This window comes from Pseudomonas bharatica CSV86, from assembly GCF_000319305.2.
In the GTDB taxonomy this organism is placed as follows: Bacteria; Pseudomonadota; Gammaproteobacteria; order Pseudomonadales; family Pseudomonadaceae; genus Aquipseudomonas; species Aquipseudomonas bharatica.
Window position 1 is genome coordinate 1,427,549 of the sequence record NZ_AMWJ02000002.1, and the last position, 227,636, is coordinate 1,655,184.

Here is a 227,636-nt window from a genome sequence, read left to right on the forward strand (position 1 = left end):
TACATCGATGGCGTGCGCGATACCGGCGCGCAAACCCGCGAAATCTTCGCCGTGGAATCCATCGAAGTCAGCAAGGGCCCGAATTCGGCGGTCGGCGGCCGTGGCGCGGCCGGCGGCAGCATCAACCTGGTGAGCAAGAAAGCCCACCTGGGCAACTCGTTCGACGGCGGCTTCACCTGGGGCTCCGACCAGACCCAGCGCTACACCCTCGACGGCAACTATCAATTCAGCGACACCGTTGCCGGCCGCCTGAACCTGATGAGCCACGAAAGCAACGTCGCCGGCCGCGACAAAGTCAACTACGACCGCTGGGGCATCGCCCCGTCCCTGGCCTTCGGCCTGGGCACCGATACCCGGCTCAACCTCGACTGGTACCACGTCGAGAGCGACGACCTGCCGGACTCCGGCGTGCCCTACACCTACTCCGGCAGCAATCGCACCTCGGCCAACCCGGACAAGCCTTATTCCGGTGGCGACCACAGCAACTTCTACGGCCTGACCGACCGCGACTTCCGCAAGGCGCGCACCGATATCGCCACCATCGCCATCGAGCACGACCTGACCGACGCACTGACCATCAAGAACACCCTGCGCCACGGCAATTCGATGCAGGACTACATCCTGACCCAGCCCGACGACTCCAAGGGTAACGTCAACAACGGCAGCGTCTGGCGCCGGGCCAACACCCGGGTGGGCAACACCTCCACCACCACCAACCAGACCGACCTGTTTGGCGACATCTATATCGCCGGCTTCAAGAACAGCTTCTCCACCGGTATCGAGCTGAGCCGTGAAGAAAGCGAGCGTTCGACCTATGACGTCAATACCGACACCACGCCAGCGACCCCGATCACACCGACCGTGCCATCCAGCACCAATTGCACCCCGGCGATGATCGTATCCAGCGGCTACAACTGCACCTCGCTGAGCAACCCGAACCCGGACGATCCGTGGAACGGTTCGATCGCGCGCAACTACGGCGGCACCACCACCAAGGGCAAGACCCGCGCCCTCTATGTGTTCGACACCCTTGAGCTGACCCCCCAGTGGCTGGTCAACATGGGCCTGCGCTACGACCACTTCGACACCGAGTACCGCACCTACGGCGCCAACGGTGCCACCACCGTTAGCAAGACCGGCGTGCGCGCCGAGGGCAAGGACACCAGCGAATTCGTTACCGGCCAGTTGGGCCTGGTCTGGAAACCGGCCGACAACGGCAGCGTTTATGTCTCCTACGCCACCGCTGCTACCCCGCCAGGTGCAATGCTGGGTGAAGGCACGGAAGGCAACCTCCTGCCTAACAGCACCGATCGCAACGGCGTCCTGCTGGGCAGCGACATGGAGCCGGAAGAAACCACCAACTACGAAATCGGTACCAAGTGGGAGCTGCTGGACAACCGCCTGTCCTTGACCGGTGCGATCTTCCGCACCGAGAAGGACAACGCCCGCGTCCAGGTCAACACCAACACCTATGAAAACGTCGGCACCACCCGCGTAGACGGTATCGAGCTGTCGGCCAGCGGCAAGCTCACCGAGAAATGGCAGGTCTTCGCCGGCTACGCCTACATGGAAGGCCGGCAGATCGACGGCGGCCCGCTGGGTAAGGCCAACGACGGCAATCAACTGCCTAACCTGCCGAACAACTCCGCGAGCCTGTGGACCACCTACCAGATCACGCCGAAGTTCACCGTCGGTGGCGGCGCCTTCTACACCGATGAGGTGTTCGGCAACGTGGCCAACACCACCAAGGTCGACAGCTACGTGCGCTACGACGCCATGGCCGCCTACAAGCTGACCAAGAACGTCGACCTGCAACTGAACGTGCAGAACCTGACCAACGAGGTCTACTACGACAAGGCGTTCTCCACCCACTTCGCCAACCAGGCGGCGGGGCGTACCGCGCTGCTGACCACCAGCGTTCACTTCTAAGGTTTTCGCAGGTTTGGCCCTTGCCCCGTTCATTTCGATGAGCGGGGCTTTTGTGTATCAAGGCATGTGTATCAAGGCATAATGCGCGACTAATTCGCATTCCCAGAAAGATTTCCAGGTGGTCGATGTGCTGAAAAAGACGCTGTTCCAACTGCACTGGTTCTTCGGCATCACCGCCGGGCTGGTGCTCGCGCTGATGGGCATCACCGGGGCTGCGTACTCGTTCCAGGATGAAATCCTCCGGGCCATCAACCCGCAGGTGCTCAAGGTCCAGGTCCGCGAAGGCGGCGTGCTGGCCCCGGCGGAGCTGGTACGGCGGGTCGAGGAAAGCGAAGGCAAGAAGGTTTCGATGATCTGGGTCGAGACCAAGAGTGATGCCGCCGCGCGGATCTTCTTTACTCCGCCGCCGGGCGAGCGGCGTGGCCAGCTGCGCTATGTCGATCCTTATACCGGCGCCTTCCAGGGCGACGTGGTGGGCCAGGACTTTTTCAACCTGATGCTCAACCTGCACCGCTTCCTGACCCTCGGCGACACCGGCCGGCAGATCACCGGCGCCTGCACCCTGGTCCTGGTGTTCTTCTGCCTGTCCGGCCTGTATCTGCGCTGGCCGCGCCAGGCGCTGAACTGGCGTACTTGGCTGACCCTCGACTGGGCGAAGAAGGGCCGCGCCTTCAATTGGGACCTGCACGCAGTGTTCGGCACCTGGTGCCTACTGTTCTACCTGCTGTTCGCCCTGACCGGATTGTTCTGGTCCTACGAGTGGTACCGCGAGGGCTGAGCCGGTTGCTGGCGGACAAACCGCCGGCTGGCCAGCAGCAACAGAAACGCGAAGGCCGTGGCGGCCACGGCGGCCCGCCCAAGGCCGACCCGAACGCCCCGGCGCTGGTGGTGGACTACGACGCCATCTGGGCCGGCCTGCAAAAAGCCGCCGGCCCCGGCTTGACCGCTTATAACCTACGCCTGCCAGCGGCAGGCGGACAGCCGGCGATGCTCTTCTACCTGCTGGACGACGCAGCTCACGAACGCGCCCTCAACACCCTGACCATCGACCCGGCCAACGGCCAGGTGAAACGCCAGGAGGTGTACAACGACAAGTCGTTCAAGGCGCAATTGCTGACCAGCATCTATGCCCTGCACGTAGGCAGCTATTGGGGCCTGCCGGGTCGCATCATCCTGACCATCGCCAGCCTGGGCATGCCGCTGTTCTTCGTCACCGGCTGGCTGCTGTACCTCGACCGTCGCCGCAAGAAGCGCCAGATCCGTGCCGCGCGCAGTGGCCTGGCCCAGGGTAGCGACGAGGCCGGCGGCTGGCTGGTGGGCTTCGCCAGCCAGAGCGGTTTCGCCGAGCAACTGGCCTGGCAAAGCGCCGGGCAATTGCAGGCGGCCGGCCTGCCCGTGCGTGTGCAAGCGCTGGCGTCGCTGAGCGAGGACGACCTGCGCCAGGCCGGGCGGGCGCTGTTCGTGGTCAGCACCTTCGGCGACGGCGAGGCCCCGGACAGTGCCCGAGGATTCGAACGCAAGGTGCTGGGCCAGGCATTGTCGCTGCAAGGGCTGAACTACTCGTTGCTGGCCCTGGGCGATCGCCAGTACCCGCATTTCTGCGGCTTCGGTCGGCGCCTGCATGCCTGGCTCGGCGAGCGCGGCGCCCATGCCCGCTTCGCCCCGGTGGAAGTGGACAGCGCCGATCCGCTGGCGCTGCAACGCTGGCAGCAGCAGTTGGCAGAACTGAGCGGTAGCGTTGTGGTGCCGGTGTGGCAGGCGCCCGAATTTGCGCCATGGACATTGAAACATCGCGAACTGCTGAACCCGGGCAGCCAGGGCTCGCCGGTATTCCTTCTGGGCCTGACTGCGCCGACGCCGTCGCAATGGGAAGCGGGCGATCTGGTGGAAATCATGCCGCGTCAGGCACCGGCTACCGTCGAGCGCTTCCTCGAGGGTCTGGGGCTGGACGGTAACACTCAAGTGCAGCTGGCTGGCCTGGATGAATCACTGTCTGCCGCCCTCGCCGGCCGGCAACTGCCGGTCAGCCGCGAGCATCTGGTTGGCCTGCATGCCCAGGCGCTGGTGGATGCGCTGATTCCGATCGATGCGCGTGAGTATTCCATCGCTTCGATTGCGGCTGACGGCGTACTGGAACTGATCGTGCGTCAGGAACGGCACCCGGACGGCAGCCTGGGGCTGGGGTCTGGCTGGCTGACCGAGCATATGGCGCTGGGCAGCACCGTCAGCCTGCGTCTGCGTCGCAACAGCGGTTTCCATCTGCCGACGGATGCGGTGCCGATGATCCTGATCGGCAACGGCACCGGACTGGCGGGGTTGCGCAGCTTGCTCAAGGCGCGGATCGCGGCGGGCGAGCAGCGTAACTGGCTGTTGTTCGGAGAACGCAATGAAGCCCATGACTTCCACTGCCGGGACGAACTGCAAGGCTGGCTGGCCACTGGCGACTTGGCACGCCTGGACCTGGCGTTCTCGCGGGACCAGGCGGAAAAGGTGTATGTGCAGGACCTGTTGCTGCAGCGGGGCGAGGAACTGAAGCGCTGGCTGGCCGACGGTGCGGCGATCTATATCTGCGGCAGTTTGCAGGGGATGGCGGGTGGCGTGGATGCGGCGCTCAACGGGTTGCTCGGTGAGGCGGCTGTGGAAGAGTTGATCGAGCTGGGGCGCTATCGCCGGGACGTCTACTGAGCATTTGAGGGCCTCATCGCTGGCAAGCCAGCTCCCACAGGGATTTGTGGGAGCTGGCTTGCCAGCGATAGCGCCCTCAGGAACTCAGTGAAGCTCGAAGGTATCGGCATCCAGGTTCGCCGGAAAACGCGTCCGGTAGGCCGCCAGGTCCGCCGAACTCAGCACCACGGTAAACACCCCGTCCGCTTCCCCCGCACTCAGCAGGCTTTCACCCTGGAAATCCAGCACCTGGCTGTCGCCGCTATAGGCGAAGCCCTTGCCGTCCGTGCCGACCCGGTTCACCGCCGCCACGTAGCACAGGTTCTCGATGCCCCGCGCCGGCAGCAATCGGTTCCAGTGCTGGCGGCGCGCCGCCGGCCAGTTGGCGGTGTACAGCAGCAGGTCGGTGTCCTGGGCGTCGCGGCTCCACACCGGGAAACGCAGGTCGTAGCAGATCAGCGGACGGATCCGCCAGCCCTTGAGTTCGAACTGCACCTGGCGCTCGCCCGGGGTGTAGTGCTTGTGCTCGCCGGCCATGCGGAACAGGTGGCGCTTGTCGTAGTGCAGGATCTCGCCGTCCGGACGCGCCCAGAGCAGGCGATTGCGGTGGCTGCCATCGGCGGCCTGGATGATCACGCTGCCGGTGATCACCGCATCGAGGCGCCTGGCCTGGGCTTTGAGCCAGGCGTAGGTGGGGCCGTTTTCCGGCTCGGCGAGGCGTTCGGACTCCATGGAGAAACCGGTGGTGAACATCTCCGGCAGGATCACCAGGTCAGCGCCTTTGGCCTGGTCCAGCAAGGCTTCGAAGTGCTCGTAATTGCCCTGGCGGTCCTGCCAGACCAGGCTGGTCTGGACCAGGGCAACGCTCAGGTTGGGCAGATTGCTCAGATCGCGCATAGTTTTTCCGCTGCCTCGCGCAGCGTCTCCTCGCGTTTGGCGAAACACAGGCGCACCAGGCGCTGCTCGGGAATGGGTTGCTGGTAGAACACCGACACAGGGATCGTCGCCACGCCATGCTCGCGGGTCAGCCACAGGGCCATGTCGACATCATTGAGGTCAGGGCGGATGGCCGAATAGTCCACCAACTGGAAATAGGTGCCCGCCGAACGCTTGAAGCTGAAACGGGACGGGCCAAGCAGATCGCAGAACAGATCGCGCTTGGCCTGGTAGAAGGCAGGCAATTGCTCGATATGCTCGGGATGTTCGGCCATGAAGTCGGCCAGCGCCCACTGCAGCGGGGTCACGCCGCAGAAATTGACGTACTGGTGGACCTTGCGCAGTTCGCCGCTCAGTGCCGGCGGCGCAACGACGTAACCGGTTTTCCAGCCGGTGACGTGGTAGGTCTTGCCGAACGAGCTGACCACGAATGCCCGCGGGTACAGGGCTTCATGGCTCAGCACACTGGCATGGGCGACGCCGTCGAACACCAGGTGTTCGTAGACTTCGTCGCTGATCAGGTAGATATCCCGGTCGGCGATCAGGGCCGCCAGTTGATCGAGATCGGCACGGGTGATCAGGGCGCCGCTGGGGTTGTGCGGCGAGTTGATGATGATCATGCGCGTACGCGGGCCCAGAGCATCGCTGAACTTCTGCCAGTCGATGCTGAAATCCACCGGGTCCAGTTGCACATGCACGCAACGGCCACCGGCCAGTTCCACCGAAGGTTCGTAGCTGTCGTAGCTGGGGTCGAAGACGATGACTTCATCACCGCTGCGGATCACCGCCTGGATGGCGCAGAAGATGCCTTCGGTAGCCCCGGGAACGATGGTCACTTCATGGTCGGCATCGACACCGACGCCGTAATGCCGGGCGATCTTGGCCGCGACCTGCTGGCGCAACGCGGGCAGGCCGGTCATCGGCGAATACTGGTTATGCCCGGCGCTGACATGCCGCCCCACCGCATCGAGCAGGGCCTGCGGGCCATTGAAATCCGGGAAACCCTGGGACAGGTTCAACGCTCCGGTCTGCACCGCGAGCTGAGACATGGTAGTGAAGATGGTCGTGCCGACATTCGGCAGCTTGCTGCTGATCATGAAGCCCTCTTTCCTGCGGACCCGGCCCAGGCACGGTAAGCCATCGAGCATAGCGGATCGGACAGTCAGGAAAAAGGTTGAAACACAAGGCCGGCGGCGCGGGTGCACGCCCGCGCCGCCGCGAGATTACTTGCGCTTGTCCTTGCGCTTCTTCTCGGCCTTCTTGTGGTGCGACATCAACCGGCGCTTCTTGTTGACCTGGCGGTCGGTGAGGGTGTTCTTGTTACCCTCGAACGGGTTGTCGCTGCCCTTGTACTCGATGCGGATCGGCGTACCGACCAGCTTGAGCACGCGGCGGTAGGTATTTTCCAGGTAACGCGAGTACGAGCGCGGTACCTTCTCCACCTGGTTGCCGTGGATCACGATGATTGGCGGGTTGGCGCCACCAAGGTGGGCGTAGCGCAGCTTGATGCGACGGCCGTTGACCATCGGCGGCTGGTGCTCGCTGACCGCGTCTTCGAGGATCTGGGTCAGGCGGCTGGTGGGCCAGCGGGTGACCGCCGACTTGAAGGAGTTCTGCACCGACTGGTACAGGTTGCCCACGCCGGTGCCGTGCAGCGCCGAAATGAAGTGGATGTCGGCGAAGTCGACGAAGAACAGCCGGCGTTCCAGTTCGGTCTTCACGTAGTCGCGCTCGCTCGGCTGCATGCCGTCCCACTTGTTCAGGGCGATGACGATGGCGCGACCGGCTTCCAGTGCGAAGCCCAGCAGGTTGAGGTCATGATCGACCACGCCTTCCCGGGCATCCATGACGAAGATCACCACGTTGGCGTCCTTGATCGCCTGGAGCGTCTTCACCACCGAGAACTTCTCGACTTCCTCATGGATCTTGCCGCGCTTGCGCACGCCGGCGGTGTCGATCAGGGTGTACTTCTCTTCGTTGCGCTCGAAGGGAATGTAGATGCTGTCGCGGGTGGTGCCGGGCTGGTCGTAGACCACCACGCGCTCTTCGCCGAGCATGCGGTTGACCAGGGTCGACTTGCCGACGTTGGGCCGACCGATGATGGCGATCTTGATGCCGTCCTTCTCGCTCGGGCCGGGAATGCGCGTGGCTTCCTCGCCTTCGGCGACGTTCTCGTCGAGGGACTCTTCTTCCTGGTCGCGCGGCACGTCACCGAGCACCGTCTCCATCAGGGCATTGATGCCGCGGCCTTGCGAACCGGCAACCGGAATGGCGTTGCCCATGCCCATGGGGGCGAATTCGGCGCGGGCGGTGTCCGGATCGATGTTGTCGATCTTGTTCGCCACCAGGAACGACTGCTTGTTCCGCTTGCGCAGGTGCTCGGCAATCATCTGGTCGGCGGCGGTCAGGCCGGCACGGGCATCAACCAGGAACAGCACATAGTCGGCTTCTTCGATGGCCATGAGCGACTGCTCGGCCATTTTCTCGTCCATGCCCGCCTCGTCACCGGTGATACCGCCGGTGTCGATCAGGATGTAGGAACGGCCCTGCCAGCGCGCTTCGCCGTACTGGCGGTCGCGGGTCAGGCCCGAGAGATCGCCGACGATGGCGTCGCGAGTCTTGGTCAGGCGGTTGAACATGGTGGACTTGCCGACGTTCGGGCGACCCACCAGGGCGATTACGGGAACCATGCGGCTCTCCATTGGGTAAATTCAAGAAATACAAAGGCCGCTGCGAGGCAGCGGCCGAAGTTGCGGGCAACGTCTCTCGACGTCGCGGCCCGGGGCCCGAAAGCCCCAAGCATAGACTTACTTGATGGTCAGCGCCTCGAGCGTACCGCTGTTGCCAAACACGTAGATCATGTTGCCTTCGACCAGCGGACGGGCACGCAGGCCATCGCTGTCGATGCGCTCGCGACCGACGAAACGACCGTCCACCTGGCTGAGCAGGTGCAGGTAGCCTTCGAAGTCACCGACCGCCACGTAGCTGGAGAAGACTTCCGGCGCCGACAACTGACGGCGGGCCATCTGGTCATTGCTCCACAGTGCCGAGGACGAACGCTCGTCGATGCCTTCGACGGTGCCCGAGGCCTCGCTCACGTAGACGTTGCCGAAGCCCTGGGCCACACCGGTGTAGCTGGAGGCATCACGCTGCCACAGCACTCGGCCGGACTCCAGGTCCAGGCCGGCGACGCGGCCCTGGTAGGTGGCGACGTACAGGGTGCCGCCGGACAGCAGCAGGCCGCCGTCGATGTCGACCACGCGGTCCAGCTCCGAACGACCCTGCGGGATGGCAACGCGTTGCTCCCACACAGGTACGCCGTTGCTGGTGTCCAGGGCGATTACCTTGCCGCTGGACAGGCCGGCCACCGCCAGGCGGTTGGTCACGATCGGCGCACCGGTACCGCGCAGGGTCAGGACCGCAGGCGTGCTGTCGTAGATCCAGCGACGGTCGCCAGTGGCGGCGTCGAGGCCGATCAGGCGGTCGTCCTGGGTCTGCACGACCACCACGTCACCGTTGGTGGCCGGCGGGGCCAGCACTTCGCTGGTCACCCGGGCAGTCCATTTCTGCTCGCCGGTGCTGGAGTCGAGGGCGATCACCTCGCCCTTGAGGGTGCCCAGCAGGACCATGCCGTAGCCCACGCCGACGGCGCCGGAGACCGGTTTTTCCAGGTCCTTCTTCCAGATCACGTCGCCGTTCATGCGATTGAGCGACATGACCACGCCGGTCACGTCGGACGCGTAGATGCGGTCGTTCTCGATGGCCGGAACCAGCATGTTGTAAGTTTCGCCCTGACCGTCACCGATCGAGCGGCTCCACTGCTTCTGCAAGACCACCTCTTCGGTGAACTTGGTCAGCTCGGCCGGAGGCAGTTCCTTCTTGCTGTTGCTGCTGCAACCCGCGGCCAGGATGGCCAGGGTCAGCACTGCTGCATGTTTCCAACCGATCACGTCACGCATCCCCTTTGGCCAGGTCGTCGAGCTTGAGTTGCAGGCCACCTACCGCGTCGTCATCCGACAGCGCGGCCTTGGCCTTTTCGTATGCAGCATGCGCCTCGTCGGCACGGCCCAGTTGCACCAGCAGGTCGCCCTTGAGCTCCTCGCGGGTGGCAACGAACGCCTTGTCGGCGTCGCCGTCGAGCAGTTTCAGGGCCTCCTCGGCCTTGTTCTGCGCACCCAGCACGCGCGCCAGGCGCTGGCGGGAAATCTCGCCAAGAGTCGCGTCGGCCGGCTTGTCGTAGATGCTCTTCAGCTCGGCGGCAGCGTCGTCCAGCTTGCCGCTGTCCACCGCCACCTTGGCGACGAACAGGCTGCCGTACTGGGCGTAGGCGGTTCCACCGAACTCGCTTTTCAGCTTGCCCGACAGCTCGGCGACCTTGGCCGTGTCCGGCGTGCCGGTCGGCGTCAGGGTGGTTTCCAGCAGAGCCTGGTAAAGGTTCGAGGCGCCTTGCGACTGGTTGTTCTGGTACTTGTGCCAGGCCTGCCAGCCAAACACCGCCACCAAGGCCAGCAGACCGCCAGTTACCAGTGGCTTGCCGTTACGCTCCCACCAGTCCTTGAACGCGGCCAGTTGTTCATCATCGGTACTCGACACCCCAATACTCCTTTCGACAATTCGGTCAGTGGGCGCTTACGCCTGCGCGAGGGAAGCTTCCAGGTGCTCGGCCAGAGCATCCCAGGCAATGTTTTGTTGTTCACCCTGACCACGCAGGGGTTTGAAACCTACCACTTGTTGCGCCAGTTCGTCCTCTCCGAGGATCAGGGCGTACAGGGCATTGCTCTTGTCGGCCTTCTTGAACTGGCTCTTGAAACTGCCGCCACCGGCATTGACCTGCAGGCGCAGCCCCGGCAGGCGGTCGCGCAGGCGCTCGCTCAGTTGCAGGCCGGCCAGCTCGGCGGCGTCACCGAAGGCGCAGAGATAGACGTCGATCTGGCGGGAAATCGATTCCGGCACCAGTTCGAGGGTTTCCAGCAGCAGGATCAGGCGCTCGATACCCATGGCAAAACCGACGCCCGGGGTCGGCTTGCCGCCCATCTGCTCGACCAGGCCGTCGTAGCGGCCACCGGCGCAGACGGTGCCCTGGGCGCCGAGCTTGTCGGTGACCCACTCGAACACGGTCTTGCTGTAGTAGTCGAGGCCGCGCACCAGCTTGGTGTTGATCACGTACGGAATGCCGGCGACATCGAGGCGGGCCTTGAGGCCTTCGAAGTGCACGCGGGACGCTTCGTCCAGGTAGTCTTCCAGCTTCGGCGCGCCGACCAGGGCGGCCTGGGTGCCGGCGTCCTTGCTGTCGAGGATGCGCAGCGGGTTGCTCTTCAGGCGGCGCTGGCTGTCTTCGTCCAGTTGGTCAAGGCGGGCGGACAGGAACTCCACCAGGGCGTCGCGGTAGCGGGCCCGGGCCTCGCTGGTACCCAGGCTGTTCAGCTCCAGGGTGACGGCGTCGCGCAGGCCCAGCAGGCCCCACAGGCGCCAGGTCAGGGCGATCAGCTCGGCATCGATGTCCGGCCCTTCGAGGTTGAACACCTCGATGCCGATCTGGTTGAACTGGCGATAACGGCCTTTCTGCGGGCGCTCGTGGCGGAACATCTGGCCGATGTACCAGAGTTTCTGCACTTCGCCGTTGCCGCTGATGCCGTGCTCCAGCACCGCACGCACGCAGGACGCGGTGCCTTCCGGGCGCAGGGTCAGGGAGTCGCCGTTGCGGTCGGTGAAGGTGTACATCTCTTTTTCGACGATGTCGGTCACTTCACCGATGGAGCGCTTGAACAGCTCGGTGAATTCGACGATCGGCATGCGGATCTGGCGGTAGCCATAGGTGTCCAGCAGGCCCGCCACGGTGCTTTCGAAGTAGCGCCACAGGGGCGTCTGCTCGGGCAGGATGTCGTTCATGCCACGGATGGCTTGCAGCGATTTGCTCACGAAAGGTCCTTAACGAAATCTGTAGCGGTCAACCGCGGGCAATCAGTGCCGCGTCGGCCTCGGCCTTCTCGGCCGCTTTCTGGCGGATGAGCCTCTCGAGGTCGTCCACCAGGTTGTCATTGGTCAGCTTCTGTGCCGGCTTGCCGTCGATGTAGACCAGGTTCGGCGTGCCGCCGGTCAGGCCGACATGGGCTTCCTTGGCTTCGCCAGGGCCGTTGACCACGCAGCCGATCACCGCGACATCCATGGGCACCAGCAGGTCTTCCAGACGGCCTTCCAGCTCGTTCATGGTCTTGACCACATCGAAGTTCTGCCGCGAGCAGCTCGGGCAAGCGATGAAGTTGATGCCGCGGGAACGCAGGTGCAGCGACTTGAGGATGTCGTAGCCGACCTTCACTTCCTCGACCGGGTCGGCCGCCAGCGAGATGCGGATAGTATCGCCAATCCCGTCGGCGAGCAGCATACCGAGGCCGACCGCCGATTTCACCGTGCCCGAACGCAGGCCACCGGCTTCGGTGATACCCAGGTGCAAGGGCTGGACAATCTGCTTGGCCAGCAGCCGGTAGGCTTCGACGGCCATGAACACGTCGGAGGCCTTCACGCTGACCTTGAAGTCCTGGAAATCAAGACGATCGAGGTGCTCCACGTGACGCAGCGCCGACTCCACCAGCGCGGCCGGGGTCGGTTCGCCGTACTTCTTCTGCAGGTCCTTTTCCAGCGAGCCTGCGTTGACGCCGATGCGGATCGGGATGCCACGGTCGCGGGCGGCATCGACCACCGCGCGCACACGGTCTTCGCGGCCGATGTTGCCCGGATTGATGCGCAGGCAATCGACGCCCAGTTCGGCGACACGCAGGGCGATGCGGTAGTCGAAGTGGATGTCGGCGACCAGCGGCACGCTGACCTGCTGCTTGATGCGACCGAAGGCCTCGGCGGCGTCCATGTCCGGGACCGAGACGCGGACGATGTCCACGCCGGCATCGATCAACCGGTTGATCTGCGCCACGGTGGCAGCGACATCGTTGGTGTCGGTGTTGGTCATGCTCTGGACGGCGATGGGAGCATCGCCGCCGACAGGTACGTTACCCACCCAGATTTTCCGGGATTCGCGACGCTTGATCGGAGATTCGCCGTGCATGAGTTACTGCCCCAACTTCAGGCGAGCGGTCTCGCCACTGGTGAACGGTGCGATATCGACGGCCTGGCCGTTGTAGCTGACCTGCGCACCACGGGCCACGCCCAGGCGCACGGCGAAAGGCGGCTTGCCAGCGAGCTCGAGGTTTTCGCCCTTGCGCTTGATACCGCTGTAGAGGAGCTTGCCGTTGCCGTCGGTAACCGAGGTCCAGCAATCGGCGGTGAACTGGATGCTGACCTGGCCGTTGCCTGCAACAGGGGCTGCCGATACGGAAGGTGCGGGAATGGCAGGTGCTGGAGTGGCCGGCACGGCTGGCGCGGGTGCGGTGGCCGCCGGAGCGACCGGCGTGACCGGTGCCGGCGTGGCCGCAGCATGGGCGGCCGGCGCAGTGGCGGCTGCCGGAGCGGCCGGCGCGGCGGTTGCGGCTGGCGTGCTGGTCACCGGCGCCGCCGGGGCTTGCGATGCAGTTTCGCCTGCCGGCGCTGGCTCGGTGACCGGAGCAACGGTTTCAGGCTGCTGCGCCTCGGTCACGGCCTGGTCTTCAGGCTCGTCCAGCGGGTGAATCTGGGTAGTGCCGTCGGCGCTTTCCACTTCGATGTGTTCCGGCGCGGCGCTGAACAGGTCCCTGGTGGCGTTCGCGCTCTGGTCTTTCCACCAGACGAAACCACCGCCAATGACCACCACCAGCAACAGCAGGCTGACGATGCGCAGGATGTTGTGGGACAGGCGCACCGGCTCCTCGATGCGCCCAAGGGCGTGCACGTCGCTGCCCTGGGCATGGGTGCCGGTGCACAGGTCGAAGGCCTGGACCAGGGCGGCCTGGTCCATGTCGAGCAGTTTGGCGTAGGCGCGGATATAGCCGCGGGCGAAGGTATGCCCCGGCAGCTTGTCGAAGGCGCCGGCCTCGAGGTTGTTCAGGGAACTCACGGTCAGGTTGAGCTTGCGGGCCACTTCGGCCTGCGACCAGCCCCGGCTTTCACGGGCCTGGCGCAGGGTCTCACCGGGATTTTCGCGAGTCGCTGCTGCTGCTTCGGGATGCGCCGCTTTCATCATTGCTCCGACAGGTATTGCTGATATTCCGGCGTACCGGGATAAAGTCGTTGTAATTGCAGGCCCAGTTCGGCGGCCTTGTTTCGTTCATCGAAGACGGTCGCCAGGCGATTGCCGAGCAACAGGCTGCGGGCGCTCGGTTCACTCAGCCGGCTGTGCCGGTCGTAGAACTCGCGAGCTGGCACATAATGCCTGTCTTCGTAAGACATCTCAGCCATTTCCAGCAATGCACGCGGCTGCTGGCGGTTGAGACGCAAAGCCTTTTCCAGGTATTCCCGCGCCTGGTCGCGCTGGCCCATGCGCAGGGCCGTCAGCCCGAGGTTCTCGAACACCCGGGACCGCTCAGGATACAGGGTATCGGCCGAAGCCTGGCGAAACATCTGCTGCGCCTTGGCATATTGCCCCTGGGCGTAGAGAAAACTGCCGTAGTTGTTACGGATTCGCGCATCGTGGGGGCTGGCCGACAGGGCCTGGCGGAAGTGCCGGTCGGCCAGCCCGGTTTCGCCTTCACGCTGGAACACCAGGGCCAGGGCCGCATTGACCTCGGCGTCGTTGCCGCCCAGGTCGAGGGCCTGTTTCAAGGGAACCTTGGCGCGCTCGGTATAGCCTTGCTGCAGATAACCCAACCCCAACTGCACGTAGGCCTGGCGGGCCTCGTCGCGCCTTGCCTGCGGGCCGGGACCGCCGTAGCTGACGCAGCCGCTCAGCAGCGTCGTCAGCAGAACAAGCGGCAGCGCGGCGCGCAGGGTCATGGCCGCCCTCGTCTCAGTTGCCCGCCACGCCGCTGGAATCGGCGTCGGCGTTCAGTTGCCGCACGGCGATGTAGCGCTCACTGCGACGGGTACGGTCCATTACCTGGCCGACCAGCTGACCGCACGCGGCGTCGATGTCCTCGCCGCGGGTGGTGCGCACGGTCACGTTGTAGCCGGCGTTGTGCATGTAGTCCTGGAAACGGCGGATCGCATTGTTGCTCGGCCGCTCGTAACCGGAATGCGGGAACGGGTTGAACGGGATCAGGTTGATCTTGCACGGAACGTCCTTCAACAGTTCGGCCATTTCCTTCGCATGTTCGAGCTGGTCGTTGACGTCCTTGAGCAGGGTGTACTCGATGGTCAGCACGCGCTTCTCGCCGAGTTCCGACATGTAGCGCATGCAGGAGTCGAGGACGACCTTGAGCGGGTACTTCTTGTTGATCGGCACCAGTTCGTTGCGCAGCGCGTCGTTCGGCGCGTGCAGCGAGAGGGCCAGGGAGACGTCGATGTGCTTGGCCAGCTCATCGATCATCGGCACCACGCCGGAGGTGGACAGGGTCACCCGGCGCTTGGAGATGCCATAGCCGAGGTCGTCCATCATCAGGTGCATGGCGGCGACCACGTTGTCGAAGTTCAGCAGCGGCTCGCCCATGCCCATCATCACCACGTTGGTGATGGCGCGGTCGATGGTGGCCGGTACGGAGCCGAACGACTTGTTGGCAATCCACACCTGGCCGATGACTTCGGCGGCGGTGAGGTTGCTGTTGAATCCTTGCTTGCCGGTGGAGCAGAAACTGCAGTCCAGGGCGCAACCGGCCTGGGACGATACGCACAACGTACCGCGCTTGCCCTGGGGGATGTAGACGGTTTCGACGCAACTGCCGGAGGCCACGCGCACGACCCATTTGCGGGTACCGTCCGCGGAGATGTCCTCGCTGACCACTTCGGGCCCGCGGATCTCGGCGCAGTTCTTGAGCTTTTCGCGCAACGCCTTGCCGACGTTGGTCATGGCGTCGAAATCATCGACGCCAAAGTGGTGAATCCACTTCATTACCTGACCGGCACGGAAGCGCTTCTCCCCTATCGAGTCGAAGAACTTTTCCATTTCCGGCTGGGTCAGCCCCAACAGGTTAGTCTTGCCAGTAGATGTCGTCATGGATTCACCCTCACCCGAAAGCCTTGGCTTAGCGAGTGGTTACCTCGGTAGCTGCGAAGAAGTAGGCGATTTCGCGAGCGGCAGCGGCTTCGGAGTCCGAACCGTGGACGGCGTTGGCGTCGATGGACTCGGCGAAGTCGGCGCGGATGGTGCCTGGAGCAGCTTCTTTAGGGTTGGTAGCGCCCATCAGCTCACGGTTGCGAGCGATGGCGTTCTCGCCTTCCAGAACCTGGACAACGACCGGACCGGAAGTCATGAAGGCAACCAGGTCACCGAAGAAACCGCGCTCTTTGTGCTCGGCGTAGAAGCCTTCGGCCTCGGCCTTGGACAGTTGCTTGATTTTCGAGGCGACGATTTTCAGGCCGGCGTCTTCGAAGCGGGTGGTGATCTTGCCGATCACGTTCTTGGCAACGGCGTCAGGCTTGATGATCGAGAAAGTACGTTGAACAGCCATGGTGTAACTCCAGAAACAGTAAGTGATGCGAAAAATTAAACCCGCGAATTATACGCGGGTTCAGGGGATTGCCTAACCTGCCGAGTGCGCTCAGTCGGCTTCTTCGATCCAGGCGGCCTGGATGGCTTCCAGGACCTTCTCGCCACCGCGTGCCGGATCGTCGTTGAAGTCTGGCAATGCCAGCACCCAGCGGTGCAGATCGACGAAATTCACGTAACGAGGATCGACTTCCGGCTTGCTTTCGGCAAGCTGGATGGCGATTTCAAGTACATCAATCCATTTCAGGCTCATGTCGGGCTCCAGGATCAATGCGGCGCTTCGGCGGCGTGGTTGAGCGAATACTTGGGAATCTCGATGGTCAGGTCCTGGTCACCGACCTTGACCTGGCAGGCCAGGCGCGACTGCGCTTCCAGGCCCCAGGCCTTGTCCAGCATGTCTTCTTCCAGCTCGTCGGCTTCCTCGACCGAGTCGAAGCCCTTGCGCACGATGCAGTGGCAGGTGGTGCAGGCGCACACGCCGCCGCAGGCGCTTTCGATCTCGATGTGATGGTCATGGGCCAGTTCGAGAATGGACGTCCCCGGCGCCGCCTCGACGGTCAGGCCATCCGGGCAGAACTTCTCGTGGGGCAGAAATGTAACCTGCGGCATCAGTTATCCTCGATCTCATTCAGGTTGCGCCCGGCCAGTGCGGCTTTGACCGTCGAATCAAGACGCCGGGCGGCAAAGGCATCGGTCACCTGCGACAGACGCTTGGTCTGCTGCTCGATGGCCGCGCCATCGGTGCCGGTCATCAAATCACGCAAGTCTTGCATCTGTTGTTCGATCGCAGCGCGCTCTTCGGCGTCCAGCAGGCGCTCGCCGTCGGCGTCGAGGGCGCCCTGCACCGCTTCGAGCAGGCGCTCGGCATCCACCTGGTGCTCGCGCAACTGCCGTGCGGCCTTGTCGTTGCCGGCGTGCTCGAAAGAGTCCTTGAGCATGCGGGCGATCTCGCCATCGGTCAGGCCATACGACGGCTTGACCTGGATGCTCGATTCCACGCCCGAACCCAGCTCCCGCGCCGAAACACTGAGCAGGCCGTCGGCATCGACCTGGAAGGTCACGCGGATCTTCGCCGCACCGGCGACCATGGCCGGGATGCCGCGCAATTCGAAGCGCGCCAGGGAACGGCAGTCGCTGATCAGCTCGCGCTCCCCCTGCAGCACGTGGATCATCATTGCCGACTGGCCGTCCTTGTAGGTGGTGAACTCCTGGGCACGGGCAACCGGGATGGTGGTGTTGCGCGGAATCACCTTCTCCATCAGCCCGCCCATGGTCTCCAGCCCCAGGGACAGCGGAATCACGTCCAGCAACAGCAGTTCGCCGCCATCACGCTGATTGCCGGCCAGGGTATCGGCTTGGATCGCGGCGCCTATGGCAACCACCTGGTCCGGGTCGATATCGGTCAGCGGCTGGCGGCCGAACAGCTCGCCAACGGCGCTGCGCACGCGCGGGACACGGGTCGAGCCACCGACCATGACCACGGCACTGACTTCTTCCAGCTCGACACCGCTGTCGCGCACGGCACGGCGGCAGGCCTTGAGGCTGCGGGCGATCATCGGCTCGATCAGCGCATCGAAGGCGGCGCGGGTGAGCTCGGCCTGCCAGTCGCCGTAGCTGACGGTGACGGCTTCGGCGTCGGTCAGCGCTTCCTTGGCTGCGCAAGCGGTCTCCAGGAGGCGGCGCTGGGCGCTAGGGTCGAGATCGGAGGACAGGCCAGCGGATTCCATGATCCAGGTGGCGATGGCGTAGTCGAAGTCATCGCCGCCCAGGGCAGTATCACCACCGGTGGCCAGCACTTCGAAGACCCCGCCAGTCAGGCGCAGGATGGAAATATCGAAGGTGCCGCCGCCCAGGTCGTAGATGGCCACCACGCCTTCGGCCTTCTGGTCCAGGCCATAGGCCACGGCCGCAGCGGTGGGCTCGTTGAGCAGGCGCAGCACGTTCAGCCCGGCCAGGCGCGCGGCGTCCTTGGTGGCCTGGCGCTGGGCGTCGTCGAAATAGGCCGGAACGGTGATCACCGCACCGACCAGCTCGCCGCCGAGGGTCGCTTCGGCACGCTGGCGCAGCACCTTGAGGATATCGGCCGAGACTTCCACCGGGCTCTTCGGCCCCTGGACAGTTTCGATGAACGGCATGTGCGACTCGCCGCCAACGAAGCGGTACGGCAGTTGCTCGCCCAGTTGCTTGACGTCCGCCAGGCCGCGCCCCATCAGGCGCTTGACCGAAAGGATGGTGTTCAGCGGATCGGCCGACGCCGCGTCGCGGGCGCTGTGGCCGACATCGATGCGATCGGCGTGGTAGCGCACCGCGGACGGCAGGATCACCCGGCCTTCGGCATCGGGCAACGGAGCGGAAAGACCACTGCGCAGGGCAGCGACCAGCGAATTGGTGGTGCCAAGGTCGATACCCACGGCCAGGCGACGCTGGTGGGGTTGAGGGCTCTGACCGGGTTCGGCGATCTGCAGTAGGGCCATGCTTATCTGAATACCAAAGGTGCCGCCAGCGGCGACACCGGGTTAATCGTCGAGGCGCTCTTCCAGCTGGCGCACTTCATAGGCGAGCTTGTCGAGGAACTGCATGCGGCGCATCAGGCGCTCGGCCTGGTCACGCTGCGCGGCGTCGTTCCAGCACGCGGCGAACTCCTCGTTGAGGGCTTCCTGGGCGACCTTCAGGCGACGCTTGAAGGCGGCGACACCGTCGAGGTCGGCACTGTCCTGGAGATCCTCGAGCTCTTCGCGCCATTGCATCTGCTGGAAGAGAAACTCGGGGTCGTGGACCGTGACTTCCTGCGGCACTTCGTGACCGCTGATCGCCAACAGGTAACGCGCCCGACGGGGCGCGCTCTTGAGGGTCTGGTAGGCCTCGTTGAGGCCGGCGGAACGCTCCAGCGCCAAGCGCTGTTCGCGCTCGCTGGCGTCGGCGAAGCGGTCCGGATGCACCGCGCGGGCCAGCTCGCGGTAGCGAGTGGCCAGCTGGTCCAGGTCCAGACGGAAGTCCGGTTGCAGGTCAAACAGGGCGAAATGACAAGGAGTACCCACGCGCAGCCTCAAACGTTGAAGCTTTCGCCGCAGCCACACTCACCGCGCACGTTGGGGTTGTTGAACTTGAAGCCTTCGTTCAACCCTTCCTTGACGAAGTCCAGCTCGGTGCCGTCGAGGTAGACCAGGCTTTTCGGGTCGATGATGACCTTCATGCCGTGGCTTTCGAAGACCTGGTCTTCGGCATTCGGCTCGTCGACGAATTCCAGCACGTAGGCCAGACCGGAGCAGCCGGTAGTACGGACGCCCAGGCGAATGCCGTCACCTTTGCCGCGTCCTTCGAGGGAGCGCCGCACATGGTTGGCGGCGGCTTCTGTCATGCTGATAGCCATCGGGACTCCTTGACCTGCAACAGGCGGGTTAGATCAAACCTTTCTTCTGCTTGTAATCGCGAACGGCCGCCTTGATGGCGTCCTCGGCGAGCACCGAGCAGTGGATCTTCACCGGCGGCAGGGCCAGTTCTTCGGCCAGCTGGGTGTTCTTGATGGTTTCGGCTTCGTCCAGGGTCTTGCCCTTCATCCACTCGGTGGCGAGGGAGCTGGAAGCGATGGCCGAACCGCAGCCGTAGGTCTTGAACTTGGCGTCTTCGATGACGCCCTGCTCGTTGACCTTGATCTGCAGGCGCATCACGTCGCCGCACGCCGGAGCGCCGACCATGCCGGTGCCGACATCCGGATCCTCGGCGTTCATCTTGCCGACGTTACGCGGGTTTTCGTAGTGGTCGATGACCTTTTCACTGTATGCCATGGTGCAATTCCTTCCTCATCAGGGAGCCGCTCTTGCTGGCGACTACTTAGTGCGCAGCCCACTCGATCTTGGAGATGTCGACGCCGTCTTTGTACATGTCCCACAGCGGCGACAATTCGCGCAGCTTGGTAACGGCCTCGCAGACTTTCTGCGCGGCGTAGTCGATTTCTTCTTCGGTGGTGAAGCGGCCGAAGGTGAAACGGATCGAGCTGTGCGCCAGCTCGTCGTTGCGGCCCAGGGCGCGCAGGACGTAGGACGGCTCGAGGGATGCCGAAGTACAGGCGGAACCGGACGACACGGCCAGGTCCTTGAGCGCCATGATCAGCGACTCGCCTTCGACATAGTTGAAGCTCAGGTTCAGGTTGTGCGGGATACGCGAAGTCAGGCTGCCGTTGACGTACAGCTCTTCCAGGCCTTGTACCTGCTTGAAGAAGCGATCGCTCAGGGCCTTGATGCGCACGTTCTCGCTGGCCATCAGCTCCTTCGCCACGGCGAAGGCCTCGCCCATGCCGACGATCTGGTGGGTAGCCAGGGTGCCGGAGCGCATGCCGCGCTCGTGACCGCCACCGTGCATCGCCGCTTCCAGGCGTACGCGAGGCTTGCGGCTGACGTACAGCGCGCCGATGCCTTTGGGGCCGTAGGTCTTGTGGGCGGAGAACGACATCAGGTCGACTTTCAGCTTCTGCAGGTCGATCTCGACCTTGCCGGTGGACTGGGCCGCATCGACATGGAACAGCACGCCGCGGGAGCGGGTCAGCTCGCCGATGGCCGCGATGTCGTTGATGGTGCCGATCTCGTTGTTCACGTGCATGACCGAAACCAGGATGGTGTCTTCACGCAGCGCGGCTTCGACCAGCGCCGGAGTGATCAGGCCGTCTTCGCCCGGTTCCAGGTAGGTGACTTCGAAGCCTTCGCGCTCGAGCTGGCGAGTGCTGTCCAGGACCGCCTTGTGCTCGATCTTGGAGGTGATGATGTGCTTGCCCTTGGAGCCGTAGAAGTGCGCAACGCCCTTCAGCGCCAGGTTGTCGGATTCGGTGGCACCGCTGGTCCAGACGATTTCGCGTGGATCGGCGTTGACCAGGTCGGCCACCTGGCGGCGCGCGTTCTCGACCGCTTCTTCAGCCTTCCAGCCGAAGACGTGGGAGCGCGAGGCCGGGTTACCGAAGTTCCCGTCGACCAGCAGGCATTCGCTCATCTTCTGGGCGACGCGTGGGTCGACCGGAGTGGTCGCGGAATAATCGAGGTAGATCGGCAACTTCATTGAATATCTCCTATCAGGCAGGCACGTCGCTCGTTCGACACGGTCAATCGACGGCGGACGTTTCAATCTTGTCCAGTGGGGCACGGCCCGCTACGCGGCGCTGGTCCTGGCGCAGGGCGACTTCCTGGACTTCACGGCGGGTCACGAGGTCGGCCAGGCTGATTCCGCTGAGGAATTCATGGATCCGGGCACTGAGATCACACCACAGATGGTGGGTCAGGCAGGTGTCACCGGCATGGCAATCGCCGAGCCCCTGGCAACGGGTGGCATCGACCGATTCGTTGACCGCATCGATCACCTGGGCCACCTGGATGCTTTCCATCACCCGCGAGAGCTGGTAGCCGCCACCCGGGCCGCGCACGCTGGAAACCAGGTTGCTGCGGCGCAGCTTGGCGAACAGCTGCTCCAGATAGGAAAGGGAAATGCCTTGGCGCTCGGAGATGTCGGCCAGGGAGACCGGCCCATTTTGCGCGTGCAGTGCCAGGTCGAGCATGGCAGTCACGGCGTATCGGCCTTTAGTAGTCAGTCGCATGGCTATTTGATACCACGGGGGTTACGGGATGTGTGCGAGTATGCGATTCCCGAGCATTTAAGTCAACTATAAGACCTAGTGCTTTAGTCGGGATTGCGCCTGAACGGCGGCGCAGATCATAGCAAAGTCGGGGCGCGATCACACGCCCCGATTTGCCCGGCGGGCCGTCAATGCGCGGGCGCGTCGCTGCGCAGCTCGCCCTTGACGCAAGCGAAGTCTTCTTCGTGCAGGGCCGGCAGCTCCGTGGCGCGATAGTCGCTACCGAGCCTGGTCAGGGCGCCGCACATGTCCTCCAGGCGTCCATCCACCGCCTGCAGATGATCGAGCAACTGACCGATGGCGCGGGCCACCGGGTCGGGCATGTCCTCGCTGACGCCGTAGGCATCGAAACCGATCTTCTCGGCGATGGCCTTGCGCCGGGCCTCCTGCTCGCCATCGGTCTTGACGATGATCCGCCCGGGGATACCCACCGCCGTGGCGCCAGCCGGCACCGCCTTGGTCACCACCGCGTTGGAGCCGATCTTGGCCCCGGCCCCGACGGTAAACGGCCCGAGCACCTTGGCCCCGGCGCCGACCACCACGCCATCTTCCAGGGTCGGGTGGCGCTTGCCCTTGTTCCAGCTGGTGCCACCCAGGGTCACGCCCTGGTAGAGGGTGACGTCGTCGCCGATCTCGGCGGTTTCGCCGATGACGATGCCCATGCCGTGGTCGATGAAGAACCGCCGGCCGACCTTGGCCCCCGGGTGAATCTCGATGCCGGTCAGCCAGCGCCCGAAGTTGGACACCAGGCGGGCCAGCCATTTCCAGTCCTTTTTCCACAGGCAATGCGCCGCGCGGTGCAGCCAGATCGCGTGCATGCCCGGATAGCAGGTCAGCACCTCAAAGGCATTGCGTGCCGCCGGGTCACGGTGGAAAACGCTTTGGATATCTTCACGCAGACGCTCGAACATTTACTGATCCTTCCGCTTATGCGCATCGCCCCGGGCCGCTTTCTGGGTTTCGGTGAGGATGCCGCGCAAAATACTCATTTCCGAACGATTCACCGCACTGCGCCCGAACAGGCGACGCAGACGCGGCATCAGGTGCTTGGGCTTGGCCGGATCGAGGAACCCGATCTGCACCAGGGTGCTTTCCAGGTGTCCGTAGAACCGCTCCATCTCGTCCATGGTGGCCAGTTCCTCGACCACTTCGTCCTTGTCCGTTTTCACCGCCTGCGGCTCGCGGGCCAGCCAGGCAGTACGAACCTCGTAGCTCAGCACCTGCACCGCCGCCGCCAGGTTCAGCGAGCTGAAGTCCGGGTTGGAGGGGATATGCACGTGGTAGTGACATCGCTGCAGCTCTTCGTTGGTCAGGCCGGCGTGTTCACGACCGAAGACCAGCGCCACCTCCTCGCCCTGCGCGGCGCGGGCGACGGACTCGCTGCCGCACTCGCGGGGATCGAGCATCGGCCAGGGCAGGCTGCGACTGCGGGCGCTGGTGCCGACCACCAGGGTGCAGCCGACCAGGGCCTCTTCCAGGGACGCGACGACCTGCGCGGACGCCAGCACATCATCGGCGCCGGAGGCCCGGGCGCTGGCCTCGGGAGAAGGGAAATCCGCCGGATTCACCAGCACGAGGCGCGACAGTCCCATGTTCTTCATGGCACGCGCAGCCCCGCCGATATTCCCGGGATGACTGGTACAGACCAGAACGACACGAATATTTTGCAGCACGTCAGGCGCTCACAGACATGAAATCAGGGGGGAGCAAATCTTACAGAAGCGACCGGCGTAACGCTACGTAAGCAAATGTTGCCCCACAGTGCCGTAAGTTTTCTGATAGACTGTGCGGCTTTCATTTCTTTAAAACTCAGGTGAAACGTCCATGCAGCCCATGCTGAATATCGCGCTGCGCGCCGCCCGCAGCGCCAGCGAACTGATTTTCCGCTCAATCGAACGCCTGGATACCATCAAGGTTGATGAAAAGGACGCCAAGGACTACGTGTCCGAAGTCGACCGCGCCGCCGAGAAGGTCATCATCGATGCGCTGCGCAAGGCGTATCCGAACCACGCCATCCAGGGCGAAGAGACCGGTCTGCATGCCGGCAGCGGCGAAGGCGAAGACTACCTGTGGATCATCGATCCGCTGGACGGCACCACCAACTTCCTGCGTGGCGTTCCGCACTTCGCGGTGAGCATCGCCTGCAAATACCGCGGCCGCCTGGAGCACGCCGTGGTTCTCGACCCGGTGCGCCAGGAAGAATTCACCGCCAGCCGTGGCCGTGGCGCCCAGCTCAATGGTCGTCGCCTGCGCGTCAGCTCGCGCACCAGCCTCGAAGGCGCCCTGCTGGGCACCGGCTTCCCGTTCCGCGACAACCAGATGGAATACCTGGACAACTACCTGGGCATGTTCCGCGCCCTGGTCGGCCAGACCGCCGGCATCCGCCGCGCCGGCGCCGCCAGCCTGGACCTGGCCTACGTGGCTGCCGGTCGTTTCGATGCCTTCTGGGAATCGGGCCTGTCCGAGTGGGACATGGCTGCCGGCGCCCTGTTGATCCAGGAAGCGGGCGGCCTGGTCAGCGACTTCACCGGTGGTCATGACTTCCTCGAGAAAGGCCATGTGGTTGCCGGCAACATCAAGTGCTTCAAGGCTGTGCTGACGGCGATCCAGCCGCACCTGCCGCCTTCGGTCAAGCGCTGAGTCTCGCCCGGAAATGAAAAAAGCACCTTCCGAGGTGCTTTTTTTATGCCCGGACTTCGGGACCGCCGCGATCCCTGTGGGAGCTGGCTTGCCAGCGATAGCTGTAGTGAATTCACTATAGCTATCGCTGGCAAGCCAGCTCCCACAGGTTAGATGTAGACCCTTGGATCAGGTTACCCTGCTTGTCCAGCGGGAACGCTGAGTCGCACCCGAAAATGAAAAAGCACCTTTCGAGGTGCTTTTTTGTGCCCGGACTTCGGACCGCCGCGATCCCTGTGGGAGCTGGCTTGCCAGCGATTGCAGTGGTGAATTCACTACAGCTATCGCTGGCAAGCCAGCTCCCACAGGTTAGATGTAGACCCTTGGATCAGGTTACCCAGCTTGTCCAGCGGGAGCGCTGAGTCTCGCCTGAAAATGAAAAAAGCACCTTTCGAGATGCTTTTTTGTGCCCGGACTTCGGACCGCCGCGATCCCTGTGGGAGCTGGCTTGCCAGCGATTGCAGCGGTGAATTCACTACAGCTATCGCTGGCAAGCCAGCTCCCACAGGTTAGATGTCGGCTCTTGGATCAGATTACCCTGCTTGTCCAGCGGAAGCGCTGAGTCGCACCTGAAAATGAAAAAAGCACCTTCCAAGGTGCTTTTTTGTGCTCGGACTTCGGACCGCCACGATCCCTGTGGGAGCTGGCTTGCCAGCGATTGCAGCAGTGAATTCACTATAGCTATCGCTGGCAAGCCAGCTCCCACAGGTTAGATGTAGGCCCTTGGATCAAGTTACTGAGCAGGCTGGGCCTGACCCAGCACCAGGTTACCCTGCTTGTCCAGCGGGATCTGCGAGCCTGGATCGCGGTCCATCCGCACCTGGCCGACCTTGTCGCCGATGGTGTACTTCACGTCATACCCGACCACCTTCTCGCTCACGTCATTGACGGTATTGCAGCGGGTCTGGGTGGTGGTGTAGGTGTCGCTGTTCTGCATGTGCTCCTGCACCTTGTTACCGGCATAGCCGCCGCCGACCGCACCGGCCACGGTGGCGATCTTCTTGCCGGTGCCGCCGCCGATCTGGTTGCCGAGCAGGCCACCGGCAAGCGCACCGACCACGGTACCGGCGATCTGGTGCTGATCCTGCACCGGCCGCTGCCGGGTGACCGTGACGTCCTTGCAGACTTCCCGTGGCGTCTTGACGGTCGTCTTGACCGGTTGCACGCCCGTTACCTGGGCGTATTCCGGTCCGTTATTGACCAGGCTGTAGGTCGCGACAGCACCTCCGGCAGTCACACCGACAGCACCCAGTACCGCACCCACCAGCATCGACTTGTTCACGTGAACCTCCTGATTTACCCGCGGGTATCAATCCGCGCTTCTCCCAGCCTTGGAGCAAAAAAAAAGGCGCGAGTTCAACACTCGCGCCCTTCTGTTGCGCCAACGGCGCCGGAAGCTGCCTTATGGACGGTCGTCCACACCCTCGGTCTTGGCCGGAGGAATCAGGTCTTCAGTGGTCAGGTTCAGCCAGATCAGCACCACGTTGGCGATGTAGATCGACGAGTAGGTACCCGCCAGGACACCCACCAGCAGCGCCACCGAGAAGCCCCACAGGTTGTCGCCGCCGAAGATCAGCAGGGCGGCGATGGCCAGCAGGGTGGAGACCGAAGTCGCCACGGTACGCAGCAGGGTCTGGGTGGTCGAGATGTTGATGTTCTCGATCAGCGTCGCCTTGCGCAGCACGCGGAAGTTCTCGCGGACCCGGTCGAATACGACGATGGTGTCGTTGAGCGAGTAACCGATGATCGCCAGCACCGCCGCCAGTACCGTCAGGTCGAAGGTGATCTGGAAGAACGACAGGATACCCATGGTTACCACGACGTCGTGGACCAGCGAGAGGATGGCGCCCACGGCGAACTTCCACTGGAAGCGGAAGGCCAGGTAGATCAGGATGCCGCCCAGCGCCATGAGCATGCCCAGGCCGCCCTGGTCGCGCAGCTCCTCACCCACCTGCGGGCCGACGAACTCGACGCGCTTGACCGTTGCCGGGTTGTCGCCGCCGATTTTCTTCAGCGCGTCGGCAACCTTGTTGCCCAACTGAGGATCATCGCCAGGCATGCGCACCAGCAGGTCGGTGGTTGCACCGAAGCTCTGCACCACGGCCTCGTGGAAACCGGAGTTGACCAGTTCCTCGCGGACCTTGCCCAGGTCGGCCGGACGCTCGTAGGTCAGCTCGATGAGCGTACCCCCGGTGAAGTCCAGGCCGAAGTTCAGGCCCTTGTGGAACCAGCTGAACAGTGCCACCACCGTGAGGAGCATGGTGACGGCGAACGCAATATTGCGCACGCCCATGAAGTTGATCGTACGTAGCATGGCAGCCCCTTAAACCCACAGCTTCTTGATGTCGCGGCCGCCATAGATCCCGTTGACGATCGCACGGGTAACCAGAATGGCAGTGAACATGGAGGTGAAGATACCCAGCGACATGGTGACCGCGAAGCCCTTGACCGGGCCGGTGCCCATGGCGAAGAGGATGCCGCCGACCAGCAGGGTGGTCAGGTTGGCGTCGAGAATCGCCGTGTAGGCACGGTCGAAACCTTCGTGGATGGCGCGCTGCGCCGACATGCCATTGGCCAGCTCCTCGCGGATACGCGAGAAGATCAGCACGTTGGCGTCGACCGCCATACCCATGGTCAGCACGATACCGGCGATACCAGGCAGGGTCAGGGTCGCGCCGAGCAGCGACATCAGCGCCAGCAGCAGGACCATGTTGCCCGCCAGGGCGACGGTGGCGATCAGGCCGAAGAAGCGGTAGATGGCCATGATGAACAGCGAGACGAACAGCATGCCCCACAGCGACGCATCGATACCCTTGGTGATGTTGTCGGCACCCAGGCTCGGGCCGATGGTGCGCTCTTCAGCGAAGTACATCGGCGCGGCCAGGCCACCGGCACGCAGCAGCAGGGCCAGCTCGGACGATTCGCCCTGGCCGTTCAGGCCGGTGATGCGGAACTGGCTGCCCAGCGGCGACTGGATGGTCGCCAGGCTGATGATCTTCTTGTCTTCCTGGAAGGTCTGCACCGCCACGTCCTTCTCGACGCCGTCGACCACCTGCTTCTCGTAGCGGGTGACCGGACGCTGCTCGATGAAGATCACCGCCATGCTGCGCCCGACGTTGCTGCGGGTCGCGCGGCTCATCAGTTCGCCACCATGGCCGTCGAGACGGATATTCACCTGCGGACGGCCGTGCTCGTCGTAGCTGGCCTGGGCATCGGTAACCTGGTCACCGGTGATGATCAAGCCACGCTCGACCGGCGCGGAACGCCCGCCTTCACGGAACTCGAAGACCTCGGTAGTCGCCTTGGTCGCATCAGGGCCTGCGCCCAGGCGGAACTCAAGGTTGGCGGTCTTGCCGAGGATACGCTTGGCTTCGGCGGTGTCCTGAACGCCCGGCAGCTCGACCACGATGCGGTTGGCACCCTGGCGCTGAACCAGCGGCTCGGCGACGCCCAGCTCGTTGACGCGGTTACGTACCGTGGTCAGGTTCTGCTTGATCGCGTATTCACGGATTTCCGTGATCTTCGCCGGCGAGATCGCCAGACGCAGTACCGAGAGGTCGTTACGCTCGGTGGTGGTCAGGTCGAAATCGTTGAAATTCTTGCGGATCAGGCTGCGGGCCTGTTCGCGGGTCGCATCGTCGGAGAAGCCCAGCTGGATGCCACCATCCTGCTGCGGCAGGCTGCGGTAGCGGACCTTCTCTTTGCGCAGGAGGCTCTTGACCTCGCCTTCGTAGACTTTCAGGCGCGCGGCCATGGCCTTGTCCATGTCCACTTCGAGCAGGAAGTGCACACCACCGGACAGGTCGAGACCGAGTTTCATCGGGTGAGCGCCGATGCTGCGCAGCCATTGTGGCGTGGTCGGGGCCAGGTTCAGCGCCACCACGTAATCATCGCCCAGTGCCTTGCGCACCACGTCCTTGGCCGGAAGCTGGTCTTCCTGCTTGACCAGGCGCAGCAACGCACCCTTGCCGTTCTCGCCCAGAGTAGCGGCCTTCACCGCGATACCGGCATCGCCCAGCGCCTTGCTGGCACGGTCCAGGTCGGCCTGGCTGACCTGCAGCGCAGTGCTGGCGCCGCTGACCTGCACAGCCGGATCGTCAGGGTAAAGGTTGGGAGCGGAATAAATAAAACCGATCGCCAGTACCGCCAGGATCAGTGCGTATTTCCATAGAGGAGTTTTGTTCAGCATCACGCCGCCCGTTCAAGACGCGGGGCGCCTTGCGCGCCCCGTCGATTGGATAAAAACTAATCAGATCGCTTTCAGCGTACCTTTCGGCAGGGTGGCCGCGATGGCGCCCTTCTGGAACTTCAGTTCGACCGAGTCGGACACTTCGAGTACCACGAAGTCATCGCTGACCTTAACGATCTTGCCGGCGATGCCGCCGTTGGTGACGACTTCGTCGCCCTTTTGCAGGTTGCTCAGCAGGTTCTTCTGCTCTTTGGCACGTTTGGCCTGTGGGCGCCAGATCATCAGGTAGAAGATGACCAGGAAACCGACCAGGAAGATCCACTCGAAGCCGGTACCGGCCGGGCCGGCAGCAGCGGCTGGGGCAGCGGCGTCCGCATAAGCGGCAGGAATCAGAAAGCTCATTTGGCACTCCAGTTGCAAAAGTTATGTTTGTCAGGATGGCAAAACATCAATCCAAAGGCGGCACGGGGAGTCCGCGTTTGGCATAAAAGGCGTCGACAAAGGCGGCCAATGTACCTTGTTGAATTGCCTCGCGCAAACCAGCCATCAGGCGCTGGTAATGACGCAAGTTGTGGATTGTATTCAACATGGCGCCGAGCATTTCGCCGCATTTATCCAGGTGATGCAGATAGGCGCGGGAGAAGTTCTGGCAGGTGTAGCAGTCACAGGTCGGATCCAGTGGCGAATCATCATGACGATGGAACGCGTTGCGGATTTTCAGCACGCCGGTATCGATGAACAGATGGCCGTTCCGCGCATTGCGGGTGGGCATCACGCAGTCGAACATGTCAACGCCGCGGCGCACACCCTCAACAAGATCCTCCGGCTTGCCAACCCCCATAAGGTAACGAGGTTTGTCAGCGGGCATCTGCCCCGGCAGGTAGTCGAGCACCTTGATCATCTCGTGCTTCGGCTCGCCCACCGACAGGCCGCCGATGGCCAGGCCATCGAAGCCGATCTTGTCCAGGCCTTCCAGGGAGCGCATGCGCAGGTCCTGGTGCATGCCGCCCTGGACGATGCCGAACAGCGCCGCCGTGCTGTCGCCGTGGGCGTTCTTCGAGCGCTGGGCCCAGCGCAGCGACAGCTCCATGGAGATGCGCGCCACGTCTTCGTCGGCCGGGTACGGCGTGCACTCGTCGAAGATCATCACGATGTCCGAGCCCAGGTCGCGCTGGACCTGCATCGATTCTTCAGGGCCCATGAACACTTTCGAGCCGTCCACCGGGGAGGCGAAGGTCACGCCCTCTTCCTTGATCTTGCGCATCGCCCCCAGGCTGAACACCTGGAAACCGCCGGAGTCGGTAAGGATCGGGCCTTTCCACTGCATGAAATCGTGCAGGTCGCCGTGGGCCTTGATCACCTCGGTGCCCGGGCGCAGCCACAGGTGGAAGGTGTTGCCGAGGATGATCTCGGCGCCGATGGCCTCGATGTCCCGAGGCAGCATGCCCTTGACCGTGCCATAGGTGCCCACCGGCATGAACGCCGGGGTTTCCACGGTACCACGGGGGAAGGTCAGGCGGCCGCGACGGGCCTTGCCGTCGGTGGCCAGCAACTCGAAGGACATACGACAGGTGCGACTCATGCTTGATCCTCGGGGCCGCGCGGCGCCGGATTGCGGGTGATGAACATGGCATCACCGTAACTGAAGAAGCGGTACTCGTTGCTCACCGCCGCGGCGTAGGCGGCCATGGTTTCCGGGTAACCGGCGAAGGCCGAAACCAGCATCAGCAGCGTGGACTCGGGCAAATGGAAGTTGGTGACCAGGGCATCGACCACATGGAACGGACGGCCCGGGAAAATGAAGATATCGGTATCGCCGCTGAACGGCTTGAGCACGCCATCGCGCGCCGCGCTCTCCAGCGAGCGCACGCTGGTGGTACCCACCGCCACCACCCGGCCACCGCGCGCACGGCAGGCGGCCACGGCATCCACCACATCCTGGCTTACTTCGAGCCACTCTTTATGCATGTGGTGGTCTTCGATGCGTTCCACCCGCACCGGCTGGAAGGTGCCGGCGCCGACATGCAGGGTCACGAAGGCGGTCTCGACGCCCTTCTCGGCGATCTTCGCCAGCAGTTCCTCGTCGAAATGCAGCCCGGCGGTAGGCGCGGCCACCGCACCGGCGCGCTCGGCGTACACGGTCTGGTAGCGCTCGCGGTCGGCGCCCTCGTCGGGGCGGTCTATATAAGGAGGCAGCGGCATATGGCCGACGCGGTCCAGCAGCGGCAACACCTCTTCGGTAAAGCGCAGCTCGAACAACGTATCATGGCGCGCCACCATCTCGGCCTCGCCACCGCCCTCCACGAGGATCTGCGAACCCGGCTTCGGCGCCTTGCTCGAGCGCACATGGGCCAGCACGCGATGGCTGTCCAGCACCCGCTCCACCAGGATCTCCAGCTTGCCGCCGGACGCCTTCTGGCCGAACAGACGGGCCGGAATCACCCGGGTGTTGTTGAACACCATCAGGTCGCCCGGGCGCAGGTATTCCAGCAGATCGGCGAACTGCCGATGCGCCAGCGCCCCGCTCGGCCCATCGAGCACCAGCAGGCGACTGGCGCGCCGCTCGGCGAGTGGATGGCGGGCGATCAGGGAATCGGGCAGTTCGAAAGAAAAATCGGCGACGCGCATGGGCAATGGGGGTACGGGTTCGACAGGGCCGGGAAGTTTAGCCGAAAGCGGAAAAATTGACCATGAAAGCTGATTGACCAACGGTAGGTGGCTCTTTATACTCCGCCGCCACATGCCCTGATGGCGGAATTGGTAGACGCGGCGGATTCAAAATCCGTTTTCGAAAGGAGTGGGAGTTCGAGTCTCCCTCGGGGCACCAAGATCGATGAGAAAGCCGACTTTTTAGTCGGCTTTTTTGTGCCTTAGATTTAGAGGTGCGGCGCTGCATTTTCTCTGTGGGGAATCCGCCCAGCCTTTCAGGCTGCGCTGTCGCGCAGAGAACAGTTCCAAAGCACGACGCGTACCCTGTGGGAGCGGGTTCATCGGAACGCCGAACCGCCGCGATTGCGGTAGTGAATTCACAATAGCAATCGCGGGTGACCCCGCTCCCACAAGGCCCTGCAAATCAAAGAGTTATGTTTTGTTCTATGAGAGCAAGCTTGCTCGCGAAGGGTCGCAAAGCGGCCCCAAATCCTGCCATCCTGCCCTACCCGCAATGCGCGCCCCCAAAACTCCTCGACCGTGATTGACACTCCTACGGACTTATCTATCCTTGCGCACGAGGACTGCAACTGCGCATATGTCGGGCCTGGGTACCAGCAAACGCCTCCCCGCGAGTCGGCAGCAGAGAAAGCTGGTTTCTCTGAAGTAGTGACGACGGCATTGTTCGTCGGATCCTGAACCCAAGGTCGTGAGACCGGAGCTAAAGGATCGCTGCGGCTACTCCTCGAAAACCTCAAATCGCCCCTCCGGCTCGCTCCATGGATCACAATCCCCTCCAGTGTGCGGCCTTGAATTGCGGCATTACAGCGTTAAGTGTCCCCCCGCACCCTTCACACCTCGTCACCTCCCCTTTCCCGAGCGGAGGACGCTTTTCTCCGTCTGTTATCGCCGAAACCCCAAACCTCTCCCCGCATGCAATTGGCAACTCACCTGTGTAATGACGCCGGTAGAGGGTCATCAGGCCCGAGGGCCACCCCGCAATTACCTGACCCTTCGACATCCATGAGCGATAGGCTTTCATATACGAAAATGAAATGCAGTAGCGCTCTATGAGCCGGCCCCCGGCGCCACATCATCACTCGACTGCTGACCGGCTCCTGCAGACATCCTTCTAGGCTCAACACGATCAAGAGCGGCACGAGTCTCTTGTCGCTCCTGCCTGCGATCACCAGACGTGTACACATCGATTTTCAGGCGTCTGGAGCGCACCATTGAGCCTAGGCTTTTCTCCACCTTTTCAAGGCTCCGTGCCAAGTCGATCATGGGATCTCGCCCTAGTTCACTCGCCCCTATGTAATCCGCCATACTCAAGGTGTATACATTGGTCTCTCTGGGTTTATCTTTGCTGCCGTGGCGCCATGACACAGTGACTTCGAACGACTTACCTTCAAGGACGTTTATGTCGGCCAGATAGCTGCGCAGCTCTTGTCGTGGCTTTAAAACGCTCACCTGCTCAAATGGAATTTTCGCGTCCTCTCTTCGCGCCTCACCATTCTCGAGCGGAGGGTTGAAAGCAATTTTGATATCGTAGGCTGTGGCGTTACCCGTGTTTTCGACTACAAGATCGAAATGCCGCAGAGACCAGCGGTTGGGGGCCAAGGTCGCGACCACGTGCGGCTGGTCTGACGCCTCGACCATCCTGGTGGTCTCCTTGGCGAGCAGTTTTGTGACGCGCCACAAGAATATCGTGGCAACGGCTGTCACAAAGGTGGCAAGTACTCCACCAAAGTCCAATAGCGCGCTTATCCAGCTTTCCTGCTCAGCCATGATTCCGTCCGTGGTGGTTTCCGTGAGTGCTCCGCAGAACTATAGAACCTCCTCCGATCTGAGGAGGCCGACTGCAGAGCTAAAATGTGAGCAAGAAAACCCTAAGCACCTATTAACAACCAGCAGAATCAGGGAAATAAGGAAATCTCTGAGACTCCCGGTGCCGATCTGCATCGGCAAGCGCCGCTGGGGCGGGGCGATCATTTCCGCATCGATCTATGCTAAGGACAGAGCTTAAAATCTCAGAGTCATGTTCAGGAGAACAGCCCGAAAAGTATCCAGCTCATAGCCAGCACGAAAACTGCCATCGCAGCCGCTGACAGCAGCATGTCGCGGGTCTCATGCTGGGAGCCCACGCGAACCTCGATGCTGAGCTGAGCCAACGTTTCCCGCATCAGCTTGATCACTTGTTCGTGGCTCATGGCCGTCCTCACTTGCCAGGAGCGGGATTTAAACGGTGTTGCATACAGCAACGAAAACGCCCCGATTTCCGACTTTCTTGTAGGCAATTTCCCAAGCATACTCCCCCACCCCGCCAGGCGGTTGCGTCCTCTGGAAACGGTGCCTACGCTTCGCCGGTCGTTGCCAAATCAACGACCGGATTAGCAGTCCGGCCATGAGAGAAACCACCAGCGTGCTTTGCGGCGGCTGTATGTGTGGGCACCTTCGGGTGCGCCGGGTTTTTCTCTCATGTTCCGGTCTGCTAACCCGCATACAGTCGCCACCATACGTTTAGCAGCGATACGGAGCGCCCCATCGATACATGAGAGAGATCCGTAATGAAAAAACTCGTACCCGATCCACCACCCGTTCTCTGCATCCGCGCCGGCATGTCGCCCGACGAAGCCATCTACACGGCTGACAAGCATCTCAAGAGCGCATTGTCCTCACTTAACGAACTGCCTGAACAGGCATTGCCGATGAATCAGACAAGGCTCACAGGTGCGATCCTTAATCTGAAAATCGGCAGAACGTTGCTGACTATCGCGAGAACAAAGTCAACGGCCTGCCTGCCGATTGAGTAACCCTCACGCCGCGGTTCAACGCCGCGGCATCGCTCTTCCCTAGAAGTCCTCCCGCGCCGCCCGCCTGTACCGCACCCGCCTTCCCTTGTTCGTTTCCTCCATAGCCAAGTATGAAATCGACGGGTCTTCGAGCGAACGGAAGATCTGCTCCATCAGCCCCAACTGCCACAAAACAAGCATCAGATTCCTGGTGCTCACAGATGGATCGCCGCTCTCGATGCGACGGAGCATCCTTTCAGGTACGCCAAGCCGGTGAACAACATCTTTCTGCCTGATCTGCTGAGCAAGGCGTGAGGCCTTTACCATCAGGCCTATCCGGCGAAGGGTCATGGTGCAGTCGATAGGAAAGTAATCTTTCATAAGCAGTCTGAATCCGGCTGGTTATTCGCACATCAGGTTGCGGTTAAGCATGCAGAAAGAAGCCGTTTAATCGATATAAACAGATTGAAACAGCCGGTTTATCCGGCATCAGTGTCGAACCTCGATGAAACCCACCCCACCCACCACCACTCCATAAACCAAGCCCCCAAAAACGAGCCCCACCCCATGATCCACCTTGGCTGCGCCGGCTGGAGCCTGTCCCGCGATTACGCCGAGGCCTTTCCCGGGCCCGGAAGCCATTTGCAGCGTTATGCCAATGTGCTGAATGCAGTGGAGATCAACAGTTCGTTCTACCGTCCGCACCGGCCAGCGACCTATGCGCGCTGGGCCGAGTCGGTGCCGGCTGGCTTTCGCTTTGCGGTGAAGGTGCCGCGGACGATTACCCATGAGCGCCGCCTGGTGGATTGCGCCGGGGAACTGGACGGCTTTCTGGCGCAGTGCAAGGAACTGGGCGAGCGCCTGGGTGTGTTGCTGGTGCAACTGCCGCCGTCGCTGGTGTTCGAGGCACAGGTGGTCGAGCGGTTTTTCTTGGCGCTGCGCAGTCAGTACGACGGTGCCCTGGCGGTGGAGCCGCGGCATGCAAGCTGGCTGGCAGCAGATGGGCTGTTGAAGGACATGCGCGTGGCGCAGGTCGCGGCGGATCCGCCACGGTTCGGCGTCGATGAGGCGCCCAAGGGATGGCCAGGGCTGGCCTATTGGCGGTTGCATGGCTCACCCCGGATCTACTTCAGCGAGTATCCGCAGGAGTGGTTGCGGGATTTGGCTGGGCGTTTGAAGGAATGCGAGAGAAACGGGTGCGAGACCTGGTGCATCTTCGACAATACGGCGGCAGGTGCAGCGTTAGGGAATGCATTGAGCGTGAGGCAATTGATCGGGTCGGGTGCCGACAGTGCTGCATGGCCGTGAGTCGGTTATTGCTTATAAAACCGTAGTTTGACTTTCACGCGGGCAGCTACATCTTTGGGGTAAGCGGATTAAATGGTTGATCTTACCTTTGCATGAGAGTGAGACAGACCGGCATCTCATCGGATTATCTGGTTGATGCTTCACCTACTGCTGGTGCATGTTTCCTTCGCTAATTCCAGCAAGAACCCCACACGCCTCAACTTCCCGGTCATCGTTGCAACTCGCTCTCAGTGAAACGAGTTGTTTCTCAAGCGCTTGCAGAGCGGTTATCTGCGACCGCACATGAGAGATGTGATCATCGAGCAAGGCGTTGACGGCGGTACAAGGCTGATGAGGGTCGTCCTCATAGCTCTGTAGTTCGTGAATCTCAGCCAGTGACAGGCCCAGGATTCTGCAGCGACGGATGAAGGCCAGCCCCTCACCATGCTTCTCGGTATAGACACGGTAACCGTTGTCCTGCCGATCAGGCGGCGGCAACAAGCCCTGCTGTTCATAGAAGCGGATCGTCTGTGTTTCGACCCCTACCAACTGCGCCAACTGACCAATGCGCATCAGCCTCCTCCCCAACGGATTCTTTACTCTATTGACCTTATAGTAGCTTTATAGTTTTAAATGGTACCACAACATTGTTCAAGTGGAGTCGTATCATGAGCAAATCCTGTGGTGGCGCCTGTGGCGGTGATGCAACGTCCGCAGCGGATACCGATATACAGGCCTCCTCCGAGGCGCCAGGGAGATGGGTCAGTGTTTATGCCGTGCCGAAGATGGACTGTCCATCAGAAGAACGAATGATTCGCCTAGCCCTGAACGGCTTTGAGGAGATTCGGGCGCTGTCCTTCGACTTGTCGAACCGCCGGCTGAAGGTCGTGCATGACGGCGAGGTCGAGCCCGTCACCTCGAAACTGAAGACCTTGGGGCTAGGCGCCTCGCTTCAGGAAACCGTCGCTGCAAATCCGGAGACCATCAAGGCCGCCGAGTTTTCGGCAGCTTCTGCTAAGCAAGAATCCGGGACCCTGCGCTGGTTGCTCGGCATCAATGCACTTCTGTTCGTGGTGGAAATGACTGCCGGTCTGATCGCCCGGTCCACCGGCCTGATTGGAGAATCCCTGGACAATTTTGCCGATGCGGCGGTGTACGGGCTTGCCCTTTATGCGGTTGGACATAGCGTGAAAATGCAGGTACGTGCCGCGCATCTTGCTGGTGTACTGCAACTGATCTTGGCTGTGGGCGTGCTCGTAGAGGTGGTGAGACGCTTTGTATTCGGTAGTGAGCCTGAATCGCTGGTGATGATGGCTATCGCATTCGTCGCATTGATTGCCAATACCAGTTGTCTGCTGCTCATATCCAAACATCGGGAAGGCGGGGCGCACATGAAGGCAAGCTGGATATTCTCGGCCAACGACGTGGTGATCAACCTGGGGGTCATCACCGCCGGCGCCCTGGTCGCGTGGACCGGTTCCAATTATCCGGATCTGATTATCGGCACCATCGCGGGGGGCATTGTACTTAACGGTGCCAGACGCATTTTGGCGTTGAAGGGTTAAATAATGCTCATTATTGGCAAAAAGCTCTCGCCGTATGCCCTATTGTCCATATCGGGCCTGCTGGCAGCGTCTGATCAGGCTGTAAAGTGGCTGGTGCAGCAATCAATGGCCTATGGCGAGTATGTTTCGGTGACCCCGTTCTTTAACTGGGTGCACCTATGGAACACCGGTGCCGCATTCAGTCTTTTTGCGAATGGTGGAGGCTGGCAGCGCTACTTTTTTATCGGAATCGCGGTAGTGGTCTCGATTTTTCTGATCAAGCTGATCCTTGAAAATCGTCATAAAGGAGAAGCCATCGCTTACAGTCTTATCCTCGGTGGCGCCATGGGCAACCTGATTGACCGGGTCTTTCGCGGCTATGTTGTGGATTCCTTTGATTTCTATTGGCGAGACTGGCATTGGCCGGCCTTCAACCTGGCTGATATTGCAATTGTCCTCGGTGCCTTACTTTTCGTTTCCAGCAGCTTGTTGGGTAAAAAAGCAAACACCAATGCCGAGTCGGATGGATCTGACTGACACCTACGCCTATACAACACCATGACCGAACTTCCCGACAACATCCTTCACCTGCCGCAATACCAAGTACTGGGCTGCAAATCAACCGACGACGAAATGCACTTCCAGGTGGACGTGCCCGATCCCATCGCCTGCGAGGAATGCGGCGTGCAGGGTGAGTTCGTACGGTTCGGCAAGCGTGACGTTCCCTATCGTGATCTGCCCATCCACGGCAAGCGGGTCACTCTCTGGGTGGTCCGCCGCCGATACACCTGCCGGGCCTGCAAGACAACATTCAGGCCCCAGCTACCGGAGATGGTGGACGGATTCCGTATGACACTGCGGCTGCATGAGTACGTGGAGAAGGAATCCTTCAACCACCCCTACACCTTTGTGGCGGCACAGACCGGCCTGGACGAGAAGACGGTGCGCGACATCTTCAACGCCCGCGCCGAGTTCCTGGGGCGCTGGCACCGCTTCGAGACGCCCCGCATCCTGGGCATTGACGAGCTATACCTGAACAAGCGCTACCGCTGCATTCTGACCAACATTGAGGAGCGAACCCTGCTCGACCTGCTGGCCACCCGCCGCCAGGACGTGGTGACCAACTACCTGATGAAGCTGAAAGACCGGCAGAAGGTCGAGATCGTCAGCATGGACATGTGGAACCCCTACCGGGCAGCGGTCAAGGCTGTGCTGCCCCAGGCCCGTATCGTGGTCGATAAGTTCCATGTGGTGCGCATGGCCAACGATGCCCTAGAGAGAGTGCGCAAGGGCCTCAGAAAGGAGCTGAAACCGTCCCAGAGCCGGACTCTCAAGGGAGACCGGAAAATCCTGCTGAAACGCGCTCACGAAGTCTCAGACCGGGAGCGCCTCATCATGGAGACCTGGACAGGCGCGTTCCCGCAACTGCTGGCCGCCTACGAGCACAAGGAGCGCTTCTACGGCATCTGGGACGCCACCACACGGCTCCAGGCAGAAGCCGCCCTGGACGAGTGGATAGCCACCATCCCGAAGGGCCAAAAGGAAGTCTGGAGCGATCTGGTCAGGGCAGTGGGAAACTGGCGCGAAGAGACCATGACCTACTTCGAGACGGACATGCCCGTCACCAACGCTTACACGGAGTCCATCAACCGACTGGCCAAGGACAAGAACCGTGAAGGGCGCGGTTACTCCTTCGAGGTGATGCGGGCACGAATGCTCTACACCACGAAGCACAAGAAGAAGGCACCGACTGCGAAGGTCTCTCCTTTCTACAAGAAAACCATCGGTTACGGACTGCCGGACTTCGCAGAGGAACTCAACTACGGAGTCGATCTATCAACCATCTGAGGGTGGTATCAGATTGATGGGGTGAAGGTGCCCCATCAACCATTAAATCCGTATACCCCATCTTTGCCGGAACGGACTTATTTGCTTTGCACGCGCACTTGTATCAGTTGACAGTACATTGCCAAAGTCCACAAATTGACAACGCCAACCGGCGTTTCTCAGCATCGATAAAAGGACTTATACCCATGGCCGCACGAAGCGTTGATGTTTATTTTGAAAACTACCTCAACTACAGCCTGAGCCTGAAACAGGACTCCTTGAAACTCGATCACGGAATCTGGGACATATATCCGCCGCAGAAGATCGTCCAGGCAGACTCGGGCACTCCCGGCAAGGGCCACTGGAAAACCGAGTCCGAGGGCTTTGCCACCGGCACCGAAGGCTCCTGTACCTATGCCTTCTACGACGCTGCCGCCGACCAGATCTGCTACGTCAACGTTCATTGGGACGACCCCTACGCCGGCTCCAATGAATATGACATCACGACCGACAGTGTGAATGCCAAGGTTTCCTACAGCGGCGGTGACGGGGACAATGCTTCGGTGACGTTCAAGATCGAGCCGCGCTAATAGCTTCCGCGCATCCTGATACTTAGCCGATAACTTACAAGCAAACTTCCCCACCTGAAAAGAGAGCAATAAACTTGCTCTCTTTTTCTTTATGGCCGCCAGCATTCACATCCTGAAACATCAAGCTCTTTGCTATCACCCTTCCCGTCTGCTTGCATGCCTGGCGCCAAACACAAGGAGTGATAGCAATGAAAACCATGGTTATCGGGGCCAGCAAAGGCCTTGGCAGAGCCCTGATGGAAGGACTGGGCAACAACGGCGACACGCTGGTCGGCGTTTCCCGCACCTGCCCCCGCGATGTGAAACCGTTGCCTGGTGTGAGTCTGCAATGGCTCCAGGCCGATCTCGGTCATCCCCTCAAGGCTGCCGATCTGCTGGCCGGGTACAGTGCGGAAACCGGTCTCGACACCCTGGTCTACAACCTCGGCATCTGGGAAGACGCCGCCTTCGATGATCATTACAGCTTCCTGAGCGACCGCGACGATCAGTTGCAGGCTATCGTCGATTGCAACATCACCGCGCCGATCCTGCTGATCAAGCGCTTGTTGCCGATCCTGCTGCGCAGCGAGCGCCCGCGCATCATCCTCACCGGCTCCACCTCGGGCCTGCCACGGAGCGGGCGACCGGAAGTGACCTTCGGCGCCAGCAAGTTCGCCCTGCGCGGCATGGCCGAGGCCCTTCGCGAGGGCTGCCGCGAGCAGCGCCTGGGCGTGACCTGCCTGAGCCTGGGCTACCTGAATACCGAGGACCCATTGGCCACGCCCCGCGAGCAGGCCGAGCGGCGCGGCGAAGGCGAGTTGATCCCGCTGCATGACGTGGTGCAGGTGGTACGGATGGCCCTGAGCCTGTCAGCCGCGAGCTTCGTCAAGGAAATCACCCTGCCGGCGATCCTCGACCCGCGCTTCTGACTCACGCATCTCCCGCAACTGCCGCTTGATCACCCGCACCGGCGGCGCATACAGGAAGCCGAACGACACGCTATTGCGCCGCCCCTTCACCGCATGGTGCATCAGGTGTGCCTGGTACAGGCGGCGCAGATAGGGATGGCGCGGCTTCGGGCGCACAGGCCAGTGGCGGTGGACTATGCCGTCGTGGACCAGCACATAGATGATCCCGAACGCCGCCACGCCCGCACCGATCCATTGCAACGGGTCATGCCCGGCGTTGCCCAGCACGATCAGGGTAATCGCTACCAGGGCGAGGACCAGCAGGTAGACGTCGTTGGTCTCGACCACACCCAGGTGCGGCTCATGGTGCGAGCGATGCAGGAACCAGCCGGGCCCGTGCATCACGTACTTGTGCGCAAGAAAACCGACACCCTCCATGGCGACCAGGGTGCAGAGGAAGATGGCGAGGTGGAGGATCATGTGCAGCCGGTGCCGGGTATGAGGGGTGGGCGTCAGATTAGGGGAAGTGGCAGGGAGAATCCATGACGGGATTGTCATGTGGCGATGGGCTGGCAACATCGATCGGAAGAACGACGCGGATATTGTGGGAGCGGGTTTACCCGCGATTGCGGTAGTGACTTCACTACCGCAATCGCGGGTAAACCCGCTCCCACAGGGGCCGCGGCGTTCTCTGGATTTTCCTGCTTGACCTCAACCTAACTAGAGGTCTGAAACTCCTCCGCTCTTTCCTCCTGTGGAGTTTCGCCATGACCGCCCCTTTCCAGCTGTTCAATCCCGAAGGCCTCTACGACCCCAGCGCCAACGCCTATTCCCATATCGCCGAGGTCAAGGCCGGGACGCGCTTGCTGTTTCTCGCCGGGCAAGGTGGCGAGGACCTGAGCGGCGCCCTGTCGCCGGTGTTCGCCGAACAGGCGCGGCAGGCCCTGGCGAACGTGCGCACGGCCCTGGCGGCGCGGGGTGCCGGGATTGGGGATGTGTTCAAGTTGACGTTGTTGATCGTCGATCATTCGGCAGAGCGGCTGCGGGATTGGGTGCAGGTGACGGATGAGGTGTGGGAGGAGAGGATGAAACCGGCCTGTACCTTGATTCCGGTGCCGAGGTTGGCGCTGGAGGGAATGCTGGTCGAGGTGGAGGCTGTGGCGGTCGGGCAGTAACACCAGCTCCAAAAACACCGCTGAACCTGTGGGAGCTGGCTTGCCAGCGATGAGGCCTGGCTGGACAACATCAGTGCTGCTGATGGCCAAATCGCTGGCAAGCCAGCTCCCACAGGGTTTTGTAGCGTCTGTCAGATCACTTCTCAGGCCGCACGATCACCGTGCAGGTCGTCCCCGCCGCCAGCAGGAAGCCTTCCGGCACTTCATCGATATGAATCCGCACCGGCACGCGCTGCGCCAGCCGGACCCAGTTGAAGGTCGGGTTCACGTCGGCGATCAGCTCGCGACTTTCGGGGTTGTCGCGGTCGTAGATGCCGCGTGAAATGCTCTCCACATGGCCCTGCAGCACTTCGCCGCTCATCATTTGCAATTCGGCGTTATCACCCACCCGCACATGAGGCAGCTTGGTTTCTTCGAAGAAGCCGTAGACCCAGAACGAGTCCTTGTCCACGACGGCCATCTTCGCCTCGCCGGTACGCGCGTAGTCGCCACGGTGGACGTTGAGGTTGGTCACGTAACCATCCACCGTGGCGAGAATGGTGGTGCGCTTCAGGTCCAGTTGCGCGGCGGCCAGCTGTGCTTGCGCCTGCTGGTAATCGGCCAGCGCCGAGTTGGCGATATTGCTGGCGTCGTCGCGGTTCTCTTTCGAGATCACCAGGTTGTCCATGTCCGCCCGGCGGCTGGCGTTGACCTTGCGCATTTCCCAGGTGGCCTTGCGCGAGGCCACCAGCGCTTCGGCCTGGCGCACCGCCACCTCGTAGTGCTCGGGGTCGATGCGCATCAGCACGTCGCCCTTCTTCACCAACTGGTTGTCCTTGACCGGCACGTCCACCACATACCCCGGCACGTCGGCGGCAACGTTGATGATGTCGGCGCGTACCCGGCCGTCGCGGGTCCAGGGCGTGGTCATGTAGTTGATCCACAGCTGCCGGCCGATCGCCACGGCGGCGGCCAGCACGAGCAAGGTGGCGATCAGGCTGAAAAACTTCTTCATCGACGGGCTCTCAACGGTAGACGGTCAGCGTCATTGCGCCGAACAGGCAAAGAAACAGGCACAGGCGCAGCAAGGCCGGGTGCCAGAAGAAACGGTAGCCATCGACGCTGGCGATAAAGCGGTCCAGCCCCCAGGCCAGGCCCGCAGCGAACAGGAACATCAGGGTCACGGTGGGCATGTACAGGCCATGGAAGGCGATTTCACGAAGCATGCGGCGGTCCTTGCAGCGGGCCGAGTTCGGCCAGCGGCGATCGAGGGTCGAGCAGGGAAGTACGGATGAAGTGCAGGTAGCTTTGCACCCGGCGCAGCGCCGAGGTGTCGAAGTGGCGGGCGAAGGGCTCGTCGGTGGCCTGTACGCGGCTGATCGCATGCTCCACCGCCACCAGGGCGCGCTCGTGGTTGCTCGCCGACGGCTGCAGGAACAGCCGCGCCAGGGCCCGGCCCATGACCCGGATGGCCTGGCGCCACGGCTGGGATTCGGCATAGGACGGATGCACCGGGAGAATCGCCTGTTCCTTGCGCAACTCGATGATCGCGTGGCCGACTTCCAGCACCACGAACATCCAGCGCAGCAGGCGGCTTTGCACCAGCGGCTGGCCGACCGCCAGGCCGTAGGCCTGGTGCAGCAGGTCGCGGGTGCGGCTTTCGAAGCCCGAGCCCAGCCCGCGCAGGCGCCCGCTGATGGCGAACAGCACCTGCTCGCGCAGATCCTGCTCCAGCCGGCTCCACAGCCAGCGGCTGTTCGGCGGCAGGATGATCGCACCGGCGGCAGCACACACCAGCATGCCGATGACCATGCCGATGTAGTCGTTGATGTAGGTGTAGGGGTTGTAGACGGTCAGGTTGTTCGGCACCGAACCGATGGCGAAGAACACCAGCAGGCCCAGGCCATAGCCAGCATACGTCGGGCGCGAGGCGAGGAAGGCGCCGAGCACGAGTACCGGCGCCAGCACCAGGCACAGCAGGGGGAAACCGTCGATCCAGGGGAACACGAAGAAGGTCTCGAAAAAACCGACGAAGGCGCCGAACAACGTGCCGCAGGCCATCTGGAACGACATGCGCTTGGGGTTGGGCGAGGCCGCCGAAAGGCCCACGGTGACCGTGGCGATCAAGGTCATCATGCCGCCGCTGGGCCAGTCGCTGAGCAGCCAGTAGCTGCCGAGCAACAGCAGCACCGCCGCCGCCCGCACGCCGGCTGCGGCCGACACCACCCAACTGGTCTGCGCCACATAGGGTTCGTCCCACTGCTCGCGCTCGTGGTTGTGCGCGGCGAGGGAGGCGTGGGTCTCGGCGTAGTTGTGCATGTCGTCGACGAAGCGGTAGAGCAGTTCGTAGGCGGTGTGGAAATCCAGCAGGTCGGATTCGCTCGGCGCGGTGTCCTCGTAGGCCGAACGCAGGGCACGGACCTGTGCCGGCAAGCCTTCCTTGTAGGCGGCCAGTTCCAGGGTCAGGCGCAGGGCGTCGGCATCGACCAGGGCCCGTCCGACATAAGGGTCGAGCAGTTCGGCCAGGGTCCGGAGGCCCGGCTCGATGGCGCTGACGATCTGCAACGGCCCGCGCGAACGCAGGCGCTCGAGCAACTGATGCAGGGCGTTGTAGCGCGTGGTGATGGCCATGAACTCGCTGTTCATGCGCATCAGCCGGCCGCTGCGCCGACGCATGTGCGGGTCTTCGAAGGTGGTGACGCTGCGCAGGCTCTCCAGCCCCACGGCCTCGGCGATAAAGCGTACGTTGCTGCTTTCCAGGCGGTCGCGCTGGCTGTCGCCACGCAGCCCTTCCACCACTACCCCGGCGAACACGCCAAAGCGCTGGTACAGGGCGTTGCGCATCGCCGCACTGGCCGACTGCGGAAGGATCGCGGCGCTGACCAGGGTCGAGACGAAGATCCCCAGGCCGATCTCCAGCACCCGCCATACCGCGGCCATGAAGGCCTCCTGCGGCTGATCGAGCACCGGCAGGCCGATCATCGCCGCCGTATAGCCGGCCAGCACGAAACCATAGGCGCGGAAGGTGCGATAGCGCATCGCACCGGCTGAACACAGGCCGACCCACAGCGCCAGGCTGGGCAGGAACAGCTCGGTGTTCTGCGGAAAAATGGCGATCAGCGCCACCATCATCGCCGAGCCCGCCAGGGTGCCGAGCACCCGGTAGAAGCTTTTGGCGAACACATGTCCGCTTTGCGGCTGCATGACGATGAACACCGTGATCATCGCCGTGCGCGGTTGCGGCAGTTCCAGGCGCATGGCCAGCCACAGGGTGACGAAGGCGGCGGTGAGGACCTTGAAGATATAGACCCAGGTCACCCCGTCGGTGCGCGCCCACTCAAGGAAGCCGCGGCGCCACTCCAGGGAAGCGAGCCAGCGCAGCGGCAAGGCCAGTGCGTTCATTGGTGGTGGCCGGGTTGGTCGAGGATCGCCAGGGTTTTCGGGGTGGGCGGTGCGGCCTCGCGCCCGGCGTCGGGCACATCGGCACCGGCGCCCAGGCCACCACCCAGCGCCGTGACCAGCCCGGCATGGGCGCTCAGGCGCGCGGCCTGGACCTGCTGCTCGATCATCTGCTGCTTGAACAACAGGGTCTGGGCGTTGAGCACGTTGAGGTAATCGGTAAGGCCGCGCTGGAAGGCGATCATGGCGATGTCATAGGTCTTGCGTGCCGAAGCGACGGACTCGGCGGCGAAGTGCGCCTGCTCGTTCATCGACTCCCGGCGGATCAACTGGTCGGAGATGCCCTTGAGCGCCTCGACCACGGTCTGGTTGTAGCGCGCCACGGCGATGTCGTAGCCGGCCGCAGCAACGCCCAGCTGCGAACGCAGGCGACCGCCATCGAAGATCGGCAGGCTGATGGCCGGGCCAACGTTGTAGTTGAATTTGCGCCCGGTAAGGAATTCCAGCGGGCCACCGCCGGTGGCTATGAAACCGAGGCCACCGACCAGGTCGACGTTGGGGAAGAAACCGGCGTGGGCGACATCGATGCCCCGCGCCTGCGCCGCGACCTGCCAGCGACTGGCGACCACGTCCGGACGCTGGCCGACCAGATCCGCCGGGAGTGCCGACGGCAGCTTCAAGGGCGCCCCAGGGCCAGCCGCGGACGCTGGATCTGCGCGCCCTCTCCCGGCCCCTTGCCGGCGAGCGCCGCCAACTGGTTGCGGGCCAGGGCGATTTCTTCGTTGAGGGCGTCGAGCTGGCGATGGGTCTCCGGCAGCGGGGTCTGCGCCTGGCTGACTTCGAAATGGGTGCCGATGCCGCCGGCCAGGCGCCGTTCGGCCAGGGCGAGGATCTGCTCCTGCTGGGCCAGCTCGGCCTTGACCACATCACGCTGGGCGAAGTGCAGCGACAACTGGATATACACGCGCACCAGGTTGTTCTGCAGTTCGAGCTGGGCCTGGCGGGCCTGGGCTGCGCTCATATGGGCCAGGTCCACGGCCTGTTCGCTGGCGTTTTCTTCGCGTCCCCAGAGGTCGAGGGCGTAACGAAAGCCCAGGGCGGCGTTGTTGTCCCAGGTGTTGGCGCCAGACAGCGCACCCGGGCCATAGAACTGGTCTTCCGGCCAGTTGTGGCGTTTGAGGGTGGCGTCACCATTGACCTGGAGCTTCTCCGCCGATTCGACCACCCCGGCCATCGCCCGGGCCTCGCGCACCCGCGCCGCCGCCATGGCCAGGGTCGGGCTGCCGGCCAGGGCCAGCGCCATCCAGTGGTCCAGCTGCGGATCGCCATAGGCCCGCCACCACTGCTGCTCGGGCCAGTGCGCATCACGGGCGGCTTCGGCGATCGCCGCGTCGGTCGTCAGGGTATTGGCTTGCAGCGTCTTGCTTTGCGGGGCAATGCCCCAGGTTCCGATACAGCCGCTCAAGGTGAAGCAAAAGGCACAGACACTGAGCGCATTCAGCGCTCTGATGATGCGACGCGGCACTGCTGCAAATTCCCGACGTAGGTGGATGAAGCCAAGAGCGGGCAATTCTATGAGGCGGCCGTGGCGGCGATAAGCGCGCATTCCTGTGAATCTTTATTACCGATTCGGCGATAATCCGGCTTTAGTCTGAAGACCAGCCAAGTTACTTCATGTCACAATTCTGTCGTCTTCCTTGAGAGCGCCCCATGGACACCCTGCAAAACATGCGTGCTTTCAGCTGCGTCGCCCAGGTTGGCAGCTTCACCGCCGCCGCCGTGCAGCTGGATACGACCACCGCGAACGTCTCGCGGGCGGTTTCCAATCTTGAAGCACACCTGCAAACCCGCCTGCTCAACCGCACCACCCGGCGCATCGCGCTGACCGAAGCCGGCAAGCGCTACCTGATGCGCTGCGAGCAGATCCTCACCTACGTCGAGGAAGCCGAGGCCGAGGCCAGCGACGCCCACGCCCGCCCCGCCGGGCAACTGAAGGTGCACTCGATGACCGGCGTCGGCCAGCACTTCGTCATCGACGCCATCGCCCGTTATCGCCAGACCCACCCGGACGTGACCTTCGACCTGACCATGGCCAACCGCGTGCCGGACCTGCTGGACGAGGGCTACGACGTGTCCATCGTCCTCGCCAGCGAACTGCCGGACTCGGGTTTCGTCTCGCAGCGCCTGGGCATCACCTACAGCATCGTCTGCGCCTCGCCGGAATACGTGGCCGAGCATGGCGTGGCGCAGAAACCGTCGGACCTGCTCAAGCATTCCTGCCTGCGCATGGTCAGCCCGGTGATCCCGCTGGAGAAATGGCTGTTCGACGGCCCGGAAGGCCAGGAGGTGGTCAACATCACCCAGGCGCCGTTCCAGGTGAACTCCGCCGACGCGATGAAGGCGGCGATCCGCAGCGGCATGGGGGTCGGCGTGCTGCCGATCTACTCGGCCATCGAGGGCCTGCGCGACGGCACCCTGGTACGCGTGATGCCCGAGTATCGCCTGCAGGAGCTGAATCTCTACGCGATCTACCCGTCGCGGCAGTACCTCGACGCCAAGATCAAGACCTGGGTCGAATACCTGCGCAACTCGCTGCCGGAGATCCTTGCGGCCCACGAAGCCGACCTGAAGACCCACGAGCTGCGCGTGGCCAACTGAAATCTTGCTGCACAGCGGCGGCGGGGAATGATAGGTTGCTACCCATTCCTCCCCGCCAGCAGAGATTTCCCCGATGAAAAAGACGGTACTGGCCTTCAGCCGCATCACCCCGCCCATGGCCGAACGCCTGGCGCAAGACTTCAATGTCATCGTGCCCAACCCGAAGAACGGCGATATCGCCGCCCAGTTCGACGAAGCCCTGCCCGAGGCCCACGGCCTGATCGGTGCCGGTCGCAAGCTGGGCGCGGCGCAGCTCGATGGCGCGTTGAAGCTGGAAGTGGTGTCCAGCGTCTCGGTGGGCTACGACAACTATGACGTGGCCTACCTGACCGAACGCGGCATCGCCCTCACCAACACCCCGGACGTCCTCACCGAAAGCACCGCGGACCTGGGTTTCAGCCTGATCATGAGCAGCGCCCGGCGCGTCGCCGAGCTGGATGCCTGGACCAAGGCCGGCAACTGGAAGGCCACGGTGGCGCCGTCGCATTTCGGTGCCGATGTACATGGCAAGACCCTGGGTATCGTCGGCCTCGGCAATATCGGAGCGGCGGTGGCGCGGCGCGGGCGCTTCGGTTTCAACATGCCGATCCTGTACAGCGGCAACAGCCGCAAGCCGGAGCTGGAGCAGGAACTGGGGGCGCGCTTCGTCAGCCTTGAGCAGTTGCTGGCCGAAGCGGACTTCGTTTGCCTGGTGGTGCCGCTCAGCGCCAGTACCAAGCACCTGATCGGCGCCGAGCAACTGCAGCGGATGAAGCGCAGTGCCTTCCTGATCAATATTTCCCGCGGGCCGGTGGTGGACGAAGCGGCGCTGGTGGAAGCGCTGCAAAACGGCACCATTCGCGGTGCGGGGCTGGATGTGTACGAGAAGGAGCCGCTGAGCGAATCGCCGTTGTTCTCGCTGAGCAATGCGGTGACCTTGCCCCATGTGGGCTCCGCTACGGCCGAAACCCGCGAGGCCATGGCCAACCGGGCCATCGATAACCTGCGGGCCGCCCTGCTGGGCGAGCGGCCGCGGGACCTGGTGAATCCGCAGGTCTGGAAGTAATCCTTCAGGGCCTCATCGCTGGCAAGTCGGAGCGCCGAACCGCAGCTCCCACAGGTACTGTGTTCGCCGGACCTGTGGGAGCTGGCTTGCCAGCGATGAGGCCAGACCTGCCTACCTCAAGACCGCCCCGCCCACCGCAGCCTTCGGCCTCGGCTTCCTGAACACCAGCACATTGCCCACCATCACCAGCACCAACCCGACCAGGGCCGGCGCCGTCCACTGGTACCCTTCCATCACCGCCGACACGTTCAGCGCCACCAACGGAAACAGCACGGTGCAATAGGCGGCTCTCTCCGGCCCCATCCGGCCCACCAGCGTCAGGTAGGCGGTAAAGGCGATCACCGACCCCGGCACTGCCAGGTACAGCAGCGACCCCACGTACTGCCCGCTCCAGTCCATGCCGAACGGCACGCCGCTGACCAGGCAATACAACCCGAGCATGCTGGCGCCATACAGCATGCCCCAGGCATTGGTGGTCATCGGCCGCAGGCCGGCCTTCTGCTGCACGCTGGACAACATGTTCCCGGCCGAGAAGCACAAGGTCCCAAGCAGCCCCAGGCCCAGCCCCATCACGGTTTCATGGCTGGCGCCCTGCCCGGCCAGTTCCGGCCAGAACAGCAAGCCCAACCCGGCCAGCCCCAGCGCGCCGCCAATCAACACATTGGGCGCGATCTTCTGCCCGAAGAACACCCGGGCATTCAGCGCGTTCCACAGGGTCGCGGTGGAAAACACCACGGCGATCAACCCGGTGGTCACCCACTGGCTGGCGGTGAGGAAACACATGAAGTTCAGGCAGAACAGGCACAGGCCCTGGGCGACGCAGACCAGGTGCCCACGCCGGTTCATCGGTTGCAGCTTGCGGCTCAGCAGCAGGAACGCGAACAGCACCAGCGCCGCCAGGGCGAAGCGATAGACGATGGACACCGGGATGGCGACCACCCCGAGTTGCAGTTTCAAGGCGATCCAGGTGGTACCCCAGATCAGGACGGTGAGCAGATACAGCGACAGGTTCATGGCGAAGGCTCCTACGATGGCCTTCAGTCTCTGGCCTGCCCGGCCTGCTGCGCTTGCATAAACTTGCGCTTTTATCGGCTACACGGCTGTCAGACCAATGCCTACGGCGTAGGATGACTGCGGAGGTAGCCACCATGACCGCGCTCGACCAATTGCAGGTATTCAAGTCGATGAATGCTTCGCCCCATGCCCGCCTGGAAACCAGCGCGCTGCTGGGCGAGGGCATGGCCGCGGCGTTGTGGAGCAACCGGCATGATGCGCGGGACTACGAGGCGCCCAGCCATCACACCCTGTCGTGCTACATCGCCGACGGCACCGGCACCTTCCGCCGTGGCCAGCCGGACCGCAAGGGCGCGCCCGACAAGTTGTGCGTGATGCCGGCAGGCTGCGTGTCGAACTGGATCGTCAACGGCAGCATTCGCCTCGCCCACCTGTATATCAGCGAGGAGCAGTTCGCCCTGGGTTGCGTCACCCTGCTCGACCGTGAGCCGCGGGAACTGCAATTGCGCGAGGCGGATTTCGTCGAGGATGCGCAGCAGGCCCGGCGCTTTCGCCAGTTGATCGCGATGAACTGGGAAGAGCCGGGGGAGCGTTTGCTGACCAGCAGCCTGGCACACGAGATCCTCAGCCATGCGCTGCTCAGCCAGGTCGGGTTGCGTGAAGGCTTGCGCTTGAAGGGCGGCCTGGCAGCGCATCAGCGCCGGCATCTGGCGGACTACATCGAGGGGCACCTGGACGAGTCGATCGGGCTCGGCGAACTGGCAGCGCTGTGCAGCCTGTCGGAGTACCACTTTGCGCGCATGTTCCGGGAGAGCTTCGGGCTGCCGCCGCACCAGTATCTGCTGGCGCGAAGGCTGGCCAAGGCCCGGGAGCTGCTGGCCGCAGGGGACCTGCCGCTGGGCGAGGTGGCATTGCGCTGCGGGTTTGCCAGTGCCAGTCATTTCAGCAACCGGTTCCGCCAGGCGGTGGGGGCGACGCCGGGGGCTTATCGGATGGCGCTCGGCCGATGACTTTTCTTTGGTTTTGAGGGCCTCATCGCTGGCAAGCCAGCTCCCACAGGGTCACTGCATATCTTGAGTCATGTGCAGTACCTGTGGGAGCTGGCTTGCCAGCGATGAGGCCCTGAAGGTCACTGCAAGAATCAGAACTCCAGCGTGCTCGAAAGGCTGACCTGCCGCGAATCCCCGATCGCCACGAAGTAGCGGTTCACCGCCGAGGTGTAGTAGGTCTTGTCGAACAGGTTCTTCACGTTCAACTGGAAACGCACCTTGTGCTCGTCGAGCTTCGTTTCGTAGCTGGCAAAGGCATCCGCCACGGTGTACGACGGCAGATCGAAGTCATTCACCGGGTTGCCCGCCCGCTCGCCTACATAACGCGCCCCGGCGCCCATGCGCAGGCGATCGCCACCAAGGACGCTGCCGAAGTCATACACCGCCGACAACGAACCACTGTGCCTGGCCACGTTCTGCAGGCGATTGCCCTTGTAGTCCGGGTCCTTGGTCACTTCCGCGTCGGTGAAGGCGTAGCTGCCGATCAGGCTCCAGCGTTCGCTCAACTGGCCGCTGACGTCCACTTCCAGACCGCGGGATCGCACCTCGCCCGCCGCGCTGTAGACCGTATCGCCAGTGCTGGTATCGAAGTTGGACACCAGCACGTTACGCTTGGTGATGTCGAACAGCGCGACCGTGGCACTAAGCGAGTCCGGCAGATCCAGCTTGGCGCCGATCTCCCAGGCCTTGCCCTCTTCCGGCGCGATCGCCGAGTCCAGCACCAGGCCGCCGGTCAGCGGAGCGATGCTGGAGTTGGGCTTGAACGACTCGCTGTAGCTGCCGTACAGCGACAGCGTGTCGTCGACCTTGTAGACCACCCCGGCATGCGGCACCCAGGCCTGGTCCTTGTTATCGGTATTGGCCTTGAACGGCCGCCCGCGCCCGGCGTACTGGTCGTAGGTCTGCCAGCGTGCGCCGGCCACCAGGATCCAGTGCTCGTCGAGGTGCAGCGAGTCCTGGAAGAACAGTGCGTCGTTGCGCAGCTTGTCGGTCTGCGCGCTGTCGCTGGCGCGTACCGTGGTGCCCTCGACTTCACGGCCATACACCGGGTTGATGTAGCTGAAGGTACTGCGGCTGGCCTGGCGGATCAGGTCGGCGCGATAGATCTTGCGGTACTCGCTGTCGATGCCGAACAGCAGGTCGTTCTGCAATCCGGCGACCTGCACCTTGCCGTCGAAGCTCAGGGTGGCGAAACGGTCGCTGCTCAACGCACCACGGGTACCGTCGATGCTGCGGGTCAGGGTGCCGCGGGCGGCATTCACGCCGGTCACCCGCACCTGGCTAGCGTCATAGGTCTCGCGGTTGAAGCTGTAGCCGAAGTGAGCCTTCCAGTCATCGGAAAACTGGTGATCGACTTCCAGGCGATACAGGTCCGAGCGCCCCTCCATGTCGTTGAACGGTTCGTCGAGGCGGCGCTCGGCAGGAATGTTCAACGGACGATTGGTGTTCGGGTCGATGGCGGTGCCGCGGTCGAACGGGTAGAGGAACTCACGGTGCTCATAGGCCAACTGCACCTGGGTGTTTTCGCCGTACCAGGCCAGCGACGGGGCCACCAGCGATTCGCGGTGCACGCCGTAGTTGCGCCAGTAGTCCTCGTCCTCATGGTCCAGCACCAGGCGATAGGCCAGGCCACTGTCGCCCAGGGCGCCAGTGCTATCGAGGCCGCCGCCGCTGCCGTTCTTGCCTTCGCCGTAGGTCGAGCCGCGCAGATTGAGGGCGTTGTAGCTCTGCAATTGCGGGCGCTTGCTGACCACGTTGATCACCCCGCCCGGGTCCTGGATGCCGTACAGCAGCGAGGCCGGGCCCTTGAGCACTTCGACGCGCTCGGTGGTGGCGTTGAGGCTGCGGCCCTGCACGATGGGCATGCCGTCGCGCATGATCGAGCCGTCGCGGTTGTCGCCGAAGCCACGCTTCATCACGGTATCGGAGGTGCCGCCGAAGTTGTTGCCTTGGGTGATGCCGCTGACGTTGTACAGGGCATCGTCGAGGTTGCGCGGGGTCTGGTCCTTGAGCACCTGTTCCGGCACCACGTTGATGGCCTGCGGAATCTCCATGCTCGACGCCGAACCACGCATGATCGAGGTGGTTTCCGGCTGGGCATAGCTGCCGATGCCATCAGCCTGGGACACGATGCTGGTGGCCTGCAGGTTGAGGGTGCCGTCCTGCGGCAAGGGTTCCAGGGTCAGAGTGCGGGCATTGACCCGGCGGTAGCCGAAGCCGGAACCCTGCAACAGCCGCAGCAACGCCGCTTCAGCACCCAGCCGGCCGTTCAGCGCCGGCGCCTGCAGGCTGGAGAGATCGACGGTGTAGACCACGCTGAGCCCGGTGATACGACTGAAATCGGCCAGGGCCTGGGGCAGTGGCTTGCCCGGCACATCGAACTGATACACCTGCTCGACCTGCTCCGCCGCATATGCCGGCAGCACCATCAGCCCCGCCAAACCCAATGAAACGCTGTAAACCGCCGACCTTGCCTGCATGCCGATGAACCTGTGAGAGAACAGTCTTGTATGCGAATAAATCGCACTTCCATTCACTACACGGATGTCGTCGCGAAGTACCTCACATGTTTTTCAAAATAATTTTCAACGCAGCAAGGTGACCCGGCCGAACAGCGTGTGGCGCTGGAACCCGGTCACCGCGCCGAGGGCATCGAGGGCTGCCAGCGGGTCGTTGCCGGGGAAGCTGCCGCTGACCTTGCGTGCGCCGAGCTGGCGGTCGAGCAGGATGATGCGGCCGGGATAATAGCGAGCCAGATCATCCACCACCTGGCTCAGCGGAACCTCGTAGTAGTTCAGCCAGCCCTGGCGCCAGGCCAGGCTGTTCTGGCTATCGACGCCGTGCACCCGGCCGGCCTGACCATCGTGGTATTCGACCTGCTGGTTGGCCGTGAGCACTTGCTGCGCCTGCCCTGCGCCGGCAGTGACCCCGACCCGCCCGGACAGCACCGTGACCTGCGCTCCGCCCGCCTGCTGGCGGACCTCGAACTGCGTACCCAGCACCTCGGTGCGGCCGCCTTCGGTTTCGACGACAAAGGGTTGGCCCGTATGGCTGACATGGAAGAACACAGCGCCACGCTGCACCTCGATACGACGCTGGCCGTGGCTGAAATCGACGCGGATGGCGGTATCGGCGTCCAGCACTAGTTGCGAGTTGTCGGCCAGGGTCACTTCGCGTATCTGCCCGACCGGCGCCACATAGTCCGCGCCGAGGTCGCGCAGCCAGTTCGCCGGATGCCAGCCGGCACCGGTGCCGAGCATCAGCAGCAGGAAAGCCGCAGCAGAAAGACCGCCGAGCTTGCGCGCCCTGCGTACCGGCACGGGCTCGTTGGCGATGCTCGCCTTGCAGGCTTCGAGGGCGCGCATCATGTGTTTTTCCACCGCGCTTTGGGAAAGCGCCATGACCTTGGCGATCTCGCCATAGGTGCGCCCGTGAATGCGATTGAGCAGAAAGATCTGCCGGGTGCGCTCGGGCAGCTCGCGCAGGGCCGCCTCGATCCGGCGCAGATCGCTGCTGGCCTCGAACGCCGCCTCGGGCTGGCTATCCTGCGGCAGTTCAAGGGGCTCGGGGAGGCTTTCGTTGACTCGCTCGCGGGCGCCCTCGCTGCGCAGATGGTCGATGGCGATATTGCCGGCACAACGCATCAGGTAGCTTTCCAGGGCGTCGATCCCGACCTGCGGGCGCCGCCAGAAGCGCAGGAACAGCTCCTGCACCAGGTCTGCCGCAGTCGCACGGCAACCGACACGCCGCCTTACCAGGTTTTCCATGCGCCCGCGCTGGGCCAGGAATACCTGGAGGAAACGGGCCCGGGCCAGGGCGTCATCGAGAGGTTCGGCCATCGCGTCAGATCAATCCGAGCGCAGAAAACGGCGCCAGCACCAGGCTCAGCGCTGCCAACCCGAGCAGCCAGCGTGGCCGGTAGGGCAAGGCGAAAACCCACAGGCACAGGCTGGCCATCAGCAGGCCGAACAGTTCGGCCAGGCCGATCGCCCAGCCGGCGTGTCTTACTGCTGCGGCGAGGGCCAGGGCCAGAAGCAGCCAGCCGGCCAGGCGCAAGACGAGGGTTTGCCCGGGGCGGGGTTTGCGCCCGAGCAGTTCGCTGAAGTGCTTGTCCATGGCCAGACACAACGCCGCGCAGCCGGCGAAGGCAAACAACGCAATCGCCAGCATCAGTTCGTCTCCGCTTCGAGGTGCGGCGTCCGGGCCGCTTTCGGCGTGCGCCGGGCCGTCGGTAGCGGTTCGCGCAGCATTTTCGCGGCGGTCCAGGCGAACAGCAGGCCACAGCCGAACACAGTGAGGTCGAAACCGGCCATCGCCCAGTCACCACCCGGAATCGAGTGGTTCAGGCCCTGGCCGGTGGTCAGGCCGTTGAGCAGCGGCAAGGCTGTCCAGGCCAGCGCCGCCAGCGCCAGTTGCTCGCCCCAGGCGCGGCGCCCCGGACGCAGCAGCGCATGCAGCAGGCTTGCGAGCCAGACGCCGAAGAACAGGTTCACTTCCCACTGAGCCCGCCCTTCCAGGCCGACCGGCAACAGGCGGTTGGCCCAGAAGAATCCGGCCACGGCAAGGATGAGCCCGCTCATGCTGGCAATGTTCAGCACTTCCACCAGGCGCAGTTCGAACGGCTGGGTGCCGCTCCTGGCGTGCTTGACCTGGCGCTTGCCAAGCCACATCACCAGCCCGGTGCCGATCACCGCCGTGCCGGCCAGGCCGAAGAAGAAATACAGCCAGCGCAGCAGCGGGCCGGCGAACGATGCCATGTGCAGGCCATAGAAGCCGCCGCTGACGATCCCGGCGACGCTCTCGGGACGGGCACTCCAGGCCAGGCTGCCGTCGGCGCCGTTGAAACGCCAGCCGGCACCGCGCTGCACCGATACCCGCTCGCGGCCATCGGGTACAAACAGCACCTGGGCATTGCGGTCGCCCGGGCGCTGGATTTCGAGCCAGCTGATCTTCGCTTCCGGAGCCTGCGCCAGCAGCCGCGCGTAAAGCTGCGGCAGTGCCTGCATGGGCGCCTTCTCGCCGGAGGCGGCAACCAGGTCGCGGCCGCCGAAGACCTCGTTGAAATAGCTGTCCTGGTTGTCATAACCGGCAAGGATCGGCGCCGGCATGACCATGTACATGAAGATCACCAGGCTGCTGTAGCTGATCATCAGGTGGAACGGCAACACCAGCACGCCGATCGCGTTATGCCCGTCGAGCCACAAGCGCTGGCCCTTGCCGGGACGGAAGGTGAAGAACTCCTTGAAGATCTTCTTGTGGGTGATGATCCCGGTGACCAGCCCGACCAACATCATCAGCGCAGCGAAGGTCGCCAGCCAGCGGCCCCACGGATAAGGCATTTCCAGCTGGAAGTGGAAGCGGTAGAAGAAATCGCCGCCGCGGGTTTCGCGGGTCGGCACTTCCGCGCCAGTGGCGGCATCCAGGGTTTTGCGGATGAAGCCGCGCTGGCCATCGCCGCCGCGCCAGCCGACGGTGATGCCCGGGGTGCGCTCGTCCGGTAGCTGGATGAACCAGTTCGGCGCGTCGCCGGCGTTGCGTTGCAGGTAATCCTGGGCCTTGCCCAGCGCCAGCGGGATATCCAGGGCCCGCACCGGCACCTCCGGCTGGCTCCAGCGGGTAATCTCGGGCTTGAAGTACGACATGGTCCCGGTGAGGAAGATGGCGAACAGCAGCCAGCCGAAAATAAGCCCGGCCCAGGTGTGCAGCCAGGCCATCGCCTGGCGGAAGCCCTCTTTCATGGCCGGGCCACCCAATACGTCAAGCCATTGATCGTGCCCAGCACCAGGCTCGGCAACAGGATGCCCAGCCAGGCCCGCCAGGCGCTGTGGCTGGCGAACGCCCAGATGAACGCACCGAGGTAGAACAGGAACGAGCTCATCATGCCCACCTGCACGGCATCGGCCCTGGGCAGAGGCAGCCATTGGCTGAGCAGCACACCGGCCATTGCCGCCAGCGCATAGCCGCCGAACAGCGCGGCGAGGCAACGCGAGGCCACGGCGAGGCGATAACTCAGGGGCAGGCCGGCGGCTGTGCTCTTCATGACGGGGCGTCCGGGACGGAAAGACGCCTAATATAAATGATAAGGATTCTCAGAATCAAAGCTATCTGACAGGTCGCCACTCACCGTCCGACTGCCGGAGCACAGGTTTCCTTTTCAACGAGAGAAACGCGCTACGCACTTATCTCCTTGATCCTACCCCTGTTTTCCAATGCGATTGAAACAAAATATTTTTATTTTTTAGGGGGTTGAAATCCGCTTCGATCTGCCCGAAGTTGTAAGCAAGAGGCAACGAATTCCAAGGCAACCCAGCCTCCGGTGTCTCTTGCGAGCTAGCTGAATAAGGATTGGAATCATGCAAATCCAGGTCAACAGCGACAACCATATTCAAGGCAACATCCGGCTGGAACAGTGGGTACGCAGCACGGTTGAAAGTACGCTCGAACGCTTTGACGACGGGGTCACCCGGGTTGAGGTCCACCTGAGGGACGAGAACGGCGACAAGCCCGGTCCCCACGACAAACGTTGCCAGATGGAGGCACGCCCAAAAGGCCATCACCCGATTTCCGTAACCCACAAGGCCGCCACACTGGAGCAGGCCATCGAGGGTGCAGCGTCGAAATTGAACAACGCCCTGGAGCATTTCTACGGCAAGCTGCGCAGCAAACGCGCCGTCACCCAGCAAGAGATCAGCGCCAATGACGCGCTGCTGCAAGAGGAATTCCTCGAACGGCTGGGCTGAACGTAAGAACAGCAACGCGAGACGGTGAATGAAGAAGCCCCTGGCCTCGTGGTCAGGGGCTTTTTCTTTGTTCTTCCGGGCCCTATCGCTGGCAAGCCAGCTCCCACAGTGTCCCCGGCGCCGCTAAACCTGTGGGAGCTGGCTTGCCAGCGATAGGGCCCGAAAAACACCCTCAATACTTCGGTAGATTCTCCAGCTCCCCGGCCCGCTGTTTGGTCATGTCCACCTCGCAGCCAATCCCGTTGAGCCGATCGATGGTGCCACCGGTCATGCTGTAGTACATCCCGCAATTGGCATCCCGGTACGCCACCCATTTGCGCTGGGCATCCCTGAGCTTGCCCTTCTGTTCTTCCCCGAGGCTGCCCATGGCTGCCTTGTAGTTCTGGTTCAGACGATCATCCTGGCGCTTCAGCTCGGCGCCGGAGCATTCGCTCATGACCGCCGTGGTGCTGGCGCCCTTCATGCACTGGCTGTAACTGTCGGCCTGGGCCAGCGGGCTGGCCGCGAGCAGGGCCAGGGCGAGGATTCCAAGGTTCATCGGCACACTCCGTGTCAGGTCATTGAGGATTCAACAGGTTCCAGCAGGCAGGCGCGGGTCACTTGACCCCGCAGCCAGCGATGGGCCGCATCACCCTCACGGCGCTCGTGCCAGGCCTGCTGGAAGCCAAAGGCCCGGATCGGCAGGGGTGGTGCGAAACAGCGTAGCCCACGGGGTGGGCGCAACAGGTTGCGGCGGGCGACGGTGAGAATCAGATCGGTCCCGGCCAGCACTTCAGTGGCAGCGATCCAGTGCGGCATCGCCAGCGCGACGCGCCGTTGCTCCCCCAAGGCAGCCAGGGCAAGGTCGATTTCGTTGTCGGTACCGGGTCGCATCGCTACCAGCACATGGGGACGGGCCAGCCACTGCGTCAAACTCAGCCCGCCACGGGCCGGCAGGGTGTCGCGGTCGGCCAGGCAGGCGAAGCTTTCCTCGAACAGGGTCTGCGCACGCAACGGCGCGGCCAGGGTCGGAAAGACCCCAAGCGCCAGATCGATTTCGCCATCGAACAACTGGCTGAGCATCGCTTCGCGACTGCCCTGGGTCACCACCAGATCCACATCCGGTGCCTCGACGCGCAACGCACGAACCAGGCGGGGCAGGACAACCCTCGCGCCATAGTCCGACATCGCCAGGCGAAAACTGCGCCGCGCCCGCAGCGGATCGAAGCCGGGGCTGCTAAGCAAGGCATCGAGTTGCTGCAATGCTTCCCTGAGCGGCTGGGCCAACTCCAGCGCACGGGCCGTGGGCTGCAAGCGCCCTCCCCGGCGTACAAGCAACGGATCGGCAAAGATATCGCGCAACTGCGCAAGCGCATGGCTCACCGCCGGCTGGCTGCGATGCAGGCGCAAGGCGGCTCGGGAAACATGCTGCTCGGCCAGAAGGGCATGCAGGGTCAGCAGCAGATTAAGGTCGATACGGCGCAGATCATCCATATGACGAATAGTCCTCGTGCGAAATTAGAATTTCCATCCGGCCTGTGGATAACCAAGACTGCCTTATGCCCATCGTGCGTATCAAGGAGTCCGCCATGAATCTCAACATCGCTCCCGCTGTCGTAGCGCTACCGCTGATCGCCCTGCTCGCCGGAGCTGCCGTGCCGTTCCAGGCCGGGAGCAACGCTGCGCTAGGTCGCCTGCTCGGTCATCCGCTATGGGCCACGCTGGTGTCGCTCGCAATCAGTGTGCTGATGGTATTGCCCGCGCTCTGGCTGATGCGCGCACCGATGCCGCAAGTGGCAGCACTGGGCCAGGCCCCTTGGTGGGCATGGTTCGGTGGGGTGGCGGGCGTGGTCTATATCACTGCCGCGCTGATTCTGACGCCCAAGCTCGGCGCAGCGGGTTTCATCGTTTGCGTGATTGCCGGCCAGGTGCTGTCATCGCTGGCCATCGACCAGTGGGGCCTGATGGGCCTGCCCGAGCGCCCGGTCAACTTGGCTCGGCTGCTGGGGGTCGGGCTGATCGTGGTGGGCATGCTGGTGGTGCAATGGGGCACCCGCTCCAGCCAATAGCGGTCAGGCCGCGGTCGAGCCCATATCGAAATCGAATGGCTGCAACGGCGGCAGGCCATGGGCGGCACGGGCATCGTCACAACGCGGATTGTGTTCGCCGTTTTCCCAGGACGCCTCGAATTCCCGGCATGGGCTGGAACGCTGTTCGTACATGGTGCAGGCGACCGCCTTGCCCACCTCGCCCGACAGGGAAATGCAACGCGTCGGCTTGGCATCGGTGCCGATCATCGCGACCCGGCTCGGGGTGATCTGCACCACCAGCTCATCCGGCACGCAACCGCCGGCCGAGGTGCATTCGCCCCAGAAAAAGGACACACGGAAATGCGCGCAGCAGGCGCCACAGCTCAAGCAAGGATGGGTATCGGACATGATGTCGGGAGGGGGGAGCAAGAATTGTTATGGGGAGAATCCCGTCGCCAATTCTATGCGATGCCACGCCGTTGAGAAGGGGGTGACGAAAAGAAATCCGGGCGCCCGACCGGCGGAACGAAAAAGGCCCGAAGCGCCCGTATCACGGGGGCTTCGGGCCTTTCAGGCGTGCCTCAGACCTTGGCCGGTTTGGCGGCTTTCGGCGCCTCGATGCCGTCGGCCCGGAACATCTGGCGGATGCCGCGCACAGCCTGGCGGATCCGGTCCTGGTTCTCGATCAGGGCGAAGCGCACATGATCGTCGCCGTAGTCACCGAAGCCGATGCCCGGCGACACGCAGACCTTAGCTTCGGCCAGCAGCTTCTTGGAAAACTCCAGGGAACCGAGATGCTTGTATTGCTCGGGAATCTTGGCCCAGACGTACATCGACGCCTTGGGGTTCTCGACCATCCAGCCGATCTCGTGCAGGCCCTTGACCAGCACGTTGCGGCGCTGGCGGTACTGCTCGGCGATGTCGCGCACGCACTGCTGGTCGCCTTCGAGGGCTGCGATGGCCGCGACCTGCAGCGGGGTGAAGGTGCCGTAGTCGTGGTAGCTCTTGATCCGCGCCAGGGCGCTGACCAGCTCCGGATTGCCGACCATGAAGCCAATCCGCCAGCCAGCCATGTTGTAGCTCTTGGACAGGGTGAAGAATTCCACCGCGATATCCTTGGCTCCCGGCACCTGCATGATCGACGGGGCTTTCCAGCCGTCGTAGACGATGTCGGCATAGGCCAGGTCGTGGATCACCAGTACGCCATACTGCTTGGCCAGTTCAACCACCCGCTCGAAGAAGTCCAGCTCCACGCACTGCGACGTAGGGTTCGAGGGGAAGCCGAGGATCATCATCTTCGGTTTCGGAATGGACTCGCGGATGGCCCGCTCCAGCTCGGCGAAGAAGTCCACGCCCGGGACCAGCGGCACCGAACGCACCTGGGCGCCGGCGATTACCGCACCGTAGATGTGGATCGGGTAGCTGGGGTTGGGCACCAGCACCGTGTCGCCGTGGTCCAGGGTAGCCAGCATCAGGTGTGCCAGGCCTTCCTTGGAGCCGATGGTAACGATGGCTTCGCTCTCGGGGTCGATCTCGACCTTGTAGCGGTCCTCGTACCAGCGCGAAATCGCGCGGCGCAGACGGGGGATGCCTCGGGAAGTGGAATAGCCGTGGGTGTCTTCACGCTGGGCGACCTGCACCAGCTTCTCGACGATGTGCGGCGGCGTGGCCCCGTCGGGGTTGCCCATGCTCAGGTCGATGATGTCCTCGCCACGACGGCGCGCGGCCATCTTGAGTTCAGCGGTGATGTTGAAGACGTAGGGGGGGAGACGATCGATGCGCGCAAAACGGCGCGGCGAACCTTGTTCGGCCATGATTTCCTCGAAGACGTAAGCGCCCGGAACCGTCCGAGCGACGTTGGCCACTCCTGTGGCCGAGGCTGAAAGATAGGGCCGGGGTGGATGCTTGTAAAGCGTTATTTCATGAGCCTTGTGCCGCTCTCACGGGCCCTATCGCTGGCAAGCCAGCTCCCACAGTATCAGCGGCGCATGCGATCCCTGTGGGAGCTGGCTTGCCAGCGATGAGGCCCTCAAGACAAACAAAAACGCCCCGGAACCTCTCGGCGCCGGGGCGTTTTCGTCAACCGTCGGTGCTTACTGCACGTAGGTCATCAGCACTTCCGCCGGGGTGCGGGTATCCACCGACATCATCACGCTCAGGGCAGTGATGGTGAAGATGGAGAAGGCGAATACCTTGCGCGCCCACAGGCGGTCATCGGCCACCTTGTTGCCGCCCCAGGCCATGTACAACCAGTACAGGCCCATGGCCGCCGCGACGGCCAGGTAGCTCAGGCCGGCGTAGCCGCCAATGGTGAGCATCAGGGTGGCGACCAGGAAGGCCACGATGTACCAGATGATCTGCTTCTTCGCCGCAGCCACGCCACGGGCGACCGGCAGGACCGGAATCGACGCGGCGCGGTAGTCGTTGAAGCGGAAGATCGCGATCGCGTACGAGTGCGGCATCTGCCACAGGCTGAACATCACCAGCAGGGTCAGCGCAGCCAGGTCGAAGGTGCCGCTCACGGCGCAGTAGCCGATCACCGGAGGCATGGCACCGGACAGGCTGCCAACCAGGGTGCCGTGCACCGACTTGCGCTTGAGGTACAGGCTGTAGAAACCGACGTAGATGATGAAGCCGATCAGGCCGAACAAGGCCGCCAGGGCGTTGGCCTTGAACAACAGCAGGCCCAGGCCGGCAACCCCGAGCAGGGTGCCGTAGGCCAGGGCTACCGGCGACGAGATTGCACCTTGCACCATTGCGCGGTTCTTGGTGCGCTCCATCTTGATGTCGATGTCGCGGTCGATCCAGTTGTTGAAGACGCAACCGGACGCTACGACCAGCGAGGTACCAATCACCGTGGCGAGGAACAGCATGAAATCGACATGCCCTGCCGCAGCGAGGAAGAAACCGCCCGCCACGGACAACACGTTACCGAAGATGATTCCCGGTTTGGTGATCTGGATAAAGTGTTTCAGGGACATGCCGGATTACCTCACTTCGCCATCATGCTGGTGTGGATGCTGAACATGATCCACAGCGACAGGCCGACCAGCAGGGCGATGACCAGGCCGGTGAACAGGAACGACGTCACGTTGGAACGTGCAGCCTTCGAGCTGTCCAGGTGCAGGAAGTAGTACAGGTGCACCACGATCTGGATCACTGCGAAGGCAACGATGATCAGCAGGGTCATGTCCTTCGGCAGGGTCGGGTACATCACCAGGCCGAACGGAATGACGGTGAGGATCACCGACAGGATGAAGCCGATGGCGTACGACTTGACGCTGCCGTGGTTGGCTTCGTCGTGGCCGTGGCTGTTGTGTGCGTTAGCCATTTACAGAACCCCCATCAGGTACACGACGGTGAACACGCAGATCCAGACCACGTCCAGGAAGTGCCAGAACAGGCTCAGGCAGCTCATGCGGGTCTTGTGGGTGTTGGTGATACCGTCCTTGTTGATCTGGTACATCATGATCGCCATCCAGATCAGGCCTGCGGTCACGTGCAGACCGTGGGTGCCGACCAGGGCGAAGAAGCCAGACAGGAAGCCGCTGCGGCTAGGGCCGAAGCCTTCGCTGATCAGCAGGTGGAACTCGTTGACTTCCATGCCGATGAAGCCTGCACCCAGCAGCCAGGTGATTGCCAGCCAGGCCAGCACGCCACCCTTGTTGCCTTTGTACATCTGCAGCATGGCGAAACCGAAGGTGATACTGGAGAACAGCAGCAGCGCGGTTTCGACCAGTACGTAGTTCAGTTCGAAAATGTCATGACCCGACGGGCCGCCGGCGAAGTTGCCGGACAGCACCGCGTAGGTGGCGAAGATCGACGCAAACAGGATGCAGTCGGTCATCAGGTACAGCCAGAAACCGAATACGGTCATCTGGCTCGAGTCGTGGTGGTGATCGTCATGCCCATGGTCGTGACCATGAGCATCTGCGTTGATTACATGACTGGACATTGATTAAACCCGCTCAAACGATTCGACACGTGCACCGGCAGGCGCACCAGTGGCCAGACCCAGGGCTTTCATGCGCTCACCTTCGATGCGCGCCACTTCCTCGGCCGGAACCATGTAGCCCTGGTCGTCACGCGCAGCGTGGCGAACGAAGACTGCGACGGTGGCGAACAGGCTGACGCCGACCAGCCACCAGATGTGCCAGATGAAGGCAAAGCCGAAGATGGTCAGGAACAGGCCCATGAACACACCGGTGGAGGTGTTGTTCGGCATGTGGATCGCTTCGTACTTGGCCGGAACCTTGTACGCAACGCCGGCTTCCTTGGCTTCGTGCCAGGCATCCAGGCCAACTTTCTCAGGCATGGTGGCGAAGTTGTAGAACGCAGGTGGCGACGAAGTCGACCATTCCAGGGTACGGCCGCCCCATGGGTCGCCGGTGACGTCCAGGTTGTCCTTGCGATCGCGGATCGACACGTACAGCTGGATCAGCTGGCAAGCGATACCGAACAGGATCAGCACGGCGCCGACCACGGCAACGTACAGGTACGGTTCCCAGGCAGGGTTGTCCGAGTGGTTCAGACGACGGGTCATACCCATGAAGCCCAGGGCGTACAGCGGCATGAAGGCCACGTAGAAGCCGGAGATCCAGAACCAGAAGGCAGCCTTGCCCCACTTCTCGTTCAGGGTGAAACCGAAGGCTTTCGGGAACCAGAAGGCGAAGCCCGCCACGTAGCCGAAGACCGCACCGCCGATGATCACGTTGTGGAAGTGGGCGATCACGAACAGGCTGTTGTGCAGCACGAAGTCAGCACCTGGAACGGCCAGCAGAACGCCGGTCATGCCACCGATGGAGAAGGTGACCATGAAGCCCAGGGTCCAGAGTACTGGCGCGGTGAAGCGCAGGCGGCCCTGGTAGATGGTGAACAGCCAGTTGAACAGTTTCACGCCGGTCGGGATCGAGATCAGCATCGTCGCCAGACCGAAGAAGGTGTTGACGCTGGCGCCCGAACCCATGGTGAAGAAGTGGTGCAGCCAGACCGCAAAGCCCAGTACCGCGATCGCGCCCGATGCGTAGATCATCGAGTGGTGACCGAACAGGCGCTTGCCGGTGAAGGTCGAGGTCACTTCCGAGAACACGCCGAAGGCCGGCAGGATCAGGATGTACACCTCAGGGTGACCCCACGCCCAGAACAGGTTGACGTACATCATCGGGTTCCCACCAAGCTCGTTGGTGAAGATGTGGAAGTCCAGATAACGGTCAACGGTCAGCAGGGCCAGGGCAGCGGTCAGGATCGGGAACGAAGCCACGATCAGGACGTTGGCCCAGGTGCAGGTCCAGGTGAAGATCGGCATGTCCATCAGTTTCATGCCTGGGGCGCGCATTTTCAGCACGGTCACCAGGAAGTTCACACCGGTCAGCGTCGTACCCAGACCCGACAACTGGAGTGCCCAGATGTAGTAGTCAACCCCGACACCCGGGCTGTACTGGATACCCGACAGCGGCGGATAGGCCACCCAGCCGGTCTTGGCGAACTCGCCCACGCCCAGGGAGATGTTGACCAGCGCAACGCCGGACACCAGCAGCCAGAAGCTCAGGGAGTTGAGGAACGGGAAGGCCACGTCGCGGGCGCCGATCTGCAGCGGCAGCGCCAGGTTCATCAGGCCGGTGAAGAATGGCATCGCCATGAAGATGATCATGATCACACCGTGGGCGGTGAAGATCTGGTCATAGTGTTCAGGCGGCAGGTAGCCCTCGGCGCCACCGGTGGCAGCCGCGAGCTGGGTACGCATCATGATCGCGTCGGCGAAGCCGCGGATCAGCATCAGCATGGCGACGATGATGTACATCACGCCGATCTTCTTGTGGTCGACCGAGGTCAGCCACTCGGACCAGAGGTAGGTCCACTTCTTGAAATAGGTGATTGCCGCGAACAACGCGATACCGCCGAGCGCGATCATGGCGAGGGTCACCATGACGATCGGCTCGTGATACGGGATCGCGTCCAGACTTAATTTACCGAACATCTCTTACTCCTCTGCCCCGGCAGCTGAATGCATACTCACGTCCATCCCTTCGGTACCGGTAGTGGCCGCTGCTTCTTTGTGCTCGGCCTTCTCGTGTACCACCGGCTTGCCGCGGTTCATGCCTTCGTACTTGTCGACGATGGTCTGGAACTGGTCGGCCGGCGCCACGCTGTACAGCGCGACTGGATTGTTTTCGCTCGGTTTGGCCAAGGCCTCGTATTCAGCTTTGTCCAGCTGCTTAGGCGACTGCTTGACTTCGTTCACCCACGCCTCGAAATCGGCCTGGGAGGTGGCGACTGCCTTGAATTTCATGCCGGTGAAGCCTGCACCGCTGTAGTTCGCCGAGATACCGTCGAACTCGCCGTTCTCGTTGGCGATCAGGTGCAGCTTGGTGGTCATGCCGGCCATCGCGTAGATCTGGCCGCCCAGCGCAGGGATGAAGAACGAGTTCATCACGGCGTCGGAGGTCACGCGGAAGTTGACCGGGGTATTGGCCGGGAAGACGATCTTGTTGACGGTGGCGATGCCTTGTTCCGGGTAGATGAACAGCCACTTCCAGTCCAGGGCGACCACGTCGATCTGCACCGGCTTCACGTCGGAAACCAGCGGACGATACGGGTCCAGCTCATGGGTGGTTTTGTAGGTGACGATACCCAGGGCGATGATGATCAGGACCGGGATGGTCCAGACCGCCACTTCGATCTTGGTCGAGTGCGACCAGTCCGGGGTGTACTTGGCAGCCTTGTTGGAAGCGCGGTACTTCCAGGCGAACGCCAGGGTCATGCAGATGACCGGGACGACCACCAGCAGCATCAGGCCGAAGGCGATCAGGATCAGGTTCTTTTGCTCAATGCCGACCTGACCTTTCGGGTCGAGCAGGGTCCAGTTGCACCCACTGAGTAAAAGCATGCCTAAAAAGGGCAGAATGCCAAACAGTCTGGGGTAACGCTTTTTACTCATCTCACGACCTCTAGATCAGCTTGCTTCAATGCAATTTGTGTTTTGGTCGCCAACACTTCTTCCTGCCTGGTGTCAGCATTTACGGGCGAATAAGGTCATACCTTGAGGAGCGTCGCTGCTCGGCATAAACCTTGGGTGGTGCGTGGTTATTGTTCTGACTTCGTAGGCAACAGGCCTGTATTTCAGACCAAGTCCATTTGGTGCGGAAAATCACGGAGGGGAGTCAGCCCGGCATCGCCGCAGGCGATGCTCGTCGAAGTCAGCAAGAAAGGCTGCGGAGCCTTTGAAACTGCGACTTGCAAGCAGTGCCGAACGGAAATTGGGGGCGATTGTAGATAGGTCGCCCCCCCTTGACTATGACTTATTGAGCAACAGTCTTTTACAGGAAGTGTAATAATCCAGCCCGAAAAATCAGTTTCGCGACAGTTTGTCGCACCCGTTCCATTAGCGCTGGAACGCCCGTCCTACAAGGGTTTCGGGTTGACGCAAGTCAATCGCCCTGTGCGCACTGTGGGAAATTTCATGGCACAAGGGACTTGCGTCAAAACATGACTTTTGTCTAACCCTGGCGCCGGTTGCGCCAGATGCCCAGCGGCACCAGGACCGCGGTCAGGACGAATGCTACAAGTGCCCATTGTGCAAGGGAAAGTCCCAATACAGGCGGGTATGGTGTAGTGCAGAAACCGTCGACCTGGAACACCAGCGGCAGCACCGAGGCCAGGGGCAGGCCGTCGACGATCGGTTGCAGGGTATCGATGCCGCAGCTGACGGACGGATTGGCGAGGATATAGACATGGTTGCCGGCAGCGGCGACTCCACCCAGGGCGCTGAGCACCACCAGGCCCTCGAAGATCGTCAGGCTGCGCCGGCCGGGCATGGCGGCGCCGATGAAGGCGAACAGGGCGATCAGCAGCAGTGCATAGCGCTGCAGGATGCACAACGGGCACGGCGCCTCGCCCAGGACGATCTGCATATAGAGTGCGCCGCCGATCAATGCCAGACAGATCACGCCCAGCAGGACCAGGAAGCGCCGTTCCCGATTCAGGCGCTGCGTTTGCTCGTTCATTGCCATTCCCTTCACGTTTAAATGGATCGACTCGCGGCCACGCGAAAGCCGCGGGGCGCACAAGATGACGGTGCGCCGGCGGAAAGTCTACAGGCAGACGGCAGATCGAAGGTGAAGTCGGCGTGAAAAACGCAGGCGCAGGGTGGCAGTGAAGAGGAAGGGAATTAACAGGGAATTAATGTGTTGAAGCTGAGGGCCTTATCGCTGGCAAGCCAGCTCCCACAGGGACTGCACCTGTGGAAGCTGGCTTGCCGGCGATGAGGCCCTTGAGATCACTCCAGAGCAGCAGCCGGCCCGAAGAACTCATGGCGGCTCTGCCCTTCCGGCACCCGCAGCGCTTTCAGGTGGCGCTTGACCGCGGCCATGAAGCCCTTGGGCCCGAGGAAGTAGGCATCCAGGTCACGCTCGGCCGGCAGCCACCGATCCAGTTGGTCCTGGCTCAACGGCCCCAGCGCATCCCCCGGCAAACTCACGCCATCATCCACGTCATAGCAATAGAAGCGCTTGAGCTGCGGATGACGTGCCGCCAGGGCATCGACATGCTCACGGAACGCATGCACCCCGCCGTTGCGCGCGCAATGGATGAAATGGATCTGCCGTCCGCTTTCCAGCGCCTTGTCGAGCATGGCCAGGGTCGGGGTTATTCCAACGCCGCCGCTGATCAGCACCAGCGGCTTGTCGCTGGCGGCCAGGGTGAAGTCCCCCGCCGGCGGGAACAGGTTGATCCGGTCGCCGACCTTGAATTGGTCATGTAGGTAATTGGACACCTTGCCGTCCGCCTCGCGCTTGACGCTGATGCGGTACAGGCGACCGTCGCCCAGGCTCGACAGCGAATAGTTGCGGCGCTGCTCGACGCCATCGATCAGCAGTTGCAGGCCGATGTACTGGCCCGGCTCGGCCACCAGCACCGGCTGGCCATCGACCGGAGCGAAGTAGAAGGAAACGATTTCAGCGCTCTCTTCGACGCGCTCGACCAGGGTGAAGGCCCGCGCCCCGCGCCAGCCGCCCTTGGCCTGCTCCTTCTGTTGGTACAGGCCTTCTTCGGCACCGATCAGGATATCCGCCAGTTGCTGATAAGCCGCGCCCCAGGCCTTCAGCACCTGCGGCGTGGCAATCTCGCGGCCGAGCACTTCCTCGATGGCGCGCAGCAGGCAGGCCCCGACGATCGGGTAATGCTCCGGAAGGATCTGCAAGGCCACATGCTTGTTGACGATCTGCCCGACCAGCCCGCCCAGTTGCTCCAGCCGGTCGATGTGCCGGGCGTACATCAGCACGCCGTTGGCCAGCGCCCGGGGCTGGTCGCCGCTGGCCTGGTGGGCCTGGTTGAACAGCGGGCGTACCTCGGGGTACTCGCTGAGCATCATATTGTAGAAATGGGTGGTCAGGGCTTCCCCACCGCTTTCCAGCAGCGGAACGGTGGCCTTGATGATTGCACGGTCTTCGGCGGTCAGCATGAAACGACTCCTGAGCCTGATGGGCTTCTGTGTAGATACTGGTAAGTGCGTTTCAGAATCCATGCCAACGACAAAGCCCAATGAAATCGGGCATCTGCGCCCCAATAAGGTCAAAATGACCCAAGTTTGCTAGAGTCATTACGACTACATGGAGTCATTATGACCTCAACCCCTCTGCTTACCGCCCTCCTCCCCCTGGTCAGCGATCTGTCCCGCGACCTGCCCGAACGCGAGCGCTACCGCCGCCTGCTGGAGGCCATGCGCGCCTTGCTGCCCTGCGATGCCGCCGCGCTGCTGCGCCTGGACGGCGAGTGGCTGGTGCCCCTGGCCGTGGACGGTCTCAGCGCCGACACCCTGGGTCGGCGCTTCCGGGTCAGCGAGCATCCGCGCTTCGCCGCCTTGCTCAGCCGCAACGGGCCGACCCGCTTTGCCAGCGACAGCGAACTGCCCGATCCCTACGACGGCCTGGTCGAGGGCCTGCACCAGCAACTGGAGGTCCACGATTGCATGGGTTGCCCGTTGTTCGTCGACGAACGGCCCTGGGGCTTGCTGACCCTCGATGCGCTACAGCCGGACAGCTTTCGGCAAGCCGAGCTGGACTCCCTGCAAGCCTTCGCCAGCCTGGCGGCGGCCACGGTCAACGTGGCCCAGCGTATCGAAGGTCTGGCCCTGCGCGCCGAGGTCTATCGCCAGGCCAGCGACCAGCAGGCCAAGGAACTGATCGGCCAGAGCAAGGCGCATAAGCGCCTGCTGGAAGAGATCCGCCTGGTCGGCGGCAGCGACCTGACCGTGCTGGTCACCGGCGAGACCGGGGTCGGCAAGGAACTGGTGGCCCAGGCCATCCACCAGGCCTCGTCGCGCGCCGACAAGCCGCTGATCAGCCTCAACTGCGCGGCATTGCCCGACACCCTGGTGGAAAGCGAATTGTTCGGTCATGTGCGCGGCGCCTTTACCGGCGCCGTGGGCGAGCGGCGCGGCAAGTTCGAGCTGGCCAATGGCGGCACGCTGTTCCTCGATGAAGTGGGCGAACTGTCCTTGATGGTCCAGGCGAAACTGTTGCGCGTCCTGCAGAGCGGCCAGTTGCAGCGCCTCGGCTCGGACCAGGAGCACCGCGTCGATGTGCGCCTGATCGCTGCCACCAACCGCGACCTGGCCGAGGAAGTCCGTGCCGGTCGTTATCGCGCCGATTTCTACCACCGCCTGAGCGTCTATCCGCTGCCGGTACCGGCCCTGCGCGAACGCGGTCGCGATGTGTTGCTGCTGGCCGGCTACTTCCTCGAGCAGAACCGTTCGCGTATGGGCCTCAACAGCTTGCGCCTGAGCGCGGAGGCCCAGGCCGCCTTGCTGGCCTACGACTGGCCGGGCAATGTGCGCGAACTGGAACACCTGATCGGGCGCTCGGCGCTCAAGGCGCTGGGGCAGCATCGGGACCGGCCACGCATCCTGACCCTCGACGCCGCCGACCTCGACCTGCCAGGCGTCACCACGCCATCCGCGACACCGCCGCCGGTCAGCCGCGACGGGGAACGCGGCGGCGACCTGCGCCAGGCCCTGGACAACTACCAGCGCCAGTTGATCGGCCAATGCCTGGAGCGCCACCAGCACAACTGGGCCAGCGCCGCGCGCGAACTGGGCCTGGACCGTGCCAACCTCGCGCGCCTGGCCCGCCGGCTTGGCCTGCGCTGATTTACGAATATGCTAAAGGGCTGCGCGCTCGGGTCGATAACCCGGCACAAGCCCCGAATCCATCCTCTACGCACGAAGGTTTCTATGTTCTCGCAAAAAACCCGCGCGGACTCGCTGTCGCTGCTGCTCTTCACCTTGCGCAGCGGCAAGCTGATGGCGATCAACCTGCTCAAGGTCAGCGAGATCATTCCCTGCCCGCCCTTGACCCGCCTGCCCGAGGCCCATCCCCACGTCAAGGGCGTGGCGACCCTGCGCGGCAACTCGCTGCCGGTGATCGACCTGTCCCGCGCCATCGGTGAACGGCCACTGGCCGATCCCGACGGTGGCTGCCTGATCGTCACCGATATCAGCCGTTCCAAGCAGGGCCTGCATGTACAGGCGGTGGCGCGCATCGTCCACTGCAAGAGCACCGACATCCGCCCGCCGCCCTATGGCTCGGGGGAGAAGTCGTTCATTACCGGCGTGACCCGGATCGACGACACCCTGGTGCAGGTGCTGGACATCGAGAAAGTCATCCACACCATCACCCCGGCCCATCACCAGGAAGCGCCTTCGCAGATCAGCGAAGAGGACGCCGCCATCCTCAAGGCCACCAACATCCTGGTGGTGGATGACAGCCAGGTGGCGCTGCAGCAGTCGGTCTACACCCTTCGCGGGCTCGGGCTGGAGTGCCACACGGCACGCAGTGCCAAGGACGCCATTGCGGTGTTGCTGGACCTGCAGGGCACCGAGCAGGAAATCGACGTGGTGGTCTCGGATATCGAGATGTCGGAAATGGATGGCTACTCGTTCACCCGCACCTTGCGTGAAACGCCGGATTTCCAGCATCTCTATGTGCTGCTGCACACCTCGCTGGACAGTGCGATGAACAGTGAAAAAGCCAAGGCAGCAGGGGCTAATGCGGTGTTGACCAAATTCTCCTCGCCGGAGCTGACCGACTGCCTGATCGTTGCGGCGCGGACCGTGGCCTTTACCGAACGATAGTGGTTGCTGCCGCGGGCCTCATCGCTGGCAAGCCAGCTCCCACAGGGTCCGTGTGCACCGCAACCTGTGGGAGCTGACCGACTGCCTGATCGTCGCGGCGCGTACGGTGGCCTTTACCGAAAGATATTGGTTGCTGCCGAGGGCCTCATCGCTGGCAAGCCAGCTCCCACAGGGGCCGTGTGCACCGCCGAACCTGTGGGAGCTGGCTTGCCAGCGATGAGGCCCGCAAGAACACCATAAAGATCAGGCATACTCCGGCACTTAGCCCCCAGAGGAGCCACTTCCCTCATGAAAGCCGCCATCCTCAGCCTGCTTCTGCTTGCCCCTCTCGCCCACGCTTCCAGCGACCAGGCCTGGGCCGAGCACGACAAGCAACTGCTGCGCGCCTGCACCGCGGCCAGCCAGCTCAAGGACGTCCGCGCCCTGGGCAAGAGCGCCGAATTCGATGACCGCAGCGGCTATTCTGCGCTGCTTCTGCAGGGGCGCTACCCGCAAAAGCACATGAACAACCGCAAGGGCACCGAACTGTGCCTCTACGACCGGCGCCAGAAGAGCGCCTACGTCACTGAATGGACCCCAGGGAAACCGTGAACAGCGCCTCCGATACCACCCGCTTCCACTGCACCGGCTGCGGCCGTTGCTGCACAGGCCACCATGTCCCCCTGACCTTGGGCGAAGCGCAACAGTGGGTCGATGACGGCGGCCAGGTCATCGTGCTGGTCGAGGCCTTCCTCGCCAACGGCATCGGGCTGCCCGCCGAACAACAGGACCACGCCCGCCGTCGCTCCTGCGCCGTGCCCTGCGGCGACACCGAGGCGTATGTCGCCATCACCTTCGCTGCCTTCAATCCGGGCCCGTGCCGCAACCTCGACGCCGAGCTGCGCTGCATGATCTACGAGCGGCGCCCGCTGGTCTGCCGCATCTACCCGATGGAAATCAATCCGCATATTCCGCTGCGCCCGCAGGCCAAGGACTGCCCGCCGGAAGCCTGGGAAGACGGCGAGGTGCTGATTCACCGCGAGCGCGTGCTGGATCCGACGCTGATGGAACTGATCGAACGCTCGCGCCAGGCCGACCGCGACGATATTCGCAACAAGACCTTGATCTGCCAGCGCCTGGGCATCGACACCAGCGCGCTGAAAGGCAACGGTTTTACCGCCTACCTGCCGGACACCAGCGCACTGCACCAGGCCATGGGCGATACCGCCGCCGACACCCAGGCGGCTCTCGCCGAGTGGATCCTGCACGTGGAAGATGGCGAGCTTGCCGGAAAACTCGGCTCGGCAGGGGCCAGGGTCACCGGCACCAGCGCCGGGCACTACAGCTTCATCGGGTTCTGATCCGGCATTACTGGCGCCGGCACCAGAACTCTTCGGCCAGGCGCCGCAGGTCTTCGGCGAGCCCGGCCACGTCGCTGGCCGTGGAATGACCGCGCTGGCCCGCCGTGACGCTTTGCTCGCTGGCCTGGCGGATGCTGATGATGTTGCGGTTGATGTCTTCACTGACCAGGCTCTGCTGCTCCACCGCCGAGGCGATCTGCAGGCTCATCTCGCTGATCTGGTTGACCCGCTGGCTGATGCCGTGCAGCGCCTGGGTGGCGTGCTGGGCCTGCTCGACGCTCTGGCCGGCATGGTCGCTGCTCTGCTGCATCGCCTGCACTGCATCCCGGGCGCCGTTCTGCAGCATGGTGATCATGCGCTGGATCTCACCGGTCGATTGCGCGGTGCGCTGGGCCAGGCCGCGGACTTCATCGGCCACCACTGCAAAGCCACGCCCGTGATCCCGGCCCGCGCCGCCTCTATCGCTGCGTTCAGGGCCAGCAGGTTGGTTTGCTCGGCAATGCTGTGGATAACCTCCAGCACGCCGGAAATCTCTTCGCTGTGGTTTTCCAGGGTGTGGACAACGTCGGTCGCCTCGGCCAGGACACCCGCCAGTTGCAGGATGGTGCTTCGGCTCTGGTCTACCAGTTGATGCCCGACCTGGGTCTCGCCTTCGGCCTGGTCCGCCGCCTTCGAGGCCTGCTGGGCACTGTTGGCGACCTCGGCGACCCGCGCGGCCATGCGGTTGATCGCTTCGGCGACCTGGTCGGCATCGCCCTGCTGGCCGAGGGTGGTGGTATGGCTGTGTTGCAGATGGCTGGCCAGCTCGGCGGTATGCCCGGCCAGGCGCCTGGAGGTGTCGCCGATGCGCCCGACCACTGCGCCGATCTGCGCTTCGAGCATCTGCAGGGCGAACTCGACCTGCCCCACGGTATCGCGACGCCCGGTGTACAGGCGCTGGCTCAGCGGGTTGTCGGCGATGTCACGGGCGCGTTCGCCGAGGCGCTCCAGCGGGCTCAGGGCCCGTTTGATCATCAGCGCGGCAAGTCCGGCGAATACCCCCCACTGCGCCACGGCCCGCCCGGGAAACTCCGGCAGCAGGAGCTCGCTGCCACCCATCACCAGGGCCAGCAATGCGCCCAGACCCAGGGTCAGACGGGTGCCCATGCCCAATGCCGGCAGGCGCTCCGCCAGGCTGCGCTGGCCACGGCGCAAGCGCGCGTAATACCGCTCGGCCGCGTCGATCTGCGCCGCGCTCGGCTTGGTCCGCACCGACTGGTACTCGACAGTCTGGCCATGGCTGGTGATCGGCGAAACGAAGGCGCTGACCCAATAGTGATCGCCATTCTTGCAGCGGTTCTTGACCAACCCCATCCACGAGCGTCCCTTCTTCAGGGTCTGCCACATATGTTCGAAGGCCGCCGGTGGCATGTCCGGATGGCGCACGATATGGTGCGCGCTGCCGATCAGCTCCTCGCGGGAAAACCCGCTGATGCGGATGAACTCGTCATTGGCGTAGGTGATAGCACTCGTCAGATCCGTGGTGGACAGGATGTTCGCATCCACGGGGTAATCCACATTTCGACCGGTCACAGGCAGATTGCTCTTCATCGAGAGGCGCTCGTCGTTCGGATGGGGGTATGAAAGCAGGGCGCAGATACTACGTTTGGCCCCTTGACGGAAACTTGACCCAGAGCAGCATTAAGGCCTATCGCCATCACCGTCCATCCGTAACGATCCGTAGCTGACATTCGTGACAGCCAGCCGTCACGGTGGCGACCCGTTCTGTCCTATATAAGGGTATGCAGCCCTTACTCTTCACTCCTGTCGGCGCCTTTGACGCATGCGAATCTCCAGCCCTCGAACGCTGCTTGTCCTCCTGGCCATCGTCCTTCTGGCCGGCGCCGCATGGTTCGTCAACAAGCGCCCGCAGGCCGCACGCCCCACGGCCTCCAGCGCCATCCCGGTCAGCGTGATCGCCGTGCAGCGCGAGGATGTCCCGCGTTTGCTCAGCGCCATCGGCACCGTGCAATCGCTGCACAGCGTGGTGATCCGCCCCCAGGTGGAGGGCGTGCTGACGCGGATCGCAGTGCAGGAAGGCCAGGAAGTGCACAAGGGCGACCTGCTGGCGACCCTCGATGACCGCGCCATCCGCGCCAGCCTAGACCAAGCCCGCGCCCAGCTTGGCCAGAGCCAGGCGCAGCTGCAGGTGGCGCAGACCGACCTGAAGCGTTATCGCCTGCTCAGCGAAGACAACGGCATCTCGCGCCAGACCCTCGACCAGCAGCAAGCGCTGGTCAACCAGCTCCAGGCCACGCTGCTCGGCAACCAGGCGAATATCGCCGCGGCCGAGGTGCAACTGTCCTATACCCGGATCCTGTCGCCGGTCAGCGGACGGGTCGGCATCCGCAACGTCGATGAAGGCAACCTGGTGCGCAGCACCGACACCCAGGGCCTGTTCAGCGTGACCCGCCTCGACCCGATCAACGTGGAGTTCTCCGTCCCGCAGAGCTGGCTGCCGACCCTGCAACAGCTCACCGCCAGCCGCGAGGCCGCACCGATCAAGGCCTATCTGGAAGGCGACGGCGACACCGGCGGGCAACTGCTCGGCGAAGGCCGCCTGAGCCTGATCGACAACCAGATCGCCGCCGGCACCGGCACCTTGCGCGCCAAGGCCACCTTCGCTAACCCCGATGCACGCCTGTGGCCCGGCCAACTGGTGACCCTGCGGGTGCAGACCGGCATCGAGCGCGATGCCCTGGTGGTCCCGCCGGGTGTGGTGCGCCAGGGCGTGGACAAGCATTTCGTCTACCGCATCGCCGGGGACAAGGCCGAGGCGGTACCGGTCAAGGTGACCTACCAGGACAGCAAGCTCAGCGTCATCACCGGCGTCGAGGCCAATGACCGCCTGGTCGCCGACGGCCAGTCGCGGCTCAAGCCCGGCGCCACCGTGGAAATCCTCGAGGCCAGGCCGGCCAGCGAGGATGTCGCCCGTAGCGAAGCGAGCGTACAACCATGAACGCGGCCCTGCCCGGCGGTCGCGGCGGTATCTTCGCCTGGTGCATCGAGCGTCCGGTCGCCACCCTGCTGCTGACCTTCGCCCTGGTCCTGCTCGGGGCCATCGCCTTTCCGCGCCTGCCGGTGGCGCCACTGCCGGAGGCCGACTTTCCGACCATCCAGGTCACCGCCAACCTGCCCGGGGCCAGCCCGGAAACCATGGCCTCGTCGGTCGCCACGCCGCTGGAGGTGCAGTTCAGCGCCATCCCCGGCATGACCCAGATGACCTCCAGCAGCGCCCTGGGCTCCACCAGCCTGATCCTGCAATTCACCCTCGACAAGAACATCGACACCGCCGCCCAGGAAGTCCAGGCGGCGATCAACACCGCCACCGCGCGCCTGCCCCAGGACATGCCGAGCCCGCCGACGTGGCGCAAGGTCAACCCGGCCGACAGCCCGGTGCTGATCCTCACGGTCAGTTCCGAGCACATGCCGGCCAACGAACTCAGCGATTACGCCGAAACCCTCCTGGCCCGGCAATTGAGCCAGATCGACGGGGTCGGCCTGGTCAACATCACCGGCCAGCAACGCCCGGCGATCCGCGTCCAGGCCCAGCCGGACAGGCTCGCCGCCCTCGGCCTGACCCTGGCCGACCTGCGCCTGGCCATCCAGCAGACCAGCCTCAACCTGGCCAAGGGCGCACTCTATGGCGAAAGCAGCGTGTCCACCCTGGCGACCAACGACCAGCTGTTCCACCCCGAGCAATACGCGCAACTGATCGTCTCCTACCGCAACGGCGCGCCGGTCCAGCTCAAGGATGTGGCCAAGGTCATCAGCGGTGCGGAGAACGCCTACGTCAAGGCCTGGTCCGGCGCTCAGCAGGGCCTGAACCTGGTGATCTTCCGCCAGCCCGGGGCGAACATTGTCGATACCGTGGACCGGGTCAACGACGCGCTGCCGCGCCTGGAAGAGATGCTCCCGGCCACGGTCAACGTCTCGGTGCTGCAGGACCGCACCCAGACCATCCGCGCCTCGCTGCACGAGGTGGAACTGACCCTGGCCATCGCCGTGCTGCTGGTGATCGCGGTGATGGCGCTGTTCCTGCGGCAGTGGTCGGCGACCCTGATCGTCTCGGCGGTGCTCGGGGTCTCGCTGGTCGCCAGCTTTGCCTTCATGTACGTGATGGGCTTCAGCCTGAACAACCTGACCCTGGTGGCGATCGTCATCGCCGTGGGCTTCGTGGTGGACGACGCGATCGTCGTGGTGGAGAACATCCACCGCCATCTGGAAGCGGGTGACAGCCGTCGCGAGGCGGCGATGAAGGGCGCGCGGGAGATCGGTTTCACCGTGGTGTCGATCAGTTTTTCCCTGGTGGCGGCCTTCATTCCCCTGCTGTTCATGGGCGGGGTGGTCGGCCGGCTGTTCAAGGAATTCGCCCTGACCGCCACCTCGACCATCCTGATCTCGGTGCTGGTGTCCCTGACCCTGGCGCCGACCCTGTGTGCCCTGTTCATGAATGCCCCGGGCCACGACAAGGAGAAGAAGCCAGGCTTCGGCGAGCGTCTGGTCGCCGCCTATGAACGCCTGCTGGACAAGGCCCTGGCCCATCAACGCCTGATGCTCGGCGTGTTCTTCCTCAGCACCGCGCTGGCGGTGGTGGGCTATGTGCTGATTCCCAAGGGTTTCTTCCCGGTGCAGGACACCGGTTTCGTGCTCGGCACCAGCGAGGCGGCAGCGGACGTTTCCTACCCGGACATGATCGCCAAGCACCAGGCCCTGGCCGAGATCATTGGCGCCGACCCGGCGGTACGCGCCTTCTCCCACTCGGTGGGCGTCACCGGCAGCAACCAGACCATCGCCAACGGACGTTTCTGGATTTCCCTCAAGGACCGCGGCGAGCGCGACGTGTCCGCCAGCGAGTTCATCGACCGCCTGCGGCCGAAGCTGGCGAAGGTCCCCGGCGTGGTCCTCTACCTGCGCGCCGGCCAGGACATCAACCTGAGTTCCGGCCCCAGCCGCAGCCAGTACCAGTACGTGCTCAAGAGCAACGACGGCCCGGCCCTTAACCTGTGGACCGAACGCCTGACCGAACGGCTGAAGGCCAACCCGGCGTTCCGCGACCTGTCCAACGACCTGCAACTGGGCGCCAGCGTCACCCGCATCGAGATCGACCGCAAGGCCGCCGCGCGCTTCGGCCTGACCACCGCGGATGTCGACCAGGCCCTCTACGACGCCTTCGGCCAGCGGCAGATCAGCGAATTCCAGACCGAGACCAACCAGTACAAGGTCATCCTCGAACTGGATGCCCGCCAGCGCGGCCGCGCGGAAAGCCTGAATTACTTCTACCTGCGATCGCCGCTGAGCGGTGAAATGGTCCCGCTGGCGGCGCTGGCGAACGTCCAGGCGCCGAGCACCGGCCCGCTATCGATCGCCCACGACGGCCTGTTCCCGGCGGCCAACCTGTCGTTTAACCTGGCGCCCGGCGTCGCGCTTGGCGATGCCGTGAGCATCCTCGAACGGACCCAGCGCGAACTGGGCATGCCGGCCTCGATCAGCGGCACCTTCCAGGGCGCGGCCCAGGCCTTCCAGAGTTCGCTGTCGAGCCAGCCATGGCTGATCCTCGCCGCGCTGGTGGCGGTGTACATCATCCTTGGGGTGCTCTACGAGAGCTTCGTCCACCCGCTGACCATCATCTCCACCCTGCCGCCGGCCGGCCTCGGCGCCCTGGCGCTGCTCTGGCTGTGGGGGCAAGACTTCACCATCATGGGCCTGATCGGCGTGGTGCTGTTGATCGGCATCGTCAAGAAGAACGGCATCCTGCTGATCGACTTCGCCCTGGACGCCCAGCGCAACCAAGGCATGAGCGCCGAGGAAGCCATCCACAAGGCCTGCCTGACGCGCTTCCGGCCGATCATCATGACCACCCTCGCCGCCCTGCTCGGCGCCGTGCCGCTGATGCTCGGTGCCGGGGCCGGCGCCGAACTGCGCCAGCCGCTGGGGATTGCCGTGGTCGGCGGGCTGCTGGTCAGCCAGGCCCTGACGCTGTTCACCACGCCGGTCATATACTTGGCCCTCGAGCGCCTGTTCCACCGCCGCCCTGTTGAAGACCTCGCAAGCGCAACACAATCAGGGTAGGAGCTGGCTTGCCTGCGAAGGACCGCGCAGCGGTCCCCAAACTCGAGCTGGATGGTCTGGGAGCGCTATGCGCTCCTTCGCAGGCAAGCCAGCTCCTACACAAGCAGTGCCGATCCACCCCGTTCTACAGGACCCACCATGCGCGTGCTGATTATCGAAGACGAAGAAAAAACCGCCGACTACCTGCACCGCGGACTCACCGAGCAGGGCTTCACCGTGGACCTGGCGCGGGACGGTATCGAGGGCCTGCACCTTGCGCTGGAAGGCGATTACTCGGTGATCGTCCTCGACGTGATGCTCCCGGGCCTGGACGGTTACGGCGTGCTCCGTGCACTGCGCGCGCGCAAGCAGACCCCGGTGATCATGCTCACCGCCCGCGAGCGGGTCGAAGACCGTATCCATGGTCTGCGCGAAGGCGCCGATGATTATCTGGGCAAGCCGTTTTCGTTCCTCGAGCTGGTCGCCCGCCTGCAAGCCCTGACCCGACGCAGTGGCGGCCATGAACCGGTGCAGATCCAGGTCGCCGACCTCTGGGTCGACCTGATCAGCCGCAAGGCCAGCCGCGCCGGGCAACGCCTGGACCTGACCGCCAAGGAATTCTCCCTGCTCAGTGTCCTGGCCCGGCGCCAAGGCGAGATCCTGTCGAAAACGGCGATCGCCGAGCTGGTCTGGGACATCAATTTCGACAGCGACGCCAATGTCGTCGAAGTGGCGATCAAGCGCCTGCGGGCCAAGCTCGACGGGCCCTTCGAAAGCAAATTGCTGCACACCATCCGGGGAATGGGCTATGTCCTGGAAAACCGTGCGGGCTAACTCCCTGGCGCTGCGCCTCAGCGCCCTGTTCACCGGGGTTGCGGCGCTGGTGTTCGTGCTGATCGGCTGGGCGTTGTACAAGCAGGTGGACCGCAGCCTCGACCTGCTGCCCTCGGCCGAGCTGGAGGCGCGCTACAGCGTGCTGGAATCCTCGCTGATGCGCTTCGGCAACCAGGAACACTGGGGCAAGGTCACCCGCAAGCTCGACCTGCTAAGCGAGGAAGACCGGCGCATCCGCTTCTGGGTGGTGAGCAGCGACAGCCGCTACGAATATGGCCAGCCGGACGCGGTGATCCGGCATATCGCCGAGGGCCGACCGGGGATGCGCGACGTCTACCTGGCCGACAGTCCGTACCCGTTCAAGATCATGCTCAGCGAACTGCCGGCACTGGAGCAGCGCCCGCCGCTGCGCTTCCTCATCGGTATCGACACCGACACCTTCTGGAATACCCAGCGCACCCTGCTGATCGCCCTGGTCAGCCTGGCCGTGGTCGGTGTGCTGCTGGCCTCGGCGCTGGGCTACTGGGTAGCGCGAATAGGCTTGCGGCCACTGCGCCAGCTTTCCGACGAAGCCCAGCAACTGGCACCGCCGCGGCTTAGCGGGAGGTTGCGGGTCTCGGCGCTGCCGCCTGAGCTGGAGCAATTCGCCCAGGCCTTCAACGCCGCGCTGGAGCGGGTCGACCAGGCCTACTCGCGGCTGGAGGCCTTCAACGCCGATGTCGCCCATGAACTGCGTTCACCGCTGACCAACCTGATCGGCCAGACCCAGGTCGCCCTCACCCGCGGGCGCAGCGCCGAACATTACTTCGAAGTGCTGCAATCGAACCTCGAGGAGCTGGAGCGGCTACGCAGCATCATCAACGACATGCTCTTCCTCGCCAGCGCCGACCAGGGCAGCAAGGCCACGGCGCTGATCAGCACCTCGCTGGCCGAGGAAGTGGCGACCACCCTCGACTACCTGGACTTCATCCTCGAAGACGCCCAGGTGCGCGTCGAAGTGACCGGGGACGCCCAGGTGCGGATCGAAAAGGCCCATCTGCGCCGGGCGCTGATCAACCTGATCAACAACGCGGTGCAGCACACCGGGGCGCAGCAGGTGATCCACGTGAGCATCGACAGCAGCGAGGGGCAGGTGTGCATTGCCGTGAGCAATCCGGGGCCGGCGATCGGCGACGAGCACCTGGCGCGCCTGTTCGAGCGCTTCTACCGGGTGGATGCGGCGCGCAGCAACATCGGCGGCGGCAACCACGGGCTGGGGCTGGCGATCGTCAAGGCGATCGCGGTGATGCATGGCGGCAGCGTGTTCGTGCGCAGCCAGGATGGCGCCAACACCTTCGGCATTCTCCTGCCCGCTTGAGGGCCCTATCGCTGGCAAGCCAGCTCCCACAGGTATCGTGTGCACCGCTGGACCTGTGGGAGCTGGCTTGCCAGCGATGAGGCCCTCACTGACACCAAAGCCCTCTAATCCGCCCCTCTCGACTGACTATTACTTAAACAGCAACAGTCCATCTCCAAAACCCGTCTTTTTCGTTCGTTTGCTAACGATTATTTTGAGCACACCAAACAGATACTTGCTCTGCAAGAAGGTTGTTCAAATGTCCAACAGCATGGGTATTGCCAGCGTTTTTGTCCTGTCCTCGGTCCTGCTTTCGCCGCTGGCGATGGCTGAAGAATCCCAGGCCTTCGTGGCCCAGACTGCGCGCCATCAAGCGGCCATGGAGCAGTCTCGCGAGGCCTTCGCCAAGCAACGCCAGGACGCTCCGAAAGATTCGGAACAGACCGTTTCCAAGGCCAGCCTGAATGACGCCAGCGACAGCTGATCGCCAGCAACGCCCTCTCGTTTTTCCCTCGACGTTCGCGCGGGTGACTTTTGTCCTGCTGCGTCTGTCTTTGAAAGCCGCTGCCCGTCAGCGGCTTTTTTTTGCCTGGTGAAAAGTACCGGAACACAGCACGCCCCCGCACAAGAACAACACCCTCTCCAGAATAAAAACTGCCGCAAAACCACCTCAAGGAGTTCATCAAGGTGATCAAGACCCCAGGTTTGACCCCATTTTTTCTTGCACTGGCTGCAACTATGCCGCTGCAGGCCCAGGCCGAGGAAGAAAAGCCCGAAGGCTTCGTCGAAGGCGCCAGCCTCGATGTGCTGGCACGCAACTTCTATGTAAACCGCAACCAGTTGCTGCCCGGCGTGCGCGATAACCGTGAATGGGGCCAGGGCTTCATCGGCAGGTTCGAATCCGGCTTCACCCAGGGCAGTGTCGGCTTCGGCCTCGACGCCTATGCCATGCTCGGCCTGAAACTGGATGGCGGTGGCGGCACCGCCGGCTCCAGCATCCTGCCGATCAACAGCCCGGGCAAGGAAGGGTATGACTACGGCAAGGCCCCGGACGACTTCTCCAGCGCCGGCGCCTCGATCAAGGTGCGCGCCTTCGACACCGTGCTGCGCGCCGGTGACCTGTTCCTGAGCAACCCGGTGATCGCCGGCGGCGAAAGCCGCATGCTGCCGCAGACTTTCCGCGGATTCAGCCTGACCAACAACAGCATCGATAACCTGATGCTCGAAGCCGGCCAGGCCAGCTTCACCAAGCCGTACAACCAGAGTGGCCACCGCCGCATCGATACCTTCTACGGCAGCCTCGCCGACGACCGCGACAGCCGTCACCTGAACTGGGCCGGCGCCGCCTGGACGCCGCTCGAAGGCTTGAGCAGCAACCTGTACGCCTCCGAGCTGAAGGACATCTGGAACCAGTACTACTTCGACCTCGACTACACCTGGCAGCTCGACGACCTGGTCAGCCTCAACCCGGGCCTGCACTACTACCACACCCAGGACACCGGCGACGCCCTGCTCGGCCATATCGACAACAACACCTACAGCCTGCACTTCACGGTGACTGTCGGCTACCACGCGATCACTGCGGTGTACCAGCGGGTCAATGGCAACACGCCGTTCGACTACATCAACCAGGGCGACAGCGTGTTCCTCGACAACTCGCAGATCTACTCGGACTTCAACGGGCCCAACGAGCGCTCCTGGAAATTGAAGTACGACTACGACTTCGCCGGGGTGGGCGTGCCGGGGCTGACCACATCGGTCTCGTATTCGAAGGGTGAGCTGGACCTGACCAAGGTCGACCCGGCGGGTACCGGGTATGGCCATTGGTACAGTGAAGACGGCAAGAATGCCCGGCATTGGGAACGCGACCTGGACCTGGCCTACACCGTCCAGGAAAGCACGCTCAAGGACCTGACCCTGCGCCTGCGCTGGGCCGCGCACCGGGGCAGCCAGGGGTATTCGGCAGTGGATAACGATGTCGATGAATACCGGGTGATCGTCGAGTATCCGGTGAACATCTTCTGATTCATGGCCTCATCGCTGGCAAGCCAGCTTGTGTCTTCAAGGGCTCTTAAACTGAGAAGGGTGAGAGCAGTGGATGGCAGACTGAAAGCCAGCGGTGCTTTAAGCACGAGTGGGAGCCTAGTCGCCATCCACCTCTCACTCTGACCCGAAGCCCGAACAGTTGGATGAGCCGCAAAACTCGAAATCACAAGCTAGGGATAGGTCAGAGTGCTCTCACTCCTTGAGTGTAAGAGGGCTTGGCGATGATTTCCTACTACGTTGGTCTTGATGTTTCGAAAGCGACTGTGGATGTGGGGTTTCTTCCTGCGACTTTCCCGCAGTTTAAGATCAGTAACGACCCTGATGGCTTCGCCCAGTTGATCGCATGCCTGGACGAACTTGAGGTCGAGCGGGTCCTGCTTGAGGCCACCGGCGGTTATGAAAGGGCCTTGTTCAAAACCTTGCAATTAAGGGGATTGAACGTAATTCGCGTTAATCCCAAGCGTGCTCGCGATTACATGAGATCCATGGGCACGTATGCCAAGACCGACAGGATCGACGCTCAGAAGCTGGCGAAGTTTGCTCGAGATATCGAGGACTTGCCGCCGGTTGAACCTAATCAGGCTCGGGATGAGCTGGGGGAGTTGATCAAGCTGCGAGGCAACCTGGTCAAGGATCGAGACAGCAACAAGCGCAGGATGCAGCAGACGACTTACCGCAAAGCCATATCCGACTACGCCAATCACATCACTTACCTGAACAAGAAGATCAAGGCCTTGGAAGCGTCGATTGAGAAGGCCTCGAACGCGCTGGATCAGGAGAAGGCCAGTCGGCTGAGATCGGTGAAAGGGATTGGAGCCATTACGTGCGGCACGCTCATGGCATCGCTACCTGAGCTTGGGCGCGTGACAGGGCGCAAGATCGCGGCTCTGGCAGGATTGGCACCGTACAACAATGACAGCGGCAAGAAGAGCGGCCCCAGGTCGATTGAGGGCGGGCGCCATGCAGTGCGCTGCGCGCTCTACATGTCGACCTGGTCGGTGGTTCGACACGACCCGGAAGTCAAAGCCGAATATGAGGCTCTGCGAGCACGAGGCAAGCTTGCCAAAGTCGCTGTGGTGGCATGTATGCGCAAGCTCTTGGTACGTCTTAACGCAATGCTGCGAGATGGCTCGAAGTGGAAAGAACCGAGGTCTCAGGTACCCGCAACCTGATAGCGCACGAGGGCTGATTTACTGAAAAGCGGGCTTCGCCAGCGACACCGCTACGCGGTATCGCTGGCGAAGCCATGCCTGACGGGATCGTTTTAAAAAAAATCCTCACAGACAGTTGCTCCCACAGGGTCCGTGTGGGAGCTGGCTTGTCGGACCGCCGAACCGCAGCGATGAGGCCATCAGCCCCGACACATGACCAACAGCCATACATCAGCCCCCACCACTAAATTCTTGTCCTACAATCCCCGCCCCACCTAGAATACCCGCCGCCGCACAGGCCCTTCGTGCGGTAAACCATGGAATTCCTTTACCCGAACCGTCCCCCGGAACAGTCCAGCCTGTCGCCGGCGCACGGCGTTATCCGTTTCCGGCGCCATCGACGCCCAGGCAACCTCGCGACCATGAACGCGCACATCCCGCCCCGCGCTCCGGCCTGTACCGGAAGCACCCGGAGCTGCTCCTGAACCTGGGCAGTTGCCTTGCCGTGGGAGCGATCATTGCCATCGTCACCTTCCTGTTGATGCGCGAGCGGGCCAGCGTGGAACAGGGCGCCATCCGCTCGGCCGGCAATATCGTCAAGCTGATCGAGACCGACATCGTCCGCAATGTCGAGCTGTACGACCTGTCGCTGCAAAGCCTGATCTGGGCAGTGCAGCATCCAGAGCTGCTGGGCATCCCGGCGCCCATGCGCCAGCAGGTGCTGTTCAACCAGGCCTTCGGCAGCACGGTACGCGGCGATATCCTCTGGCTGGACCAGGACGGCAAGGTGGTCGCCGATTCGGCCAGCACCACCCCGCGCACCGCCAGCTTCGCCGAAAACCCGATCTTCCAGGAACACCGGCGCAATCCCGATACTGGCCTGGTCATCAGCCCGCCCTTCAAGGCGCGATACGGCGATCCGCACTGGCTCGTCAGCTTCAGCCGGCGCATCGACGGCGCCGATGGCAAATTTGCCGGCGTGGCCATCGGTGCGATGCGGCTCTCGCACTTCAATGACATGTTCAAGCGGCTCGATGTCGGTCACGACAGCTCCATCAACCTGATGAACGTCGAGGGCCGGTTGCTGGCTCGTAACGCCACGGAGCCAAGCGTGCAGCGCAACGAGCAGATCGGTGACAGCTTCGCCAGCCGGCCCAATTTCCGCCGCCTGCTGGCCGAGGGCAACGGCAGTTTCACCGCGTCCTCGGCAGATGACGGCCAGTTGCGCCTGTATACCTTCGCCCGCGTCCAGGGGCTGCCGCTGGTGCTGGTGGTGACCCAGTCGGTAAGCGAGGTCTATGGCGCGTGGAAACGCACCGCGATCCTGGTCAGTACAGCGACGGCGGTGTTGTGCATCGGCATCCTGTGGCTGAGCCAGATGCTCGGTCGCGAGCTGAAACGCCGCCGCAGCGCCGAGCGCAGCCTGGAGGAACTGGCGGCCACCGACAGCCTCACCGGCCTGGCCAACCGCCGCCAGCTGGACCAGACACTGCGCCGGGAATGGGCCAGGGCACAGCGGACCCAGCGCCCTGTCGCGGTGCTGATGATTGATGTGGATCACTTCCGCGGCTTCAACCAACGGCATGGACATCACGGGGGCGACGAGGCGTTGCGGCGGGTAGCCGGGGCCATCGCTGCCAGCCTGCTGCGCCCGACCGATCTGGCGGCGCGCTATGGCGGCGAGGAATTCGTGGCCGTGCTGCCGGACACCGTTCTGGTAGGCGCACTGATCCTGGCCGAACGGATCCGCCTGAACGTGCGGGCACTGCCGCCCTACGGCGCGGATGAACGTTCGGTAACCGTGAGTATCGGAATCGGGGTATACGAGCCGGGATGTGCGATGGGCCTGGCGGAACTGATGGCCAAGGCGGACGAGGCGCTGTACCGGGCCAAGAGCAATGGCCGCGACCGTGTGGAAGCCCCCGCATGAAGGTGGCCTGCGCATAGGCCAGCTTCATGCAGAAAAAAGCCCCGCCGAAGCGGGGCTTTTTTAACGACCAGGATCAGGACTGGGCGCGAGCGCTGTTGCGCAGCACCTTGACCTGGTCGTGGTTGCGCTGCACACCGTGGTACTGACGCTCTACAAGACTGTAGGCGTTCGATTGCGGGGCGATCCTGCTCAACTTTTCCAACGCTTCCTTGTAAGCCTTCAGCGCGTGGTCTTCACCGCGCTCGGCCTCGTTCAGTACCGCTTCGTCGTCCTTGCCAGTCACCATGGCCTTCAGGTCGACCCAGCGACGGTGCAGGTCACCGGTCAGGCTGGTGGAAGTTTCCGGGTCACCCCCCAGGCTACGCACCTCTTGCTGCAGCTCGCTGGCCGCAGTTGCGCAGTCGCGTGAACGCTGCTGGAAGTAACCTTTCAGGTCAGCGCGCTTGATGTCCTCGGCGCAGGTGGCGAAGCCTTTCTCGCCGTCCTTGCTGAATTCGATCAGGTCGTTCAGGACAGAAATGACTTCTTTGTTGGTATCGGTCATGACACAGCTCCTTTTGCATGAGGAAAGATGCAAGGGATATCGCAGGCTTCGTGCCAGCTTCGCCTATTTAATAAAGATCAATGATTTCAATGAGTTAGAAAAAAATCCCGAATCTGTATGCTCGCTTTCTGCATGAACTGTCCTTTGGCCTTCGTGCAGATTGCCTGTATCGTCCCGCCAGTCGTCAGCCTTTTCCTGCATGTCTTTCTTATGAATCCCGAAGCCCTCGTCCTGCTGGTTACCCGTGAAATGCCCTACGGCAAATACCAGGGCAGATTGATCGCCGACCTGCCCGGCCATTACCTCAACTGGTTCGCTCGCCAAGGCTTTCCCAAGGGCGAGCTGGGCAGCCTGCTGGCGCTGATGCACGAGGTTGACCACAACGGCCTGTCCGACCTGCTCGAACCCCTGCGCAAGAAATACCCACGTCCCTGATCAAGCGAGAACATCCATGTCAGAACTGCCGTCATCCGAGTCCTCCCTGCTGGCCCGCGATGAGGGCTACTGGCGCGATATCGCCGCCAGGTACGACGTCGAACCCGGCCCGATCAACCTGGAATACGGCTATTTCGGACGCATGACCCGCACCGTCAGCCAGGCCTACCAGGGCCATATCGAAACCATCAACCGCTGCAACTCGGTGCCGGTGCGCCAGCATTTCGAGCAGATCGGCAGCCTGCATAGCCGCGATGCGGTGGCCGGGTTGCTTGGGGTTGCGCCGCGCAGCGTTGCCATCACCCAGAGTGCGTCGGCCTCGGTGCAGGCGATCATTCGCAACTACAACCGCCTGCAGCCGGGTGATGAACTGCTGGTCACCGACCTGGACTACGACAGCGTGCAAAACGCCATGGGCTGGCTGGCCCGCCAGCGCGGATTGAAGCTGATCACCCTGGCACTGCCGCATCCGGCCACCTTCGACAACATCCTTGAAAGCTACCGCGACACCTTCGTGCGCAACCCGCGTATCCGCCTGATGGCCCTGACCCACGTCAGCCACCGCACCGGGCTGGTGATGCCACTCGAAGCCATCGCCCGGTTGGCGCGCGAACATGACGTGGAGATCATCCTCGACGGCGCCCACGCCCTCGGCCAGATGGAATTCGACCTGGAACGACTGGGCATCGGCCTGGCCGGATTCAACCTGCAGAAATGGATCGGCGCACCGCTGAGCCTGGGCGTGCTCTATATCGCCCCGGACCGGATCGACGCAGTGGATGCGGACATGGGCGAGCTGCGTTATCCACAGGACGACATCCGTTCCCGGGTGCCCTACGGCACGCCGAACGTACCGGCCTGGCTGACCTTGCCGACGGTGATCGCCGAGCACGAGGCCATGGGCGGGTCGCTGGTGAAGGGCGCCCGGCTGAACTACCTGCGCGACCTATGGGTGAAGCCGGCACGGGAGATCGACGGGGTCGAGGTGCTGACGCCGGATGATCCGCGGTTGTATTGCGGGATCACCTCGTTGCGCTTTACCCGGCATCACGACCAGGTAGCAATGGCGCAGCGGCTGCTGCGGGAGTTCAACCTGTTCACCGTGGCGCGGGAGGGCTCGGCGTGCGGGCCCTGCATCCGGATTACACCGGGGTTCGTGACGACACCGGAAGAGGTTGGGTCGTTGGTGAGGGCTTTGGAGAAACTGGCCTGATTGTATGGCCTTGCAGGGCCTCATCGCCGGCAACGCCGGCTCCCACAGGTTCGCGTCGGACACAGATTTTGTGACTGGCTCAGTACCCTGTGGGAGCGGTCTTGCCGGCGATGGCGTCAGGCCGGCAACCTCTTCGTCAATGCCGGCCCCATCGCTGGCAAGCCAGCTCCCACAGGGTTCGCGTCGGACACAGATTTTGTGACTGATTCAGGACCTGTGGGAGCCGGTCTTGCCAGCGATGGCGTCAGGCCGGGCAACCTCTTCGCCTGCGCCGACCCCATCGCTGGCAAGCCAGCTCCCAAAGCGTTCGCGTCGGACACAGATTTTGTGACTGATTCAGGACCTGTGGGAGCCGGTCTTGCCGGCGATGGCGTCAGGCCGGGCAACCTCTTCGCCTGCGCCGACCCCATCGCTGGCAAGCCAGCTCCCAAAGCGTTCGCGTCGGACACAGATTTTGTGACTGATTCAGGACCTGTGGGAGCCGGTCTTGCCGGCGATGGCGTCAGGCCGGGCAACCTCTTCGCCTGCGCCGGCCTCATCGCTGGCAAGCCAGCTCCCACAGCGTTCGCGTCGGACACAGATTTTGTGACTGGCTCAGTACCCTGTGGGAGCCGGTCTTGCCGGCGATGAGGCCCGCAAGCCTTACCCCTTCACCGGCTGCACCGCCAGCTCCACCACCTCGTTCTTCTTGATCAGCGCATACACCACGCCGGTCACCAGGCTGCCCGCCAGAATCGTCAGCAGATACAGCACGGCGTGGTTGATCGCGTTGGGAATGAGCATGACGAACAGCCCGCCATGCGGCGCCATCAGCTTGCAGCCGAAGTACATCGACAGCGCCCCGGTCAGCGCGCCGCCGGCAATGCTGGCGGGGATCACCCGCAGCGGGTCCTTGGCGGCAAAGGGAATCGCGCCTTCGGAGATAAAGCACATCCCCAGCACCAGCGCCGCCTTGCCGGCCTCCCGTTCGCTCTGGGCGAACTTGCGCCGGGCCAGGAGGCTGGCGATCCCGAGGCCGATCGGCGGCACCATGCCCGCCGCCATGGTCGCCGCCATCGGCGCATAGCTCTGCGAAGCCAGCAGCCCTACCGAGAAGGCGTAGGCCGCCTTGTTCACCGGCCCGCCGAGGTCGACGCACATCATCGCGCCAAGGACGATGCCCAGCAGAATGGCATTGGTGGTGCCCATGCTGTCGAGGAACCCGGTCAGCCCGGCCAGCAGCCCGGCCACCGGCTTGCCTACCACGTAGATCATCACCAGCCCGGTGAACAGGCTGGCGAACAGCGGGATCAGCAGGATCGGCTTCAAGGCTTCCAGACTGCTCGGCAGCCTAAGCCAGCGGCTGATGGCTCGGGCGCTGTAGCCGGCCAGGAAGCCGGCGATGATGCCACCGATGAAACCTGCGCCCAGGGAGCTGGCGAGCAAGCCGCCGATCATGCCCGGGGCCAGCCCCGGACGGTCGGCGATGGACCAGGCGATATAGCCCGCCAGCAACGGCACCATCAGCTTGAATGCCGCCTCGCCGCCGATCTGCATCAGCGCCGCGGGCAAGGTGCCCGGCTCCTTGAAGGCCTCGATGCCGAAAACGAACGACAGGGCGATCAGCAGGCCGCCCGCCACCACCATCGGCAGCATGAAGGACACACCGGTCAGCAGGTGTTTGTAGACGCCTGCCTTCTCGCTGCGCGCCTCGGTTTTCTGCGCCGCGCCCGGACTTTCTTCGCGGGCTTCGGCCAGCGCCCTGGTCAGGGTCGCTTTCGCCTGCTTCAGCGCCACGCCGGTACCGCAGCGGTAGATGCGCTTGCCGGCGAAACGCTCGGTCGGTACCTCGATATCCGCCGCCAGCAGCACCACATCGGCTTCGGCGATGGCCGCCGCGCTCAAGGGGTTGCGCGCGCCCACCGAGCCCTGGGTTTCCACGCTCAGTTGCAGGCCCATCTGCTGCGCCGCCTGTTGCAGCGCTTCGGCGGCCATGAAGGTGTGGGCGACGCCGGTCGGGCAGGCGGTCACGGCAACGATACGGCTTGCCGAAGGCGCCGCGCCGCTTTCACCTGGCTGATGAACGATCGCCTGCGACGCCGCCGCCCTCAGAAAGTTATCCACATCCTCCAGCGCCTGGGCCGGAGTGCTCTGGAACAGGCGCTTGCCGGCGAAGCGCTGCAAGTCCAGCGCGGCACTGGAAACCACCAGCACCCAGTCGGCATCGGCGATGGCCGCCGGCGACAGCTGTCGCTCCGGGCGGGCCGGGTCGTGGATTTCCACGCAGGTGCTCCAGCCCAGGCGTTGGGCGGCGGCGTCCAGCAAGCGGGCGCTGACCACGCTGGACACCTGGCCATTGGGGCAGGCGGTGATGATCGCGAGTTTCATTGGTCACCCTCTTGTTCTGTGCCGGGGGTCTGGATGCGAACCTGCGCTTCGAAACGCGCCAGTTGCGCACGATCGTTGATGCCGAAACCGATCTGGCTGACCGCCTGGGCGGCGATGGCGGTGGCGCGACGCAGGGTCTGCTGCGGCGCTTCGCTGGCCAACAGGCCGTGAAGCATGCCGGCCAGCAGCGAATCACCGGCACCGACGGTACTGGCGACCACCACTTCCGGTGGCACGCCTTGCAGTACGCCGCCAGCACTGAACCAGTTGACCCCCTGCTCGCCCTGCGACACCACCACATGCTCGATACCCTGATCGAGCAGGCGTTGGGCGGCATCACGCTGGCGGGGGAAATCCACCAACGCCTGGCCGACCGCCTCGCCCAGCTCCTCGGTGTTCGGCTTGATCAACCAGGGCGTGGCGCGCAATCCGGCGTCGAGGGCGGCGCCGCTGCTGTCGAAGGCGACCCTCAGGCCCATGCCCTTGAGGCGCAGCAACAGCTGCTCCAGCCATTCGGGGCTGATGCCCCGCGGCAAGCTGCCGGCCACCACCACCGCGTCATGTCCGGGGGCCAACTGGTCGAGACGCTGCAACAGCGCCTGTTGCGCCGCCTCGTCCACCTCGGGACCCGGGCCGTTGATATCGGTGACCTGCCCGCCCGCCTCGACCAGCTTGATATTGCTGCGGGTCTCGCCGGGCACACGGATGAAGCCATCGACGAAGCCGCGCTGGCGTATCAGCGCCTCGAACGGGCCGAGGTTATCCCTCCCGAGAAAACCGCTGACGCTCAACTGATGGCCCAGATCGGCGAGGACCTGGGCCACGTTCAGGCCCTTGCCGGCGGCATGGCTGTGCTGCGTCGATGCGCGGTTGACCGCGCCGGTACGCAGGGCATCCAGGCTGACGGTCACGTCCAGCGCCGGATTAAGGGTCAAAGCGAGAATCCTGGCCATCGTTACTTCTCCACCAGTGCCCGCACGTCGGCGGCACTGCCCAGGGCCAGCGCCTGTCGCGCCAGCCCGCGGGCCTGTTCAATACCCAGCGCACGCACCTGCGCCTTGACTTCGGCAATGCTGCGCGCCGCCACGCTCAATTCGTCCACGTCCAGTCCCAGCAACAGCGGCACCGCCTGGGGGTCGGCCGCCAGCTCGCCACAAACGCCGACCCACTTGCCATGGGCATGGGCGGCGCGCACCGTCATGTCGATCAGGTTCAGCACCGCCGGGTGCAGGCCGTCGGCCTGGGCCGAGAGGCTCGGGTGCCCGCGGTCGATCGCCAGGGTGTATTGGGTCAGGTCGTTGGTGCCGATGCTGAAGAAATCCACTTCTGCCGCCAGCACCGGGGCCAGCAGGGCCGCCGAGGGCACCTCGATCATGATGCCGACCTGCAGATCGCTGACCGGAATCTGCGCCAGCAGCCGATCGACCATGCGCCGGGCCTCACGCCATTCCTCCAGCTGGCCGACCATCGGGAACATGATCCGCAACGGGCGATCACCGGCAGCACGAAGCAAGGCCCGCAACTGGCTTTCCATGACCTGCGGGCGCTGCAGGGTAAGACGGATGCCGCGCACGCCGAGGAACGGGTTTTCTTCCTTGGCGATCGGCCAATAAGGCAAGGGTTTGTCACCGCCGACATCGAGGGTGCGGACCACCAGCGGGCGCCCGGCCAGGCCATCGAGGACGCGGCGGTACTCGGCCTCCTGGGCGGCCTCGTCGGGCAGTTGCGGATGGGCCATGAAGATCAGTTCGGTACGCAGCAGGCCGACGCCCTCGGCGCCCTGCTCGACCACCGCGTCGATACCGGCGCTTTCACCGATGTTGGCGAAGACCTCGACGGCATGGCCATCCTGGGTGACTGCCGGCTCGAAGCGGCGCGCATGAGCCGCACGCAGGGCCTTTTCGCGCCGGTCGCGTTCGGCCAGGGCCTTTTCCAGTTGTTCGGTGGCCGGATCGACGGTGGCACGACCGCGCTGGCCGTCGAGCAACAAAGCGGTACCGGGCGCGATCAGCAACACCGCGTCGCCAGCGCCAACCACCGCCGGGATGCCCAAGGCCCGGGCAACGATCGCGCTATGGGCGGTGGCGCCACCACGGGCAGTGAGGATCCCGGCGACCCGCGACGGATCGAGACGGGCCACATCCGACGGCCCGACCTCGGCCATCACCAGCACGTAAGGCTGTTTCGGTTCAGGGGTTTCGCTGATGCCACACAGTTGCATCAGCACCCGCCGCCCGACATCGCGCAGGTCTGCCGCGCGCTCGGCAAGCAAGGCATCCTGCAACGACTCCTGCTGGCGCGCCGCCGTATCGATCACTGCCAGCCACGCCGCCGGTGCGCTTTCACCCTGGCGCAGGCGCAACCCGACCTCCTCGGCCAGGCCGGGGTCGGCAAGCATTTCCTGGTGGGTGACGAAGATCTCGCGGATGGCGCTGACCTCGCTGCGCCGGATCAGTGCTTCGATATCGTTGCGCACCTGCAGCAGCGCGGCTTCCAGACGCTGCAGTTCGTGGCCTGGCGATTCGCCGCGCAAGGGATAGTCGAAGTGCTGCTGCAATTGCACATGGGCGGGCCCGGCGGCGATACCGGGAGCAGCAGCGACGCCCTGTATGGTCGATCCGGCAACGGGCGCGGCCAAGGTCGTTGCCACCGGCTCCGATGGCAAGGGCGCCAGTGCTGCCAGCGGCTCGACCTCCTCGCCCAGCCCGCCCTCCACCGCCGCCAGCAGCGCCGGCAAGGCATCGGCAATGGCCGGCTCGACACTGAACTCCAGCACTTGCCCGCGCCGAGCGCCGAGGCCCAGCAGTTTGCTCAGGCTCTTGGCGGAAACCGGCGAACCGACGCCGTCGACCAGGCGCACGCGCACTTCGCCGGGAAATTCCTTCGCCAGTTGCGCCAGCACTTTCGCCGGGCGTGCATGCAGGCCATGGGGGTTGGCCAGGGTGATCCGCGCACTGGGCCAGTCGCCCGGAACTTCCCCGCCAAGCAGAGCCAGCACCGCGCGGACATCGCTGGCGCGCAGCAGGTCCTGGGCGCGTCCTTCGATCAATAGCGAACACAGGCGATCCAGCAACGGCGCCTGCGCCTCGCCATGCGCGGCAAGGCAGAACAGGCCGGCGAGCGGTCGATCGAGGTGGCGCAGCGGTTGCTGTGGCGTAACGAACGCCAGGGCGGGCTGGCGCACCGCCTGGTCACTGGCGACCAGCCACAGGCCATGGCCCAGCGGCAGCGGCTCGGCCCGGTGCAGATGGGTGATGAAACCGCTCTCCACACAATCGGCCCGGCGCAGCAGGCGCGCGCCCTGCCAGAGCAGGTCATCGAAGTCGTCGGCGGCCACACCCAGGCCAATGCTGCGCTCGTCCAGCAATAGCTCGCGCGGGGCGCCTTGCAGCAGTTGCAGCACGGCCTCGGCACTGTCGGCCTGGCTCAGGGCGACGGACAGATCGCCTTCGCCGAGCGCGCGGGTCAGTTGCTGGAGCAGGCGCAGGTGCTCGTCGGAGCGAGCGGCGATGGCAATCGCCAGGTGGACGATCTGCCCGTCGCCCCAATCGACCCCGGCGGGAAACTGCATCAGGCATACGCCGGTGGCGAACACCTGGTCGCGGGTCTGGGGCGTACCGTGGGGGATGGCGATACCTTGGCCGAGATAGGTCGAGCCCTGCTGCTCGCGGGCCTGCAAGCCCGCCAAGTAGCCCTCGGCCACCAGGCCGTCCTCGACCAGCCGGGCGGCCAGCAGGTCCAGCGCGGCGGACTTGTCCACAGCCTCTTGACCCATGGCAATCTGCGCCGTGGTGAATTGCAGCATCGTCCTCTCCTTTTGCAACGCCGGGGCGGCGCCGAGGTATTGTTGTGGGTACACAATCATAGGGCCAGTACTGTTCAGACCCATCGACAAGCGTCAGGTGCGGCAGCGAAATCGCTTGCTGAAACGATTAATCTTGAAATGACGAGCACGTTACTCGATAACCTGCGAACAAAGAAGCCCCTTGCTGTCCGACAATTGCGACAATGGTCGTCTGCGCCGGCAGCACAGGATCGGCGACAATGACCGGTCAGGCTTCGCAGCCCGCCCCGGCATATAACAAGGAAAATCTGGTGAAACTCAGCGATATAGCCCGTCTGGCCGGTGTCTCCGTGACCACCGCCAGCTACGTCATCAACGGCAAGGCCGAGCAGCAACGCATCAGCAATGCGACCGTCGAGCGTGTCCGCGCGGTAGTCGAAGCCCACGGCTTTACCCCCAATCCGCAGGCTGCCGGCCTGCGCAGCCGGCACACGAAAACCCTCGGTTTCATTCTTCCCGACCTGGAAAACCCCAGCTACGCCTGCATCGCCAAGCGTCTCGAGCAGGGCGCACGGGCGCGCGGCTACCAGTTGCTGATCGCCAGCAGCGATGACCAGCCGGACAGCGAGCGCCAGTTGCAGCAACTGTTCCGCGCCCGCCGCTGCGATGCGCTGTTCGTTGCCAGTTGCCTGCCGCCGAGCGATGACAGCTATCGCGAACTGCAAGCCAAGGGCCTGCCGATCATCGCTCTGGACCGTAGCATGGATCCGCGGGTGTTCTGCTCGGTGGTCAGCGACGACCAGCCGGCCAGCCTGGAGTTGACCCGCAGCCTGCTGGACCTGCAGCCGGCCAATATCGCCCTGATCGGCGCCCGTGCCGAACTGAGCGTGAGCCAGGCCCGCGCCAGCGGTTTCGACCAGGCGCTGCATGCGTTCGACGGCAAGGTCAGCCAGTACCAGGGCGATGCCTTTAGCCGCGAATGCGGCCGCCAGTTGATGAGCCAGTTGCTGGCCGAGCAGGGCCGCTTGCCGGATGCCCTGGTGACCACCTCCTATGTGCTGCTGCAAGGCGTGTTCGACGTGCTCTCGACCCGCCCGGCGGATTCCCGCGCCCTGCACCTGGGCACGTTCGGCGACACCCAGTTGCTCGATTTCCTGCCCTTGCCGGTCAACGCCATGGCGCAGCAGCACGGCCTGATCGCCCAGACCGCATTGGAACTTGCCCTAGCCGCCGTGGAACAAAAGCACTACCAGCCCGGTATCCACGCCGTGGCGCGAACTTTCAAGCAGCGGATCTTCAAGGGCTGACATGCGCCTGATCGACACCCACACCCACCTCGACTTCCCCGACTTCGACGCCGACCGCCGCGAACTGCTGGCGGCGGCGCGGGCTAGCGGGGTCGAGAAGATGGTGGTGCTGGGGGTGTACGAGGGCAACTGGCAACGGCTGTGGGACCTGGTCAAGGCCGAGCCCTCGCTGTATGCAGCGTTCGGCTTGCATCCGGTGTATCTCGACGATCATCGGCCGGAGCATCTGCTCGCGCTGGGTGACTGGCTTACCCGGTTACGCGGTGATCCGCAGCTATGCGCCGTGGGTGAGTTCGGCCTGGATTATTACCTTGAGGAACTGGACCGTGAGCGGCAGCAGGCGCTGTTCGAGGCGCAATTGCAACTGGCGGTGGATTTCGATCTACCGGCGCTGCTGCATGTACGGCGCAGCCATGCGGCGGTGATTGCCACGCTCAAGCGCTTCAAGCTCAAGCGCGGCGGAATCATCCATGCCTTTGCCGGGAGCTATGAAGAAGCGCGGGAGTACATCAAGCTGGGCTTCTGTCTTGGCCTGGGCGGCGCCGCGACCTGGCCCCAGGCGCTGCGGCTGCACAAGGTGCTACCGCGCTTGCCGCTGGACGCGGTGGTACTGGAGACCGATGCCCCGGACATGGCGCCGGCGATGTATCCGGGTGTGAGGAACAGCCCGCTGCATCTGCCGGAGATTGCCGGGGCGCTGGCCGGGATCATGGGGGTCGAGGTTGGGGTGTTGGCGCAGGCCAGTAGCCGCAATGCCTGCGGGATTTTTGGTTGGCATTGATGGCCTCATCGCTGGCAAGCCAGCTCCCACAGGTATTGCGGTGCACGCGGTCCCTGTGGGAGCTGGCTTGCCAGCGATGAGGTCCTCACGGTTTAGACCCTGAATGCCCCGATCAACTGCTTCAACTCCATCACCTGGCTGCTCAACTGGCGGCTGGCATCCTCGGTCTGGTGGGCGCCCTGGGTGGTGTGCTCGGCCGCACGGTTGATCTGCACGATGTTCTGGTCGATGTCATGGGCCACCGCCGTCTGCTGCTCCACCGCTGCGGCGATCTGCTGGTTCTGGTCGACGATGCTGCCGATCGCGCCAAGGATATTCTCCAGCGCCTGCTGCACCTGCTGCGACTGGCTCACCGTACCCGAAGCCATCTGGTGACTGCTATCCATAGCCCGCACCGCCGCTCCGACACCGTTCTGCAGGCGCGAGATCATTTCGTCGATCTCGCCTGTGGATTGCTGGGTGCGCTTGGCCAGGGTCCGCACTTCATCCGCCACCACGGCGAAGCCACGCCCTGCTCGCCCGCCCGCGCCGCTTCGATGGCGGCGTTGAGGGCCAGCAGGTTGGTCTGCTCGGCAATGCTCTTGATCACCTCCAGCACCCGGCTGATGGCCTGGCTGTCACTGACCAATTGGTTGATCACCGCTACCGACTGGTCGATCTCCCGGGCCAGCCCGGCAATGCTGCCCTGCTGCGATTCCACGAGGCTGCGACCGGTCACGGTTTCCTGGTTGACGCTATGGGCGCTGCTCACCGCCGCCGCCGCGCTGCGCGCCACTTCCTGGGCGGTCGCCGACATCTGGTTCATGGCGGTCGCGACCTGTTCGATCTGCCCGCGCTGGCCGCTGACCGCCTGGTTGCTGCGTGACGACACCTCATGGACCTGCTCGGCCTGGCGCTCGACTTCGCCAACGGTGTGGCCGACCTTTTCGATCAGGTCGTGGATGCGCTTGACCGTGCCGTTGAACATCTGCCCCAGTTCGCCCAGCTCATCACGGCTCTGCACGGCGTAGCTGACGGTCATGTCCCCTGCCGCCACCTTGTCCATCACCGCGCCGAGGCTGTCGAGGGTGTTGCGGGTGGAGGCGTAGAAGCCGCTGTAGAGATAGACCACCAGCAGGAACACCGTGGCCAGCGCCACCACCAGCAGGATCATATGGCTGCGATAGTCGCCCAGGCGGCTTTGCAACTGCTGGTCGAGGAAGCCGACCGTGGCCTCGTTCAGCTCGTAGGTACGGGCCACCAGGTCGGTGGTGCGCTGGTAGAAGTCAGTCCAGGGCGCATCCAGGGTTTCCGCCACCACCACCTGGCTTTCGAACAACTCCGAGGCCTGTTTCAGCGACGCCTGGCTGGCAGCAGCCTGGGCGCCAAGACGGGCTTCGGCCTGGCGGTCTGCGGCGAGCGCCTCGCCGACTTTCATGGCGTAGTCGGCGGAGAGTTTTTCCAGTTGCAGCAGCAGGTCTTCGAAGCGGGTGCTGGCGGTGGAGTTGATAAAGCCCTGGGCCAGGGAATAGGAGCCCATGGCGCGGCCTTCGCCGAGGGTCCGGGTCACCTGCGGCGTTACCGTGATCAACAATTCGGTCAACTGGCGCACCGCACCATCGATGTCCTGGCCAAGCCCGGACTGGCTGGCGACCAGGCGAGGCAGGTTTTGTGCCGGGGTCTGCAACTTGTCGAACAGCGCGACCTGGGCCGGTAGCGAGGACTCGTTCAGGGCGGTACGCAGGGCGTCGAGCAGTTCATCACGCTTGTCGGCGAAGGCCTTGACCAGCGCTTCGTCGCTGTGCACCGGTTGCAGGGCAGTGAGCCTGGCCTGCACCTGCTGGCCGAGGCTGGCGATCCGCGCCTCGATATCCTCGGCCTTGCCCGACTGGCCGACCACGGCATTGATCTGCACCAGATTGCCAAGCGTCTCCAAATCACCGCGCACACCCAGGGTGCCACGCAGCAGGTCAAGGCTCTGCAATTCGTCGCGGGTGGCATTGAATTTGGCGTAGGAATCGCGGACCAGATAGAAGTTGGTCACCAGCATGGGCAGGAAGAACAGCACGCTGATCAGGCTGAACTTCATGCCGAAGCTCAGGCGGTTCATCAGTGCAATGGCCGGACGCAACAGGCTCTTCACTGGTCGTCTCCTTCGATTTCTTATTGTTCTTGGCGCGATGGCAGTTAGCCAGCGACGGCATTCCTGCATCCTGTATAGCGCATATCGAAGAAAGGCTTTGTAACTTAAGGTAAATGACCAGGTAGTCAGTTTTGGGGACCGCTTTGCGGTCCCCGATACTCTCATCCCAACACCGTCCATAGGGCAAAGAACGCATACCAGAGCACCGCCGACCTCAGCAGCAGCTCCCAGATCTTGTCCAGCCCCGCCAGCCCTGCCTCGCCCGCAGGCGCCGTGGCCGGCAATTCTGCCGCCGCATGCCCGGCGATGCTGATCAACCGCGGCGCGGCGACATGCCAGTTGAGCAGTTCATGCAGCATCACCCGGCTCACCGCAACGAAGTTGCCGACCAGGGCGAAGCTCGCCGCCAGTACCCGTACCGGCGCCCAGTCGAAGGCATGGCGCAGTTGCCGGGCGCGCTCCTGCACCGCCGGACTGGCGGCATGCTCGGCAGCCAGCGCCAGCAGGCGATAGGCCAGGGCCGCCGCCGGCCCCAGCAGGACATACCAGAAGATCACCACGAAGAAGCTCTGGCAGGCGTCCCATAGCAAGTGGCCCTGGACCTTGTGCAACAAGCTCTGCTCGTCATCGGCAATCACCTTCAGGTCGCGTTCGGCCACATGCACTGCCGCCTGCTCGTCGCCGCGCCGCCAGGCATCGCGGAACGGCCCGAGCGCCGCTTTCACATCGCCGCGTCCCAGGCTGTAGACAAGCACCAGCAGATGCACCGGCAAGGCCAGCAAGCCATAGGCTACCGGGTCCAGCACATGCAGGAGCAAGGCCACCAGCAGCACCGGGCACAGCACCAGGAACGCCAGCACCCACCAGGGCCGGACCTTGCCGGTACGCTCCAGGCGCGCCAGTTCGGCCAGGAAGAAACCGTCACGCTGCACGCGGGCGCGCAGGCCCGAGAATTTCTCGACCCACAGCATCAGCAGCAAAACCAGGAACGTCATCGATCAATTCTCCTTGCCATATAGCGGGGCTCGCAGGCTGGCACGCAAGCGCTCCCAGTCGAAGGCCGGGCCCGGGTCGGTCTTGCGCCCCGGGGCGATATCGCTATGACCGCAGATCCGTTCGCCATCGAGCGCCGGCCAGGCCGCGCGCAGTTGCCGGGCCAGGCACTCCAGCGCCACATATTGGGCATCGCTGTAGGGCAGATCGTCGGTGCCCTCCAGTTCGATGCCGATGGAAAAATCGTTGCAGCCCTCACGCTCGCCAAAGCGCGAGACCCCGGCATGCCAGGCACGGTCGAGGCAGGAAACGAACTGGGTGACCCCACCGTCGCGCTCGATCAGAAAGTGAGCCGACACGCGCAGGTCCTTGATGGTCTCGAAAAAGGGATGTTCGGCGGGGTCGAGGCGGTTCTGGAAGAAGGCCTGGACCTTGCCGGCCGCGAATTGCCCGGGTGGCAGGCTGATGTTGTGGATCACCAGCAGGGCAATGGCCTCGCCATCGGGGCGGGCATTGAAGTTGGGGAAGGGCAATGGGTAACGCCAGCGAACCAGCCTGTAGTGCGATCCAGCTGCATAGAAAGTCCGTAAACACGAGGGCACCCGCGCAGTATGCCCCGAGCCGAGCAGCCCTGTATCGTTAAAAAGTGTGAGGCTTCACTGGCGCTCGCGCCGCAGTTGGCCGACCACCGACTCCAGGGCACGGTCGAACAGCAGGCTGGCGTCGAGCAGCCTTGCATCACCTCGCTGCAACGCCGCCGCCAGGCCCATGCCAGTCCATTCGCGAACCTTCATGCCGCTGCGATTGACGAACACATAGCGATCGCTGTCATCGAACAGGCCGATCAACTTGCAGCGCAGGGTTTGCCCATCCTCCTGCAGCTCGATCCAGGCTCCGGGTTGCAAGGCACGAACCCGCAACAGCTGCGGATCGTCCGCAGCCAGCAGCGCCTGGCTATCGCAAGGCGCTCCATGCTCCGGGTCCTGGAGGATGATTTCGTCGCGCACCAGTACCCGCTCGGTGCCCGCCTGCGCCTCGCCCTGGCGGCCCGAGGGATCGAACGCGCCGATATGCAGCAACTCCAGGGCAGCGAAGAATTCGCTGGTGGCAAATGGATCGAACACCACACCGCCCAGGCCATCGCGCAGCGCCTTGAGCAGGCCTGGCACACGCACCAGCAGTTGTTGGCGATCTTCCGGCAGTTCCAGCGGCCCGACGCTCCATAGCAGCTCGTCCAAGGTCTGCAGCGCCTCGCGCCATGGCGAGGAGTCTTCGCCATGCTTGAGCCAGGCCAGCAGCAACACCTGGCTCCAGGCTTCCTCCAGCATCCTTACCACGATGCGCGGCAGGTTCTTGCCCTGCAGCCGCCGGTTGAGCTCGTGCTGCACCCGCCCTCGACCTTGCTCGGTGCGGGCGCGCCCCTCTTCGGCATCGCGGGTACGTTGCTCCAGCAGTTCGGTACGGCGCCGTTCGTCGTTGATGAAGGTGAGGAAATCCTCGAGGAGTTCGGTGAAAATCGCCGGATCGTCAGCGAAGTCGTCGAGCAGCCGCTGCACCATCCGCTCCACGTGCTGGTAAAGACTGTCGCGCTGAGGGTCGCCACGCTTGTCCCAGCCCATGGCGGCGGCAGCCACTTCATTGAGCAAGCGCCGCGCCGGGTGGGTGGCGCGGCTGAACAAGCGCTTGTCGAGCAAGGCCGCCTTGAGCATGGGGATCTGCAGGCGGCCGATCAGGATCCGCAAGGAGTGCGGCAGGTTGCGGTCGCGAAGAATGAAGTCGAAGAGCATGGCGATCAGGTTGATCACGTCCTCGTCGCCGGCGTCCAGACGGCGCCCTTGGCCGCTCTGCACGCTGAGCCGGGTCAAGAGTTGCTCCAGGTGGTGACGCAGGTCGAAGTCCTCGTGCTCAAGTTCCGCCGGCACGTAGCGTTGCAGGTGGGTCAGCAACCGCAGCAGGTCGCGGCTGCTGATCGGGCGCACCGGACCGCCTCCCAGGCGCGGGGCCAGACGCCCGCGTACCGGACGCAACAGTGACTGCAACGAGGAAAACAGCGCCTGGGTCGCGGCATCGGTTTGCTCAGCGTCCGGGCTGTCCGCCACTTCATTGGCCGGAGCCCGGGTTTCCACGCGGATATGGTCCTGGGCGCGGCGGCGCGGCGGCGCCTGCAGCTCGGGAAGAACGCCGCTATCGGCCAGCGCCTGGTTGGCCTCGTCATAAAGCTGGTCGGCTTCGCGCAGCACATAGCGCTCGAACAGCTTGAGCAGGACCAGCTTGACCTTGATGCCCACGCCAAGGCTGCGCCCGGCATGCAGGAAATACTCGCAGAGCAGGGTCGGGCCCAGCGGATTGCTGCGATCGTCGAGGGCTGTTGCAGCAGGCTGTTGAGACGTCGGGTCAGTTGCCCGAGGGCAAGACCATCGCGATTCATCACCCGGGCGACCATGCCATCCACCGCCACGGCGCGTTCCAGTTCATCGCCGACAATCAGGCCGAGCGTACCAGGCAGCGCCGCTCGCGCCGGCAGGGCGGCCAACGGGTCACCATGGCCGGCTTCCATGAACGCGGCATAGAAGCTGTCGAGAAAACCGCGCTCGATGCTCTTGCGCTTGTGCCGCAGGTCGCGCATGGCCTCGAACAGCAGGTTGCGCTCCTTGCTTGCGGTGGCCTTGTCGGCCATTTCGAAGAGCGTGTCGTCGGCATTGTCGAACAGCACTTGAAGGGACTGGCGCAACTGCAATGCCGCCCGGTCGCGAACATGCAGCAGGGCGACCGGCAGACGGGCGACAGGCGCGGGCACTGCCTGGCTGGCGAGGCTGCGAAAGGGCACAACCTTCCCGTCTTTGTGCATCCCGGTCTCCTTGTTGGGGGCTGTTTCGCGATCGTCAAAAGCATGACGTCAAATATAGGTCGCGCATTATCTTGAAATTAATTTCCGTTTGCCAGAGGGACAACGCGCGGAACTCCAGCCCCGGGTAGACCATCGTGGCAGGAAAAACGCTCAACTTTCCCGACCAAAGGCAACTGCCGGACGCAATGCCCACCGGCTGCTGCGCGCACGCCCCGGCCTGCCCTATAATCCCGGCCACTTTGCTTGTGGAGCTCGTCATGCCGAACCTACGCCTCGCCGATCTGACCGCCGAAATCGAAGCCAACGTGCGCCGTGCGTTGCTCGAAGATGTCGGCAGCGGCGATATCACCGCGCAACTGATCCCTGCCGAACGCCTGGCCAAGGCCACCATCATTACCCGCGAGGACTGCGTGATCGCCGGTACGGCCTGGGTCGATGCGGTGTTCCGCCAGCTCGATCCGCGGGTGGCAGTGCATTGGCAGGTGCAGGACGGCCAGCGTGCGGTGGCCAACCAGGCGCTGTTCCACCTGGAAGGTCCGGCCCGCTCGCTGCTGACCGGCGAGCGCAGTGCGCTGAATTTCCTGCAGATGCTGTCGGGTGTGGCCACCCATGCCCGGGCCCTGGCCGACAAGGTCGCCGATACCCGGGTACAACTGCTCGATACACGCAAGACCCTCCCCGGCCTGCGCCTGGCGCAGAAGTACGCGGTCACCTGCGGTGGTTGCCATAACCACCGCATCGGCCTGTTCGATGCCTTCCTGATCAAGGAAAACCACATCGCCGCCTGTGGCGGCATCGCCGAAGCCATCGGTGCCGCGCGGCGCATCGCCCCGGCAAGCCAGTGGAAGTCGAGGTGGAAAGCCTGGACGAGCTGCAACAGGCCCTGAACGGCGGCGCCGACATCATCATGCTCGACGAGCTGAGCCTGGATGAAATGCGCGAAGCGGTGCGCATCACCGCCGGTCGCGCCAGGCTGGAGGCCAGCGGCGGGATCAACGACAGCACCCTGCGGGTGATTGCCGAGACCGGGGTGGACTACATCTCGATCGGCGCGATGACCAAGGATGTAAAGGCGGTGGACCTGTCGATGCGCCTGAGCCTCTGACACACTCCAGACCGCCACGCACCCCCTGTGGGAGCTGCGGTGTTCTTTGGATCAACGACTCAACGCCTCGAACCCCGCCCTGGTACACCAGGCGCCGATCCTCCCACAGCTTCAGCGGCGGGCGCGATCCCTGTGGGAGCTGGCTTGCCAGCGATGAGGCCGGCCCGGGCAATGGTGTTGTCAGGTCGGGCCCTAATCGCTGGCAAGCCAGCTCCCACAGGGTTTTCCGTACGTCCGTTCCATGTCGCAATCGGAAAGCCCCAAGCCGCAACCGGGTCAATTTGCACGCCTTGCCTCGCGGTAAGGTAGCTGCGCCGGACCGCTACCGGCTCATAACAATACGCGTAGAGGCACGCCCTTGAGCGTCGCTGCCTTGTCTCTGCCCCGATAATCCTCATCCAACAAGAGCAGAGTATGTCGAGCCCGAACGACTCCCACGGTGGACAACTGTCCGCCGGCTTCAAGCCCCGCCACGTCACCATGCTGTCCATCGCCGGGATCATCGGCGCCGGATTGTTCGTCGGCTCCGGCCATGCCATCGCCGCAGCCGGCCCCGCAGTCATCCTCGCTTACCTGGCCGCCGGCACCCTGGTGGTGCTGGTCATGCGCATGCTCGGCGAAATGGCCGTGGCCAACCCGGACACCGGCTCGTTTTCCACCTATGCCGAGAAGGCCATCGGTGGCTGGGCCGGTTTCACCATCGGCTGGCTGTACTGGTGGTTCTGGGTGCTGGTGGTGCCCATCGAGGCGCTTGCCGCCGGTTACATCCTCAACCAGTGGTTTCCCGGTATCGATAGCTGGATCTACGCCCTGGCCTCGGTGCTGCTGCTGAGCATTACCAACCTGTTCGGCGTGGCCAAGTACGGCGAGTTCGAGTTCTGGTTCGCCCTGCTCAAGGTCACCGCGATCATCCTGTTCATCGGCTTCGGCGCTGCCGCGCTGACCGGCTGGGTGCCCAACCATGAAGGCGCCGGGCTGTTCAACGTGATGAAGGAGCACGGCGGTTTCGCCCCCAACGGCATGACCGCCGTGGTCGGCGCGTTCATTACCATCATGTTCAGCTTCATCGGCACCGAGTCGGTGACCATCGCAGCCGCCGAATCCGGCGAACCGTCGCGCAACATCGCCAAGGCCACGCGCTCGGTGATCTGGCGTATCGGTGTGTTCTACCTGCTGTCGATCATGGTGGTGATTTCCGTGGTGCCGTGGAGCGATCCGCAACTGGCGACGGTCGGTTCGTACCAGCGCGCCCTGGAACTGCTGGACGTGCCCTATGCCAAGCTGATCGTCGACCTGGTGGTGCTGGTGGCGGTGACCAGTTGCATGAACTCGTCGATCTATATCGCCTCGCGCATGCTCTACTCCCTGGCCCGCCGCAAGGACGCGCCGGCTGCGGCGGCGCGCACCTCGCGCAATGGCGTGCCACGCACGGCGGTACTGGTGACCGCGGCGGTGGGTGCCTTCATTGCCGCCCTCAACCACTTCGCCCCGGCCAGCCTGTTCGATTTCCTGCTGTCCAGTTCGGGGGCGATCGCCCTGCTGGTGTACCTGGCAATCGCCATTTCACAGTTGCGCATGCGCCGCCTGCACGGCGATGCGCTGGTCCTGAAGATGTGGCTGTTCCCCTGGCTGACCTACGGCGTGATCCTGTTCATTTCGGCAGCGCTGGCCGTACTGGTGGTGACGCCTGAACATCGCGCCGAAGCAACCAGTACCCTGATGCTGGCGATGGGTGTGTCGCTGGTGGGGATCATCGTCTGCCGCAAGCGCGGCAAGGAAACGGAGGCGGGGCTGGAGCGGGTGTATTGACGGCACCCGGACATGAAAAAGCCGCGAAGGAGCCTCAGGCCCTTCGCGGCTTTTTTGCGTCGATCAGAACGAAGCGTTCTGCAGACCGTCCAGGTAGCGCTCGACATCCAGCGCGGCCATGCAACCGGCACCGGCCGAGGTGATCGCCTGGCGGTACACGTGGTCAGCCACGTCGCCTGCGGCGAACACGCCTTCGATGTTGGTCGCGGTGGCGTTGCCTTCACGGCCGCCGGCAACCACCATGTAGCCATCCTTCAATTCGAGCTGGCCTTCGAACAGCGAGGTGTTCGGGGTGTGGCCGATGGCGATGAACACGCCGTCCACCTTGATTTCGTCGAAGCTGCCGTCGTTGTTCTTCAGGCGCGCGCCGGTGACGCCCATGTTGTCGCCCAGGACTTCGTCCAGGGTGGCATTGAGCTTGAGTTCGATCTTGCCTTCGGCAACCCGGGCATGCAGCTTGTCGATCAGGATCTTCTCGGCGCGGAAGGTTTCGCGACGGTGGATCAGGGTCACCTTGCTGGCGATGTTGGCCAGGTACAGCGCTTCTTCCACGGCAGTGTTGCCGCCACCGACCACGGCTACCGGCTTGTTGCGATAGAAGAAGCCGTCGCAGGTTGCGCAGGCGGAAACGCCCTTGCCCATGAACGCCTCTTCCGATGGCAGGCCCAGGTAGCGGGCGCTGGCGCCGGTGGCGATGATCAGCGCGTCACAGGTGTAGGTACCGCTGTCGCCCTTGAGGGTGAACGGTTTTTGCTGCAGGGCCACTTCGTTGATGTGGTCGAAGACGATTTCGGTCTCGAACCGCTCGGCGTGTTCCTGCATGCGCTGCATCAGCGCCGGGCCGGTCAGGCCGTGGGGGTCGCCCGGCCAGTTGTCGACCTCGGTGGTGGTGGTCAGCTGGCCGCCAGCCTGCATGCCGGTGATCAGCAGCGGCTTGAGGTTGGCCCGCGCCGCGTAGACCGCAGCACTGTAGCCGGCAGGGCCGGAGCCCAGGATGATGACGCGGGAATGACGTACTTCGGACATGACACGCTCCTGTCGGGCCGGCGCTGAATGACTGCCAACCCCGAAGAATAAAAAAGAACCTGCCGAGCCTTGGGGAAGACCTATCGCGACAGGTTCTGAAAACCGTTGCGGCGAAGGCCTTACAGGCTCTTGGCGTTTTCCGCCAGGTAATCGGCGACACCCTGGGCGTCAGCCTTCATGCCTTTCTGGCCAGGACGCCAGCCGGCGGGGCAGACTTCGCCATGTTGCTCGGTAAATTGCAAGGCTTCGACCAGACGGATCATTTCGTCCACTTCGCGACCCAGTGGCAGGTTGTTCACCACTTGGTGCTGTACCACGCCTTGCTGGTCGATCAGGAACGATGCACGCAGGGCCACGCCATCATCGTGCTCGACGCCGTAGGCGCGGGTGATCTCGTGCTTGACGTCGGCGACCATGGTGAACTCGACCGCACCGATGCCACCCTTCTCTACCGGCGTGCTGCGCCAGGCATGGTGGGTGAACTGCGAGTCGATGGACACGCCGACCACTTCAACGCCCAGCTCGCGGAAACGCGCCATGCGATTGTTGTGGGCGATGATTTCCGAAGGGCAGACGAAGGTGAAGTCCAGCGGCCAGAAGAACAGCACGACGTATTTGCCGCGCAGGGACGAGAGCTTGAAGCTATCGACGATAGAACCGTCGCCCAGCACCGCTGCGGCGTCGAAATCAGGGGCTTGCTTGTTGACCAGAATGCTCATGGGAACTCCTTGAGAACCGTGGATTCGAAGGCGTTGAAAAAGAATGTGCGCACTGTAGCGAGGGCCCAGAGATTAAGGAAATATCCTTAAACAATCCACCTTATAGACTTGCTCTATACACGCCCTCGGAGCACGTCTCTTTGGCTATGACCTATCCTTCCGAGGAATTGTTACACCCGGTTTCCTGGCCATCGGTCAGCTTTCGTCGGGTGGCCAAACTCGGTAAGGTCGGCGCGTTTTCCATCCCCGGAGCCCTTTATGCAAGCCCCCGTTCTGTCCGGCCCGCAATACCTGCGCGAGGGCCTGAAACTGGTCCTGAGCCCCGGCCTGCGCCTGTTCGTGCTGCTGCCGCTGGCAATCAACCTGCTGCTCTTCACTGGCCTTGTCTACCTGGCCGGGCATCAGTTCGCCCTATGGGTCGATGCGCTGATGCCTACCCTGCCCGACTGGCTGGGTTTCCTCACCTACATCCTCTGGCCGCTGTTCGTGATACTGGTGGTGCTGATGGTGTTCTTCACCTTCACCCTGCTGGCGAACATCATCGCCGCACCGTTCAACGGCTTCCTGGCGGAAAAGGTCGAGGTGGTGGTACGCGGCAAGGATGACTTCCCGCCCTTCAGCTGGGGCGAGCTGGTGGCCATGGTGCCACGCACCTTCGGCCGTGAGATGCGCAAGCTCGGCTACTTCGTGCCGCGGGCCCTGGGCCTGTTCATCCTGTCGTTCATCCCGGTGGTGAACATCATCGCCGCGCCGCTGTGGCTGCTGTTCGGCATCTGGATGATGGCGATCCAATACATCGACTACCCGGCGGACAACAATAAGATGAGCTGGCAGGACATGCTCGCCTGGCTGCGCGCCAAGCGCTGGCAGAGCCTGAGCTTTGGCGGGATCACCTACCTGGCGCTGCTGGTGCCGTTCGTGAACATCCTGATGATGCCGGCGGCGGTGGCCGGTGCGACGCTGTTCTGGGTACGCGAGCGCGACCAGAATGCTGCCAGCGACCGAGGTACATCAATCCACAGCTAACCACACTCAGGTGCTTTGTCTGCCACCTCCTTCAGCAGCCGAAGCACCTATCCTATTTCCCCCCCTTTAGTGAACTGGCTCGCGCCCGCTGGCAAGCCAGCAAACAAAGCTGGCCAAATGCTAGCCACCTGAAAAATTAACGCTAATCTTCAGATATCCGTCGGCGAATCCGGCCGGTCACGGATGAAATCTTCGAAGCTCGCAATTCTTTGACAGGATGCGTGGAGGCTGGAATGGACTCATCCATATTATCCGTGGCGGGCGGAATTGCAGGGGTTGCCGGCCTGGCCATTGGCGCGCTCGTAATAATTTTTCGAGAAGTGATCAGAAAGAAGATTTTTCCAGGGCTCAACAGAGTTCAGGCTTACAAAATCATTCGTTTGATTATTTGCCTAACATTCTTGACATCAGTTTCGGGAATCGGTGCTTGGGTATATACCAAATCCCCCACGGATGACCCTCTGGTTCCATTTCCAACCGAAAACCCGCAAGTAGCCATAAGCAGCTACCTTGGATTTATAGACAGCGGTCGATACCAGGTAGCTTGGGACAGTCTTTCGGAAGAGGCCAAAAAACAACTCCGGTTTCCCATGTTTGAGAGCACTTATGAGGCAGAAAGGAGACCGTTAGGCCAGGTACTCACGAGGCGACCATCGGCCGTTGCGCCAACACGCCAATTGCCAAACAACTTAAAAGGCGCCTTCACGACTGTCACCTACAAAACAAGGTTCGAGAATAACCTTGATTTTTTAGAGTTCGTAACCACAACGGCAGAGCATGATCAATGGAAAGTTCTCTATCACAACATAGTTCCCTGCCCCCCTTTAATGTGTGCTCCCTAGAGAACAGTACGATGATCAAGCTCGCGATACTTGCCTTGGTAACGACCATCACTACATCCACAGCCATCGCAGTACCACAAGCAAGTCCCATGATCGGCGGAATCAACGTTTACTGCCAACTTCCAAATGGCATGACCGTCTATACGGATCTAGCCGTTATGAATGATGTGGCAAGAGCAGGAACCCAGCCGTATCCGATGCCACCAGGATTCATCCCCATGATTTATTTGAACCCTCAAGCGATGCCGCTGTTACCGCCACCTGTTCAATTGTTCATTTATGGCCACGAATGCATGCACCACCGATTGGGTCACACCTTGGGTAATATAAACCTGAGCATGGAAGTCGATGCAGATTGTACAGCGGTGCAATTACTGAAAAGCCAAGGGCTACTGGACGCGAATACCACTCAACTGGTCGCTTCGTTCTTTCAGAACAACCCGCCAATGCCTCCTTTCTATCCATCAGGTCCGGAACGAGCACAACGAATTTTAATGTGTTTCAACGAAGGCTGACTCGTTCTGGTCAATACCATCGCATGCAACTCGCGCAAAATCATATTGTGAAGTTGAACCGAACAAAGCCGGCGCATCAGGCGCCGGCCTTTCTCTTTAGGCGGTTACTTCAGCTGATTGGAAAACTGCCCCACCGCACTCACCACCTTCCGCGCACCGTCCTGGATCTCGGTGATCACCGTCCCCGTCTGCCCCGCCAGCTCAAGGCCTTGTTCGGCCTGGCGCTTGCTGCTGTCGATGATGTCCACCGCGGCCTTGGCCAGTTCCTCGTTCTGCTGCACCACGCGAGCGATTTCCTCGGTGGCGGTGCTGGTGCGCGAGGCCAGTTGGCGGACTTCGTCGGCGACCACGGCGAAGCCCCGGCCCTGTTCGCCGGCACGGGCCGCTTCGATGGCAGCGTTGAGCGCCAGCAGGTTGGTCTGCCCGGCGATGTCGCTGATGGTCTTGATGATCGAGCCGATCACCTGGGACTGCTTGTCCAGTGCCTGGATGCCGTTGGCGGCATCCTGCATGCAGGTTTCCAGGCCACGCATGACATCCACCGTCTGGGTCACCACCTCGGTGGCCCGGCGCGCACTGGTGTCGGTGGCCAGGGAATTGGTGTAGGCGATATCGGCCGCCTGGGCGACGGCGTTTTCCTGATTCACCTGGTCGGTGATCACGGTGGCGAACTTGACGATTTTGTACAGCACGTCATGGGCATCGATGATCGGGTTATACGAGGCTTCCAGCCACACGATCCGGCCGTGGGCGTCGATGCGCTTGAAGCGCTCGGCGACGAATTCGCCACGGCGCAGCTTGCCCCAGAACGCCTGGTACTCGGCGGAGTTGTACTCCTCCGGCTCGCAGAACATCCGGTGATGCTTGCCGCGCACCTGCTCCAGGCTGTAGCCCATGGTGCGCAGGAAGCGGTCGTTGGCCGTCAGCACTTCACCGTCGAGGTTGAACTCGATCACCGCGGTGGAACGCATCAGCGCCTTGATCAGGCTTTCGTGCTCTCGCGAGGTCTCGATGGTCCGGGTCAGGTCGCTGGAGTGCATGGTGAAGTACTGGATACGGCCGTTGCCGTCCTTCACCGGTTGCAGGATCGAACGCAGCCAGGCCTCCTCGCCGTTGCCACGAAGCAGGCGGAATGCACCGTTGAGATGCTCGCCGCGGGTGATGGCCTGCTTCATGCGCTGGTAGAAATCCAGCGGCTTGACGTGCGCCGGAACGATATCCTCGATAGGCCGGCCGACCAGTTGCGAACTGCTCCAGCCCATTTCCTTTTCGAAGTTGATGTTCACCGACTCGATGCGCCCGCTCGGGTCCAGTTGCAGCACCAGCATTTCGCTGTCCAGACTGTCCTTGACCTGCTCCAGGCTCAGCAGTCTTTCGCGCAGTTCCTGGTTTTCTTTCTTCAGTTTGCTGTTGAACATCACCGCTCTCCTGGAGCGCTATCGTCATCGGGGGAATGCGTACTGCATCGGCTGGCGGGACGTCATTCTTGAGCAACAAAACGGGAATATTTCTTTGCCCGGAGCGCCAAGGATCGGGCGTCATGAAGTTGTCATGCGAACGTCACCCGCAAGCCATTTCAGCGCTGGAGACTGGACAGCATGACGACGCTCGCGCTGCACATCACCCTTATCAGCGAAACCTTCCCGCCGGAAATAAACGGCGTGGCCAACACCCTCGGCCGCCTTAGCGAAGGCCTGCGCCAGCGCGGCCACCGGGTGGAACTGGTGCGGCCGCGGCAAAGCGACGACCCGCCCGGGCAGGCAAATGCCGACCAACTGCTTTGCCGCGGCTGGCCGCTGCCGGGGTACCCGGGATTGCAGTGGGGCCAGGTGTCGATGCACAAGCTGCTGCGGCGCTGGCGCAGGGACCGCCCCGACGTGCTCTACATCGCCACCGAAGGCCCGCTGGGCCTGAGTGCGCTGCGCGCCGCGCGGCGCCTGGGGATAACCGTGGTCAGTGGCTTCCATACGAACTTCCAGCAGTATTCCAGCCAGTACGGCCTGGGCCTGCTGGCACGGATGCTGACCCACTACCTGCGCTGGTTTCATCAGCGCACCCACAGCACCCTGGTGCCCAGCCCGAGCCAGCGCCTGGCCCTGGAAAGACGTGGCTTCGAGCGCCTGGCCCTGTTGTCCCGCGGAGTCGACAGTTGCCTGTTCAACCCGTCGCGACGCAATGCGGCGCTACGTGAGCGATGGGGGCTGGGCCACGACGATATCGCCCTGCTGCATGTCGGCAGGCTGGCCGCGGAAAAGAACCTGGGGATGCTGGGGCGTACCCTTCAGGAATTGCAACGCAGGTACCCGAAACGCCGCATCCGCCTGGTGATCGTCGGCGACGGCCCGCAACGGGCCGCCCTGCAGGCACAACTGCCGGATGCCATCTTCTGCGGCCCGCAGCGCGGCGAACCCTTGGCCGAACACTATGCGTGCGGCGATATCTTCCTGTTCCCGAGCCTGACCGAGACCTTCGGCAATGTGGTACTGGAAGCCCTCGCCTCGGGGCTGGGCGTGGTTGCCTATGATGAAGCCGCAGCGGCCCAGCATATCCGCCACGGGCACAATGGCGCACTGGCGATGCCAGGCAATGCCGCCGCCTTTATCGATGCCGCCTGCTGGCTTCTGGAAGATGACGAGACCTTGCGCCGGGTTCGCCTGAATGCCCGCCAGCACGCCAGCCGCCAGGGCTGGCCGGCGATTGTCGAGCAGTTCGAGGCCCACCTGCGCAATGCCTGCGAGCCGCTACGAGACAGGCCCGTCGCAATGAACGGGCCCGACCTGCTGGTCAAACCAGGCTCGTCAGCGCCTCGCGGCTGAACGGCAGGATCTCGCCTTCGCGGCCGTCCCGCACCTTGGCCGCCCATTGCGGATCGACCAGCAGCGCGCGCCCCACCGCGACCAGGTCGAACTCTTCGGCGTCGAGCCGTTGCAACAGGTTTTCCAGGCTGGCCGGTTGCGCCACCTTGTCGGTATCGACCATGAACTGCAGGAACTCGCCATCCAGGCCTACGCTACCGACGGTGATGGTCGGCTTGCCGGTGAGCTGGCGCGTCCAGCCCGCCAGGTTGAGCGGCGAACCTTCGAACTCCGGCTCCCAGAAGCGACGGGTAGAGCAGTGGAAGATATCCACGCCGGCCTCGGACAAAGGCTTGAGGAATTCGCCCAGGGCTTCGGGCGTGGTAACCAGGCGTGCGTTGTAGTCCTGCTGCTTCCATTGGGAGAAGCGGAAGATGATCGGGAAATCCGGACCTACCGCAGCACGCACCGCCTGGATCAATTCGATGGCGAACCGCGAACACCCCGCGAGATCGCCGCCGTACTCATCGTCGCGACGGTTGCTGGCGTCCCAGAAGAACTGGTCGATCAGATAACCGTGGGCACCATGGATCTCCACGCCGTCCATGCCGATGGATCGAGCATCCCTGGCGGCCTGGGCGAAGGCGGCGATAACCTCCCGGATATCCTCGCGGGTCATGCCGTGGACCACCTCCTGTCCATCCTTGAGCTTCTCGCTCGGGCCGTAGCCCGGCACGCTGGCGTCCGGCTCGGTACCGAGGCGGCGGACCATGCCCACATGCCACAGTTGCGGCACGATGCGGCCACCCTCGGCATGGACGGCCTCGACCACCTTCTTCCAGCCGGCCAGGGCATCCTCACCGTAGAAGCGCGGTACGTTCGGGTAACCGTTGGCGGCCTTGTGGCCTACGGTGGTGCCCTCGGTGATGATCAGGCCGACACCGGCGGCGGCACGGCGGCGGTAGTACTCGACCACCTTGGCGTGAGGCACGCCGCCGGGGCAAAAGGTGCGGGTCATCGGCGCCATGACTACACGGGTCGGCAGCTCCAGGGCGCCCAGTTGGAAAGGCGTGAACAGTGCATTGGCGGACATGTGGCGCTCCTCGGGATGAAAGGCGCCTGAGCATAGGATGGGTAGTGGTGAGGGACGAGTACTATTGATCTGGGTGATTTGAGGGCAAAGATTTTGTGGTGTTCCTCATCGCTGGCAAGCCAGCTCCCACACGGACTGCATGCACCGCACCTGTGGGAGCTGGCTTGCCAGCGATGAGGCCCTTGAGAACACCAGGGAAATCACGCCAAGGCCTTCTCGATCGCCTGCACCACTGCCGGATCATCCGGCGCGGTCCGCGGCGAAAACCGGGCCAGCACCCGCCCGTCCTTGCCAACCAGGAATTTCTCGAAATTCCAGGTGATGTCGCCCGGAAACTCCGCGCCCTCGCCCGCCAGCAGGCGATACAGCGGATGCCGGTGCGCCCCGTTGACCTCAAGCTTGCCTCCGAGCGGGAAAGTCACCCCATAGTTGAGGCTGCAGAAGCTGGCGATCTCTTCCTCGCTGCCCGGCTCCTGCCCGGCGAACTGGTTGCACGGCAGGCCCAGTACGCTGAAACCCTTGCCCTTGTACTGCTGATAGAGATTTTCCAGCGCCGCATACTGCGGCGTCAGGCCACATTTGGAGGCGACATTGACCACCAGCACTACCTGGCCCTTGAACGGTGCCAGCGACAGGTCCTGGCCGTTCAGCGCTTGCAGTTTCAGGTCGTGAAATGCACTCATGACGTACTCCCCTTCTACGACGGATCCCGGTCATACCGGCGGTCGGCCACGATCGCGGGCCACTAAAAAGGCGCCTGGCCTGCCGCATGCACCCTTGCGGGACTGCACGACGGAAGGACAAGGCGCCTTCGCGACTCTCTGAGCTTAGCGCAGAAAATCAGTGGTGATGGCCACCTTCGCCGTGGACGTGGCCATGGGCGATTTCTTCTTCGCTGGCGTCACGCACGTTGACCACCTTGACCTTGAAGTTCAGGCGCTGGCCGGCCAGCGGATGATTGCCGTCGACGGTGACGTCGTCGCCGTCCAGGTCGCGGATGGTGACGATCTGCATCTGGCCGTCCGGCGCCGAGGCGTGGAACTGCATGCCGACTTCCAGTTGGTCGACGCCTTCGAACATGCTGCGGTTCAGGGTGCTGACCAGCTCGGCCAGGTATTCGCCGTAGGCGTCTTCCGGCTCGATGGTGACGTTCAGCTCTTCGCCGGCGCCCTTGCCTTCCAGGGCCTTTTCCAGGCCCGGGATGATATTGGCGGCGCCGTGCAGGTATACCAGCGGCGCGCCGCCAGCGGAGCTGTCGATGACCTCACCGGCGTCGTTGGTCAGGGTATAGTCGATGGAGACAGCCTTGTTGGCGGCGATCAGCATGGGGCGAGACCTTTTGCATAAGAAGTGTGAGCGAGCAAGTGTAACCAACGCATCGCCCGAAAGCGAACGCAACCCGGACAGACGGGACCGCCATCCCGGGGCTTTTGCTACTGGCGGATGCACGGCAGGGCGGGTTAGCGATACCCTTGGCAATTGACGTTTTTTGCACTGGCTCATTCGAGAAGTTCGCATGCAAACCTTTTTCATCGCGCCGACCGACTTCGGCGTTGGCCTGACCTCCATCAGCCTGGGCCTGGTCCGCACCCTGGAGCGGGCCGGCCTGAAGGTCGGCTTCTTCAAGCCGATCGCCCAGCCGCACCCGGGCGACACCGGGCCGGAACGCTCCACCGAACTGGTTTCGCGGACCCACGGCCTGAAACCGCCCAAGCCCCTGAGCCTGGCCCATGTCGAGCGCATGCTCGGCGAAGGCCTGCTGGATGAACTGCTGGAAGAAATCATCACCCTGTACCAGCAGGCCTGCGTCGACAAGGACGTGCTGGTGGTCGAGGGCATGGTCCCGACCCGTCACGCCAGCTATGCCGCGCGGGTCAACCAGCACCTGGCCAAGAGCCTCGATGCCGAGGTGATCCTGGTTTCCGCGCCGGAAAACGACGTGCTTGCCGAACTCTCCGGTCGCGTCGAATTGCAGGCCCAGCTGTTCGGCGGCCCGCGCGACCCGAAAGTGCTCGGGGTGATTCTTAACAAGGTGCGCAGCGACGAGGACATGGTCGGGTTCGCCAGCCGCCTGCGCGAACATTCGCCCTTGCTGCGCAGCGGCGAATTCCGCCTGCTCGGCTGCATCCCGTTCCAGGCCGGGCTCAACGACCCGCGCACGCGGGATGTCGCCGACCTGCTCGGTGCCCAGGTGCTCAATGCCGGTGATTACGAAACCCGGCGCATGAACAAGATCATCCTGTGCGCCCGCACCGTGGCCAACACCGTGCCGCTGCTCAAGCCGGGCACGCTGGTGGTAACCCCGGGCGATCGCGACGACATCATCCTCGCCGTCAGCCTCGCCGCGATCAACGGCGTGCCCCTGGCCGGCCTGCTGCTGACCAGCGACAGCAAGCCCGATCCGCGTATCCTCGAACTGTGCCAGGGCGCCCTGCTCGCCGGCCTGCCGATCCTATCGGTGAGCACCGGGTCCTACGACACCGCCAACCAGCTCAACCAGCTGAACAAGGAAATCCCGGTGGATGACCGCGAGCGCGCGGAGATCATCACCGACTTCGTCGCCAGCCACCTCGATGCCGACTGGCTCAACCAGCGCTGCGGCACCCCGCGGGAAATGCGCCTGTCGCCGGCGGTGTTCCGCTATCGCCTGATACAGCAGGCCCAGGCGGCGAACAAGCGCATCGTCCTGCCCGAGGGCGCCGAACCCATGACCGTGCAGGCCGCCGCCATCTGCCAGGCCAGGGGCATCGCCCGCTGCGTGCTGCTGGCCAGGCCGGACGACGTCCAGGCCGTCGCCCGGGCCCAGGGCATCAGCCTGCCGGAAGGACTGGAGATCATCGACCCGGACCTGATCCGCGAGCGCTATGTCGAACCCATGGTCAGCCTGCGCAAGAGCAAGAGCCTGAACGCCCCGATGGCCGAGCAGCAACTGGAAGACCCGGTGGTGATCGGCACCATGATGCTGGCCCTGGACGAGGTCGATGGCCTGGTATCCGGCCTGGTGCACTCCACCGCCAACACCATCCGCCCGGCCCTGCAACTGATCAAGACCGCACCGGGTTGCAGCCTGGTGTCCTCGGTGTTCTTCATGCTCTTTCCCGAGCAGGTGCTGGTATACGGCGACTGTGTGATGAACCCGCACCCGAGTGCCGCCGAGCTGGCGGAAATCGCCCTGCAAAGCGCCGACTCCGCACAAGCCTTCGGGATCAACCCACGGGTCGCGATGATCAGCTACTCCAGCGGCGAGTCCGCCAGCGGCGAAGAAGTGGAGAAGGTCCGCGAAGCCACCCTGCTCGCCCAGGAAACCCAGCGCGCCCTGCAGATCGACGGCCCGCTGCAGTACGACACCGCAGCCAACCTGGAAATCGCCCGGCAACTGGCTCCCAACAGCCCGGTAGCCGGGCGCGCCACGGTGTTCGTCTTCCCTGACCTGAACACCGGCAACACCACGCACAAGGCGGTACAGCGCAGCGCCGATTGCGTCAGCCTCGGGCCGATGCTGCAAGGCTTGCGCAAACCGGTGAACGACCTGCCGCGCGGGGCCCAGGTGGACGACATCGTCTACACCATCGCCCTGACCGCGATCCAGGCCAGCCGCGCGGCGGAGTTCTGATCATGCCCGACATCCTGCGCGGCACGCTGGCCGCCTTGCTGCTGGGGCTCAATACCCTGGCCTGCTGCACACCGCTGTTCATCGTCAGCCTGGTCAAGCTGTGCCTGCCGTTCGCGGCGGCGCAGCGGGTTACCGACGAGCTGATGCGGCATATCCACGAAGCCTGGATCAGCAACAACAAGGGCTGGATGAAGCTGCTCGGGCGCACCCGCTGGCAGGTGCAAGGGCTGGAGGGGCTCGACTACCAGCACAGCTACCTGGTGACCAGCAACCACCAGAGCTGGGTCGATATCCTGGTACTGCAATACGTGCTGAACCGACGCATTCGCCCGCTGAAGTTCTTTCTCAAGCAGGCACTGATCTGGGTTCCGGTGATCGGCCTGGCCTGGTGGGCGCTGGGCTTCCCGTTCATGAAGCGCTACAGCAAGGCGTACCTGGACAAGCATCCGGAAAAGCGCGGCAAGGACCTGGAAACCACGCGCAAGAGCTGCGCCAGATTCCGCGGCAAGCCGACTGCGATCTTCAACTTCGCCGAGGGTACGCGCTTCACCCAGGCCAAGCATGACCTGCAGCATTCACCCTTCCGCCATCTGCTCAAGCCCAAGGCCGGGGGCATTGCCTTCGTGCTGGATGCGATGGGCGAGCAGTTGGAGTCGATCATCGATGTCACCATCCACTACCCCGACGGCGCGCCTGGCTTCTGGGACTTGCTATGCGGACGGGTACGGCGGATCGTTGTGCAGTTCGAGGAACTGGCGATTCCAGGGGAGTTTCTTGGCAAGAGCTATGACCAGGACGAGGACTACCGGGCGGCGTTTCAGCAGTGGATCAACCGGTTATGGGAGAGGAAGGATCAGCGGTTGGAACAGATGAATCGTTGAGATCTTGAAGGCCCCATCGCTGGCAAGCCAGCTCCCACAGGACCGCGTGCACCGGTAACCCTGTGAGAGTCAGAGCCAGCCAAGGATTTGCTGATCACCTCAGACCCTGTGGGAGCTGGCTTGCCAGCGATGGGAACGTCAAAGATTACTGCTGATAGTTCTGCCCTGGAATCGGCTTCAGGTTCACCTCTACCCGGCGGTTCTGCGCCCGGCCGTTGGCATCGGCATTGCTCGCGATCGGCTGGTCGGGGCCCATGCCACGCACGCTCACCCGCGACGGATCGACGCCCTGGGACGTCAGGTAGGTACTGACGGCCTGCGCGCGGCGCTGCGACAGGTCCATGTTGTGCTGGCGGCTACCGGTGCTGTCGGTGAAGCCCACCACCTCGATGGTGTTCTGGTTGAACTGCTTGAACGAGTTCGCCAGGTTGTTCAGCGGCGAATAGAAGCTTGGCGCGATGTTCGCCGAGTCGGTAGCGAAGGTGATATTGCCCGGCATGATCAGCTTGATCTGGTCGCCTTCACGCTGCACTTCCACACCGGTGTTGGCCATGCTCGCGCGCAGCTCGGCTTCCTGCTTGTCGGCGTAGTAGCCGTAACCCGCAGCCGCGGCACCCACTGCCGCCGCGCCGATCAGCGCGCCCTTGCCACGGTTGTTGTGATCGATGGCGGCACCGGCGATGGCACCGGCCAGCGCACCCAGGCCGCCATACTTGGCAGTCTTGCTCATCCCTGAGGAGCCCTGCGCCTGGCCACCCTGGTTGTCATAGGGGTTCTGGCTGGCACAGCCAGTCATCAGGGCAGCGGCGGTAGCGACGATAATCAAACGGCGCATGGTGAACATGGACAAGCTCCTGCGAACAATTCGTATAGATGGCCAACTGACGTGAGTTCGCCACCAGCCTTGGAGTGCGGCGGCGAAGAAAAATTCCCTGCGCTCATGCCCGAACGAACGGATTTTCACGCATTTCCTCACCCAGACGGGTGTCGGGACCATGCCCGGCCACCACCGTCGCCTCTTCGTCGAGACGATACAGCCGCTGTTTGATAGAACGAACGATAGTTGCCTGATCGCCACCCCACAAATCGGTGCGGCCCACACCACGGCGGAACAGGGTATCGCCGGCGATCAGCAGCTTGGCGTCGGCGAACCAGAAGCTCATCGAACCCGGGGTGTGACCTGGCGTATGCAAGGCCACGCCGCAACCGCAGGCCAGTTCCTCGTCATCCTCCAGCCAGCGGTCCGGCGACGGCACCGGCACGTACGGCACGCCGAACATGCGGCACTGCATTTCCAGGTTGTCCCAGAGGAACTGGTCGTCCTTGTGCAGGTGCAGGGTGGCGCCGGTCTTTTCCTTCAACTGGCCGGAGGCTAGGAAATGATCGAGGTGGGCATGGGTATGGATGATGCTGACCACCTTCAGGCCATGGGCATCGAGCTTCTGCATGATCAGGTCGGGGTTGCCGCCCGGGTCGACGACTATGGCCTTCTTCGTGAGCGGGTCGCCGATGATGGTGCAGTTGCACTGCAAAGGGCCGACGGGGAAGGTTTCGCGGATTAGCGTAGATGGGGCGGGATTCATGACAGCGTCCTCTCAGGCGAATCGCCTATTCTAGCCATTCCCGCGGTTCCCTGCGGGAGGTGGCCTGTCAGCGAGAGGACCCTGAAGGACACCTTCAAACCCAAGGCAATAAACTGCTCACCGCCAACGGCAAGGCCACCCCCGCCAGCAATGTCTGTCCGGCGATGATCCCCGCCATCAGCGGTGCATCGCCGCCCAGTTGCCGGGCCATGATGTAGGACGATGAGGCGGTGGGCAGCGCCTGGAACAGCAGCGCGGCAATGGCCGCTTCGCCACTGAGGCCGAACAAATGGCAAGCGGCCAGGGTCACCATGGGCATGACCACGAACTTCGCCAGCGACGCCATCCCCACCGGCCGCAGCCAACTGCGCGCCGCCTTGAGATCCAGCGCCGCGCCCACGCACAGCAGGCCCAAGGGCAGCGAGGCCTGGCCAAGGGCTTTCAGCAACGGCTCGATTGCTGGCGGGAGGCCCAGCTCCGTTGCGTGCAACAGGATCCCGAGCGCACAGGCCAGCAACAGCGGGTTGACGACCATCTGCCGGGCCACGCCCTTCCAGCTCATGCGCCCTGCCGAGCCATAACGGGCGAATACCAGCACGCAGAGGATGTTGACGGTGGGGACGATCGCCGCATTCGCCACCGCTGCCAGGGCAATGCCCTGGGCGCCGAACAGGCCTGCCGCCGCCGAAACGCCAACGTAGTTATTGAAGCGCACCCCGCCCTGGAATACCGAGGTGAACGCCGCGTCGCTCACGGCGAAACAGCGGCGCGAGAGCACCAGCAGCAACGCCACCAGCAGCGTGGAGGAGACCAGCGCCAAGGCCATGCCCAGCACCGGCACGCCTTCCAGTTTCGCCGTAGCCAGGCCATGCACGAACAGCGCTGGCAACAGGACGTAATAGCCGAGGCGCTCGGCCTGGGGCCAGAAACTGTCGGCCAGGAAATGGCTGCTGCGCAGCCAGGTACCCAGTGCGATCAGCAGGGCAATGGGCACAAGGGCCAGCAACAGGGAAAGGGTCATGGCAGGGTCCGCACGATCAACAGATGAGCGTCACGATAAAGACCCGGTACCTTGATTAAAAACGATGAATTATCGAGCCACCCTCAAGTTTTACTCATCGGTCAGCGCGGCCTGCCGGCGAATCGCCTGGGCCAGCGCCGCGGCCAGACGGCCCCGCGGGCGGTCCTCGCGCTCGATCAGGACCACCTTGCGGGTGCGTTGTGGATCGCCGAAAGGGCGGTAGGTCAGTTGCTCGATCTTCCCCAGCACCCGTTCCGACGACGGCACGATGGACACCCCGAGGCCGCTGGCGACCATGCGGATCAGCGCTTCCTGGCTATCCAGCTCCATGGTGGTGCGCACCCGCAGCCGCATGCGCCGCAGTTCACGCTCGATGGTGCGCCCGGCCCAGGCGCGACGGTCGAAGCGAAAGAACGGCTGGTCCTGCAACAGGCTGCGCGAGTCGGCATCGGCGAGCCGCTGCGGGGCGATGATCCAGAACCCCTCCTCGTACAGCACGGTGCTCACTAGGCCGTAGGGATGTGGCTTGACCGGCTCGGTGGTGACCGCCGCATCCAGCTCCCCCGCCTCGACCCGGGTAGCCAGTTCTGCCGACATTCCCGACAGGACGTTGACCCGCACATGCGGATGCTCCGCGCTCAACGCAGCCAGGGCCGCCGGCAGGACACCCGCCAGCGCCGTATGGATGGCGCCCACCCGCAAGCGCCCGCGCAGCTCGCTGTCCTCGCCAAGCTCGGCGGCGATGCCGTCGTAGAGCGCCAGGATCTCCCGCGCCCGCTCCAGCGCCAGGTACCCGGCTTCGGTCAGCACCGGCAGGCGCCGCGAACGGTCGAACAGCGGCGCATTGAACTCCTCTTCCAGCCCGCGGATATGCAGGCTCACCGCCGACTGGGTGAGGTGCACCGCCTCGGCAGCACGGGCGAACGAGCCGTGCTGGGCAATGGCGACCAAGGTTCGCAGGGCACGCAGGGACATGGGCCGGGGTCCGTAGGAAATGATGAATGGTCTGACAGCACATCTGGCTGGCACGCCAGATGCTTCCGAATTCAACTACGTTTAATTGAACCTGACCGGAAGTACACAAGTCTCCCGCAAAAGAACACCGATTTACAGGATTGCCCCGATGTCAGGAAAAAGCCGCAGATACAAAGCCAGAGCCACCATCATTTGCCTGCGTAGCGGCAAGGTACTGCTCGTGCGCAAGAAAGGCGGCAAATGGAACTTCCCAGGCGGTACCGTGGAGGCCGGTGAGCAGCCGATCCAGGCGGCAGCCCGGGAACTGAAGGAAGAGACGAAATTGCGCAGCCTGGGCCTGTTGCAATTATGTTCGGTGGAAGTGGGCAATATCGTCCACCACGTATTCACCACCCAGTTCGACGACTACACCGAAGCGGTGGCAGACAACGAAATCGTCGCCTGCAAATGGGTACGTCGCGAACAGCTGAACGGCAAGCTGCTCACCCCCAACGCCGCAGCGCTGATGATGCGTCAACTCCCGGCCCTGTGCGCCAGCTGAACCGCGCGTTTTGCACGGCCCGGCGAGGGCCGTTCATGCAAAATGCACCGCGTGCGTCCTGCCCCTTCCAATGTTTGCTGGGTCAAATGCATGTCCAGGATCGGGCACGGCATTCGCAACTGTCCCTCACATCCGATGCCTCGGCGCATCACGGCTGCGTCGACGGCCGGCAAGAAAACGGAGGGATTCCACCAATGGCGGGACAACAGTTGTACGTGATCGATTATGAACTTCAGGGGCAGCCACGCACCTTTATCATTCGCCTGGAAAACATGAACAACGCCGAGGCCTGGCACTGGGCCAGTTGCGATGCCGGCGTCGGCGTGATTCCCCGCTTCGGGCAGCAGAAAATCAAAAAGGTCAGCCGGCCGATGGCCGAGCGCTATGGGATCACCAATGTGCGCTGGCGGGTATCCGGCCAGGGCCCGGAATTCAAGCCGATGCCGGTGGATGTGGGGAAGTTTGCCGGGTCTGAGTGATCCAGGGTGACCTCTTGGGCCTCATCGCTGGCAAGCCAGCTTCCACAGGTTCAGTGCAGCTCATCACACTGTGGGAGCTGGCTTGCCAGCGATGAGGCCCTGAAACTCACGCGAGAACCTTGGCCATTTCCGCCGTCTTCTCCCACCCCAGCCCTTCATACACCGGCCGCCCCACCTCGGTAGCATGCAACACCGCAAACCCCAGTCCGCGTCGCGCGAACTCCGCCTCGCCCAGTTTCATCAATTTCGAAGCCAAGCCCCGCCGCCGATACGCCGGTTCGACATACACATTCAACACATACCCGCGCTGATCACTCTGCGGATGCGCCGGATGCGGTGGCCAGTCGATGCTCATCAGGCCGATCGCCGCGGCTACCGTACCGCCATCGACCACGGCGAACTCGTAGTAACGCCCGTCCTCCAGGCGCGGCAGCAGCCAGGGGTGGAAGTGCTCGCTCATCACCCGCAAGGTCGCCGGATCACCACCGGCCTCAAGGAACATCGCCACGCGATGGACACAAACCATCTCGGCATCCTCCGGCACCAACCGGCGAACGGTTAGCGGAGCAAAATCTATATCCCCGGAATGTTTGTCATCACGCTCACACCTTGGTCGCAGGCGTCGATTGTGAATCCCGTTCCGGCCCTGCGTTAGACACAGATCCGCTGTGCTCTCGCCATACAGATTGCAGAGCGTTTTCACCAGGTCTGCCCAGGTGCGACCAAAGTACCCTCACTCGTTCACTGCGGTTGCTTGCTGCGCTGGGTGGGGTGGTGCTGGTTGGAGTGGGGATGGCGTTAGATATGAGCCCTCTTTACGCCTGGCATGGGCACCTATTAGCTACCAGCCGACTGAGGTATGTGGGGGAAGGTCGGCTTTGGCGGTGTCAGTAGCGGTTGTGTGGGCGGCACGGATTCCGTTCCGCCCTGCAGGACACCTTCGTTGTTGACCAACTTCGACACGCTGTCGAGCTTTCTATGAATGAGATTTTTGGTTTCTTTGCCGTACCAATTCCTGCATGTGACATTGATTTCGCATGACCCCGTCTCGTATTGCCAGGTGAACGCAGCCCCACAGGACTCCTGGGCCGAAGACGCCTTCCACTGGGCATCGCAGGCTTCATCGCTTTGGAATGATGCAGCAGAGACAAATGCCGGCAGGCACAACGCGAAAAAACACTTCAAAAGTGCAGGTGAACATGGTCTGGCCACGGTGGCGACTCCTGATGAGGAAGTTGGCTGTGCACCGCTCACCTCGCACAGGGGTCAAGTTCCGACAAGCGTCCGACCGCGTCAATGCTCAAATACGACTAATCAGGAAGTGGGAAGTTCGGTCACAAAGGGCGACGAACTTCAGTTGCTTCCGACTTTCTTGTAGGCAATTTCCCAAGCATACTTCCGCCGCTTGTTTGCCGTTGCGTGCCGGGGAAACGCTGCCTAGTCTTGCTGCCGTCGCTGATTGTCTGGCGACCAGCTTTGACAGGCTGAACAGCGATTGAACCGCGGCACTCATTTCACCTGAACAGGCGTTTTCGTCTGGGCATCGTGTCATGGCGGCTGTGCGTGGGGCGCTTCGTGCGCGCCGGGTTCTCTCGCTCTCGGTCTGTCAACCTACGTACAGCTGCCACCCTTTTGTTTGACAGCAATGGGTGGTGGCATTGATAGCGAGATGACCACCATGAAGAAGATCGTCCCCGATCCACCCGCCTCATCCCCGCGCGCCGTGACCGTCCATACCCGCTTCGCTGGCTGCGATGGCCATCATCCTCCGCTCTTCGCCGTCCGTGCCGGAGCCGATGTGGACAAGGCGCTGGTCCATCTCGTCGTGCTGCTGCGCTCGGCCTATGAAACCAATCTGCAGGCCTGCGATGTAGTGAAGGACAACCATCTCGCCGGTATCCTCTGGGCGACCCAGCACGCCCTGGAAGCGTCGCAGGCGTTGGCCGAGTCGATGGCGAGCGGGATTTCGCTGATGCAGGCTTCGGGTTGAAGCCGCAGGATTGAGGTTGCTGCTGCCGGCCCCATCGCCGGCAAGACCGGCTCCCACAGTGTGGGAGCTGGCTTGCCAGCGATGACGCCCTGAAACTCACCCGAGAACCTTGGCCATTTCCGCCGTCTTCTCCCACCCCAGCCCTTCATACACCGGCCGCCCCACCTCGGTAGCATGCAACACCGCAAACCCCAGTCCGCGTCGCGTGAACTCCGCCTCGCCCAGTTTCATCAATTTCGAAGCCAAGCCCCGCCGCCGATACGCCGGCTCGACATACACATTCAACACATACCCACGCTGATCCCTCTGCGGATGCGCCGGATGCGGTGGCCAGTCGATGCTCATCAGGCCGATCGCCGCGGCTACCGTGCCGCCATCGACCACGGCGAACCCGTAGTAGCGCCCGTCCTCCAGGCGCGGCAGCAGCCAGGGGTGGAAGTGCTCGCTCATTACCCGCAAGGTCGCCGGATCACCACCGGCCTCAAGGAACATCGCCACGCGGTGCATGCAAATCTGCTCACTGTCTTCCGGTAGCAGCCGGCGAACGGTGAAGGGCACGAAATCGATATCACCGGGAACTTCAGTCATCACACTCATACCTTGGTCGGAGCGTCGATTCTGGGCCCCACCCCGGCAAAGCGTTAGATACAGATCCCACTATGCACTGGCCATACAGACTGCAGAGCGTTACTGCCCCGGTTCAATGCCCTTGACCAACATACGAGGCGCATCAATAACAAAGAGGTACTTCCTTGCCCCTCGATCTGAATTGCTGACACCAAGCGATAAAGATCCAGAGTCGTCGTTACTTGCCAAACCAAGGGCTCTCGGGAGGGGGAATATAGGGCCCCCCCGATGGATAGGGAGCCCCAGACGAACCGGGAGTCCCGGCGGGATTGGCAACCTGGACGCCACCAGTCAGGACGCCATTGCTATTGACCAGCTTGGACATGCTGTCGAGTTGCCAGGAGGTAATGCTTAAAACTCTCTCCCCCTTCAAGTTCTGGCAAATCGCCTGGAGAACACATACGCCATTCGGCGACTGCCTGACACCTATACTTGAACAGCTACCCTGGGCGGAGGACTGGTCGAACTTCGCTTTGCACTGGGGCTCGAATTCGTCGTCGAGCTGGGCGAGTGCAAATGTCCCCGGGCCAAAAGCCAAGGCAACGGTCATTGCAATTGGGAGAATGCGTGAGCGAGCCATCTGAGATGCTCCCGAAGATAAATGGGCCGTGCACCACTTACTTCGCACAACACCAATTTCCCGGGATGCGTATCACGTGTCAATTCTGCATTAATTACTAATTCGAAGTGAGGAACAGGACAACCCTCTCGCCGGCAACGCAGGCTCCCACAAGGTTATGTATCAGCCACAAAATGAGTGAACGAAGCAAAGACCTGTGGGAGCCGGCGTGGCCGGCGATGAGGCCGGATCTGACTGAAGTAGTACCCGGCCTACCCCGGCACCATTTCCTTCCTACGATTTCCTCGCTGGCAGCTGATAGCCGGCCCCCTAGACCTTGCGATCAACTAACATTCTTCGCCAAGGAGCAGCCCTCATGAATTTCAGCAAGCCATTCCTCTTACTCCTCGCCCTGACCTTGACCGGCTGCGGCACCTTCAACACGGTGGTCCGTGGCGACCAGGTAACGGCAAAGAACCTCCGCGAATGGCGCACCCACTGCGCCTCCCTGCCACGGGTCTACAGCGGTGCGGTGTACAACTTCTGCGTTCTCAACGGCGAGCCGAACTATTCCACCGACGCGCCGGGCTCACCTGCCGCGATTCCATTCACCATAGTGGATATAGCCTTGTCTGGTGCGCTGGACACCCTGGCATTGCCGTACACGATCTATCGCCAGGTGGAAGACGGGAATATCGAGTTGCATCGTTAGGTCGCAAGCTTCATGGCGGCTGTATGTGAGGGTGCACTCGTGCACGCCGGGCTTCTCTGCCCTCGGTCTGTCAACCCATATACAGCCGCCACCCGCACCTATTACTCAAGCAAAACCTTCGGCGCCGGAGCTGTGGCCTGCGGCACCACCCCGCCCGTCAGGTGCCCATTGCTGTTGGTCAGCTTCGGCACGCTGTCCAGCGTCCAGATCGAGCTTTCGTCATCCCCCGGAACCCCGTCGGCTTCGTCACAGGAAACAGTCAGGGTGCACACGCCCTTGGGCCCCTCTACCGACATCAGCTTGTGGCACGTCTTATAGGCGGAAGACTTGATCCACTGTTCATGACAGGCATCGGCCGCCAGGGCATTTATCGACATCGCCACCCCGCCCAGCAGTGCTGCGCCCAGGGTGATCGAAGAAACGGAGTTGGAACGGTTCATATCGGCTTCTCCCGTAAAGAAAATCGATGTGCACCGCTCACCTCGCACGGGACCACGCTCGTCCCGTGCGAACAGGCTGTCAATTGTCGGAAGTCATTAACCCGAAAGCCTAGGGCAGATACAGCCTGAACAATCCACCACCCAAGGCCCCGCCATTGGCAATCTCGATCCGCCCCGGCACGCCGTTGCGCGCGTGCAGCGCAGCGATTCTCGCAGCGAAATACAACCCCAGCCCGGTACTCGCCGTACTGTGCTCGATGCCCTGCACATACTCGTGCTGCTGGGCGATCATCGCCGCCGGGAAACCCGCGCCGTCGTCGTTGACGCTGATCACCAGCGCCTCGTTTTCCTCGCGCACGGTGACCAGCAATGCGTGCCCTGCATAGCGAATGGCGTTGTTGATGATGTTGGAAATCACCGACCCCACCAGCTCGCGATCGAAGAAGCCGAGGGGGGTGGCCTCGTCGATTTCGTAGCGGGCAACGATGTCGCGGCTGTGGAGGATCTCCTGGTAACCGGCCAGCAGCCCGCCGATGAAGTCGTCGAGTTCGTGGTAATCCGGCAGCATCGGCAGTTGGTTGATGCCGAGCTTGTACAGGCCCAGCAGCTGTACCAGCATGCCGTTCAGGTGAACGAACTCGTGCTCGATCACCACCTGCTCGGGCCCCTGCTGGTGGCTGTCCGGCAGGCGCGAGAGCCATTGGCTATGGGCCTGCATGAGCATGGCCAGCGAGTTCTTCATGTCGTGCACGGTGGAGGCGATCACCGTGGAAAAATCCAGCCCCGATTCCTTGTCCCTGGACATCATGACCCCACAGCGCGAATGCGCAGTTTGCGGTAGCGCTCATAGCGCGGATCGGTATCGGGAATGCCGGCCACCTTGGCCAGGCAATCGCGACACTCCTGCAGCAGCGCCGCCGCCGGACTTTCCCCGCCGATACGCAGCAGGGCCTGGGCGGTGTTGAGGGCGATGCTGATGTTCTTCGGTTGCAGCTTCAATGCCTTGCGGAACTGCTCCAGCGCTTCGTTCAACTGCCCGGCCTGGTAGCTGCGCACGCCCTGGCGATTGAGATCGACCGCCTCGTTGCCGGCCCTCAGGATGGCCGAGTCGTCGGTAAGCTTGGCGATGTTCTGCATGACCGCATTGTCGTCACCGTAGACCTCGACGCAGTTCTTCAGGATGGTCTTGCCGGCATCTTCCTGGCCCAGTTGCTTGAGCTGTGCGGCAACGGCCAGGGCGGCCTCGGCCGAGAAGAACTGGTCCATGGTTTCCAGACGCGCCAGGGCCGCTTCGGTGAGCTTGGCCGCCGTCTCGGCATCGCCGGCCTGGGCCACGCCGGTGGCCTTGATCAGCCGGGCACGCACCTGCAGGCCCTGGTCTTCGGCGTACTCCTTGGCGACGTCGCCTAGCACCTGGTTGATCTCGACCCGGGTGCGCGCGTCCAGGCCATTGCCGGTGTTTTTCTGGATCAGCGCCTGGGCCAGCCCGAGGTTGCTTTCCGGGTCCTTGAAACGCGAATTCTGGCCCTGGCTCACCGCCTGCCGATAGGCCCGCGATGCACCGTCAAAGTCGGCATTGGCCAGGGCCAGCTTACCCAGCAGCATCTGCCGTTTCACCGCCAATGGCGACAGACGCACCGCATCCTCCAGCACATGCTGGGCACGACGGCTTTCACCCAGGGCGACCAGCACCTCGGCCAGGCCGTCGTACAGCCCGGGCATCATCGAGAAAGCCTTGATCGCCTGCTCGTAGACGTCCTTGGCCTGGCTGGTCTGGCCGCGCTTGAACAGCAGCTTGCCCAGTGCCGAATAGGCCCAGGGGGTCGGGCGATTGGCGAGGATGGCCTTGAGGAAGCGCTCCAGTTCTTCATGCCGGTTCAGCGCGGCCATGGCGTCGGCGCGGTAGCGCAGGCACAGCGGGGCGAAGCGCGGATCCTGGCGGCACAGTTGCTCGCAGGCCACCAGCACTTGCGCCGGGTTGCCACGGTCGAGCGCCTGGAGGATGGGCTTGAGCAGGGTCTTGCGCTGCACCAGCTTGTCCAGGCGCTGGGTCAGGCCGACACGGTTGAACGGCTTGGTCAGGTAGGCATCGGGTTCGTGTTCCAGTGCACTGAGGACCACGGCCTGGCTGCTTTCAGCAGTGATCATGACGAAGATCGCTTCGTGGCTGATCAGCTTGTCGAGCATGAGGTCTTCGAGCACCTGCTGGCCGTTCTTGCGGCCGTCGCCCATGTGGAAGTCGTGGAGGATGAAGTCGTAGCGCTTCTGCCCGCACATGCGGATCGCCGTCTCGCCGCTCTCGGCGGTGTCGACGTCCTTGATCCCCATCTCGCGCAGCATCGAGCGCAGCGAAGTACGGAAATCGGTGAAGTCATCGACGATGAGAAAACTTTTCTGGCTGTAGACCAACATCCGCAAAACCTGTCTTGGAATTGAATGAAACGCACACGAACACACACAAGGACAGGCGCCTGGAGGAAACCAGGACGAAATCGTCGCCGCCGATCGTCGTAACGCTATCGGCAGCACGCGACATTTGCTTGAGCCGGCGAACGCCAGGGCGTCGATGGAGGTGAAACGAGGGCCGGGAGGTGATGCCAGGCAACAATAGCTAATTGCCACTATTGAAGTCCAGACTTCCGGCCGCGGGGGGTGCGCTTAAGGGCCCCATCGCTGGCAAGCCCCCACAGGGATCGCGCCAGCTTTTAGAAATTGAGCAAAACAGTTGCTCCCTCAGGTTCACTGCCGTTCCTGAGAGCAGCGCAATACCTGTGGGAGCTGGCTTGCCAGCGATGAGGCCCTCAACAACGAAGCAGGATTACCTGACGAACACCTGCGCCGTAGTAATCGCCATATCCCCCCAGGCAGCTTGATCTTGCCCAGCGGCTTCAAACTGTCCGCATCGAAGATCGCCACATCGTTGTACGTCCCCGCCAGGTACACCTTGCTCCCCGCCTTGTTCAGCGAAATGCAGTAGTACGAGTGGTCCAGCGCCGCCGCCTTGACCAGTTTCTTCGCTTTGATGTCGTACTTCGCCAGCCGGTTGAGCACGCCATACACCACGTTGGGATCCTTCGGCGAGCGCATGCCGCTGAAGTAGATTTCCGTCAGCGGGCCGAAGTCGACGGTCTGGGTCTTGCCGGTCTTGAGATCGATGTTGAAGAAGCCGTAGAGGTTCTCCGCCGTGGCCGGATCCTGCTTGTCGTCGGTGAATTTCGCCGTGGTGTAGAGCAGCGAGAAGTCATGCCGGTAGGTCTGCTGGTTCCACACGTAGAGCACGTCCGGCGCACTGTAGCCGGGGCGCTTCCAGTGCCGGCTGGGGACCAGCACATCGAACTTGCCGGTCTTCACGTCCACCTTGTAGATATCCGGCCCGGCCACGTAAAGGGCGCCGTCGTCGCCACTTTGCATGATGGTCAGTTGGCGCGGGGCCGGGAAGCTGCGCAGCGGCTTGGCGTTCAACCCGCCATCGGTGGCGTAGATGTCGAGACGCGGCGCCTGCACTTCGTAGTGGTCGCTGAAGATCTTCGTGGGATTGGCCACGGTGTAGATCTCCTTGCCGTCATGGCTGACGGTGAAGGAGAACATCGACCGCGCCTTTTCGCCCGGCAACTGGGTGATGCTGGCGTGGAACACCTGCTTGCAGTTGTCCAGCTCGACGCCGTAGATATCGGCATAGTGGTTGTTGAGCACGTAGGCGATGCGCTTGTCCGGGGACAGCTGCACCGAGCCCGGGCCGAAGGCGTCGGGCATGGCGCAGGTCTTGTAGAGCTTCTCGCTGTTCAGGTCGATGACGTGCAGGTTGTTCGGGTAGTTGGTGACCACCATGTACTCGTGGCCGGCATTCAGGGCCTTGCCTTCGTCGGCGGCCATCGCCGTACCGGCGCCGAGCGCCACCAGGGCGGCCAGGCCGCGGGTTGCAATCTGGAGCATGCGGTTATCCCTCTTCTTGTTCGCCTGGGGGCTCATTTGTCGTCCGGGAACACGGTCCCGAGGTTGCGCCAGCCATCACCGGAGGACTGCGCGTCCTTGTTCCAGTCGGGGAAGGTGCTCATCATGTCCGGCACCTGGGCCGGCCACCAGCAAGGGTCGGAGCAGCCATACAGGTCCGACTCCATCGGCTGGCACAGCGACGAGACACCACCAAAGGCGTCGATTTCCCAGCCCGGGTCGGTGGTCGAGGCGCAGCCGGCGACCGAGTTCATCGCCACCACTTCCTCGATGCGGTTCTCCTCGGCGGCCTGGTCCAGCTTGAGGGCTTTGTTGTTGATCGGCTTGAGATGTTTCATGTCAGTGCACCTTGCGCGCAGTGATGTAGCGAGTGATGAAGGCCGGGTTCTCGGCCATGATCCGGCTGTAGACTTCGATGCCGAAGTCCACCCAGTCGCGCATCAGTTCGCAGTAGTGATAGGTCGGATGAGTCGGGTCGCCATAGCGGGCATAACTCTCGTGGTAGCAGCCGCCGGAACACAGGTTGCGGATGCGGCAGCTGTCGCAACCGGTGTTTGTGCGGTCCAGGCGCTGTGACAGGAAGTCGTTGAGCTCGACCTGCTTCACCCCGCTGTGCACGTTGCCGAAGGTCGGCAGGCTGGAGCCGGTGAAACGGTGGCAGAGGTTCAGCTCGCCCTTGTGGTCCACCGCCAGCATCTTCAAGCCGGCGCCGCACGGCAGCGCCTTCTTGTGGCCCTCGTGGATATCGGTGAGCAACTGGTGCAGGTTGGAGAAGCCGATATTGCGATGCTCCAGCGCCGCCTCCAGATAGCGCCGACCGAGGGCCTTCATGTTGGCGAAGACTTGCACCAGCTCCTCACCGGTGAGGTTGTAGGCACTGATATCGCCGGATGTCACCGGCGCGAAGCCCACCTCGGCGAAACCCATTTCGTTGAACAGGTGATTCCAGATGGTCTCGATATCGGTGACCCCGGTGGTCAGGGTCACCCGCGCGCCTACCGGACGGCTGTCGTAGCGCGACAGCAGCATGTCGGCCTTGCGCCGCACCACGTCATAGGTGCCCTGCCCGCCCACGGTGATGCGGTTGCGGTCGTGCACGGTCTTCGGCCCGTCGATGCTCACCGACAAACCGAAGCGGTGGGCATTGAGGTAGTCGACGATCTCCTCGGTGAGCAGGGTGGCGTTGGTGGTCATGACGAACTCCACGCGCTTACCCGCCTCGGCGAAACGCCGCTCGCAGTAGTCGACCATGTACTCGATCAGCTTGCGGTTGCTCAGCGGCTCGCCGCCGAAGAACACCACGGTATAAACCGGCTCGTCCGGCGACTCCTTGAGCAGCATTTCCACCGAGGCCACGGCGGTCTCGACGTCCATGCGCTTGCCGGCCGACGGTTTGTCCAGGTCTTCCTTGTAGCAATAGGTGCAGCTCAGGTTGCAGCCGGTGTTGACGTTGAGCACCACGGTGTTCAGCGCCGTGCGCTCGACCCGCCTGGCGGAAATTTCCGGGGTCAGCGGCGAGCCATCGCTGACCAGCTCCAGGGCGATCAGCTCGCGCAGCACCTCGTTGACTTCATCACCATCGAAGCGCTCGGCCAGGCGCTGCACCAGCGCTTCGCTGGAACAGCCGGCGCCGCGCAGGCTGTCGATGATTTCCCCGGTCAGGGCATCGCTGGCGAACAGCGAGCTGCTGGGGATATGGAACAGCATGCGGGCATCGTCGACCCGCACTTCATGCAGATTGCGTTCTACCAGATTCAGGATGGCACCCATCACAACCTCCTCGAAAACTCGAATGTGGTCCGGTCGATCCGCTCATCAAGGGATAGGCGGGTTGTTCCAGCGCTGGATGGTCACGATCATCTGGCCCTCGCCGGTACGCGCGGTGCCGGCATCGTCCACTGCAGCGATCACCTTGAGGTTGCCGGCGTTGTTGGTGGACATCTTGCGCGCCGGGTTCGGCCCGGCATCACCCGGGGTGAACACGCCGGTATCGGCCTGCATCACGCCGGCGAACCTGACGTCCTCGTCCTCGCGGGCACGCTCATCGAACGGCTCGACCCTCCATTTGGCCGGGAACACACCGATGCGGTAGGCCTTGCCATCGGCGCCCTGGCCCCAGGCCTCGGCATCGAAGCGCCCCTGCACCTTCGGCGTCGAGCCGCCGTTGTCGCCTACCCGGGCTACCGAGAAGGCCGGCACCACCTTCACTTCGGCGATCTCGCGATACACGGCCAGTTGCTGGCCGCCGAGCGTGCCGACGGATACCTCCTGCAAACCGCTGGCGGCATCGGCGGCGGCCTTCACCTTCACGCGGATACGCTGCGGCGTGTTGTCCAGTACCTCGACCACTTCAACGCCTTTGCCGAACGACGGCGTACCGCTCAGGCCGCTGCCGACCAGGGTCAGCTCGCTTTCGCTGCCGGCCTTCACATAGCCCGGCTGTACCGCCAGCAAACGCGCACTGCCCTGCTGCGCGGCGGTGAAATCGAGGCCGCGTTCGTCATGGGCCTTGTCGAACATGCGGCCGCTGAGCTGGCCGTTGTTGGCGGCGAGCACCTGGCGCATGCTCACGCCGTCGACGGTCACCGTGCCGCGCCATTCATAGCCGCTGTACAGCACCGCCGAGCCCTCGCCCTTGAACGGCTTGCCGTCGGCGTACTGCCCGTCGAGGCTGACCTTGAAGCGATCGCCGTCCTCGGCGGTGACCTTCATCACCCCGTTCAGCTCCCCCCTGCCCGGCAGATGGCCGCTGAAGCTCCAGTCGCCGGCCAAGGACGCGGACTTCGGCATGGACTTCTGCCAGTCGCTCCAGGCCTTGCTGTCGAAGGGATACTTCTGCGCCAGCAGCGGGACCATGTCCTTCTTCGCCAGCTCGAACCAGTCGCGGTCGCGGGACAGTGCCTGGTACTCCAGCGACGGCCACTGGCCGAGGTGGAAATGCACCAGACGCTCCCATTCCTGGGCCGGTCGCCGCTGCAGGGCGATCCGCGCGCCGGAGTGGCAGCGGGCACACATCTGCTGGGTGGGTTCCTCGATGTTCTCGACGGTGTTCAACCGACGCTCGAGGGCGTAGCGCACGCCGTCGGTCTCGCTGGGTGCGAGGCCCTGGGTGTCGGCGAGGTACTTGACCAGGGTGCGACGGTCTTCGTCGCTGATCTGCAACTGGTGCATGGTCTGCATGCGGCCGATGGTCATCAGCCAGCCTTCCGGCGTTTTGCGCTGGTGGCTGATGCGGCTCAGGGCGTCGTTACCTTCGGGAAGGTGGCAGCCCTGGCAGGTCTCCATAAGAATCTGCTTGCCCTCGCGGGCCTCACTGACCTGCGGCTGCACGGCAAGGCCGACGGCCACTGCCAGCAGGCCACCGGCGCTGGCGAACCTGAGTGTTCTCTTCATCGATGACTGACCTCCACGGGGTTCTTCTTATTGTTCGTACACTTCTTATAGGTCTCTTCCGTCGGCCGTACAGCGGCAGAGCGCGCACCGAAGAGCCGCTTGAGGGGGGCGATACACATTGTGTGCCAAGAGCCGGAAGCGCCGTTCTACGCGGCTTGCAGGCCGCGGTAGGCGAGCCCTGCGCTACTTTTCGCGACGAACGAGACGACGTGAGACAGCTGTCTCACAGCGCTGGGACTGTCTCGCCCGCTGTCGCATTTTGCGACTGCCGGCATCAGACATGACGTTGCCGCGCCAGTGATCCGGCCTTGGATTGCGTGGGCTGGCGCCGACATCGGCAGGCTTGGCACAGCGGTTGCGATGGCCCTGGCAATCACTCACAAGAACGAGGTTTGCCATGTCCACCACTGCCCCTTTGCACCCGGCCGTCGAGGCTTTCGTCCGGCGCGCGCCCACCATGCTGATCGGCGCCGATTGGGCCGAGGCCGCGAACGGCGAACGCCTGACCTTGCGCAACCCGGCCAACGGTGACGTGCTGTGCCAGGTGCCGGCAGCGACCGCGGCCGACGTGGCCAGGGCGGTGGGTGCGGCGCGCCAGGCCTTCGACGATTCGGCCTGGAGCCGTAGCCGCCCCCGCGAACGGCAGAACCTGCTGTGGAAGCTGGCCGACCTGATGGAGCGCGACGCAGAGATCCTCGCCCAGCTCGAATGCTTGAACAATGGCAAGAGCGCGGTGGTGGCACGGGCCATGGACGTGCAGTTGTCCATCGACTTCCTGCGCTACATGGCCGGCTGGGCAACCAAGGTCGAGGGGCATACGGTCGATGTCTCCATGCCACTGATGCCGAACGATGAATTCCACGGCTTCGTGCGGCGTGAAGCGGTAGGCGTGGTGGGCGCCATCGTCGCCTGGAACTTCCCGCTTCTGCTGGCATGCTGGAAGCTTGGCCCGGCCTTGGCCACCGGCTGCACCGTAGTCCTCAAGCCGGCCGACGAAACCCCGCTCAGCGCCCTGAAACTGGCCGAACTGGTGCTGGAAGCGGGATACCCGGCCGGGGTGTTCAACGTGGTCACCGGCACCGGGGCCATTGCCGGCGATGCCCTGACCCGCGACCCGCGCGTGGACAAGCTGACCTTCACCGGCTCGACCGCCGTCGGCCAGCACATCGGCCGCATCGCCATGGACAACATGACCCGGGTCACCCTGGAACTGGGCGGCAAATCGCCGACCATCGTCATGCCCGACGCCGACCTCGCCAGCGCTGCCGCCGGCGCCGCCACGGCGATCTTCTTCAACCAGGGCCAGGTGTGCTGCGCCGGCTCGCGCCTGTATGTACACCGCAAGCACTTCGACAATGTAGTCGCGGACATCGCCGGGATCGCCAACGGCATGAAACTGGGCAACGGCCTTGATCCGAGCGTGCAGATGGGCCCGCTGATTTCCGCGCGCCAGCAGAAACGCGTGTTCGACTACATCGAGCAAGGGCGTAGCAGCGGCGCCACCATTGCCTGTGGCGGCGAGCAGTTCGGCCCGGGGTATTTCGTCAAGCCGACGGTGATCGTCGATGTGGACCAGAAGCACCCACTGGTACAGGAGGAAATCTTCGGGCCGGTGCTGGTGGCCATGCCGTTCGATGACGAGGCCGAGGCGCTGCAGTTGGCGAACGATAGTCCCTATGGGCTGGGGGCGAGTATCTGGTCGAACGACCTGGGCGCGGTGCACCGCATGATTCCGCGAATCAAGTCGGGCTCGGTCTGGGTCAACTGCCACAGCGCCCTGGACCCGGCGCTGCCGTTTGGCGGCTACAAGATGTCCGGCGTCGGCCGCGAGATGGGCGCCGCGGCGATCGAGCATTACACCGAGCTCAAGTCGGTATTGATCAAGCTTTAAGCAAATTCAGGTACCAGATGCCCGGTGGCTGATCGGGGCTGATCATCACATGCGAGGGTGGTCTGGTACCTGATCCATTCAAGCGGACACGGACCTGTGGGAGCTGGCTTGCCAGCGATCAGGCCCGACCTGGCAACATCATTGCCCTTGCCGGCCTCATCGCTGGCAAGCCAGCTCCCACAGGGGGCGGGGTGCTCTCAGGGGCGGTAGCCCTGGCTCAGGAGCCAGCTGCGCAGGTATCGCTGTTGTTCCGGGCTCAGATGGGCCAATACCTGGTCTGCCGGCTCGCTGTGCAAGCGACTCACCAACGGCGCCAGCTCCACCCCATTCAAATGCCAGATCCCCAACGGCTGGTCCGGGCTGATCACTACCTGGGCAAGATCGACAAACCCATCCCGCAACACCGGCGCCTGCTCGACCCGCAGGTCATCGAAACACGCCTCGGCATGCACCGGCTCGCCATCCGGCCATTGCCGACGCACCTGCCAGAACGGCTCCTGCGCCCAGCGCCGTTCCTCCAGATAGAAATCCCGCCCCAGCCGGGCGAAGCGCCAGAACAGGTGCTCGACCCGTTGCTGATGGAACCGCAACGCCAGCTCACGCCGCTCGGGATGAACCAGCAGGGTGTTGATCACCGTCGGCGCCTGCAGCGCCGAGGACAGCGACTGGAAGATGCCGTTGCCCGACAGCGGATCCACCGCCATTGCCGCATCCCCCACCCGCAACCAGTTCTCCCCGCCACACACGGGCGTGAGGATCGCCGTACTGCTGCGGGCATGCAGCTCAAGATCCTGCTCCTGGTCGTTGTCGAAGAACGCCCGGGCCAACACAGATTCCCAGCGCCGCTCTCGACAGAAATCCAGCAGCACCGCCTTCTCCGGCAACGGCGTGGCACTGACATCCAGGGTCCATTGCCAGTAGCACCGGCCATCCGCCTGCCGGGCCATCCACATCCACCCATCAGGCTGGCTTTCCACCGCACTGGCGCTTTTGCCGGGCGGGCCTTGCCAGCGATTGAGCAGGCTCAGGGTCTCCGGGCCACGGGCGGCACGCCCATGAGATCTGTCGTGCTGCGGGGCCTGGCGGCCACGGGCTTCGACATGAAAATCAGCGACCAGCGAAGGCGCACCCTCAAGCTCGATCAGGCTGCGCCCCGCCTCCTGCCGGACACCCAGCACCCGCGCTTCGATCACGGCGATACCAGCGGCATGCAAGTCGTCCCGCAACCCCTGATCGAAGCGCGGACGATCCAGCAGGAATTCGACATTGCGGTTCTGCGCCTCGCTGTTCCACCGCGAATGGCGCCGCGACGGCTCGCCCGCCACCGCCAGCGCCTGAGTCAGACCGACGCCACGCAACGCCTCCAGCACTCTTTGCGAGACGCCCTCGAGCGCCGCAAAACGCCGCCATTCACTGACCACGCTGACATCATGGCCAAGCCGCTTGAGACCAAGGGCAACCGCCGCGCCCGCCGGGCCGGCACCTAATACGACAATGGATTTCAAGCACGTCCTCGATATTCACGACCACGGTAATGAGCGTTGTGCAGCAGCCAGGCCATGACCAGGGCATTGGTTGCATGGGGCTGGTCACGCAGGAAGGCGGCGATATGCCCGGTGAGCGCCGCACAACCGAAACTGGCGCCGGACAGCGGGCTTTCCTTGGCCCGCACGCAGGCGCCGAAATCCGCCTGGGGCGTGTCCAGCCAGCTCCACTCGTCGCGCTGGCAACGGGCATCGCCGGTAATGCGCAGCACGCCGGGATAGGCAGCGGGATAGACCGGCGCCCCCTGCGCAGGCGTCGAAGCGCAGATCAGCACGCCGGCATCCTGCGCCGCCTCGCAGGCCTCGCGCAGGGCCGGGCGGTCCTCGCGCAGGCCAAGGCTGAGATTGATCAGGCGCACACCGCGCATCACCAGCCATTCGATTCCGGCAGCGACCTGCAAGGCACTGGTAACACCGCGCTCGTCGAAGACCTGGGCGACATGGATCGGCATGTCGCCAGCCCCGGCAGCGATCAATTCGACCACCGCGCTGCCATGGCCCAAGGCATCGTCGCGAACCGGCTGCTCGCTGACGCCGACAGCCGCCAGCTGGAAGCGCCGCGACTCGGCCACCCGCGCCAGGGGCGCGCCGCTGTCCACCACGCCAATGCGCACCTCAGACATGCCCGGCCTCCCGTGCGCGCAACTGGCCGTCGTGCAGGACCAGGTGCAGATCGGCATTGGCCAGGGTCGAGGGGCGATGGCTGACCAGGATCCGTGTGCGGTCAGAAAAGAGTTGGTCTATTGCGGCTATCACTTCGCGCTCCGTGTCTTCATCGACTTGTGAGGTGGCTTCGTCCAGTACCAGCAGCAGGGGATTCTGGAGCAATGCCCGGGCAATGGCGATACGTTGTTTCTGACCACCGGAAAGCTGTTGCCCGCGCTCGCCCAGCGGGCTGTCCAGGCCCTGCGGCAAGCTGGCGACCAGGCTGTCCAGTCGCGCCAGCCGGGCCACCTCGGCAACGGCTTCACGACTGGCATGCGGAACACTGTAGGCGATGTTGTCGGCCAGGCTGCCGCGGAACAGCACGATATCCTGGCTGACCACCGCCACGCACCGACGCAGGTCATGCAGATCGAAATCTCTCAGGTCCGTGCCGCCCAGCAGGATCCGGCCGGACTGGGGATCATGGAAGCGTTGCAACAGGTCGATCAGGGTCGATTTGCCGGCACCGGACATGCCGCTCAAGGCCACCTTGCAGCCATGGGGAATATCGATCGCGACGTCCTGCAACAGTGGCGGCCGCCCCGGATGGGCGAAGCACACTCCGCGCAATTTCAGGTCTCCACGGCCGGGCACCGGGCAGGCCTGGGCAGGGCTTTCCACTTCCGGCAGCACCCCGCGCAACTCCATGACCCGGCCGAGACTGACGCTCATGCGTTGCATCGCTACATACAGCCCAAGCAGGCTCTGCACGGGGCCGACCGCCATTCCCAGGTACGTCGAAAAGGCAATCAGCGCGCCCAGTTGCCAGGTGCCCTGTACCACCCAGTAACCGCCCACCAGGAACGCGCAGGCCCGGGACAGCGAGGTCAACGTTCCGGGAACGGCCTGGGTGAAGAACTCGGTGACCTGCAGGCGCAGCAGTTGGCTCATGTAGCCCTGGCCCAGGCCATCGAGCCGTCGCGCCTCACGCTGCTGCTGGCCGGCGGACTGGATGAACTTCATCGCCGGCAGGGTCTCCACCAGGAACGACGAGACGTCCGCCGAGCACTCGCGCAACTGCCGTACCTCGCGCTCGACCTTGCGCCGCATCCAGCGCAGCCAGAGCACGTCCAGCGGAATCAGGAGCAAGGCCAGCAGCGACAGTTTCCACGACAGCATCAGCAGCATGCCCAGGGCACAGACCAGTCCAAGCACGCTGGACACGGCGGAAAACAGCGAGTCCACGGCAAAGCGCTGGATCTCCGCCACATCGCCATCCAGCCGCGACATCAGGTCGCCCAGGCGGCGCTGGGCGAAGAAGCCTGGCGAGAGACGCTGCAGATGGCGATACAGCTCATCGCGCAGGGCAAACAGGATGCGCCCCGAGAGGCGGGTATGCAGGTAGCGGTTGAGCCCTGACAACAGGGTGCCGAGGATACCGGCGAGGATCATCGCCCCGGCGATCAGCACCAGCTTCGGGAAATCCTTCGCCAGCAGGCCGTCGTCGATCAGCAGCTTGGTCAGCCAGGGCTGCACCAGCACCACGGCCGTGGCACACATCGACAGGCCCAGCAGGCCAAGGATCGCCAGGCGGTGGGGGCGAATGAATCCATATAGCCAGTGGAGTGCATCCTGCAGGGCGGGCCGGTCCTGATGGTCGATCAGACGGCTGAGCAGGCGTTGCATCACGGATTCATCTGCTTGAGCTTGCGATACAGCGTGGCGCGGCTGATACCCAGCGCAGTCGCAGCGGCTGTGGCGTTGCCGTGGTGACGATCGAGGGCCTGGCGGATCAGCTCGAGCTGGTTATCGCGCAGGCTCTCGTGCCTGGCAGGTCGTTCGCCGCCGCGCAGTTCGTCGAGCAGGTTGTCGGGGACATGATCGAGGCCGAGCACCTGTTCACCCGCCTCGCGCATGGCCAGCAGCAGGCGCAGGCTCATTTCCAGTTGCCGGATATTGCCCGGCCAGTGATAGCCGTGGAGCAACTGCGCCAGCTCGTCGGACAGGCGCACGCCCTGCCCACCGAGGCGGGACAGCAGGCTGTCGATCAACGCCGGCAGGTCGTCGCGCTCGCGCAGCGCCGGCAAATTCACGCTGATGCCGTTGATGCGGTAGTAGAGGTCTTCGCGGAAATGCTGGTCCTGGACCTGGCGCTTGAGATCGCGGTGGGTGGCGCAGATCAGGGCGATGTCAAGATCCTGCTCCTGGGCCGCGCCCAGCGGCGCCACCTTGCGCTCCTGCAACACCCGCAGCAGTCGGGCCTGAAGGGCCAGGGGCATATCGCCGACCTCATCGAGGAACAGGGTGCCGCCATGGGCCTGTTGCAGGCGCCCGACCATCCCGCCACGGCGCGAGCCGGTGAAGGCGCCTTCGCGGTAACCGAACAGTTCCGACTCGATCAGTCCCTCGGGAATCGCCGCGCAGTTCACCGCGATGAAGGGCTTGCCGACACGGGCGCTTTCCTGATGCAGGGCGCGGGCGACCACTTCCTTGCCGCTGCCGGTCTCGCCCAGCAGCACCACCGGCAGATCGTTGGCCAGGCCCTGGCAGGCCATGCGCAGGGCGCGGGCGAAGCGAGCGTTGCCAGCGCCAAGAACTTCCAGGGACGGCGTGGTGGATGCCGGGGCATTGCGCCGGGCCGTCGCCGGTACCGACAGCGCCAGCGGGCGCTGCGGCACGTGCAGGGTCTTGTAGTGGAACGCGCCCTTGGCGGTTTCGACACTGTCGCACTGCCCCTGCTGCAGGCGCGCCAGCCACTGCTCGATGCGCAGGCCCAACAGGCTGTCGCAGCGTTGTCCGACCAGGCCGGCGCGGTCGCTGCGCAGCAATTGGCAGGCCTGGTTGCTGACGGCAAGGATACGTCCGTCGAGGCTGACCGCAAGCAGGCCCTGCCAGCAGGAATCGAGGTACTGCCGGCGATTGTGGAACGCCAGGACGATCTGCTCCGGGAAGCTGTTCATGAACAGGCGGCTCTCGATCTGCATCACCGCCAGGGCCAGTAGCGCGGTGCGATCCGGCAAGCGGCCGAGGGGGCCTTGGCGGGTCAGGTCGAGCACGCCCAGTAATTCCCCTTGCGGGCAATGGATGGGCACCGAGGTGCAGGAAAAGTCGCTGAGGCGCTCGAGGAAATGCTCGCCGCAATCGATCTGTACCGTGCGCGCTTCCACCAGCGCGGTGCCCAGGGCATTGGTACCGCGGGCCGCCTCGCTCCAGCAGGTGCCGGGTGCGATATCGCCGAGGCCGCGCTGCTTGAGCACGGCGGACTCGCCCTGGATGGTGAGGATGGTGGCGTCGGCGTTGGCGAGGATCACCAGGCTGTCCTGGCCCTGCCGTGCGCCGAGATAGTCCAGTTCGGCGGTAGCGGCGTCCAGCAGCGGGCGGTTGTTGGCCAGCAGCAGGTCGAGGCTGGCGGCCGAAGTCAGGGCGACTTCCTGCCCGGCGTTACCGGTAACCCCATGACCGAGGCTGCGACGCCAGGAGGCATCGATTTCGGCCCGAAGAAAACCGTCGGGCAAGCGGCCCTCGATGGACAGGCGTTCCCTGGCAAGACGCGGGTTCGAGGTCGGGGCGGTTTTTATTGTGCTCATCGGCGGCTCCGGGTCGGATATCCGATACAAGCAAGACCTGCGCCAGATCAGGCGGGTAACACTTCCTTGAGGGCTTGTGGTGTTGCTGATGGCCCAATCGCTGGCAAGCCAGCTCCCACAGGGTTAGCACTGTTCTTACGAGCAGCGCTGTACCTGTGGGAGCTGGCTTGCCAGCGATTGGGCCACCACAAAAGTACGAGTATAACCCCGTTACAAAAGCCCCAGCGCCTTGGCCCGGGCCACGGCCTGGGTGCGCCGTTCGACTCCGAGCTTGCTGTTGATATGGCTGGCATGGGTTTTCACCGTATGCAGCGAGATGAACAGTTGCTCGCTGATTTCCTGGTTGGAACAACCCTGGGCAATCAACTTGAGGACCGACCTTTCGCGCGCGCTCAGGGTGTCGGCTCCGGCGCTTTCCTGGTTGGGCAGCAATCCCAGCAGGCTGGCCTGGACCGGCCCCGCCGGCTGGGCCTGAAGCTGCTCGCGCAGCCACTGCGGATGCCCGGCAAGCAGGCGCTGGAAGGGTTGCAACGCCCCGCCCCGCGCTGCTTCGAATGCCTGCAGCAAGCGCTCGCGCGCCTCCACCTGATCGCCCTGTGCCAACAACAGGCCGACCTGCTGGCACAAAGCGGTCACGCAAAGCAGTTGCCCGCCACTGGCCTGCCCACGATTGACCAGGGCCTGCAACCGCTGCCCGGCCTGGGCGCTCCGGCCCTGGGCCTGTTCGAGCAAGGCCTGCTGTAACTCGATATGCAACGGCAACAGCGGGTGGAATTCCGGCGCCGCTGCGGCTTGCTGGCCGCCATAGGTCTGGCTCAGGCGCAGCAACCAGGACTCGGCGAGATCGTTGCGCCCTTGAGCCAGCCACAGCTCGCATTTCACCAGGGTGATCATCGCCAGGTAGAAGATCGGCGGCACGTCCCAGATGTGCATCAACCGTTCGGCCTCGGCCAGTTCGGCGAAGGCCTCGGCGAAGCGCCCTTCGCGACCATCGAGGGTCGCCAGGGCGCAATGGCCGATGAGCACGCTGATGTCGCGACAGGCCCGGGCCTCGATCAGCCCGGCGCGCAGGCGGCTGCGACCGGCCTCCGGCTGCAGGCGTCCGATCAGCAGGTAGCCTTCGTAGAGCATCAACCGCGCACGCACCGCGTACAACCGCTGGGAAGAAAGGCCACGCAGCCGCTGCAGGCCCTGGCTCACCTCGTCCATTGCCCGCAGTACTTCGCCCCGCGCATGCAGGACGCGAGCGCGGTCGTAATGGGCCAGCGCTTCGAACAGCGGGTTGCCGACCCGTTGCGCCAGCTCCAGGGCTTCGCGGTTCCAGCCGCGGGCACGCCAGAAATCGGCTTCGGCGATGGCCAGATTGGACAATGTCGACAGGCACATCAGGCGCTGCCCGTAGCGCTTGTGCGGCAGACTCTGCAGGGCCTGCTCGCAGTAGGACCGCGTGCGCTCGCGGTCACCGCGACCGCGGGCGATGATCCCGCTCAGGGCCAGCCATTGGGCGAGCATGGATTTCTGCGCCGTGGCCGACGGCGCCGGAAGGAAACGACTCAGGTGGCTGGCCAGCTCTTCGGCGGCATCCAGTTGGCAGGCCAGGCCCAGGGCCCAACTGTACAGGACGATCAGCCGCGGGGTGCTGATGAGCAGGCTGTCGGGCAGGTCCATCTTCCAGCGCAGGAGCATGCCCACGTTCTGCTCGGCCAGCAGTTGCTCTTCGGAAAGGTTCTGCACCAGGTTGGCGGCCACGTCCAGGTGCCCGGCCCGCAGGGCCTGTTCCACCGCTTCGTCGAGCAGGCCCTGGCTGTGGAACCAGCGGCAGGCGCGCAGGTGCAGGCTCGACAGCGGCAGGCTGGCCTGGCGGGTGCGCAGCAGGTCGGAGAACAGATGGTGATAGCGGAACCAGTAGCCATGCTCGTCCAGCGGCACCAGGAACACCTGGTGCGACTGCAGGAAACGCAGGATCTCGCTGCTGTCATGGCTTTCCCGCAGGGCGTCGCAAAGGTCGGCGCAGAAACGGTCCTGGCAGGCGGTGTCGTTGAGGAAGGCCTGGACCTCGGGTGGCAGGCAGTCGATGACTTCTTCCAGCAGGTAATCGCGGATCAGCCCTTCGCCGCCGTGCAGCGCCTGGGGCAGATGGTTGTCGGTCCCCGACTCGTTGGCCGCCAGCAGCCAGAAACGCAGGCCGGCGACCCAGCCGTCGCTGCGCTGCACCAGGTTGTCCAGGGCCTGGCCGCGCAGCAGGGTTGGATGCTGGCCGAGCACGGCGAAGGATTCGTCGGGGGTCAGGCGCAGGTCCTGCTCGGTCAGTTCCAGCAACTGGCGCGACAGGCGCAGGCGTGCCAGGTGCCAGTCCGGACGCAGGCGACTGGTGACCAGCAGGACCAGGCCCGGCGGCAAGTGATTGAGGAAAAACTGCAGGCAGCGATCGAGCACGGGGCCCTGCGCCAGGTGATAGTCGTCGAGGACCAGCAGGATCGGCGCAGCGTTTTGCAGATGGACGGCCAGTTCGTCCAGCAGCCCGTCGAGCCACTCTTCGAAGGCGAAGGGCTGATGCCGCTGACGCATCTTCAGCAGGCCGAGCGCCTGGGCGCCCAGGCTCGGGCAGTGCTGCTGAAGGCCTTCGAGCAGGCGCTCGAGGAAACGGCCGGGATCGGCATCGCGCTTGCTCAGGCCCAGCCACAGGCTGCGCCACTGCGTGGGCAGGCTTTGGCAGAACTCCACCGCGAGGGAGCTTTTACCGAAGCCGGCCGGCGCATTGACCAACAACAGGCGGCCGCCAAGGCCGGCCTGCAGTCGCTGGCACAGGCGTGCCCGCGGCACATGCCCTTCAGGCAGCGGCGGCCGGTAGAAACGCCCCTCCAGCGCAGATACGGTCTGGCCGGGGAATCCTTGCGTGCTGGACAGATCGGTCATGGCCGGCTCGTTTGTTGGAAGTCTCGGCGACAGGGATTGCCGGAGACTAGCGGTTTACCCGGCACATTTGAAGGCGATTGCAGCAGGTAAGCCAAAAAAGACTACAACAAGAAGCAACAGGAATGACATTGATGGGGGGCAAGGGATGATTGCCTTGCAGGGAGGATCGAGGGTGTTGCTGATGGCCTCATCGCTGGCAAGCCAGCTCCCACAGGTCCTGTGGGAGCTGGCTTGCCAGCGATGAGGCCCGAGAGCCCCACACAAATCAAAACGCCCCGGCAAGCCGGGGCGTTCTGGGGGATCACACGGAGTAGGTGAAACTTAACGAATACCGCTCTGACGCAGTGCCGCCGGCTGGAAGTCAGCCTTGGAGGCGGTGAAGCCGAAGTCGTAGGCTTTCTTCTCTTCGTTCTTCATGCCCAGTGCCAGGTAACGGCCCGATTGCAGGTCGTAGATGGCCTCCAGGGTGTACCACGGGACCTGGACGTTGTAATAGTCCTGGGCATGGGCCTCGGACACACGCCACAGCTGGCCACGGCCGTCATACTGGTCGATCACCGCAGCTTGCCAGGTGTCCTCGTCGATGTAGAAGTCACGCTTGGCGTAGATGTGCCGCTGGCCCGGCTTCAGGGTGGCGACCACGTGCCAGACACGGCGCAGCTCGTAGCGGGTCAGGTCCTGGTTGATATGGCCCGGCTTGATGATGTCGGCGTACTTGAGGGTCGGCGAGTCCAGCTTGTAGGCGTTGGAGGCGATGTACATCTCCTTCTTGCCTTCCAGTTTCCAGTCGTAGCGATCCGGCGCGCCGTTGAACATGTCGAGGTTGTCGGAGGTGCGCAGACCATCGGCGGCGGTACCCGGGCCGTCGTACGACACTTGCGGTGCCTGGCGTACACGACGCTGGCCGGCGTTGTAGATCCACGCCTTGCGCGGTTCCTTGACCTGGTCGAGGGTCTCGTGGACCAGCAGCACGGTACCGGCCAGACGTGCCGGGGCGGTCACTTCCTGCTTGAAGTAGAACAGCACGTTGCCCGGGTTGGCCGGATCGAAGTCCTTCATCCGGTCGCGGAAAACGAACTGGTCAGCGAAGTACACCAGACTGTAGCTGCCGTTCTGCTGCGGCGTGGCCTGGGTTACCAGGCGGGACACGCTGCCACCGCGATAGCGGGTGATGTGGTTCCAGATGACTTCCACACCGCTTTTCGGAATCGGGAACGGCACGGCGACCTGGAAGTTGTTCAGGCCGTTGCCGCCTTCGACCAGGGTGGTCGCGGTGGCGTTCTTCTTGATCGCGGCAAAGACGTCGTCCGGTACGGTGGCGCCGCGGTGGGTCTTGTATACCGGGATCTTGAAGGTGTCTGGATAGCGCTTGAGCATGGCGATCTGCCCAGGAGCCAGCTTGTCCTTGTACTGCTCGACGTTCTGCGCAGTGATGGTGAACAGCGGCTTGTCGGTACCGTAAGGATCGGACAGGAAGCCCCGGGCATCGGCGCTGCCGGCGGTTTTCGACAGCGGCTCCCACGGGCCGATGGAGCCATCGGCGTTACCGGCCTTTTCCGCACCCATCGGAGTCAGGGTAGTGCCCAGCTTGGCGGCTTCGTCGGCGGAAACTGCGGCCATCACGCTGCTCGCCAGCAGGGACAGGCCCAGTACGCCGGCTTTCAGCAAAGTCTTGGTGCTTTTCATGGTCATGTGCTTCTTCCTGGAAAATGCGCTTAGAAGTTCACGCCGAAGCTGAGGGCGACGAAGTCGCGGTCATCCACGGTGCTGTACTTGCCGTCGAAGAAGTTGGTGTACGACAGGCTGACGTTGTAGGTGTTGAGGTAGTCGGCATCCAGGCCGAGGCTGATCGCCTTGCGACCTTCCTCGAAGTTGCCGCCAGGGCCAGGCGAGTAGCCGTCGACGTCGTGGGACCAGGCCACGCTCGGCTTGAGGTTCACGCCTGCGAACACGTCCGGGTAGTCCCAGATCGCACGGCCGCGGTAGCCCCAGGAAGTACGGGTGGTATAGCCGTCGTCTTCGCAGTTGCGCGTAAGGTTGGCCGTGGACGCTCCGTTGGCGGCACCGGCGATGGTGTTGGTGTTGAGCACCGCGCAGGTATTGCGGCCCGCGGTGGCTGGCAGAGGGCCTGGGCCGAAGACCGGGTCACGGCCGTAACGCACCTTGTCGCTGCTTTCCAGGCCACCCACCACGGTCATGCCGACTTCACCCACCAGCGTCAGGCGGCTGGCGCCCATCACCTGGTCGAAGAAGTGCGTGAAGGTGGTTTGCAACTGGGTCACTTCCTTGCGGCGGTAACCGTGCAGGTCCTGGCCCGGTTGGCCCTTGAGCAGGGATGCGTTGCTCAGGCCGAATGCCGGTGGCAAGGCGGTGACGCCGGCATACAGGATGTCGGTGGTGTTCAGCTGTACCGGAGCATTGGGACGGTAGCTGATCTCGCCGCTCCAGGCGGTACCGGTGGGCAGCGTGGTGGAGAAGCTCAGGCCGTAGAGACGGATGTCTTCCGGGTACTCGACGAAGTACTTCGAGTTGCCGGCGACGATGACCGGAGCCAGGGCCCCCGATGCTGCCGCTGCCGTGTAGGCCGCCTGCGGCGCGCCGGTTGCACTGAAGATCGGCGCCCGGCTGTGATAGTTCATGGCGTACAGGCCGAACTCGGTGTTCAACGGCTCGAACATGTAGCGCAACGCCACACCGAACTGCCCGCTGTCGCGTGCGTCGCGGTCAGGTCCGCGGGCGACTTTCACCCCTTCTTCGTTGACATCGATGCCCCGGCTGCGCAACAGCGCCTGCACGGGTGCCGACAGGGCACGACTGCTGGACAGTACGCGCAGGTTGTCGGAGCAACCATCGGCAATCACGTCCGGCTGCGAGAAGAAGGTGCCGCAGTTGTCCACTACGGTCTGGTCCCATTCGAGCTGGTAGAAGGCCTCGGCCGAGAGGTTGTCGGTCAGGCTCTGGGAGAAATAGAACATGTTGACCGGGATCAGGCCTTCCTTGATCTCGGAACCCGGGCGACGGAACGCGGCCACGTCGATCGGGTTGATGGCGTTGATGCCGCTGCCGATGAAGGTACTTTCACCCCAGCTCACCACCTGCTTGCCCAAACGTACCGAGCCCGGCTGATCGGCAATGGAGTAGTTGTGATAGACGAATGCGTCGAGAATCTGCCCGCCGGAGGACTGTGCCCCCTCCTTGCGGTTGGAGTCGCTGATGTCCTTGAACTCGCGGTGCTCGTCCTTCAGCTCGAAGTCATACCAGTACTTGCCGCGCACGAAGACACCGGTGTCGCCGTATTTCAGCTCCAGGTCATGGATACCCTTGAAGATCTTCGAGAAGGTTTCACCGCGCTTGAAGTTCAGGTGACCGTCGTCGGAGGTCTGGGACAGACCCTTGCCGCCGTTGTTCACCCCGATCAGGTTCTTGTTCGGGCTTTGCGTGGACCAGCTGGCGCCGACCGACAGCGACGAGTCGAAGCTGCCCTCGATCTCCCCGATGTTGAAACTGACCGCGAATGCAGGGCTTGCAAGCGTAGAAGCGAGGCTGACGGCCAGGGGCAGTTTTGCCCGGCGCCAGAACAGATTTACTGATGTCATCGACGCTACTCCATGTACTTTATTTTTATGGCAGTGAGTCCTTCAAAGAAACGAGGCCGATCGGTCGCCAGTTGGCAGGGCGTGTCGGTTGCGCAGTTGCGCGGTCCCCATTCCTCAAAATCCCCTGACCCGACTATAGCCAGCAGGTAGTAGTGCTTGATCCCTCTAAAGTGTGATTTGCACATCACCCTCGCCCGTGCTGCTGCCAGAGCGGACGACACGAGGACTGGCCGGGCAAAGAATGGCTGATATTTTTCATTTCACAAGGCCGCGAAGCGTCTGCAACACGGCTCGCGCCGGCCAGGGCGCGAGCCGGAGCGGCTCAGAGGGTGGAAAGAAATGCGCTGTTGCTGGCCTGCCATTCGATGATGTCGACGCGGATGCGCTTCTTGTCCAGCTTGCCGACGCTGGTCTTGGGAATTTCGGTAACAACGGCGATCTGGCTGGGGATCGCCCACTTGTTGATATGCCCCAGCTCGACGAACGGCTTGAGGTGCTCCTTCAAGACCCGGGCGTCGATGCTGGCCCCTTCGTGCACCACCAGCAGGGCGAACGGGCGCTCGCCCCACTGCGGATCGGCAACGCCCACCACTGCCACCTCGCGCACTGCGGCATGGCGGCTGATCAGGTCTTCCAGGTCCAGTGACGAGATCCACTCGCCACCGGTCTTGATCACGTCCTTGATGCGGTCGCGGATATCGATCACGCCCATGGCGTCGAGGGTGGCGACGTCACCGGTATGCAGCCAGCCACCGGCCCACAGTTCCTCGCTCTTCTCCGGCTCGCGGAAGTAGCCCATGGTCAGCCACGGCGCCCGCAATACAAGTTCGCCCTGGGACTCGCCATCGGCGGGCAGGAAGTTGCCGTCGCCATCGATGATCGCCGCTTCGACCAAGGGTACCGGCACGCCGGCCTTGATCCGGTAGGTGATGCGCTCGTCCTCGCTGCCGGCAAGCAGCTCTTCGTTGAGGTGGGCGCAGGAAATCAGCGGGCAGGTTTCCGACATGCCGTAGGCCGCCGTCAGCTGGATGCCACGGGCCTTCGCCGCTTCGTACAGGGCACGGTTCAGCGCGCTGCCGCCGATAATGATCTTCCAGCCGCCGAAGTCTTCGTTCTGCGCGGTCTTGCAGTGCAGCAGCATCTGCAGGATGGTCGGCACGCAGTGGGAGAAGCTGACTTTCTCCTCGCGCCATAGCCGGACCAGCATGTCCGGCTCGTAGCGCCCGGGATACACCTGCTTGAGCCCGAGCATGGTGGCGACGTAGGGAATGCCCCAGGCATGCACGTGGAACATCGGGGTGATCGGCATGTACACGTCGTCGGTGCCGAGCAGGCGCACGCTGTCGATGCTGCCGGTAACAGTGGCCACGCCCATGGTGTGCAGGACCAGTTGCCGATGGGTGAAGTACACCCCCTTGGGGTTGCCGGTGGTGCCGGTGGTGTAGAAGGTGGTGGCGACGGAATTCTCGTCGAAATCCGGGAAATCGTAGTGAGGGCTGGCGGCGGCCAGCAGTTGCTCGTACTCGCCCACCAGGTTGGGCAGTTCGGCGGTTTTCTCCTCGCCGTCGGTCAGCAGCAGGGTGTTTTGCACCGTGGTCAGTTGCCCGGCGATGGCCTGGTAGAGCCCGACGAAATCGCTGTTGACCAGCACGAAGCGGTCTTCGGCGTGGTTCATGGTGTAGAGGATCTGTTCGGGCGACAGCCGCACGTTGATGGTGTGTACCACCGCGCCGATCATGGGGATGGCGAACATGCATTCCAGGTAGCGATGGCTGTCCCAGTCCATCACCGCCACGGTGTCCCCGGCCTTGACCCCGGCCTCGGTGAGGACGTTGGCCAGGCGCGCGATGCGCTCGTTGAGGGTCGGGTAGCTGTAGCGCAGCTGATCGCGATAGACGATCTCGCGGGTTTTCTCGTAGCGGCTGCCGGACATCAGCAAGCGCTTGATCAGCAGCGGGAACTGGTAGGCACCCTGGGCGGGGGCAATGACACGAGTCTGCAACATGGGAATCCCTTTTCTGGAGTTGCACGAGGCATTGGACACAGGGTCCTTACTCTAGAACGGGGCTGCGGCGGCAAAATCAGCCAAAGGAATGATTTGGCCGCCTCCCGACCCGACGGGCACGCCGTCGGGCGCTTCGGTCAGCGCATTTCGCTGAAGGCGATCCTGATTCCCAGGGCGATCAGCACCGCCCCCATCGCACGGTCGAACCAATGCCCCATGCGGGCGAAGGTGGCGCGCACACGGGCCTGGCTGAACAGCATCGCGACCAGGCAGAACCAGAGGCCGGTGGCCAGGGCCAGGTAGACGCCATAACCGGCCTGGACCAGCAGCGGGGTGTGCGGGTCGATGACCACGGTAAACAGGGACAGGAAGAACAGGGTCGCCTTGGGGTTGAGGCCATTGGTCATGAAACCGGCGATCCAGGCCGCCCGTGGAGTGCGCTCGACCGTGGAGACCTGGACCGCCTCGCCGGCGGCGGCCGGACGGGCGCGCAAGGCCTTGAACCCGATGTACACCAGATACGCCGCGGCGGCCCATTTCAGCGCATTGAACAGCATGATCGACTGCGACACGATCAGGCCGATGCCCAGCAGCGAATAGCCGACATGCAGGAAGATCGCCGTGCCGACGCCAAAGGCGGTCCAGGTACCGGCGCGGCGGCCGTGGGTAACACTTTCCCGCACTACCACGGCAAAGTCGGGACCGGGGCTGGCCACGGCGAGCAGGTGGATGAGTGCGACGGTGAGGAATTCTGCCCAGTACACGAACGGAGGCTCCTGGTGAGGAAGAGGGTGCTTACCTTAACACCTTGTTACAACATCGGTGGTAAGGGTGACTTCACTGACGTCATCGCTGGCAAGCCAGCTCCCACAGGGTCCGTGTGCACCGCTCCACTGTGGGAGCTGGCTTGCCAGCGATGAGGCCAGTGAAGTCACTACAAAATTTGACTCTCCCCCATGGGTCAGCCTCCATCCTGCCCTGCTTTCCAGCAGGAACCCATCATGACCCAACGCATCCTCATTCTCCTCGGCCACCCGTCCCGCGACAGCTTCTGCGCCGCTCTCGCCCGGCAGTACCGCGACACAGCCCTGCAGGCCGGCCACGAAGTGCGCCTGATCAGCCTCGGCGAACTGGACTTCGATCCCATCCTGCGCCAGGGCTACCGCAAGCCCCAGCCCCTCGAGCCGGACCTGCTCGACGCGCAACAGGCCATCACCCTGGCCAGCCGCCTGGTCCTGGTCTTTCCCATCTGGTGGGGCGGCATTCCGGCCTTGCTCAAGGGCTTTCTCGACCGCGTGCTGCTCCCGGGCTTTGCCTTCCGCTACAAATCCGGATCACCCTTCCCGGAAAAACTGCTCGCCGGCCGCCACGCCCATTTGCTGGTGACCATGGACACGCCACCCTGGTATTACCGCTGGATATACGCGATGCCCGGCCTGCACCAGATGCGCCGCACCACGCTGGCCTTCTGTGGTATCCGCCCGGAAAAGACGTTAACGTTCGGCCCTCTTCTCTCGTCCACCCCCCAGCGGCGCCAGGCCTGGCTTGCGAAGACCCACGCCCTGGCCCAGCGTTGAAAAGGATCTTCGATGTATATCGGCGAAGCCGCCCGCCTGTCCGCGACCACCGTCAAGACCATCCGCCATTACGAACGCATCGGCCTGCTGCCCGAACCCCGACGCCATGGCAAGTACCGGGTCTATGACCAGCACACCGTCGAGTTGCTGGTGCTGGTCAAATGCGCGCAAAAGCTCGGCTTTACCCTCAGGGAGATGCAGGCTCTAATGGCCGACGACCAGACCGGCCGCGACAGCATCCGCGCGGCCATTGCGGCAAAGAGCGCACAGGTGCAGCAGCGGATCGACCAACTGCAACGCCAGCTCGCCGACCTGCATGCCTTCGACGCTAGTCTCCAGCAGATTCCCGACAGCTGTTTCCATCTCTGAATTTTCCAGGAGCCCCGCCATGACCCACGCCGTCTTTCTCGACCACAGCTCGCTGGACCTGGGCGATCTCGACCTCAGTGGCCTGCGCGAGAGTTTCAGCCGCCTGGACGTGCACGCCTCCACCGCGCCGGAACAGGTGGTGGAGCGCTTGCAAGGGGCCAGCGTGGCGATCAGCAACAAGGTGGTGCTGGACGCCGCTGTGATCCAGGCCTGCCCCGAACTGAAGCTGATCCTGGTGGCCGCCACCGGCACCAACAATATCGACCTGCAGGCCGCCCGCGCGCGCGGCATCGTCGTCAGCAATTGCCAGGGCTACGGCACGCCGTCGGTGGCCCAGCACACCCTGGCCCTGCTGCTGGCCCTGGCGACCCGCCTGCCGGATTACCAGCGCGCGGTGGCCGACGGCAAGTGGAGCCAGGCCAAACAGTTCTGCCTGCTGGACTTCCCCATCGTCGAGCTGGAAGGCAAGACCCTCGGCCTGCTCGGCCATGGCGAACTGGGCGGGGCAGTGGCGCGCCTGGCCGAGGCCTTCGGCATGCGCGTGCTGATGGGCCAGCTGCCTGGCCGCCCGGCCCGCAATGACCGCATGGGCCTCGACGAACTGCTTCCACAGGTGGATGCCCTGACCCTGCACTGCCCGCTCAACGACAACACGCGCAACATGATCGGCGCCGCGCAACTGGCCTTGCTCAAGCCGGGGGCTTTCGTCGTCAATACCGCCCGCGGCGGGTTGATCGACGAACAGGCCCTGGCCGACGCCCTGCGTTCCGGGCACCTGGGCGGAGCGGCCACCGATGTGCTGACGGTGGAACCGCCGGTCAACGGCAATCCGCTGCTGGCAACCGATATCCCGCGCCTGATCGTTACTCCGCACAGCGCCTGGGGCGCGGTGGAAGCGCGCCAGCGCATCGTCGGTCAACTGGCCGAGAACGCCCGGGCCTTCCTCGCCGGAGCGCCGCGCCGCGTGGTCAGCTGACAAAGGCCGGCTTCTGCTAGAATTCGCCCCCTTTTTTCTCAGGAGCCGCCGTCCATGGACCCGCGCAGTGAAGTGTTGCTTCGTCAGGCCGATCTGTTCACCGGCCCGCTGCTGCTCGCCGGCTTGCCCGCCGACAGCCTGCTGGGCAGCTTTGCCCAGGCGCATGGCTGGAGCTGGCATGCGGGCGACCAGGCACTGCTCGATGCACGTTTCGCCGGGCGCAGCCATTACGGGGTGGAAGTACCGGACGTCGCCTTCGAGGCGGCCGTAGTGTTCCTGCCCAAGTCCCGGGACCTCGCCAACTATTTGCTCAACGCCCTCGCCTCGCGCCTGGGCGGGCGCACCTTGTACCTGGTCGGTGAGAAACGCGGCGGCATCGAGGGCGCGGCGAAGCAACTGCATGCCTTCGGCAAGCCACGCAAGCTCGACAGCGCCCGGCACTGCCAGCTGTGGCAGGTAACTGTGGATAACCCGCCGGTGGCGCAACCGCTGGACAGCCTTGCCCTGCGCTTCGAGCTGCCGCTAAGCGATGGCACGTTGCAGGTGGTCAGCCTCCCGGGGGTATTCAGCCATGGCCGCCTGGACCGGGGCACCGCCCTGTTGCTGGAGCATCTGGACGGCCTGCCGACGGGCCATGTGCTGGATTTCGGCTGCGGTGCCGGGGTGCTTGGCGCGACCATCAAGCGGCGTTATCCACAGAGCCGGGTCACCCTGCTCGACGTCGATGCCTTCGCGGTCGCCAGCAGCCGCCTGACCCTGGCCGCCAACGGGCTGGAGGGCGACGTCATCAGTGGCGACGGGATCGACGCGGCCCCGCGTTCGTTGAATGTGATCCTGAGCAATCCGCCGTTCCATACCGGCGTCCACACCAATTACCAGGCCTCGGAAAACCTGCTGAAAAAATCTGCCGATCATCTGGAAAAAGGTGGGGAAATGCGCCTGGTGGCGAACAGTTTCCTGCGCTACCCGCCGCTTATCGAAGCAGCCATGGGCAACTGCGAGACGCTGGTCCAGGCCGACGGTTTCAAGATCTACCGGGCATTGCGCAACTGAGAAACAGCGCTTGCACAAACCGATCGGCGCGGGCAGAATCCGCCCCGTCCTAGGGGAGTAGTCTCCCGCGAGCGCCCTGCTCGCATGGTGCGACGTCAACATACTTGGTCCACAGACCATGGCGCGCACGACCCACGATCCGCACCAGACGGATCCAGGGTTTGACAAGACCTATGACACGCACACCTTACCCGGGGCGGGGAGGTCGTACGTGTCATAGCCGTGTCGACCCGCCCCCGTAGGAATCCTGATGCTGGAATCGCTGCTCGTCCCCACCGGAATCGTTGCCCTCGCTGAAATCGGCGACAAGACGCAACTGCTTGCCCTCATTCTCGCCGCGCGCTTCCGCAAGCCCTGGCCGATCATCGCCGGCATCGTTGCCGCGACCCTTGCCAACCATGCCGCCGCCGGTGCCGTCGGGGCCTGGGTGGGCAGCTTCTTCAGCAATGTCACCCTGCACTGGATCCTGGCCGCGAGCTTCCTCGCAACCGCCGCCTGGACGCTGATTCCGGACAAGATGGACGATGACGAAGCCAGTACCGCGAAGCGCTACGGGCCGTTCCTGACCACGCTGATCGCGTTCTTCCTGGCCGAGATCGGCGACAAGACCCAGGTCGCCACGGTGATGCTGGCGGCGCAGTATCCGCATCTGATCATGGTGATCATCGGCACCACCCTGGGCATGCTGATTGCCAACGTGCCGGTGGTATTGGCGGGCAACTTCGCCGCGGAAAAACTGCCGTTGACCCTGATCCGCCGACTGGCGGCGAGCGCGTTCGCGGTGCTGGCGCTGATCGCCGTGTATTCGGCGATGCAGGCCAGTGGCTGGGTGGGCTGAGGCGATCTGACGGGCTGCACAAAACCCTGTGGGAGCTGGCTTGCCAGCGATTTGGCCCGACCCGGCAACATCATTGCCCGGGCCGTCCTCATCGCTGGCAAGCCAGCTCCCACAAGGGCAGAGTAGGCTGGGAGATTTATTTTTTCGCCTGCTCGTACAGCGGCATCACCTTCGGAATCGCCGCCTGCAACGAGGCAATGCGGCTATCCGAGGCCGGGTGGGTGCTCATGAACTCCGGCGGTGCCTCGCCTCCCGAGGCCTGGGCCATCTTGTTCCACAGGGTGATCGCGGCGTTCGGGTTGTAGCCGGCACGGGCCGCCAGCTCCAGGCCGATCAGATCGGCCTCGTTTTCATTGCTGCGGCTGTTGGGCAGGGTCAGGCTGTACTGCACGACGGTGTCGGCCAGTTGCAGGCTGTCTTCACCCAGGCCGAGCAAGGCTCCCGCGCCGGAACGCGCCATCTGGATGCCATAGGCCTTGGACATCGCTTCGCGCCCGTGCTCGCGCAGGGCGTGGGCGATTTCATGGCCCATCACCGCGGCGATTTCATCGTCGGTCAGCTTCAGCTTGTCGATCAGGCCGGTGTAGAAAATGATCTTGCCGCCAGGGCCGCAGTTGGCGTTGAGCTCGTCGCTCTTAATCAGGTTGACCTCCCATTGCCACTGCGCCGAATCCGGGCGGAATTTCGGCGCCTGGGCGATCAGGCGATCGGCGATGGCCTGGATCCGCTTGGCATTGGCGCTGGTCTTGTCCAGCACACCCTTGCCGGACGCCTCGCCGAGGGTCTGTTGGTAGGACTGGGCGTACATCTGGTTGACCTGGTCGGTCGACAGCATGCTGAACATGTACTGCTTGCGCTCGACCCCGACCGCGCCGCCGCTGGTGGTGTTCACCGCCTGGCAACCGGCCAGGATCGAAGCGCCCAACGCACCGACAACAATCAATCTACGCATGAAAAAACTCCCTTCTGACATGGGCCGTATCCTAGGACGGTGCCAGTGATCGCGCCACAACCGTAAGCAAAGATTTCTCTCAGACCGCCTAATGATTTAGTGGTTTCGCGCCGATAACAGCGGAGCAAGGCGACCTTCCCCTGCGTTCGGAGCTCCCATGAAGTTCAAGTCGATCCAGTTTTCCGTTGCCGCCCTGGCGGGCGCTATCGTGTTGAGTATCGTCGCGGCACTGGTGCTGTATGCAGTGATTTCCGGGGCCCGGACCCAGGACCTGGTGGAACGCCGGACCCAGGAGCAGTTCGATGCAGTGATCGAGCAGCGCCTCACCGCCCTGGCCCAGACCCAGGCCAGCCAGATTCTCCGGCGCCTGGAAGCGCCACTGTTGATCACCCGCGGCATCGCGACCACCAATGCCCAGATCGGCCTGAAGGACGAAGCGGGCAACTCGCGCCTGAAGGTCGAGCGCGAGCAGTTGATCGGCCTGCTCAAGCAGACCCTGGTGGATAACCCGCTGCTGCTGGGCACCTATGTCGCCTGGGAGCCGAATGGCGTCGACCGTAATGACGGCAGCTATGTCGGGACCACGGTCGAAGGCATCGATCCAGCCAATGGCCGCTTCCAGCCCTGGTGGTACCGCAATACCGACGGCAGCCTCGCCCTTGAGAAGCTGGTCGACCTGAGCAACGACACCCTGCTCTCCACCGGCGTGCGCGCCAGCGAGTACTACCTGTGCTCGAAGGAAAGCAAGCGGGCCTGCGTCATCGACCCGGCGCCATACAAGGTCGGCGACAAGATGGTGATGCTCGCCTCCTTTATCCAGCCGATCCTGGTCGATGGTCAGTTCCACGGCATCGTCGGCGCCGACCTGTCGGTGAACTTCATCCAGGACCTGCTCAAGGCCGCCGACGCGCAGCTCTACGACGGTGCCGGCGAGCTGGCGCTGGTCGCCAACAACGGCCGCTTGGTCGCCTATACCAGGGACGAGGGCAAGTTCGGCGAGAAGGCCAGCGATGTCCTGCCCGCCGCCGATACCGCCGGCCTGGGCAAGCTGAGCGGCGACGCGCTGCGCTATGAACTGGACCGTGATGCCGGGCAGATCCGTCTGTTCCTGCCCTTCCAGATCGGCGATACCGCGCAGCGCTGGACCCTGCTGATCGACCTGCCGCTGAGCGCGGTGATGGCCGACGCCGAGAAGATGCAGAACGAACTGAGCGAACAACGCCGCACCGACCTCACCGGCATGACCCTGGTCGGTCTGGCCATCGCCGCCCTCGGCCTGCTGGTCATCTGGCTGCTGGCCCACGGCATAGCCCGCCCGCTGCGGCAGATGGTGGCGATGCTCGACGATATCGCCCAGGGCGAAGGCGACCTCACCCGCCGCCTGCACAGCGACCGCGCCGACGAACTGGGTTCGATCGCCAAAGGCTTCAACACCTTCCTCGGCAAGCTGCAGACCATGATCAGCCAGGTGGTGACTTCGGTGCAGAAGGTCAGCGACTCGTCGGAGCACACCGCCGACATCGCCATCCGTACCAACCAGGGCGTGCACAAGCAGATGGCGGAGATCGATCTGGTCGCTACCGCCGTCCATGAAATGACCGCCACCGCCCAGGACGTCGCGCGCAATGCCACCCACGCCGCGCAGGCCGCGAGCAACGCCGACCAGGCGGCCAACCAGGGCCTGTCGATCGTGCGCGACACCTCGCAGTCCATCACCGCGCTGGCCGACGAGATCGGCCGCGCCGTGGGCGTGGTGCAGACCCTGGCCCGGGACAGCGAGAACATCAATGCGATCCTCGTGGCGATCCGCGCCATCGCCGAACAGACCAACCTGCTGGCTCTCAACGCCGCCATCGAAGCAGCCCGGGCCGGTGAGCAGGGTCGTGGCTTCGCCGTGGTCGCCGACGAAGTGCGCAACCTGGCGCAGAAGACCCAGCAGGCCACCGAAGAAATCCAGCAGATGATCCAGCAACTGCAGCAAGGCACACGCGATGTCGTGCGGGTGATGGAGGACAGCCAGGGCAAGACCGACATCAGCGTGCAGCAGGCGGCGAAGGCTGCGGATGCGCTGGAAAGCATCACCCGCGCGGTGTCGGTGATCAATGACATGAACACCCAGATCGCCAGTGCCGCCGAGGAACAGAGCGCGGTGGCCGAGGATATCAACCGCAACGTGATCAATATCGGCCAGGTCGCCAACGAAGTGGCCGGCGGCGCCGACGAGTCGAGCAGCGCCAGTGCCGAGCTGACCAAGCTGGCGGAGCAGCAGCGCCGGCTGATCAACCAGTTCCGCGTTTGATTCAGCCGCAAGCTGCAAGCCATAAGCTGCAAGAAAAAGCGCCGCATACTGCTCTTTCTTACCGCTTTAAGCTTAAAGCTTGCAGCTTCAAGAGGCCGGGGTCAGGCACTCCGGCGCATCGAGCCTGGGATCATTGACGAAGTTGGCCAACACCCGCTCGCGCAAGGCGGCGGGCGGACTGGCCAGCAGGGCATGGAGGTCGGCCAGCGGGGTCTCGGGATCCAGCCAGGCGGCCTGCCCTGCTGCATCGAGGATCAACGGACGGCGCTGGGTCATGGCCGGCTGGGTCACCACCGCCGTACTCAGCCAGACCTGCTCCTGCACCGGATACGCTTCCCAGATCGCCGCGAAGAACAACGACGCGCCCTCCCCTGGCGTCAGCCAGTACGGGCGCTTGCGCGCGGTGCCGCGCCACTCGTAGAAACCGTTGGCCGGCAGCAGGCAGCGGCGTTTGGCGAAGGCGTCGCGGAACATCGGCTGGTCGGCCAGGGTTTCGGCGCGAGCGTGGGCCGGAGTGCGGGTCAGGTCGGTGAGCCAGGACGGCGTCAAGCCCCAGCGGGCACGGGCCAGGGTCAAGCGGTCGGCTTCGCGGCGCTGGATCAGTACCTGGGCACCCGGGGAGATATTCCACTGCGCCTTCTGGTCAGCAGGGAAGCCGGGCAGCGCGGCGAAGGCCGGCGACCAGCGAAAGAGAGCGTAGCGTCCACACATCAGGCAAAACCTAGCAAATCAGGATTCCGGGGAAACTCTCCGGCTCGTCGCCAGGAAGCGGCTGGGCAGCATTGTACGCGGCGATCAGTTGCCGTGCGTACTCGGCCTGGTCATCCGGCACGGCAAGGCCGAGCAAGCCCTGCAACGGCAGCTCGCCTATACCGCCCATCAGGTCGCGGCCGACCAGATGGGCATCCACGCCTTCGTTGCCGAGCATGCCCAGCAGGACTTCGGCTTCCAACAGGTTTTCCGGATCGTAGATTCGCTGCATCAATCATTCTCGGCTTTCACGTCGAGCATCCATTCGTCACCGTGCACCTGCAGGATGAAAAGGACCGGCTTGCAGCAGACCTGGCAATCTTCAATGTACTGCTGGTCGCCGCCCGAGAGGTCGACGGTGGTTTCCACTTCTTCACCGCAATAGGGACAATCGTAGATCGCAGTTTCGAGCATCGCGGCCTCCGCGGTTACTTATGCGTATAATTGCCGGTCCTGCGCCCCGAGCCCGGATTTGCGGCGCAGCCCTACCCTTTACCCTAGTCGTTTCACAACAAGAGAGCATGATGGGCGAATTCGATGCCATCCGACCCTATGACGACGCTGAAGTCCCTGCCGTTCTGGCACGCCTGCTCAGCGATCCGGCATTCCTCGATATCCTGACCCGGTTCCGCTTTCCGCGGATGGCCAATGGCTTCGGCTGGCTGCTCAAGCCGCTGATCGCCCGGCGCCTGCGCAAGGAGTTCGCCGGGGTGAAGTGCGTCGCAACCCTGCAGGACAAGGTCGAGTTCTACGTCGATCACACCATCGAACGGGCCACCGACGGTGTTACCTACACCGGCGTCGAGCAGTTCAAGTCGGGCACCGCCTATCTGTTCCTGGCCAACCACCGTGACATCGTCATGGACCCGGCCTTCGTCAACTACGCCGTGTACCACGCCGGCCTGCCGACCCCGCGCATCGCCATCGGCGACAACCTGCTGCAGAAGCCGTTCGTCAGCGACATGATGCGCCTGAACAAGAGCTTCATCGTGCACCGCTCCATCAGCGGCCGGCGCGAGAAGCTGGCGGCCTACCAGTTGCTTTCGGCCTACATCAACCACTCGATCCGCAACGACGGTGCGTCGATCTGGATCGCCCAGGCCGAGGGTCGGGCCAAGGACGGCAACGACCGTACCGATTCGGCGATCCTCAAGATGTTCCACATGAGCCGCAAGGACGAGCCGTTCGGCGGGGTGATCCAGTCGTTGAACCTGAGCCCGGTGTCGATCAGCTATGAATACGACCCGTGCGACCAGGCCAAGGCCCGCGAGCTGTATATCCGCGCGACCACCGGTACCTACACCAAGGCGCCGGGCGAGGACGACCTGAGCATCGGCCTGGGCATCACCGGCTACAAGGGCCGCGTGCATATCAACTTCAACGCGCCGGTGACTGCGCTGTTCGAGGACACCAAGCAACTGGCGGCGCATATCGACAGGCAGATTCTCGGCGGCTACCGGTTGTTCCCGGTGCACTACCTGGCGTATGCGCAATGGGCGGACGCGGATCCGCAATTGCAGGTACCGAAGGCCAACGAGGTGTTCGGTGCCGAAGAGCTGGCCAAGGCCCAGGCGGAGTGGCAACGGCGGCTTGAGGCTTGCCCTGAAGAGCACCGGCCATACCTGGTGTTGCAGTATGCGATGCCGGTGCGCAATCAGTATCGGGTCAAGGCCGGGTTGCCTTTGTAAGGCGTCAGGGCCTCATCGCTGGCAAGCCAGCTCCCACAGGTTCATCAGCACTGTGGGAGCTGGCTTGCCAGCGATGAGGCCCTCAAAGGCTCAGATCCAGGTACTGACCCACGACAACAGCAGGGCCATCGCCAGGAAGGCAAAGCCCATGCTGTAGTGGAAGCGATTGACCCGCTGGGTCAGCAGGTCGATCGCCGCTTCACCCGCGGGCAGGCTGTTCATGGCCCGCGCCGCGCGGCGGCGGGCTCCGTGCAGGAGCAGACCCGCCGGGCAGGTGAGCACAAGGGCAAACAGGTTGATGAGTTTGGCCGGGTGGGCAACGAACAGCCCCCAGAGCATTTGCAGCGACATCGCCTTACCTCGAAATGACCACGATTGCATCGGAACGCGCGCATTCTACCCAAGCGCCCGGCTCGCGCTCGTGCTTTGCGACCAAATGACCGACACCGTCATACGCTCGTCATGATCCCGGGCCACCCTGTCGCACTCGCAACGCACAGGAGCTTGTCATGCTGCACGCCGAAAACCAGGATCGCCTCTATCTGATTGCCCAGAGCGAGGAGCAGGAAGCGCTGATCGACGGTTTGGCCTTCAATGTCCAGGACCGCCAATGGCTGGTCTATTGCGCGCTGGGCGGCCACCAGCACGAGCATTTGCCGGAGATCGACAGTCAGACCGGCATCAGCGTGCTCGATTTCTACGTCGAGGCAGCCTGACGACACCGACCATGTGGGAGCTGGCTTGCCAGCGATAGCGGTAATCGCTGGCAAGCCAGCACCCACAGGGCCGCACAAGCCGCAATAAAAAGCCCGCGCCCTGATAACAGGACGCGGGCTTTTGCATTTCTGCGGTAAGGCTTACTCGCCCAGCACCTGACCGATGGTCGGGTCCTTGAACAGGCGGGTCAGCGCATCGCTGAGCACGTCACTGACCAGCTTGGTATTGGTTTCCTGGTTCGGCGCCATGCCGAAGCGCTGATCCAGAGACGCACCGTAACGGCCGCTGTAACGACGGTTGGCGTTGTTCACGTCGGCCTTGAAGGTGGCGCCGATGGTCGCTTCGGTGACGTACATGCCCTCTTTCGGCGACTGGTATTTCAGTTCCGCCAGGGTCACGGTCAGCTGCGGCGCATTGTAGGCATTCGGCGTCGGAGTGAAGCCGAGCAGACGCACGGCAGCTTCGGCCTGGGCCTGCAGTTTGGGCAGTACATCATTGCCGGTCACGGTGATGGCGCTGGTTTCCGGGTACAGGCCGCCGCGGGTGCCAAGGGTCTGGGTGCCACGCCCATCGACAACCCGCACCACCACCGGCTGGCCATGGCCGACGGGAGCGAGCTGGGCGGTGAGTTTCGGTTGCGGGCTGAGTTGTTGCGGACTATGGGCACAACCCACCAGGGTCAGGCTGGTCACAGCGATCAAACCGAACAACAAACGTTGCAACATGCTCATCTCTCCTGGAATGGCGACAAAGGGCGCCAGTATACCCAGCGCCCGCGGCGCCAGTCATCGGATCCCTGCAGGGTAAGACCCTTCTTTCATCCACGGATTCCGCTGTCATACGTACTTCATCATCACCGGCTTATCCTTGCGCCAGTCCCCACTAGGTACTTCGCCATGAACAGCTTCTGGTCCCTGCTCTTCAAGCGCCAGCCACAACGCCACTTCGCCCGCCTCGATGCCAGTGGCCTGTGCCAGGCATTCAAGTGCTGCGAGCTGCCGCCCGTCGGCGCCGGCTGGGTCGAAGTCAACGAGCCCGCGCTGTGCTGGCTGAACCGCCCCCTGCCCGCCAGCGCCCGGCTGGTGCAGCGTCGTCGTGGCAATCTGCTGCAGCGCACGCTGGCCGCCTGACGGGCGCGCAAGAAAAGTCTGCAATAAAGGCCATTTCTGCCCGCGACATCGTTATAATCTGCCCCCGATTATAAGGACGTCTCCTGATCGGGCCCCGCAACACCGCCAATGTCATGCATCGGCATTCCCAAGATCGCCCACAGAGAGCCGTTCACACAGGTCTTGCGCAGCCGGTGTGCCCGCTTTTTGGCCCTCCACGCTCTGCACTGAACCTGACGAGCCTGCCCTGCACGGCTCCTTTTTGAGGTTCACGACTCCAAAAGAGCGTGAAAAAACGGGTTTTCACAACTTCACAAGAGTGTGGCGAGCATGAACAGTCTGGTATGTGCAAAAGCATCATCAGTACCCCTGGCAGCTTCAAGCAGTGGGTATCGGCCCTCATCCGAGGTGAACGACTGAGGCCGGTCCACAGCGCACGACGGGCACCTCGACCATAAGTCGAATTGCCGAACCGGTCGCTGGATGCGTTCATATGCAACGTAGAGAGCCCGGTTGGCAGTGTCCGTGAACGTTGGAAAAACTGTGAAGTAGCGGATAGGGCATTCCGGCGGGTCCGGGGTCCTATGCTGTCAATTAGGTGCTGATGATTTTGGAGATGCGTTAATGGCGCAGAACGAAGCAGTCGATGTAGTACTGGTGGGCGCGGGCATCATGAGTGCCACCCTGGCCGTGCTGCTCAAGGAACTCGACCCGGCGATCAGGCTGGAAGTCGTCGAGTTGATGGATTCGGGTGCCGCGGAAAGTTCCAATCCGTGGAACAACGCCGGTACCGGCCATGCCGGGCTGTGTGAACTGAACTACACGCCTCAGGCTGCCGACGGCAGCATCGACATCAAGAAAGCGGTGCACATCAACACCCAGTTCGAGGTTTCCCGGCAATTCTGGGCCTACCTGAGCAAGAAAGGCGCGTTCAGCTCGCCGCGGGCGTTCATCAACCCCGTGCCGCACCTGAGCTACGTCGAGGGTGAGAAAGGCATGGCCTTCCTCAAGAAGCGCTACGAGTTGCTCAAGCAGCACCACGCCTTCGCCGAAATGGAATACACCGAAGACCATGCGGTGATGAAGGACTGGATGCCGCTGATGATGCCGGGCCGCCCGGCGGACCAGAAGATCGCCGCGACCCGCGTCATGAAAGGCACCGACGTCAACTTCGGCGCCCTGACCAACAAGCTGCTCAAGCACCTGGGCAACGCTGCGGACGCGCAGGTCAAGTATTCCAAGAAGGTTACCGGCCTGCGCCGTAACGGCAGCGGCTGGACTGTCACCGTCAAGGACGTGAACAGCGGCAGCAGCCGTGACGTCGATGCCCGCTTCGTGTTCCTCGGCGCCGGTGGCGCGGCCCTGCCGCTGCTGCAGATGTCGGGCATCCCGGAAAGCAAGGGCTTCGGTGGCTTCCCGGTCAGCGGCCAGTGGCTGCGTTGCGACAATCCGGAAATCGTCAAGCAGCACCAGGCCAAGGTCTACAGCCAGGCCGCCGTGGGCGCTCCGCCAATGTCGGTACCACACCTCGATACCCGCGTTGTCGATGGCAAGAAATCCCTGCTGTTCGGCCCATACGCCGGCTTCACCACCAAGTTCCTCAAGCACGGCTCGTTCCTCGACCTGCCGCTGTCGGTGCGCATGGGCAACATCGGCCCGATGCTGGCCGTAGCCCGCGACAACATGGACCTGACCAAGTACCTGGTCAGTGAAGTGATGCAGTCGATGGAACAGCGCCTGGACTCCCTGCGCCGCTTCTATCCGGAAGCGAAAGCCGAGGACTGGCGCCTGGAAGTGGCTGGCCAGCGCGTGCAGATCATCAAGAAGGACCCGAAGAAAGGCGGCATCCTGCAGTTCGGTACCGAACTGGTGGCTGCACAGGACGGCTCGCTCGCCGCGCTGCTGGGTGCTTCGCCAGGCGCCTCGGTGACCGTGTCGATCATGCTGGAACTGATCGAGCGCTGCTTCGCCGACAAGGCCAAGGGTGCCTGGGCCGAGAAGCTCAAGGAAATCTTCCCCGCCCGGGAGAAAGTCCTGGCGGCCGACGCCGAGCTGTACCACAAGGTCGCGGCCTACAACGACGAGGCCCTGGGCCTGGTCGAAAGCAGTCCGGCGCCTAGCTACGCCTGATCTGCTCCCATGAAAAAACGCCCATCTGGGCGTTTTTTCATGCCTGGGATTCATGGAAACTTCATCGCTGGCAAGCCAGCTCCCACAGTGATCGAGTGCTCCGCCGGACCTGTGGGAGCTGGCTTGCCAGCGATGAGGCCATCAGCCACACCACAAATTCAGGCCCCTGGAGATCAACCCCGGGCCTTGTCGATGATCTCGATATATTCCGGCGCATTGCGCTGGTCGGCGATCACCTCGACGAAGGTCTTGCCGTGCTCGTCTTTGCCGTCCAGGTCATAACCTGCCTCGACGAAGAAACCGACGAAGCGCTCGAAGTCGTCGATGCGCATGCCCCGGTAGCCCTTGATCAGCTTGTGATGCGAAGGGGAGCCCTGGCCCTCGGCCGGCTCGTACTGGAGGAAGGATTTGACGTAGTCGTCGCTGATTTCGTCGCCAATCACCTGCTTCTTGTCTTTACGCATTACCGACTCCAACTGAACCATCAAGGACATTTTCCAATGGGCCGGGAGTGTACCCCGCCGCTCAGCGCGTGCGAAGGGTTCCGGTATGCAGGTCGGCCCAGATATGCCCGTTGGCGTAGCTGAGGAACTGGACGTAGACGATGTCGTTGCGCAGCAGGTCGAGGATCACCTGGTACTGCGCCGGCGCATAGTTGAGGGTCAGGGTGCGGGTTGTGCTGTCGTAGGCCGGTTTGCGCAGGCTCTTGCCCTCGCCGTCGAAGCTGATGACCACCTGGCTGATGCTGGCGCCCTGGTTCAGCGGCTTGCCCTTGAGGCGCATGGTCAGCGACGAGGTGATCGGCAACGGCTGCTGGCTGGACTGGCGCTGGTTGCCCACCACCACCGAATAGCTGGTGACCTGCAACAGTTGCTGGCTTTCCGGAGCATCCTGGCGTACGGCCAGTTCATCCGGCGGCAGGAATTGGCCATGCATCGGTGCAGCAGCAACAGGAAGAGCTAGGAACAGGAGAAGCGGGAGGATCGCACGCATGACAGGCTCCTTGAAGGCGGCCTGGCACTCTAGCATGGCAAAAGGGCCCCGGCGGGGCCCTTGTGGGTCAATCGAACTGCGCAAGCATCCAGGCTTGATAGGCTGCCACTTCCGGCTCGCCTTCCCGCGGCGCCCAGGGCGCCATGTCGCCGTCGGCCACCGGACGATAAGGCCCGGCCTTGCACTCGAACATCACGCTGTCGCGTTCGAGCACCACCAGGCCATGGAAAATCCCCGGCGGCAGGTCGACGCCCAGGCAGTTCCCACCCGGCTCCAGGATACGCTTGTCGATGACCGTGCCCGCCTCGTCGAAAATCAGCAGGCCCAGCTTGCCCTTGAGCACGATCAGGGTTTCCGCCTTGTCCAGCGCCTGGTGGCGATGTGGCGGGATGTAGGTTTCGGGCTGCAGGCCGACCGCCATCCGGTGGCACGGATCTTCCATTGCATGGAAATTATGGTGCTGACGTCCGCGTGGGCTCTGCCCGGCCTTCTGCGCGACATCGGCAAACAGCGTTTGATCGAGGAACTGGGTGTTGCTCACGGTTTCAGAGTCCTTTGACGGCATAGATGCCATTGGCGTTGCGCCAGTAGCCTTTGTAATCCATACCATACCCGAAGACGTAGCGATCGACGCAGCTCAGCCCGGTGAAATCGGCCTTCAGGCCAGGGCTGGCCTTGCGCTCATGGTCCTTGTCGATCAATACCGCCGTATAGACGTTGCGCGCCCCGGCATGGCGGCAGAAATCAAGAATCGCGCTGAGGGTATGACCTTCGTCGAGGATGTCGTCGATGATCAGCACGTCGCGGTCGATGAACGAGACTTCCGGCTTGGCCTTCCAGAACAGGTCGCCGCCACTGGTCTGGTTGCGGTAGCGGGTGGCGTGCAGGTAGGAGGCTTCCAGCGGGAATTGCAGCTGGGTCAGCAGTTTGCCAGCGAAGATCAGGCCGCCATTCATCACGCAGAACACCACCGGATTGCTCTCGGCGAGCTTTTCGCTGATTTCCACGCCGACGCGGACGATCGCCGCTTCGACTTCGGCTTCGCTGTGCAGGCAGTCGGCTTCCCGCATGACTTGGCGGATGTGCTCGAGATCAGCGGACATGAATGCTCTCCAGGTGGTCAGGTTTTGGAAAAGCGGGCAAAGGTACGCATCCACACGCACCAGATCAAGCATTTATGGACTAACGTCCTGTATGCCTATAGGAGCACGTGGACGAATAGATTAATCTAGCGCGGTTTTTTTGCCCGCATTCCGGAGCCCTCCCCTATGCCCATCCGTGAGATCCGCCATCCGCTGATCCGCCACAAGCTCGGCCTGATGCGCCGCGCTGATATCAGCACCAAGAACTTTCGCGAACTCGCCCAGGAAGTCGGCGCGCTCCTGACCTACGAGGCCACCCAGGACCTGCCCCTGGAAAGCTATGAAATCGATGGCTGGTGCGGCAAGGTCCAGGCCGAGAAGATCGCCGGCAAGAAGATCACCGTGGTTCCGATCCTGCGCGCCGGCATCGGCATGCTCGACGGCGTGCTGAGCCTGATCCCGGGCGCCAAGGTCAGTGCCGTGGGCGTGGCACGCAACGAGGAAACCCTCGAAGCGCACACCTACCTGGAAAAACTCGCGCCGGAAATCGACCAGCGCCTGGCCCTGATCATCGACCCGATGCTGGCCACCGGCGGTTCCATGGTCGCCACCATCGACCTGCTCAAGCGCGCCGGCTGCAAGGACATCCGTGCGATGGTCCTGGTCGCGGCGCCGGAAGGCATCGCCGTGGTGGAAAAAGCCCACCCCGACGTACAACTCTTCACGGCTTCGATCGACCAGCGCCTGAACGAAGACGGCTACATCATTCCCGGCCTGGGCGACGCCGGCGACAAGATCTTCGGTACCAAGCAGAAGGACGCCTGAGCATGCAGGACGAGTTCAACGACCCGCTGTGGCGGCAGATCGTCTCGGGCGCGCAGATGCTCTTCGTGGCCTTCGGCGCCCTGGTGCTGATGCCGCTGATCACCGGCCTGGACCCGAACGTGGCACTGTTCACCGCAGGCCTGGGAACCATCCTGTTCCAGGTGGTGACCGGCCGTCAGGTCCCGGTGTTCCTCGCCTCCAGCTTCGCCTTCATTACCCCGATCATCCTCGCCAAGGGCCAGTTCGGCCTGGCCGAGACCATGGGCGGGGTGATGGCCGCCGGCTTCGTCTACACCTTCCTGGGCCTGGCGGTGAAGATCAAGGGCACCGGTTTCATCGACCGCCTGCTGCCGCCGGTGGTGATCGGCCCGGTGATCATCGCCATCGGCCTGGCCATGGCGCCGATCGCGGCGAACATGGCCATGGGCAAGGCCGGTGACGGCAGCGTCCTGATGCCGTACAGCACGGCGATGATGATTTCCATGCCAGCGCTGCTGACCACCCTGATCGTCGCCGTGTTCGGCAAGGGCATCTTCCGCCTGGTGCCGATCATCGCCGGCGTGCTGGTGGGCTTCGCGCTGTCCTTCGCCTTTGGCGTGGTCGATGTGGCCAGGATCGCCGCGGCGCCTTGGCTGGAACTGCCGAAGTTCACCGCCCCGGCGTTCAATTGGCAGGCCATCCTGTTCATCGTCCCGGTCGCCCTGGCTCCGGCGATCGAGCATATCGGCGGAGTGATCGCAGTGGGCAGCGTGACCGGTCGCGATTACCTGAAGACCCCGGGCCTGCATCGCACGCTGCTGGGCGACGGCATCGCCACCACCACTGCCGGCCTGTTCGGCGGCCCGCCCAACACCACCTACGCCGAAGTCACCGGCGCGGTGATGCTGACCAAGAACTACAACCCGAAGATCATGACCTGGGCGGCGATCTTCGCCATCGTCCTGGCCTTCATCGGCAAGTTCGGTGCGCTGTTGCAAAGCATCCCGGTACCGGTGATGGGCGGGATCCTCTGCCTGCTGTTCGGCTCCATCGCGGCGGTGGGCATGAATACCATGATCCGCCACAAGATCGACCTGAGCGAAGCACGCAACCTGGTGATCGTCTCGGTGACCCTGGTGTTCGGTATCGGCGGCGTGCTGGTCGGCAGCGGCGACGGCCCGGACGACTGGGGCCTGAAGGGCATCGCCCTGTGCGCCATCGTGGCCATCGGCCTGAACCTGCTGCTGCCGGGCAACGATAGCTGGAAAAAGAAAGTGATGGACGATCACCTGCCGTGATCCGGTTGATCCTCCGTTAAACGAAGAAGGGGCTGCATATGCAGCCCCTTCTTCGTTTCAGGTCAGGCCCGCTCGCAGAGCGTGGTCAGGGCCTCGATCCATTGCGGATGGTCATTGAGGCACGGCACCAGGGTAAGCTCCTCGCCGCCCGCCTCGATGAACTGCTCGCGGCCGCGGTCACCGATCTCCTCCAGGGTCTCGATGCAATCGGCGACGAAGGCCGGGCACATCACCAGCAGCTTCCTGGTTCCGCCCTTGGCTAGCTCATCAAGGCGCGTTTCGGTGTAAGGCTCGATCCACTTGGCCCTGCCCAGGCGCGACTGGAACGATACCGACCATTTGCCGTCCGGCAGGCCCATCTGCCGGGCGAACGCCTCGGCGGTGCGCAAGCACTGGGCACGGTAACAGACGGCAAGGGTCTCGGCCGAGGCGTTGCGACAGCAGTCGGCATTCTGCAGGCAGTGATTGCCGGTAGGATCGACTTTTTTCAGATGCCGTTCCGGCAGGCCATGGAAACTCAGCAACAGGTGGTCGAACGCCTGTTGCAGGTACGGCCTGGCACTGGCGACCAGCGCATCGATGTACTCGGGCTGGTCATAGAACGGACGCAACTCGCGCATCTCCAGCGGCAGTTTCTGCTCGCGGATGGTGGCCCTGGCCTGCTCCACCACGGTCGTCACCGTGCTGTCGGCGAACTGCGGATAAAGCGGCGCCAGGGTCACCTTGCGCACGCCCTGGGCGGCAAGGCGATGCAGGACCGTCGGCAGCGCCGGCTCGCCGTAGCGCATGGCGATTTCAACCGGGCCATGACGCCAATGAGGACGCATCGCCTCCTGCAGGCGCCGGGTCAGCACCACCAACGGCGAACCCTCCGGCCACCAGATGGAGGCATAGGCGTGGGCCGACTGTTCCGGGCGCTTGATCAGGATCAGCGACACCAGCAGACGCCGAACCGGCCACGGCAGGTCGATGACATACGGGTCCATCAGGAACTGGTTGAGATAACGGCGCACATCGGCGACGGAAGTGGACGCCGGTGAACCCAGGTTGACCAGCAGCAGAGCATGATCGGTCATGCAACATCCTTTTCAGAGGCGCGCAGACAAGTCGTCCAGCGCCGATTGCACATCGTTGAAACGGAAGGTGAAACCCGCCGCCAGCGCCCGGACCGGCCGGGCCCGCTGGCCGCCGAGCAGCAGCGTGGACAACTCGCCCAGCCCGGCCTTGAGCACCAGCGCCGGCAACGGCATGAAGGCCGGACGATGCAGCGCCCGCCCCAGGCGCCGGGCGAACTCGCGATTGCGCACCGGCTCCGGAGCGCAGGCATTATAAGGACCGCTGGCGTCCTCGTGCTGCAAGAGAAAATCGATCAGGGCGATTTCGTCGTCCATATGGATCCATGGCATCCATTGCCGACCATCACCGATAGGCCCGCCCAGCCCGAGCTTGAACGGCAGGCGCAGGCGCGACAAAAAGCCGCCCTCGGCGGACAGCACCAGCCCGGTCCTGAGCAATGCCACGCGAATGCCCAGGGCCTCGGCACGCAGGGCGGTTTCTTCCCAGGCGATGCACAATTGGCTGGCGAAGTCTTCCTTCACCGGTCGCGACGCTTCGGTCAGCTCGCGTTCGCCACCGTCGCCATACCAGCCCACCGCCGAGCCCGACAGCAGCACCGACGGTCGCTGCTGTCGCCGCTCGAGCCAGGTGAGCAGGTGCTCGGTCAGGGTGATCCGGCTTCCCCACAGCTGTGCGCGCCGGGCCGCGGTCCAAGGGCGATCGGCAATCGGTGCACCGGCCAGGTTGACCACCGCATCCAGCGTCCCGTCGCCGTAGTCGGGTAATTGGCCAATGCCCCGAACTCCTGCGCCACAAAGCTTTCCAACCTCATCGGGGCGCCGGCTCCAGACGGTCAGGGTGTGCCCCTGATCCTGCCAATGACGACACAACCGCTGTCCAATAAGGCCTGTACCGCCGGTCAGCAATATATTCATGGCCGTGTCCTCTCTGTGGCGTGGGCTGGTCTATTTTTAAGAGCAAGGCACTTTTTTGACCGTTCACTCTGGGATAAACATAGGCCAACCTGTTGTAACGAGCCGGTTAATCTTATACACAATGCCAGGGTTGTACAGGTTTTATTGACAGCGAGGCTGTCCGTACACATCACGGGTTCGAAGAGGCCATCATGACTGTACCTATCGCCATCATCGGTGCCGGCATCGCCGGACTCTCCGCAGCGCAGGCATTGCAGAAGCAGGGGCTGGCCGTTCACCTGTTCGACAAGGGCCACGGCAGCGGCGGGCGCATGGCCAGCAAGCGCAGCGACGCCGGCGCGCTGGACCTCGGCGCGCAATACTTCACCGCGCGCGACCGGCGCTTCGTCGAGCAGGTCCAGCACTGGCAGGACAAGGGCTGGGTCGCCGAGTGGAAACCGCAGCTGTACAACTATCGCGACGGCCAGTTGACCCCGTCCCCCGACGAACAGACGCGCTGGGTCGGCGTGCCGCGCATGAGTGCGATCACCCGTGGCCTGCTCAAGGATGTCACGGTGAACTTCAGTTGCCGTATCAGCGAAGTGTTTCGCGGCAAGCACTACTGGCACCTGCAGGACACCGACGGCTGCAGCCATGGCCCGTTCAGCCGGGTCATCGTTGCCGTTCCCGCCCCCCAGGCCACGCCGTTGCTGGCAGCCACGCCGAAACTCGCCGCTGTCGTGGCAGGCGTGCAGATGGAGCCGACCTGGGCCATCGCCCTCGGCTTCGACACGCCGCTCGATACGCCGATGCAAGGCTGCTTCGTCCAGGGTTGCGCCCTCGACTGGCTGGCGCGCAACCGCAGCAAGCCGGGCCGCGACGAGCACCTCGACACCTGGGTCCTGCATGCCACTTCGAGCTGGAGCAAGCAGCACATCGACCTGCACAAGGAGGCCGTGATCGAGCAGTTGCTGGGCGACTTCGCCGAACTGGTCGGCTGCGCCGTGCCCGCCCCGAGCTTCACCCTGGCGCACCGCTGGCTGTACGCCCGTCCCGCCGGCAGCCATGAATGGGGCGTGCTGGCCGATGCCGACCAAGGCCTATATGCCTGCGGCGACTGGTGCCTGTCCGGTCGGGTCGAGGGGGCCTGGCTCAGCGGCCAGGAAGCGGCGCGTCGGCTGATTGAACACCTGGAATAAACCCTGCGGGCATTGCGACCTCTACAGGGATATTGACTTGTACAACCTTGGGCCTATGCTAGGCGTAAGTTGTACATATTTTTATCTTTGTACAAGAAAGGTTGTCGTCGCATGTCCCACATCAAGCCAAAAATAGCCCTCAGCGCCTGCCTTGCCGGGGCAGAAGTCCGCTTTAACGGTGGCCACAAGCAGTCCCGTTTGTGTACCGATGTGCTGGCCGAGCACTTCGAGCTGCTGCCCGTCTGTCCGGAAGTGGCCATTGGCCTTGGTACGCCACGCGCGGCGATCCATCTCAGCGGTGACCCGGAAAATCCCCGGGCCGTTGGCAGCCGTGATCCATCCCTGGACGTTTCCGACGCGCTGCGCGCCTACGCCGAGCAAACCGCAGCGGAACTGGACGACATCTGCGGCTACATCTTCATGCAGAAATCTCCGTCCTGCGGCCTGGAGCGCATCAAGGTCTACCAGGCCAACGGCTATCCGGCACGGCAGCTCTCCAGCGGCCTCTACGCCGCCCGCTTCCGCGAACTGCGCCCCGACCTGCCACTGGAAGAAGAAGGCCGCCTGCACGACCCGGTGCTGCGGGAAAACTTCATTACCCGGGTACTGGCCTATGCCGACTGGCAGCGTTTGCGCAGCGAGGGGCTGAGCAGGCATGCACTGATCGCCTTCCACTCGCGCTACAAGTACCAGTTGATGGCGCACAACCCCGAACAATACAAGGTACTCGGCAAGCTGCTCGGCAGCATGACGCGCCAGGACGATCCCGAGGAACTGGGCACGCGCTATTTCAGCCAGTTGATGAGCGCCCTGTCGCGCTGTGCCAGCCGTGGCACCCATGGCAACGTGCTGATGCACCTGAGCGGCTATCTGCGGGACTTCCTCGGGCCACAGGACAAACAGGAAATCCGCCGCCTGATCGATCAGTACATGGCCGGCGTGGTACCGCTGGTAGTGCCGATGACCCTGCTCAAGCATCATCTGCGACATCACCCCGATCCCTACCTGCTGGCCCAGGTCTACCTGCAACCGCATCCGGAAAACCTGAGCCTGCGCAATGCCATCTGATCAACTGCTGCCAATCCGCGAAATCGCCCGCCTCACCGGGGTCAACCCAGTCACCCTGCGCGCCTGGGAACGACGTTATGGCCTGGTGGTGCCACAGCGCACCAGCAAGGGCCATCGCTTGTATAGCAGCGACCAGGTACAGCGGATACAGGCCATCGTGTCCTGGCTCAACCGCGGTGTCGCGGTCAGCCAGGTCCTGCCGTTGCTGGACGCCGATCCGCCACCGGCAGGGCGCAATACGGGAGATGACTGGTCCGTGCTGTCGGCACACCTGAGCAACTGCATCGCCCACCTTGGCGAACGTCAGCTCGACCAGCAGTTCAACCAGGCCATGGCGCTGTATCCGGCGGCCACCCTGTGCGAACAACTGCTGCTGCCGTTGCTGGACCAACTGGAAGTGCGCTGGCAGGTTCACCCTTGTGCCCAGGTGGAACGGGCATTTTTCTACAGTTGGCTGCGCAGCAAGCTGGGCTTGCGGGTCTACCACAACAACCGCCAGCTCAACGGTGTGCCGGTGCTTCTGCTCAGCACCGGCAACCTGGCCATCGATCCGCACCTGTGGCTGTGCGCCTGGCTGGTCAGCGATGCTGGCTGCCCAGTGGAGGTCTTCGATCTCCCGCTGCATGGGCGCGACCTGGCCATGGCAGCAGAACGTCTCGGCGCCGGGGCATTGCTGCTCAGCGTCAATACCGTTGCGGACTGCGAGCAACTGCGTCGCGACCTGAACCCGCTCGAGGTGCCGAAACTCCTGTTCGGCGCTGCTGTCATCCTTCATAAGCAAGCATTGGGCGACGACCCAGGCTGGCATTTGCTCGATACGCCATTGGCGGCACAGCGTTGCCTGCACGGCCTGGGAGCGCTTGCTGCCCCTATCTCCACGGAAACCCTGAATGCAACTGATCTGGCTGCGCAACGACCTGCGAATCCATGACAACACCGCACTGTGCGCCGCCAGCGAACGCGGGCCGACCCTGGCCCTGTGGCTGGTCAGCCCCGGGCAATGGAAAGAACACGACGACGCGCCGTGCAAGGTGGATTTCTGGCTGCGCAACCTGCGCGAACTCCAGGAAGCACTGGCCCACTACAACATCCCGCTGTTGATCCGCCATGCCGAGCACTGGCGAGACGCGCCACAGGTGGTGCTGGAGGTCTGCCAGGCACACGGCGTGCAGGATGTGCACGTCAACGAGGAATACGGCATCAACGAAACGCGGCGTGACCGCCAGGTTGGCGAGCTGCTGCAGCGTCACGACATTCGCCTGCACAGCCACCTCGACCAGTTGCTGTTCAAGCCGGGCACGGTGCTGACCAGGAACGATGGTTACTTCAAGGTCTTCACCCAGTTCCGCAAGGCCTGTTACCAGCGCCTGCACCATGCTCTGCCCCCGTTGCAGCGGCTACCGCGCAAGCAGGACAGGCCAGCAGCAACCAATGATGCCATTCCCGAAGCCATCGAAGGCTTCGCGCTCCCCTGCGACACGCTGCGCGATCTATGGCCGGCAGGAGAACGCCACGCCCGCAAGCGTCTGGAGGATTTCGCCCAGGACGCCATGGCCGACTATCCCGAGCAGCGCGATATACCGTCGGTGGACGGCACCAGCCAGCTTTCGCCCTATCTCGCGGCCGGCGTGGTCTCGGTGCGCCAGTGCCTGCACGCGGCGCTGGCGCACAATCACGGCGAGTTCGAGAGCGGCAACCCCGGCGCGGTTACCTGGATCAACGAACTGCTCTGGCGCGAGTTCTACAAGCATGTGCTGACGGGGTATCCACGGGTTTCCCGTCACCGCGCCTTCCGTCCGGCCACCGAGGCAGTGCAATGGCGCGATGCCCCCGAAGATCTCAAGGCCTGGCAGGAAGGCCGCACCGGCGTGCCGATCGTCGACGCCGCCATGCGGCAACTGCTCGCCACGGGCTGGATGCATAACCGTCTGCGTATGGTCGTGGCGATGTTCCTGAGCAAGAACCTGCTGATCGACTGGCGCAAGGGTGAAGCATTCTTCATGCGCCACCTGATCGACGGCGACCTCGCCGCCAACAACGGTGGCTGGCAATGGAGCGCCTCGACCGGAACCGATTCAGTGCCATATTTTCGGGTATTCAATCCGGTGAGTCAGTCGGAACGCTTCGACAAAAAGGGGCGCTTCCTGCGACACTGGCTGCCGGAGCTGAAAGACCTCGACGACAAGGAAATCCACAGCCCCGGCGGCCTGTTTTCGGTAAGGGGTTATCCACAACCCATTGTCGATCTGGGCATGAGCCGCCGCAGGGCCATCGAGGCATTCAAACAACTCCCGAAAGAACAAGAAGTAGAGTACTAACGTGACAACCGAGCACAGCAAACGAATCTGGGTCACCGGCGCCAGCAACGGCCTCGGTCATGCATTGGCCTTGCACCTGCTTGCCCTCGGTCACCGTGTGGCAATCAGCGGGCGGACGCCCTTCGAGCCCCTGCCAGAGCACCTGATCCCCGGCTGCCTGGAGCTGCACGGCAACCTCGCCGAGGCCACCGACGCCGAAGCCATGAGCGTGCGCATCCAGCAAGAATGGGGTGCGCTGGACCTGCTGATCCTCAATGCGGGTACCTGCGATTACCTCGACGGAGCGTCCAGCGGTACGGCGATGTTCGAAGCGCTGATCACCAGCAACGTCAGCGCCAGCACCTATTGCCTGGGCAACGCCGTGCCGCTGCTGCTGGCCGGCAGGAAGCCGCATGTCGTGGGGATCCTCAGCAGCATCACCGCGCTTCAGCAGCATGAAGGCAGCCAAAGTCCCACGGCACATAACAGCCTGGGCCAGTGGTTCAGCGAAATGCGCAGTCGCCTGGCGCCACAGGAAATAGACCTGACCCTGGTTACGCCGCAAACCGTGAAGAAGCCGGTGATCTCGACGATCGCTCTGCCGCAGCGGTGGACGGCAGACACGGCGGCGTTGGCAATCATCGACCGGCTGCCGCAGCGAATGCCGGAGATGGTGCTGGAAGCCATGTCGGTAAGCAGCCTGTGGCCTTTGCGGCGAACCTGAGGGCCTCATCGCTGGCAAGCCAGCTCCCACAGGGTTTGCGGTGCACGCGATCCCTGTGGGAGCTGGCTTGCCAGCGATGAGGCCCGTAAAAACGACACAAAAAAAGAAACCCCGCCATATCCGGCGGGGTTTCTTTCAATCCATCAAACTTCAGAGCGCCATGCGGTAATGCAGGGCAAAGCTTTCGACACCGTCGTTGGGCTGGCTGATGCCGGCGTTGGAGTAATGGATTGCCCGGACACCGACCTCATGCCCTCCAGCAAAGCGCAGACCGAAGCCTATGCGGTCCTCGAACTGGAAGGAGCCGCCCAGGTTGTTGCTTTCCAGCTTGGTGTGGGCGAATGCCGCGACGCCGATCCCCGCCTCGATGTAAGGTTTGACCGAACCGCCAGCGAACTCGTAGACGAATACCGGCGCGAACGACAGGCTGTGGTTGCTCGAGGTTTCGTCACCGTCCCAGTAGGTGTAGCCAGCATCCCAGTAGCCGGTCAGGCGACCGACGCTGGTCTGCCACCAGCTGGCGCCCCAGTTGGATTCCAGGCCGAGACGATAGGTCATGGTCGAATCGCTGGTCTGGCCGACTGCGAAGGTGATGTCCGCAGCCTGCGCGGTGAATGCTTGCCCCAGGGTTGCAACTGCAAATGCAGCCGCGCAAATCAGTTTCTTCATGAGAAACGTCCTTTATAGAAATCCTGCTTGTTGGTTTTTTGTCCCATCAGACAACGTATCAGAAATCAGCGCTTACAAAGGAGTTCAGTGGATTTTCGACTTTTTGTGAAAATTTTGTCGATTACCGGCAGAAGCTTCGCACAAGGTCTGATTTTTTCCACAACAACGGCAGGATGTTTCTCAAATGGTGGGGATCCGCGCTGGTCCAGAACTCTGCCGGCCGGGCGGGACCGGTGGCGAGCAGCTCGCGCTCGGCCAGCAGGCGCTGCAACTGGCGGGCGACTGCGGCCCCGGTGTCGATGATCGCTACGCTGGGCGGAACCATCTGGCTGAGCAGTGGACGCAGGAAGGGATAGTGGGTGCAGCCGAGGATAATGGTGTCGCAACCGGCAGCCAGCAAAGGCTCGACGTAGCCTTGCAGCAACTGGCGCAGCGCCGGGCTGTTCAGGTCACCCGACTCGATGCGCTCCACCAGGCCGGGGCATGGCTGGGTCACCACCTGGACATCGGTAGCGAAGCGATCGAGCAATGCCGCGAACTTGGCACTTTGCAAGGTACCGGTAGTGGCCAGCACGCCGACCACGCCGCTGCGGGTCGCTGCGGCCGCCGGCTTGACCGCAGGCTCCATGCCGACCAGCGGCCAGTGCGGGAATTGCTCGCGAAGGTCGGCGGCGGCGGCCACCGTCGCGGTATTGCACGCCAACACCAGGGCCTTGACGCCCTGCTCCTGGAAGAAACCGGCAACAGTGCGACAACGCTGACGGATGAACTCAGGGGATTTTTCCCCGTAGGGAATGTTCCCGCAATCGGCGACATACAGCAGCGACTCGTTGGGCAGCAGCCGGGCTATCTCGGCCAGGACCGAGAGGCCGCCGACGCCGGAATCGAATACGCCGACCGGCGCCGAGGCATCAACCATGTTGGCTCCCGCACACCGTGCAACCCGGATCGCGCTTGACCCTCAGCTCGCGGAAACGCGTGCCCAGGGCATCCACCAGCAACAGGCGCCCCACCAGCGGCTCGCCGAATCCGGCGAGCAGTTTCAACGCTTCCAGCGCCTGCAGGCTGCCGACCAGCCCGACCAGCGGCCCGACGACGCCAGCTTCGCTGCACGTCAGTTCCGCGTCGCTGCCGTGGCCGTAAAGACAGTGATAGCAGGGACTATCCGCGCGCCGTGGGTCGAACACCGACAACTGTCCTTCCAGACGGATCGCAGCGCCGCTGACCAGTGGCTTGCCGGCCTTGACGCAGGCCGCGTTGACCGCTTCACGAGTGCCGAAGTTGTCGGAGCAATCCAGCACCAGGTCGATTGCATCCACCGCTGCGGCAAGGGAGTCTGCGTCCAGCGCGCGAGGATGGGCGACCAGCCGGATATCCGGATTCAGCGCGCGCAAGCGGGCCAACGCTGAGTCCACCTTGGGCTGGCCGACCGTGCTGCCGTCATGGATGATCTGCCGCTGCAGGTTGGTCAGGTCGACCGTATCGAAATCCGCCAGGTGCAAGGTCCCGACTCCCGCCGCTGCCAGGTACAAGGCGACCGGCGAACCGAGACCGCCGAGCCCGACGATCAGGGCGCTGGCATTCTTCAAGCGCAACTGGCCGTCGATATCGATCTGCGCCAGCAAGATCTGCCGGCTGTAGCGCAGCAGTTCCTCGTCGGTCAGCACGGCAGGCGCCCCAGGGTGATGCGCTCGTGCGCATTGAGGTCAAGACGGCTTTCGATCTGCTCGAAGCCGTGTCGAGCCAGCAACTCGCGTACCGCCGCAGCCTGGTCGTAACCGTGCTCCAGCAGCAGCCAGCCGCCTTCGACCAGGTGCGCAGGCGCTTCGGCGACGATCTGGCGCAGATCGTCCAGGCCATCGGCGCCGGCCACCAGCGCACTGCTCGGCTCGAAACGCACGTCTCCGGCAACCAGGTGCGGGTCTTCGGCAGCGATATAGGGCGGATTGCTGATGACCAGCTCGAAACGCTGTCCGTCCAGGGCACTGAACCAGTGGCTTTGCAGCACCCTGACGTTGTCCAGTTGCAGGCGCTCGCGGTTGCGCTCGGCCAGGGCCACGGCCTCGGCCACGCGATCCACGGCGGTGACCTGCCATTCACGACGCTCGCTGGCCAGGGCCAGGGCAATGGCGCCGGTGCCGGTGCCGAGGTCGAGGACGCGGGCCTTGGCGGCAGGCTGCAGGGCCATGGCGGTTTCTACCAGCAGCTCGGTTTCCGGACGCGGGATCAGGGTATGCGGGGCAACTTCCAGATCAAGATTCCAGAAGCCTTGCTGGCCGAGGATATAGGCCACCGGCTCACCGGCACGGCGCCGTTGCAGATACCCGGCGAAGGTCTGCGCCGCCTCGCTGGCGACGATACGCTCCGGCCAGGTGTGCAGGTAGCTGCGGGTCTTGCCGATGGCTGCGGCCAGGAGCAATTCGCTGTCGAGGCGCGGTGTCGGCGAGTCGGGAAGCTCCGCGCTGCGGAGCAGGCTGGCGATAATGGTCATTCAATCACCCAGTGCGGCCAGTTGATCGGCCTGGTATTCCGCCAGCAACGGTTCGATCACGGCATCAACGCCCCCGCCAGGACTTCGTCCAGCGAATACAGGGTGAGGTTGATGCGGTGGTCGGTGACCCGGCCCTGTGGATAGTTGTAGGTACGGATCCGTTCCGAGCGGTCGCCGGAGCCGACCAGCAGCTTGCGCTCGGACGCCATGGCATTCTGCGCGGCGCTGGTCTGCATGTCGTTGAGCTTGGCCGACAGCCAGGACATCGCCCGGGCACGGTTCTTGTGCTGGGAGCGCTCTTCCTGGCACTCGACCACGATACCGGTGGGCAAGTGGGTGATACGGATCGCCGAGTCGGTCTTGTTCACGTGCTGGCCACCGGCACCGGAGGCGCGATAGGTATCCACACGCAGATCGGCCGGGTTGATCTCGATGGCGACCTGCTCGTCGGGCTCGGGCAGCACGGCAACGGTACAGGCGGAGGTATGGATGCGGCCCTGCGACTCGGTCTCGGGAACCCGCTGCACGCGGTGCGCGCCGGACTCGAACTTGAGCTTGCCGTACACCGCCTCGCCTTCGACCCGGGCGATGATTTCCTTGTAGCCGCCGTGTTCGCCCTCGTTTTCCGAGAGGATTTCCAGGCGCCAGCCGCGCCGCTCGGCGTAGCGCGAATACATGCGGAACAGGTCGCCGGAGAAGATCGCCGCCTCGTCGCCGCCGGTGCCGGCGCGGATTTCCAGGAATACGTTGCGTCCGTCGTTCGGGTCTTTCGGCAGGAGCATGCGTTGCAACTGGTCTTCCAGCGCCTGCAACTGCTCCTTGGCTTCACGGACTTCCTCGATGGCCATCTCGCGCAGGTCGGGGTCGCTGTCCTTGAGCAGGGCCTGCGCGCCCTCGAGATCATCCTGCAGCTTGCGCCATTGCACATACCCGGCGGCCACCGGCTCGACTTCGGCATATTCCCGGGAATAGGCGCGGAAGCGGGTCTGGTCGGAAATGACCTCGGCATCGCCGAGCAGCGCGGTCAGTTCCTCGAAGCGGTCCTGGAGGATCTCCAGTTTTTTCAGCAGCGACGCTTTCATTGCGGGGTTTTATCCGTGGGGCCCTCGTTGAGGGCAAAGAGTTCCTGGGCCATGGCCAGCGCATCGACGCGGCCCTCGGCGGAGAGCTTTTTCAGTTGCACGCTGGGAGCGTGCAACAGCTTGTTGGTCAGGCCGCGGGCGAGCTGCACCAGCACGTCCTCGGCGCTGGCGCCGTTGGCCAGCAGGCGCTGGGCCTTTTGCAATTCCTCGTCGCGCAGCCGTTCGCTCTGCTGGCGATAGGCGCGCAATACATCCACCGCTGCCAGTTCGCGCAGGCGCGACATGAAGTCCTCGACGCCGGCGCAGACCAGCTCCTCGGCGGCCTGGGCAGCGCCCTGGCGGCTCTTGAGGTTTTCCGCGACGACATCGTGCAGGTCATCGACCGTATAGAGGTAGACGTCGTCCAGTTCCCCCACTTCCGGCTCGATATCCCGGGGCACGGCGATGTCGACCATGAAGATCGGCTTGTGCCGGCGCTGTTTCAGGGCGCTCTCCACCGCGCCTTTGCCGAGGATCGGCAACTGGCTGGCGGTGGAACTGATGACGATATCGCTGTTGACCAGTTCCTGTGGAATGTCCGCCAGCAGCACCGCACGGGCGCCGAACTGCTCGGCCAGGGTGCTGGCACGCTCCAGGGTCCGGTTGGCCACCACGATGCGCCGCACGCCCTGCTCATGCAGGTGGCGGGCGACCAGGGTGATGGTTTCGCCTGCGCCGATCAGCAGCGCCTGGCTGCGCCCCAGGTCACTGAAGATCTGTCGGGCCAGGCTCACCGCGGCGAAGGCTACCGATACCGGGTTCTCGCCGATCGCGGTGTCGGTGCGCACCTGCTTGGCCGCGTTGAAGGTGGCCTGGAACAGGCGCCCCAGCAGCGGGCCGATGGTACCGGCCTCGCGCGCCACGGCGTAGGCCGACTTCATCTGGCCGAGGATCTGCGGCTCGCCGAGCACCAGCGAGTCGAGCCCGGATGCGACCCGCATCATGTGCCGGACCGCGTCGTGGTCCTCATGGATGTAGGCGCTGGCCCGAAGCTCCTCGACGCTCAGCTGATGATAATCGGCCAGCCAGCGCAGGACGCTGTCGGCCGCCAGGTGGTCCTGCTCGATGTACAGTTCGCTGCGATTGCAGGTCGAAAGGATCGCGGCTTCGCGGCTGGCGGTCAGTCGACAGAGCTGCTGCAAGGCTTCGACCAGCTGCTCGGGGGTAAACGCCACGCGCTCGCGTACGTCTACCGAGGCAGTCTTATGGTTGATACCGAGGGCAAGAAAGGCCATTCAAGGTCGCTGGTTGTGACGTGAAGCCGATAATTGTCCTACTTCGCTGGATCGAGAACAACCACCGCTCGCGATTGTCTCTATAGACTGTATGCATAACGCCATCGCGAAGTGGGTTTGCCCAGGCGCTTGTGTCATGATGGCCCGACCGCAGGTTAGTCGCTCAAAATCCTCATTATGAATAGATCTTCCGCGTTGCTGCTCGCCCTCGCCCTGCTCCAGGGCTGCCAGGCCCTGCCGGGTTCCGGGGAGGCCTCGTCGCCTGCCGCCGAGCAAGCCGCCGCGCCGGCGGCCAGGCCAGAGCCGACGGTGTATGGCTCGTTCACCCAGGACACGCTCTACAGCCTGCTGGTCGCGGAACTGGCCGGGCAGCGCAATCGCTTCGACATCGCCCTGGACAACTATATGGTCCAGGCCGAGAAGACCCAGGACGCCGGCGTTTCCGAGCGCGCCTTCCGCATTGCCGAATACCTGGGCGCCGACCAGTCGACGCTGGAGGCTTCGCTGCTGTGGGCAAAGAACGACCCGGAAAACATCGATGCCCAGCGTGCCGCCGCCATCCAGCTTGCCCGCGCAGGGCGCTACGATGATTCCATGAGTTATATGGAGAAGGTCCTGCAGGGCCAGGGCGATACCCATTTCGACTTCCTTGCCCTGTCGGCTGCGGAAACCGACCAGGACACCCGCGACGGCCTGCTCAAGAGCTTCGATCGCCTGCTGCAGAAATACCCCGACAACAGCCAGCTGGTATTCGGCAAGGCCCTGCTTCTGCAACAGGACGGCAAATCCGAGGAGGCCCTGGCCCTGCTCGAAGCCCATCCGCCGCAGCAGGACAGCGAAATCGCCCCGGTCCTGCTGCGCGCACGCCTGCTGCAAAGCCTCGACCGCGGCGGTGAAGCCCTGCCGTTGCTGCGCAAGAGCATCGCGCGCAACCCCGACGACAAGCGCCTGCGCCTGACCTACGCCCGCATGCTGGTCGAGCAGGACCGCATCGACGATGCCAAGAACGAATTCGCCAGCCTGCTCCAGCAATACCCGGACGACGACGAACTGCGTTATTCCCTGGCCCTCGTCAGCCTCGAGGCCAAGGCCTACGACGAGGCGTCCGGCTACCTGCAGGACCTGATCGACCGTGACAGCCACGTCGATGCCGCGCACCTCAACCTCGGGCGCATCCGCGAAGAGCGCAACGACCTCGAAGGTGCCCTCAGCGAATACGCCCAGGTCGGCGCCGGCAACGATTACCTGCCGGCGCAACTGCGCCAGGCCGATATCCTTATCGCCAACGGCCGTACCGACGAAGCCATCCGCCGCCTCGACCAGGCCCGCGACAGCCAGCCCGACTACGCCATCCAGCTGTACCTGATCGAAGCCGAGACCCTGGGCAACAACGGCAAGGAAGACCAGGCCCGACGCGTCCTCGATAACGCCATCAAGCAGTATCCGGACGATCTCAACCTGCTCTATACCCGGGCCATGCTCGCCGAGAAGCGCGACGATCTGGCGCAGATGGAAAAAGACCTGCGCGCCATCATCACCCGCGAGCCGGAAAACGCCATGGCCCTCAACGCCCTTGGCTACACCCTCGCCGATCGCACCACGCGCTACGCCGAAGCCCGGCAATTGATCGAAAAAGCCCACCAACTGACCCCCGACGACCCGGCCGTGCTCGACAGCCTGGGCTGGGTCAATTACCGCCTGGGCAACCTGGACGAGGCCGAGCGCCTGCTGCGCCGTGCCCTGGAGCGCTTCCCCGACCACGAAGTCGCTGCCCACCTGGGCGAAGTGCTCTGGGCCAACGGCAAGCAACGCGAAGCCCGCCAGGTCTGGGCCAAGGCCTTCGAAGCCCAGCCCGACAGCACTATCCTGCGCAAGACCATCCTGCGCCTGACCGGATCCGAGACCCTTTAAGCCTATGTTTTTGCGCCACCTGCTCACCTTCAGCCTGATTGCCCTGCTCGCCGGTTGCGCCGGCTTCGGTTCCAAGGAAGCCGTCCAGGGCCAGGGCAGTCCACAACTGTGGAAAGAACATAAAGCCCGGTTGAGCACCCTCGACGGCTGGCAGATCAACGGCAAGGTCGGCATCCGCGCGCCGAAGGACTCCGGCAGCGGCACACTGTTCTGGCTGCAACGCCAGGACTATTACGATATCCGCCTGTCCGGCCCGCTGGGCCGCGGCGCCGCACGCCTGACCGGGCGCCCGGGCCAGGTGGTGCTGGAAGTCGCCAACCAGGGCCGCTTCGAGGCACCGACCCCGGAAACCCTGCTGGCCGAGCAACTCGGCTGGGAATTGCCGGTATCGCACCTGGTCTGGTGGGTCCGCGGCCTGCCTGCGCCGGACAGCAAGAGCCGGCTGACCCTCGACGGCGACAGCCGCCTGGCCAGCCTGGAGCAGGACGGCTGGCAGGTGGAATACACCCGCTACACCGAACAGAACGGCTACTGGCTGCCCGAGCGGATCAAGATGCACGGCCAGGACCTGGACGTGACCGTGGTCCTCAAGGAATGGCAACCGCGCCAGCTGGGGCACTGAAATGAGCGAACGCCTGACCTTGCCGGCCCCGGCCAAGCTCAACCTGATGCTGCATATCCTCGGGCGCCGCGCCGATGGCTATCACGAGCTGCAAACCCTCTTCCAGTTCCTCGACCATGGCGACGAACTGGACTTCGCCGTGCGCGAGGATGGCCAGATCCGCCTGCACACCGACATCGCCGGCGTTCCCCACGACAGCAACCTGATCGTCCGCGCCGCGCGCAAGCTGCAGCAAATGACCGGCACCACGCTGGGTGCCGACATCTGGCTGCACAAGGTGCTGCCCATGGGCGGCGGCATCGGCGGTGGCAGCTCGGATGCGGCGACCACCCTGCTCGCCCTCGATCATCTGTGGCAGACCGGCTGCGGTGAAGACCGGCTCGCCGAGCTCGGCCTGGGCCTGGGCGCCGACGTGCCGGTGTTCGTTCGCGGCCATGCGGCCTTTGCCGAAGGCGTGGGGGAAAAGCTCACGCCCGTCGATCCGCACGAGCCCTGGTACGTCGTGCTGGTTCCGCAAGTGTCTGTAAGTACGGCGGAAATTTTTTCGCATCCTTTGTTGACACGTAATTCAAAGCCCATTAAAGTGCGCCCCGTTCCCGAGGGAAACAGTCGAAATGACTGTCAAGCGGTAGTTGAGCAAAGTTACCCAGAAGTACGTAACGCCTTGAATTTGTTAAACAAATTCACTGAAGCAAGACTCACCGGCACTGGAAGTTGTGTGTTTGGGGCCTTCCCAGACAAAGCTGAAGCTGATAGAGTTTTGGCCCTTCTTGCAGAGACCCAAACAGGGTTCGTGGCAAAGGGAAGCAATGTTTCGATGTTGCATCGCAAGCTACGAAGTCTGCGCTAGGAATCGAGTACCAGGTACTCGCAGCAACAGATACAGGGGCGTCGCCAAGCGGTAAGGCAGCAGGTTTTGATCCTGCCATGCGTTGGTTCGAATCCAGCCGCCCCTGCCATTTTCCTTATACTCATCCAGGTATACCCTCAGCCTTCAGGTACTGCGCGTGTCCAAGATGATGGTCTTTACGGGGAACGCCAACCCCGATCTGGCTCGGCGTGTCGTACGTCAGCTGCATATCCCACTGGGTGATGTTTCTGTCGGCAAGTTCTCCGACGGCGAAATCAGCACTGAGATTAATGAAAACGTTCGCGGTAAGGACGTCTTCATCATTCAGCCGACTTGCGCGCCAACCAACGATAACCTGATGGAACTGGTAGTGATGGCCGACGCCTTCCGCCGCTCCTCAGCGTCCCGAATCACCGCTGTGATTCCTTACTTCGGATATGCCCGCCAGGACCGCCGTCCGCGTTCGGCGCGTGTTGCAATCAGCGCCAAAGTCGTCGCTGACATGCTCACCGTCGTAGGTATCGACCGTGTTCTCACCGTCGACCTGCACGCTGACCAGATCCAGGGGTTCTTCGATATTCCGGTAGATAACATCTACGGCTCCCCCGTCCTGGTGGATGACATCGAAGACCAGCGTTTCGAGAACCTGATGATCGTCTCCCCGGACATCGGTGGTGTCGTGCGTGCACGCGCCGTCGCCAAGTCCCTGGGCGTGGATCTCGGTATCATCGACAAACGCCGCGAGAAGGCCAACCACTCCGAGGTGATGCACATCATCGGTGACGTCGAAGGACGTACGTGCATTCTGGTCGACGACATGGTCGATACCGCCGGCACCCTGTGCCATGCGGCCAAGGCCCTGAAAGAACACGGCGCTGCCAAGGTTTACGCCTACTGCACGCACCCTGTACTCTCCGGTCGCGCGATCGAGAACATCGAGAATTCCGTGCTCGACGAGCTGGTGGTGACCAACACCATCCCGCTGTCCGCCGCTGCACAAGCCTGTGACCGTATCCGTCAACTGGATATCGCACCGGTCGTCGCCGAAGCGGTTCGCCGCATCAGCAACGAAGAATCGATCAGCGCGATGTTCCGCTAAGGCATCAGCCTCGCGAACATCCGTTGACGTAAAGCGCCCCGCCCCAACACCGGTTGTTGGGGCGGGGCTTTTTTGCCCTTTCCGCTTTGGCGCTGGTCGCAAGCCCCATTCGGAACAGGCTAATTTTGGAGATACAAAATGACCGATTTCATCCTGAACGCCCAAGCGCGTACTGACCTGGGGAAAGGTGCGAGCCGCCGCCTGCGTCATGCCGCCAGCATCCCTGCCGTTGTCTACGGTGGTAACAAGGACGCCGAGTCCGTAACCATCCTGGCCAAGGAAATCGCCAAGCTGTTCGAAAACGAAGCTGCCTTCAGCCACGTTATCGAACTGAACGTCGATGGCAAAAAGCAGAACGTCATTGTCAAGGCAATGCAGCGTCACCCAGCCAAGCAGTACATCATGCACGCTGACTTCGTTCGCGTCGTTGCTGGCCAGAAACTGACTGCCGTTGTTCCGGTTCACTTCATCAACGAAGAAGCTCCGGTCAAGAAAGGCGGCGAGATCTCCCACACCCTGAACGAGATCGAAGTTTCCTGCGAAGCCAAGGACCTGCCTGAGTTCATCGAGGTTGACCTGGCCAACGCTGAAATCGGCACCATCGTTCACCTGTCGGACCTGAAAGCTCCGAAAGGCGTAGAGTTCGTCGCTCTGGCCCACGGTGATGACAAGGCCGTTGCCAACGTTCACGCTCCGCGCGTTGCTCCTGAAGCAGAAGGCGCTGCCGAGTAATCCACTCGGTTCGCCGGTGTTGCCCGGATTGCGGCGCTGATGCCGCAATCCCCAACTCCAAGGAAGAGCCCCTGACGTGACCGCCATCCAGTTGATCGTCGGCCTGGGAAACCCGGGCCCCGAATACGAACAGACCCGGCATAACGCAGGGGCTCTTTTCGTTGAACGCATCGCCAGCGCCCAGCGCGTCAACCTGACCGCTGACCGCAAGTATTTCGGCCTGACGGCAAAATTCAGCCATCAGGGCCACGACGTTCGCCTGCTGATCCCCACCACCTACATGAACCGCAGCGGCCAGTCCGTTGCCGCTCTGGCCAACTTCTTCCGTATCGAGCCAGATGCCATCCTGGTGGCCCACGACGAACTCGACCTGCCCCCGGCGTCGCCAAACTCAAGAAGGGTGGCGGCCACGGCGGGCACAACGGCCTGCGCGACATCATCGCGCAGCTCGGCAACAAGAACGACTTTCACCGTCTGCGGCTTGGCATCGGCCACCCGGGTGATGCCAAGCTGGTGTCCAACTTCGTCCTGGGCAAGGCGCCCCGCGCCGAACAGGACAAGCTCGACGCCAGTATCGATTTTGCCCTCGGCGTGCTGCCGGACATCCTCGCCGGCGAATGGGCGCGTGCGATGAGAGAGCTGCACAGCCAGAAGGCCTGACTTCACGAAGAGGGATTCACCATGGGATTCAATTGCGGCATCGTCGGCCTGCCCAACGTCGGCAAGTCCACCCTGTTCAACGCCTTGACCAAATCCGGCATCGCGGCGGAGAACTTCCCCTTCTGCACCATCGAGCCGAACAGCGGCATCGTGCCGATGCCGGACGCCCGCCTGGACGCCCTGGCGGCCATCGTCAAGCCGCAGCGCATCCTGCCGACCACCATGGAATTCGTCGACATCGCCGGCCTGGTGGCGGGCGCGTCCAAGGGCGAAGGCCTGGGCAACAAGTTCCTCGCCAACATCCGCGAGACCGACGCCATCGCCCACGTGGTGCGCTGCTTCGAAGACGAGAACGTGATCCACGTTTCCAACAGCGTCGACCCCAAGCGCGACATCGAGATCATCGACCTGGAACTGATCTTCGCCGACCTCGACAGCTGCGAGAAGCAACTGCAGAAGGTCGCGCGCAACGCCAAGGGCGGCGACAAGGAAGCCCTGGCGCAGAAAGCCATCCTCGAAAAACTCATCCCGCACTTCACCGAAGGCAAGCCGGCGCGCAGCCTGATGAAGAACATGGCTGACGACGAGAAGGCGGTGATCCGCGGCTTCCACCTGCTGACCAGCAAGCCGGTGATGTACATCGCCAACGTGGCCGAAGACGGCTTCGACAACAACCCGCACCTGGACGTGGTGCGTGCCATCGCCGAAGAAGAAGGCGCGGTGGTGGTGCCGGTGTGCAACAAGATCGAAGCTGAAATCGCCGAGCTGGACGAAGGCGAAGAGAAGGACATGTTCCTCGAGGCCCTGGGCCTGGAAGAGCCTGGCCTGAACCGCGTGATCCGTGCCGGCTACGCCCTGCTCAACCTGCAGACCTACTTCACTGCCGGCGTGCAGGAAGTCCGCGCCTGGACCGTGCGCGTCGGCGCCACCGCGCCACAGGCTGCCGGCGTGATCCACACCGACTTCGAAAAAGGCTTCATCCGCGCCGAAGTGGTCGCCTACGACGACTTCATCCAGTACAAGGGTGAAGGCGGTGCCAAGGAAGCCGGTAAATGGCGCCTGGAAGGCAAGGACTACATCGTCAAGGACGGTGACGTGATGCACTTCCGCTTCAACGTCTGATTCCTGCGCTGAAATGAAAAGCCCCTGTGAGCCTCGGCTCCAGGGGGCTTTTCGTTTTCAGGCCTGCGCCGACCGGCCCGGCATCAGCTCATAGGGTGACTTCCAGCCCGGCAGGTCGCGGATCCTGTCTTTCCACGCCTCGATATGACGGTATACGGCGAGGTCCATGCCCGTGTCTTCCGGCATGAAGACATAGCCCGCCAGGGACAGGTCGGCAATGGTCAGGCGCTCGCCGAGCATGAAGGAACGCTTGGCCAGGTGTGCATCGACGATCTCGTAGGCCGCCTTTGCGCGTTCGCGAAGGAAGGTGGTGACCGGCGTCTCGCCGCTGTGCTTCAGCCCGTAGATAAAGCGCAGGGTGGCGTAGTAGGAGGTGAACTTGTGGTTGTCGAAGAGCATCCAGCGCCAGATCTCGCGGCGCTCCTCTTCGCTTTGCGGCCCGAAACGACCGCTGTACCCGGCCAGGTAGTCGAGGATCAAGGCCGACTGGGTCAGCGTCTGCCCGGCATGTTCCAGCACCGGCACTTCGCCCTGCTCGTTGACCTCGTCGCGCCAGCCAGCCTGGCGTGTCTGTCCGTGGAAGAAATCGACGAACACCGGCTCCCAGTCCAGGCCACTCAGTTCGAGCATCAACGCAGCCTTGTAGGCGTTCCCGGACTCGGCAAAACAATGCAACTTGAACTCTGACATGACGCTCCCTTTCCCCTTGGAAAACGACGCGTTCCAGGTAGGAGCTGGCTTGCCTGCGATGGACCGCAAAGCGGTCCCAAATCCATCCAGCACGAGCATGCGCCATACAACAACGCTGGATTCAGCGCCTGTCTGATCGCGATCAACCAGACGACCCGGCGTAGCCGGTTTTGGGACCGCTGCCGCGGTCCATCGCAGGCAAGCCAGCTCCTACAGTGACCGCGTAGCCGTTGGTTGCTTGCAAGCCTTCGGAGCAAAGCATGTCTTGGCGGGAAGGGTCAATTGCCAGCGCCAGCAGTTACTCCGTTCGCAGATCCACCGCCAGATCCCGCGCCGCCTTGGTCGCCAGCACGCTCATCAGCTTGCCCATCTCGTCCTGCCGTCCGGTTCCGCCGTCACCGGCGCCCATCATGACAGACGGCACCGGTGCACGAGCTGCCGCCTCGGCCCACGCCTGGTTGATCCGCACCAACGCATCGAGCTTCGCCTGCAACGCACCGTCGGCCTTGATCGACGCCGCCCGGGCATAGGCTTCGGCATCAGCGGTTATCTTGGTCGCTTCACCTGTAACCCGGCCTTGTCCCGCAACAGTTCGGCGGTCTTCTTCTCGATCTCGGCGCGGCGCTGCTCACGTTCGGCATTGATCAGGGTGAGCTGTTTTTCGGTCTCGGCCTGGGTGGTGCGCTCGATCTGCTGGCGCAGGCTTTCCTGGCGCTTGGCTTCGACATCCTTGGCACCGCGGGCGGAGACCAGTTGCTTCTCCTCCTCTTCCTTGAGCCGGTTCTGCCGGGCCACGGCCAGCTCGGCAAGAGCCTGCTGCACACGGACCATACGCTCCTGATACTGCGGATTTGGGTCGATGTGAGTGACCCGGGCGTCCACCACATCCACGCCGAACAGGCGGAACTGCTGTTGCTTGCGGATTTCCACGCCGTGCTCGTCGCGCAGCTTCTCGATGACGAAGCGCGTGGAGATGCTGTCGCCGTATTGCCCCTGATCGGTGCCGGCCTGGAGGATCGCCGTCTGCGCCGGCGAGTGGTCACGCTGGACCCGCACTTCCTTGCGTTTGGTCAGGTACAGGCCATCACGCAACTGGTTCTCGAACTCGGCGCCAAACTGGTTGCGGTCGCCGGCGTAGTAATCGTCGGCACTCATCAGCGAGGCGGTGGCCTGCAGGGTTTCCTTGACCGCGGGGAGCAAGGCGCGCTGCAGGAAGTTCTCCGGCGTGCGGTACTCATGGGCGATGGTCAGGAAGGCTTCGCCGCTCGGCATGCGGAACTGGGTGCTGAACTCGGCCTTGGCATCGACGTTGCCAAGGAACACGATCGGCAAGGTGCCGACCGTCACCGTCGGATTGCCGCTGGCATGGGTATCGCCCTGCAACGCCGACTGGACGCCAATGGTGCGCTTCCACACCGTTGTGCGCCCGAACCACTGGGTGGCATAACCCACATCCTCGACCACCTTCTCCTCGCCGAAGATCGTGCGCACGTGGGCCATCTGGCCGGCTTCGTTGTAGAAGAACACCTGGTTGAACAACGCGGCGCAGGCACCGATGGCAATCAGAGGAATAGCGGCCAGGGCGATGGTCTTGCGGCTGACGCGGGGTAGATCGACGTTTGGCAGTGAAAGATTGGACATGGACGTCTCCTTGAATGAGGGACGTGCATGCTCGTTGGGGGGCATTTCCCCAGCAATGAGGGGATTCTGCTTGAGCCGTGGGAAACATCTGGCTTAAGCAGGCGGTAAATGGCCGAACGCGTACCCTGTGGGAGCTGGCTTGCCAGCGATAGCTGTAGTGAATTCACTATCGCCATCGCTGGCAAGCCAGCTCCCACAGAGTGGACTGCCCCCAAGAAGTTGGAGACTAATCCAACCCTTGGGGGAGTTATGAGTAAGTACACCGAGCAGTTCAAGCTCACAGCCATCACTGCCTACCTGGAGGGCACCGATGGTTTCCGAAAGGTAGCCCGGCATTTCGGTATCGATTTCAGCCTGCTGAGGCGCTGGGTGGCGAGCTATAAAGCCCGTTCCACTATCAGTCCCATACCTCACGGTCAGCGCTACGACATCAATTTCAAGCGCAGGGTTGTGCAGTACATGCGCGAGCATCGGCTTTCCCTGCGTAAAACGGCAGCTCACTTCGGCTTGGGACAGTCCTCCCGGGTAGGCATTTGGGAGCACCAGTACTACAGTGGCAACCTTGCCACCTCTACTGCCACTCAACGAAAAAAGCCTGCCGACGTGTCCAAGAAGATCAAGCCACTCAAACCCACTGACACTGACGACGCGCTGAAGCCGCGAGATCAGCTCATGGCAGAACTCGAGTATCTGCGCATGGAGAACGCTGTCCTAAAGGAGCTGAAGGCTTTGAGAGAGCAGAAGGAGCGAAGGCCAGAGAAAAAACGCTGATCGTCTCAAGACTCCGAACCCGATTCCCGCTGTCAGCGTTGTTGGCCCTGGTCGAGTTGTCGAACAGTACCTTCTACTACCAGCTCAAAAGCCTTCAAAAGCCGGATAAACATGCCGATCTGAAAGAGCTGGTGAGTCAGGTCTATCACAAGGAAAAAGGGCTCTATGGGTATCGGCGCGTGACGCTTGCGATCAAGAATCAAGGCATCCTGGTGAACAAGAAGGTTGTGGAGCGGCTGATGGCCGACCAAGGTTTGCGGGCGGTTGTGCGGCCTAAAAAGTATCGGTCCTATCGAGGAGAGATAGGCAGGATTGCCGAGAATCTGCTGGAGCGAAACTTCATCGCCCAGCGGCCCAATCAGAAGTGGGTGACTGACGTAACCGAGTTTAAAGTGGCTCAGCAAAAGCTCTATCTCTCACCAGTGATGGACTTGTACAACAGTGAGATCGTGGCCTACGAGATCGCTCGCCGCCCAGGCTATGAGCTGGTGGGGAATATGCTGGAAAAAGCTCTGAGTAGCTTGGGAAAGGAGCCGAAGCTGGTCATCCACTCTGATCAGGGATGGCATTATCAGCAGCGCCAATACCGCGAAAAGCTTGAGCAGCGTGGCGTAAAGCAGAGCATGTCGCGCAAAGGGAATTGCCTGGATAACGCCGCTATGGAAAGCTTCTTCGGCACACTCAAGTCTGAGTTTTTCTATTTGAAGCGGTTTGAGAGCATCGAAGAGCTGACCACCGGTCTGGACGAGTACATCCGCTACTACAACCATGACCGCATCAAGCTGAGGTTAAACGGCTTAAGCCCTGTCGATTACAGGGCCCAAGCTGCTAGCTAAAACTGTCCAACTTTTCGGGGGCAGTCCAGAGTCCGTGTCCGGCCGTCAACTTTCTTCTCAGCTCGACGGTGCACCTGTTGCGAGAATCTCCTCCAGAAACCCCACGAACGCCCGAATCCGGCTCGAATCCCGATGGCTCGGCAGATACAGCGCATTGATCGCACAACTGGCACTGCCCGGACTCGCCTCGAACCCTTCCAGCACCCTTAGCAACCTGCCCCGCCGCACGTCCTCGGCAACCAGCCAGTCCGCCAGCAGCGCCAGGCCACCCTCGGCAATTGCCGCCTCGCGCAGGACATCGGCGTTGTTGCTGCGCAAGCGCCCCTGCACATTGATCGGAATACTGTCGCCCCCTTCACGGAACACCCAGTTCTGTACCGCGGGGCCGTAGTCGAACACCAGGCACTGGTGCTCCAGCAGATCCAGCGGATGCCGCGGGATGCTGGCTCGCTCCAGATAGGCAGGGCTTGCTACCAGCCAGCGCTCGAAGCGCCCGATCGGCTTGCTGATCACGTCCTCGCTGCCGAGGGTCGAGCCCAGTCTCACGCACAAATCGACCCGCTCGGTGAGCAGGTCGGTCATCTGGTCGCTGAGGGTCAGGCTGATCTCCAGTTCCGGATGCCGCGCCAGCAGACGACCCAGGTGCGGCGCGATAACCCGGCGACCGAACTCCACCGGCACGTTCACCCGCAACCGCCCTCGCGCTTCGCTGCCACGATCGAAGACCGCGCCATCCGCCTCGGCCAGGGCTTCGAGAATGGCCACGGCCTTGTCGTAGTAATCCTGGCCGGCCACCGTCGGGCTGCTGTGGCGGGTGGTGCGGTTGAGCAGCGTGGTGCCCAGCTGGGCTTCGAGGGCGGCGACCTGGCGGGTCACCGAAGAGGTCGCCACGCCCAACTTGCGCGCTGCCGCCGAGTAGCCACCGCAGCGCACGGTTTCGACGAACATGCTCAACGCCTGCAATTTGTCCACGGCCCGGCTCCTGGCTTCGGCTGATGTCTCTGGCCGGGCAGTGTGCCGCAAAGCGTCGCGCTGCGCTTGCATGAGCGTGCTCAGCCACGCGGACGGAGGATGAACAGGATCAGCGCGGCCAGCGGTGGCAGGGCCGCCATGCAGGCGAACAATGGCCAGCCGACGTGCTCGTAGAGCGGGCTGGCGATCAGCGAGCCCAGGGCGCCGCCCACGAAGATGCTGGTCATGTACACCGCATTCAGTCGGGCCCGGCTATGCGGATCCAGGGCATAGATTTCGCGCTGGCCAAGCACCATGTTCAGTTGCACGGCAAAGTCCAGGGCCACCGCCGTGACCACCATCCACAACCAGCCAGCCCCGGACAGCGAACCGGCGATCAGCGACAGCGGCGCCAGCAGCAAGGCCGCCAGGGTGCCGCGCACGCCATGTCCGGCGTCGGCCAGGCGCCCGGCGATCGGCGCCGCGATCGCGCCCACCGCGCCGACCAGGGCGAAGATCGCCACTTCGGTCTGGCTGAAGCCGTAATGCCGCACCAGCTCGATCGGAGCGATGGTCCAGAAGCTGCTGAACGCGGCGAACAACAACCCCTGGTACAGCGAGCGCTCGCGCAGCACCGCGTAACGCCGGGCCAGGGTGAACACCGAGCCGATCAGTTGCGCGTAGCTGGCCTGGTGCGTCGGCACCCGGCGCGGCAACAGCAGGCCCATGACCACGGCCATGAACGCCATCAGGCCAGCAGCGCCGAAGAACACCCCGCGCCAGCCGAACGCTTCGGCCAGGGTGCTGGAGATCGGCCGCGACAGCAGGATGCCCAGCAGCAGGCCGCTCATGATGTTGCCGACCACCCGTCCGCGAGAGGCTTCCGGCGCCATATGCGCAGCCAGTGGCACGAGGATCTGCACCGCCACCGACGTCAGGCCGATCAGCAAGGAACTGATCAGGAACAGCGATGGCGTGGTGCTCAGCGCTGCGCCCGCCAGGCACACGGCTGCCGCGAGGGTGAAGCCCACCAGCAGGCGGCGATTCTCAAGCAGGTCGGCCAGGGGCACGAGGAACAGCAGGCCGATCGCGTACCCGAACTGGGTCAGCGACACGATCAGGCTGGCATTGGCGCTGGACAGGCCGATCGACGGGGCGATCAGCTCGACGATCGGCTGGGCGTAATACAGGTTGGCGACCACCGCGCCACAGCAGATGGCCAGGAAGATCACCAGGGAACTGGACAGCGTGGGTGTCGCCAATGCCGAGCGGGACTCGGCAGCGACAGGATTGCCAAGGGACATGGCGGACCTCATCGAAAGGGCTGAACGGAATGGCACCAGAGTAGAGGGCCTGGCGCCACCACGGAATCCGTCCGCACGGCAAAACTGCGGTGCGCCGTGCGCAAAGCCGGTTGGTCCGGTCGTGGTTTTTTTCGCTTTTTTTGCAAGGTGCGACGCAGGCTGTCGCAGCCCCGCCGGATGATCGCCTCAACCCCGGTCAACGAGCGAACCGTCATGAAAGAACTGATCTGCTTCACCGTCGGCGTGGTCATCGGCGTGATCACCATGAAAAACCGCCAGGCCTTCAGCGAGCTGGAAAAGGAACTGGAGCGGGAAAAGTCCCGTAATAGCGCCGGGCAACACGGCGCAGCCTGAACCTTCGACGGATGAACTATTGGCGGAGTGCACAAGATGATGTTAAAAGGCCACAAAGGAATGTTCGTCGCACCCGCGAACTTTCAAGGCAGATCGGATTCTTCCCCCATGTCAGATCCCAAGGACCGGTTGTTCAGGCATTTGGCATTGCTACGCCTGATTCCCCGTGCGCCGAAAAGCATCTCCACCACCGAGCTGCTGAAAAAGCTCAAGGCCGAAAATTTCGATATCGACCAGCGAACCCTGCAACGCGACCTGATCGGACGCCTGGGCCTGGACTTCCCCCTCGACTGCGATGAAAGCCGCAAGCCGTTTCGCTGGAGCTTTCCCAGCGACATGCCGCGCTTCGATTTCCCGGCGCTGGACACCCCGACGGCACTGGCCTTCGCCCTCGCGCAAAGCCACCTGAACAAGGTGTTGCCGCCGAGCATCCTTGAGCTGCTCGCGCCGCACTTCGACCTGGCCCACCGGCAATTGCAGGGCCTGGAGCACAACCCCCTGGCCAACTGGCCCGGGCGCGTGCGGGTGATCCCGAACGGCAAGGCCCTGCTGCCGGCAGCCGTGGAAGCCACGGTGTGGAGCGAGGTGGCCATGGCAGTGCTCGAAAGGCGGCAACTGGACATCCGCTACCACAGCCGCAGCAAGGCCGAGCACAAGGCCCTGCGCATTCACCCCAGCGGCATCGTGTCGCGCCATGCGGTCAGCTACCTGGTCGGCCGGGTCGAAGGCTACAGCGACGTGCGCCAGTTCGCGATGCACCGCATCCAGCAGGCGACCTGTCTGGACCAGGCCTGTGTCGAGCCGGCCGGCTTCGAGCTGGACACCTTCATCCGCAGCGGCTTCAACCACAAGGGCCAGATCGGCCAGCAGCGCCTGGTTGCCGATGTCGCGCCGTCGATCGCCTGGATGCTGCACGAAACCCCGCTGAGCGCCGAACAGTCCCTCACGCCGCTTGCGGGCAGCGATTGGCAGCGCCTGCAGGCCACGGTACCGGACGACCAGGAAACCTTCTGGTGGGTCTTTGGCCTCGGCGAGAGCATCCGCCTGCACGAGCCGCAACCCTGGATCGACGCGATCAAGGACAAGCTGGACAAAGTCACCGCCCTGTATGCAACGCCGGCCAACCCCGGCCAGCCCTCTTCCACCTGCGACCCGTTTTGAGGAGCGCGCATGAACTTCAATGACATTGCCCCCGTGCCTACCGCGGACACCGAGGAGCAACCGCTCGCGCCAGCGGATCGCGAGGCCATCGCCCGCGACCGGGCCAACACCGCCACCGCGCTGTCGGCCAGCGAAACCGTGTCGCGCTACGGCAGCGCCAACGCCGAATTCGTCAAGGCCTACACCGGCGTCGACAACGAACACGGCGTCAAGCTGAGCAAGGGCCTCAAGGGCATCAGCCAGGAGAACACCGGGGTCAAGCACCGCGCCGGCTGGGCGGCGGAAGTCTCCAGCACCAGCCGCGAGAACGCCGAGGCGATCATCAACAAGTCGAGCGAGCGCAGCATTCGCAGCGATGATCTCAAGCACTACGGCATCGAGACCGACGGCAAGTACCGCGAGGCGGTGGACCGGGTACGGGTGAAGGACGGCGAGATCGTCTACGAAGCCCAGACCAAGGTCGAGGCCAACGGCAACCGGGTGGCCAACCAGGTCAGCCACGAGGACCACAAGTACAGCAAGTACTTCGGCAAGAAGCTCGAACTGCCCACCGAACAGGTGGAGGAAGCCAAGACCTACTGCCGTACCCGTGCGCAGAACCTGCGAAACCGCGCCGACAAGCTCGATAGCGAAGGCAAGCCCGAAGTGGCCGCCAAGTTCCGCGAGCGCGCCGAGCGCTTCGACAAGCTGGCCGACGAAGACATCGTCGACCTCGGCCTGGATACCGCCCAGGCCATCGACTACGCCGAGCGTCCGCTGCGCGAAACCCTCAAGGACATCGCCCGTACCAGCCACCGCGCCGGTGTCGAAGGGGCCAAGTATGGTGCGCTGATCGGCGGCAGCATCTCCTTGCTGACCAACGCATTCAAGGTGGCCCAGGACACCAAGGAACTGGGCGAGGCCGCACAGGACGTGGTGCTGGACACCGCCAAGGCAGCCGCACTGGGCTACGGCACGGCGTTCGCCGGCTCGGCGCTCAAGGGCGCCATGCAACAGTCCAGCAGCCAGACCCTGCGCACCCTCGCCGGCACCAACGCCCCCGCGCTGGTGGTGAACATCTGTCTGTCGCTGACGACCTCCATTCATCGCTACATCAAGGATGAGATCAGCGAAGCGCAACTGCTCGAAGAACTCGGCGAGAAAGGCGCGGGCATGCTGTCGAGCAGCATGATGGCGGTGCTGGGCCAGATTGCCGTGCCGATTCCCTTCGTCGGCGCTGCCATTGGCGGCATGATCGGCTACACCCTGTCGTCGAGCTTCTACCAGTGCGCCTTCGAGGCCGCCCGCGACGTGGAATTGTCCCGCCGGCAACTGGCCCGCGTGCAGATGATCCAGGAAGCCGCCCGCGAGCGTATCGCCGAGGAACAAGCCCGTCTCGATGAATTCACCCGCCGCGAGATCCCGCAGTTGCGCACGGAAACCGCGCAGCTGTTCGTCGCGGTGAACGGCGCGGACAGCGATGCCTTCGCCGTCGCCATCAACCAGTACGCCACCCTGCTGGGCAAACAGCTGGCGTTCAGCTCGCAGAGCGAATTCGACACCTTCATGGACAGCGATGCCCCTCTGGTGCTCTGACCCTACGCCTGCTCCCGGAAAAAGGACCCTATGCAATGCTCATGAAATTCCTGTCCCGATCGGACAAGCAACACCTCATCGACCTGGCGAAACTGCTCGCCATCGCCGACAAGCCGCTGCGCTGGGATGGCAAGACCCGTGACCAGCTCACCTCCAGCAGCAACCTCGACGCCCTGACCATCGTCACCGGCGATGCCGAACGCGAGCTGATCGACGAACTGGTGCAGTCCACCGGCAGTGCTTCGGCCTTCGACAGCTTCTTCTCCTCGTCCTGCAACGTGGAACGGCGCCTGATCGATGCGCTGAAGAAGCTGCCGATGATCGTCGCCGAGAAACCGGAATATCGCGTCCAGGCAGCTACCAGCGTACTGCGCGAGCTGCTCAACGCGACCAGGTTCGAACTGCCGTCCACATCGAAGGTGGTGCTGTTCGAACTGTTCCTGGTGGCCCTGCGCGACGGTCACATTTCCAGCGTGGAATGGGCCCTGCTCAAGGAGTTCCAACTGCACCACAAGCTGGAAGACTTCATCTTCGACGACCTCCTGGAACGTGCCGAAACCATGAACCGTGAAGTCAGCAAAACCATCTCGCTCATTCTCGAATAAGGACACGAGCCCATGCCAATTCCACTCATCATCGGTGCGGTCGCTGCGGCGGCCGGCATCTACGGCGCGGTCAAAGGCGTCAGCGGCGCCATGGACCACAGCGAAGCCAAGGACCTCAATGCCAGTGCCGGCTCGATGGTCGATGCCGCCAATGCCAAGGTCGAGGAACAGCGCACCAAGACCAACGCCACCCTGGAAGACTACGGCCAGCGCAAGCTGCGTGCCTTCAACGGCGTGGTCGACGAGTTCATCGAAACCTTCGAACGCCTGAAGAACGTCGAGCTCAGCCAGAGCCCGGAACTGGACAAGCTCAACGCTGGCGACTTCACCGGCAAGACCCTGGCCGGCCTGCGCCAGGACTACCAGGCCCTCAAGGACGCCGGCCTCGGCCTCGGCGCCGGCATGACCGGTGGCGCGGCCCTGGCCTTCGGCGCCTACAACGGCACCATGCTGCTGGCCACGGCGAGCACCGGCACCGCCATCTCCTCCCTGGGCGGCGTAGCCGCGACCAACGCCACCCTGGCCTGGCTGGGCGGCGGGTCGCTGGCGGCCGGTGGCTATGGCATGGCCGGCGGCATGATGGTACTGGGCGGCATCGTCGCCGGCCCGGCCCTGGCGATCTTCGGCCACGTGCTCGGCAGCAAGGGCGAGGAAGCCCTGAACACTGCGCGCAGCAACATGGAACAGGCCCGGACCATCAACGAGCAGGCCAAGCTGATGGCCGGCAAGCTGCAAGCCATCGATGCGGTGACCTCGCTGGCCAACACCACCTTCTCCAACATCAGCTCGCAGTTGCGGCGTAGCGTCAGCGAGCTGAAGAAGGTGATCGAGATCAACGGCGTCGACTACCGCGCCTTCTCTGAAGAAAGCAAGAAAGTGGTGTTCCGCGCGGTCAAGTTCGCCCAGCTGATCAAGGCGATGATCGACACCGCCATCCTCGACGAAGCCGGCAACCTGGTGCTGTCGACCGATAAGCGCATCAAGGATGTCGCCGCGGTAGCCAGCGGACAGAAAGCCAGCCTCGACGCACCTGCCGCCTAAGGCAATGGCCCGCGCCTGGCGCGGGCCACTTCGAGCGACCGCCATGCCTTGCCAGATCACCTCGCCCTTCCCCTGCACCCAGTGCGGCTTGTGTTGCCAGCACGTGGACATGGCCGATGAAACCCGTTTCCTCGACCGTGGCGACGGCACCTGCCGGCACTACGACGCCAACAGCAAGGGATGCGGGATCTACCAGGAGCGTCCGGATATCTGTCGGGTAGACCTGCAGTTCACCGAGCGTTATGCCCGGGACTACAGCTGGGATGAGTTTGTGCGGTTGAACCTGGAGATCTGTAGTTATCTGCAGCACCAGCACGCCGTGACGACCATTCCGCTGGTCGCGGTGGACTGACGAGTACTTGTGGGAATCCGCCCAGCCTTTTCGGGCTGCGCTGTCGCACAGAGAACAGTTCCAAGGCACAACCCGCTCCCACAGGACGCTTACTCTGCCTAGGTGAGAGCGGTTGCACCAACCGTGATCAGCGATAGCGTTCCAACCAGTGCGCATAAGGCGCCGGCAGGGTCCATGACGCTTTGTCCACACCCAGCTCCTTGGCCGCGAAGTACGCCCAATGCGGATCCGCCAGATGGGCGCGGCCCACCGAGACGATATCCAGTTGCCGCGAGCTGACCGCTTCTTCCGCCAGTTGCGGGGTACCGAAGCCCCAGGCCGAGGTCACCGGGATACCGGCTTCGTCACGCACCCGGCGCGATACTTCACCGAGGAAGGCTGGCCCCCACGGAATGTTGGTTTCAGCGATGGTGAAGCCGACACTGACGCTCAGCAGGTCAAGCCCGCCGGCCTTGAAACGACGGGCCAGTTCGATGGACTCAGCGAGGGTCTGCTCGTCGCGGCCGTCGTATTCGATCACCCCGAAACGGGCAGTCAGCGGCAGGTGCTCGGGCCAGACTTCACGCACGGCGGCCAGGGTTTCGAGAAGGAAACGGCTGCGGTTGTCGAAGCTGCCGCCATAGGCATCGGTGCGCTGGTTGGAGTGCTCGGAGAAGAAGCTCTGGGCCAGGTAGCCATGGGCGAAGTGCAGCTCGATCCACTCGAAGCCGGCGTCGCGGGCACGGCGCGCAGCATCGACGAAGTCCTGGCGGACTCGGGCGATATCGTCGAGGGACATTTCACGCGGGGTTTTCGGCAGATGATGACCGAAAGCAATGGCGGACGGTGCGATGGTCTGCCAGCCGCGGGCGTCGGACTCGGCCATATGGTCGTCGCCTTCCCACGGGCGGTTGGCGCTGGCCTTGCGCCCGGCGTGGGCGATCTGGATGCCGGGCACCGAGCCTGCCGCCTTGATTGCCTTGACCACCGGCACGAAGGCCTGGGCATGGGCATCGCTCCAGATCCCGGCGCAGCCCGGTGTGATGCGGCCTTCAGGGGCGACCGCCGTGGCTTCCACCACGACAAGGCCAGCGCCGCCACGGGCCATGCTGGCGTAATGAACCTGGTGCCAGTCGTTGATAACGCCGTCCTCTGCCATGTACTGGCACATCGGAGGAATGGCGATGCGGTTGCGCAGGGTGACGTCCTTGAGGGTGAAAGGCTGGAAAAGTGCAGTCATGCGGAAGCTCCTAGGAAAGGACATGGATAGTTACGATTGTTCGATAGTATTCGAACTTTGGCATTTAGTGAAGCCTCCGGTATGATCCGCCCCATGCGTGCCTACAAACATCCAGACCCACAAGACTTCGTCCTCGAGCGCGTGCTCTACGCGCTGAGCGATCCCGTGCGCATGGAAATCGTCCGGACCCTGGCCAACTGCACCGAAGCCAGTTGCGGCGACCTGGACGGAGGGCGGCCGAAGTCGAGCATGTCCCACCACTTCCGGGTATTGCGCGATGCGGGGCTGGTGCAAACGCGCGCGGTGGGCACCACCCACATGAACTCCCTGCGCATCGAGGCGCTGGACGGGCGTTTCCCGGGGTTGATCGGGGCGATTCTGCAGCACGTCTGATCTTCCGAATTTGTGCTGTTGCTGATGGCCCTATCGCTGGCAAGCCAGCTCCCACAGGACCTGTGGGAGCTGGCTTGCCAGCGATAGGGCCCTCAAGTTCAACCACCCAACCGCCTGAATCCCCACCCGCCCACCAGCACCACGATCCCTCCGGCCACCACCGCCACCTCGAACCCTGACCCTCCCAGATCCACCCCCTGCCCCGCCAGCGCCGCGCCCATTGCCACGCCGATATTCAACCCCGCCAGCAACCAGGTCATGCCCTCGGTCAAGCGCTGCTCCGGCACACTGCGCTCGATCAGCGACATCGCCACGATCATGGTCGGCGCGAAAGACAGTCCGGCAATGAACACCGCCAGCGCCAGGCCCGGAATCGACCCGGCGAACCACACCGGCAAGGTGCTCGCCGCCGTCGCCAGGGCTCCGATCAACAGCAACCGCGGCAAAGGCTGGTTCAACTTCAACGCACCGAACACCAACCCCGCCAGGCACGACCCCATCGCATACGCCGACAACACCAGGCTCGCCGCCCCCGCTTGCCCGCGCCCACTGGCGAAGGCCACGCTGGCGATATCCACGGTGCCGACGATCACCCCCATCGCCATCATCAACAGGGTCAGCAGGCGAACCTCGGCAACACGGATCAGTGAAGTACGCTCGCCCTGCCCGGGTGCCAGGACCGGCGGCTCGCTGCCTCGCTGCATCACCAGCGCGCTCACGCCCAGCGTCAGTAATAGCGCCGCCAGCAACGGCCCGGCCTGGGGAAACAGCGCGACACAGAGGCCCACCGACAACGGCGGCCCGACGATGAAGGTCAGTTCATCCAGCACCGTCTCCAGCGAATAGGCGGTCTGCAACTCCGCTCGGCCGCGATAGAGCACGGTCCAGCGCGCCCGCACCATTGCCGACAGGCTGGGCATGGCGCCGGCCAGCAATGCGCCGAGGAACAGGCTCCAATCCCCCAGCGGCCACCAGGTCCCGGCCAGCAGCAAGGCCGATCCGCTAACGCTGACCAGCGTCGCCAAAGGCAACACCCGGGATTGCCCCTGGCGATCCACTAACCGCGAGATCTGCGGCGACAGCAGCGCATAGGTCATCACGAAGGTCGCGGCCAGCGCGCCGGCCAACGCATAGCTGCCGCGCAACTGGGAAACCAGGGTGATGATGCCGATTCCGGTCATCGGCAGTGGCAGCCGCGCCAGCAATCCAGCCAGGGCAAAACCGCGGGTGCCGGGAAGGTCGAACAGTGATCGGTAAGGGTTGGCCATCTTGCGCTCCTTTGCCTGTCCGCTTGCCTTCGGACAGGCATGGGGGGAAGATACATACAACTCGTATGTTTAAAAGCCTATTTACATACGACGCGTATGTAAACCCCAAAGGAGTGTGCCAATGGCCCGTCGCACCCGCGCCGATATGGAACAAACCCGCGCCACCTTGCTGGCCGTGGCCCGTCAGCTCTTCAGCGAAACCGGCTATGCCGAGGCCTCGATGGACGACCTCACCGCCCGTGCCGGGCTGACCCGGGGTGCGCTGTATCACCATTTCGGCGACAAGCAGGGCTTGCTGGCGGCGGTCGTGGCGCAAATCGACGCAGAAATGGATGAACGCTTGAAAGCGCTTTCCGACCAGGCGCCAACACCGTGGGACGGGTTTCTCGAACGCTGCCGGGCGTACCTGCGCATGGCCCTGGAGCCGGAGATCCAGCGCATCGTCTTGCGCGATGCGCGGGTGGTGCTGGGCGCCCGGGAGGACGAGCGCTGCATTGCGTCAATGCGGGAGTTGATCGAGCAAAGCGCAATCGTCGGCGTCGATGCCGAGGCGCTGGCAAGGATGGTCCATGGAAGCCTCACCGAAGCAGCGTTCTGGATTGCTCGCGGGGAAGATGATGCAGCGCGACTGGAGCAGGCCGGAGCGGCGCTGGATCTGCTGTTACGCAATCTATCGCCGGAATGATGGCTGCCGAGCTGGCGAGCGAGGTACAGCGCCTTGTCGAGGGACAGCCTTTCGAGAATTCCGAGGACCGGGGTGGATCGGGGACAATATCTGCCAAACGATTCCCACACCCAATCGAACCGCATTACCTGACATTTCTGCCAGTAGACAACGGATGTCTGGCATTCAATATGGAGGCGTCATGTCCAAGTCAATGGACAAGACCTAGAACTCACATGCCCAAGGAGATACAAAATGCCAGATTTCACTTACTCAGCAGTAGCACTGCAGAGCGGTCAAAGAAAATATGGAACCTTGACGGCCGCCAACAAGGAAGAAGCGGAAAAAAAGGTCATAGCCCTGTTCCCCTCTGGTAGTGGTGAAGTGAATGTCGCATTCATGGCTGACACCCCCTCCCCCTTGCAAAACCGTATGTCTCCGGCGACCCGGTGGGTGGCAGCGAATAGTCAACGGCTCTTGATGCCTAGATCCTCCCACGCCTAGCCGCTGATCCCGCCGTCCAGCGGCTCACTCCGCCGCCGACACCCGCCAAACCCTCCGGCTAGCCGACTGCGCAAAGCACACGAACAACGCCGCCATCACCGCCAGTGCCATCGGTAACCCTTCCGGCGCCACGTCCATCGCCGCGCCACTGACCAGCGGCCCGATCAGGCTGCCCACGCCCCACGACTTCCCGAAATCTGTAGTGGCCGCCTGCACTTGGATCAATCACCGATCAGCATCTATAGGGCAGCAGCCGGTAAGCGATGAATCGCGTAGGAGCTGGCTTGCCTGCTCCTACAGGGTTTTGCGCCAATCAATGATGATGCGTTTGATCTTGGGATCAGACCACCACCGCCCGGTGGTTTACGCACACGTTCAGCAAGGCCTGCGCAATCCTTATCTGCAACACGGAATCGCCAATCAGGGTTTCCTGCTTGAGCGGCGCGTCTTCCGCTGCCTCGCGGGCGTTATCGATGGCTCTGGTCAAATGCTGGCGAGCGAGGTACAGCGCCTCGTCGAGGGACAGCCCTTCGCGGATGCAGAGGACCGGGGTGGATCGGGGACGAGCTTTTCATGGGCATCTCCTGAAGTCATCGGGGCTGCCATCGGCTCGCTGTCAAACGAGAGGGTGGCAACTGTGCGTGGGTTGACAGACCAGGGACTTCAGGAGAATTAACCCGGCGCACCCGCAGGTGCCCACACGCACAGCCGCCATAACGACCGTTTGCGTCAACTGAAGTATTCCTCGGCCTGTCAAAGCCGGTCGTCACTTTTGCAACGACCGCCGAAGACTAGGCACTGATCTCCAAGAGCGCAACGGACAATCAGGCGCGGAAGTATGCTTGGGAAATTGCCTACACAAAAGACGGAAATGTCCGGCTTTTCGTAGCTGAATACGACACCTTTCGTTCAAACAGGGCGGCGTTCGCCAGACAATCCCCAACGCGCCGCCGAACGACCGACCTGATATTTCTGCCAGTAGACAGCAGGCTGCATGCGCCCAAGATAGGAACCTGATCGCTCATCCAAAGCAGTACCGACAACGTCCCCATCACGGAGATTGGAAATGCGTAACTCCAAACGCGCCGCAAAAAACGGGAATCGACGCTTCAAAACCAAATCGGCCGTCGATGAGAAAGACGCCCAAACGCGAAGCGAGTCTTTGTTCGCCCAGGAATTGGAAGTCACTTTGAAAGAATGGAGCAGATCAGAAATGGTCTTCGGCGTTGCCCATATCTTCGCCAGCTTCGACGACACGTTCGTCCATGTCACGGACCTCACTGGCATGGAGACGGTCCGGCGTTGAAACTTGGTTTGTAACAACCGGCATTGGACGTTACCCGCTTTTCCACCTGGATCAATCCACCGATCAGCATCTGCTGACCGCTGGTAAGCGATGAATCGTGCAGTAGCCGTCACACGAGGATGGCAACTGTGCGCGGGCTGACAGACCAGGGACTAAGAACCCGGCGCACCAAAAGGTGCCCACACGCACAGCCGCCATAAGGACAACCAGCGTCTTAGATCCACAGGGCCTGTCAAAGCCCATCGTCACTTGCGCAACGACCGCTCAAGACTAGGCACTGATCTCCAAGAGCGCAACGGTCAATCAGGCGCGGAAGTACACTTGGGAAATTACCTACACAGAGGACGGAAATGTCCGGTTTTTCGTGGCTTTATGCAACATCCTACGAGCGACCAGGTCGATCTCTGCCTGGTAATGCCCACGCTTAACTCCCAACAGGCAACCTGTTATTTATGCCAGTAGACAACTCTTATCAGGCATTCATTATGGAAAACCGGCCAGCTTGTGCTTACGACGCGTACAGCAGGTCAGTAAACAAATGATACGAATGCCAGGAGATAGAAAATGCCGGAGTTTATCTATGAAATAACCACAAAGAGCGGAACCGTCATAAATAACGGGACCTTGACTGCCCCCGACCTTCAGACAGCCGAACGCGCACTGAGGAATGTGGCCTCCGCAGAGGCCAACATATCTATCCGTGAAAGTACCAACACAAGCACGTTAAAGGACATTCAGGGTCTGGATTCTCTTACCACGGTCGAACAAGCGGAGCTCCTCAAGCAGATAGACGATCAGTGGAAACATTAGGGCAAGACAGCCGCTGATCCCGCCGTCCAGCGGCTCACTCCACCGCCGAAACCCGCCAAACCCTCCTGCTCGCCGACTGCGCAAAGCACACGAACAACGCCGCCATCACCGCCAGCGCCATCGGCAGCCCTTCCGGCGCCACGTCCATCGCCGCGCCACTGACCAGCGGCCCGACCAGGCTGCCCACGCCCCACAACAAGCCGACACTGGCATTGGCCGTGACCAGGTCCTGCCCCTTGAATTGCTGCCCGATCAGCACCAGCGCCAACGTATAAACCCCACCCGCCACCGCCCCGAGCAGCACCAGCGCCGGCCAGAGCAGCCATTGCACCTGGATCAGCCACGGCAGGGCCAGGCCGATCAGCATCGCCAGCACGCCACACACCAGGTGCACCGTGGTTCGCTCGCAGCGGTCGGCGAGCCAGCCGATGGGCAACTGGAACAGCATGTCGCCGGTGAGGATCACCGTCACCATCAGCGCCGCGACGCCGACCGCGTAGGCGTGGTGGGTGGCGTAGACCGGCAGCAGCGAGAGGATCACCGCGTCGAAGAAGGAGAAGAACAGCACGCCCATGCACAGCGCCGGGGCGACGCGAAAGAAGCCGGCCAGGGAGAAACTCTTTTCGCCGTCCTCTCCATGTTCGACATGGTCGTTGGGCACCGTCCAGACGATGCAGGCCAGCGCCAGCGCATAGCCCACCGACACCATCAGCACCAGCCACGGCCCCTCGGCCCCGAGCAGCGAGAGCATGGCCGGGCCGAGCATCTGGCAGCCGGTGAAAGCGGTGGCGTACAGGGCCATGATCTTGCCGCGGTTGTGTTCTTCGCTCAGTTCATTGACCCAGGACTCGCCCAGGATGATCGCCATGCCCATGCCCAGGCCCAGCGCCAGGCGCAGCCCGGCCAACAGGTAGATCGAGGAAAACGCCCACTCGATCAGGCCGACGCTAAGGGCACAGACACTGAAACTGAGCAGGTAGATAGTGCGCCGGGTCAGGTGCCTGCAGCAGGCATCGACGAGAAACGCCGAGAGCATCATGCCGGCAGCCGGCATCGCCGAAAGAATGCCGATCTGCAGACTGCTGGCACCGGCCTGGAGCAAACGCAGGGACACCAGCGGCAAGGTCGCCCCCAGCGAGAAACCGACCACGGAAACGACGAACAGCACACCCACGAGAAAACGCTTGTTCACAACTCACTCCACCACCGCCGACGCGCAGGCTCGAAGCCTTGCGCGTGGGCGCACAGACGCTGAAATCGAAAGAAGACGAACGAGCCCGAAAGGCCCGCAGAGGTCAGGCGAATAGGCGGTGTGGCGAGAAGGTGAAGGCGAACAGCACGCTGCGCCGGCGCTTGAGCACGGTGTCCTGCGGCCAGGCACGGCGAAGGGCCCGGAAAAGGGGCAGCCTGGCAGTGAAAGGACGGACAACGGCGTTCATGTTCGGCAACAGCAAGGACGGAAAAGAGGGTCGGCACTCTAGGCCATGGCTGACACGCCCGTCAATCGCCCTCGCCCCACACCGGCAACTTCGGAGGACCTGATATTTCTGCCAGTAGATGGTGTTGGCTTGCGGGCGTAGAAAATTGATCTCAACCCATCTCTACGAGAACTGCTGATGAACGCTCCCCAAACCACCAGAAACCCAGGCGATCTCGATGTCGATTTCGGATTTTCGGGCAGGGCCCCCTTTCCGCCAGCCATGCGCAGCGGCAAATCGAAACTCCTCGGTGACCGCAGGATTCTTAGCGCCTGCTCCGACACCGTGACCCCGATGATCACCATGGCGCGCCATCTGTGGACCGGCGACCTTGATGTTTCATACGGCCCATCGGGCCTTGTCCACATCCAGCTACCGGAGGGTCCGGCCCCGAACACGGCCAATCTGGTCGAGCTCCTGGTACTGCCCGACGATAGCGCCCTTGTGTATGGCGCATTAAGGACCATGGATAAGGAGAAGTCGTTCGTGTTCCGGGTATTACCCAACGGAGAACTGGACAGCGCATTTGGCGTGGACGGCTTCTGCATCCTCGATTTTGGCGACCAAAGCGCCATCATCACCGCGCTGGAGTTGCTGGACGACGGCAAGATCATGGCGTGCGTGATCTCGCACAGAACCACTGCACCCGCATTTCACGGCAGCTACCTGGTACGGCTGGATAACGGGGTCGTGGACACCACCTTCGGCGATAACGGCATGGGCTACGTCGAGGCCAGCAACCATCCACTGCGCCATCTGGCAGTGTCCGCAGATGGCGGCTACCTGCTGGCCGGCCGTTACGATGACCTCGGCAAGGCCGAGTTCCGCCAGTATCACGCCGATGGCAGCCCTGATCTCGCCTTTGGTGAAAACGGCCAGGTACTTTTGCCCCTTCCCCCGGGCCAGGCGGAAATCCTTCAGGTGAAAGTGCAAACGGACGGCAGGATCGTCGGGGTCGGCATGGCCAACGTCGGCTTCGGCAATCACACGCTGACCACCCGGCTGAATCCCGACGGCAGTCTGGACAGCACGTTCAACAACGGCGAACCGAAGATCATGGTCTTCCAGGGCCACGAAACACAGAGTACCGGCGTCGATTTTCTGCCCGACGGCAAGATCGTGACAGCAGGCTACACCACCTACCCGATCGACGTGATTCTGATGCGCATGGAACCCAACGGCATGATGGACATGAGCTTCGGTATCAACGGCCAGGTCATAAGCGATCTGGGTGGGCAGGAAACCCGCGAGGGCGTGGAGGTCCAGGACGATGGCAAGATCCTGGCATCCGGTAGACGTATCACCGACTTGCCATTCAACCACTTGTTCCTTGCCCGCTATCTCGGCTGACTCGTCTGTAACGCCGGCCCTTGCCCGGTTGCAACAAGGCAAGGGCCGGCAGACCTGATATTTCTGTCAGTAGATGAAAGCGAAGCCTGGGCGTAGAAACTGGATTTCTATCCAACTCCGCAAAGGAACCTCTCATGAACGCCACCCAAGACACCCGCAAACCTGGGGATCTGGACCTCCATTTCGGCACCCTGGGCCAGCTCTTCTTCCCACTCGACACCCGCACTGGCCAGTCGAAGCGACTTAGCGACGGCAAGATCCTCAGCGTCTGCAATGGCCTCGAAGCCGACCTCCTCATCGTGCTGCGCCACCTGCAGGACGGTGCGCCCGATACGTCGTTCGGTGATGAAGGCGTAGTCCGGATCCGCCTGCAGGAATGGGATATGTTCGAGCTGCTGCAACTGCGTGTGCTGGCCGACGACAGCGTCCTGGTCTATGGCGCGCTGGGCCGGCTGGGCGACCACAACACCTTCGTCTGCAAGCTGTTACCCAGTGGAGAACTGGACCGCAGCTTCGGCGTGAACGGCTTCTGCATCTTCGGCCTTGGCGACGTCAGCAACCTCATCACGGCCCTGGAGCCGCTGGATAACGGCAAGGCTATCGCCTGCGTGATTTCGCAACGGAACAACCCGCCGTTCTATGGCACTTATTTGGTCATGCTGAATAACGGGATTCTGGACCCTGGCTTCGGAGACAACGGACTGGGCTACGTAGAGGCCAGCGACACCCCACTGCGCAGGCTGGCAGTGACCGCCAACGGCGGCTACCTGCTAGCCGGTCACTCCGATGACTTCAGCAAGGCCGTGTTTCGCCAATACCACCCCGACGGCAGCCCCGATCTCGGTTTCGGACAAAACGGCGAAGTCGCCCTCCCGCTTCCGCCCGGCGAGGCGGAAATCTTCCAGGTCAAGGTGCGCGCGGACGGCAAGATCGTCGGCGTCGGCGGTGCAAGTGTTGGTCTGGGCGCACATACACTGGTCGCCCGCCTGAACACCGATGGCAGCCTGGACAGCACGTTCAACAACGGCGAACCGAAGATCATGGTGTTTCAGGGATACGAAACCCTTGCTACCTGCGTTGCCCTTCTGCCTGACGACAAACTCCTGGTAGCCGGCCATACCTACGATCCGCGCGACGTGATCCTGATGCGCATGGAAGCCAACGGCAACCTCGACATGGACTTCGGTATCCGCGGCCAGGTAGTCAGCAACCTCGGCGGGCAGGAGATTTGCGAAGTCGTGGAGCTGCAGGACGACGGCAAGATCCTGGCTTCCGGACAGCGCAACCGGGAAACGCCGAACAAGACGATGTTCCTTGCCCGGTATCTGGGCTGACGGAGCGAGGTCGCCGGTCATTTCTTCCCGGCACCCTGTAAACAAGCCCCTACTCCAGAACAAGGAACGATCATGGCGAATCAACACAGCGGCAAAAATCCCGGAGACCTCGACATCGATTTCGGCCAGAACGGCTTCATGCCCTTCCCCGAGCACCTTGACTTTGGCCAGTCGAGATTGCTGCAGGACGGCAGGATCCTGACCGCCGGCTCGCGCAGGGACGGCCAGACCCTCGTGCTGGTTCGCCACCTGACTACCGGCCTGCTCGACACCTCGTACGCCGAGCAGGGCATCGCGTACATCACTCCGCCTTTTGCGCGAGACCTCCTGCCCAAAGGGCTTTGGCTGCTGCCCGACGGCAGCGCCTTGGTCCATTGCGGCGTTGGCAATGTCGTACAGAACGACGCGCTCGTCCTGCGGGTAACACCCAATGGTGACCTGGACACCAGCTTTGGCGTTGCCGGGTACTGCGTCCTCAACCTGGGCGGCGGGACTACCAACATCGCCGGCGGAGGTGTTCTGAGCGATGGCAGGATTATTCTTGCCTTGCTGGCCCAGAGGCCTGGCTCTCCCTCCCCGTGGATCTATCTGGCGCGTCTGGACAACGGGCATCTGGACCCGTCGTTCGGCGACAACGGTTCGGGGCTGATCCATGTCGGCGAAGACCTGGTGAGCAGCGTGATCGTGCTGCCGAACGATGGCGTGATGCTGGTCGCCCCAACGGACTTCGACTACGTAAAAGTGCTGCTCCTGCAATTCCTCGCCGATGGACGCCCAGATCCGGCATTCGGCGACGATGGCATGGCAAGCCTGACCCTGGCCGACGGCCATGTGGATATCCAGAGCCTGGTGCGACAAGCCGATGGAAAACTGCTGGCTGCGGGCTCAGGCGACTATGGCGCCGACCTGTACACCTTGACCACGCGCCTTAATCCCCATGGCAGTCGGGATGAAAGCTTCAACAATGGCAATCCAAGGCTTACGGCGTTTCCGGGGTACGAAACCATCAGCCTGGCCTGTGCACTGCAAGGCGACGGCAAGATCGTAACGGGTGGTCACTCGTTGGGCAGCCTGGAAACCTACAACGTTGTGCTGATGCGCTTCCTGGCCAACGGCGAGCTGGACAACGGCTTCGGCAACAATGGCCAGGTAATGACCAACCTGGGTGGAGTGGATGAATGCTACCAGGTGGAAATCCAGCGTGACGGCAAGATCCTGGCCAGCGGAGCAAGCCGCCTGAACCCGAATGGAACCGCTTACTTCGTAGCACGTTACCTTGGCTGAAGGACAAGCGGGCAGGCCTACCTGATATTTCTGTCAGTAGACGGCCATCATTCCAAGGCTTAAAAAACAGACTCCGTACCCAAGCTCCGCAGGCCCGACCATGGCAACCCAAAACAACAACCAAGCCGCGTTCGCTTCCGCCGATTTCCTGCCGCTGCCGTCCAACACGCACTGGGAACAGTCGGTGCGGCTGCCCGACGGCAAGATCCTCATGGCCGGCATCGACCGGGACGCCGAGGCCTTCATGCTGGCTCGCCATCTGAAGAATGGCGCACTGGACGAAACCTTCGGCGACGCCGGTATCCAGCGTATCGCTGCTGATGTTGCCCGCGATGTGACCCATTTGTCGCTGGAGCTTGAGGCCGATGGCCGCCTGATGCTCGAAGGCACCCTGGGCGACCGCTTCAATGCCCGTAGCGGCTCTTGCCTGCTGTGGGTGCGGCCAACGACGGTTGCCTGGGTGCACTTGGGAGTGGACGCCTTCCTGAGCATTTCCCGCTCGCCACTGGCCAGCGAGTTGCTGGTACCTTCCAACGTGGGCTGCCCGGTACCTATGACTCAGTGAGGCGCAGCGGGCTCTTCCTGCCCGCCCTGCACCAGCCGGTTGCGTCCGCCCTGCTTGGCCCGGTACAGCGCAAGGTCGGCCACGCGCAACAAGGCACCGAGGGCGACGCTGTTATCGGGGCGGTCAGGGTCGTGGCTGGCACTGCCGATGCTGAGGGTCACCCGCTGCAGCGGACTCGCCAGATGTTCCAGATGGGCATCGAAGACCTCCCGACAAAGATCCCGGGCAACGCTGCGAGCGCCATGGACGTCAGTGTCCGGCAGGATCACCGCGAATTCTTCGCCGCCGTAGCGGCAGACCTGGTCGCCCGGCCTTTGCAAGGACTGGCCCAGGAGCACGGCGATACGCCGCAGGCATTCGTCTCCAGCCTGGTGCCCATAGTGATCGTTGAACACCTTGAAGTGGTCCACGTCCACCATCAGCAGCGACAGCGGCCGGCCTTCGCGGCGGGCGCGGGCCTTTTCCTGCAATAGCGCTTCGTCGAAGCGTCGGCGATTGGGCAATCCGGTGAGGAAATCCTCGCTCGCCAGGGCCTGCAGGCGCGCATTGGCCTCGGCCAGTTGCGCGTTGCTTTGTGCCAGGGCTTCGCGCATCAGGCGTTGCTCGGTGATGTCGCTGAAGGCCAGGGTCATGCCGAGGATCTGCTGGTCCAGGTCCCGGACCGCGCCGATACTCAGCAGATAGGTGCGCTCGCGCCAGTCCAGTTCGCGATCGGCAACGGTCCGGCCGAGTTCCAGCTCGGCCAGGCACTGCGCCAGATCGAGCTGCGGCATCAGCAGGGGCTGCCCCACCAGTTGCGTCGCATCACCACCGAGCAACTGGCCCAGGGCATGGTTGACATTGACCAGTATCCCTTGCCGGTCCACCAGCCCAAGCGCCACCGAGGCCGCGGCGTACAAGGCTTCGAGTTGCACTTCGCGACGGTCCAGGGGACCGATGGCCGGTGTCACGTCGCGGTCGATGCCGCGATAGCCGATCAAGCTGCCCCGCTCATCGAACAGCGGAACCCCGCTGGTCTCCAGCACTACAAGACGGCCATCGGCACGCAGGTTGCGATTGATCAACCCGGCGAACGGCCGCTGCTCGGCGACGATGCCGGCGAAGATCGCACCGACCCGCGCCGCCTCTTCGGCCGGCATGAAATCGAAGGGTGTCTTGCCCAGCACCTCGCTCGGCGCGTAACCGAGCATCTGCCGGCTGTGCTCGGAGCAGAAGGTGTAGCGGCCCTGGCTATCGACTTCCCAGAGCCAGTCGGAGTTGTGCGCGATGATTTCCCGCAGACGAAGGACTTCCTGTTCCTCGGGGAGCGGCTCGGGTACGGAAGCGTTGGGCATGGAAGGCGACTTCGACGAACGACCAGGCAATTGCAAAACGCCACGTTACTGGATCGAAGCCCTCGCGGGCAAATCCGGCGCAACCTGGCGGAACTGCCCTGTGCAGGCCGCCCGGCCGGTGAGTCAGGCTAAGCGGTTGAATGCGCGTAAAATTTTTTGAAAAAGAGTGTTGACAGATACCCGTTTCGAGCGAATAATGCGCGCCACTTGGCTACATAGCTCAGTTGGTTAGAGCATAGCATTCATAATGCTGGGGTCCGGGGTTCAAGTCCCTGTGTAGCCACCATACCCCGCCAGAGAGTCTACGGATTCCATGGCAAACGAAGAGGCCCGCCTAGGCGGGCTTCTTCGTGTCTGTCGTTCGGACTTTTCCCTGTCAGGGACGCGCCCTGTCTTTTTCACGACATTTTCCTGCGCTCCCGGACAAGGGACCCTCGATGCACTGGCCCACAATGCACCGTCATGTCTTGACCCCATGGCGCAGCTTATGAATTCGTTGAAACAGGCGCTCCGCGACCGTCAGTTCGTCTGCGTGATGGAGTTCGTCCCCAAGCCACAACGTTTCGCCGCCTTCGAGCAACTGATGCAGCGCGGCCACCTGTGCGGCTGGCCGATGCTCGCCGGCATCGCCGACCGGGTAGGCAGCAACCTCGACCTGTCGCCCCTGGATACCTTCACCGCCCTCTCCACGCCCGTGCCGGTGATGCCGCATTTTTCCGGCAAGGACCGCGAACGCCAGGACCTGCTGGCGCAACTGGAGCGCATGGACCGGCTGGGGCTCGACCAGCTCCTGCTGCTCACCGGCGACCGCCTGCACGGCCATGAACCGGGCCAGCGACCGGTGCGCTACCTGGAGTCGGTGGCGGCCCTCGGCATCGCCCGCCGGGCACGTCCGGACTGGCTGCTCGGCGCCGCGCTCAATCCATTCAAGTATTGCGAGGAAGAAGGCGGCGCGCAGTACTTCAAGGCCCAGAAAAAACTGGCCGCCGGTGCCGACTTCCTGATCCTGCAACTGGGTTTCGACATGGCCAGGTACCGCGATGCCATGCACTGGATGCAGCGCCAGCCAACGCCGCGCCCGATGCTCGCCTGCATCATGGGCCTGACCCATGGCCGGGCGAAAATGCTCGAGCATGTGGCAGGCGTGACGGTATCGCCGTCAATGCTGGCACTGGTGGCGGCGGAAGAGGCGGTTTCGAAAGTCCATGCCCAGGCTCGCAGTGTCGATCGCCTGGCCTTGCAGATCATCGGCCTGCAACGGATGGGCTATGCCGGGATCAACCTGTCCGGCGTGCATGACATCGCGCAATTGCTGGCGCTCGAACAGGCGCTGGACGCCTGGCGGGAAAAGATCCGCACCGATGAAGAGTGGGCCCTGGCCTGGGCCCGAAGCTGGCAGTTGCCGGGCGTGCCCGCGGTGACCTTCAATCCGCCGGAGTCGGATTGGAAAGCCGGGGAATCAAGGGTGAGCGCTACACCGAAGGAAAAGCTTCGGTATCACCTGCTCTCCACGCTCCACTCGACCCTGTTCAACCGCACGACGCTATTGAGCCGGGCTTTCGCCTGGACGGTGCGCCGGCCCCTGTGGTCTACGCAGGCCGGACAGCGCTGGCTGCACCGCCTCGAACGCGGCGTGAAACGCCCGCTGGTGGGCTGCGACACCTGTGGCAGTTGCCGCCTCGAAGACACGCTCTATATCTGCCCGGAAACCTGCCCCAAGGGCCTGGCCAACGGCCCCTGCGGCGGCACCCGGCTGAACCGCTGCGAGTTCGGCGACCGCGAATGCATCCACAGCATCAAGTACCGCACGGCAAAGTCGGTGGGGCAGACGGCGGTGCTGACGCAGCGGTTGATTCCGTGCGTCGAGGTAGAGGGACGGCAGCGTAGCTCGTGGCCGGAGTGGTTTGCGGTTGGCGCAGAGCAGGCTGCGTCCGCAATGGCCGCCGACCTGAGCCCCGACCAGCCACGCTAGCGCACACTGGCGAACAGCACCGTCACGCCGAGCCCGAGCAGGGCAACACCGATCACCCGGTCCAGCAGGCGCTGGCGGTCGATCATCAGGCGCCGCAACGATGCGTTGGAAAAGCACAGCGCGACCAGGCTGAACCAGAGCCAGTGAGCCAGGGACATGAACAGCCCGTAGGCGAATTGCCGGGTCAGCGAGCTGTCCGGCCCGACCACCTGGGTGTAGGCGCTGACCACGAACAGCAGTGTCTTGGGGTTGAGAGCGTTGGTGAGGAACCCCGAGAGGAAAGCGCCTCTGGCCTTGTGCCCGCCTTCCCCTTCCAGCGACAGCCGACTGGTGTTGGTCAACGAACTGTAGCCGAGGTAGATCAGGTATCCGGCACCCAGCACCTTCATCACCAGGAACAGCGTAGGCGAATGCTGCACCAGCAGGGAAACGCCGAGCACGGTATAGAGCACATGCACCTGCACGCCACAGGCGATGCCCAGGGCGGCGAACAGTCCGTTGCGTCGGCCGAAGGCGTAGCTGGCGCGGGTGACCATGGCGAAGTCCGGGCCGGGGCTGATAACGGCCAGCACGGTGAATAGAGCGACGGCGATAAGTTCGTTCACGCGGGCTTTCCCTGTTTTCGATAAGCGATGAAATAACGCAGATTGGTTAGATGCTTGCCATTATCGAAAGCCTTACTGGCCCGAAAAAAGCGATTTATAGTGCGACAAATCCGCTAGTTTTCCTCACCGATATGAAACTGCCCGCTCTCACCGCCTTCCGCTATTTCGACATGGCCGCCCGCACCGAAAGCTTCGTCCGTGCCGCCGAATTGCTGCACGTCACCCATGGTGCTGTCAGCCGCCAGGTGCGCCTGCTTGAGGCGTCGCTCGGGGTGGAACTGTTCGAGCGGCGCAACCGCGCGATTTTCCTGACAGCCGCCGGACGCACCTTGCTTGGCACCACCCAATCGATCTTCGAACAACTGGAAGGCACGGTTTCGCGCTTGCAGCAACACTCGCGGGAAAACGTGCTGGTGCTGTCCTGCGAACCGACCCTGGCGATGAAATGGCTGATCCCGCGGCTGGCGGATTTTCAGGCGCTCCATGCGGATATCCAGGTGCACCTGATGACGGCCGGAGGGCCGGTGGATTTCGTCCGCAGCGGGGTCGATCTGGCGCTGCGGCGGGATGATTTTCAGTGGGAGGACGGCCTGCATGTGCAGAAGATCTGCGATGAGTGGGTCGGGCCGGTGGCCAGCCCCAACCTGGCGTTGCCGGCCAGGGGCTTTGCCGGTCAGCGCCTGCTGCATAGCGCCACCCGGCCGGGGCATGGGCGACCTGGCTGCGACTGAACAGGAAGACCGGGCGTGGTACCGAGCGGGCGGATTACGAACATTTCTACCTGTGTATCCAGGCAGCGGTAGCGGGGCTCGGAGTGGCGATGGCATCGCGGTTGATGGTAGGCGATGAACTGGCCAGCGGGCAGTTGGTGGCACCTTATGGGTTTGTACCGGATGGGTCGGCGTATGTGCTGTTGTGTCCGCAGGTGCTGGCGGAGACCGAGAAGGTTCAGCGCTTCATCGAATGGGTGACGGAGCAGGCCAAGCCTCGCTAGCAAGCACAACACATAACCCTGCGGGAGTCCGCCCAGCCTTTCAGGCTGCGCTGTCGCGCAGAAAACAGTTCCAAAGCACGACGCGTACCCTGTGGGAGCGGGTTTACCCGCGATTGCGGTAGTGAATTCGCTACCGCAATCGCGGGTAAACCCGCTCCCACAGGGTCCTTGTAAAACAAAGAGTTATGTTTTTTCTATGAGAGCTGGCTTGGGTTATGTGAAGTCAGTTGCAACCGGGTTCCATTCCCCAAGTGCGATAGCCGGCGGTATCGATATGGATCCTGCCGGTCGGATACCGCCCCAGTCCCATGTTCCAGGCCTTGCCGTAGTGTTGCCAGAAATGGCACAGCGCCTGTGCATCGCCGTTGTTCGCCAGCAACAGATCCACCGCGAAGGCGCGCATATGGGCACTGCCTGCAGCACCGCCGGCACAGCGGTTGAGCGCAGGATCCCGATACCCGGACACCACCTCGAACGCCCCGAGAACCCGCTCATCCTGCAATAGATCGAGCAAGCGCAAGGTACTGCGTACATCCGCCCACTGCGCCTGCGGCGGCACGGCGAACGGCTGGCCCCGGCATTTGCGCCAGTCACTCGCCGACCTCAGCAACTGATACAGCGGCACCACGCCATACAGCCGCGCATCCACCAGCATCTCGCGAAAGCCGCGGGTGGCGTGATCGCCGGTCCACTGGGCGAACATCCATGGATCCCGCTCGTCCGCACGAACGACGCCAAGCATCAACAGGGCGACCAGCACCAGCCCCCTCTTCCCACGACCATGGCATGTCCTCCAGTATGGCGAGCCTCCCCTGCGCAGGGAGCCATCTGACAAGGAGTTAAGCATGAAGATCGCACCGATCGCCCTGGGCCTGCTCGCTCTCGGCATTGCCGGACAGTCCGTCGCCGATGCCCGCATCGAATTGGGCGACCAGGCCCGGGTCACCCGGCTGTTCGCCTACCCCAACAATTGCAGCGTGATCTGTTTCCGCGACTGGACGCTGGAACAGACCGTCGAGCACTACCTGAAGCAGAGCGTACAGCGCGACGGCTACCCGGCCGCGACGGTGACGGTCCGCCGTGACAACGACAGGTACTACGCCGATATCGCCGGCGTTCCCGGCGACTACCACAAGCCCCTGGACGCCCTGCTCGATGCCGGCGAACTGGCCTACAACGGTGCGAAAAAACTCAACAGTGATGGCAAGTGGGCGTACGACTGGTACCTGTTCCTGCCCCTGGGCATGGCCCTGGAAAACCGCCGCAGCATCGAGCTGCTGCACTTCCCGCCGGATTATTCGCTGACCCAGGCCCAGGACTACCTGCGCTCCAACACCACCGACCGCTGGGCCAGCCTGCTGACCTTCAACGGCATCCCCGCCGAGCAGACCCCGGCCTACCAGACCATCGTCGATATCGCGCCGATCGCCGCACCGGCCAGCGCGGGCTCGACGCTTGAAGGCACCTACGGCTATTTCCAGGACTACCAGGTGCGCATGGTCAAGGACGTTACCCTGACCTCGAAAGGCCAGTCGCTGCCGATGGTGGCCTTCGGCGCGCCGGTGCGCAGCTGGATCAAGCAGCAGTACGGCGCCGACCTCAAGGTGCTGGGGCTGGCCATCATCAGCCCGAATGCAGAACAGAAGGTACCGGTACTGGGCTCCAACCACCCGAGCGCGATCTGGTATGCGGCAGACAAGGACAACAATGGCGGCGACCAGGACAAGGCCGATGCGGCGGGCCTGAAGATGATGGGCCAGGACCTCAGCGCCGCCTGCTGGCAAGCCGGAATGGGGCGTAACCCAAGCGCCGACCCGCAACTGACGCTCAATGCCTGTACGCAGAAGTGGCAAGTGACGGCGAAGAAGCAGACCTGTGAACTGTTCTATCGGACGATTCGCAACATGACGCCGGAGCAGGCCAGTGCGAAGTGCAATACGGGGGCGGTGACGCGGGAGTTGAGAGCGTTGCAGAAACCTGCCGATACCCTCTGAAACAACACAAAATCCTGTGGGAGCTGGCTTGCCAGCGATTGGGCCCTGGCAGACAACATCTTTGTCAGTACCGGCCTCATCGCTGGCAAGCCAGCTCCCACAGTGGTCGGAAGTTTACTACTGCGGGCGCAACCGGTACTGTGGCGGCAGTTGATCCAGCCCGCTGATGGTCACGTCCAGGCTTTTCCAGCGACCATCCTGGATGCCATAGATGCAGCCATGCACCGACAGTTCCTGGCCGCGATGCCAGGCATTCTGGACGATGGTGGTATGCCCCACGTTGGCGACCTGCTGGATGACATTGAGCTCGCACAGGCGGTCTACCCGCGCCTCTTCGGTCGGCAGCTTGCCCAGTTCCACCCGGTGCTCGTAGTACAGGTCGCGGATCGAGCGCAGCCAACCGTCGATCAGGCCGAACTGACGGTCCTGCATCGAGGCCCGCACGCCGCCGCAGCCATAGTGACCGGTCACCAGGATATGGCGGACCTTGAGCACATCCACGGCGTACTGGATCACCGACAGGCAGTTCAGGTCGGTGTGCAGCACCACGTTGGCCACATTGCGATGGACGAACAGGTCGCCCGGCAGCATGCCGACGATCTCGTTGGCCGGAACCCGTGCATCCGAGCAGCCGATCCAGAGGAATTCAGGGGTCTGCTGGCGGGCCAGCTTGGCGAAGAAGTCCGGGTCCTTCTGCTTGATGCCGTCGGCCCAGCGCGCGTTGTTGTCGATCAGTTCCTGCAGGTCGTGCATGATCAAGGCCTCATGGATTGATGCGCTGTTATGACAGGCAGCGACCTGCGCAGGGGCGCTGCCGTTCTTAGTCGATCAGGGTGCAGGCCATCACCAGGGCATCTTCCCGCCCACCCGGGGCCGGGTAGTAATCGCGGCGGCGCCCGACTTCGTTGAAACCGTAGCGTTCGTACAGGCGATAGGCCGACTGGTTGCTGGCGCGCACTTCGAGGAAGCATTCGCGGCCATTGAGTTCATAGGCACGCGCCATCAGGTGTTCGAGCAGGCGCAAGCCGAGGCCGCGGCCCTGGCTCTCGGGCTTCACGGTGATATTCAGCAGGTGGGCTTCGTCGATGATCACGTTGATCACACCGTGCCCGACCTGCTGCTCGCCTTCGAACATCAGCCAGATTTCATAGCTCTTCAGGCCGTCGAGGAAGATCCCGCGGGTCCACGGGTGGCTGAAGGCGGCATATTCGATCTTCAGTACGGCATCCAGGTCCGCCTCGGTCATCCGGCGGAAGCTGAGGGTGTCACTCATTGCTCGTTTTCCAGCGCGCCATCAGCCGGCGCATGGCTTTCCAGACGTCCGCCTTGCGCTGCGGCTCGTCCATCAACACTTCAAGACCGGGCAGCGCCCAGGCGGTGCCCAGGCCCTCGACCGGAAATTCTTGGTAATACACAGACTCGTCGCGCTCGCCGGCATGGCGGATGGCGGGCAGGCCGACCAGCCACAGGCAGGCCGCAGGCTCGCGCTCCAGTTGCACCTGGGTGAAACCGTGGACGAAGTCGCGGGCGGCGTCCGGGCCCTGGTCGAGGCTGCCGCGGGCCAGCAGCGGCCAGCGGATCGGCTCGCCAAGGATCTGCGGGCTGTCCGGCAGACCGGCGGCGCGCAGCATGTCCTTGAGCAACAGGTAGGAAGGATCGCGGCTCTGGAACGGCTGCCCGGTGGCCAGTTCCACCAGCAGCAGGCAATTGCCGGCGCGCAGCAGTTGCAGGGAAAAACGCGGGGCGGCGCTGCGACCACCTTGGCCGGGGCCGGTTTCTCTTCCTCGCTTTCCACCGGTTTGCTGACGGCCTTGGCCGTGGCGCCCGGGCGCGGAATCTCGATCTTCGGCCGTTCCGCTGGCTTCACCGTCGGCTGCACGGCAGCCGGTGCGGCCTGCCTCGGCATTTCCACCGGCAGCGCTTCCGGCACCGGCTCCAGCGGCAGCAACAGCTCGGGCCGCGACGGCGCGGCGAACGGCAGTTCGGTACGCGGCAGCCAGTGCACCACTTGCATGGCGTTGAGGTAGGCGCGGCGGCGGGACTCGGTCAGCAAGGAAGTTCGGCCATCTGTGGATAAGTCAGGGCGCACATTCTAACGCCGTTGCGCTGGTCGCGCCGCTGTCGATCGCACAAATCCGCCGGACAACCGCCGAATCGATCAAGGGTGAAACCATTGCGGTTCAATGCAGTACAATCCGGCGTTTTATTTGGCAGCGAGTCGACCCGCCAATGATCGAACCCAAACGCGTCCTGCGCGCCCTGGCCGAACACTGGAACCTGCTGGAACCTTTGTCGGAGCGTTTTGACGGCGGCACCCTGAGCCTGGGCGAATTGCGCCAGCAACTGGCCGCCCAGCAGCTGGAAAGCACGCCGCAGGACATCACCGCCCTGCTCGACGTGTGGATCCGCCTGGACATCCTGGTTCCGGTGGCGAAAAGCCCCAACCGCTTCGAGCTGAACGCGCAGATCCACGATTTCCTCGCCTACCTGCGCCGCGAGCACCGCCTCGGCCTGTGCCTGGAGATCGAGGCCTACCTGCGCCACCTGGAGCGCCTGGCCGGGCATATCCAGGACGCCTTCGACATTCGCGACGGCCACGATCTGGCGCGCCAGTTGCGCCTGCTCGACATGCGCGTGCGCGATGTGCTGAAGAAGCTCGACAACGACGAACAGGCCCTGGTCGCCGTGGCCGAACGGGCCAAGACCAGCGACCGGCAGATACCCCTGCGCCAGCGTTATGCCGAGGTCCTGGCGACCTGGGACGAGTACGTCGAGCCGATGATCCAGCTGGTCAACGCCGACGGCGCCTTCGAGCAAGGCGTGCGCAAGGTCGAGACGGTGCTGCTGCGCCTGCTTGGCGAACAGGCCCGGCTCGGTCACCTGGTCGATGACGACATGCTCCTGCGCACCCACGCGCGCATCCTCGAAATGCAGACCAGCGCCCAGCTGACCCTGCGCCACGCCCGCGAGTTGCTCCTGCCCCTGCGTGAAGAGGCGCGCCGGCACAACGCCGTGACCCGCGGCGCCGCGCTGGCCCTGTCAGTGATCCGGCGCAAGGGCATCGACGCCGTGCCGCAGGCTGCCATGCCGCTGTTCACCCGGCCGCAGAGCACCTTCCTCGGCAGCGCCAGCCAGGTCGAGGCCTACGTCTATGCCCTGGCCCGCTTCGAGCCCAAGCCTGCGCGGTTCCCCAAGGCGCACAAGACCCAGAAGGGCGAGCCGCCGCGTGCGCCGCGCACGGTCAAGGAAATGCTCGAGCGCTGCGAGGACGCCCTGCCCTTGCCGGACCTGATGGTTTGGCTGCTGGAGCAGGAGCCGGAAGGCGCCACCGACGAATTGCTGTACTGGTTCTCGCGACTCTCGCGGGAAAAACGTTTCTCCCGCGAACGCCTCGAGCGCCGCGAGTACACCACCCGCGAACACCTGGTCAGCCTGCGCTCCTTCGCCCTGACTTCCAGCCGCGAAACCTCGCCCCAACTTTCGCCCGAACCTGCTGCGAGCCCTGCCCATGCATCTTGATCTTTCCGAACTGTCCCAGCTCGCACCGATCTTCCGCGAGCTGTTCAAGGGCTTCCACATCAGCCGGCGCGACCCCGAGCTGTACGCCCAGCTGTCGAACTTCCAGGACCAGTACCGCGGCCTGTTCAAGGCCCTGGGCTTCGAGCTGGTCTGCGATACCCGCGGCTTCTACTACTTCGTCCCCGAGCAGGCTGCCGCCCAGGTCAACAAGACCGCGCAACGCCTGGCGCTGTTCACCTTCATCCTGGTCGAGCACCTCGCCGACCAGGGCCGCGACCCGATGTCGGTGCTCGACGGCGGCAGCCTCGGCCGCGACGAACTGCCATCGATGCTCGACAAGTACCGCGACCTGTTCCTCCAGGCCGAGGTACAGACCCCGGACGAGCTGGAAGAAAAGATCATGCGCCGCATGACCCAGCTCGGCTTCGCCTTCGAGGAGAACGGCATCTACCGCTTCCTGCCGCCGATGCACCGCTTCCTCGATGTCTGCCTGTCGGTCCAGCAGGACCGCGACCTGGCCGCCAGCCTGCACAGCAACCTGCCGCTGCCGACCCCGGTGCTGGTGGTCGAGGAAACCCCGGAAGAACTCAACCGTACCGACGACCCGCTGGACCTCGCGCCCTTCGCCGAGGAAAGCGAAGAAGAAGCGCTGGCCCGGGCCATCGCCGAAGAGCAACAGGAGATTGACGCATGAGCCAGGAACGCTACGGCATCCGCCGTTTCGCATTGCTCAACACCGCCGGCTACAGCCTTGGCCTGTTCCCGCTGGAGCATCCGCTGTCGGTCTATGGCGCCAACAACCTGGGCAAGAGTGCCTCGATCAACGCCCTGCAGTTCCCGATCCTGGCGCGCATGTCGGACATGAGCTTCGGCAAGTACAGCCTGGAGCAGTCGCGGCGCTTCTACTTCGCCAGCGACACCAGCTACATCCTCTGCGAAGTCAACCTGCCCCACGGCCCGCATGTGATCGGCGTGGTCGGGCGCGGCCCGGGCGGCGGCTTCGGCCACCAGTTCTTCGCCTATGCCGGCGAGCTGGACCTGGGCCACTACCAGAAGAACGACACCTGCCTGCGCCAGAAAGAACTGTTCAGCAACCTCGAGCGCAACGGCCTGAAGGCCTACGAACTCAAGCCTGACGAACTGCGCCGGCTGCTGGTCGGCGGGCACACCTCGATCCCGCTGGACCTGACCCTGATCCCGCTGCGCTCCACCAGCGAGCAGAGCCTGAAGACCTTCCGCGCCCTGTTCATCAACCTGCTGCACATGCGCGAGATCACCGCGGCCAAGCTCAAGCAGCTGTTCCTCGATGCCTTCGAGCACAGCCTGCGCTCCGGCAGCGTCGATTACATCGCCGCCTGCGACGAAGCCTTCCGCGACGTACGGCGGATGGAGCAGGACTACAACTCGCTGGTCGCCGCCGGGCCGCTGGTCGAAGCCCTGGCCAACGGCGTGGCCCAGCGCGACATCCTGCGCGGCAAGCTGCATCGCCTGTCGCCGCTGCTCGACTCGCTGCTGGGCACCTGGCAGGACTACTCCAGCGCGCGCAAGGAAGAGCTGGTCATCCAGGCCGAGCACTACCGCAACGAGCAGGACGCCCTGCAGAACGACCAGCGCAACGGTACCCAGGAGCTGATGCGCCTGGAGCGCGAGATCAGCGGTATCCAGCGCTGGCTCGGCGAATTGTCGGTGCTGAAGAACCGTTTCGCCCTGGTCGATGACGTCAAGGTCCTGGAGCAGCAGTTGCTGGCCGCCAAGGACGCCCACGACGAGCTGGCCGGTGCCCTGGCCCAATCCCGCCAGTTCAGCGCCGAGGACCTCGACGAACGCCTGCGCGAGCTGGAAAAACGCCTGAAATCGGTGAAGCAGCAACTCGATCACGCCGACAACAACAGCTATGCCCGCCTGCGCGAGGAATTCTCGCAGCAGGATGTCGAGCGCCTGATGCGCCTGTTCAACGGCGCGCTGTTCAGCCTGCCGCTGGGCGAGCGCGGCATCGAGCTGGACGAGAGCGACGTCTGGATCAAGACCCTCGAAGCCCTGCTCGACGGCTTCAAGGGCGAGCGCTTCGAAGTGCCGGGGATCTCCGTCGACCTGTCGCATATCGAGCCGCCGGCCCTGCAGGCCCTGGCCGACCGCGCCGCCCTGCGCGACCAGAAGGAGCGCCTGGAGAAAGAACTCAAGCAGCTCAAGACCCAGCAATCCGTGGCCGCCGACCGCGCCGCCAGCAAGACCCGCACCGAAGCCCTGTACCAGCAGGTGCTGGATGCGCAGAAGGCCCTCGAGGACTTCCGCCGCAGCCAGACCCTGAGCGCCGAGGAAGGCGACAAGCTGGAACAGCTGGCGCAACTGGAAGCCGCCCAGGACGAGCTCAAGCGTTCCAGCGATGCCTTCACCGAGCGCGTCCAGCAGCTCTCTGCCAAGTTGCAGCTGGTGGGCCGGCAGATCGCCGATATGGAAGCCAAGCAGCGCACCCTCGACGACGCACTGCGCCGCCGCCAATTGTTGCCGGCGGACCTGCCATTCGGCACGCCGTTCATGGAGCCGGTGGACGACTCCATGGACAACCTGCTGCCGCTGCTCAATGACTACCAGGACAGCTGGCAGGGCCTGCTGCGCATCGACAACCAGATCGAAGCCCTGTACGCGCAGGTGCGCCTCAAGGGCGTGGCCAAGTTCGACAGCGAAGACGACATGGAGCGCCGCCTGCAGCTGCTGATCAACGCCTACGCGCACCGTACCGACGAAGCCCTGACCCTGGGCAAGGCGCGTCGCGCGGCAGTCACCGATATCGCTCGCACCCTGCGCAACATCCGCAGCGACTACGACAGCCTCGAACACCAGTTGGCCCTGTTCAACCGCGAGATCAACCGGCGCCAGGTGTCCAACCTGGAAAGCTTCCGCATCGTCCTCGCGCCGAACAAGGAAGCGCTCAAGCACATCGACCAGATCATCCACAGCGCCGGCCAGTACGAGGAAGGCGAGACCCTGTCGGTGTTCGACCTGAGCCAGAGCGCCGAGCAGGACAACAAGAACGAGGAAGCCAAGGAGTACCTGGCCCGCCTCGTAGCGGCGAACCACAACCAGCTGGGCCTCAAGGACCTGTTCGAACTGGCCTTCGAGATCACCAAGGTCAATGGCCAGCCGGTGATCCACACCGATATCGATGGCGCGGCGTCCAACGGCACCACCATGACCATCAAGGCGCTGACCAACATGTACCTGTTGCTGCACCTGATGGACCGCGACCTCGCCGGCCGCGTGCGCCTGCCCTACTACCTCGACGAAGCGGCGGACATCGACGAACGCAACCAGGCCGCATTGCTGGAAACCAGCCTGCAACTGGGCTTCGTACCGATCCTGGCGAGCGTGAAGCCGCAGGTATCGGCGCGGGTGGCGATCGACCTGGAAGGGGGTAGCGGCCCGAACGGCATCTACATCGACGAGGCGGACTGGAAATACATCAGCCGGCGGGATGTGGAGAAGGCGGTGGTGCGGGAAGAGGCAGAAGAAACTTCAGCCTGAAAGTGATGCGGGGCTCTCCAGGGCCCTATCGCTGGCAAGCCAGCTCCCACAGGTTCAGCACAGACCTTGAGACTTGTGCTGTACCTGTGGGAGCTGGCTTGCCAGCGATGAGGCCCGAGAGAACACTGGAGATTTACTTGGCCCAGGGCAGGATCGGAATCGCCGTCACCGCATTCTGCGGGCTGCCCTCGATCAACCGGTCGCTGTACACCAGGTACACCAGGGTGTTGCGCTTCTTGTCGAGGAAGCGCACCACCTGCATGGTCTTGAACACCAGCGAGGTGCGTTCCTTGAACACTTCCTCGCCATCCTTGAGCTCGCCCTTGAACTGGATCGGCCCGACCTGGCGGCAGGCGATGGAAGCCTCGGCGCGGTCCTCGGCCAACCCCAGGCCACCTTTCAGGCCACCGGTCTTGGCTCGCGACAGGTAGCAGGTCACGCCTTCCACCTTGGGATCGTCGAACGCCTCGACCACGATCCGGTCATTCGGCCCGACGAACTTGAACACCGTGGATACCTGGCCAATCTCTTCAGCCGATGCCAGCAGCGGCAACGCCAGCACGGCGGCGGCAAACAGTCCCTTGAACACGCAATTCACTCCTCAGACCAGGATCAGGTTGTCGCGGTGCACCAGCTCCGGCTCGGCACTGTAGCCCAGCAGGCCTTCGATGGCGTCCGACGGTTGGCCGATGATTTTCTGTGCTTCCAGGGCACTGTAGTTGGCCAGGCCGCGAGCCACCTCGGCGCCGTCCGGCCCGACGCACACCACCATTTCGCCGCGGCGGAAGCTGCCCTGCACGGTCTTCACGCCCACCGGCAGCAGGCTCTTGTTGGCCTGGCGCAGAGCCTGCACGGCACCGGCATCCAGCACCAGGGTGCCACGGGTCTGCAGATGGCCGGCCAGCCATTGCTTGCGCGCGGCCAGCATGCCGCGCTCCGGCGACAGCAGGGTGCCGATACGCTCGCCGGCCTTGAGACGATCCAGCACGCGTTCGATACGCCCGCCGATGATGATGGTATGGGCGCCGGACCGGGCCGCCAGGCGCGCGGCGCGCAGCTTGGTCTGCATGCCGCCGCGACCAAGGGCGCCGCCGGTCCCGCCGGCCACGGCGTCCAGGGCCGGATCGTCGGCGCGGGCTTCGTAGATCAGCTGGGCCTCGGGGTTATTGCGCGGGTCGGCGTCGAACATGCCGTCGCGGTCGGTGAGGATCACCAGCAGGTCGGCCTCGACCAGGTTGGCCACCAGCGCCGCCAGGGTGTCGTTGTCGCCGAAGCGGATCTCGTCGGTGACCACCGTGTCGTTTTCGTTGATCACCGGCACCACGCCCAGCTCCACCAGGGTGCGCAGGGTGCTGCGGGCGTTGAGGTAACGCTTGCGATCGGACAGGTCGTCGTGGGTCAGGAGAATCTGCGCGGTGTGCTTGCCGTGCTCGGCGAAGCTCGACTCCCAGGCCTGCACCAGGCCCATCTGGCCGATGGAGGCGGCGGCCTGCAGCTCGTTCATCGCGCTCGGTCGCTTGGTCCAGCCCAGACGGCTCATGCCGGC

At 63.4% G+C, this 227,636-nt stretch carries 203 protein-coding genes, 3 tRNA genes and 21 pseudogenes (2 of these 227 running past the window's edge); 97 read left to right on the forward strand and 130 right to left on the reverse strand.

From position 1 onward, the window contains the following. Both CSV86_RS20400 and CSV86_RS20405 read left to right on the forward strand, forming a co-directional pair. A protein-coding gene (locus CSV86_RS20400; RefSeq protein ID WP_009398536.1) for a TonB-dependent receptor crosses the window boundary here: on the forward strand, positions 1–1,929 show its 3' portion. The gene continues 414 nt to the left of window position 1, outside the view; the window shows 1,929 of its 2,343 coding nt (coding positions 415–2,343); its start codon lies beyond the left edge, outside the window; its stop codon occupies positions 1,927–1,929. Between the two features lie 127 nt (positions 1,930–2,056). Continuing rightward, a pseudogene (locus CSV86_RS20405) lies at positions 2,057–4,614 on the forward strand (PepSY domain-containing protein). Between the two features lie 84 nt (positions 4,615–4,698). Here the strand turns inward: CSV86_RS20405 and CSV86_RS20410 are convergent. From CSV86_RS20410 to trmJ, 21 genes are all read right to left on the reverse strand, one after another. Then, complete coding sequence (locus tag CSV86_RS20410; protein WP_009398532.1) at positions 4,699–5,490, reverse strand: amidohydrolase; 792 nt, start codon at positions 5,488–5,490, stop codon at positions 4,699–4,701. Continuing rightward, positions 5,478–6,626 (reverse strand): pyridoxal phosphate-dependent aminotransferase, encoded by a 1,149-nt coding sequence (locus tag CSV86_RS20415; RefSeq protein ID WP_009398530.1) that lies wholly within the window; start codon positions 6,624–6,626, stop codon positions 5,478–5,480. The genes CSV86_RS20410 and CSV86_RS20415 overlap by 13 nt, the downstream gene beginning before the upstream one ends. 126 nt (positions 6,627–6,752) lie before the next feature. Next, a complete protein-coding gene (der, locus tag CSV86_RS20420) occupies positions 6,753–8,219 on the reverse strand; it encodes a ribosome biogenesis GTPase Der (protein ID WP_009398529.1) in 1,467 nt (488 codons plus the stop codon). A 117-nt stretch (positions 8,220–8,336) separates the two neighbouring features. Further along, positions 8,337–9,488: an outer membrane protein assembly factor BamB gene (gene bamB, locus CSV86_RS20425; protein WP_051032693.1), complete on the reverse strand. Its 1,152-nt coding sequence runs from the start codon at positions 9,486–9,488 to the stop codon at positions 8,337–8,339. Next, positions 9,481–10,122: a YfgM family protein gene (locus tag CSV86_RS20430; protein WP_009398526.1), complete on the reverse strand. Its 642-nt coding sequence runs from the start codon at positions 10,120–10,122 to the stop codon at positions 9,481–9,483. The genes bamB and CSV86_RS20430 overlap by 8 nt, the downstream gene beginning before the upstream one ends. A gap of 36 nt (positions 10,123–10,158) precedes the next feature. Further along, complete coding sequence (hisS, locus tag CSV86_RS20435; RefSeq protein WP_009398524.1) at positions 10,159–11,448, reverse strand: histidine--tRNA ligase; 1,290 nt, start codon at positions 11,446–11,448, stop codon at positions 10,159–10,161. Between the two features lie 28 nt (positions 11,449–11,476). Continuing rightward, the gene (ispG, locus tag CSV86_RS20440) at positions 11,477–12,586 is read right to left on the reverse strand and encodes a flavodoxin-dependent (E)-4-hydroxy-3-methylbut-2-enyl-diphosphate synthase (RefSeq protein ID WP_009398523.1); all 1,110 of its coding nucleotides are present in this window, start codon (positions 12,584–12,586) and stop codon (positions 11,477–11,479) included. A gap of 3 nt (positions 12,587–12,589) precedes the next feature. Further along, positions 12,590–13,633: a RodZ domain-containing protein gene (locus CSV86_RS20445; protein ID WP_009398522.1), complete on the reverse strand. Its 1,044-nt coding sequence runs from the start codon at positions 13,631–13,633 to the stop codon at positions 12,590–12,592. Continuing rightward, entirely contained in the window at positions 13,633–14,385 is a 753-nt protein-coding gene (pilW, locus tag CSV86_RS20450; RefSeq protein ID WP_009398521.1) for a type IV pilus biogenesis/stability protein PilW, read from the reverse strand. The genes CSV86_RS20445 and pilW overlap by 1 nt, the downstream gene beginning before the upstream one ends. Before the next feature lie 13 nt (positions 14,386–14,398). Continuing rightward, positions 14,399–15,541, reverse strand: coding sequence for a dual-specificity RNA methyltransferase RlmN (rlmN, locus tag CSV86_RS20455; RefSeq protein WP_009398518.1), 1,143 nt, complete (start codon positions 15,539–15,541; stop codon positions 14,399–14,401). Positions 15,542–15,569: 28 nt separating this feature from the next. Next, positions 15,570–15,995: a nucleoside-diphosphate kinase gene (ndk, locus tag CSV86_RS20460; RefSeq protein ID WP_009398515.1), complete on the reverse strand. Its 426-nt coding sequence runs from the start codon at positions 15,993–15,995 to the stop codon at positions 15,570–15,572. A 90-nt stretch (positions 15,996–16,085) separates the two neighbouring features. Continuing rightward, positions 16,086–16,286, reverse strand: a complete 201-nt coding sequence (gene iscX, locus CSV86_RS20465) for a Fe-S cluster assembly protein IscX (RefSeq protein ID WP_009398514.1) — start codon at positions 16,284–16,286, stop codon at positions 16,086–16,088. Between the two features lie 14 nt (positions 16,287–16,300). Continuing rightward, complete coding sequence (gene fdx / locus CSV86_RS20470; RefSeq protein ID WP_009398512.1) at positions 16,301–16,642, reverse strand: ISC system 2Fe-2S type ferredoxin; 342 nt, start codon at positions 16,640–16,642, stop codon at positions 16,301–16,303. Next, positions 16,642–18,507 (reverse strand): Fe-S protein assembly chaperone HscA, encoded by a 1,866-nt coding sequence (gene hscA, locus CSV86_RS20475; RefSeq protein WP_009398510.1) that lies wholly within the window; start codon positions 18,505–18,507, stop codon positions 16,642–16,644. The genes fdx and hscA overlap by 1 nt, the downstream gene beginning before the upstream one ends. Before the next feature lie 42 nt (positions 18,508–18,549). Continuing rightward, positions 18,550–19,071 (reverse strand): co-chaperone HscB, encoded by a 522-nt coding sequence (hscB, locus tag CSV86_RS20480; RefSeq protein WP_009398509.1) that lies wholly within the window; start codon positions 19,069–19,071, stop codon positions 18,550–18,552. A gap of 8 nt (positions 19,072–19,079) precedes the next feature. Then, positions 19,080–19,403 (reverse strand): iron-sulfur cluster assembly protein IscA, encoded by a 324-nt coding sequence (iscA, locus tag CSV86_RS20485; protein ID WP_009398508.1) that lies wholly within the window; start codon positions 19,401–19,403, stop codon positions 19,080–19,082. A 28-nt stretch (positions 19,404–19,431) separates the two neighbouring features. Continuing rightward, positions 19,432–19,818 carry a Fe-S cluster assembly scaffold IscU gene (gene iscU / locus CSV86_RS20490; protein WP_003248539.1) on the reverse strand — a complete coding sequence of 129 codons (387 nt, stop codon included), beginning with the start codon at positions 19,816–19,818 and terminating at the stop codon, positions 19,432–19,434. 46 nt (positions 19,819–19,864) lie between these two features. Next, on the reverse strand, positions 19,865–21,079 hold the full coding sequence (locus CSV86_RS20495) for an IscS subfamily cysteine desulfurase (protein ID WP_009398505.1): 1,215 nt from the start codon (positions 21,077–21,079) through the stop codon (positions 19,865–19,867). A gap of 43 nt (positions 21,080–21,122) precedes the next feature. Beyond that, the gene (gene iscR, locus CSV86_RS20500) at positions 21,123–21,611 is read right to left on the reverse strand and encodes a Fe-S cluster assembly transcriptional regulator IscR (protein WP_009398503.1); all 489 of its coding nucleotides are present in this window, start codon (positions 21,609–21,611) and stop codon (positions 21,123–21,125) included. A gap of 167 nt (positions 21,612–21,778) precedes the next feature. Beyond that, a complete protein-coding gene (gene cysE / locus CSV86_RS20505; RefSeq protein WP_009398501.1) occupies positions 21,779–22,561 on the reverse strand; it encodes a serine O-acetyltransferase in 783 nt (260 codons plus the stop codon). Then, positions 22,562–23,323: a tRNA (cytosine(32)/uridine(32)-2'-O)-methyltransferase TrmJ gene (trmJ, locus tag CSV86_RS20510; protein ID WP_009398500.1), complete on the reverse strand. Its 762-nt coding sequence runs from the start codon at positions 23,321–23,323 to the stop codon at positions 22,562–22,564. It abuts the gene before it with no gap. Positions 23,324–23,474: 151 nt separating this feature from the next. On the opposite strand from trmJ, the gene suhB reads away from it, so the two are divergent. Further along, a complete protein-coding gene (suhB, locus tag CSV86_RS20515) occupies positions 23,475–24,290 on the forward strand; it encodes a type III secretion system regulator SuhB (RefSeq protein WP_009398498.1) in 816 nt (271 codons plus the stop codon). Positions 24,291–25,062: 772 nt separating this feature from the next. Here suhB and CSV86_RS20520 read toward each other — a convergent pair. The 6 genes from CSV86_RS20520 to queA form a co-directional block, all read right to left on the reverse strand. Beyond that, on the reverse strand, positions 25,063–25,611 hold the full coding sequence (locus CSV86_RS20520) for a glycine zipper 2TM domain-containing protein (protein WP_009399713.1): 549 nt from the start codon (positions 25,609–25,611) through the stop codon (positions 25,063–25,065). 120 nt (positions 25,612–25,731) lie between these two features. Next, positions 25,732–26,643: a protein translocase subunit SecF gene (secF, locus tag CSV86_RS20525; protein WP_009399715.1), complete on the reverse strand. Its 912-nt coding sequence runs from the start codon at positions 26,641–26,643 to the stop codon at positions 25,732–25,734. 9 nt (positions 26,644–26,652) lie between these two features. Then, a complete protein-coding gene (gene secD, locus CSV86_RS20530; protein ID WP_009399717.1) occupies positions 26,653–28,518 on the reverse strand; it encodes a protein translocase subunit SecD in 1,866 nt (621 codons plus the stop codon). Between the two features lie 60 nt (positions 28,519–28,578). Next, complete coding sequence (yajC, locus tag CSV86_RS20535) at positions 28,579–28,920, reverse strand: preprotein translocase subunit YajC (protein ID WP_009399719.1); 342 nt, start codon at positions 28,918–28,920, stop codon at positions 28,579–28,581. A 46-nt stretch (positions 28,921–28,966) separates the two neighbouring features. Further along, entirely contained in the window at positions 28,967–30,082 is a 1,116-nt protein-coding gene (gene tgt, locus CSV86_RS20540) for a tRNA guanosine(34) transglycosylase Tgt (RefSeq protein WP_009399721.1), read from the reverse strand. 14 nt (positions 30,083–30,096) lie between these two features. Then, positions 30,097–31,146: a tRNA preQ1(34) S-adenosylmethionine ribosyltransferase-isomerase QueA gene (gene queA, locus CSV86_RS20545; protein WP_009399723.1), complete on the reverse strand. Its 1,050-nt coding sequence runs from the start codon at positions 31,144–31,146 to the stop codon at positions 30,097–30,099. 114 nt (positions 31,147–31,260) lie between these two features. On the opposite strand from queA, the gene CSV86_RS20550 reads away from it, so the two are divergent. Further along, positions 31,261–31,345: transfer RNA gene (locus CSV86_RS20550), tRNA-Leu, on the forward strand. Between the two features lie 890 nt (positions 31,346–32,235). Here CSV86_RS20550 and CSV86_RS20555 read toward each other — a convergent pair. After that, a complete protein-coding gene (locus CSV86_RS20555; RefSeq protein ID WP_009399725.1) occupies positions 32,236–32,955 on the reverse strand; it encodes a DUF8453 domain-containing protein in 720 nt (239 codons plus the stop codon). Positions 32,956–33,112: 157 nt separating this feature from the next. Here CSV86_RS20555 and CSV86_RS32110 point away from each other — a divergent pair. Next, positions 33,113–33,193: pseudogene (locus CSV86_RS32110) on the forward strand (tail assembly protein); the annotation flags it as partial. A 16-nt stretch (positions 33,194–33,209) separates the two neighbouring features. On the opposite strand, the gene CSV86_RS20560 reads toward CSV86_RS32110, so the two are convergent. Next, positions 33,210–33,377 (reverse strand): hypothetical protein, encoded by a 168-nt coding sequence (locus tag CSV86_RS20560; protein WP_009399729.1) that lies wholly within the window; start codon positions 33,375–33,377, stop codon positions 33,210–33,212. 357 nt (positions 33,378–33,734) lie between these two features. Here CSV86_RS20560 and CSV86_RS20565 point away from each other — a divergent pair, with 357 nt between their 5' ends. After that, on the forward strand, positions 33,735–33,980 hold the full coding sequence (locus CSV86_RS20565; protein ID WP_009399731.1) for a hypothetical protein: 246 nt from the start codon (positions 33,735–33,737) through the stop codon (positions 33,978–33,980). 39 nt (positions 33,981–34,019) lie between these two features. Here the strand turns inward: CSV86_RS20565 and CSV86_RS20570 are convergent, their stop codons facing one another. Next, the gene (locus CSV86_RS20570; protein ID WP_009399736.1) at positions 34,020–34,340 is read right to left on the reverse strand and encodes a RodZ family helix-turn-helix domain-containing protein; all 321 of its coding nucleotides are present in this window, start codon (positions 34,338–34,340) and stop codon (positions 34,020–34,022) included. Positions 34,341–34,526: 186 nt separating this feature from the next. Between CSV86_RS20570 and CSV86_RS20575 the strand changes: the two genes are divergently transcribed. Continuing rightward, positions 34,527–35,267, forward strand: coding sequence for a DUF72 domain-containing protein (locus tag CSV86_RS20575; protein ID WP_009399738.1), 741 nt, complete (start codon positions 34,527–34,529; stop codon positions 35,265–35,267). Positions 35,268–35,411: 144 nt separating this feature from the next. On the opposite strand, the gene cadR is transcribed toward CSV86_RS20575, so the two are convergent. Then, entirely contained in the window at positions 35,412–35,819 is a 408-nt protein-coding gene (gene cadR, locus CSV86_RS20580; RefSeq protein WP_009403731.1) for a Cd(II)/Pb(II)-responsive transcriptional regulator, read from the reverse strand. Between the two features lie 95 nt (positions 35,820–35,914). Between cadR and CSV86_RS20585 the strand changes: the two genes are divergently transcribed. The 5 genes from CSV86_RS20585 to CSV86_RS20605 all read left to right on the forward strand — a co-directional run bounded on the left by CSV86_RS20585 (position 35,915) and on the right by CSV86_RS20605 (position 40,115). Then, positions 35,915–36,811, forward strand: a complete 897-nt coding sequence (locus CSV86_RS20585; protein ID WP_004364974.1) for a cation efflux transmembrane domain-containing protein — start codon at positions 35,915–35,917, stop codon at positions 36,809–36,811. A 3-nt stretch (positions 36,812–36,814) separates the two neighbouring features. Further along, a complete protein-coding gene (lspA, locus tag CSV86_RS20590) occupies positions 36,815–37,327 on the forward strand; it encodes a signal peptidase II (protein ID WP_003821921.1) in 513 nt (170 codons plus the stop codon). A 21-nt stretch (positions 37,328–37,348) separates the two neighbouring features. After that, positions 37,349–38,638 (forward strand): ISL3-like element ISPpu12 family transposase, encoded by a 1,290-nt coding sequence (locus CSV86_RS20595; protein WP_004574636.1) that lies wholly within the window; start codon positions 37,349–37,351, stop codon positions 38,636–38,638. A 185-nt stretch (positions 38,639–38,823) separates the two neighbouring features. Next, complete coding sequence (locus CSV86_RS20600; RefSeq protein ID WP_009403054.1) at positions 38,824–39,207, forward strand: aegerolysin family protein; 384 nt, start codon at positions 38,824–38,826, stop codon at positions 39,205–39,207. A 188-nt stretch (positions 39,208–39,395) separates the two neighbouring features. Continuing rightward, positions 39,396–40,115 carry an SDR family NAD(P)-dependent oxidoreductase gene (locus tag CSV86_RS20605; protein WP_009403053.1) on the forward strand — a complete coding sequence of 240 codons (720 nt, stop codon included), beginning with the start codon at positions 39,396–39,398 and terminating at the stop codon, positions 40,113–40,115. On the opposite strand, the gene CSV86_RS20610 is transcribed toward CSV86_RS20605, so the two are convergent. After that, positions 40,056–40,574 carry a sterol desaturase family protein gene (locus CSV86_RS20610; RefSeq protein ID WP_009403052.1) on the reverse strand — a complete coding sequence of 173 codons (519 nt, stop codon included), beginning with the start codon at positions 40,572–40,574 and terminating at the stop codon, positions 40,056–40,058. The genes CSV86_RS20605 and CSV86_RS20610 overlap by 60 nt on opposite strands. A gap of 287 nt (positions 40,575–40,861) precedes the next feature. Between CSV86_RS20610 and CSV86_RS20615 the strand changes: the two genes are divergently transcribed. After that, positions 40,862–41,269: a RidA family protein gene (locus CSV86_RS20615; protein WP_009404356.1), complete on the forward strand. Its 408-nt coding sequence runs from the start codon at positions 40,862–40,864 to the stop codon at positions 41,267–41,269. A gap of 136 nt (positions 41,270–41,405) precedes the next feature. Here the strand turns inward: CSV86_RS20615 and CSV86_RS20620 are convergent, their stop codons facing one another. The 4 genes and pseudogenes from CSV86_RS20620 to CSV86_RS20635 all read right to left on the reverse strand — a co-directional run bounded on the left by CSV86_RS20620 (position 41,406) and on the right by CSV86_RS20635 (position 46,172). Continuing rightward, positions 41,406–42,263 carry an efflux RND transporter periplasmic adaptor subunit gene (locus tag CSV86_RS20620; protein WP_009404358.1) on the reverse strand — a complete coding sequence of 286 codons (858 nt, stop codon included), beginning with the start codon at positions 42,261–42,263 and terminating at the stop codon, positions 41,406–41,408. 10 nt (positions 42,264–42,273) lie between these two features. Next, entirely contained in the window at positions 42,274–42,474 is a 201-nt protein-coding gene (locus CSV86_RS20625) for a DUF1656 domain-containing protein (RefSeq protein WP_009404360.1), read from the reverse strand. Then, positions 42,464–44,650 carry an FUSC family protein gene (locus CSV86_RS20630; RefSeq protein ID WP_009404362.1) on the reverse strand — a complete coding sequence of 729 codons (2,187 nt, stop codon included), beginning with the start codon at positions 44,648–44,650 and terminating at the stop codon, positions 42,464–42,466. The genes CSV86_RS20625 and CSV86_RS20630 overlap by 11 nt, the downstream gene beginning before the upstream one ends. Continuing rightward, positions 44,647–46,172, reverse strand: a pseudogene (locus CSV86_RS20635) (efflux transporter outer membrane subunit). Before CSV86_RS20635 ends, CSV86_RS20630 begins: the two are co-directional and overlap by 4 nt. Before the next feature lie 185 nt (positions 46,173–46,357). On the opposite strand from CSV86_RS20635, the gene CSV86_RS20640 reads away from it, so the two are divergent. Then, positions 46,358–47,305 carry a LysR family transcriptional regulator gene (locus tag CSV86_RS20640; protein WP_009404366.1) on the forward strand — a complete coding sequence of 316 codons (948 nt, stop codon included), beginning with the start codon at positions 46,358–46,360 and terminating at the stop codon, positions 47,303–47,305. 73 nt (positions 47,306–47,378) lie between these two features. Beyond that, positions 47,379–48,350 carry a 2-hydroxyacid dehydrogenase gene (locus CSV86_RS20645; RefSeq protein ID WP_009404368.1) on the forward strand — a complete coding sequence of 324 codons (972 nt, stop codon included), beginning with the start codon at positions 47,379–47,381 and terminating at the stop codon, positions 48,348–48,350. Positions 48,351–48,461: 111 nt separating this feature from the next. On the opposite strand, the gene CSV86_RS20650 is transcribed toward CSV86_RS20645, so the two are convergent. After that, positions 48,462–49,364, reverse strand: a complete 903-nt coding sequence (locus CSV86_RS20650; protein WP_009404370.1) for a DMT family transporter — start codon at positions 49,362–49,364, stop codon at positions 48,462–48,464. 134 nt (positions 49,365–49,498) lie between these two features. On the opposite strand from CSV86_RS20650, the gene CSV86_RS20655 reads away from it, so the two are divergent. Then, positions 49,499–50,374: an AraC family transcriptional regulator gene (locus tag CSV86_RS20655; RefSeq protein ID WP_009404372.1), complete on the forward strand. Its 876-nt coding sequence runs from the start codon at positions 49,499–49,501 to the stop codon at positions 50,372–50,374. Positions 50,375–50,505: 131 nt separating this feature from the next. Here the strand turns inward: CSV86_RS20655 and CSV86_RS20660 are convergent, their stop codons facing one another. From CSV86_RS20660 to CSV86_RS20680, 6 genes and pseudogenes are all read right to left on the reverse strand, one after another. Beyond that, positions 50,506–52,893, reverse strand: a complete 2,388-nt coding sequence (locus tag CSV86_RS20660; RefSeq protein ID WP_037061687.1) for a TonB-dependent siderophore receptor — start codon at positions 52,891–52,893, stop codon at positions 50,506–50,508. Positions 52,894–52,998: 105 nt separating this feature from the next. Next, the gene (locus CSV86_RS33485) at positions 52,999–53,673 is read right to left on the reverse strand and encodes a FecR family protein (RefSeq protein ID WP_376699769.1); all 675 of its coding nucleotides are present in this window, start codon (positions 53,671–53,673) and stop codon (positions 52,999–53,001) included. A gap of 54 nt (positions 53,674–53,727) precedes the next feature. Next, a pseudogene (locus CSV86_RS33490) lies at positions 53,728–54,252 on the reverse strand (RNA polymerase sigma factor); the annotation flags it as partial. Between the two features lie 4 nt (positions 54,253–54,256). Continuing rightward, positions 54,257–54,583 carry a DUF3325 domain-containing protein gene (locus CSV86_RS20670; protein WP_009404377.1) on the reverse strand — a complete coding sequence of 109 codons (327 nt, stop codon included), beginning with the start codon at positions 54,581–54,583 and terminating at the stop codon, positions 54,257–54,259. Further along, on the reverse strand, positions 54,583–56,151 hold the full coding sequence (locus CSV86_RS20675; protein ID WP_037061689.1) for a PepSY-associated TM helix domain-containing protein: 1,569 nt from the start codon (positions 56,149–56,151) through the stop codon (positions 54,583–54,585). Before CSV86_RS20675 ends, CSV86_RS20670 begins: the two co-directional genes overlap by 1 nt. Beyond that, on the reverse strand, positions 56,148–56,453 hold the full coding sequence (locus CSV86_RS20680) for a DUF3649 domain-containing protein (RefSeq protein ID WP_009404381.1): 306 nt from the start codon (positions 56,451–56,453) through the stop codon (positions 56,148–56,150). Before CSV86_RS20680 ends, CSV86_RS20675 begins: the two co-directional genes overlap by 4 nt. Positions 56,454–56,766: 313 nt before the next feature. On the opposite strand from CSV86_RS20680, the gene CSV86_RS20685 reads away from it, so the two are divergent. Further along, a complete protein-coding gene (locus CSV86_RS20685; RefSeq protein ID WP_009404383.1) occupies positions 56,767–57,153 on the forward strand; it encodes an HPF/RaiA family ribosome-associated protein in 387 nt (128 codons plus the stop codon). Positions 57,154–57,325: 172 nt separating this feature from the next. On the opposite strand, the gene CSV86_RS20690 is transcribed toward CSV86_RS20685, so the two are convergent. Further along, the gene (locus tag CSV86_RS20690; protein WP_009404388.1) at positions 57,326–57,691 is read right to left on the reverse strand and encodes a lysozyme inhibitor LprI family protein; all 366 of its coding nucleotides are present in this window, start codon (positions 57,689–57,691) and stop codon (positions 57,326–57,328) included. Between the two features lie 14 nt (positions 57,692–57,705). Then, a complete protein-coding gene (locus CSV86_RS20695; RefSeq protein WP_009404390.1) occupies positions 57,706–58,626 on the reverse strand; it encodes a LysR family transcriptional regulator in 921 nt (306 codons plus the stop codon). A gap of 95 nt (positions 58,627–58,721) precedes the next feature. On the opposite strand from CSV86_RS20695, the gene CSV86_RS20700 reads away from it, so the two are divergent. Continuing rightward, positions 58,722–59,201 carry a DMT family transporter gene (locus CSV86_RS20700; RefSeq protein WP_009404391.1) on the forward strand — a complete coding sequence of 160 codons (480 nt, stop codon included), beginning with the start codon at positions 58,722–58,724 and terminating at the stop codon, positions 59,199–59,201. Positions 59,202–59,204: 3 nt separating this feature from the next. Here the strand turns inward: CSV86_RS20700 and CSV86_RS20705 are convergent, their stop codons facing one another. The 9 genes from CSV86_RS20705 to hmpA all read right to left on the reverse strand — a co-directional run bounded on the left by CSV86_RS20705 (position 59,205) and on the right by hmpA (position 68,619). After that, the gene (locus CSV86_RS20705; RefSeq protein ID WP_037061691.1) at positions 59,205–59,570 is read right to left on the reverse strand and encodes a YkgJ family cysteine cluster protein; all 366 of its coding nucleotides are present in this window, start codon (positions 59,568–59,570) and stop codon (positions 59,205–59,207) included. 173 nt (positions 59,571–59,743) lie between these two features. Next, positions 59,744–60,976, reverse strand: coding sequence for an alanine transaminase (gene alaC, locus CSV86_RS20710; RefSeq protein ID WP_009404393.1), 1,233 nt, complete (start codon positions 60,974–60,976; stop codon positions 59,744–59,746). Between the two features lie 279 nt (positions 60,977–61,255). Continuing rightward, entirely contained in the window at positions 61,256–62,143 is an 888-nt protein-coding gene (gene cyoE / locus CSV86_RS20715; protein ID WP_009404394.1) for a heme o synthase, read from the reverse strand. Between the two features lie 11 nt (positions 62,144–62,154). Beyond that, entirely contained in the window at positions 62,155–62,493 is a 339-nt protein-coding gene (gene cyoD / locus CSV86_RS20720; protein WP_009404395.1) for a cytochrome o ubiquinol oxidase subunit IV, read from the reverse strand. After that, the gene (gene cyoC, locus CSV86_RS20725; protein ID WP_037061693.1) at positions 62,494–63,117 is read right to left on the reverse strand and encodes a cytochrome o ubiquinol oxidase subunit III; all 624 of its coding nucleotides are present in this window, start codon (positions 63,115–63,117) and stop codon (positions 62,494–62,496) included. Positions 63,118–63,120: 3 nt separating this feature from the next. Then, entirely contained in the window at positions 63,121–65,139 is a 2,019-nt protein-coding gene (gene cyoB, locus CSV86_RS20730; RefSeq protein WP_009404397.1) for a cytochrome o ubiquinol oxidase subunit I, read from the reverse strand. Positions 65,140–65,142: 3 nt separating this feature from the next. After that, on the reverse strand, positions 65,143–66,099 hold the full coding sequence (cyoA, locus tag CSV86_RS20735; protein ID WP_009404398.1) for a ubiquinol oxidase subunit II: 957 nt from the start codon (positions 66,097–66,099) through the stop codon (positions 65,143–65,145). Between the two features lie 559 nt (positions 66,100–66,658). Next, on the reverse strand, positions 66,659–67,165 hold the full coding sequence (locus CSV86_RS20740; protein WP_009404399.1) for a disulfide bond formation protein B: 507 nt from the start codon (positions 67,163–67,165) through the stop codon (positions 66,659–66,661). A gap of 272 nt (positions 67,166–67,437) precedes the next feature. Continuing rightward, on the reverse strand, positions 67,438–68,619 hold the full coding sequence (gene hmpA / locus CSV86_RS20745; RefSeq protein ID WP_009404400.1) for an NO-inducible flavohemoprotein: 1,182 nt from the start codon (positions 68,617–68,619) through the stop codon (positions 67,438–67,440). A 159-nt stretch (positions 68,620–68,778) separates the two neighbouring features. Between hmpA and norR the strand changes: the two genes are divergently transcribed. From norR to CSV86_RS20765, 4 genes are all read left to right on the forward strand, one after another. Next, complete coding sequence (gene norR / locus CSV86_RS20750; RefSeq protein WP_009404401.1) at positions 68,779–70,305, forward strand: nitric oxide reductase transcriptional regulator NorR; 1,527 nt, start codon at positions 68,779–68,781, stop codon at positions 70,303–70,305. An 84-nt stretch (positions 70,306–70,389) separates the two neighbouring features. Further along, positions 70,390–71,289 carry a chemotaxis protein gene (locus CSV86_RS20755; RefSeq protein WP_009404402.1) on the forward strand — a complete coding sequence of 300 codons (900 nt, stop codon included), beginning with the start codon at positions 70,390–70,392 and terminating at the stop codon, positions 71,287–71,289. 288 nt (positions 71,290–71,577) lie between these two features. After that, a complete protein-coding gene (locus CSV86_RS20760) occupies positions 71,578–71,880 on the forward strand; it encodes a hypothetical protein (RefSeq protein WP_009404403.1) in 303 nt (100 codons plus the stop codon). Beyond that, entirely contained in the window at positions 71,859–72,629 is a 771-nt protein-coding gene (locus CSV86_RS20765) for a YkgJ family cysteine cluster protein (RefSeq protein WP_051032726.1), read from the forward strand. Before CSV86_RS20760 ends, CSV86_RS20765 begins: the two co-directional genes overlap by 22 nt. Before the next feature lie 7 nt (positions 72,630–72,636). Here CSV86_RS20765 and CSV86_RS33495 read toward each other — a convergent pair. Both CSV86_RS33495 and CSV86_RS33500 read right to left on the reverse strand, forming a co-directional pair. Next, positions 72,637–73,622: pseudogene (locus tag CSV86_RS33495) on the reverse strand (methyl-accepting chemotaxis protein); the annotation flags it as partial. 183 nt (positions 73,623–73,805) lie between these two features. Then, positions 73,806–74,219, reverse strand: a pseudogene (locus CSV86_RS33500) (PAS domain-containing protein); the annotation flags it as partial. A gap of 232 nt (positions 74,220–74,451) precedes the next feature. On the opposite strand from CSV86_RS33500, the gene CSV86_RS20775 reads away from it, so the two are divergent. The 8 genes from CSV86_RS20775 (at position 74,452) to CSV86_RS20810 (ending at position 86,016) form a co-directional block, all read left to right on the forward strand. After that, positions 74,452–75,627, forward strand: coding sequence for an efflux RND transporter periplasmic adaptor subunit (locus tag CSV86_RS20775; RefSeq protein ID WP_009404406.1), 1,176 nt, complete (start codon positions 74,452–74,454; stop codon positions 75,625–75,627). Then, positions 75,624–78,740: a multidrug efflux RND transporter permease subunit gene (locus CSV86_RS20780; protein ID WP_009404407.1), complete on the forward strand. Its 3,117-nt coding sequence runs from the start codon at positions 75,624–75,626 to the stop codon at positions 78,738–78,740. Before CSV86_RS20775 ends, CSV86_RS20780 begins: the two co-directional genes overlap by 4 nt. Before the next feature lie 138 nt (positions 78,741–78,878). Beyond that, complete coding sequence (locus CSV86_RS20785) at positions 78,879–79,553, forward strand: heavy metal response regulator transcription factor (protein WP_009404408.1); 675 nt, start codon at positions 78,879–78,881, stop codon at positions 79,551–79,553. Next, complete coding sequence (locus tag CSV86_RS20790) at positions 79,528–80,910, forward strand: heavy metal sensor histidine kinase (protein WP_009404409.1); 1,383 nt, start codon at positions 79,528–79,530, stop codon at positions 80,908–80,910. Before CSV86_RS20785 ends, CSV86_RS20790 begins: the two co-directional genes overlap by 26 nt. 238 nt (positions 80,911–81,148) lie before the next feature. Next, positions 81,149–81,373 carry a hypothetical protein gene (locus CSV86_RS20795; RefSeq protein WP_009404410.1) on the forward strand — a complete coding sequence of 75 codons (225 nt, stop codon included), beginning with the start codon at positions 81,149–81,151 and terminating at the stop codon, positions 81,371–81,373. A 254-nt stretch (positions 81,374–81,627) separates the two neighbouring features. After that, positions 81,628–82,914, forward strand: coding sequence for an OprD family porin (locus CSV86_RS20800; protein WP_051032727.1), 1,287 nt, complete (start codon positions 81,628–81,630; stop codon positions 82,912–82,914). 242 nt (positions 82,915–83,156) lie between these two features. Next, positions 83,157–84,107 (forward strand): IS110 family transposase, encoded by a 951-nt coding sequence (locus tag CSV86_RS20805; RefSeq protein WP_009404413.1) that lies wholly within the window; start codon positions 83,157–83,159, stop codon positions 84,105–84,107. Positions 84,108–84,591: 484 nt separating this feature from the next. Beyond that, positions 84,592–86,016, forward strand: a complete 1,425-nt coding sequence (locus tag CSV86_RS20810) for a sensor domain-containing diguanylate cyclase (RefSeq protein ID WP_311985859.1) — start codon at positions 84,592–84,594, stop codon at positions 86,014–86,016. Between the two features lie 73 nt (positions 86,017–86,089). On the opposite strand, the gene CSV86_RS20815 is transcribed toward CSV86_RS20810, so the two are convergent. Further along, positions 86,090–86,560 carry a ferritin-like domain-containing protein gene (locus CSV86_RS20815; RefSeq protein ID WP_009404417.1) on the reverse strand — a complete coding sequence of 157 codons (471 nt, stop codon included), beginning with the start codon at positions 86,558–86,560 and terminating at the stop codon, positions 86,090–86,092. 210 nt (positions 86,561–86,770) lie between these two features. On the opposite strand from CSV86_RS20815, the gene CSV86_RS20820 reads away from it, so the two are divergent. Next, the gene (locus CSV86_RS20820) at positions 86,771–86,995 is read left to right on the forward strand and encodes a DUF3820 family protein (RefSeq protein ID WP_009404419.1); all 225 of its coding nucleotides are present in this window, start codon (positions 86,771–86,773) and stop codon (positions 86,993–86,995) included. A 16-nt stretch (positions 86,996–87,011) separates the two neighbouring features. Continuing rightward, positions 87,012–88,208, forward strand: coding sequence for an aminotransferase class V-fold PLP-dependent enzyme (locus CSV86_RS20825; RefSeq protein WP_009404421.1), 1,197 nt, complete (start codon positions 87,012–87,014; stop codon positions 88,206–88,208). Between the two features lie 642 nt (positions 88,209–88,850). On the opposite strand, the gene CSV86_RS20830 is transcribed toward CSV86_RS20825, so the two are convergent. Genes CSV86_RS20830 through ptsP form a run of 3 tightly spaced genes read right to left on the reverse strand, consistent with a single transcriptional unit; the run spans position 88,851 to position 94,380 of the window. Further along, positions 88,851–90,575: a PTS fructose-like transporter subunit IIB gene (locus tag CSV86_RS20830; protein ID WP_009404423.1), complete on the reverse strand. Its 1,725-nt coding sequence runs from the start codon at positions 90,573–90,575 to the stop codon at positions 88,851–88,853. Continuing rightward, the gene (gene pfkB / locus CSV86_RS20835; protein WP_009404425.1) at positions 90,572–91,528 is read right to left on the reverse strand and encodes a 1-phosphofructokinase; all 957 of its coding nucleotides are present in this window, start codon (positions 91,526–91,528) and stop codon (positions 90,572–90,574) included. Before pfkB ends, CSV86_RS20830 begins: the two co-directional genes overlap by 4 nt. Before the next feature lie 2 nt (positions 91,529–91,530). Further along, positions 91,531–94,380: a phosphoenolpyruvate--protein phosphotransferase gene (gene ptsP, locus CSV86_RS20840; protein WP_009404427.1), complete on the reverse strand. Its 2,850-nt coding sequence runs from the start codon at positions 94,378–94,380 to the stop codon at positions 91,531–91,533. 290 nt (positions 94,381–94,670) lie between these two features. Between ptsP and cra the strand changes: the two genes are divergently transcribed. Both cra and CSV86_RS20850 read left to right on the forward strand, forming a co-directional pair. Next, positions 94,671–95,666, forward strand: a complete 996-nt coding sequence (gene cra / locus CSV86_RS20845; protein ID WP_009404429.1) for a catabolite repressor/activator — start codon at positions 94,671–94,673, stop codon at positions 95,664–95,666. A gap of 1 nt (position 95,667) precedes the next feature. Further along, complete coding sequence (locus CSV86_RS20850; protein WP_009404431.1) at positions 95,668–96,447, forward strand: TatD family hydrolase; 780 nt, start codon at positions 95,668–95,670, stop codon at positions 96,445–96,447. Positions 96,448–96,539: 92 nt separating this feature from the next. On the opposite strand, the pseudogene CSV86_RS33505 reads toward CSV86_RS20850, so the two are convergent. The 5 genes and pseudogenes from CSV86_RS33505 to CSV86_RS20870 form a co-directional block, all read right to left on the reverse strand. Next, positions 96,540–97,414 (reverse strand): annotated as a pseudogene (locus tag CSV86_RS33505) (methyl-accepting chemotaxis protein). A 27-nt stretch (positions 97,415–97,441) separates the two neighbouring features. Beyond that, positions 97,442–98,749 (reverse strand): annotated as a pseudogene (locus CSV86_RS33510) (methyl-accepting chemotaxis protein); the annotation flags it as partial. Further along, positions 98,731–99,564 (reverse strand): regulatory signaling modulator protein AmpE, encoded by an 834-nt coding sequence (ampE, locus tag CSV86_RS20860; protein ID WP_009404434.1) that lies wholly within the window; start codon positions 99,562–99,564, stop codon positions 98,731–98,733. The pseudogene CSV86_RS33510 and the gene ampE, both read right to left, overlap by 19 nt. 3 nt (positions 99,565–99,567) lie before the next feature. Beyond that, positions 99,568–100,139 (reverse strand): annotated as a pseudogene (ampD, locus tag CSV86_RS20865) (1,6-anhydro-N-acetylmuramyl-L-alanine amidase AmpD). 79 nt (positions 100,140–100,218) lie between these two features. Beyond that, positions 100,219–102,410: pseudogene (locus CSV86_RS20870) on the reverse strand (DUF1631 domain-containing protein). Between the two features lie 257 nt (positions 102,411–102,667). Here CSV86_RS20870 and nadC point away from each other — a divergent pair. Then, positions 102,668–103,515: pseudogene (nadC, locus tag CSV86_RS20875) on the forward strand (carboxylating nicotinate-nucleotide diphosphorylase). A gap of 414 nt (positions 103,516–103,929) precedes the next feature. Further along, positions 103,930–105,324: an amino acid permease gene (locus CSV86_RS20880; RefSeq protein ID WP_009405810.1), complete on the forward strand. Its 1,395-nt coding sequence runs from the start codon at positions 103,930–103,932 to the stop codon at positions 105,322–105,324. Positions 105,325–105,387: 63 nt separating this feature from the next. Here CSV86_RS20880 and trxB read toward each other — a convergent pair whose 3' ends face one another. Continuing rightward, complete coding sequence (trxB, locus tag CSV86_RS20885) at positions 105,388–106,350, reverse strand: thioredoxin-disulfide reductase (protein ID WP_009405812.1); 963 nt, start codon at positions 106,348–106,350, stop codon at positions 105,388–105,390. A gap of 119 nt (positions 106,351–106,469) precedes the next feature. Beyond that, on the reverse strand, positions 106,470–107,069 hold the full coding sequence (locus CSV86_RS20890) for a peroxiredoxin (protein WP_009405814.1): 600 nt from the start codon (positions 107,067–107,069) through the stop codon (positions 106,470–106,472). A 258-nt stretch (positions 107,070–107,327) separates the two neighbouring features. Between CSV86_RS20890 and cysZ the strand changes: the two genes are divergently transcribed. The 3 genes from cysZ (at position 107,328) to CSV86_RS20905 (ending at position 109,452) form a co-directional block, all read left to right on the forward strand. Then, positions 107,328–108,095: a sulfate transporter CysZ gene (gene cysZ, locus CSV86_RS20895; RefSeq protein ID WP_009405816.1), complete on the forward strand. Its 768-nt coding sequence runs from the start codon at positions 107,328–107,330 to the stop codon at positions 108,093–108,095. A 233-nt stretch (positions 108,096–108,328) separates the two neighbouring features. Beyond that, complete coding sequence (locus CSV86_RS20900; RefSeq protein ID WP_080604807.1) at positions 108,329–108,937, forward strand: DUF4019 domain-containing protein; 609 nt, start codon at positions 108,329–108,331, stop codon at positions 108,935–108,937. An 11-nt stretch (positions 108,938–108,948) separates the two neighbouring features. Beyond that, positions 108,949–109,452, forward strand: coding sequence for a M48 family metalloprotease (locus CSV86_RS20905; RefSeq protein WP_158487741.1), 504 nt, complete (start codon positions 108,949–108,951; stop codon positions 109,450–109,452). A gap of 104 nt (positions 109,453–109,556) precedes the next feature. On the opposite strand, the gene CSV86_RS33840 is transcribed toward CSV86_RS20905, so the two are convergent. Both CSV86_RS33840 and CSV86_RS33845 read right to left on the reverse strand, forming a co-directional pair. After that, a complete protein-coding gene (locus tag CSV86_RS33840; protein WP_446532480.1) occupies positions 109,557–109,985 on the reverse strand; it encodes a methyl-accepting chemotaxis protein in 429 nt (142 codons plus the stop codon). A gap of 108 nt (positions 109,986–110,093) precedes the next feature. Then, positions 110,094–110,870 (reverse strand): annotated as a pseudogene (locus tag CSV86_RS33845) (PAS domain-containing protein); the annotation flags it as partial. A gap of 180 nt (positions 110,871–111,050) precedes the next feature. Between CSV86_RS33845 and CSV86_RS20915 the strand changes: the two are divergent. Beyond that, complete coding sequence (locus CSV86_RS20915; RefSeq protein ID WP_009405820.1) at positions 111,051–112,268, forward strand: glycosyltransferase family 4 protein; 1,218 nt, start codon at positions 111,051–111,053, stop codon at positions 112,266–112,268. Here the strand turns inward: CSV86_RS20915 and CSV86_RS20920 are convergent. The 3 genes from CSV86_RS20920 to CSV86_RS20930 all read right to left on the reverse strand — a co-directional run bounded on the left by CSV86_RS20920 (position 112,237) and on the right by CSV86_RS20930 (position 114,666). Continuing rightward, positions 112,237–113,340 (reverse strand): NADH:flavin oxidoreductase, encoded by a 1,104-nt coding sequence (locus tag CSV86_RS20920; protein WP_009405823.1) that lies wholly within the window; start codon positions 113,338–113,340, stop codon positions 112,237–112,239. The two genes, CSV86_RS20915 and CSV86_RS20920, sit on opposite strands and share 32 nt — an antisense overlap. A gap of 200 nt (positions 113,341–113,540) precedes the next feature. Continuing rightward, positions 113,541–114,023 carry a glutathione peroxidase gene (locus CSV86_RS20925; RefSeq protein ID WP_009405825.1) on the reverse strand — a complete coding sequence of 161 codons (483 nt, stop codon included), beginning with the start codon at positions 114,021–114,023 and terminating at the stop codon, positions 113,541–113,543. 157 nt (positions 114,024–114,180) lie between these two features. Next, on the reverse strand, positions 114,181–114,666 hold the full coding sequence (locus CSV86_RS20930; RefSeq protein WP_009405827.1) for an FKBP-type peptidyl-prolyl cis-trans isomerase: 486 nt from the start codon (positions 114,664–114,666) through the stop codon (positions 114,181–114,183). Between CSV86_RS20930 and CSV86_RS32115 the strand changes: the two are divergent. From CSV86_RS32115 to yihG, 3 genes and pseudogenes are all read left to right on the forward strand, one after another. Beyond that, positions 114,635–114,754 (forward strand): annotated as a pseudogene (locus CSV86_RS32115) (DUF3565 domain-containing protein); the annotation flags it as partial. The gene CSV86_RS20930 and the pseudogene CSV86_RS32115 sit on opposite strands and share 32 nt — an antisense overlap. 102 nt (positions 114,755–114,856) lie before the next feature. Then, a complete protein-coding gene (pta, locus tag CSV86_RS20935; protein WP_009405829.1) occupies positions 114,857–116,953 on the forward strand; it encodes a phosphate acetyltransferase in 2,097 nt (698 codons plus the stop codon). A 2-nt stretch (positions 116,954–116,955) separates the two neighbouring features. Beyond that, complete coding sequence (gene yihG / locus CSV86_RS20940) at positions 116,956–117,834, forward strand: 1-acylglycerol-3-phosphate O-acyltransferase, YihG family (protein WP_009405831.1); 879 nt, start codon at positions 116,956–116,958, stop codon at positions 117,832–117,834. Between the two features lie 145 nt (positions 117,835–117,979). On the opposite strand, the gene CSV86_RS20945 is transcribed toward yihG, so the two are convergent. From CSV86_RS20945 to CSV86_RS20960, 4 genes are all read right to left on the reverse strand, one after another. Further along, the gene (locus tag CSV86_RS20945) at positions 117,980–118,678 is read right to left on the reverse strand and encodes a YiaD family glycine zipper/OmpA-like lipoprotein (RefSeq protein WP_009405833.1); all 699 of its coding nucleotides are present in this window, start codon (positions 118,676–118,678) and stop codon (positions 117,980–117,982) included. A gap of 94 nt (positions 118,679–118,772) precedes the next feature. Further along, a complete protein-coding gene (locus CSV86_RS20950) occupies positions 118,773–119,417 on the reverse strand; it encodes an MBL fold metallo-hydrolase (RefSeq protein WP_009405835.1) in 645 nt (214 codons plus the stop codon). A 94-nt stretch (positions 119,418–119,511) separates the two neighbouring features. Then, entirely contained in the window at positions 119,512–120,438 is a 927-nt protein-coding gene (locus CSV86_RS20955; RefSeq protein WP_009405837.1) for an AEC family transporter, read from the reverse strand. 90 nt (positions 120,439–120,528) lie between these two features. Then, the gene (locus tag CSV86_RS20960; RefSeq protein WP_009405838.1) at positions 120,529–121,413 is read right to left on the reverse strand and encodes a LysR family transcriptional regulator; all 885 of its coding nucleotides are present in this window, start codon (positions 121,411–121,413) and stop codon (positions 120,529–120,531) included. Positions 121,414–121,561: 148 nt separating this feature from the next. Between CSV86_RS20960 and CSV86_RS20965 the strand changes: the two genes are divergently transcribed. Continuing rightward, complete coding sequence (locus CSV86_RS20965) at positions 121,562–121,954, forward strand: NUDIX hydrolase (protein ID WP_009405840.1); 393 nt, start codon at positions 121,562–121,564, stop codon at positions 121,952–121,954. A gap of 194 nt (positions 121,955–122,148) precedes the next feature. Further along, positions 122,149–122,433: a DUF6555 family protein gene (locus CSV86_RS20970; protein ID WP_009405842.1), complete on the forward strand. Its 285-nt coding sequence runs from the start codon at positions 122,149–122,151 to the stop codon at positions 122,431–122,433. A 106-nt stretch (positions 122,434–122,539) separates the two neighbouring features. Here CSV86_RS20970 and CSV86_RS20975 read toward each other — a convergent pair whose 3' ends face one another. Continuing rightward, complete coding sequence (locus CSV86_RS20975; RefSeq protein ID WP_240160539.1) at positions 122,540–122,959, reverse strand: GNAT family N-acetyltransferase; 420 nt, start codon at positions 122,957–122,959, stop codon at positions 122,540–122,542. Positions 122,960–124,111: 1,152 nt separating this feature from the next. Between CSV86_RS20975 and CSV86_RS20980 the strand changes: the two genes are divergently transcribed. Beyond that, positions 124,112–124,423: a hypothetical protein gene (locus CSV86_RS20980; protein WP_037062081.1), complete on the forward strand. Its 312-nt coding sequence runs from the start codon at positions 124,112–124,114 to the stop codon at positions 124,421–124,423. Positions 124,424–124,519: 96 nt separating this feature from the next. On the opposite strand, the gene CSV86_RS20985 is transcribed toward CSV86_RS20980, so the two are convergent. After that, a complete protein-coding gene (locus tag CSV86_RS20985; protein ID WP_009405848.1) occupies positions 124,520–125,011 on the reverse strand; it encodes a GNAT family N-acetyltransferase in 492 nt (163 codons plus the stop codon). A gap of 974 nt (positions 125,012–125,985) precedes the next feature. On the opposite strand from CSV86_RS20985, the gene CSV86_RS20990 reads away from it, so the two are divergent. Continuing rightward, positions 125,986–126,321 (forward strand): YceK/YidQ family lipoprotein, encoded by a 336-nt coding sequence (locus CSV86_RS20990; RefSeq protein WP_009405852.1) that lies wholly within the window; start codon positions 125,986–125,988, stop codon positions 126,319–126,321. 101 nt (positions 126,322–126,422) lie between these two features. Here the strand turns inward: CSV86_RS20990 and CSV86_RS20995 are convergent, their stop codons facing one another. The 7 genes and pseudogenes from CSV86_RS20995 to peaA all read right to left on the reverse strand — a co-directional run bounded on the left by CSV86_RS20995 (position 126,423) and on the right by peaA (position 134,105). Then, positions 126,423–126,761, reverse strand: coding sequence for a hypothetical protein (locus CSV86_RS20995; protein WP_009405853.1), 339 nt, complete (start codon positions 126,759–126,761; stop codon positions 126,423–126,425). Between the two features lie 109 nt (positions 126,762–126,870). Continuing rightward, positions 126,871–127,566 carry a sensor histidine kinase gene (locus CSV86_RS21000; protein ID WP_037062070.1) on the reverse strand — a complete coding sequence of 232 codons (696 nt, stop codon included), beginning with the start codon at positions 127,564–127,566 and terminating at the stop codon, positions 126,871–126,873. Further along, positions 127,566–129,173 carry a tetratricopeptide repeat-containing response regulator gene (locus tag CSV86_RS21005; RefSeq protein WP_009405856.1) on the reverse strand — a complete coding sequence of 536 codons (1,608 nt, stop codon included), beginning with the start codon at positions 129,171–129,173 and terminating at the stop codon, positions 127,566–127,568. The genes CSV86_RS21000 and CSV86_RS21005 overlap by 1 nt, the downstream gene beginning before the upstream one ends. Before the next feature lie 406 nt (positions 129,174–129,579). Continuing rightward, positions 129,580–130,694: pseudogene (peaD, locus tag CSV86_RS21010) on the reverse strand (quinohemoprotein amine dehydrogenase subunit beta). A gap of 32 nt (positions 130,695–130,726) precedes the next feature. After that, positions 130,727–131,050: a quinohemoprotein amine dehydrogenase subunit gamma gene (gene qhpC, locus CSV86_RS21015; protein WP_009405860.1), complete on the reverse strand. Its 324-nt coding sequence runs from the start codon at positions 131,048–131,050 to the stop codon at positions 130,727–130,729. Between the two features lies 1 nt (position 131,051). Further along, positions 131,052–132,482, reverse strand: coding sequence for a quinohemoprotein amine dehydrogenase maturation protein (peaB, locus tag CSV86_RS21020; protein ID WP_009405862.1), 1,431 nt, complete (start codon positions 132,480–132,482; stop codon positions 131,052–131,054). Positions 132,483–132,527: 45 nt separating this feature from the next. Next, positions 132,528–134,105 carry a quinohemoprotein amine dehydrogenase subunit alpha gene (gene peaA, locus CSV86_RS21025; protein ID WP_009405864.1) on the reverse strand — a complete coding sequence of 526 codons (1,578 nt, stop codon included), beginning with the start codon at positions 134,103–134,105 and terminating at the stop codon, positions 132,528–132,530. A gap of 397 nt (positions 134,106–134,502) precedes the next feature. On the opposite strand from peaA, the gene CSV86_RS21030 reads away from it, so the two are divergent. Then, a complete protein-coding gene (locus CSV86_RS21030) occupies positions 134,503–135,996 on the forward strand; it encodes an aldehyde dehydrogenase family protein (RefSeq protein WP_009405866.1) in 1,494 nt (497 codons plus the stop codon). Positions 135,997–136,193: 197 nt separating this feature from the next. On the opposite strand, the gene qhpG is transcribed toward CSV86_RS21030, so the two are convergent. The 9 genes from qhpG to CSV86_RS21075 form a co-directional block, all read right to left on the reverse strand. Continuing rightward, complete coding sequence (gene qhpG, locus CSV86_RS21035; RefSeq protein ID WP_009405868.1) at positions 136,194–137,501, reverse strand: flavin-dependent monooxygenase QhpG; 1,308 nt, start codon at positions 137,499–137,501, stop codon at positions 136,194–136,196. Beyond that, a complete protein-coding gene (gene qhpE, locus CSV86_RS21040) occupies positions 137,498–138,163 on the reverse strand; it encodes a subtilisin-like serine protease QhpE (RefSeq protein ID WP_009405870.1) in 666 nt (221 codons plus the stop codon). The genes qhpG and qhpE overlap by 4 nt, the downstream gene beginning before the upstream one ends. Beyond that, positions 138,156–139,871, reverse strand: a complete 1,716-nt coding sequence (locus CSV86_RS21045) for an ABC transporter ATP-binding protein (protein WP_009405872.1) — start codon at positions 139,869–139,871, stop codon at positions 138,156–138,158. Before CSV86_RS21045 ends, qhpE begins: the two co-directional genes overlap by 8 nt. Beyond that, positions 139,871–141,772: a sigma-54-dependent Fis family transcriptional regulator gene (locus CSV86_RS21050; RefSeq protein ID WP_009405874.1), complete on the reverse strand. Its 1,902-nt coding sequence runs from the start codon at positions 141,770–141,772 to the stop codon at positions 139,871–139,873. The genes CSV86_RS21045 and CSV86_RS21050 overlap by 1 nt, the downstream gene beginning before the upstream one ends. A gap of 210 nt (positions 141,773–141,982) precedes the next feature. Continuing rightward, the gene (locus CSV86_RS21055) at positions 141,983–144,688 is read right to left on the reverse strand and encodes a helix-turn-helix transcriptional regulator (RefSeq protein WP_009405876.1); all 2,706 of its coding nucleotides are present in this window, start codon (positions 144,686–144,688) and stop codon (positions 141,983–141,985) included. 321 nt (positions 144,689–145,009) lie between these two features. Next, on the reverse strand, positions 145,010–146,374 hold the full coding sequence (locus CSV86_RS21060) for a DUF1329 domain-containing protein (protein ID WP_037062082.1): 1,365 nt from the start codon (positions 146,372–146,374) through the stop codon (positions 145,010–145,012). Positions 146,375–146,403: 29 nt separating this feature from the next. Further along, a complete protein-coding gene (locus CSV86_RS21065) occupies positions 146,404–148,284 on the reverse strand; it encodes a DUF1302 domain-containing protein (protein WP_009405880.1) in 1,881 nt (626 codons plus the stop codon). Positions 148,285–148,606: 322 nt separating this feature from the next. Beyond that, a complete protein-coding gene (locus tag CSV86_RS21070) occupies positions 148,607–150,289 on the reverse strand; it encodes a fatty acid--CoA ligase (protein ID WP_009405882.1) in 1,683 nt (560 codons plus the stop codon). Positions 150,290–150,426: 137 nt separating this feature from the next. Then, positions 150,427–151,053: a LysE family translocator gene (locus CSV86_RS21075; RefSeq protein WP_009405884.1), complete on the reverse strand. Its 627-nt coding sequence runs from the start codon at positions 151,051–151,053 to the stop codon at positions 150,427–150,429. 237 nt (positions 151,054–151,290) lie between these two features. On the opposite strand from CSV86_RS21075, the gene CSV86_RS21080 reads away from it, so the two are divergent. From CSV86_RS21080 to CSV86_RS21100, 5 genes are all read left to right on the forward strand, one after another. Then, complete coding sequence (locus CSV86_RS21080) at positions 151,291–151,866, forward strand: NAD(P)H-dependent oxidoreductase (protein ID WP_009405886.1); 576 nt, start codon at positions 151,291–151,293, stop codon at positions 151,864–151,866. 12 nt (positions 151,867–151,878) lie between these two features. Then, positions 151,879–152,235 carry a MerR family transcriptional regulator gene (locus tag CSV86_RS21085; protein ID WP_009405888.1) on the forward strand — a complete coding sequence of 119 codons (357 nt, stop codon included), beginning with the start codon at positions 151,879–151,881 and terminating at the stop codon, positions 152,233–152,235. Positions 152,236–152,254: 19 nt separating this feature from the next. After that, entirely contained in the window at positions 152,255–153,211 is a 957-nt protein-coding gene (locus tag CSV86_RS21090; RefSeq protein ID WP_009405890.1) for a 2-hydroxyacid dehydrogenase, read from the forward strand. Positions 153,212–153,265: 54 nt separating this feature from the next. Next, positions 153,266–154,264: a methyltransferase gene (locus CSV86_RS21095; protein ID WP_009405892.1), complete on the forward strand. Its 999-nt coding sequence runs from the start codon at positions 153,266–153,268 to the stop codon at positions 154,262–154,264. 253 nt (positions 154,265–154,517) lie between these two features. Beyond that, positions 154,518–155,102, forward strand: a complete 585-nt coding sequence (locus CSV86_RS21100; protein ID WP_170395132.1) for a TMEM165/GDT1 family protein — start codon at positions 154,518–154,520, stop codon at positions 155,100–155,102. Positions 155,103–155,238: 136 nt separating this feature from the next. Here the strand turns inward: CSV86_RS21100 and CSV86_RS21105 are convergent, their stop codons facing one another. Continuing rightward, positions 155,239–156,054 (reverse strand): M48 family metallopeptidase, encoded by an 816-nt coding sequence (locus CSV86_RS21105; RefSeq protein ID WP_037062075.1) that lies wholly within the window; start codon positions 156,052–156,054, stop codon positions 155,239–155,241. Between the two features lie 1,240 nt (positions 156,055–157,294). Between CSV86_RS21105 and CSV86_RS33515 the strand changes: the two are divergent. Both CSV86_RS33515 and CSV86_RS33520 read left to right on the forward strand, forming a co-directional pair. After that, positions 157,295–157,495: pseudogene (locus CSV86_RS33515) on the forward strand (HAMP domain-containing protein); the annotation flags it as partial. 114 nt (positions 157,496–157,609) lie between these two features. After that, the gene (locus CSV86_RS33520) at positions 157,610–158,353 is read left to right on the forward strand and encodes a methyl-accepting chemotaxis protein (RefSeq protein WP_372239085.1); all 744 of its coding nucleotides are present in this window, start codon (positions 157,610–157,612) and stop codon (positions 158,351–158,353) included. A gap of 87 nt (positions 158,354–158,440) precedes the next feature. On the opposite strand, the gene CSV86_RS21115 is transcribed toward CSV86_RS33520, so the two are convergent. The 3 genes from CSV86_RS21115 to CSV86_RS21125 are packed head-to-tail and all read right to left on the reverse strand — an operon-like array spanning position 158,441 to position 159,517. After that, a complete protein-coding gene (locus CSV86_RS21115; protein WP_009405900.1) occupies positions 158,441–159,064 on the reverse strand; it encodes an SOS response-associated peptidase in 624 nt (207 codons plus the stop codon). Positions 159,065–159,074: 10 nt separating this feature from the next. Next, positions 159,075–159,335, reverse strand: a complete 261-nt coding sequence (locus CSV86_RS21120) for a putative signal transducing protein (RefSeq protein WP_009405902.1) — start codon at positions 159,333–159,335, stop codon at positions 159,075–159,077. Next, complete coding sequence (locus tag CSV86_RS21125) at positions 159,335–159,517, reverse strand: CPXCG motif-containing cysteine-rich protein (RefSeq protein ID WP_009405904.1); 183 nt, start codon at positions 159,515–159,517, stop codon at positions 159,335–159,337. The genes CSV86_RS21120 and CSV86_RS21125 overlap by 1 nt, the downstream gene beginning before the upstream one ends. A gap of 107 nt (positions 159,518–159,624) precedes the next feature. On the opposite strand from CSV86_RS21125, the gene CSV86_RS21130 reads away from it, so the two are divergent. Then, positions 159,625–160,791: a 1-acyl-sn-glycerol-3-phosphate acyltransferase gene (locus CSV86_RS21130; protein WP_009405906.1), complete on the forward strand. Its 1,167-nt coding sequence runs from the start codon at positions 159,625–159,627 to the stop codon at positions 160,789–160,791. 90 nt (positions 160,792–160,881) lie between these two features. Here CSV86_RS21130 and CSV86_RS21135 read toward each other — a convergent pair whose 3' ends face one another. Then, the gene (locus CSV86_RS21135) at positions 160,882–161,142 is read right to left on the reverse strand and encodes a hypothetical protein (RefSeq protein WP_009405908.1); all 261 of its coding nucleotides are present in this window, start codon (positions 161,140–161,142) and stop codon (positions 160,882–160,884) included. A gap of 158 nt (positions 161,143–161,300) precedes the next feature. Between CSV86_RS21135 and CSV86_RS21140 the strand changes: the two genes are divergently transcribed. Then, on the forward strand, positions 161,301–161,507 hold the full coding sequence (locus CSV86_RS21140) for a hypothetical protein (RefSeq protein WP_009405910.1): 207 nt from the start codon (positions 161,301–161,303) through the stop codon (positions 161,505–161,507). Between the two features lie 141 nt (positions 161,508–161,648). Here CSV86_RS21140 and CSV86_RS21145 read toward each other — a convergent pair whose 3' ends face one another. Further along, on the reverse strand, positions 161,649–162,233 hold the full coding sequence (locus CSV86_RS21145; RefSeq protein ID WP_009405912.1) for a YajG family lipoprotein: 585 nt from the start codon (positions 162,231–162,233) through the stop codon (positions 161,649–161,651). 171 nt (positions 162,234–162,404) lie between these two features. Between CSV86_RS21145 and CSV86_RS21150 the strand changes: the two genes are divergently transcribed. Both CSV86_RS21150 and mqo read left to right on the forward strand, forming a co-directional pair. Continuing rightward, positions 162,405–162,638, forward strand: a complete 234-nt coding sequence (locus CSV86_RS21150) for a hypothetical protein (RefSeq protein WP_009405914.1) — start codon at positions 162,405–162,407, stop codon at positions 162,636–162,638. Between the two features lie 603 nt (positions 162,639–163,241). Then, on the forward strand, positions 163,242–164,747 hold the full coding sequence (gene mqo / locus CSV86_RS21155; RefSeq protein WP_009405917.1) for a malate dehydrogenase (quinone): 1,506 nt from the start codon (positions 163,242–163,244) through the stop codon (positions 164,745–164,747). A 173-nt stretch (positions 164,748–164,920) separates the two neighbouring features. On the opposite strand, the gene CSV86_RS21160 is transcribed toward mqo, so the two are convergent. The 4 genes from CSV86_RS21160 to CSV86_RS21175 all read right to left on the reverse strand — a co-directional run bounded on the left by CSV86_RS21160 (position 164,921) and on the right by CSV86_RS21175 (position 166,843). Next, a complete protein-coding gene (locus CSV86_RS21160) occupies positions 164,921–165,211 on the reverse strand; it encodes a PA4642 family protein (RefSeq protein ID WP_009405919.1) in 291 nt (96 codons plus the stop codon). Positions 165,212–165,272: 61 nt separating this feature from the next. Then, complete coding sequence (locus CSV86_RS21165) at positions 165,273–165,740, reverse strand: hypothetical protein (RefSeq protein WP_009405921.1); 468 nt, start codon at positions 165,738–165,740, stop codon at positions 165,273–165,275. Positions 165,741–165,807: 67 nt separating this feature from the next. Further along, complete coding sequence (locus CSV86_RS21170) at positions 165,808–166,281, reverse strand: WbuC family cupin fold metalloprotein (RefSeq protein ID WP_009405922.1); 474 nt, start codon at positions 166,279–166,281, stop codon at positions 165,808–165,810. A gap of 4 nt (positions 166,282–166,285) precedes the next feature. Beyond that, positions 166,286–166,843: a hypoxanthine-guanine phosphoribosyltransferase gene (locus CSV86_RS21175; protein WP_009405927.1), complete on the reverse strand. Its 558-nt coding sequence runs from the start codon at positions 166,841–166,843 to the stop codon at positions 166,286–166,288. Positions 166,844–167,008: 165 nt separating this feature from the next. Here CSV86_RS21175 and upp point away from each other — a divergent pair, with 165 nt between their 5' ends. After that, the gene (upp, locus tag CSV86_RS21180) at positions 167,009–167,647 is read left to right on the forward strand and encodes a uracil phosphoribosyltransferase (protein ID WP_009405928.1); all 639 of its coding nucleotides are present in this window, start codon (positions 167,009–167,011) and stop codon (positions 167,645–167,647) included. A 2-nt stretch (positions 167,648–167,649) separates the two neighbouring features. After that, positions 167,650–168,924, forward strand: coding sequence for a uracil-xanthine permease family protein (locus CSV86_RS21185; protein WP_009405930.1), 1,275 nt, complete (start codon positions 167,650–167,652; stop codon positions 168,922–168,924). 62 nt (positions 168,925–168,986) lie between these two features. On the opposite strand, the gene hemH is transcribed toward CSV86_RS21185, so the two are convergent. Then, a complete protein-coding gene (gene hemH / locus CSV86_RS21190) occupies positions 168,987–170,000 on the reverse strand; it encodes a ferrochelatase (protein ID WP_009405932.1) in 1,014 nt (337 codons plus the stop codon). Between the two features lie 12 nt (positions 170,001–170,012). Continuing rightward, on the reverse strand, positions 170,013–170,915 hold the full coding sequence (locus CSV86_RS21195; RefSeq protein WP_037062077.1) for a TIGR01777 family oxidoreductase: 903 nt from the start codon (positions 170,913–170,915) through the stop codon (positions 170,013–170,015). Positions 170,916–171,106: 191 nt separating this feature from the next. On the opposite strand from CSV86_RS21195, the gene CSV86_RS21200 reads away from it, so the two are divergent. The 5 genes from CSV86_RS21200 to CSV86_RS21220 all read left to right on the forward strand — a co-directional run bounded on the left by CSV86_RS21200 (position 171,107) and on the right by CSV86_RS21220 (position 176,182). Further along, the gene (locus CSV86_RS21200) at positions 171,107–172,093 is read left to right on the forward strand and encodes an NAD(P)/FAD-dependent oxidoreductase (RefSeq protein ID WP_009405936.1); all 987 of its coding nucleotides are present in this window, start codon (positions 171,107–171,109) and stop codon (positions 172,091–172,093) included. 111 nt (positions 172,094–172,204) lie between these two features. Beyond that, positions 172,205–173,161 carry a YbgA family protein gene (locus tag CSV86_RS21205; protein ID WP_009405938.1) on the forward strand — a complete coding sequence of 319 codons (957 nt, stop codon included), beginning with the start codon at positions 172,205–172,207 and terminating at the stop codon, positions 173,159–173,161. Then, positions 173,151–174,092, forward strand: coding sequence for a MerR family transcriptional regulator (locus CSV86_RS21210; RefSeq protein ID WP_009405940.1), 942 nt, complete (start codon positions 173,151–173,153; stop codon positions 174,090–174,092). Before CSV86_RS21205 ends, CSV86_RS21210 begins: the two co-directional genes overlap by 11 nt. Continuing rightward, the gene (gene phrB, locus CSV86_RS21215) at positions 174,052–175,479 is read left to right on the forward strand and encodes a deoxyribodipyrimidine photo-lyase (RefSeq protein ID WP_037062079.1); all 1,428 of its coding nucleotides are present in this window, start codon (positions 174,052–174,054) and stop codon (positions 175,477–175,479) included. Before CSV86_RS21210 ends, phrB begins: the two co-directional genes overlap by 41 nt. Before the next feature lies 1 nt (position 175,480). Beyond that, positions 175,481–176,182, forward strand: a complete 702-nt coding sequence (locus CSV86_RS21220; protein WP_009405944.1) for an SDR family NAD(P)-dependent oxidoreductase — start codon at positions 175,481–175,483, stop codon at positions 176,180–176,182. A 150-nt stretch (positions 176,183–176,332) separates the two neighbouring features. On the opposite strand, the gene CSV86_RS21225 is transcribed toward CSV86_RS21220, so the two are convergent. From CSV86_RS21225 to hemA, 6 genes and pseudogenes are all read right to left on the reverse strand, one after another. Then, positions 176,333–176,851, reverse strand: coding sequence for an acyloxyacyl hydrolase (locus CSV86_RS21225; protein WP_009405945.1), 519 nt, complete (start codon positions 176,849–176,851; stop codon positions 176,333–176,335). Between the two features lie 121 nt (positions 176,852–176,972). Then, on the reverse strand, positions 176,973–177,770 hold the full coding sequence (murI, locus tag CSV86_RS21230; protein WP_009405947.1) for a glutamate racemase: 798 nt from the start codon (positions 177,768–177,770) through the stop codon (positions 176,973–176,975). Next, the gene (locus CSV86_RS21235) at positions 177,763–178,518 is read right to left on the reverse strand and encodes a molybdopterin-synthase adenylyltransferase MoeB (RefSeq protein WP_009405949.1); all 756 of its coding nucleotides are present in this window, start codon (positions 178,516–178,518) and stop codon (positions 177,763–177,765) included. Before CSV86_RS21235 ends, murI begins: the two co-directional genes overlap by 8 nt. After that, positions 178,512–179,342, reverse strand: a complete 831-nt coding sequence (prmC, locus tag CSV86_RS21240) for a peptide chain release factor N(5)-glutamine methyltransferase (protein WP_009405950.1) — start codon at positions 179,340–179,342, stop codon at positions 178,512–178,514. Before prmC ends, CSV86_RS21235 begins: the two co-directional genes overlap by 7 nt. Then, positions 179,343–180,424 (reverse strand): annotated as a pseudogene (gene prfA / locus CSV86_RS21245) (peptide chain release factor 1). It lies immediately after the preceding gene. Beyond that, positions 180,421–181,698, reverse strand: coding sequence for a glutamyl-tRNA reductase (hemA, locus tag CSV86_RS21250; protein WP_009405954.1), 1,278 nt, complete (start codon positions 181,696–181,698; stop codon positions 180,421–180,423). Before hemA ends, prfA begins: the two are co-directional and overlap by 4 nt. A gap of 177 nt (positions 181,699–181,875) precedes the next feature. Between hemA and CSV86_RS21255 the strand changes: the two genes are divergently transcribed. The 8 genes and pseudogenes from CSV86_RS21255 (at position 181,876) to ychF (ending at position 188,694) form a co-directional block, all read left to right on the forward strand. Then, positions 181,876–183,609, forward strand: coding sequence for a tetratricopeptide repeat protein (locus CSV86_RS21255; protein ID WP_037062080.1), 1,734 nt, complete (start codon positions 181,876–181,878; stop codon positions 183,607–183,609). 4 nt (positions 183,610–183,613) lie between these two features. Further along, positions 183,614–184,231 carry a lipoprotein insertase outer membrane protein LolB gene (gene lolB, locus CSV86_RS21260; RefSeq protein ID WP_009405958.1) on the forward strand — a complete coding sequence of 206 codons (618 nt, stop codon included), beginning with the start codon at positions 183,614–183,616 and terminating at the stop codon, positions 184,229–184,231. A gap of 1 nt (position 184,232) precedes the next feature. Next, positions 184,233–185,081, forward strand: a complete 849-nt coding sequence (gene ispE, locus CSV86_RS21265) for a 4-(cytidine 5'-diphospho)-2-C-methyl-D-erythritol kinase (protein ID WP_009405960.1) — start codon at positions 184,233–184,235, stop codon at positions 185,079–185,081. Positions 185,082–185,115: 34 nt separating this feature from the next. Next, positions 185,116–185,190: transfer RNA gene (locus CSV86_RS21270), tRNA-Gln, on the forward strand. Between the two features lie 48 nt (positions 185,191–185,238). Next, positions 185,239–186,180 (forward strand): ribose-phosphate pyrophosphokinase, encoded by a 942-nt coding sequence (locus CSV86_RS21275; RefSeq protein WP_009405962.1) that lies wholly within the window; start codon positions 185,239–185,241, stop codon positions 186,178–186,180. A 138-nt stretch (positions 186,181–186,318) separates the two neighbouring features. Next, a complete protein-coding gene (locus CSV86_RS21280; protein WP_009405964.1) occupies positions 186,319–186,912 on the forward strand; it encodes a 50S ribosomal protein L25/general stress protein Ctc in 594 nt (197 codons plus the stop codon). 76 nt (positions 186,913–186,988) lie between these two features. Then, positions 186,989–187,572 (forward strand): annotated as a pseudogene (pth, locus tag CSV86_RS21285) (aminoacyl-tRNA hydrolase). 21 nt (positions 187,573–187,593) lie between these two features. Further along, a complete protein-coding gene (gene ychF / locus CSV86_RS21290; protein ID WP_009405968.1) occupies positions 187,594–188,694 on the forward strand; it encodes a redox-regulated ATPase YchF in 1,101 nt (366 codons plus the stop codon). Positions 188,695–188,751: 57 nt separating this feature from the next. Here ychF and CSV86_RS21295 read toward each other — a convergent pair whose 3' ends face one another. Further along, complete coding sequence (locus tag CSV86_RS21295; RefSeq protein WP_009405970.1) at positions 188,752–189,384, reverse strand: glutathione S-transferase family protein; 633 nt, start codon at positions 189,382–189,384, stop codon at positions 188,752–188,754. Positions 189,385–189,682: 298 nt separating this feature from the next. Continuing rightward, positions 189,683–191,025 (reverse strand): annotated as a pseudogene (locus CSV86_RS21300) (SPFH domain-containing protein). A gap of 249 nt (positions 191,026–191,274) precedes the next feature. Here CSV86_RS21300 and CSV86_RS21305 point away from each other — a divergent pair. Beyond that, positions 191,275–192,632 (forward strand): IS3 family transposase gene (locus CSV86_RS21305; RefSeq protein WP_376699761.1). Its coding sequence is split into 2 segments (ribosomal slippage): positions 191,275–191,748 and positions 191,751–192,632, totalling 1,356 coding nucleotides; the frame shifts between segments, so codons are not numbered across the junction. A gap of 57 nt (positions 192,633–192,689) precedes the next feature. Here the strand turns inward: CSV86_RS21305 and CSV86_RS21310 are convergent. Both CSV86_RS21310 and CSV86_RS21315 read right to left on the reverse strand, forming a co-directional pair. After that, the gene (locus CSV86_RS21310; RefSeq protein WP_009406538.1) at positions 192,690–193,604 is read right to left on the reverse strand and encodes a LysR family transcriptional regulator; all 915 of its coding nucleotides are present in this window, start codon (positions 193,602–193,604) and stop codon (positions 192,690–192,692) included. Positions 193,605–193,684: 80 nt separating this feature from the next. Next, complete coding sequence (locus CSV86_RS21315; RefSeq protein WP_009406537.1) at positions 193,685–194,887, reverse strand: MFS transporter; 1,203 nt, start codon at positions 194,885–194,887, stop codon at positions 193,685–193,687. Between the two features lie 213 nt (positions 194,888–195,100). Here CSV86_RS21315 and CSV86_RS21320 point away from each other — a divergent pair, with 213 nt between their 5' ends. The 6 genes from CSV86_RS21320 to CSV86_RS21345 all read left to right on the forward strand — a co-directional run bounded on the left by CSV86_RS21320 (position 195,101) and on the right by CSV86_RS21345 (position 199,975). Continuing rightward, complete coding sequence (locus tag CSV86_RS21320; protein ID WP_009406536.1) at positions 195,101–195,241, forward strand: hypothetical protein; 141 nt, start codon at positions 195,101–195,103, stop codon at positions 195,239–195,241. 108 nt (positions 195,242–195,349) lie between these two features. Beyond that, positions 195,350–196,402 carry a helix-turn-helix transcriptional regulator gene (locus CSV86_RS21325; RefSeq protein WP_037062133.1) on the forward strand — a complete coding sequence of 351 codons (1,053 nt, stop codon included), beginning with the start codon at positions 195,350–195,352 and terminating at the stop codon, positions 196,400–196,402. Between the two features lie 9 nt (positions 196,403–196,411). After that, positions 196,412–197,977, forward strand: coding sequence for a hypothetical protein (locus CSV86_RS21330; RefSeq protein ID WP_009406534.1), 1,566 nt, complete (start codon positions 196,412–196,414; stop codon positions 197,975–197,977). A 35-nt stretch (positions 197,978–198,012) separates the two neighbouring features. Then, complete coding sequence (locus tag CSV86_RS21335) at positions 198,013–198,582, forward strand: hypothetical protein (RefSeq protein WP_009406533.1); 570 nt, start codon at positions 198,013–198,015, stop codon at positions 198,580–198,582. 12 nt (positions 198,583–198,594) lie between these two features. Further along, the gene (locus tag CSV86_RS21340; protein ID WP_009406532.1) at positions 198,595–199,623 is read left to right on the forward strand and encodes a hypothetical protein; all 1,029 of its coding nucleotides are present in this window, start codon (positions 198,595–198,597) and stop codon (positions 199,621–199,623) included. 43 nt (positions 199,624–199,666) lie between these two features. After that, positions 199,667–199,975, forward strand: a complete 309-nt coding sequence (locus CSV86_RS21345) for a YkgJ family cysteine cluster protein (protein ID WP_037062131.1) — start codon at positions 199,667–199,669, stop codon at positions 199,973–199,975. 127 nt (positions 199,976–200,102) lie between these two features. On the opposite strand, the gene CSV86_RS21350 is transcribed toward CSV86_RS21345, so the two are convergent. Beyond that, entirely contained in the window at positions 200,103–201,194 is a 1,092-nt protein-coding gene (locus CSV86_RS21350) for an NADH:flavin oxidoreductase/NADH oxidase (RefSeq protein WP_009406530.1), read from the reverse strand. Between the two features lie 81 nt (positions 201,195–201,275). On the opposite strand from CSV86_RS21350, the gene CSV86_RS21355 reads away from it, so the two are divergent. Beyond that, on the forward strand, positions 201,276–201,587 hold the full coding sequence (locus CSV86_RS21355) for an ArsR/SmtB family transcription factor (RefSeq protein WP_009406529.1): 312 nt from the start codon (positions 201,276–201,278) through the stop codon (positions 201,585–201,587). A 98-nt stretch (positions 201,588–201,685) separates the two neighbouring features. On the opposite strand, the gene CSV86_RS21360 is transcribed toward CSV86_RS21355, so the two are convergent. Beyond that, a complete protein-coding gene (locus CSV86_RS21360) occupies positions 201,686–202,855 on the reverse strand; it encodes an MFS transporter (RefSeq protein ID WP_009406528.1) in 1,170 nt (389 codons plus the stop codon). Positions 202,856–202,976: 121 nt separating this feature from the next. Between CSV86_RS21360 and CSV86_RS21365 the strand changes: the two genes are divergently transcribed. Continuing rightward, a complete protein-coding gene (locus CSV86_RS21365; RefSeq protein WP_009406527.1) occupies positions 202,977–203,540 on the forward strand; it encodes a TetR/AcrR family transcriptional regulator in 564 nt (187 codons plus the stop codon). A 507-nt stretch (positions 203,541–204,047) separates the two neighbouring features. On the opposite strand, the pseudogene CSV86_RS21370 reads toward CSV86_RS21365, so the two are convergent. Both CSV86_RS21370 and CSV86_RS21375 read right to left on the reverse strand, forming a co-directional pair. Then, positions 204,048–204,215, reverse strand: a pseudogene (locus CSV86_RS21370) (MFS transporter); the annotation flags it as partial. A 148-nt stretch (positions 204,216–204,363) separates the two neighbouring features. Then, a complete protein-coding gene (locus CSV86_RS21375; protein ID WP_170394984.1) occupies positions 204,364–204,510 on the reverse strand; it encodes a hypothetical protein in 147 nt (48 codons plus the stop codon). Positions 204,511–205,089: 579 nt separating this feature from the next. On the opposite strand from CSV86_RS21375, the gene rpsK reads away from it, so the two are divergent. Both rpsK and CSV86_RS21385 read left to right on the forward strand, forming a co-directional pair. After that, entirely contained in the window at positions 205,090–205,329 is a 240-nt protein-coding gene (rpsK, locus tag CSV86_RS21380; RefSeq protein WP_009406523.1) for a 30S ribosomal protein S11, read from the forward strand. Between the two features lie 564 nt (positions 205,330–205,893). Beyond that, complete coding sequence (locus tag CSV86_RS21385; protein ID WP_009406522.1) at positions 205,894–206,139, forward strand: hypothetical protein; 246 nt, start codon at positions 205,894–205,896, stop codon at positions 206,137–206,139. A gap of 34 nt (positions 206,140–206,173) precedes the next feature. On the opposite strand, the gene CSV86_RS21390 is transcribed toward CSV86_RS21385, so the two are convergent. Together CSV86_RS21390 and CSV86_RS21395 are read right to left on the reverse strand one after the other, a co-directional pair. Next, the gene (locus CSV86_RS21390; RefSeq protein ID WP_009406521.1) at positions 206,174–207,331 is read right to left on the reverse strand and encodes an MFS transporter; all 1,158 of its coding nucleotides are present in this window, start codon (positions 207,329–207,331) and stop codon (positions 206,174–206,176) included. Positions 207,332–207,434: 103 nt separating this feature from the next. Next, positions 207,435–207,578, reverse strand: coding sequence for a hypothetical protein (locus CSV86_RS21395; protein ID WP_170394987.1), 144 nt, complete (start codon positions 207,576–207,578; stop codon positions 207,435–207,437). A gap of 177 nt (positions 207,579–207,755) precedes the next feature. Between CSV86_RS21395 and CSV86_RS21400 the strand changes: the two genes are divergently transcribed. The 4 genes from CSV86_RS21400 (at position 207,756) to CSV86_RS21415 (ending at position 212,150) form a co-directional block, all read left to right on the forward strand. Then, positions 207,756–208,967, forward strand: a complete 1,212-nt coding sequence (locus CSV86_RS21400) for an NHL repeat-containing protein (RefSeq protein WP_080604808.1) — start codon at positions 207,756–207,758, stop codon at positions 208,965–208,967. Between the two features lie 134 nt (positions 208,968–209,101). Beyond that, a complete protein-coding gene (locus tag CSV86_RS21405; protein ID WP_009406518.1) occupies positions 209,102–210,301 on the forward strand; it encodes an NHL repeat-containing protein in 1,200 nt (399 codons plus the stop codon). Between the two features lie 72 nt (positions 210,302–210,373). Next, complete coding sequence (locus CSV86_RS21410) at positions 210,374–211,585, forward strand: NHL repeat-containing protein (RefSeq protein WP_009406517.1); 1,212 nt, start codon at positions 210,374–210,376, stop codon at positions 211,583–211,585. 100 nt (positions 211,586–211,685) lie between these two features. Beyond that, positions 211,686–212,150 (forward strand): NHL repeat-containing protein, encoded by a 465-nt coding sequence (locus CSV86_RS21415; RefSeq protein ID WP_009406516.1) that lies wholly within the window; start codon positions 211,686–211,688, stop codon positions 212,148–212,150. On the opposite strand, the gene CSV86_RS21420 is transcribed toward CSV86_RS21415, so the two are convergent. Beyond that, positions 212,144–213,484: a sensor domain-containing diguanylate cyclase gene (locus CSV86_RS21420; RefSeq protein WP_009406515.1), complete on the reverse strand. Its 1,341-nt coding sequence runs from the start codon at positions 213,482–213,484 to the stop codon at positions 212,144–212,146. The genes CSV86_RS21415 and CSV86_RS21420 overlap by 7 nt on opposite strands. Between CSV86_RS21420 and CSV86_RS21425 the strand changes: the two genes are divergently transcribed. From CSV86_RS21425 to CSV86_RS21435, 3 genes are all read left to right on the forward strand, one after another. Further along, a complete protein-coding gene (locus CSV86_RS21425) occupies positions 213,483–213,644 on the forward strand; it encodes a hypothetical protein (RefSeq protein WP_158487742.1) in 162 nt (53 codons plus the stop codon). The two genes, CSV86_RS21420 and CSV86_RS21425, sit on opposite strands and share 2 nt — an antisense overlap. A gap of 49 nt (positions 213,645–213,693) precedes the next feature. Continuing rightward, positions 213,694–213,770 (forward strand) — tRNA-Met (locus tag CSV86_RS21430). A 201-nt stretch (positions 213,771–213,971) separates the two neighbouring features. Beyond that, positions 213,972–215,456, forward strand: coding sequence for a methylenetetrahydrofolate reductase C-terminal domain-containing protein (locus CSV86_RS21435; protein ID WP_009406514.1), 1,485 nt, complete (start codon positions 213,972–213,974; stop codon positions 215,454–215,456). On the opposite strand, the gene CSV86_RS21440 is transcribed toward CSV86_RS21435, so the two are convergent. Continuing rightward, positions 215,453–216,061, reverse strand: coding sequence for a LysE family translocator (locus tag CSV86_RS21440; RefSeq protein WP_009406513.1), 609 nt, complete (start codon positions 216,059–216,061; stop codon positions 215,453–215,455). The two genes, CSV86_RS21435 and CSV86_RS21440, sit on opposite strands and share 4 nt — an antisense overlap. A 131-nt stretch (positions 216,062–216,192) precedes the next feature. Here CSV86_RS21440 and CSV86_RS21445 point away from each other — a divergent pair. Next, positions 216,193–217,055: pseudogene (locus CSV86_RS21445) on the forward strand (LysR substrate-binding domain-containing protein). Positions 217,056–217,278: 223 nt separating this feature from the next. On the opposite strand, the gene CSV86_RS21450 reads toward CSV86_RS21445, so the two are convergent. Further along, positions 217,279–217,797: a D-Ala-D-Ala carboxypeptidase family metallohydrolase gene (locus tag CSV86_RS21450; RefSeq protein WP_205346435.1), complete on the reverse strand. Its 519-nt coding sequence runs from the start codon at positions 217,795–217,797 to the stop codon at positions 217,279–217,281. 103 nt (positions 217,798–217,900) lie between these two features. Between CSV86_RS21450 and CSV86_RS21455 the strand changes: the two genes are divergently transcribed. Beyond that, positions 217,901–219,049 (forward strand): hypothetical protein, encoded by a 1,149-nt coding sequence (locus tag CSV86_RS21455; RefSeq protein ID WP_009399001.1) that lies wholly within the window; start codon positions 217,901–217,903, stop codon positions 219,047–219,049. Between the two features lie 117 nt (positions 219,050–219,166). On the opposite strand, the gene can is transcribed toward CSV86_RS21455, so the two are convergent. The 3 genes and pseudogenes from can to CSV86_RS21470 form a co-directional block, all read right to left on the reverse strand. Further along, a complete protein-coding gene (gene can / locus CSV86_RS21460; protein ID WP_009399000.1) occupies positions 219,167–219,802 on the reverse strand; it encodes a carbonate dehydratase in 636 nt (211 codons plus the stop codon). 67 nt (positions 219,803–219,869) lie between these two features. Continuing rightward, entirely contained in the window at positions 219,870–220,322 is a 453-nt protein-coding gene (rimI, locus tag CSV86_RS21465) for a ribosomal protein S18-alanine N-acetyltransferase (protein ID WP_009398999.1), read from the reverse strand. Continuing rightward, positions 220,315–221,102 (reverse strand): annotated as a pseudogene (locus tag CSV86_RS21470) (energy transducer TonB). The gene rimI and the pseudogene CSV86_RS21470 overlap by 8 nt, the downstream one beginning before the upstream one ends. A gap of 176 nt (positions 221,103–221,278) precedes the next feature. On the opposite strand from CSV86_RS21470, the gene mksB reads away from it, so the two are divergent. From mksB to mksF, 3 genes are read left to right on the forward strand one after another with little or no spacing between them, the layout of a single operon-like run. Continuing rightward, the gene (gene mksB / locus CSV86_RS21475; protein ID WP_009398997.1) at positions 221,279–222,568 is read left to right on the forward strand and encodes an Mks condensin complex protein MksB; all 1,290 of its coding nucleotides are present in this window, start codon (positions 221,279–221,281) and stop codon (positions 222,566–222,568) included. Then, a complete protein-coding gene (gene mksE / locus CSV86_RS21480; protein WP_009398996.1) occupies positions 222,558–223,262 on the forward strand; it encodes an Mks condensin complex protein MksE in 705 nt (234 codons plus the stop codon). Before mksB ends, mksE begins: the two co-directional genes overlap by 11 nt. Further along, positions 223,259–226,090 (forward strand): Mks condensin complex protein MksF, encoded by a 2,832-nt coding sequence (gene mksF / locus CSV86_RS21485; RefSeq protein ID WP_009398995.1) that lies wholly within the window; start codon positions 223,259–223,261, stop codon positions 226,088–226,090. Before mksE ends, mksF begins: the two co-directional genes overlap by 4 nt. Before the next feature lie 133 nt (positions 226,091–226,223). Here the strand turns inward: mksF and CSV86_RS21490 are convergent, their stop codons facing one another. After that, positions 226,224–226,679, reverse strand: coding sequence for a CreA family protein (locus CSV86_RS21490; protein ID WP_009398994.1), 456 nt, complete (start codon positions 226,677–226,679; stop codon positions 226,224–226,226). 12 nt (positions 226,680–226,691) lie between these two features. Further along, positions 226,692–227,636, reverse strand: the 3' portion of a protein-coding gene (gene proB / locus CSV86_RS21495) for a glutamate 5-kinase (protein WP_009398993.1). 174 nt of this gene lie beyond the right edge of the window; only the last 945 of its 1,119 coding nucleotides appear in the window; its start codon lies beyond the right edge, outside the window; it ends in the stop codon at positions 226,692–226,694.

Coding starts and splice junctions, on each gene's coding strand:
- CSV86_RS20410 (WP_009398532.1), bottom strand. CDS start 5,490: ATGCGCGATCTGAGCAATCTGCCCAACCTGAGCGTTGCCCTGGTCCAG.
- CSV86_RS20415 (WP_009398530.1), bottom strand. CDS start 6,626: ATGATCAGCAGCAAGCTGCCGAATGTCGGCACGACCATCTTCACTACC.
- der (WP_009398529.1), bottom strand. CDS start 8,219: ATGGTTCCCGTAATCGCCCTGGTGGGTCGCCCGAACGTCGGCAAGTCC.
- bamB (WP_051032693.1), bottom strand. CDS start 9,488: ATGCGTGACGTGATCGGTTGGAAACATGCAGCAGTGCTGACCCTGGCC.
- ispG (WP_009398523.1), bottom strand. CDS start 12,586: ATGCACGGCGAATCTCCGATCAAGCGTCGCGAATCCCGGAAAATCTGG.
- CSV86_RS20445 (WP_009398522.1), bottom strand. CDS start 13,633: ATGAAAGCGGCGCATCCCGAAGCAGCAGCAGCGACTCGCGAAAATCCC.
- pilW (WP_009398521.1), bottom strand. CDS start 14,385: ATGACCCTGCGCGCCGCGCTGCCGCTTGTTCTGCTGACGACGCTGCTG.
- rlmN (WP_009398518.1), bottom strand. CDS start 15,541: ATGACGACATCTACTGGCAAGACTAACCTGTTGGGGCTGACCCAGCCG.
- ndk (WP_009398515.1), bottom strand. CDS start 15,995: ATGGCTGTTCAACGTACTTTCTCGATCATCAAGCCTGACGCCGTTGCC.
- iscX (WP_009398514.1), bottom strand. CDS start 16,286: ATGAGCCTGAAATGGATTGATGTACTTGAAATCGCCATCCAGCTTGCC.
- fdx (WP_009398512.1), bottom strand. CDS start 16,642: ATGCCGCAGGTTACATTTCTGCCCCACGAGAAGTTCTGCCCGGATGGC.
- hscA (WP_009398510.1), bottom strand. CDS start 18,507: ATGGCCCTACTGCAGATCGCCGAACCCGGTCAGAGCCCTCAACCCCAC.
- iscA (WP_009398508.1), bottom strand. CDS start 19,403: ATGGCTATCAGCATGACAGAAGCCGCCGCCAACCATGTGCGGCGCTCC.
- iscU (WP_003248539.1), bottom strand. CDS start 19,818: ATGGCATACAGTGAAAAGGTCATCGACCACTACGAAAACCCGCGTAAC.
- CSV86_RS20495 (WP_009398505.1), bottom strand. CDS start 21,079: ATGAAGTTGCCGATCTACCTCGATTATTCCGCGACCACTCCGGTCGAC.
- iscR (WP_009398503.1), bottom strand. CDS start 21,611: ATGCGACTGACTACTAAAGGCCGATACGCCGTGACTGCCATGCTCGAC.
- cysE (WP_009398501.1), bottom strand. CDS start 22,561: ATGTTCGAGCGTCTGCGTGAAGATATCCAAAGCGTTTTCCACCGTGAC.
- suhB (WP_009398498.1), top strand. CDS start 23,475: ATGCAGCCCATGCTGAATATCGCGCTGCGCGCCGCCCGCAGCGCCAGC.
- secF (WP_009399715.1), bottom strand. CDS start 26,643: ATGCTACGTACGATCAACTTCATGGGCGTGCGCAATATTGCGTTCGCC.
- secD (WP_009399717.1), bottom strand. CDS start 28,518: ATGCTGAACAAAACTCCTCTATGGAAATACGCACTGATCCTGGCGGTA.
- yajC (WP_009399719.1), bottom strand. CDS start 28,920: ATGAGCTTTCTGATTCCTGCCGCTTATGCGGACGCCGCTGCCCCAGCC.
- tgt (WP_009399721.1), bottom strand. CDS start 30,082: ATGTCCTTCGAGTTGCTGGCCACCGACGGCAAGGCCCGTCGCGGCCGC.
- queA (WP_009399723.1), bottom strand. CDS start 31,146: ATGCGCGTCGCCGATTTTTCTTTCGAACTGCCCGATTCCCTGATCGCC.
- CSV86_RS20555 (WP_009399725.1), bottom strand. CDS start 32,955: ATGGCTGAGCAGGAAAGCTGGATAAGCGCGCTATTGGACTTTGGTGGA.
- CSV86_RS20560 (WP_009399729.1), bottom strand. CDS start 33,377: ATGAGCCACGAACAAGTGATCAAGCTGATGCGGGAAACGTTGGCTCAG.
- CSV86_RS20565 (WP_009399731.1), top strand. CDS start 33,735: ATGAAAAAACTCGTACCCGATCCACCACCCGTTCTCTGCATCCGCGCC.
- CSV86_RS20570 (WP_009399736.1), bottom strand. CDS start 34,340: ATGAAAGATTACTTTCCTATCGACTGCACCATGACCCTTCGCCGGATA.
- CSV86_RS20575 (WP_009399738.1), top strand. CDS start 34,527: ATGATCCACCTTGGCTGCGCCGGCTGGAGCCTGTCCCGCGATTACGCC.
- cadR (WP_009403731.1), bottom strand. CDS start 35,819: ATGCGCATTGGTCAGTTGGCGCAGTTGGTAGGGGTCGAAACACAGACG.
- CSV86_RS20585 (WP_004364974.1), top strand. CDS start 35,915: ATGAGCAAATCCTGTGGTGGCGCCTGTGGCGGTGATGCAACGTCCGCA.
- lspA (WP_003821921.1), top strand. CDS start 36,815: ATGCTCATTATTGGCAAAAAGCTCTCGCCGTATGCCCTATTGTCCATA.
- CSV86_RS20595 (WP_004574636.1), top strand. CDS start 37,349: ATGACCGAACTTCCCGACAACATCCTTCACCTGCCGCAATACCAAGTA.
- CSV86_RS20600 (WP_009403054.1), top strand. CDS start 38,824: ATGGCCGCACGAAGCGTTGATGTTTATTTTGAAAACTACCTCAACTAC.
- CSV86_RS20605 (WP_009403053.1), top strand. CDS start 39,396: ATGAAAACCATGGTTATCGGGGCCAGCAAAGGCCTTGGCAGAGCCCTG.
- CSV86_RS20610 (WP_009403052.1), bottom strand. CDS start 40,574: ATGATCCTCCACCTCGCCATCTTCCTCTGCACCCTGGTCGCCATGGAG.
- CSV86_RS20615 (WP_009404356.1), top strand. CDS start 40,862: ATGACCGCCCCTTTCCAGCTGTTCAATCCCGAAGGCCTCTACGACCCC.
- CSV86_RS20620 (WP_009404358.1), bottom strand. CDS start 42,263: ATGAAGAAGTTTTTCAGCCTGATCGCCACCTTGCTCGTGCTGGCCGCC.
- CSV86_RS20625 (WP_009404360.1), bottom strand. CDS start 42,474: ATGCTTCGTGAAATCGCCTTCCATGGCCTGTACATGCCCACCGTGACC.
- CSV86_RS20630 (WP_009404362.1), bottom strand. CDS start 44,650: ATGAACGCACTGGCCTTGCCGCTGCGCTGGCTCGCTTCCCTGGAGTGG.
- CSV86_RS20640 (WP_009404366.1), top strand. CDS start 46,358: ATGGACACCCTGCAAAACATGCGTGCTTTCAGCTGCGTCGCCCAGGTT.
- CSV86_RS20645 (WP_009404368.1), top strand. CDS start 47,379: ATGAAAAAGACGGTACTGGCCTTCAGCCGCATCACCCCGCCCATGGCC.
- CSV86_RS20650 (WP_009404370.1), bottom strand. CDS start 49,364: ATGAACCTGTCGCTGTATCTGCTCACCGTCCTGATCTGGGGTACCACC.
- CSV86_RS20655 (WP_009404372.1), top strand. CDS start 49,499: ATGACCGCGCTCGACCAATTGCAGGTATTCAAGTCGATGAATGCTTCG.
- CSV86_RS20660 (WP_037061687.1), bottom strand. CDS start 52,893: ATGCAGGCAAGGTCGGCGGTTTACAGCGTTTCATTGGGTTTGGCGGGG.
- CSV86_RS33485 (WP_376699769.1), bottom strand. CDS start 53,673: ATGCTCGGCACCGGTGCCGGCTGGCATCCGGCGAACTGGCTGCGCGAC.
- CSV86_RS20670 (WP_009404377.1), bottom strand. CDS start 54,583: ATGCTGGCGATTGCGTTGTTTGCCTTCGCCGGCTGCGCGGCGTTGTGT.
- CSV86_RS20675 (WP_037061689.1), bottom strand. CDS start 56,151: ATGAAAGAGGGCTTCCGCCAGGCGATGGCCTGGCTGCACACCTGGGCC.
- CSV86_RS20680 (WP_009404381.1), bottom strand. CDS start 56,453: ATGAAGAGCACAGCCGCCGGCCTGCCCCTGAGTTATCGCCTCGCCGTG.
- CSV86_RS20685 (WP_009404383.1), top strand. CDS start 56,767: ATGCAAATCCAGGTCAACAGCGACAACCATATTCAAGGCAACATCCGG.
- CSV86_RS20690 (WP_009404388.1), bottom strand. CDS start 57,691: ATGAACCTTGGAATCCTCGCCCTGGCCCTGCTCGCGGCCAGCCCGCTG.
- CSV86_RS20695 (WP_009404390.1), bottom strand. CDS start 58,626: ATGGATGATCTGCGCCGTATCGACCTTAATCTGCTGCTGACCCTGCAT.
- CSV86_RS20700 (WP_009404391.1), top strand. CDS start 58,722: ATGAATCTCAACATCGCTCCCGCTGTCGTAGCGCTACCGCTGATCGCC.
- CSV86_RS20705 (WP_037061691.1), bottom strand. CDS start 59,570: ATGTCCGATACCCATCCTTGCTTGAGCTGTGGCGCCTGCTGCGCGCAT.
- alaC (WP_009404393.1), bottom strand. CDS start 60,976: ATGGCCGAACAAGGTTCGCCGCGCCGTTTTGCGCGCATCGATCGTCTC.
- cyoE (WP_009404394.1), bottom strand. CDS start 62,143: ATGTCCCTGAAACACTTTATCCAGATCACCAAACCGGGAATCATCTTC.
- cyoD (WP_009404395.1), bottom strand. CDS start 62,493: ATGGCTAACGCACACAACAGCCACGGCCACGACGAAGCCAACCACGGC.
- cyoC (WP_037061693.1), bottom strand. CDS start 63,117: ATGTCCAGTCATGTAATCAACGCAGATGCTCATGGTCACGACCATGGG.
- cyoB (WP_009404397.1), bottom strand. CDS start 65,139: ATGTTCGGTAAATTAAGTCTGGACGCGATCCCGTATCACGAGCCGATC.
- cyoA (WP_009404398.1), bottom strand. CDS start 66,099: ATGAGTAAAAAGCGTTACCCCAGACTGTTTGGCATTCTGCCCTTTTTA.
- CSV86_RS20740 (WP_009404399.1), bottom strand. CDS start 67,165: ATGAACGAGCAAACGCAGCGCCTGAATCGGGAACGGCGCTTCCTGGTC.
- hmpA (WP_009404400.1), bottom strand. CDS start 68,619: ATGCTGACCGCCGAAGACCGTGCAATCATCAAGGCCACCGTTCCGCTG.
- norR (WP_009404401.1), top strand. CDS start 68,779: ATGACCTCAACCCCTCTGCTTACCGCCCTCCTCCCCCTGGTCAGCGAT.
- CSV86_RS20755 (WP_009404402.1), top strand. CDS start 70,390: ATGTTCTCGCAAAAAACCCGCGCGGACTCGCTGTCGCTGCTGCTCTTC.
- CSV86_RS20760 (WP_009404403.1), top strand. CDS start 71,578: ATGAAAGCCGCCATCCTCAGCCTGCTTCTGCTTGCCCCTCTCGCCCAC.
- CSV86_RS20765 (WP_051032726.1), top strand. CDS start 71,859: ATGGACCCCAGGGAAACCGTGAACAGCGCCTCCGATACCACCCGCTTC.
- CSV86_RS20775 (WP_009404406.1), top strand. CDS start 74,452: ATGCGAATCTCCAGCCCTCGAACGCTGCTTGTCCTCCTGGCCATCGTC.
- CSV86_RS20780 (WP_009404407.1), top strand. CDS start 75,624: ATGAACGCGGCCCTGCCCGGCGGTCGCGGCGGTATCTTCGCCTGGTGC.
- CSV86_RS20785 (WP_009404408.1), top strand. CDS start 78,879: ATGCGCGTGCTGATTATCGAAGACGAAGAAAAAACCGCCGACTACCTG.
- CSV86_RS20790 (WP_009404409.1), top strand. CDS start 79,528: ATGTCCTGGAAAACCGTGCGGGCTAACTCCCTGGCGCTGCGCCTCAGC.
- CSV86_RS20795 (WP_009404410.1), top strand. CDS start 81,149: ATGTCCAACAGCATGGGTATTGCCAGCGTTTTTGTCCTGTCCTCGGTC.
- CSV86_RS20800 (WP_051032727.1), top strand. CDS start 81,628: ATGCCGCTGCAGGCCCAGGCCGAGGAAGAAAAGCCCGAAGGCTTCGTC.
- CSV86_RS20805 (WP_009404413.1), top strand. CDS start 83,157: ATGATTTCCTACTACGTTGGTCTTGATGTTTCGAAAGCGACTGTGGAT.
- CSV86_RS20815 (WP_009404417.1), bottom strand. CDS start 86,560: ATGACCGATACCAACAAAGAAGTCATTTCTGTCCTGAACGACCTGATC.
- CSV86_RS20820 (WP_009404419.1), top strand. CDS start 86,771: ATGAATCCCGAAGCCCTCGTCCTGCTGGTTACCCGTGAAATGCCCTAC.
- CSV86_RS20825 (WP_009404421.1), top strand. CDS start 87,012: ATGTCAGAACTGCCGTCATCCGAGTCCTCCCTGCTGGCCCGCGATGAG.
- CSV86_RS20830 (WP_009404423.1), bottom strand. CDS start 90,575: ATGAAACTCGCGATCATCACCGCCTGCCCCAATGGCCAGGTGTCCAGC.
- pfkB (WP_009404425.1), bottom strand. CDS start 91,528: ATGGCCAGGATTCTCGCTTTGACCCTTAATCCGGCGCTGGACGTGACC.
- ptsP (WP_009404427.1), bottom strand. CDS start 94,380: ATGCTGCAATTCACCACGGCGCAGATTGCCATGGGTCAAGAGGCTGTG.
- CSV86_RS20850 (WP_009404431.1), top strand. CDS start 95,668: ATGCGCCTGATCGACACCCACACCCACCTCGACTTCCCCGACTTCGAC.
- ampE (WP_009404434.1), bottom strand. CDS start 99,564: ATGACGTTCCTGGTTTTGCTGCTGATGCTGTGGGTCGAGAAATTCTCG.
- CSV86_RS20880 (WP_009405810.1), top strand. CDS start 103,930: ATGTCGAGCCCGAACGACTCCCACGGTGGACAACTGTCCGCCGGCTTC.
- trxB (WP_009405812.1), bottom strand. CDS start 106,350: ATGTCCGAAGTACGTCATTCCCGCGTCATCATCCTGGGCTCCGGCCCT.
- CSV86_RS20890 (WP_009405814.1), bottom strand. CDS start 107,069: ATGAGCATTCTGGTCAACAAGCAAGCCCCTGATTTCGACGCCGCAGCG.
- cysZ (WP_009405816.1), top strand. CDS start 107,328: ATGCAAGCCCCCGTTCTGTCCGGCCCGCAATACCTGCGCGAGGGCCTG.
- CSV86_RS20900 (WP_080604807.1), top strand. CDS start 108,329: ATGGACTCATCCATATTATCCGTGGCGGGCGGAATTGCAGGGGTTGCC.
- CSV86_RS20905 (WP_158487741.1), top strand. CDS start 108,949: ATGATCAAGCTCGCGATACTTGCCTTGGTAACGACCATCACTACATCC.
- CSV86_RS33840 (WP_446532480.1), bottom strand. CDS start 109,985: ATGCGTGGCCTGGAAACCTGCATGCAGGATGCCGCCAACGGCATCCAG.
- CSV86_RS20915 (WP_009405820.1), top strand. CDS start 111,051: ATGACGACGCTCGCGCTGCACATCACCCTTATCAGCGAAACCTTCCCG.
- CSV86_RS20920 (WP_009405823.1), bottom strand. CDS start 113,340: ATGTCCGCCAATGCACTGTTCACGCCTTTCCAACTGGGCGCCCTGGAG.
- CSV86_RS20925 (WP_009405825.1), bottom strand. CDS start 114,023: ATGAGTGCATTTCACGACCTGAAACTGCAAGCGCTGAACGGCCAGGAC.
- CSV86_RS20930 (WP_009405827.1), bottom strand. CDS start 114,666: ATGCTGATCGCCGCCAACAAGGCTGTCTCCATCGACTATACCCTGACC.
- pta (WP_009405829.1), top strand. CDS start 114,857: ATGCAAACCTTTTTCATCGCGCCGACCGACTTCGGCGTTGGCCTGACC.
- yihG (WP_009405831.1), top strand. CDS start 116,956: ATGCCCGACATCCTGCGCGGCACGCTGGCCGCCTTGCTGCTGGGGCTC.
- CSV86_RS20945 (WP_009405833.1), bottom strand. CDS start 118,678: ATGTTCACCATGCGCCGTTTGATTATCGTCGCTACCGCCGCTGCCCTG.
- CSV86_RS20950 (WP_009405835.1), bottom strand. CDS start 119,417: ATGAATCCCGCCCCATCTACGCTAATCCGCGAAACCTTCCCCGTCGGC.
- CSV86_RS20955 (WP_009405837.1), bottom strand. CDS start 120,438: ATGACCCTTTCCCTGTTGCTGGCCCTTGTGCCCATTGCCCTGCTGATC.
- CSV86_RS20960 (WP_009405838.1), bottom strand. CDS start 121,413: ATGTCCCTGCGTGCCCTGCGAACCTTGGTCGCCATTGCCCAGCACGGC.
- CSV86_RS20965 (WP_009405840.1), top strand. CDS start 121,562: ATGTCAGGAAAAAGCCGCAGATACAAAGCCAGAGCCACCATCATTTGC.
- CSV86_RS20970 (WP_009405842.1), top strand. CDS start 122,149: ATGGCGGGACAACAGTTGTACGTGATCGATTATGAACTTCAGGGGCAG.
- CSV86_RS20975 (WP_240160539.1), bottom strand. CDS start 122,959: ATGGTTTGTGTCCATCGCGTGGCGATGTTCCTTGAGGCCGGTGGTGAT.
- CSV86_RS20980 (WP_037062081.1), top strand. CDS start 124,112: ATGAAGAAGATCGTCCCCGATCCACCCGCCTCATCCCCGCGCGCCGTG.
- CSV86_RS20985 (WP_009405848.1), bottom strand. CDS start 125,011: ATGACTGAAGTTCCCGGTGATATCGATTTCGTGCCCTTCACCGTTCGC.
- CSV86_RS20990 (WP_009405852.1), top strand. CDS start 125,986: ATGAATTTCAGCAAGCCATTCCTCTTACTCCTCGCCCTGACCTTGACC.
- CSV86_RS20995 (WP_009405853.1), bottom strand. CDS start 126,761: ATGAACCGTTCCAACTCCGTTTCTTCGATCACCCTGGGCGCAGCACTG.
- CSV86_RS21000 (WP_037062070.1), bottom strand. CDS start 127,566: ATGTCCAGGGACAAGGAATCGGGGCTGGATTTTTCCACGGTGATCGCC.
- CSV86_RS21005 (WP_009405856.1), bottom strand. CDS start 129,173: ATGTTGGTCTACAGCCAGAAAAGTTTTCTCATCGTCGATGACTTCACC.
- qhpC (WP_009405860.1), bottom strand. CDS start 131,050: ATGAAACATCTCAAGCCGATCAACAACAAAGCCCTCAAGCTGGACCAG.
- peaB (WP_009405862.1), bottom strand. CDS start 132,482: ATGGGTGCCATCCTGAATCTGGTAGAACGCAATCTGCATGAAGTGCGG.
- peaA (WP_009405864.1), bottom strand. CDS start 134,105: ATGAAGAGAACACTCAGGTTCGCCAGCGCCGGTGGCCTGCTGGCAGTG.
- CSV86_RS21030 (WP_009405866.1), top strand. CDS start 134,503: ATGTCCACCACTGCCCCTTTGCACCCGGCCGTCGAGGCTTTCGTCCGG.
- qhpE (WP_009405870.1), bottom strand. CDS start 138,163: ATGTCTGAGGTGCGCATTGGCGTGGTGGACAGCGGCGCGCCCCTGGCG.
- CSV86_RS21045 (WP_009405872.1), bottom strand. CDS start 139,871: ATGCAACGCCTGCTCAGCCGTCTGATCGACCATCAGGACCGGCCCGCC.
- CSV86_RS21050 (WP_009405874.1), bottom strand. CDS start 141,772: ATGAGCACAATAAAAACCGCCCCGACCTCGAACCCGCGTCTTGCCAGG.
- CSV86_RS21055 (WP_009405876.1), bottom strand. CDS start 144,688: ATGACCGATCTGTCCAGCACGCAAGGATTCCCCGGCCAGACCGTATCT.
- CSV86_RS21060 (WP_037062082.1), bottom strand. CDS start 146,374: ATGAAAAGCACCAAGACTTTGCTGAAAGCCGGCGTACTGGGCCTGTCC.
- CSV86_RS21065 (WP_009405880.1), bottom strand. CDS start 148,284: ATGACATCAGTAAATCTGTTCTGGCGCCGGGCAAAACTGCCCCTGGCC.
- CSV86_RS21070 (WP_009405882.1), bottom strand. CDS start 150,289: ATGTTGCAGACTCGTGTCATTGCCCCCGCCCAGGGTGCCTACCAGTTC.
- CSV86_RS21080 (WP_009405886.1), top strand. CDS start 151,291: ATGACCCAACGCATCCTCATTCTCCTCGGCCACCCGTCCCGCGACAGC.
- CSV86_RS21085 (WP_009405888.1), top strand. CDS start 151,879: ATGTATATCGGCGAAGCCGCCCGCCTGTCCGCGACCACCGTCAAGACC.
- CSV86_RS21090 (WP_009405890.1), top strand. CDS start 152,255: ATGACCCACGCCGTCTTTCTCGACCACAGCTCGCTGGACCTGGGCGAT.
- CSV86_RS21095 (WP_009405892.1), top strand. CDS start 153,266: ATGGACCCGCGCAGTGAAGTGTTGCTTCGTCAGGCCGATCTGTTCACC.
- CSV86_RS21105 (WP_037062075.1), bottom strand. CDS start 156,054: ATGCGTAGATTGATTGTTGTCGGTGCGTTGGGCGCTTCGATCCTGGCC.
- CSV86_RS33520 (WP_372239085.1), top strand. CDS start 157,610: ATGGCGGAGATCGATCTGGTCGCTACCGCCGTCCATGAAATGACCGCC.
- CSV86_RS21115 (WP_009405900.1), bottom strand. CDS start 159,064: ATGTGTGGACGCTACGCTCTCTTTCGCTGGTCGCCGGCCTTCGCCGCG.
- CSV86_RS21120 (WP_009405902.1), bottom strand. CDS start 159,335: ATGCAGCGAATCTACGATCCGGAAAACCTGTTGGAAGCCGAAGTCCTG.
- CSV86_RS21125 (WP_009405904.1), bottom strand. CDS start 159,517: ATGCTCGAAACTGCGATCTACGATTGTCCCTATTGCGGTGAAGAAGTG.
- CSV86_RS21130 (WP_009405906.1), top strand. CDS start 159,625: ATGATGGGCGAATTCGATGCCATCCGACCCTATGACGACGCTGAAGTC.
- CSV86_RS21135 (WP_009405908.1), bottom strand. CDS start 161,142: ATGTCGCTGCAAATGCTCTGGGGGCTGTTCGTTGCCCACCCGGCCAAA.
- CSV86_RS21140 (WP_009405910.1), top strand. CDS start 161,301: ATGCTGCACGCCGAAAACCAGGATCGCCTCTATCTGATTGCCCAGAGC.
- CSV86_RS21145 (WP_009405912.1), bottom strand. CDS start 162,233: ATGTTGCAACGTTTGTTGTTCGGTTTGATCGCTGTGACCAGCCTGACC.
- CSV86_RS21150 (WP_009405914.1), top strand. CDS start 162,405: ATGAACAGCTTCTGGTCCCTGCTCTTCAAGCGCCAGCCACAACGCCAC.
- mqo (WP_009405917.1), top strand. CDS start 163,242: ATGGCGCAGAACGAAGCAGTCGATGTAGTACTGGTGGGCGCGGGCATC.
- CSV86_RS21160 (WP_009405919.1), bottom strand. CDS start 165,211: ATGCGTAAAGACAAGAAGCAGGTGATTGGCGACGAAATCAGCGACGAC.
- CSV86_RS21165 (WP_009405921.1), bottom strand. CDS start 165,740: ATGCGTGCGATCCTCCCGCTTCTCCTGTTCCTAGCTCTTCCTGTTGCT.
- CSV86_RS21175 (WP_009405927.1), bottom strand. CDS start 166,843: ATGTCCGCTGATCTCGAGCACATCCGCCAAGTCATGCGGGAAGCCGAC.
- upp (WP_009405928.1), top strand. CDS start 167,009: ATGCCCATCCGTGAGATCCGCCATCCGCTGATCCGCCACAAGCTCGGC.
- CSV86_RS21185 (WP_009405930.1), top strand. CDS start 167,650: ATGCAGGACGAGTTCAACGACCCGCTGTGGCGGCAGATCGTCTCGGGC.
- hemH (WP_009405932.1), bottom strand. CDS start 170,000: ATGACCGATCATGCTCTGCTGCTGGTCAACCTGGGTTCACCGGCGTCC.
- CSV86_RS21195 (WP_037062077.1), bottom strand. CDS start 170,915: ATGAATATATTGCTGACCGGCGGTACAGGCCTTATTGGACAGCGGTTG.
- CSV86_RS21200 (WP_009405936.1), top strand. CDS start 171,107: ATGACTGTACCTATCGCCATCATCGGTGCCGGCATCGCCGGACTCTCC.
- CSV86_RS21205 (WP_009405938.1), top strand. CDS start 172,205: ATGTCCCACATCAAGCCAAAAATAGCCCTCAGCGCCTGCCTTGCCGGG.
- CSV86_RS21210 (WP_009405940.1), top strand. CDS start 173,151: ATGCCATCTGATCAACTGCTGCCAATCCGCGAAATCGCCCGCCTCACC.
- phrB (WP_037062079.1), top strand. CDS start 174,052: ATGCAACTGATCTGGCTGCGCAACGACCTGCGAATCCATGACAACACC.
- CSV86_RS21225 (WP_009405945.1), bottom strand. CDS start 176,851: ATGAAGAAACTGATTTGCGCGGCTGCATTTGCAGTTGCAACCCTGGGG.
- murI (WP_009405947.1), bottom strand. CDS start 177,770: ATGGTTGATGCCTCGGCGCCGGTCGGCGTATTCGATTCCGGCGTCGGC.
- prmC (WP_009405950.1), bottom strand. CDS start 179,342: ATGACCATTATCGCCAGCCTGCTCCGCAGCGCGGAGCTTCCCGACTCG.
- hemA (WP_009405954.1), bottom strand. CDS start 181,698: ATGGCCTTTCTTGCCCTCGGTATCAACCATAAGACTGCCTCGGTAGAC.
- CSV86_RS21255 (WP_037062080.1), top strand. CDS start 181,876: ATGAATAGATCTTCCGCGTTGCTGCTCGCCCTCGCCCTGCTCCAGGGC.
- lolB (WP_009405958.1), top strand. CDS start 183,614: ATGTTTTTGCGCCACCTGCTCACCTTCAGCCTGATTGCCCTGCTCGCC.
- ispE (WP_009405960.1), top strand. CDS start 184,233: ATGAGCGAACGCCTGACCTTGCCGGCCCCGGCCAAGCTCAACCTGATG.
- CSV86_RS21280 (WP_009405964.1), top strand. CDS start 186,319: ATGACCGATTTCATCCTGAACGCCCAAGCGCGTACTGACCTGGGGAAA.
- ychF (WP_009405968.1), top strand. CDS start 187,594: ATGGGATTCAATTGCGGCATCGTCGGCCTGCCCAACGTCGGCAAGTCC.
- CSV86_RS21295 (WP_009405970.1), bottom strand. CDS start 189,384: ATGTCAGAGTTCAAGTTGCATTGTTTTGCCGAGTCCGGGAACGCCTAC.
- CSV86_RS21315 (WP_009406537.1), bottom strand. CDS start 194,887: ATGTCCCTTGGCAATCCTGTCGCTGCCGAGTCCCGCTCGGCATTGGCG.
- CSV86_RS21320 (WP_009406536.1), top strand. CDS start 195,101: ATGAAAGAACTGATCTGCTTCACCGTCGGCGTGGTCATCGGCGTGATC.
- CSV86_RS21325 (WP_037062133.1), top strand. CDS start 195,350: ATGTCAGATCCCAAGGACCGGTTGTTCAGGCATTTGGCATTGCTACGC.
- CSV86_RS21330 (WP_009406534.1), top strand. CDS start 196,412: ATGAACTTCAATGACATTGCCCCCGTGCCTACCGCGGACACCGAGGAG.
- CSV86_RS21335 (WP_009406533.1), top strand. CDS start 198,013: ATGCTCATGAAATTCCTGTCCCGATCGGACAAGCAACACCTCATCGAC.
- CSV86_RS21340 (WP_009406532.1), top strand. CDS start 198,595: ATGCCAATTCCACTCATCATCGGTGCGGTCGCTGCGGCGGCCGGCATC.
- CSV86_RS21345 (WP_037062131.1), top strand. CDS start 199,667: ATGCCTTGCCAGATCACCTCGCCCTTCCCCTGCACCCAGTGCGGCTTG.
- CSV86_RS21350 (WP_009406530.1), bottom strand. CDS start 201,194: ATGACTGCACTTTTCCAGCCTTTCACCCTCAAGGACGTCACCCTGCGC.
- CSV86_RS21355 (WP_009406529.1), top strand. CDS start 201,276: ATGATCCGCCCCATGCGTGCCTACAAACATCCAGACCCACAAGACTTC.
- CSV86_RS21360 (WP_009406528.1), bottom strand. CDS start 202,855: ATGGCCAACCCTTACCGATCACTGTTCGACCTTCCCGGCACCCGCGGT.
- CSV86_RS21365 (WP_009406527.1), top strand. CDS start 202,977: ATGGCCCGTCGCACCCGCGCCGATATGGAACAAACCCGCGCCACCTTG.
- rpsK (WP_009406523.1), top strand. CDS start 205,090: ATGCGTAACTCCAAACGCGCCGCAAAAAACGGGAATCGACGCTTCAAA.
- CSV86_RS21385 (WP_009406522.1), top strand. CDS start 205,894: ATGCCGGAGTTTATCTATGAAATAACCACAAAGAGCGGAACCGTCATA.
- CSV86_RS21395 (WP_170394987.1), bottom strand. CDS start 207,578: ATGAACGCCGTTGTCCGTCCTTTCACTGCCAGGCTGCCCCTTTTCCGG.
- CSV86_RS21400 (WP_080604808.1), top strand. CDS start 207,756: ATGAACGCTCCCCAAACCACCAGAAACCCAGGCGATCTCGATGTCGAT.
- CSV86_RS21405 (WP_009406518.1), top strand. CDS start 209,102: ATGAACGCCACCCAAGACACCCGCAAACCTGGGGATCTGGACCTCCAT.
- CSV86_RS21410 (WP_009406517.1), top strand. CDS start 210,374: ATGGCGAATCAACACAGCGGCAAAAATCCCGGAGACCTCGACATCGAT.
- CSV86_RS21415 (WP_009406516.1), top strand. CDS start 211,686: ATGGCAACCCAAAACAACAACCAAGCCGCGTTCGCTTCCGCCGATTTC.
- CSV86_RS21425 (WP_158487742.1), top strand. CDS start 213,483: ATGGAAGGCGACTTCGACGAACGACCAGGCAATTGCAAAACGCCACGT.
- CSV86_RS21420 (WP_009406515.1), bottom strand. CDS start 213,484: ATGCCCAACGCTTCCGTACCCGAGCCGCTCCCCGAGGAACAGGAAGTC.
- CSV86_RS21435 (WP_009406514.1), top strand. CDS start 213,972: ATGAATTCGTTGAAACAGGCGCTCCGCGACCGTCAGTTCGTCTGCGTG.
- CSV86_RS21450 (WP_205346435.1), bottom strand. CDS start 217,797: ATGCTTGGCGTCGTTCGTGCGGACGAGCGGGATCCATGGATGTTCGCC.
- CSV86_RS21455 (WP_009399001.1), top strand. CDS start 217,901: ATGAAGATCGCACCGATCGCCCTGGGCCTGCTCGCTCTCGGCATTGCC.
- can (WP_009399000.1), bottom strand. CDS start 219,802: ATGCACGACCTGCAGGAACTGATCGACAACAACGCGCGCTGGGCCGAC.
- rimI (WP_009398999.1), bottom strand. CDS start 220,322: ATGAGTGACACCCTCAGCTTCCGCCGGATGACCGAGGCGGACCTGGAT.
- mksB (WP_009398997.1), top strand. CDS start 221,279: ATGATCGAACCCAAACGCGTCCTGCGCGCCCTGGCCGAACACTGGAAC.
- mksE (WP_009398996.1), top strand. CDS start 222,558: ATGCATCTTGATCTTTCCGAACTGTCCCAGCTCGCACCGATCTTCCGC.
- mksF (WP_009398995.1), top strand. CDS start 223,259: ATGAGCCAGGAACGCTACGGCATCCGCCGTTTCGCATTGCTCAACACC.